Annotated in this window: 230 protein-coding genes and 8 tRNA genes (2 of these 238 only partly in view); 150 read left to right on the top strand and 88 right to left on the bottom strand. The window is 44.2% G+C overall.

The window, feature by feature from the left end; genetic code table 11:
- The 23 genes from rpsC to rplQ all read left to right on the top strand — a co-directional run.
- Positions 1-443: the final stretch of a 30S ribosomal protein S3 gene (rpsC, locus tag IDJ76_RS06015; RefSeq protein ID WP_191161765.1), read on the top strand. It extends 451 nt beyond the left edge of the window; only the last 443 of its 894 coding nucleotides appear in the window; its start codon lies off the left edge, out of view; the stop codon is at positions 441-443.
- A gap of 52 nt (positions 444-495) precedes the next feature.
- A complete protein-coding gene (gene rplP / locus IDJ76_RS06010; protein WP_121245915.1) occupies positions 496-918 on the top strand; it encodes a 50S ribosomal protein L16 in 423 nt (140 codons plus the stop codon).
- Between the two features lie 106 nt (positions 919-1024).
- A complete protein-coding gene (rpmC, locus tag IDJ76_RS06005) occupies positions 1025-1234 on the top strand; it encodes a 50S ribosomal protein L29 (protein WP_191161763.1) in 210 nt (69 codons plus the stop codon).
- Between the two features lie 19 nt (positions 1235-1253).
- Complete coding sequence (gene rpsQ / locus IDJ76_RS06000; protein WP_134335650.1) at positions 1254-1508, top strand: 30S ribosomal protein S17; 255 nt, start codon at positions 1254-1256, stop codon at positions 1506-1508.
- Position 1509: 1 nt separating this feature from the next.
- Complete coding sequence (gene rplN / locus IDJ76_RS05995; protein ID WP_073405786.1) at positions 1510-1878, top strand: 50S ribosomal protein L14; 369 nt, start codon at positions 1510-1512, stop codon at positions 1876-1878.
- A gap of 1 nt (position 1879) precedes the next feature.
- Positions 1880-2221, top strand: coding sequence for a 50S ribosomal protein L24 (gene rplX, locus IDJ76_RS05990; RefSeq protein WP_191161761.1), 342 nt, complete (start codon positions 1880-1882; stop codon positions 2219-2221).
- Positions 2221-2790 (top strand): 50S ribosomal protein L5, encoded by a 570-nt coding sequence (gene rplE, locus IDJ76_RS05985; protein ID WP_224746213.1) that lies wholly within the window; start codon positions 2221-2223, stop codon positions 2788-2790. Before rplX ends, rplE begins: the two co-directional genes overlap by 1 nt.
- Positions 2783-3052 carry a 30S ribosomal protein S14 gene (gene rpsN / locus IDJ76_RS05980; protein WP_191161759.1) on the top strand — a complete coding sequence of 90 codons (270 nt, stop codon included), beginning with the start codon at positions 2783-2785 and terminating at the stop codon, positions 3050-3052. The genes rplE and rpsN overlap by 8 nt, the downstream gene beginning before the upstream one ends.
- 153 nt (positions 3053-3205) lie before the next feature.
- Positions 3206-3604 carry a 30S ribosomal protein S8 gene (gene rpsH / locus IDJ76_RS05975; RefSeq protein ID WP_191161757.1) on the top strand — a complete coding sequence of 133 codons (399 nt, stop codon included), beginning with the start codon at positions 3206-3208 and terminating at the stop codon, positions 3602-3604.
- A 17-nt stretch (positions 3605-3621) separates the two neighbouring features.
- The gene (gene rplF / locus IDJ76_RS05970; RefSeq protein WP_191161755.1) at positions 3622-4179 is read left to right on the top strand and encodes a 50S ribosomal protein L6; all 558 of its coding nucleotides are present in this window, start codon (positions 3622-3624) and stop codon (positions 4177-4179) included.
- Positions 4180-4184: 5 nt separating this feature from the next.
- Positions 4185-4529, top strand: coding sequence for a 50S ribosomal protein L18 (gene rplR / locus IDJ76_RS05965; RefSeq protein ID WP_191161753.1), 345 nt, complete (start codon positions 4185-4187; stop codon positions 4527-4529).
- Positions 4530-4541: 12 nt separating this feature from the next.
- Positions 4542-5060 carry a 30S ribosomal protein S5 gene (gene rpsE, locus IDJ76_RS05960; protein WP_067059737.1) on the top strand — a complete coding sequence of 173 codons (519 nt, stop codon included), beginning with the start codon at positions 4542-4544 and terminating at the stop codon, positions 5058-5060.
- A gap of 6 nt (positions 5061-5066) precedes the next feature.
- On the top strand, positions 5067-5246 hold the full coding sequence (gene rpmD, locus IDJ76_RS05955; RefSeq protein WP_067190124.1) for a 50S ribosomal protein L30: 180 nt from the start codon (positions 5067-5069) through the stop codon (positions 5244-5246).
- Positions 5247-5250: 4 nt separating this feature from the next.
- Positions 5251-5697, top strand: a complete 447-nt coding sequence (rplO, locus tag IDJ76_RS05950; protein WP_191161751.1) for a 50S ribosomal protein L15 — start codon at positions 5251-5253, stop codon at positions 5695-5697.
- Positions 5698-5704: 7 nt separating this feature from the next.
- Positions 5705-7048, top strand: a complete 1344-nt coding sequence (gene secY / locus IDJ76_RS05945; protein WP_191161750.1) for a preprotein translocase subunit SecY — start codon at positions 5705-5707, stop codon at positions 7046-7048.
- An 8-nt stretch (positions 7049-7056) separates the two neighbouring features.
- On the top strand, positions 7057-7848 hold the full coding sequence (gene map / locus IDJ76_RS05940; protein WP_191161748.1) for a type I methionyl aminopeptidase: 792 nt from the start codon (positions 7057-7059) through the stop codon (positions 7846-7848).
- Between the two features lie 63 nt (positions 7849-7911).
- Complete coding sequence (gene infA, locus IDJ76_RS05935; RefSeq protein ID WP_022833270.1) at positions 7912-8130, top strand: translation initiation factor IF-1; 219 nt, start codon at positions 7912-7914, stop codon at positions 8128-8130.
- 7 nt (positions 8131-8137) lie between these two features.
- Positions 8138-8254, top strand: coding sequence for a 50S ribosomal protein L36 (gene rpmJ / locus IDJ76_RS05930; protein WP_082855993.1), 117 nt, complete (start codon positions 8138-8140; stop codon positions 8252-8254).
- A 71-nt stretch (positions 8255-8325) separates the two neighbouring features.
- On the top strand, positions 8326-8703 hold the full coding sequence (gene rpsM / locus IDJ76_RS05925) for a 30S ribosomal protein S13 (RefSeq protein ID WP_191161746.1): 378 nt from the start codon (positions 8326-8328) through the stop codon (positions 8701-8703).
- Positions 8704-8845: 142 nt separating this feature from the next.
- Entirely contained in the window at positions 8846-9235 is a 390-nt protein-coding gene (gene rpsK, locus IDJ76_RS05920; protein WP_191161744.1) for a 30S ribosomal protein S11, read from the top strand.
- Between the two features lie 67 nt (positions 9236-9302).
- Positions 9303-9911: a 30S ribosomal protein S4 gene (gene rpsD, locus IDJ76_RS05915; RefSeq protein ID WP_191161742.1), complete on the top strand. Its 609-nt coding sequence runs from the start codon at positions 9303-9305 to the stop codon at positions 9909-9911.
- Between the two features lie 94 nt (positions 9912-10005).
- Positions 10006-10998: a DNA-directed RNA polymerase subunit alpha gene (locus IDJ76_RS05910; protein WP_191161740.1), complete on the top strand. Its 993-nt coding sequence runs from the start codon at positions 10006-10008 to the stop codon at positions 10996-10998.
- A 138-nt stretch (positions 10999-11136) separates the two neighbouring features.
- Positions 11137-11706: a 50S ribosomal protein L17 gene (rplQ, locus tag IDJ76_RS05905; protein ID WP_191161738.1), complete on the top strand. Its 570-nt coding sequence runs from the start codon at positions 11137-11139 to the stop codon at positions 11704-11706.
- A gap of 149 nt (positions 11707-11855) precedes the next feature.
- Here rplQ and IDJ76_RS05900 read toward each other — a convergent pair whose 3' ends face one another.
- A complete protein-coding gene (locus tag IDJ76_RS05900) occupies positions 11856-12173 on the bottom strand; it encodes a hypothetical protein (protein ID WP_191161736.1) in 318 nt (105 codons plus the stop codon).
- A gap of 84 nt (positions 12174-12257) precedes the next feature.
- On the opposite strand from IDJ76_RS05900, the gene IDJ76_RS05895 reads away from it, so the two are divergent.
- Entirely contained in the window at positions 12258-13994 is a 1737-nt protein-coding gene (locus IDJ76_RS05895; protein ID WP_191161734.1) for a thiamine pyrophosphate-dependent enzyme, read from the top strand.
- A gap of 3 nt (positions 13995-13997) precedes the next feature.
- Positions 13998-14663, top strand: coding sequence for a phosphatase PAP2 family protein (locus IDJ76_RS05890; protein WP_191161732.1), 666 nt, complete (start codon positions 13998-14000; stop codon positions 14661-14663).
- Positions 14664-14830: 167 nt separating this feature from the next.
- Here IDJ76_RS05890 and trxA (IDJ76_RS05885) read toward each other — a convergent pair whose 3' ends face one another.
- On the bottom strand, positions 14831-15130 hold the full coding sequence (gene trxA, locus IDJ76_RS05885; RefSeq protein ID WP_191161730.1) for a thioredoxin: 300 nt from the start codon (positions 15128-15130) through the stop codon (positions 14831-14833).
- 206 nt (positions 15131-15336) lie between these two features.
- Between trxA (IDJ76_RS05885) and efp the strand changes: the two genes are divergently transcribed.
- Entirely contained in the window at positions 15337-15897 is a 561-nt protein-coding gene (efp, locus tag IDJ76_RS05880; protein ID WP_191161728.1) for an elongation factor P, read from the top strand.
- A gap of 77 nt (positions 15898-15974) precedes the next feature.
- On the opposite strand, the gene IDJ76_RS05875 is transcribed toward efp, so the two are convergent.
- From IDJ76_RS05875 to IDJ76_RS05850, 6 genes are all read right to left on the bottom strand, one after another.
- Positions 15975-16850, bottom strand: coding sequence for an alpha/beta hydrolase (locus IDJ76_RS05875; protein ID WP_191161726.1), 876 nt, complete (start codon positions 16848-16850; stop codon positions 15975-15977).
- 22 nt (positions 16851-16872) lie between these two features.
- Positions 16873-17868 (bottom strand): MBL fold metallo-hydrolase, encoded by a 996-nt coding sequence (locus tag IDJ76_RS05870; RefSeq protein WP_191161724.1) that lies wholly within the window; start codon positions 17866-17868, stop codon positions 16873-16875.
- Positions 17869-17937: 69 nt separating this feature from the next.
- The gene (locus IDJ76_RS05865) at positions 17938-18768 is read right to left on the bottom strand and encodes an alpha/beta hydrolase (protein ID WP_191161722.1); all 831 of its coding nucleotides are present in this window, start codon (positions 18766-18768) and stop codon (positions 17938-17940) included.
- 5 nt (positions 18769-18773) lie between these two features.
- On the bottom strand, positions 18774-19226 hold the full coding sequence (locus tag IDJ76_RS05860; RefSeq protein WP_191161720.1) for an RDD family protein: 453 nt from the start codon (positions 19224-19226) through the stop codon (positions 18774-18776).
- A 34-nt stretch (positions 19227-19260) separates the two neighbouring features.
- Entirely contained in the window at positions 19261-20787 is a 1527-nt protein-coding gene (locus IDJ76_RS05855) for a carbon-nitrogen hydrolase family protein (RefSeq protein ID WP_191161718.1), read from the bottom strand.
- A 107-nt stretch (positions 20788-20894) separates the two neighbouring features.
- A complete protein-coding gene (locus tag IDJ76_RS05850) occupies positions 20895-21272 on the bottom strand; it encodes a DoxX family protein (RefSeq protein ID WP_191161716.1) in 378 nt (125 codons plus the stop codon).
- Between the two features lie 168 nt (positions 21273-21440).
- Here IDJ76_RS05850 and hemA point away from each other — a divergent pair, with 168 nt between their 5' ends.
- Positions 21441-22667, top strand: coding sequence for a glutamyl-tRNA reductase (gene hemA, locus IDJ76_RS05845; protein WP_191161714.1), 1227 nt, complete (start codon positions 21441-21443; stop codon positions 22665-22667).
- 87 nt (positions 22668-22754) lie between these two features.
- Here hemA and IDJ76_RS05840 read toward each other — a convergent pair whose 3' ends face one another.
- On the bottom strand, positions 22755-23306 hold the full coding sequence (locus IDJ76_RS05840; protein WP_191161711.1) for an REP-associated tyrosine transposase: 552 nt from the start codon (positions 23304-23306) through the stop codon (positions 22755-22757).
- A 210-nt stretch (positions 23307-23516) separates the two neighbouring features.
- Here IDJ76_RS05840 and hemC point away from each other — a divergent pair, with 210 nt between their 5' ends.
- From hemC to IDJ76_RS05800, 8 genes are all read left to right on the top strand, one after another.
- Positions 23517-25091 carry a hydroxymethylbilane synthase gene (gene hemC / locus IDJ76_RS05835; protein ID WP_191161709.1) on the top strand — a complete coding sequence of 525 codons (1575 nt, stop codon included), beginning with the start codon at positions 23517-23519 and terminating at the stop codon, positions 25089-25091.
- Between the two features lie 107 nt (positions 25092-25198).
- Positions 25199-26170: a porphobilinogen synthase gene (hemB, locus tag IDJ76_RS05830; RefSeq protein ID WP_191161707.1), complete on the top strand. Its 972-nt coding sequence runs from the start codon at positions 25199-25201 to the stop codon at positions 26168-26170.
- A 121-nt stretch (positions 26171-26291) separates the two neighbouring features.
- Complete coding sequence (gene hemL, locus IDJ76_RS05825) at positions 26292-27611, top strand: glutamate-1-semialdehyde 2,1-aminomutase (protein WP_191161705.1); 1320 nt, start codon at positions 26292-26294, stop codon at positions 27609-27611.
- A 20-nt stretch (positions 27612-27631) separates the two neighbouring features.
- Positions 27632-28501: a sensor histidine kinase gene (locus tag IDJ76_RS05820; RefSeq protein WP_191161703.1), complete on the top strand. Its 870-nt coding sequence runs from the start codon at positions 27632-27634 to the stop codon at positions 28499-28501.
- Positions 28502-28517: 16 nt separating this feature from the next.
- Positions 28518-29225 carry a response regulator transcription factor gene (locus tag IDJ76_RS05815; RefSeq protein WP_191162365.1) on the top strand — a complete coding sequence of 236 codons (708 nt, stop codon included), beginning with the start codon at positions 28518-28520 and terminating at the stop codon, positions 29223-29225.
- 3 nt (positions 29226-29228) lie between these two features.
- Entirely contained in the window at positions 29229-29753 is a 525-nt protein-coding gene (locus tag IDJ76_RS05810; RefSeq protein WP_191161701.1) for a tetratricopeptide repeat protein, read from the top strand.
- A 75-nt stretch (positions 29754-29828) separates the two neighbouring features.
- A complete protein-coding gene (hemE, locus tag IDJ76_RS05805) occupies positions 29829-30854 on the top strand; it encodes a uroporphyrinogen decarboxylase (protein ID WP_191161699.1) in 1026 nt (341 codons plus the stop codon).
- A 109-nt stretch (positions 30855-30963) separates the two neighbouring features.
- The gene (locus tag IDJ76_RS05800; protein ID WP_191161697.1) at positions 30964-31497 is read left to right on the top strand and encodes a CopD family protein; all 534 of its coding nucleotides are present in this window, start codon (positions 30964-30966) and stop codon (positions 31495-31497) included.
- Between the two features lie 6 nt (positions 31498-31503).
- Here IDJ76_RS05800 and vapC read toward each other — a convergent pair whose 3' ends face one another.
- From vapC to IDJ76_RS05780, 4 genes are read right to left on the bottom strand one after another with little or no spacing between them, the layout of a single operon-like run.
- Positions 31504-31905 carry a type II toxin-antitoxin system VapC family toxin gene (gene vapC / locus IDJ76_RS05795; RefSeq protein WP_224746212.1) on the bottom strand — a complete coding sequence of 134 codons (402 nt, stop codon included), beginning with the start codon at positions 31903-31905 and terminating at the stop codon, positions 31504-31506.
- Positions 31905-32084 (bottom strand): type II toxin-antitoxin system VapB family antitoxin, encoded by a 180-nt coding sequence (locus IDJ76_RS05790; protein ID WP_191161695.1) that lies wholly within the window; start codon positions 32082-32084, stop codon positions 31905-31907. Before IDJ76_RS05790 ends, vapC begins: the two co-directional genes overlap by 1 nt.
- Positions 32085-32125: 41 nt before the next feature.
- Positions 32126-33391, bottom strand: coding sequence for a metal-dependent hydrolase family protein (locus IDJ76_RS05785; protein WP_191161693.1), 1266 nt, complete (start codon positions 33389-33391; stop codon positions 32126-32128).
- 24 nt (positions 33392-33415) lie between these two features.
- Positions 33416-34759, bottom strand: a complete 1344-nt coding sequence (locus IDJ76_RS05780; RefSeq protein ID WP_191161691.1) for an APC family permease — start codon at positions 34757-34759, stop codon at positions 33416-33418.
- 194 nt (positions 34760-34953) lie between these two features.
- Between IDJ76_RS05780 and IDJ76_RS05775 the strand changes: the two genes are divergently transcribed.
- The gene (locus IDJ76_RS05775; protein ID WP_191161689.1) at positions 34954-35826 is read left to right on the top strand and encodes a DUF808 domain-containing protein; all 873 of its coding nucleotides are present in this window, start codon (positions 34954-34956) and stop codon (positions 35824-35826) included.
- 23 nt (positions 35827-35849) lie between these two features.
- Here the strand turns inward: IDJ76_RS05775 and IDJ76_RS05770 are convergent, their stop codons facing one another.
- The 3 genes from IDJ76_RS05770 to IDJ76_RS05760 all read right to left on the bottom strand — a co-directional run bounded on the left by IDJ76_RS05770 (position 35850) and on the right by IDJ76_RS05760 (position 38213).
- Positions 35850-37232, bottom strand: a complete 1383-nt coding sequence (locus IDJ76_RS05770) for an aspartate kinase (protein ID WP_191161687.1) — start codon at positions 37230-37232, stop codon at positions 35850-35852.
- A 9-nt stretch (positions 37233-37241) separates the two neighbouring features.
- Positions 37242-37721: a hypothetical protein gene (locus IDJ76_RS05765; protein WP_191161685.1), complete on the bottom strand. Its 480-nt coding sequence runs from the start codon at positions 37719-37721 to the stop codon at positions 37242-37244.
- Positions 37722-38139: 418 nt separating this feature from the next.
- Positions 38140-38213, bottom strand: a tRNA-Asn gene (locus tag IDJ76_RS05760).
- A gap of 86 nt (positions 38214-38299) precedes the next feature.
- Here IDJ76_RS05760 and IDJ76_RS05755 point away from each other — a divergent pair.
- Positions 38300-39214 carry a PfkB family carbohydrate kinase gene (locus tag IDJ76_RS05755; protein WP_191161683.1) on the top strand — a complete coding sequence of 305 codons (915 nt, stop codon included), beginning with the start codon at positions 38300-38302 and terminating at the stop codon, positions 39212-39214.
- 250 nt (positions 39215-39464) lie between these two features.
- Here the strand turns inward: IDJ76_RS05755 and IDJ76_RS05750 are convergent, their stop codons facing one another.
- The 7 genes from IDJ76_RS05750 to IDJ76_RS05720 all read right to left on the bottom strand — a co-directional run bounded on the left by IDJ76_RS05750 (position 39465) and on the right by IDJ76_RS05720 (position 45485).
- On the bottom strand, positions 39465-40463 hold the full coding sequence (locus tag IDJ76_RS05750) for an ABC transporter ATP-binding protein (protein WP_191161681.1): 999 nt from the start codon (positions 40461-40463) through the stop codon (positions 39465-39467).
- A gap of 387 nt (positions 40464-40850) precedes the next feature.
- Complete coding sequence (locus tag IDJ76_RS05745; RefSeq protein ID WP_191161679.1) at positions 40851-41138, bottom strand: hypothetical protein; 288 nt, start codon at positions 41136-41138, stop codon at positions 40851-40853.
- Positions 41139-41398: 260 nt separating this feature from the next.
- Entirely contained in the window at positions 41399-41968 is a 570-nt protein-coding gene (locus IDJ76_RS05740) for a hypothetical protein (protein WP_191161677.1), read from the bottom strand.
- A 751-nt stretch (positions 41969-42719) separates the two neighbouring features.
- Positions 42720-43235 carry a hypothetical protein gene (locus IDJ76_RS05735; protein ID WP_191161675.1) on the bottom strand — a complete coding sequence of 172 codons (516 nt, stop codon included), beginning with the start codon at positions 43233-43235 and terminating at the stop codon, positions 42720-42722.
- Between the two features lie 78 nt (positions 43236-43313).
- Complete coding sequence (locus IDJ76_RS05730; protein WP_191161673.1) at positions 43314-44126, bottom strand: outer membrane beta-barrel protein; 813 nt, start codon at positions 44124-44126, stop codon at positions 43314-43316.
- Positions 44127-44158: 32 nt separating this feature from the next.
- Positions 44159-44932: a BatA domain-containing protein gene (locus IDJ76_RS05725; protein ID WP_191161672.1), complete on the bottom strand. Its 774-nt coding sequence runs from the start codon at positions 44930-44932 to the stop codon at positions 44159-44161.
- The gene (locus IDJ76_RS05720; protein WP_191162361.1) at positions 44916-45485 is read right to left on the bottom strand and encodes an RNA polymerase sigma factor; all 570 of its coding nucleotides are present in this window, start codon (positions 45483-45485) and stop codon (positions 44916-44918) included. The genes IDJ76_RS05725 and IDJ76_RS05720 overlap by 17 nt, the downstream gene beginning before the upstream one ends.
- Before the next feature lie 143 nt (positions 45486-45628).
- On the opposite strand from IDJ76_RS05720, the gene IDJ76_RS05715 reads away from it, so the two are divergent.
- Together IDJ76_RS05715 and IDJ76_RS05710 are read left to right on the top strand one after the other, a co-directional pair.
- The gene (locus tag IDJ76_RS05715) at positions 45629-46660 is read left to right on the top strand and encodes a YncE family protein (RefSeq protein WP_191161670.1); all 1032 of its coding nucleotides are present in this window, start codon (positions 45629-45631) and stop codon (positions 46658-46660) included.
- 23 nt (positions 46661-46683) lie between these two features.
- On the top strand, positions 46684-47532 hold the full coding sequence (locus IDJ76_RS05710; RefSeq protein WP_191161668.1) for a phosphatase PAP2 family protein: 849 nt from the start codon (positions 46684-46686) through the stop codon (positions 47530-47532).
- A 112-nt stretch (positions 47533-47644) separates the two neighbouring features.
- Here the strand turns inward: IDJ76_RS05710 and IDJ76_RS05705 are convergent, their stop codons facing one another.
- The 3 genes from IDJ76_RS05705 to IDJ76_RS05695 form a co-directional block, all read right to left on the bottom strand.
- Complete coding sequence (locus tag IDJ76_RS05705; protein ID WP_191161665.1) at positions 47645-48082, bottom strand: PepSY-like domain-containing protein; 438 nt, start codon at positions 48080-48082, stop codon at positions 47645-47647.
- A 78-nt stretch (positions 48083-48160) separates the two neighbouring features.
- Complete coding sequence (locus tag IDJ76_RS05700) at positions 48161-49408, bottom strand: sensor histidine kinase (protein WP_191161663.1); 1248 nt, start codon at positions 49406-49408, stop codon at positions 48161-48163.
- Positions 49405-50082, bottom strand: coding sequence for a response regulator transcription factor (locus tag IDJ76_RS05695; protein ID WP_191161661.1), 678 nt, complete (start codon positions 50080-50082; stop codon positions 49405-49407). Before IDJ76_RS05695 ends, IDJ76_RS05700 begins: the two co-directional genes overlap by 4 nt.
- A gap of 216 nt (positions 50083-50298) precedes the next feature.
- On the opposite strand from IDJ76_RS05695, the gene IDJ76_RS05690 reads away from it, so the two are divergent.
- The 5 genes from IDJ76_RS05690 to IDJ76_RS05670 all read left to right on the top strand — a co-directional run bounded on the left by IDJ76_RS05690 (position 50299) and on the right by IDJ76_RS05670 (position 55056).
- Positions 50299-51651 (top strand): NHL repeat-containing protein, encoded by a 1353-nt coding sequence (locus IDJ76_RS05690; protein ID WP_191161659.1) that lies wholly within the window; start codon positions 50299-50301, stop codon positions 51649-51651.
- A 212-nt stretch (positions 51652-51863) separates the two neighbouring features.
- On the top strand, positions 51864-52910 hold the full coding sequence (locus tag IDJ76_RS05685) for an endonuclease/exonuclease/phosphatase family protein (protein WP_191161657.1): 1047 nt from the start codon (positions 51864-51866) through the stop codon (positions 52908-52910).
- Between the two features lie 36 nt (positions 52911-52946).
- Positions 52947-53717, top strand: a complete 771-nt coding sequence (locus IDJ76_RS05680) for a DUF72 domain-containing protein (protein ID WP_191161655.1) — start codon at positions 52947-52949, stop codon at positions 53715-53717.
- A gap of 158 nt (positions 53718-53875) precedes the next feature.
- On the top strand, positions 53876-54442 hold the full coding sequence (locus tag IDJ76_RS20760; protein WP_224746211.1) for a hypothetical protein: 567 nt from the start codon (positions 53876-53878) through the stop codon (positions 54440-54442).
- Between the two features lie 209 nt (positions 54443-54651).
- The gene (locus IDJ76_RS05670) at positions 54652-55056 is read left to right on the top strand and encodes a hypothetical protein (protein ID WP_191161653.1); all 405 of its coding nucleotides are present in this window, start codon (positions 54652-54654) and stop codon (positions 55054-55056) included.
- Between the two features lie 83 nt (positions 55057-55139).
- Here IDJ76_RS05670 and IDJ76_RS05665 read toward each other — a convergent pair whose 3' ends face one another.
- Positions 55140-56213, bottom strand: a complete 1074-nt coding sequence (locus IDJ76_RS05665) for a serine hydrolase domain-containing protein (protein ID WP_191161651.1) — start codon at positions 56211-56213, stop codon at positions 55140-55142.
- 214 nt (positions 56214-56427) lie between these two features.
- On the opposite strand from IDJ76_RS05665, the gene IDJ76_RS05660 reads away from it, so the two are divergent.
- A complete protein-coding gene (locus tag IDJ76_RS05660) occupies positions 56428-57414 on the top strand; it encodes an aldo/keto reductase (RefSeq protein ID WP_191161649.1) in 987 nt (328 codons plus the stop codon).
- A gap of 334 nt (positions 57415-57748) precedes the next feature.
- Here the strand turns inward: IDJ76_RS05660 and IDJ76_RS05655 are convergent, their stop codons facing one another.
- Positions 57749-57967 carry a hypothetical protein gene (locus IDJ76_RS05655; protein WP_191161647.1) on the bottom strand — a complete coding sequence of 73 codons (219 nt, stop codon included), beginning with the start codon at positions 57965-57967 and terminating at the stop codon, positions 57749-57751.
- Positions 57968-58247: 280 nt separating this feature from the next.
- On the opposite strand from IDJ76_RS05655, the gene IDJ76_RS05650 reads away from it, so the two are divergent.
- The 3 genes from IDJ76_RS05650 (at position 58248) to IDJ76_RS05640 (ending at position 60444) form a co-directional block, all read left to right on the top strand.
- Positions 58248-58634, top strand: a complete 387-nt coding sequence (locus IDJ76_RS05650) for a transmembrane 220 family protein (RefSeq protein WP_191161645.1) — start codon at positions 58248-58250, stop codon at positions 58632-58634.
- A 135-nt stretch (positions 58635-58769) separates the two neighbouring features.
- Positions 58770-59939 carry a sensor histidine kinase gene (locus IDJ76_RS05645; RefSeq protein WP_191161644.1) on the top strand — a complete coding sequence of 390 codons (1170 nt, stop codon included), beginning with the start codon at positions 58770-58772 and terminating at the stop codon, positions 59937-59939.
- A gap of 46 nt (positions 59940-59985) precedes the next feature.
- Positions 59986-60444: a hypothetical protein gene (locus IDJ76_RS05640; RefSeq protein ID WP_191161642.1), complete on the top strand. Its 459-nt coding sequence runs from the start codon at positions 59986-59988 to the stop codon at positions 60442-60444.
- Positions 60445-60547: 103 nt separating this feature from the next.
- Here the strand turns inward: IDJ76_RS05640 and IDJ76_RS05635 are convergent, their stop codons facing one another.
- Both IDJ76_RS05635 and IDJ76_RS05630 read right to left on the bottom strand, forming a co-directional pair.
- The gene (locus IDJ76_RS05635) at positions 60548-62971 is read right to left on the bottom strand and encodes an AsmA family protein (RefSeq protein WP_191161639.1); all 2424 of its coding nucleotides are present in this window, start codon (positions 62969-62971) and stop codon (positions 60548-60550) included.
- A gap of 110 nt (positions 62972-63081) precedes the next feature.
- On the bottom strand, positions 63082-63279 hold the full coding sequence (locus IDJ76_RS05630) for a hypothetical protein (protein WP_191161637.1): 198 nt from the start codon (positions 63277-63279) through the stop codon (positions 63082-63084).
- Between the two features lie 88 nt (positions 63280-63367).
- On the opposite strand from IDJ76_RS05630, the gene IDJ76_RS05625 reads away from it, so the two are divergent.
- The 5 genes from IDJ76_RS05625 to IDJ76_RS05605 all read left to right on the top strand — a co-directional run bounded on the left by IDJ76_RS05625 (position 63368) and on the right by IDJ76_RS05605 (position 66241).
- Positions 63368-64162, top strand: coding sequence for a HipA family kinase (locus IDJ76_RS05625; protein WP_191161635.1), 795 nt, complete (start codon positions 63368-63370; stop codon positions 64160-64162).
- Positions 64140-64523: a DUF3037 domain-containing protein gene (locus IDJ76_RS05620; RefSeq protein WP_191161633.1), complete on the top strand. Its 384-nt coding sequence runs from the start codon at positions 64140-64142 to the stop codon at positions 64521-64523. Before IDJ76_RS05625 ends, IDJ76_RS05620 begins: the two co-directional genes overlap by 23 nt.
- Positions 64524-64551: 28 nt before the next feature.
- On the top strand, positions 64552-65022 hold the full coding sequence (locus IDJ76_RS05615) for a lipocalin-like domain-containing protein (protein WP_191161631.1): 471 nt from the start codon (positions 64552-64554) through the stop codon (positions 65020-65022).
- 27 nt (positions 65023-65049) lie between these two features.
- Complete coding sequence (locus IDJ76_RS05610; RefSeq protein ID WP_191161629.1) at positions 65050-65871, top strand: ThuA domain-containing protein; 822 nt, start codon at positions 65050-65052, stop codon at positions 65869-65871.
- A 160-nt stretch (positions 65872-66031) separates the two neighbouring features.
- The gene (locus IDJ76_RS05605) at positions 66032-66241 is read left to right on the top strand and encodes a hypothetical protein (RefSeq protein ID WP_191161627.1); all 210 of its coding nucleotides are present in this window, start codon (positions 66032-66034) and stop codon (positions 66239-66241) included.
- 74 nt (positions 66242-66315) lie between these two features.
- Here IDJ76_RS05605 and IDJ76_RS05600 read toward each other — a convergent pair whose 3' ends face one another.
- Positions 66316-66519: a hypothetical protein gene (locus IDJ76_RS05600; protein WP_191161625.1), complete on the bottom strand. Its 204-nt coding sequence runs from the start codon at positions 66517-66519 to the stop codon at positions 66316-66318.
- Between the two features lie 205 nt (positions 66520-66724).
- On the opposite strand from IDJ76_RS05600, the gene IDJ76_RS05595 reads away from it, so the two are divergent.
- From IDJ76_RS05595 to IDJ76_RS05585, 3 genes are all read left to right on the top strand, one after another.
- The gene (locus IDJ76_RS05595) at positions 66725-68482 is read left to right on the top strand and encodes a family 43 glycosylhydrolase (protein ID WP_191161623.1); all 1758 of its coding nucleotides are present in this window, start codon (positions 66725-66727) and stop codon (positions 68480-68482) included.
- 183 nt (positions 68483-68665) lie between these two features.
- The gene (locus tag IDJ76_RS05590) at positions 68666-69160 is read left to right on the top strand and encodes a hypothetical protein (protein WP_191161621.1); all 495 of its coding nucleotides are present in this window, start codon (positions 68666-68668) and stop codon (positions 69158-69160) included.
- A gap of 49 nt (positions 69161-69209) precedes the next feature.
- Positions 69210-70166 (top strand): acetyl-CoA carboxylase carboxyltransferase subunit alpha, encoded by a 957-nt coding sequence (locus tag IDJ76_RS05585; RefSeq protein WP_191161619.1) that lies wholly within the window; start codon positions 69210-69212, stop codon positions 70164-70166.
- 308 nt (positions 70167-70474) lie between these two features.
- Here IDJ76_RS05585 and IDJ76_RS05580 read toward each other — a convergent pair whose 3' ends face one another.
- Positions 70475-71521: a serine hydrolase domain-containing protein gene (locus IDJ76_RS05580; RefSeq protein WP_191161617.1), complete on the bottom strand. Its 1047-nt coding sequence runs from the start codon at positions 71519-71521 to the stop codon at positions 70475-70477.
- 348 nt (positions 71522-71869) lie between these two features.
- Positions 71870-75022: a DUF2723 domain-containing protein gene (locus IDJ76_RS05575; protein ID WP_191161616.1), complete on the bottom strand. Its 3153-nt coding sequence runs from the start codon at positions 75020-75022 to the stop codon at positions 71870-71872.
- Between the two features lie 214 nt (positions 75023-75236).
- On the opposite strand from IDJ76_RS05575, the gene IDJ76_RS05570 reads away from it, so the two are divergent.
- The 29 genes from IDJ76_RS05570 (at position 75237) to rfbA (ending at position 101983) form a co-directional block, all read left to right on the top strand.
- A tRNA-Gln gene (locus tag IDJ76_RS05570) sits at positions 75237-75307 on the top strand.
- Positions 75308-75466: 159 nt separating this feature from the next.
- Entirely contained in the window at positions 75467-76411 is a 945-nt protein-coding gene (locus IDJ76_RS05565; protein WP_191161614.1) for a ribose-phosphate pyrophosphokinase, read from the top strand.
- A gap of 92 nt (positions 76412-76503) precedes the next feature.
- Positions 76504-77082: a 50S ribosomal protein L25/general stress protein Ctc gene (locus IDJ76_RS05560; RefSeq protein ID WP_191161612.1), complete on the top strand. Its 579-nt coding sequence runs from the start codon at positions 76504-76506 to the stop codon at positions 77080-77082.
- A 103-nt stretch (positions 77083-77185) separates the two neighbouring features.
- Positions 77186-77974 (top strand): hypothetical protein, encoded by a 789-nt coding sequence (locus IDJ76_RS05555; protein ID WP_191161610.1) that lies wholly within the window; start codon positions 77186-77188, stop codon positions 77972-77974.
- Positions 77975-78041: 67 nt separating this feature from the next.
- A complete protein-coding gene (gene pth / locus IDJ76_RS05550) occupies positions 78042-78602 on the top strand; it encodes an aminoacyl-tRNA hydrolase (RefSeq protein WP_191161608.1) in 561 nt (186 codons plus the stop codon).
- Positions 78603-78701: 99 nt separating this feature from the next.
- A complete protein-coding gene (locus IDJ76_RS05545; RefSeq protein ID WP_191161606.1) occupies positions 78702-81092 on the top strand; it encodes a TonB-dependent receptor domain-containing protein in 2391 nt (796 codons plus the stop codon).
- 12 nt (positions 81093-81104) lie between these two features.
- Positions 81105-81452, top strand: a complete 348-nt coding sequence (locus tag IDJ76_RS05540) for a Spx/MgsR family RNA polymerase-binding regulatory protein (RefSeq protein WP_191161604.1) — start codon at positions 81105-81107, stop codon at positions 81450-81452.
- 123 nt (positions 81453-81575) lie between these two features.
- Complete coding sequence (locus tag IDJ76_RS05535) at positions 81576-83582, top strand: M1 family metallopeptidase (protein ID WP_191161602.1); 2007 nt, start codon at positions 81576-81578, stop codon at positions 83580-83582.
- Positions 83583-83686: 104 nt separating this feature from the next.
- Entirely contained in the window at positions 83687-84373 is a 687-nt protein-coding gene (locus tag IDJ76_RS05530) for a hypothetical protein (protein ID WP_191161600.1), read from the top strand.
- A gap of 99 nt (positions 84374-84472) precedes the next feature.
- The gene (rpsU, locus tag IDJ76_RS05525; RefSeq protein WP_128531938.1) at positions 84473-84664 is read left to right on the top strand and encodes a 30S ribosomal protein S21; all 192 of its coding nucleotides are present in this window, start codon (positions 84473-84475) and stop codon (positions 84662-84664) included.
- A gap of 93 nt (positions 84665-84757) precedes the next feature.
- Positions 84758-85672 carry a tyrosine-type recombinase/integrase gene (locus IDJ76_RS05520; RefSeq protein ID WP_191161598.1) on the top strand — a complete coding sequence of 305 codons (915 nt, stop codon included), beginning with the start codon at positions 84758-84760 and terminating at the stop codon, positions 85670-85672.
- Between the two features lie 13 nt (positions 85673-85685).
- Complete coding sequence (gene hpf, locus IDJ76_RS05515) at positions 85686-86033, top strand: ribosome hibernation-promoting factor, HPF/YfiA family (protein WP_191161596.1); 348 nt, start codon at positions 85686-85688, stop codon at positions 86031-86033.
- A 246-nt stretch (positions 86034-86279) separates the two neighbouring features.
- Positions 86280-86352 (top strand) — tRNA-Thr (locus IDJ76_RS05510).
- Between the two features lie 65 nt (positions 86353-86417).
- Positions 86418-86498 (top strand) — tRNA-Tyr (locus tag IDJ76_RS05505).
- Between the two features lie 87 nt (positions 86499-86585).
- A tRNA-Gly gene (locus IDJ76_RS05500) sits at positions 86586-86658 on the top strand.
- Positions 86659-86754: 96 nt separating this feature from the next.
- Positions 86755-86826, top strand: a tRNA-Thr gene (locus IDJ76_RS05495).
- Positions 86827-86891: 65 nt separating this feature from the next.
- Positions 86892-88079, top strand: coding sequence for an elongation factor Tu (tuf, locus tag IDJ76_RS05490; protein ID WP_191161594.1), 1188 nt, complete (start codon positions 86892-86894; stop codon positions 88077-88079).
- Positions 88080-88203: 124 nt separating this feature from the next.
- Positions 88204-88274 (top strand) — tRNA-Trp (locus IDJ76_RS05485).
- An 18-nt stretch (positions 88275-88292) separates the two neighbouring features.
- Positions 88293-88487: a preprotein translocase subunit SecE gene (gene secE / locus IDJ76_RS05480; RefSeq protein WP_191161592.1), complete on the top strand. Its 195-nt coding sequence runs from the start codon at positions 88293-88295 to the stop codon at positions 88485-88487.
- A gap of 4 nt (positions 88488-88491) precedes the next feature.
- Positions 88492-89034, top strand: coding sequence for a transcription termination/antitermination protein NusG (nusG, locus tag IDJ76_RS05475; protein WP_191161590.1), 543 nt, complete (start codon positions 88492-88494; stop codon positions 89032-89034).
- A gap of 189 nt (positions 89035-89223) precedes the next feature.
- Entirely contained in the window at positions 89224-89664 is a 441-nt protein-coding gene (gene rplK / locus IDJ76_RS05470; RefSeq protein ID WP_138806596.1) for a 50S ribosomal protein L11, read from the top strand.
- A 56-nt stretch (positions 89665-89720) separates the two neighbouring features.
- Positions 89721-90419, top strand: coding sequence for a 50S ribosomal protein L1 (gene rplA, locus IDJ76_RS05465; protein WP_191161588.1), 699 nt, complete (start codon positions 89721-89723; stop codon positions 90417-90419).
- Positions 90420-90421: 2 nt separating this feature from the next.
- Positions 90422-90940, top strand: coding sequence for a 50S ribosomal protein L10 (rplJ, locus tag IDJ76_RS05460; RefSeq protein ID WP_191161586.1), 519 nt, complete (start codon positions 90422-90424; stop codon positions 90938-90940).
- Positions 90941-90997: 57 nt separating this feature from the next.
- The gene (gene rplL, locus IDJ76_RS05455; RefSeq protein ID WP_191161584.1) at positions 90998-91381 is read left to right on the top strand and encodes a 50S ribosomal protein L7/L12; all 384 of its coding nucleotides are present in this window, start codon (positions 90998-91000) and stop codon (positions 91379-91381) included.
- A gap of 195 nt (positions 91382-91576) precedes the next feature.
- A complete protein-coding gene (gene rpoB, locus IDJ76_RS05450) occupies positions 91577-95380 on the top strand; it encodes a DNA-directed RNA polymerase subunit beta (protein WP_191161582.1) in 3804 nt (1267 codons plus the stop codon).
- 137 nt (positions 95381-95517) lie between these two features.
- On the top strand, positions 95518-99804 hold the full coding sequence (gene rpoC / locus IDJ76_RS05445; protein WP_191161579.1) for a DNA-directed RNA polymerase subunit beta': 4287 nt from the start codon (positions 95518-95520) through the stop codon (positions 99802-99804).
- 66 nt (positions 99805-99870) lie between these two features.
- Entirely contained in the window at positions 99871-100182 is a 312-nt protein-coding gene (locus tag IDJ76_RS05440; protein WP_191161577.1) for a DUF3467 domain-containing protein, read from the top strand.
- Positions 100183-100247: 65 nt separating this feature from the next.
- Complete coding sequence (rfbD, locus tag IDJ76_RS05435) at positions 100248-101105, top strand: dTDP-4-dehydrorhamnose reductase (RefSeq protein WP_191161575.1); 858 nt, start codon at positions 100248-100250, stop codon at positions 101103-101105.
- Between the two features lie 14 nt (positions 101106-101119).
- Complete coding sequence (gene rfbA / locus IDJ76_RS05430) at positions 101120-101983, top strand: glucose-1-phosphate thymidylyltransferase RfbA (RefSeq protein ID WP_191161573.1); 864 nt, start codon at positions 101120-101122, stop codon at positions 101981-101983.
- A 23-nt stretch (positions 101984-102006) separates the two neighbouring features.
- Here the strand turns inward: rfbA and miaA are convergent, their stop codons facing one another.
- From miaA to IDJ76_RS05400, 6 genes are all read right to left on the bottom strand, one after another.
- Positions 102007-102930 carry a tRNA (adenosine(37)-N6)-dimethylallyltransferase MiaA gene (miaA, locus tag IDJ76_RS05425; RefSeq protein WP_191161571.1) on the bottom strand — a complete coding sequence of 308 codons (924 nt, stop codon included), beginning with the start codon at positions 102928-102930 and terminating at the stop codon, positions 102007-102009.
- Between the two features lie 67 nt (positions 102931-102997).
- Positions 102998-103654 (bottom strand): IS1096 element passenger TnpR family protein, encoded by a 657-nt coding sequence (locus IDJ76_RS05420; protein ID WP_191161569.1) that lies wholly within the window; start codon positions 103652-103654, stop codon positions 102998-103000.
- A 38-nt stretch (positions 103655-103692) separates the two neighbouring features.
- Positions 103693-105105 (bottom strand): CCA tRNA nucleotidyltransferase, encoded by a 1413-nt coding sequence (locus IDJ76_RS05415; protein ID WP_191161568.1) that lies wholly within the window; start codon positions 105103-105105, stop codon positions 103693-103695.
- Between the two features lie 57 nt (positions 105106-105162).
- On the bottom strand, positions 105163-105729 hold the full coding sequence (locus tag IDJ76_RS05410) for an L-threonylcarbamoyladenylate synthase (RefSeq protein WP_191161566.1): 567 nt from the start codon (positions 105727-105729) through the stop codon (positions 105163-105165).
- Complete coding sequence (locus IDJ76_RS05405; protein ID WP_191161564.1) at positions 105722-106750, bottom strand: glycosyltransferase family 9 protein; 1029 nt, start codon at positions 106748-106750, stop codon at positions 105722-105724. The genes IDJ76_RS05410 and IDJ76_RS05405 overlap by 8 nt, the downstream gene beginning before the upstream one ends.
- A gap of 60 nt (positions 106751-106810) precedes the next feature.
- On the bottom strand, positions 106811-107626 hold the full coding sequence (locus IDJ76_RS05400) for a 2,3,4,5-tetrahydropyridine-2,6-dicarboxylate N-succinyltransferase (RefSeq protein ID WP_191161562.1): 816 nt from the start codon (positions 107624-107626) through the stop codon (positions 106811-106813).
- An 82-nt stretch (positions 107627-107708) separates the two neighbouring features.
- Between IDJ76_RS05400 and IDJ76_RS05395 the strand changes: the two genes are divergently transcribed.
- The 5 genes from IDJ76_RS05395 (at position 107709) to IDJ76_RS05375 (ending at position 111908) form a co-directional block, all read left to right on the top strand.
- Positions 107709-108125, top strand: a complete 417-nt coding sequence (locus IDJ76_RS05395; protein WP_191161560.1) for an RNA-binding S4 domain-containing protein — start codon at positions 107709-107711, stop codon at positions 108123-108125.
- A 343-nt stretch (positions 108126-108468) separates the two neighbouring features.
- Positions 108469-109404, top strand: coding sequence for a KpsF/GutQ family sugar-phosphate isomerase (locus IDJ76_RS05390; RefSeq protein WP_191161558.1), 936 nt, complete (start codon positions 108469-108471; stop codon positions 109402-109404).
- A gap of 8 nt (positions 109405-109412) precedes the next feature.
- Positions 109413-110153: a 3-deoxy-manno-octulosonate cytidylyltransferase gene (kdsB, locus tag IDJ76_RS05385; RefSeq protein WP_191161556.1), complete on the top strand. Its 741-nt coding sequence runs from the start codon at positions 109413-109415 to the stop codon at positions 110151-110153.
- The gene (gene kdsA / locus IDJ76_RS05380; RefSeq protein WP_191161554.1) at positions 110140-110919 is read left to right on the top strand and encodes a 3-deoxy-8-phosphooctulonate synthase; all 780 of its coding nucleotides are present in this window, start codon (positions 110140-110142) and stop codon (positions 110917-110919) included. The genes kdsB and kdsA overlap by 14 nt, the downstream gene beginning before the upstream one ends.
- 14 nt (positions 110920-110933) lie before the next feature.
- Positions 110934-111908, top strand: a complete 975-nt coding sequence (locus IDJ76_RS05375; protein WP_191161552.1) for a zinc-binding alcohol dehydrogenase family protein — start codon at positions 110934-110936, stop codon at positions 111906-111908.
- Here IDJ76_RS05375 and IDJ76_RS05370 read toward each other — a convergent pair.
- Positions 111905-112375 (bottom strand): nucleoside deaminase, encoded by a 471-nt coding sequence (locus tag IDJ76_RS05370; RefSeq protein ID WP_191161550.1) that lies wholly within the window; start codon positions 112373-112375, stop codon positions 111905-111907. The genes IDJ76_RS05375 and IDJ76_RS05370 overlap by 4 nt on opposite strands.
- A 111-nt stretch (positions 112376-112486) precedes the next feature.
- A complete protein-coding gene (locus IDJ76_RS05365; protein WP_191161548.1) occupies positions 112487-113083 on the bottom strand; it encodes an OmpH family outer membrane protein in 597 nt (198 codons plus the stop codon).
- A gap of 252 nt (positions 113084-113335) precedes the next feature.
- Between IDJ76_RS05365 and gyrB the strand changes: the two genes are divergently transcribed.
- The 4 genes from gyrB (at position 113336) to IDJ76_RS05345 (ending at position 117240) form a co-directional block, all read left to right on the top strand.
- Positions 113336-115294 (top strand): DNA topoisomerase (ATP-hydrolyzing) subunit B, encoded by a 1959-nt coding sequence (gene gyrB / locus IDJ76_RS05360; protein ID WP_191161546.1) that lies wholly within the window; start codon positions 113336-113338, stop codon positions 115292-115294.
- A 262-nt stretch (positions 115295-115556) separates the two neighbouring features.
- Positions 115557-115895 carry a PadR family transcriptional regulator gene (locus tag IDJ76_RS05355; protein WP_191161544.1) on the top strand — a complete coding sequence of 113 codons (339 nt, stop codon included), beginning with the start codon at positions 115557-115559 and terminating at the stop codon, positions 115893-115895.
- Positions 115892-116551: a hypothetical protein gene (locus IDJ76_RS05350; protein WP_191161542.1), complete on the top strand. Its 660-nt coding sequence runs from the start codon at positions 115892-115894 to the stop codon at positions 116549-116551. Before IDJ76_RS05355 ends, IDJ76_RS05350 begins: the two co-directional genes overlap by 4 nt.
- Positions 116548-117240 carry a hypothetical protein gene (locus tag IDJ76_RS05345; protein ID WP_191161540.1) on the top strand — a complete coding sequence of 231 codons (693 nt, stop codon included), beginning with the start codon at positions 116548-116550 and terminating at the stop codon, positions 117238-117240. The genes IDJ76_RS05350 and IDJ76_RS05345 overlap by 4 nt, the downstream gene beginning before the upstream one ends.
- Here the strand turns inward: IDJ76_RS05345 and IDJ76_RS05340 are convergent, their stop codons facing one another.
- The 3 genes from IDJ76_RS05340 to IDJ76_RS05330 form a co-directional block, all read right to left on the bottom strand.
- Positions 117241-117672, bottom strand: a complete 432-nt coding sequence (locus tag IDJ76_RS05340; RefSeq protein WP_191161538.1) for an aspartyl protease family protein — start codon at positions 117670-117672, stop codon at positions 117241-117243.
- Positions 117673-117747: 75 nt separating this feature from the next.
- On the bottom strand, positions 117748-120000 hold the full coding sequence (gene tamL, locus IDJ76_RS05335) for a translocation and assembly module lipoprotein TamL (RefSeq protein WP_191161535.1): 2253 nt from the start codon (positions 119998-120000) through the stop codon (positions 117748-117750).
- Positions 119997-125120, bottom strand: coding sequence for a translocation/assembly module TamB domain-containing protein (locus IDJ76_RS05330; RefSeq protein ID WP_191161533.1), 5124 nt, complete (start codon positions 125118-125120; stop codon positions 119997-119999). The genes tamL and IDJ76_RS05330 overlap by 4 nt, the downstream gene beginning before the upstream one ends.
- 294 nt (positions 125121-125414) lie before the next feature.
- On the opposite strand from IDJ76_RS05330, the gene dnaE reads away from it, so the two are divergent.
- Together dnaE and trxA (IDJ76_RS05320) are read left to right on the top strand one after the other, a co-directional pair.
- Complete coding sequence (dnaE, locus tag IDJ76_RS05325) at positions 125415-129005, top strand: DNA polymerase III subunit alpha (protein WP_191161531.1); 3591 nt, start codon at positions 125415-125417, stop codon at positions 129003-129005.
- A gap of 341 nt (positions 129006-129346) precedes the next feature.
- Positions 129347-129667: a thioredoxin gene (gene trxA, locus IDJ76_RS05320; protein ID WP_191161529.1), complete on the top strand. Its 321-nt coding sequence runs from the start codon at positions 129347-129349 to the stop codon at positions 129665-129667.
- A gap of 84 nt (positions 129668-129751) precedes the next feature.
- Here the strand turns inward: trxA (IDJ76_RS05320) and IDJ76_RS05315 are convergent, their stop codons facing one another.
- The 3 genes from IDJ76_RS05315 to IDJ76_RS05305 form a co-directional block, all read right to left on the bottom strand.
- Entirely contained in the window at positions 129752-130321 is a 570-nt protein-coding gene (locus IDJ76_RS05315; protein ID WP_394367921.1) for a head GIN domain-containing protein, read from the bottom strand.
- A 401-nt stretch (positions 130322-130722) separates the two neighbouring features.
- Positions 130723-132387, bottom strand: a complete 1665-nt coding sequence (locus IDJ76_RS05310; protein ID WP_191161525.1) for a M1 family metallopeptidase — start codon at positions 132385-132387, stop codon at positions 130723-130725.
- An 83-nt stretch (positions 132388-132470) separates the two neighbouring features.
- A complete protein-coding gene (locus tag IDJ76_RS05305) occupies positions 132471-134336 on the bottom strand; it encodes a CocE/NonD family hydrolase (RefSeq protein ID WP_191161523.1) in 1866 nt (621 codons plus the stop codon).
- A 183-nt stretch (positions 134337-134519) separates the two neighbouring features.
- Between IDJ76_RS05305 and IDJ76_RS05300 the strand changes: the two genes are divergently transcribed.
- The 5 genes from IDJ76_RS05300 (at position 134520) to IDJ76_RS05280 (ending at position 139201) form a co-directional block, all read left to right on the top strand.
- A complete protein-coding gene (locus IDJ76_RS05300; protein WP_191161521.1) occupies positions 134520-134987 on the top strand; it encodes a hypothetical protein in 468 nt (155 codons plus the stop codon).
- A gap of 261 nt (positions 134988-135248) precedes the next feature.
- Complete coding sequence (gene lpdA / locus IDJ76_RS05295) at positions 135249-136652, top strand: dihydrolipoyl dehydrogenase (RefSeq protein ID WP_191161519.1); 1404 nt, start codon at positions 135249-135251, stop codon at positions 136650-136652.
- Positions 136653-136780: 128 nt separating this feature from the next.
- Positions 136781-137218, top strand: a complete 438-nt coding sequence (locus IDJ76_RS05290; RefSeq protein WP_191161517.1) for a sterol desaturase family protein — start codon at positions 136781-136783, stop codon at positions 137216-137218.
- Between the two features lie 28 nt (positions 137219-137246).
- Positions 137247-138395, top strand: coding sequence for a UDP-N-acetylmuramate dehydrogenase (gene murB, locus IDJ76_RS05285; protein WP_317173945.1), 1149 nt, complete (start codon positions 137247-137249; stop codon positions 138393-138395).
- A 269-nt stretch (positions 138396-138664) separates the two neighbouring features.
- Entirely contained in the window at positions 138665-139201 is a 537-nt protein-coding gene (locus tag IDJ76_RS05280) for an RNA polymerase sigma factor (protein WP_191161513.1), read from the top strand.
- Between the two features lie 174 nt (positions 139202-139375).
- Here the strand turns inward: IDJ76_RS05280 and IDJ76_RS05275 are convergent, their stop codons facing one another.
- Genes IDJ76_RS05275 through IDJ76_RS05260 form a run of 4 tightly spaced genes read right to left on the bottom strand, consistent with a single transcriptional unit; the run spans position 139376 to position 141768 of the window.
- The gene (locus tag IDJ76_RS05275; protein WP_191161511.1) at positions 139376-139612 is read right to left on the bottom strand and encodes a cytochrome b5 domain-containing protein; all 237 of its coding nucleotides are present in this window, start codon (positions 139610-139612) and stop codon (positions 139376-139378) included.
- On the bottom strand, positions 139609-140292 hold the full coding sequence (locus tag IDJ76_RS05270; protein ID WP_191161509.1) for a lycopene cyclase domain-containing protein: 684 nt from the start codon (positions 140290-140292) through the stop codon (positions 139609-139611). The genes IDJ76_RS05275 and IDJ76_RS05270 overlap by 4 nt, the downstream gene beginning before the upstream one ends.
- Positions 140292-140828 (bottom strand): hypothetical protein, encoded by a 537-nt coding sequence (locus IDJ76_RS05265; protein WP_191161507.1) that lies wholly within the window; start codon positions 140826-140828, stop codon positions 140292-140294. Before IDJ76_RS05265 ends, IDJ76_RS05270 begins: the two co-directional genes overlap by 1 nt.
- A gap of 46 nt (positions 140829-140874) precedes the next feature.
- Positions 140875-141768: a phytoene/squalene synthase family protein gene (locus IDJ76_RS05260; protein ID WP_224746210.1), complete on the bottom strand. Its 894-nt coding sequence runs from the start codon at positions 141766-141768 to the stop codon at positions 140875-140877.
- Positions 141769-141792: 24 nt separating this feature from the next.
- Here IDJ76_RS05260 and IDJ76_RS05255 point away from each other — a divergent pair, with 24 nt between their 5' ends.
- Positions 141793-143274, top strand: coding sequence for a phytoene desaturase family protein (locus tag IDJ76_RS05255; RefSeq protein ID WP_191161506.1), 1482 nt, complete (start codon positions 141793-141795; stop codon positions 143272-143274).
- Positions 143275-143441: 167 nt separating this feature from the next.
- On the opposite strand, the gene ilvA is transcribed toward IDJ76_RS05255, so the two are convergent.
- The 14 genes from ilvA to atpD form a co-directional block, all read right to left on the bottom strand.
- Positions 143442-144692 carry a threonine ammonia-lyase IlvA gene (ilvA, locus tag IDJ76_RS05250; protein WP_191161504.1) on the bottom strand — a complete coding sequence of 417 codons (1251 nt, stop codon included), beginning with the start codon at positions 144690-144692 and terminating at the stop codon, positions 143442-143444.
- 3 nt (positions 144693-144695) lie between these two features.
- Positions 144696-145862: a 2-isopropylmalate synthase gene (locus tag IDJ76_RS05245; protein WP_191161502.1), complete on the bottom strand. Its 1167-nt coding sequence runs from the start codon at positions 145860-145862 to the stop codon at positions 144696-144698.
- A gap of 102 nt (positions 145863-145964) precedes the next feature.
- Entirely contained in the window at positions 145965-146720 is a 756-nt protein-coding gene (locus tag IDJ76_RS05240) for a class I SAM-dependent methyltransferase (RefSeq protein ID WP_191161500.1), read from the bottom strand.
- 60 nt (positions 146721-146780) lie between these two features.
- Positions 146781-147854 (bottom strand): 3-isopropylmalate dehydrogenase, encoded by a 1074-nt coding sequence (gene leuB / locus IDJ76_RS05235; RefSeq protein WP_191162358.1) that lies wholly within the window; start codon positions 147852-147854, stop codon positions 146781-146783.
- A gap of 12 nt (positions 147855-147866) precedes the next feature.
- A complete protein-coding gene (locus IDJ76_RS05230; RefSeq protein ID WP_191161497.1) occupies positions 147867-148661 on the bottom strand; it encodes a methyltransferase domain-containing protein in 795 nt (264 codons plus the stop codon).
- A gap of 70 nt (positions 148662-148731) precedes the next feature.
- Positions 148732-149319: a 3-isopropylmalate dehydratase small subunit gene (gene leuD / locus IDJ76_RS05225; protein WP_191161495.1), complete on the bottom strand. Its 588-nt coding sequence runs from the start codon at positions 149317-149319 to the stop codon at positions 148732-148734.
- On the bottom strand, positions 149319-150734 hold the full coding sequence (gene leuC, locus IDJ76_RS05220) for a 3-isopropylmalate dehydratase large subunit (protein WP_191161493.1): 1416 nt from the start codon (positions 150732-150734) through the stop codon (positions 149319-149321). The genes leuD and leuC overlap by 1 nt, the downstream gene beginning before the upstream one ends.
- Positions 150735-150887: 153 nt before the next feature.
- On the bottom strand, positions 150888-151946 hold the full coding sequence (gene ilvC / locus IDJ76_RS05215) for a ketol-acid reductoisomerase (RefSeq protein ID WP_191161491.1): 1059 nt from the start codon (positions 151944-151946) through the stop codon (positions 150888-150890).
- A gap of 144 nt (positions 151947-152090) precedes the next feature.
- A complete protein-coding gene (gene ilvN, locus IDJ76_RS05210; RefSeq protein WP_191161489.1) occupies positions 152091-152696 on the bottom strand; it encodes an acetolactate synthase small subunit in 606 nt (201 codons plus the stop codon).
- A gap of 20 nt (positions 152697-152716) precedes the next feature.
- The gene (ilvB, locus tag IDJ76_RS05205) at positions 152717-154471 is read right to left on the bottom strand and encodes a biosynthetic-type acetolactate synthase large subunit (RefSeq protein ID WP_224746208.1); all 1755 of its coding nucleotides are present in this window, start codon (positions 154469-154471) and stop codon (positions 152717-152719) included.
- Positions 154472-154557: 86 nt separating this feature from the next.
- The gene (ilvD, locus tag IDJ76_RS05200) at positions 154558-156267 is read right to left on the bottom strand and encodes a dihydroxy-acid dehydratase (RefSeq protein ID WP_191161487.1); all 1710 of its coding nucleotides are present in this window, start codon (positions 156265-156267) and stop codon (positions 154558-154560) included.
- A gap of 358 nt (positions 156268-156625) precedes the next feature.
- Positions 156626-157546, bottom strand: coding sequence for a hypothetical protein (locus tag IDJ76_RS05195; protein ID WP_191161485.1), 921 nt, complete (start codon positions 157544-157546; stop codon positions 156626-156628).
- 106 nt (positions 157547-157652) lie between these two features.
- A complete protein-coding gene (gene atpC / locus IDJ76_RS05190) occupies positions 157653-157901 on the bottom strand; it encodes an ATP synthase F1 subunit epsilon (protein WP_191161483.1) in 249 nt (82 codons plus the stop codon).
- 80 nt (positions 157902-157981) lie between these two features.
- Positions 157982-159487, bottom strand: coding sequence for a F0F1 ATP synthase subunit beta (gene atpD / locus IDJ76_RS05185; protein ID WP_191161481.1), 1506 nt, complete (start codon positions 159485-159487; stop codon positions 157982-157984).
- Between the two features lie 208 nt (positions 159488-159695).
- Between atpD and IDJ76_RS05180 the strand changes: the two genes are divergently transcribed.
- Together IDJ76_RS05180 and IDJ76_RS05175 are read left to right on the top strand one after the other, a co-directional pair.
- Complete coding sequence (locus tag IDJ76_RS05180) at positions 159696-160919, top strand: OmpP1/FadL family transporter (protein ID WP_191161479.1); 1224 nt, start codon at positions 159696-159698, stop codon at positions 160917-160919.
- 14 nt (positions 160920-160933) lie between these two features.
- Entirely contained in the window at positions 160934-162271 is a 1338-nt protein-coding gene (locus IDJ76_RS05175) for a G-D-S-L family lipolytic protein (RefSeq protein WP_191161478.1), read from the top strand.
- A gap of 106 nt (positions 162272-162377) precedes the next feature.
- Here the strand turns inward: IDJ76_RS05175 and IDJ76_RS05170 are convergent, their stop codons facing one another.
- The 4 genes from IDJ76_RS05170 to IDJ76_RS05155 form a co-directional block, all read right to left on the bottom strand.
- Positions 162378-163382 carry an NAD(P)H-quinone oxidoreductase gene (locus IDJ76_RS05170; RefSeq protein WP_317173944.1) on the bottom strand — a complete coding sequence of 335 codons (1005 nt, stop codon included), beginning with the start codon at positions 163380-163382 and terminating at the stop codon, positions 162378-162380.
- Positions 163383-163603: 221 nt separating this feature from the next.
- Positions 163604-164242 (bottom strand): hypothetical protein, encoded by a 639-nt coding sequence (locus tag IDJ76_RS05165; RefSeq protein WP_191161476.1) that lies wholly within the window; start codon positions 164240-164242, stop codon positions 163604-163606.
- Position 164243: 1 nt separating this feature from the next.
- Complete coding sequence (locus tag IDJ76_RS05160) at positions 164244-166112, bottom strand: CocE/NonD family hydrolase (RefSeq protein WP_191161474.1); 1869 nt, start codon at positions 166110-166112, stop codon at positions 164244-164246.
- Between the two features lie 58 nt (positions 166113-166170).
- Positions 166171-166488, bottom strand: coding sequence for a hypothetical protein (locus IDJ76_RS05155; protein ID WP_191161472.1), 318 nt, complete (start codon positions 166486-166488; stop codon positions 166171-166173).
- 291 nt (positions 166489-166779) lie between these two features.
- Here IDJ76_RS05155 and IDJ76_RS05150 point away from each other — a divergent pair, with 291 nt between their 5' ends.
- A complete protein-coding gene (locus IDJ76_RS05150; protein WP_191161470.1) occupies positions 166780-167268 on the top strand; it encodes a hypothetical protein in 489 nt (162 codons plus the stop codon).
- Between the two features lie 59 nt (positions 167269-167327).
- Here the strand turns inward: IDJ76_RS05150 and IDJ76_RS05145 are convergent, their stop codons facing one another.
- The 7 genes from IDJ76_RS05145 to IDJ76_RS05115 form a co-directional block, all read right to left on the bottom strand.
- On the bottom strand, positions 167328-168518 hold the full coding sequence (locus IDJ76_RS05145; protein ID WP_191161468.1) for a phosphoglycerate kinase: 1191 nt from the start codon (positions 168516-168518) through the stop codon (positions 167328-167330).
- 107 nt (positions 168519-168625) lie between these two features.
- A complete protein-coding gene (locus IDJ76_RS05140) occupies positions 168626-169060 on the bottom strand; it encodes a GNAT family N-acetyltransferase (RefSeq protein ID WP_191161466.1) in 435 nt (144 codons plus the stop codon).
- Positions 169057-170055 carry a type I glyceraldehyde-3-phosphate dehydrogenase gene (gene gap / locus IDJ76_RS05135; RefSeq protein ID WP_191161464.1) on the bottom strand — a complete coding sequence of 333 codons (999 nt, stop codon included), beginning with the start codon at positions 170053-170055 and terminating at the stop codon, positions 169057-169059. Before gap ends, IDJ76_RS05140 begins: the two co-directional genes overlap by 4 nt.
- Before the next feature lie 301 nt (positions 170056-170356).
- Positions 170357-171355: a GTPase ObgE gene (obgE, locus tag IDJ76_RS05130; protein ID WP_191161454.1), complete on the bottom strand. Its 999-nt coding sequence runs from the start codon at positions 171353-171355 to the stop codon at positions 170357-170359.
- Positions 171356-171435: 80 nt separating this feature from the next.
- On the bottom strand, positions 171436-172008 hold the full coding sequence (locus IDJ76_RS05125; RefSeq protein ID WP_191161452.1) for an adenylate kinase: 573 nt from the start codon (positions 172006-172008) through the stop codon (positions 171436-171438).
- Between the two features lie 59 nt (positions 172009-172067).
- Positions 172068-172141, bottom strand: a tRNA-Arg gene (locus IDJ76_RS05120).
- A 104-nt stretch (positions 172142-172245) separates the two neighbouring features.
- Entirely contained in the window at positions 172246-172704 is a 459-nt protein-coding gene (locus tag IDJ76_RS05115) for a redoxin domain-containing protein (RefSeq protein ID WP_191161450.1), read from the bottom strand.
- An 82-nt stretch (positions 172705-172786) separates the two neighbouring features.
- Here IDJ76_RS05115 and IDJ76_RS05110 point away from each other — a divergent pair, with 82 nt between their 5' ends.
- From IDJ76_RS05110 to IDJ76_RS05090, 5 genes are all read left to right on the top strand, one after another.
- On the top strand, positions 172787-173182 hold the full coding sequence (locus IDJ76_RS05110) for a VOC family protein (protein ID WP_191161448.1): 396 nt from the start codon (positions 172787-172789) through the stop codon (positions 173180-173182).
- Between the two features lie 212 nt (positions 173183-173394).
- Positions 173395-174039, top strand: a complete 645-nt coding sequence (locus IDJ76_RS05105; RefSeq protein ID WP_191161446.1) for a hypothetical protein — start codon at positions 173395-173397, stop codon at positions 174037-174039.
- 42 nt (positions 174040-174081) lie between these two features.
- Complete coding sequence (locus tag IDJ76_RS05100) at positions 174082-174504, top strand: VOC family protein (RefSeq protein WP_191161444.1); 423 nt, start codon at positions 174082-174084, stop codon at positions 174502-174504.
- A 71-nt stretch (positions 174505-174575) separates the two neighbouring features.
- A complete protein-coding gene (locus IDJ76_RS05095; RefSeq protein WP_191161442.1) occupies positions 174576-174995 on the top strand; it encodes a hypothetical protein in 420 nt (139 codons plus the stop codon).
- A gap of 186 nt (positions 174996-175181) precedes the next feature.
- Complete coding sequence (locus tag IDJ76_RS05090; RefSeq protein ID WP_191161430.1) at positions 175182-176693, top strand: glycoside hydrolase family 32 protein; 1512 nt, start codon at positions 175182-175184, stop codon at positions 176691-176693.
- 36 nt (positions 176694-176729) lie between these two features.
- Here IDJ76_RS05090 and purU read toward each other — a convergent pair whose 3' ends face one another.
- Positions 176730-177554, bottom strand: a complete 825-nt coding sequence (purU, locus tag IDJ76_RS05085; RefSeq protein ID WP_191161428.1) for a formyltetrahydrofolate deformylase — start codon at positions 177552-177554, stop codon at positions 176730-176732.
- A 163-nt stretch (positions 177555-177717) separates the two neighbouring features.
- Here purU and mraZ point away from each other — a divergent pair, with 163 nt between their 5' ends.
- The 15 genes from mraZ (at position 177718) to IDJ76_RS05010 (ending at position 195967) form a co-directional block, all read left to right on the top strand.
- The gene (mraZ, locus tag IDJ76_RS05080) at positions 177718-178182 is read left to right on the top strand and encodes a division/cell wall cluster transcriptional repressor MraZ (RefSeq protein WP_191161426.1); all 465 of its coding nucleotides are present in this window, start codon (positions 177718-177720) and stop codon (positions 178180-178182) included.
- On the top strand, positions 178175-179077 hold the full coding sequence (gene rsmH, locus IDJ76_RS05075) for a 16S rRNA (cytosine(1402)-N(4))-methyltransferase RsmH (protein WP_191161424.1): 903 nt from the start codon (positions 178175-178177) through the stop codon (positions 179075-179077). The genes mraZ and rsmH overlap by 8 nt, the downstream gene beginning before the upstream one ends.
- Positions 179074-179487: an FtsL-like putative cell division protein gene (locus IDJ76_RS05070; RefSeq protein ID WP_191161422.1), complete on the top strand. Its 414-nt coding sequence runs from the start codon at positions 179074-179076 to the stop codon at positions 179485-179487. The genes rsmH and IDJ76_RS05070 overlap by 4 nt, the downstream gene beginning before the upstream one ends.
- Positions 179484-181577 carry a penicillin-binding protein gene (locus IDJ76_RS05065; RefSeq protein WP_191161420.1) on the top strand — a complete coding sequence of 698 codons (2094 nt, stop codon included), beginning with the start codon at positions 179484-179486 and terminating at the stop codon, positions 181575-181577. Before IDJ76_RS05070 ends, IDJ76_RS05065 begins: the two co-directional genes overlap by 4 nt.
- On the top strand, positions 181574-183034 hold the full coding sequence (locus IDJ76_RS05060) for a UDP-N-acetylmuramoyl-L-alanyl-D-glutamate--2,6-diaminopimelate ligase (protein WP_191161418.1): 1461 nt from the start codon (positions 181574-181576) through the stop codon (positions 183032-183034). Before IDJ76_RS05065 ends, IDJ76_RS05060 begins: the two co-directional genes overlap by 4 nt.
- A 134-nt stretch (positions 183035-183168) precedes the next feature.
- Positions 183169-184410 (top strand): phospho-N-acetylmuramoyl-pentapeptide-transferase, encoded by a 1242-nt coding sequence (mraY, locus tag IDJ76_RS05055; protein WP_191161416.1) that lies wholly within the window; start codon positions 183169-183171, stop codon positions 184408-184410.
- A 26-nt stretch (positions 184411-184436) separates the two neighbouring features.
- On the top strand, positions 184437-185828 hold the full coding sequence (gene murD, locus IDJ76_RS05050; RefSeq protein ID WP_191161413.1) for a UDP-N-acetylmuramoyl-L-alanine--D-glutamate ligase: 1392 nt from the start codon (positions 184437-184439) through the stop codon (positions 185826-185828).
- Between the two features lie 134 nt (positions 185829-185962).
- Positions 185963-187123, top strand: coding sequence for an FtsW/RodA/SpoVE family cell cycle protein (locus IDJ76_RS05045; RefSeq protein ID WP_191161411.1), 1161 nt, complete (start codon positions 185963-185965; stop codon positions 187121-187123).
- Positions 187124-187196: 73 nt separating this feature from the next.
- Entirely contained in the window at positions 187197-188300 is a 1104-nt protein-coding gene (murG, locus tag IDJ76_RS05040) for an undecaprenyldiphospho-muramoylpentapeptide beta-N-acetylglucosaminyltransferase (protein ID WP_191161409.1), read from the top strand.
- 49 nt (positions 188301-188349) lie between these two features.
- Positions 188350-189702, top strand: coding sequence for a UDP-N-acetylmuramate--L-alanine ligase (gene murC, locus IDJ76_RS05035; RefSeq protein WP_191161407.1), 1353 nt, complete (start codon positions 188350-188352; stop codon positions 189700-189702).
- The gene (locus IDJ76_RS05030; protein ID WP_191161405.1) at positions 189695-190753 is read left to right on the top strand and encodes a cell division protein FtsQ/DivIB; all 1059 of its coding nucleotides are present in this window, start codon (positions 189695-189697) and stop codon (positions 190751-190753) included. Before murC ends, IDJ76_RS05030 begins: the two co-directional genes overlap by 8 nt.
- Positions 190754-190757: 4 nt before the next feature.
- The gene (ftsA, locus tag IDJ76_RS05025) at positions 190758-192107 is read left to right on the top strand and encodes a cell division protein FtsA (protein ID WP_191161403.1); all 1350 of its coding nucleotides are present in this window, start codon (positions 190758-190760) and stop codon (positions 192105-192107) included.
- 246 nt (positions 192108-192353) lie between these two features.
- Positions 192354-193946: a cell division protein FtsZ gene (ftsZ, locus tag IDJ76_RS05020; RefSeq protein ID WP_191161402.1), complete on the top strand. Its 1593-nt coding sequence runs from the start codon at positions 192354-192356 to the stop codon at positions 193944-193946.
- Between the two features lie 232 nt (positions 193947-194178).
- Positions 194179-195423, top strand: a complete 1245-nt coding sequence (locus IDJ76_RS05015; protein ID WP_191161400.1) for an aminotransferase class I/II-fold pyridoxal phosphate-dependent enzyme — start codon at positions 194179-194181, stop codon at positions 195421-195423.
- 367 nt (positions 195424-195790) lie between these two features.
- A complete protein-coding gene (locus IDJ76_RS05010; protein WP_191161398.1) occupies positions 195791-195967 on the top strand; it encodes a histone H1 in 177 nt (58 codons plus the stop codon).
- A 179-nt stretch (positions 195968-196146) separates the two neighbouring features.
- On the opposite strand, the gene dapA is transcribed toward IDJ76_RS05010, so the two are convergent.
- Together dapA and IDJ76_RS05000 are read right to left on the bottom strand one after the other, a co-directional pair.
- Positions 196147-197025, bottom strand: a complete 879-nt coding sequence (gene dapA / locus IDJ76_RS05005; protein ID WP_191161396.1) for a 4-hydroxy-tetrahydrodipicolinate synthase — start codon at positions 197023-197025, stop codon at positions 196147-196149.
- A 131-nt stretch (positions 197026-197156) separates the two neighbouring features.
- Positions 197157-198995 (bottom strand): UbiD family decarboxylase, encoded by a 1839-nt coding sequence (locus tag IDJ76_RS05000; protein WP_191161395.1) that lies wholly within the window; start codon positions 198993-198995, stop codon positions 197157-197159.
- 106 nt (positions 198996-199101) lie between these two features.
- Here IDJ76_RS05000 and IDJ76_RS04995 point away from each other — a divergent pair, with 106 nt between their 5' ends.
- From IDJ76_RS04995 to IDJ76_RS04975, 5 genes are all read left to right on the top strand, one after another.
- Complete coding sequence (locus IDJ76_RS04995; RefSeq protein WP_224746207.1) at positions 199102-199413, top strand: nucleotidyltransferase family protein; 312 nt, start codon at positions 199102-199104, stop codon at positions 199411-199413.
- 32 nt (positions 199414-199445) lie between these two features.
- A complete protein-coding gene (locus IDJ76_RS04990; RefSeq protein ID WP_191162352.1) occupies positions 199446-199745 on the top strand; it encodes a HepT-like ribonuclease domain-containing protein in 300 nt (99 codons plus the stop codon).
- 60 nt (positions 199746-199805) lie between these two features.
- Positions 199806-200645: a sulfite exporter TauE/SafE family protein gene (locus IDJ76_RS04985; protein WP_191161391.1), complete on the top strand. Its 840-nt coding sequence runs from the start codon at positions 199806-199808 to the stop codon at positions 200643-200645.
- 123 nt (positions 200646-200768) lie between these two features.
- Positions 200769-201998, top strand: a complete 1230-nt coding sequence (gene dctA, locus IDJ76_RS04980) for a C4-dicarboxylate transporter DctA (protein WP_191161389.1) — start codon at positions 200769-200771, stop codon at positions 201996-201998.
- A gap of 103 nt (positions 201999-202101) precedes the next feature.
- The gene (locus IDJ76_RS04975; RefSeq protein ID WP_191161387.1) at positions 202102-202668 is read left to right on the top strand and encodes a hypothetical protein; all 567 of its coding nucleotides are present in this window, start codon (positions 202102-202104) and stop codon (positions 202666-202668) included.
- A 169-nt stretch (positions 202669-202837) separates the two neighbouring features.
- Here the strand turns inward: IDJ76_RS04975 and IDJ76_RS04970 are convergent, their stop codons facing one another.
- Entirely contained in the window at positions 202838-203011 is a 174-nt protein-coding gene (locus IDJ76_RS04970) for a hypothetical protein (RefSeq protein WP_191161385.1), read from the bottom strand.
- Positions 203012-203193: 182 nt separating this feature from the next.
- Complete coding sequence (locus tag IDJ76_RS04965) at positions 203194-204201, bottom strand: hypothetical protein (protein WP_191161383.1); 1008 nt, start codon at positions 204199-204201, stop codon at positions 203194-203196.
- Between the two features lie 436 nt (positions 204202-204637).
- On the opposite strand from IDJ76_RS04965, the gene sucD reads away from it, so the two are divergent.
- The 11 genes from sucD to IDJ76_RS04910 all read left to right on the top strand — a co-directional run bounded on the left by sucD (position 204638) and on the right by IDJ76_RS04910 (position 216125).
- Positions 204638-205516 carry a succinate--CoA ligase subunit alpha gene (gene sucD / locus IDJ76_RS04960; RefSeq protein ID WP_191161381.1) on the top strand — a complete coding sequence of 293 codons (879 nt, stop codon included), beginning with the start codon at positions 204638-204640 and terminating at the stop codon, positions 205514-205516.
- Positions 205517-205734: 218 nt separating this feature from the next.
- Positions 205735-207252, top strand: a complete 1518-nt coding sequence (locus IDJ76_RS04955) for a serine hydrolase domain-containing protein (RefSeq protein WP_191161379.1) — start codon at positions 205735-205737, stop codon at positions 207250-207252.
- An 81-nt stretch (positions 207253-207333) separates the two neighbouring features.
- Entirely contained in the window at positions 207334-208143 is an 810-nt protein-coding gene (locus IDJ76_RS04950; RefSeq protein WP_191161377.1) for a TlpA family protein disulfide reductase, read from the top strand.
- A gap of 214 nt (positions 208144-208357) precedes the next feature.
- The gene (locus IDJ76_RS04945) at positions 208358-208732 is read left to right on the top strand and encodes a methionine-R-sulfoxide reductase (RefSeq protein WP_191161376.1); all 375 of its coding nucleotides are present in this window, start codon (positions 208358-208360) and stop codon (positions 208730-208732) included.
- A 654-nt stretch (positions 208733-209386) separates the two neighbouring features.
- Complete coding sequence (locus IDJ76_RS04940) at positions 209387-210361, top strand: ribonucleoside-diphosphate reductase small subunit (protein WP_191161374.1); 975 nt, start codon at positions 209387-209389, stop codon at positions 210359-210361.
- Between the two features lie 210 nt (positions 210362-210571).
- A complete protein-coding gene (locus IDJ76_RS04935) occupies positions 210572-212944 on the top strand; it encodes a ribonucleoside-diphosphate reductase subunit alpha (RefSeq protein ID WP_191161372.1) in 2373 nt (790 codons plus the stop codon).
- A gap of 205 nt (positions 212945-213149) precedes the next feature.
- A complete protein-coding gene (locus tag IDJ76_RS04930; protein ID WP_191161370.1) occupies positions 213150-213527 on the top strand; it encodes a hypothetical protein in 378 nt (125 codons plus the stop codon).
- A 519-nt stretch (positions 213528-214046) separates the two neighbouring features.
- On the top strand, positions 214047-214706 hold the full coding sequence (locus IDJ76_RS04925) for a DUF6624 domain-containing protein (protein ID WP_317173952.1): 660 nt from the start codon (positions 214047-214049) through the stop codon (positions 214704-214706).
- Between the two features lie 477 nt (positions 214707-215183).
- Positions 215184-215354 carry a twin-arginine translocase TatA/TatE family subunit gene (tatA, locus tag IDJ76_RS04920; protein ID WP_191161366.1) on the top strand — a complete coding sequence of 57 codons (171 nt, stop codon included), beginning with the start codon at positions 215184-215186 and terminating at the stop codon, positions 215352-215354.
- 160 nt (positions 215355-215514) lie between these two features.
- Positions 215515-215718, top strand: a complete 204-nt coding sequence (locus tag IDJ76_RS04915) for a cysteine-rich CWC family protein (protein ID WP_191161364.1) — start codon at positions 215515-215517, stop codon at positions 215716-215718.
- An 8-nt stretch (positions 215719-215726) separates the two neighbouring features.
- Positions 215727-216125 carry a hypothetical protein gene (locus IDJ76_RS04910; protein WP_191161362.1) on the top strand — a complete coding sequence of 133 codons (399 nt, stop codon included), beginning with the start codon at positions 215727-215729 and terminating at the stop codon, positions 216123-216125.
- Between the two features lie 10 nt (positions 216126-216135).
- Here the strand turns inward: IDJ76_RS04910 and IDJ76_RS04905 are convergent, their stop codons facing one another.
- On the bottom strand, positions 216136-216504 hold the full coding sequence (locus IDJ76_RS04905; RefSeq protein ID WP_191161360.1) for a hypothetical protein: 369 nt from the start codon (positions 216502-216504) through the stop codon (positions 216136-216138).
- A gap of 147 nt (positions 216505-216651) precedes the next feature.
- Between IDJ76_RS04905 and fabG the strand changes: the two genes are divergently transcribed.
- The 6 genes from fabG (at position 216652) to IDJ76_RS04875 (ending at position 224072) form a co-directional block, all read left to right on the top strand.
- Positions 216652-217395: a 3-oxoacyl-[acyl-carrier-protein] reductase gene (fabG, locus tag IDJ76_RS04900; RefSeq protein ID WP_191161358.1), complete on the top strand. Its 744-nt coding sequence runs from the start codon at positions 216652-216654 to the stop codon at positions 217393-217395.
- A 155-nt stretch (positions 217396-217550) separates the two neighbouring features.
- Positions 217551-217796 (top strand): DUF3253 domain-containing protein, encoded by a 246-nt coding sequence (locus IDJ76_RS04895; RefSeq protein ID WP_191161356.1) that lies wholly within the window; start codon positions 217551-217553, stop codon positions 217794-217796.
- Positions 217797-217881: 85 nt separating this feature from the next.
- Positions 217882-219951 (top strand): hypothetical protein, encoded by a 2070-nt coding sequence (locus tag IDJ76_RS04890; protein ID WP_191161354.1) that lies wholly within the window; start codon positions 217882-217884, stop codon positions 219949-219951.
- A gap of 196 nt (positions 219952-220147) precedes the next feature.
- Entirely contained in the window at positions 220148-220984 is an 837-nt protein-coding gene (locus tag IDJ76_RS04885; protein WP_191161352.1) for an endonuclease/exonuclease/phosphatase family protein, read from the top strand.
- A gap of 84 nt (positions 220985-221068) precedes the next feature.
- The gene (gene ligA, locus IDJ76_RS04880; RefSeq protein WP_191161350.1) at positions 221069-223084 is read left to right on the top strand and encodes an NAD-dependent DNA ligase LigA; all 2016 of its coding nucleotides are present in this window, start codon (positions 221069-221071) and stop codon (positions 223082-223084) included.
- Between the two features lie 13 nt (positions 223085-223097).
- Entirely contained in the window at positions 223098-224072 is a 975-nt protein-coding gene (locus tag IDJ76_RS04875; protein ID WP_191161348.1) for a Gfo/Idh/MocA family protein, read from the top strand.
- 155 nt (positions 224073-224227) lie between these two features.
- Here the strand turns inward: IDJ76_RS04875 and IDJ76_RS04870 are convergent, their stop codons facing one another.
- Positions 224228-224875, bottom strand: coding sequence for a CatB-related O-acetyltransferase (locus tag IDJ76_RS04870; protein WP_317173943.1), 648 nt, complete (start codon positions 224873-224875; stop codon positions 224228-224230).
- 198 nt (positions 224876-225073) lie between these two features.
- Between IDJ76_RS04870 and IDJ76_RS04865 the strand changes: the two genes are divergently transcribed.
- Both IDJ76_RS04865 and IDJ76_RS04860 read left to right on the top strand, forming a co-directional pair.
- Positions 225074-225949 (top strand): nucleoside phosphorylase, encoded by an 876-nt coding sequence (locus tag IDJ76_RS04865; RefSeq protein WP_191161346.1) that lies wholly within the window; start codon positions 225074-225076, stop codon positions 225947-225949.
- 78 nt (positions 225950-226027) lie between these two features.
- Positions 226028-227131, top strand: a complete 1104-nt coding sequence (locus IDJ76_RS04860; RefSeq protein WP_191161344.1) for an AI-2E family transporter — start codon at positions 226028-226030, stop codon at positions 227129-227131.
- On the opposite strand, the gene IDJ76_RS04855 is transcribed toward IDJ76_RS04860, so the two are convergent.
- Entirely contained in the window at positions 227124-227429 is a 306-nt protein-coding gene (locus IDJ76_RS04855; RefSeq protein ID WP_191161342.1) for a hypothetical protein, read from the bottom strand. The genes IDJ76_RS04860 and IDJ76_RS04855 overlap by 8 nt on opposite strands.
- Positions 227430-227572: 143 nt before the next feature.
- Between IDJ76_RS04855 and IDJ76_RS04850 the strand changes: the two genes are divergently transcribed.
- Positions 227573-228484 (top strand): MBL fold metallo-hydrolase, encoded by a 912-nt coding sequence (locus tag IDJ76_RS04850; RefSeq protein WP_224746205.1) that lies wholly within the window; start codon positions 227573-227575, stop codon positions 228482-228484.
- A 4-nt stretch (positions 228485-228488) separates the two neighbouring features.
- Here IDJ76_RS04850 and IDJ76_RS04845 read toward each other — a convergent pair whose 3' ends face one another.
- From IDJ76_RS04845 to dacB, 4 genes are all read right to left on the bottom strand, one after another.
- Complete coding sequence (locus tag IDJ76_RS04845; RefSeq protein ID WP_191161338.1) at positions 228489-229079, bottom strand: hypothetical protein; 591 nt, start codon at positions 229077-229079, stop codon at positions 228489-228491.
- A 162-nt stretch (positions 229080-229241) separates the two neighbouring features.
- Complete coding sequence (locus IDJ76_RS04840) at positions 229242-230084, bottom strand: bifunctional helix-turn-helix domain-containing protein/methylated-DNA--[protein]-cysteine S-methyltransferase (RefSeq protein ID WP_191161336.1); 843 nt, start codon at positions 230082-230084, stop codon at positions 229242-229244.
- A gap of 69 nt (positions 230085-230153) precedes the next feature.
- Positions 230154-230594, bottom strand: a complete 441-nt coding sequence (locus tag IDJ76_RS04835) for a hypothetical protein (RefSeq protein WP_191161334.1) — start codon at positions 230592-230594, stop codon at positions 230154-230156.
- A protein-coding gene (dacB, locus tag IDJ76_RS04830) for a D-alanyl-D-alanine carboxypeptidase/D-alanyl-D-alanine endopeptidase (protein ID WP_224746203.1) crosses the window boundary here: on the bottom strand, positions 230591-230686 show its end. 1326 nt of this gene lie beyond the right edge of the window; 96 of the gene's 1422 nt are visible here — the last part of the coding sequence; the start codon falls outside the window, past its right edge — the gene reads right to left on this strand; the stop codon is at positions 230591-230593. Before dacB ends, IDJ76_RS04835 begins: the two co-directional genes overlap by 4 nt.

The raw sequence follows: 230686 nt of genomic DNA, 5'->3' as shown, positions 1-230686 counted from the left end.
TGACATCAGGCCGTTTAGGTGGCGCTGAGATGGCACGTACCGAACAATATAAAGAAGGAAGAATTCCTTTGCACACTTTCCGTGCCGATATTGACTATGCTTTGGCCGAAGCCTTAACTACTTATGGTAAAATAGGTGTTAAAGTATGGATCTGTAAAGGTGAGGTTTACGGCAAGCGCGATCTATCTCCAAACATTGGTGGTACAAGCAGCGCAAGCGGTAAAGGTGGGCGCCCTGAAGGTGGCACAGCCGGTTTTGGCGGACGTGATAATGCACGTGGCGGCGAAAGAGGTGGCGAACGCAGAGGCGATCGCAAACCAGGTGCAGGTGGTGGCCGTCCAGGTGGACCAGGCGCGGGTAACCGTCCAGGTGGCCAGGGTGGTGGTAACCGCCCGGGTGGTCAAGGTGGTGGTAACCGTCCAGGCGGCCCCGGAAGAAGGTAATATTAATATAAGTAGAAAAGACATATCCGTGAGGATATAAAAGTTTAATAAAATGCTACAGCCAAAAAGAACGAAGTTCAGAAAGATGCAAAAAGGCAGAATGAAAGGGTTAGCCAGTCGTGGCACCGAGCTTTCATTCGGATCTTTCGGTATAAAATCACTCGAAGCAGCCTGGATTACCAGCCGCCAGATCGAGGCTGCACGTATTGCTGTAACACGTTTCATGAAACGTGAAGGCCAGGTGTGGATCAGGATATTTCCTGACAAGCCCGTAACCAAGAAACCAGCAGAGGTACGTATGGGTAAAGGTAAAGGTGCGCCTGAGTATTGGGTTGCAGTTGTACGCCCGGGCAGGATGATATTTGAAGCAGAAGGTGTGCCTTTAGAGGTGGCCAAAGAAGCTTTACGCCTGGCAGCACAGAAATTGCCGGTGCAAACCAGATTTGTAACACGTAGGGATTACGTAGAAGCATAAATTTAAAAGTTGTAAGAGTTAAAAGGGTTGTAAAAGTTGGATGTATTCCATCAAGATTAGTCAACCTTTACAACCTCTTCAACCATTATAACTAAGAAAAAAGAACATGAAGAACTCAGAAATTTTAGAGCTTTCAACCGAAGAATTGTCAGGAAGACTGAGCGAGGAAAAATCAACTCTAACCAAGCTGAAATTTGCACACGCAGTTTCAGCGATAGAGAACCCAACCCGCATTACAAAAGTGCGCAAGGATATCGCTCGTTTAAATACTGAATTAACAAAACGCAAGGCGGCGTCAGCTTCTGAACAGAATTAATTTTAAGCGTCGGAAAACAATGGAAAGAAATTTAAGAAAAACACGTACCGGCCTGGTAGTAAGCAATAAGATGGAAAAGTCTATTGTGGTTGCTGTAGAGCGGAAGGTGAAGCACCCCATCTATGGTAAATTCGTAAAGAAAACTACCAAATTTATGGCTCATGACGAAGCAAATACCTGTGGTATTGGCGATACCGTATTGATTATGGAAACCCGTCCGTTGAGCAAAAGCAAAAACTGGAGATTAGTTCAAATTTTAGAGAGGGCTAAATAACATGGTACAACAGGAATCAAGATTAAATGTAGCTGATAACAGCGGTGCTAAAGAAGTTTTAGTAATACGCGTATTAGGTGGTACCGGTAAAAGATATGCCTCTATAGGTGATAAGATCGTAGTTACCGTAAAAAGTGCTTTACCATCAGGTAACGTAAAAAAAGGTACTGTATCTAAAGCCGTAGTGGTTAGAACCAAGAAAGAGATCCGCAGGAAAGATGGTTCATATATCCGTTTTGACGATAACGCAGCCGTTTTGTTAAACAACCAGGATGAGCCTAGGGGCACACGTATATTTGGCCCTGTTGCCAGAGAATTACGTGAAAAACAATTTATGAAAATTGTATCATTAGCACCGGAGGTATTGTAATATGGAAAAGAAAAACGCAAAACCTGCTAAATTAAAGATCCGCAAGGGTGATTTAGTAAAGGTAATAGCCGGAGATTCAAAAGGATCACAAGGTAAGATAGTTGAAATTATCATTGATAAGAACAGGGCTGTTGTTGAAGGTGCCAATATGGTATCAAAACACACCAAGCCTAATGCAGCCAACCCTAACGGTGGTATTGTAAAGCAGGAAGCTGCGATACACATATCTAACCTGGCACTGGTTGAACCTTCAACAGGTAAAACAACCCGTGTTGGCCGTAAATTAAACGATGCCGGCAAATTAGTTAGAGTATCAAAAAAATCAGGGGAGGAAATTAAGTAATGACTTACATACCAAGATTAAAAACAAAATATAAGGACGAGATCCGCACCGCACTGAAAGATAAATTCCAGTACAAAAGCGTAATGCAGGTCCCTAAGTTACAGAAGATCGCTATCAACCAGGGTGTTGGCGGTGCTACTACCGATAAAAAACTTATCGAGAACACCATAACCGAGTTAACAACCATCACTGGCCAGCAAGCGGTATCTTCAAAATCTAAAAAGGATATCTCGAACTTTAAATTACGTAAAAACATGCCTATCGGCGTACGTGTAACTTTACGTGATAATACAATGTATGAGTTTTTAGACCGTTTAATAGCTGTTGCCCTTCCACGTATACGTGATTTTAAAGGCATCAACGATAAAGGTTTTGACGGCCGCGGAAACTATACGTTGGGTATTACAGAGCAAATCATTTTCCCTGAGATCAACATTGACAAGATCAACAAGATACAGGGTATGGATATTACTTTTGTAACCTCGGCAACTAATGATGTTGAAGCATTAGAGTTGTTAAAACAATTTGGATTACCTTTTAAAAATCAAACTCCAACTAACAATGGCTAAAGAAGGTGTAAAAGCACGTGAAGTAAAACGTGCTAAGTTAGTAGCAAAATATGCTGAAAAAAGAGCAGCGCTTAAAGCGGCTGGTGACTACATAGGTTTAGATAAATTACCTAAGGCGTCATCACCGGTAAAATTGCACAACCGTTGTAAATTAACGGGCCGCCCTCGTGGTTACATGCGTCAGTTTGGTATTTCACGCGTAACATTCCGTGAAATGGCACTTGATGGCAAGATACCGGGAGTGAAAAAAGCAAGCTGGTAAGCAGCAAATTTATTAGAGCTTAAGTAAATTCAAAACATACAACAATATGTTTTGAATTTTTTGTAATTTCGCGGCTCTAAATTTAAATGAATTAACCGATAGAAGGTCGCCCGGGATGTTACCGGAAGGAAACCACTATCATAAACAACAATAATGAATACAGATCCAATCGCAGATTATCTTACCAGAGTAAGGAATGCTATTAAAGCCAACCATAGGGTTGTTGAAATTCCTGCATCAAATCTGAAAAAGGAAATCACTAAAGTGCTTTTCGAAAAAGGTTACATCGCTAATTACAAGTTTGAGGATAACGGACCACAAGGCAGCATTAAAGTTGCATTGAAGTACCACCCGATAACTAAGATCCCTGCTATCCGCAGCATTTCGCGTATTAGTAAACCAGGTTTGAGGAAATACGCAGGTATGGATACCCTGCCACGCGTATTAAATGGTTTAGGCATCGCTATCCTGTCAACATCTAAAGGTGTTATGACGGATAAAGAGGCACGTTCACAAAATGTAGGTGGCGAAGTTTTATGCTTCGTTTATTAATAGGAGGAAATTAAGCAATGTCAAGAATAGGAAAAGCACCTATAGCATTAACCGCCGGCGTAACTGTTACCGTATCTGCAGAAAATGTAGTTACTGTAAAAGGCCCGAAAGGTGAATTGCAACAGGCCGTTGATAGAGATATCATCATCGAGCAAGAAGACGGAAATTTATTGGTTAAACGCCCGTCTGACCAAAAACGTCATAAAGCGCTGCACGGTTTATACCGCTCGCTTTTAAATAACATGGTTGTTGGTGTAACAGAAGGTTACAAAATTCAACAGGAATTAGTTGGTGTGGGTTACCGCGCAACTAATACCGGTAATACATTAGATTTGGTGTTAGGTTACTCTCACCACTATGTATTCCAATTACCAGAAGAAATTAAAGTTACAACCACTGCTGAGAAGGGTAAAAACCCAACCATCATCCTGGAGTCGAACGATAAACAATTGATAGGACAAGTAGCTGCGAAGATTCGTTCGTTACGTACACCAGAGCCTTACAAGGGTAAAGGTATCAAGTTTGTAGGCGAAGTATTGAGAAGAAAAGCAGGTAAATCAGCATCTAAAAAATAATCGTCATGAAATTATCAAGAAGAGACAGGATTAAAAAAGGTATCAGAAAGCGCCTTTCAGGATCAACAGCACGCCCACGCTTATCTGTATTCAGAAGCAACAAAGGCATCTATGCTCAAATTATTGACGATGTTACCGGTAAAACCTTAGTATCAGCTTCATCGCTGTCAAAAGAGTTTACTGCTGATGGTTCAAAATCTGATCAATCAGTAGCAGTAGGTAAATTAGTAGCTGAAAAAGCTATTGCTGCAGGTATCAAAGACGTAGTTTTTGATAGGAATGGTTACCTGTACCATGGCCGTGTTAAATCACTGGCTGAAGGTGCACGTGAAGGCGGTTTAAACTTTTAATCGAAAACGGAAATGTCAACAATCAACATAAAAAGAGTAAAAACCAGCGAGATCGAATTAAAAGATCGCCTGGTAAGCATACAACGTGTAGCCAAAGTAACCAAGGGTGGCCGTACATTCAGCTTTTCTGCCATTGTGGTAGTAGGTGATGAGAACGGTGTTGTAGGATATGGTTTAGGTAAAGCGAAAGAAGTTACTGAAGCAATTGCAAAAGGTATTGATGATGCTAAAAAGAACTTAGTTAAAGTTCCGATTATCAACAACACTATCCCGCATGAGCAAATTGGTAAATTCTCTGGTGGTTTTGTATTCTTAAAACCTGCTGCAAACGGTACTGGTGTTATAGCCGGTGGTGCGATGCGTGCAGTTTTAGAGAGTGCCGGTATACATAACGTATTGGCAAAATCAAAAGGATCATCAAACCCACACAACGTAGTTAAGGCAACTGTATCTGCATTATCACAATTGCGTGATGCGGTTACCGTAGCCCAGCAACGCGGTATTAGTTTAGGTAAAGTATTTAACGGATAAGCAGTCATGTCGAAAATTAAAATAACACAGATTAAAAGCGTTATCGACAGAAGCGAGCGCCAGAAAAGAACTGTTGAGGCTTTAGGCCTTAAGAAAATAAACCACAGTGTGGAAGTTGAAGCCACTGCAGCTATTATAGGTATGGTTAGGAAAGTGAACCACCTCGTAGCAGTAGAAAACATTTAATATCATGAATTTAAGTAATTTAAAACCTGCAGAAGGTTCTACTAAAAATAGGAAAAGAATTGGCCGTGGTACAGGTTCTGGCCGTGGCGGTACATCAACCCGTGGCCATAAAGGTGCAGGTTCACGTTCAGGTACATCTACTAAGATTGGATTTGAAGGTGGCCAGATGCCATTACAACGCCGTGTGCCTAAGGTAGGTTTCAAGAACCCTAACCGTGTAGAGTATGTTGGTGTTAACCTTGACGTATTACAGGCATTGACTGAAAAATATACATTAACAACAGTTAACTTCGATACACTGAAAGAACATGGTTTAGTTTCTAAGAACGGTCTTGTTAAGATAATGGGCCGTGGCGAATTAACTGCCAAATTAGAAGTTACAGCACATGCATTTACTGCTACTGCACAAAAAGCTATTGAAGCAGCCGGCGGAACCATAGTTAAGCTATAAATTTTCGATGAAGAAATTTTTCACCACATTATCCAATATTTGGAAAATTGAAGATCTAAGATTGCGTATCACAAACACAATCTTATTTCTTTTGATATACCGGGTAGGTTCTTTTATTGTTTTACCAGGTGTTAATGCTGCGGCATTACACTCGGCTAAGGCTAAAGAGGGGCTGGTAGGTTTATTAAATATGTTTGCAGGAGGTTCGTTTTCACGTTCCTCTATTTTTGCATTGGGTGTTATGCCTTACATCTCTGCCTCTATTGTGCTGCAGTTATTGGGTATAGCAGTGCCATACTTTATTAAACTGCAAAAAGAGGGTGAAAGCGGCCGTAACAAGCTTAACCAATGGACAAGGTACCTTACTATCGTTATTACTGCTGCGCAAGCTGTAGGTTACCTGCGCTCGCAAATTACAGCTGATACGATGCTGTTGCCCAACCCATACTTTACCATATTAAACGTATTTGTATTGACCGCAGGTACCTTATTTGTAATGTGGTTAGGTGAAAAGATCACAGATAAGGGTATCGGTAACGGTATATCGTTAATTATCATGACGGGTATCATCGCCGAGTTGCCAAACGCGTTTGTATTGGAATTCCAATCACGTACAGGTGGCCCGGGTGGTTTAATAACTTTCATTGTTGAACTTGTAGCACTGCTTGGTGTGATCATGTTTACGATATTGATTGTGCAGGGTACCCGGAAAATTGCCGTGCAATACGCCAAGCGTATTGTAGGTAATAAACAATACGGTGGCGTGCGCCAGTATATCCCATTAAAGGTGAATGCTGCAGGTGTTATGCCGATCATTTTTGCGCAGGCATTAATGTTTATCCCCGCTACAGTTGCACAGTTTTTCCCTAACGCAGCATCAAACGGCATTTTAATGGCGTTGTCAAATTCAAACTCATGGGGTCACAACGCAGTGTTTGCGATATTGATCATCCTGTTCACTTATTTCTACACAGCTATTACGGTTAACCCTAACCAGATGGCTGATGATATGAAAAAGAACGGTGGTTTTATACCGGGTGTTAAGCCGGGTAATTCAACAGCTGATTATATCGATGCTGTGATATCAAAGATCACGTTACCTGGCTCTATATTCCTGGCTATCATCGCTATTTTACCGGCATTTGCCAGTATGGTAGGGGTTAGCAGTTTGTTTGCAAGGTTCTTTGGTGGTACATCATTGATCATCCTTGTAGGCGTAGTTTTAGATACTTTACAGCAGATAGAAAGCCATTTGTTAATGCGCCATTACGACGGATTGATGAAAACAGGCAGGATCAAAGGCCGTTCAAGTGTACCTACAGCTGCAGGAGCAACACCGCCGGTTATTTAATATTATACATGTCAAAGATCATCTATAAGTCTGTCGAAGAGATAGAACTCATAAGAGAAAGTTCTTTACTTGTTTCCAAAACACACGGGGAGATAGCTAAAGTTATAGGCCCCGGTGTTACTACACTCGAACTAAATAAACTTGCCGAAACCTTTATCAGAGATAATGGTGGGGTTCCGGCATTTTTAAATTATAACGGTTTCCCCTACTCGTTATGTATATCACTAAATGATCAGGTAGTACACGGTTTCCCAAGTAAAAATGTTTTGGTTGAGGGAGATCTGGTATCGGTTGATTGTGGTGTGATCCTGAACAAATACGTTGGCGACTCAGCCTTTACATTTGCCATTGGCGAGGTTAGTGAGGCTACTCAAAAGCTAATGCGTGTAACCCGCGAATGTTTAGACCTTGGTGTAGAGAAGGCTGTGGTTGGCATGCGTATAGGTGATATAGGCTTTGCCGTACAGGAGCATGCAGAGAAGAATGGCTTTGGTGTTGTTAAAGAGTTGGTTGGCCATGGTGTAGGTACCCGCCTGCATGAGAAGCCAGAAGTACCTAATTACGGTAAACGTGGTGCAGGTATCAAATTAGAGGAAGGGATGGTAATTGCCATTGAACCGATGATCAATGCAGGCCGCGCTGGTGTTAAGTTCTGGGACGATGGATGGACCGTATCTACGGTTGATAAAAAGGTGTCCGCCCATTACGAACATACGGTTGCTGTAAAAAAGGGAAAAGCAGATGTTTTATCGACGTTTTCATACATTGATAAAGTTTTAGAAGAAAAGAATAAAATATAAAATATTTTTATTAATTTTGCATCCCGGTTTTGGGGTGGATAATCAAGTAATAATCAGTAAAATATGGCAAAACAATCCTCGATTGAGCAAGATGGTACAATTCGCGAAGCGTTATCTAACGCCATGTTTAGAGTTGAACTTGAAAATGGCCACGAGATTATTGCACACATATCCGGAAAAATGCGGATGCACTATATCAAAATTTTACCTGGCGACAGGGTTAAATTAGAGATGAGCCCGTATGATTTAACAAAAGGAAGAATAACCTACAGATATAAATAAACACGAGATGAAAGTTAGAGCATCCATTAAAAAGCGCAGCGTTGATTGCAAGATCATCCGCCGTAACGGGAAACTTTATGTGATAAACAAAAAGAACCCTAAGTTTAAACAGCGTCAGGGATAATAAGAAATTTGTAATAGACCGCACAACGGTGGCCCGCCGTTCGGTATTACGTTAAAACACAAACAAAAAACATGGCAAGAATTTCAGGTATTGATTTACCAAAAAATAAAAGAGGTGTTATAGGTTTAACCTACATCTATGGAATCGGACGCTCAACTGCTGAGTTGATCTTGAAACAAGCTGACATTGATGAGAATATCAAGGTTCAGGATTGGAATGATGATCAGTTAACAGCTATCCGTACCATCATCAACGATCAGATCAAAGTTGAAGGTTCATTACGTTCAGAAGTTCAGTTGAACATTAAACGTTTAATGGATATCGGTTGCTACAGGGGCACCCGTCACCGTAAGGGCTTGCCTTTACGTGGTCAGCGCACTAAAAACAACTCACGTACCCGTAAAGGAAAACGTAAGACAGTTGCTAACAAAAAGAAAGCTACTAAATAGTAAGTGATTGGTGAGTAGTGGGTGGTGATTAGTTGCCGCGTCGTTATTTGCCAGGAATATAAAAATTATAAAGACGATTAATGGGTCCGGGTTATGACATCACTAACTCACTAATTCATTAGATCAATAATTAAAAGATAAAATGGCTAAAAGCAAAAAAGTTACCAAAAAGCGTATTGTAATTGTGGAGTCGGTTGGCGAAGCACACATCAACGCAACCTTTAACAACATCATCATCACCCTTACCAACAAAAGCGGTCAAGCAATTTCTTGGTCTTCTGCAGGTAAAATGGGTTTCAAAGGTTCTAAAAAGAACACCCCTTACGCTGCAGGTCAAGCTGCCGGCGATTGCGGTAAAACCGCGTATGACTTAGGTTTACGTAAAGTTGAAGTATTTGTTAAAGGCCCGGGTTCAGGCCGCGAGTCTGCTATCCGTACCCTGCAAACAACAGGTATCGAGGTAACTACTATAAAGGACATTACACCGCTTCCACACAATGGTTGCCGTCCGTCAAAACGCAGAAGAGTTTAATTAACACAAATTTTTAAAGCTAAGATTCGGCAGCTACAGGCTGCTTGATACTTTAAAACACACAACAATGGCAAGATATACAGGCCCTAAATCAAAAATTGCGCGTAGGTTCCGCGAGCCGATCTTCGGTCCGGATAAAGCGTTAGAAAGAAAAAACTACGGACCAGGTATGCACGGCCCTTCTAAAAGAAGAGGTAAGCAATCTGAGTACGCAGTACAGTTAATGGAAAAACAAAAAGTTAAATACACTTACGGTGTATTAGAACGTCAGTTCGAAAACTTATTCCATACTGCATCAGCTAAAGAAGGTATCACCGGTGAAAACCTGTTGAAATTCTTAGAAGCACGTTTAGATAACGCGGTTTACCGTTTAGGTATCGCCCCTACACGTTCTGGTGCACGCCAGTTAGTTGGCCACAAACACATTACCGTTAACGGTAGCGTCGTAAACATTGCATCATACCAGTTAAGAGCAGGTGATGTGATCGCAGTGCGCGAAAAATCAAAAACTCTTGAGGCTATCTCTAATTCAGTTGCCGGCCGCAAGATCAATAAATACAGCTGGTTAGAATGGGATGCTGCCGAATTAAAAGGTAAATTCTTAAACTATCCAAACCGTGATGAGATTCCAGAAAACATTAAGGAAAACCTTATTGTGGAGTTGTACTCAAAATAATAACGATACTTACCCGCGCAATGATTGGCATATTATGTCAATCATTTTCGTGGTTATATCTATTCAATCATCAAACAATAAACAAAAGATATAAATGGCAATTTTAGCATTTCAAAAACCAGACAAGGTTATCATGCAGAAATCGAACGATTTTGATGGCACGTTTGAGTTTCGTCCGTTAGAACCAGGATTCGGTATAACCATTGGTAATGCTCTTCGTCGTATCTTACTTTCTTCATTAGAAGGTTATGCTATTACATCTGTACGTATCTCAGGCGTAATGCATGAGTTTTCGACCATAAAAGGTGTGGTTGAAGACGTTACGGAGATAATCCTGAACCTGAAACAAGTACGTTTCAAAAAAACAGGCGAGTCTGGCGATAATGAGAAGGTATTTGTGATCGTTAACGGCCAGGACACTTTTAGTGCAGGTGACATTACCAAGTTTTCAAACAACTTTACGGTATTGAACCCTGACCTTGTTATTTGTAACATGGATTCATCAGTAACTTTAGAAGTAGAGCTTACTGTTGCCAAAGGCCGTGGTTACATCAGCAACGAGGAAAACAAAAACCCTGATGCTAACGTAGGTGTGATCGCTATCGATTCTATCTTTACGCCTATCAAGAATGTTAAATACACGCTTGAAAACTATCGTGTTGAGCAAAAAACGGATTACGAAAAATTGATCCTTGATATCTCTACAGATGGTTCTATCCACCCGGAAGATGCGCTAAAACAAGCTGCAAAAATTCTTATCCAGCACTTTATGCTGTTCTCTGACGAGAACATGATGCTTGAAGCACAGGCTAAAGAAGAAACTAAGGAAGTTGACGAGGAAATTTTACATATGCGTAAGATCCTTAAAACTGAGTTGGTTGATCTTGACCTGTCTGTTCGTGCATTAAATTGCTTAAAAGCTGCCGATATCCGTAGCCTTGCCGACCTGGTATCTTACGATGTTGCTGATATGTTAAAATTCAGGAACTTTGGTAAAAAATCATTAACTGAAATTCAGGATCTGGTTAAATCAAAAGGTTTATCTTTTGGTATGAACTTGTCTAAATTTAAGTTAGACGAAGAATAATCAGCAAGGTTGTACGGATCACTCAATAGGTTAAACGTACAACCTTACTAAAATACTAATAAATAAGCGAGGGCATAATTCCGCGGGCTTGATAATTTATTCGCCCAACGGTATGCACGTGCACAAATTAACAATCAAATGAGACACGGTAGAAAAGTAAACCATTTAGGCCGCACAGACAGCCATCGTAAAGCGATGATGTCTAACATGGCATCTTCGCTTATCTTACACAAGCGTATTACAACAACCTTAGCTAAAGCCAAAGCTTTACGTGGTTACGTTGAACCATTATTAACAAAATCAAAAAACGATACTACGCACTCACGCCGTACTGTATTTAGCTACTTGCAAGACAAAGACACGACGAACATCCTGTTCCGTGAAATTGCTGTGAAAATTGCTAACCGCCCGGGTGGTTACACACGTATTGTGAAGTTAGAAAACCGTTTAGGCGATAACGCTGAAATGGCTATCATTGAATTAGTAGATTACAACACTGTTTACGGTAAAGATGTAGCTGCTAAGACTGAGAAAAAATCAACCCGCCGTCGTGGTGGTGCAACTAAAGCAAAAACTGAGGGTGCTCCTGTAGCTGAAGAAGCTGTAGCTGCTGCCCCGGTTGCTGAAGCAACGCCAGAAGTTGAAACTCCTGCCACTGAGGCAACAACTGCCGAAGAAAAGGAAAACAATGCTGAAAAAGGCGAGTAATTATTTACTCCTTTAAAATACAGAGAGCCCTGGTGAATAACCGGGGCTTTTTTGCTTAATAACGGTGTCAGTTTGAGCTTGTCGACCGTGTCAGTCTGAGCTTGTCGAAGACTTAGTACGCTAATGGTTCGACAGGTTTACCTGACATTTTATTCCAAAATTTTAAACTCCGCAAACATATTAGCCGTTTCATTAAGCGTCTTTAACGGCACATAATCGCATACCTCTGCAAATTCACTCCACATTTGGTGCACCACAAGGTTGGAGTGCGCCTGCTGGATAGCCTCTGCCGATAGCCATTCAAAGATCTCTACAATCGTCCCGTCTTCGCTCTCTACAATCACGGGTTCTCGGTCGGTAACCAGTCCCAACTTCAACAACCGCGGTACATGAGTTTTCACCAAAAGTCTTAACGCGTCGGCTTTGTCTTCTTTAGGTTTGTAAGCAACTATTACTATTCGTCCCATAAATATCATTTTCAATGTAAATTACTAAAAAACAAAACCCCCGCCACCTTATCAGGTTAAGTTATTGTATCAAACAAAGTACATATGGCAAACATAGCAGACCAGATGGTTCAAATGCTGGTAAACGCAGGCATTAAAAGAATATACGCCGTTACAGGTGATAGCCTAAACGAGGTAAATGATGCCGTTAGGCGCGAAGGCTCTATCCAATGGGTGCATGTGCGGCATGAAGAGGCTGGTGCCTACGCCGCTGGTGCAGAGGCACAGGTAACTGGTCAGCTGGCTTGTTGTGCAGGCAGCAGCGGACCTGGCCATGTGCATCTGATCAATGGTTTGTATGATGCCCACCGTTCGGGCGCGCCGGTCATTGCCATTGCATCAACCATCCCCAGTTTTGAGTATGGTACTGAATATTTCCAGGAAACCAATACCATCAAGTTATTTGATGATTGCAGTTATTATAATCAGGTAGCTACCACTCCTAAACAATTCCCAAGGATGTTGCAGGCGGGGATCCAGGCAGCTATCCATCGTAAAGGTGTGGCTGTTGTTGGGGTACCCGGCGATCTGACAAGCGTAGATACCGCAGAGATTTTAACATCTACCGTTAATTACAACCCTATCCCTGTCATCAAACCAAATGATGAGGATCTGGCTAAGTTAGCAGGAATGCTTAATCAGCATAAAAAGATAACCTTGTTTTGCGGCATTGGCTGCGCTGATGCGCACGATGAGATTGTAGCACTTTCTAAATTACTCAATGCGCCCGTAGGTTACTCGTTCAGGGCCAAAATGGATATCCAGTACGATAACCCGAATGAAGTAGGCATGACGGGTCTTTTAGGGTTGCCTTCGGCGTACCACAGTATGCAGGAGAGCGATTTGCTGGTTTTGTTGGGTACCGATTTCCCGTATACACCGTTTATGCCCTCCAATTGTACAATTGTACAGGTAGATATTAAACCCGAGCGCATTGGCCGCCGGGCCAAAGTAGCTGTAGGGTTGTGCGGAACAGTTAAAGACACCCTTACTGCGTTAATGCCAATGGTGCAACAGCATGATGACTACAGCTTTCTGAAAGCGCAACTTGATTTTTATGCCGAGGTCAAAAAAAATATGCACACTTATGTGGCTGATACCGGGAAAAAAGAGAATATTCACCCCGAGTTTGTGGCCAGTTTAATTGATGAGTTAGCTACAGACGATGCCATTTTTACGGTTGATACGGGAATGTCATGTGTTTGGGGCGCTCGCTACATCAACGCCACGGGCAAAAGAAAAATGATAGGCTCATTTAACCACGGCTCTATGGCTAACGCTATGCCACAGGCTATCGGCGCGGCCCTGGCAATGCCGGGCAGGCAGGTGATTGCCTTATGTGGCGATGGTGGCCTGAGCATGTTGCTGGGCGACCTGGCCACGATCACACAATACAAATTACCTATCAAGATCATCGTTTTTAATAACCGGTCGTTAGGAATGGTTAAGCTGGAGATGGAGGTTGCCGGCCTGCCCGACTGGCAAACTGATATGCACAACCCCGATTTTGCAATGGTAGCCCAAGCAATGGGTATGAAAGGTATCACAGTAACCGACCCTGATGAAGCTAAGCAAGCCCTGCGCGAAGCTTTAATGTATAATGGGCCGGCATTAGTTAATATATTTACAGATCCTAACGCGTTAGCTATGCCGCCGAAGGTAGAGTTAGGGCAGGTTAAGGGCATGGCTTTATCCATGACTAAAATGATGCTTAACGGCCGGATGGATGAAGTGGTATATACAATCAAGGCAAATTATAAACACATAAAGGATCTGATCTAATTGATGACGAAGCGCAGGCAGCAAATAATCATACTTTTACTATCGGTAATCACAGTAGGGTTTGTGGTATTGACCATGCTGGTACATTTTTTCCCGCAATCTGCTTTAGATGTTAAGTTTTCAAAAGAGATCCAAGAACATCAAAACCCATTTTTTGATAGGGTTATGTACCTGATAAGTGCCCCGGGCTATTTTCCCGAGTCGCTTATAATGATCGTGCTGACAAGTTTAATTCTCTTTGTTTTTAAATTTAAAAAGGCGTCGGTTTATGCGCTGTTGACCATGCTTGCAGGCTTGGTAAGTACGGTAGTAAAAGCATTGGTGAACCGGCCGCGCCCGTCAGACACCCTGGTGCGTATTGTTTACAAAACCACGCAGCAAAGTTTCCCCAGCGGGCATGTGTTGTTCTATGTGGTATACTTTGGCTTTTTGGTTTTGCTAATGGTTCAGCTGGAACACATCAACAAAGCTATCCGTTTGATAGTAGGCGGGATAAGCCTGTTTATGATATTTACTATCCCTATATCGCGCATCTACCTGGGTGCCCATTGGTTTACCGATGTACTGGGCGGTTTTCTACTTGGTGTGCTTTGTTTAGCCCTGTTATCATGGTTTTATCTGCGAAAAAAAGCTGATAGCGAAGAGGCTCCCATTCCTGAAAGACAATAGTAGTGTAACTGGCAAATGAGGTTTAACATTGTAAGATAAGTTTCTCCGCCCGCCAATCTCATACGTAATGGTATCACAGTTATTTATAAAATGAGTACTCTCTCCACAAATTAAAACGATAGGTAACTGAATCGATTTCCTCTAACCTCTAACCTCTAACCTCTAACCTACTTAATATACTGTTGGATGATTTGCTGTAGCTGGCGGGCCTGTACAACGCCGCTTTGCCGCCATTTACTTTGCCCGTTCTGGAAAACGATTAGCGTGGGTACGCTTTGCACGTGATAGGCACTGGCCGCAGCGGGGTTTTTATCGATATCTATTTTAATGACCGTCACCTGATCGCCAAGGGCATCTTTAACCTGCTTTAAAATAGGCGGCATCATTTTACACGGGCCGCACCACTCGGCACTAAAATCAACTAATACAGGTTTGTCTGATGCGATGATGTCCTGAAAGTTTGCCATTATTTTTTCTCCTTTTAGTATTAACCAACGGATAGTAAATACGTTTTAGCAAAGTATACAGGAAGCGCGATTTTTACGAATCTATGAAGTGATTTCCCCTAATTATAGGGCGGGTATCAATCTTTATAAAATGTAACTCGTTTACATGCTAACCTTTACCATAACTTAACTTATCTTCGCAGGCAAAATTTTACAATTGTATTTATATGGCAAAGGCATCTGAAATTAAAGTAGGAAATATTTTACGTTATAACGGTGAATTGGTAACCGTTACAGAAGTGCTGCACCGCACCCCGGGTAAGGGCGGCGCTTTTTATTTAGACAAATTCAGGAACATTAAAACCGGCAAAATTGTAGAAGCTCGTTTAGCTACCGACGAGCAGGTGGAAATTTGCAGGGTAGAAACCAACGATTTTCAATACCTGTATGAAGAGGGCGACTATATGGTGATCATGGATAATACCACTTATGATCAGCATAACATCCCGAAGGCATTGTTTGGACCGGCCGTTAAATTCCTTAAAGAAGGTATGAATGTGATTGTGTCTTTCGAAAGCGAAGAACCCATCATGGCAACTGCACCCAACCATGTAGAATTAGAGATCACTTACACCGAGCCTGCTGTTAAAGGCGATACATCATCAGGCGCCTTAAAAATGGCCACTACAGAGAACGGTGTGGAGATCAGGGTACCCCTATTTGTGAACCAGGGTGATAGAATTAAAGTTGATACCCGCACCGGCGATTACGTAGAACGCGTTAAATAAGGCCACAAACAGTACAATATAAACAGGCCCTGTTCTTTGGAACGGGGCCTGTTGCATTATAAAGCCTAAGCAGGCTGTTAATGCAGCACCTTTCTTAATTCGGGCTTTAAAATATGGCTATCCTGCAGCCAGTCGGCAAGGCGCTGCGGCCAGTTGTTGATAGACACTAATTTGCGGTTTGTACCCATGTTAAAGGCATGATCGCCTCTGGCGTACAGGTGCATCTCGACAGGTACTTTTGCGTCGCGATATTTTTGCAACAGCTGGATGAGCGGAGGTGAGCAGCAAACATCATCATTGGCGGCTACTAAAAATGCAGGCGGCGCATCGGCAGGGATCACCTCGGGCATATACCCCGGCCCGGGATAAACCTGGATAATAAAGTTGGGTTTGGCGCTGGCCCGGTCTATCGGGTCGGCCGCGCTGGGGTTGCCTTTGGTATCTTTAAAAGCGATCATATCCACCACCTCGCCGCCCGCCGAAAAGCCCATCAGCCCGATGCGGTTGGTATCTATCCCAAACTCGGCCGCACGGCTGTGTACTAAACGCATGGCGCGGTAACCATCGGCCTTGGCATGCACATCAATTTTATAGGGCGATAGCGTATCGCGGCCCAGGCGATATTTCAAAACGAAAACCGTAATGCCCAAGCTATTTAAGAATTTTGCAGGTATCACACCCTCCGCATTATAAACCAGCAGGCGGTGCCCGCCGCCCGGGCAAACCACTATGGCCGCACCGGTAGCTTTGTCGGCCGGGGCCGGGTATACTGTTAACGACGGATTGTGGATGTTTTTTACCCAATAATCTTTAGCCTGCTCTGGCTCGTTACGGCGGCTTTCAAAACCAGGTGCGCCTTTTGCCCATAGGGGGATAACTGTTTGTGCATTTGCAGCGAACGAGTGAACCAGCAGTGATGTCAAAGCTATGCTGAAAAATTTGACGGTCTTCATGGGTACGAGATTAGTTTTACCCTCAACTCATAAAACGTTTCCACCACTCCGAGTTGTAAGTGGTTTTGACATCGGTAGGTTTGCCGGGCTCAGGTAAAAATAACTTAATATTCTTTTGTTTCGCAAACTCAACCAATCTTTCTACAGGCTCGTACCAGGCGTGCAGGGCCAGGTTAAATGTACCCCAGTGTATCGGCATCATGATATCGCCTTTCAGGGCGATATGCGCGTTGCTGGCGTTATCTGGGCCCATATGTATATCGGCCCAGTTGTGGCCGTAAGCGCCTATCTCCAGCATGGTCAGGTCAAACGGCCCGAACTGTTCGCCAATATCTGCAAAACCCGGAAACCAACCCGAATCGGCACCAAAGAATATATTATGCTTTGGCCCTTTAATTACAAATGAGGCCCACAAGGTTTGGTTGCGCCCGGCGATCCCCCTGCCCGAAAAATGCCGCGATGGAGTGGCCGTAATATTACAGTCGCCAATCATAATGCTATCCCCCCAGTCAACCTCATGGATATAATTTTCTTGAATGCCAAGGTCTTTTAAAATATCACAAACACCTAAGGGGGTAATAAAATGTATCTGTTTATCTTTAAAAAACTGTATTGTTCCGCTATCCAGGTGGTCATAATGGTCATGCGATACAATGACCACATCCAGCGGCGGCAAGTCTGATAATGCCAGTGGCGGTGCAAAGAACCGTTTAGGCCCCATTAACTGTGTAAATGAAACGCGATCGCTCCAAACAGGGTCTGTCAATATCCTGATACCATCTACCTCTATCAATAAACTCGAATGGCCTACCCAGGTGATGCGTAAACCGCTATATGGTGGGGTTTGATAAACAGATATATCGGTTTTAAAGGGACCCAGTTGCTTTTTTGGGGTGCTTTCGGCTTTATTATTCCAATAATCCTTCATAATGGGGATCATTTTATCAAAGCCTGCCTCGTCGGTCGGGATAGGGTTTTGGAATTTTTTACCTTTTTTGGTGGAACCCGCTAAATTCATAGTAAGTATAGAGTATGTGTGTTTATCTAATAACGATTCAGGATCGTTATTAGTTGATTAAAAACACTGTTATTTTTGCAGAAATGCAATTGAAGCGTCACAAAACTCTTTTAGCTGAGCTGGCAATGTGGTTTCTAAGTAAGGGTGGGTAGCGTTAAATACATGGTCGGCACCGTTAATTACAACAAGCCCGGCATTGGGTTGTGCCTTATGTAATTCTTTGGCATGGCTTAACGGCACGCTTTTATCCTCGTCGCCATGAACAATTAGCCAGGGTTGTGTTATTTGCGCCGCTTTGCCTGGTATATCCAACCGCTCGGCATTATTCTCCAAATCGTTAAGCAAACTTACCTTGTAAGGCATGTTTTGCCCGGTACGGGAGTTAGGCAGGTACATTACGCCCTGTAGTTTCCATTGCGCTTCAGCTTGTTTGGGCCACAGGTTATAAAAGCTGGAGATGGCCGCCTCGGTAACCAGTTTGGCAACGCGTTTATCCTCTGCTGTTTTAATAATGCTGATACCGCCGCCCATACTATGGCCTATTAAATAAACCTCCCTTACGGCCGGAATGTAGGAGCCACCGCAGGCGAAGTTGATTACCGCGTTCAAATCCTCCAGTTCCATACTAAAGGTGTTATCGCCAAAGGCGATCAGATCTGCAAACTCCGTAGGGTGATCGGTGGTGGTGCCGTTGTGCGAGAAGTTGAACTTTAAAAACCGGAACCCGTTCTGTGCAAAGTATTCGGCCACTAAATTGTGCGCCCCCCAGTCCTTAAACCCGCGGATGCCGTGTGCAAATATCACCAGCGGTGCCTTTGGATTAGCATGATCGAAGGTAATATCGGCCAGCATAGCACGGCCTTTGGCACCCGGGATAGTATAGTTGTTTTTGCGGATCATGGGAATTAAAAGATAACCTCTTTTTCTAAAATATCGCTGTTTTTAACAATAACCGTCTTTGCCCACAAGTCACCTAATCGTTGATGTTTAGGGGTGTTTGAGATGCATATAAAAGCGGGAATGCCGTACATGAAAATATCTAAGAAATCAACTAATCTACGCTTAAAGCACATTGAAAAAGATGGTTTGCCACCACTTAAGGTGTAAACTTTCAACTTACAGATATCATGTCCCGGAGTAGCCTGATTTACAAATTCCAAAAAAGGGAAGTATAAAATCCAAAATATTATTAATGGTAAAGCAGCTAAACCAGTAACTGTCGATTTTCCTGTTTCAGGGTTCTCATCAAATACAGATGTGTAAATACAAAAAACTATAAAATATATCGTGTAATCAATTAGGGTAGCAATTATTTTCTGTTTAATGTAAGGTTTAGGTTCAACGGTGTAAAATTTCATAATATCAATTATACACTAAATGTATGAATTGATATTATACTTTCTTGCCGTTAAAAGTTATTCCATACAAATCGGTACGCCTGTCTTTCAAATTCTGTACACTGCCATACTCATGTAAGGCATCGAGTGCAGAAAGATCTACGTCGGCAATAACGATCATCTCGCTGTTTGGCGTAGCCTCACTTTGAATGCCGTTTGTAGGGAAACCAAAATCTGACGGGGTAAACACAGCTGATTGCGCATAGGAAATCCCCATGTTATTTACGTTAGGCAGATTACCCACGCAGCCCGCAATGGCTACATAACATTCATTCTCCACCGCGCGTGCCTGGGCGCAAAACTTCACCCGGTTGTAACCGTTTTGGGTATCGGTAAGGAAGGGCACAAACAAAATCTGCATATCCTGGCTAGCCAGGATGCGCGACAATTCAGGGAACTCAACGTCGTAACAAATTAAAATTCCAATTTTGCCGGAGTCGGTATCAAAAGCGATCACCTCATCGCCACCCCGCATCCCCCATGAACTGATCTCGGCAGGGGTAGGGTGTATTTTTGTGGTCATTTCCATACTACCATTACGCCTGAAAAGATAGGACACGTTATACATCGAATCATCTTCGATCTTTGGCATACTGCCTGCAATAATATTAACGTTGTAGGATACCGCAAGTTTAGAAAAAGCCTCTACTATGGGTTGCGTATACTGTGCAAGTTCGCGCATAGCCTTCGCTGCATCCATGTGGTTATAATCGGCCATTAACGGGGTGTTGAACAACTCGGGGAACAGTAAAAAGTCAGACTGGTAGTCGCTCACCGCATCAACAAAATATTCGGCGTGTTTCATTAGCTCGCTAATGTTACTGTATGGCCGCATTTGCCATTGAACCAGCCCGATACGCACTTGCATTTTATTATTAATGACCGAGCTGATTTCTTCATAATAAACGTTATTCCACTCTATTAAAGTGGCGAAACCCTTTGAACGACTATCCTCGGGCAGGTAATTTTTAAGGATCTTACGAACGTGAAAATCATTCGATAGCTGGAACGATAGCGTAGGGTCATAGATCTCTTTATATTTTACCTTGTCTATGTATTGCTTAGGGGTAAGATCATTCTGGAATTTTTGGTAATTGGGGATGCGTCCGCCTGCAATGATACTTTTCAGGTTCAGTTTTTCGCACAGGGCTTTGCGGGCATCATATAAACGGCGGGCAAGGCGCAACCCCCTGTATTTTGGGTGGACGAAGATATCTATACCATACAGCACATCACCCTTATCATTATGGGTTTTAAAGCTGCTGTCGCCGGTAATTTGTTTGTAAGTATGGGTATCGCCGTATTTAACATAATCAACGATAATAGAAAGCGCGCAGCCCACCACTTCGTTGTTAACGGTAACGCATATTTGCCCTTCCGGAAAGAGTTTGATGAGTTTTTTTATAGATGCGGCATCCCAATAATCCTCGTCCATATCCATATAGGCCGATTTCATTGACTTTTTTAACTCCTGGTAGTCCTGAACCTCCAGGTTACGCATTTCAATACTTTGCAGATCCATTTTGCTGTAACGGCAAGGGGGCGGAATTGTTTGTTTTTGAGGGGATGTTAGTATGAAATTTTGAGTAATCCGTATAGAAGCCTAAACACACCACTTATTACTTACAACTATTTACGGTGCCACCATACCCAGGCAATTAGCAAGGGCTGGAAAACGATTAGCCGCAACCATGCAATCACGGGCGTAACAACCCATTTGCCGCCCAAAAGGAAGGGGGCATCAATCACCATTTGTACATGTACAGGAATAAAAGCGATGAGCATCAGTATTATTCCATAGGAGCCGATGTGACGTGTTTTAGGGCTAATTAATAGTATTGCAAACAGGATCTCGAAAACGCCTGCAAGAATATTCAGGATAACTGGGAACGGTAAATATTTTGGAATAATGTGATAGTAGGATACTGGATTATAAAAATGATTGGCGCCGGCAATTAAGTAGCCTGCAATTAAAATTATAAGACTTATCTTTTTGAATATTTTCATTTTTGACGCTTCAGATATTTTAAAAAACGAATTTATAGCGAAATGTGATGGGTTTTTTTAGCATTTCGGCTCAATTTATAAACATTCTAAATACTTCTGTTTGACATAGCGTTGACATTGCATCCTGCTTGGTATGTTACTTTTGTTGGGTCGAAAATAAAAACTGCTTTGAAGTATCTAAAGGTAATAGCTTTTACGCATAAACACATTGAGCTGAAGGAATTGGGGAAGTTGGTAATGTGCCAGGAAAATCTGACCGAAAAACTTCGTGATGCTAAAGCACGTTTTGGTATTTCAGAGATCTTTTACCTTTCTACCTGTAACCGTGTCGAGTTCGTAATGTCGACACCGCAAATTGTTGACAAAGAGTTTGCTCATGCTTTTCTGCAAGATCTTCAAATGGGTCTTTGCACGCATTCAGCCAGTGCCTTTATAGAGGCAGCTTCTATTTATGAAGGGCAGGAGGCAATGAATCATTTGTTACGCACCTCATGCTCTTTAGAAAGCTTAATTGTTGGCGAAAAAGAAATTTTAGCCCAGTTACGTAAAGCCTACGATAGTTGCAGAGAAGCAGGCCTGACCGGCGACTCGTTGCGAGTGGTGATGAACTGCATTGTGAAAACCGCTAAAGAGGTTTACACGCATACCAATATTTCAAAAAATCCTATTTCCGTGGTATCGTTGGCTTACCGCAAGTTGCGCGATTTGAAGCTTTGTACTAACGCACGCATCCTGATCATAGGCGCAGGTGAAACCAACAGAAATATTGCCAAGTATCTGCAAAAACATAAATTCTCTAATTTTTCGGTATTTAACCGTACGCTAGCCAATGCCCAAAAATTAGCGGCAGATTTAGGCGGTGAGGCTTTTGATTTAGCCGACCTGAAAACCTTTAATAAAGGGTTTGATGCTATTATCACCTGTACGTCTGCAATTGACCCAATTATTACAGCAGAAGTATATACTTCGTTATTACAAGGCGAGGAAGGCAAGAAAACCATTGTTGATCTGGCTATCCCTAATGATACCGCACCGGAGGTTTTAGAGCAACATGATGTAAACTTCATTGAGGTACATTCATTGAACGAGGTTGCTAAGAAAAACCTGCAGGAACGTTACCATGAACTGGTGCATGCCGAAGCGATTATCGAACAAAATATTGCCGAGTTTCTGGTGATGCTGAAACAACGTAAAATTGAGCTGGCGATGCGCCAGGTGCCTGAGAAGATCAAAGAGATCCGTAATAACGCCGTAAATACCGTATTTGCCGAAGAGGTGCAGGGGATGGATAAAGAATCGCGCGAGATCCTGGAAAAAGTGATGAACTACATGGAAAAGAAGTACATCAGCGTACCTATGATCATGGCCAAGGATATCCTGATCAATAATAATTAATACTTAAGTTTTCTTGCTCACGCTTATTAGTCATCGCTCCCGCGAGTTTAGCGCAGCGTAACTCGTGGGATACATGAAGTTAAGCTTTCAGCTTAACAAAAGCAATCCATCAATTAAACCTTTCTCACCTGCGTAATCGCGTGCACTACTGTAAAGATAATGCTCTGGTATATCTACCCATCCTGCTTTAACCGGATTATGGTGAATATAATCCAGCTTTTGCGTGATCACCTCATCGCTCCATAATTCAATTGGATGGTTGCCTTGCTGCCAAAATTGGTAAAATTCATTGTTAGGGTTTTTCTTCCCATCCCGTTCGAAAAACCAGATCAGCCAGTCTTTTCTGCTTTCCTGAGGGTTGTCGATAATTGCTTTAATGATTGCTTTTGAAGTGTGCCTTTTAATATCCCTTAAAATATCCTGCATCGGTTTGTTATTAGTGCCGATGATTAGGTGAATATGATTACTCATCATAACCCATGCATAAAGTTCAAGCCCCTTGTTTTTTATGCAATAGCTCAAGCTTGCCACAAGGATATTTTTGTATTCGCGCCGGGTAAATACGTCAATCCATCGGATGACAGAGAATGTTACAAAATGCGGTCGTTCCTGATTGCGGAATTTGTAGTTGCTGCTCACGATGTTAAATTAATAAATCATGGGTAAAGCTGAAAGCTTTACCCATGGCCAGTCACGAGTTACGCTGCGCTAAACTCGCGACAGCCCAGTGCAATGTATACAGTTAATCTATCCGCTAAACAACCATTAGTCAGCCTACTTTCATATCCTTAATTAATACTGTATTACTGTGCATAAAAAATTAAATTTGCAGAGTAAAATTGTACTCCTTTGGATAGAAAGATAATAATTGGAACGCGTGGCAGCGACTTAGCTTTATGGCAGGCCAACTTTGTAAAAGACAGCCTGGCCGCAATTAATATTACCGCCGAACTAAAGATCATCAAAACCCAGGGCGACCGCCTGCTTAACCTTAGCTTTGATAAGCTGGAAGGCAAAGGGTTTTTTACCAAAGAATTAGAAGAAGAATTGTTGGCAGGCACCATTGATGTTGCGGTACACTCGCACAAAGATTTGCCTACCGAAAACCCTCCGGGACTCATTATCGCAGCAGTTTCAGAACGGGAAGACCCGGCTGAACTGCTGTTGATGCTGAAAGGTGTTGTTGATGTGCACCAGAAACTGTCTGTTAAATTTGGAGGTTTGGTTGGTACATCATCTAATAGGCGCAAGGCACAATTGCTGGCCATACGCCCCGACCTGGAGATAGATGAATTGCGTGGCAATGTGCCAACCCGTATTGGTAAGCTGCGTGATGAAAAGTATGATGCCATTATGTTGGCAAAAGCCGGTGTTAGCCGTTTAGGGATCGACCTGAGCGAGTTTCACGTAGAGGAATTAACCCCTACAGAATTTATCCCGGCGCCTGCACAGGGTGCACTGGCTATCCAGATCCGCGAGAGCGATCATGCTTTATTCGAATCATTACAGGCCCTGAACCATCCGGATGTGGTGGAAGAACTGGCGATGGAGCGTGGCGTATTAAAAGCCTTTGGTGGCGGTTGCCATTTACCTTTGGGTGTTTATTGCCGCCGCGACGAGGGTAAATTTCAAGTGTTTACCTCGAAGGCAGAAAGCGCTGAAGATTTCCCGGACAGATTGTTTATTGAGTCGGATACATTAGATGGTGTTACCGAAAAAATCCTTGCCCGTTTTGCAAAGGACAGAAAGTTTGCAGGCAAGGTTTTTATTTCGCGCGATATATCGGCAACGAGTTATTTCCGCCGTGCGCTCGAGAAAAATAAGATCCAGATTGAGGCCCGTTCGCTGATCCGTACAGTGCCGGTGATCACCAAATTTGATTCGTACATTTTGCGAAATATGGATTGGGTGTTCTTTACCAGTAAAAATGCGGTGGAGTATTTCTTTAAACTCGGCCCGCAATTTCCTAAAAAAGTAAAGTTTGGGGTAATGGGAGCAGGCAGTGAAGATATGCTGCGCCGCAACGGCCACTTTGCCGATTTTGTTGGCGAAAGTAATGATACAGCCAATGTAGCTGCCGATTTTGCCGCGTTGGCCAATGGTAGCCACATTTTATTCCCGGGTGCTGATAACCCCATGAGGAGCATTCAGCACGGCTTATCTGCCGATACAAAAATTATTGACCTGCCTGTTTACGAAACCGTGCTCGAAGAAGGCGTAGAGGCCAGTGGTGCCGAGATACTGGTATTTACCAGTCCGAGCAATGTGGAAGCTTATTTTGCAGATAACCTGCTGGAGCCACAGCAAAAGGTGATAGCGATAGGTAAATCGACAGGTAAAAAGTTTGATGAAATGGGTGTAAAGTATACCCTGCCTTTCTCGCCAGACGAAGTTGGTTTGGCCGAGGCGGTGTTTGGGATTTAAATAGTTCATTTGTTAACTGGTTCATTAGTTCATTGGTATCACTTTTAGAAGTTATGCCTGAGAACATCACTAATGAACCAATGAGCTGATGAACCAATGAGCTAATTATGTTACAACGACCAAGAAGAAACCGGAAAAGTGAAGTGATACGCCAAATGGTGCAGGAAACGCATGTGAGCGCTGCTAATTTGATCTTCCCGCTGTTTATTGTCGACGGCGTAAATCAAAAGACCGAGGTGTCATCTATGCCAGGTATTTTTCGCTATTCGATAGATAATTTACTGCGTGAGGTGGAGGAGTGCATGAACCTCGGTTTACACTCGTTTGACCTGTTCCCTAATATCGACGATTCTTTTAAAGATAAATATGCTACCGAAAGCCACCGTGAAGAAAGTTTATACCTGCGCGCTATCCGCGAGGTAAAGAAAAACTTCCCGGAGTCATGTGTGATCACTGATGTAGCGATGGATCCGTACAGTAGCGACGGGCACGATGGCATTGTGGAGAACGGCGAGATCTTGAATGATGAAACTTTAGAAGTTTTAGGCAAAATGGCATTGGCTCATGCGCGTAGCGGTGCAGATATAATTGCACCAAGCGATATGATGGACGGGCGTGTAGGGTACATCCGCAAGGTGCTCGATGATCATCAATTCACCAATGTATCCATCATGTCGTACTCGGCAAAATATGCCAGCGCATTTTATGGTCCGTTTAGGGATGCCCTGAATTCGGCCCCTAAGTTTGGTGATAAAAAAAGTTACCAGATGAACCCCGCCAACCAGCGCGAGGCTTTAATTGAAGCCAACCTGGATGAACTGGAAGGTGCCGATTTCCTGATGGTAAAACCGGCATTACCCTACTTGGATGTAATTAAATTAATAAAAGACAATACCGAATTGCCGGTTGCGGCCTATAACGTAAGTGGCGAATACGCGATGATAAAGGCAGCCATACAAAAAGGCTGGTTGAACGAGCAACGCGCCATTACCGAGGTGCTTACCAGCATCCGCAGGGCGGGGGCAACGGCTATTTTAACCTATCACGCAAAAGAGGTGTTGTTGAATAAGTGGTTATAGTCCATTAACAAGTATGTCATTGCGAGCGATAGTGTGGCAATCTCAGCATATCCGGGTGTCCTGTGAGATTGCTTTGTTCCTCGCAATGACATGAGGGCGATACATGTAGTTAATATATAAAATGAGTATACCAGATATCAGCAGAGAAAAATCTGCAGCATTATACGAACGGGCAAAAACCTATTTCCCGGGCGGGGTAAACTCCCCGGTAAGGGCATTTAAATCTGTTTATGGTACCCCGCTTTTTATCGAGAAAGGCGATGGCAGCCATATTTGGGACGCCGACGGTAATGAGTTTGTTGATTTTTGCTGCTCATGGGGCCCGCTAATTTTAGGCCATAATAATGCATCGGTACGCAATAAGGTGATGGAGGTGATGCAAAACGGTATGTCGTTCGGCGCGCCTACAGCGCTGGAGAATGAACTGGCAGAATTGATACTGAGCAACAATCGTTTTATCGAAAAGATAAGGTTTGTAAGCTCTGGTACCGAAGCGGTTATGTCGGCCATTAGGCTGGCACGTGGCTACACCAAGCGCGATAAGATCCTGAAATTTGAAGGCTGCTACCACGGCCATACCGATGCGCTGCTGGTAAAGGCAGGCTCGGGCCTGGTAACCTTTGGCGAAAGCTCGTCGGCCGGCGTGCCAAAGGCTTTTGCCGATGAAACGATTGTAGTATCACTAAATGATATGGAAGCCTTACGCGCGGCCTTTGATGAGTTTAAAGGGCAAATTGCTGCAGTTATTATCGAACCTATTCCCGCAAATAACGGGTTGTTGTTACAAAGCAAGGATTATTTACAATATCTGCGTGAAATATGTACGGAAAACGGCACCCTGCTGATATTCGATGAAGTGATCTCTGGCTTCCGCGTAGGGTTTGAAGGTGCCGCCGGTTATTATGGCATTCAGCCGGATATCCTTACTTATGGTAAGATCATCGGCGGTGGTTTACCTGTTGGTGCCTACGGAGCATCGGCAGAGGTGATGGATCATATTTCGCCGGTTGGGTCGGTTTACCAGGCAGGTACCTTATCAGGTAACCCGGTCGCTATGGCAGCAGGTATAGCCCAGCTAAGCGAATTGTTAAAACCCGGCTTTTATGAAGAATTGCAGGCAAAAACTGCCGGCTTTGTAAAGGCAATACAAGATTTTGTGGCCGAACGTGGTTACAACTTAAAGATATTTACCGTTGGTTCTATCTTTTGGTTTGCCTTTACCGATCAGGAAGCGATTAGTACGGCCGAACAAATTGACCCTTTGAGTATGCTTAAATTTAAAGAAATGCACCGCGAACTGATCAACAGGGGCGTTTATTTAGGTCCTTCAGGGTACGAGGTTGGCTTTATATCTGCTGCGCATACATTGGCTGATTTGGAAACAACAAAAACAGCTATATTTGATAGTCTGGATATTGTATTTAGCAACAGCACCAATTAAACGCTACAGCCATGAAGTTCATGAAAAAGTCGCTTGTTATATTCTATGCCATTATCATATACGCGGTTGCCGAATTGATGTGGTGGGGCTATATGCTGGTAAAATTAAATCCAAGCCGCACAGGTATGATCATGGGCGAAGGCTCGATGTTTGTGGTTGTGTTTTTGATAGGGGCTTATTTCCTGCATAAATCCATGAACAAGGAGCAAAAGTTACAGGAGCAGAAAAAAAACTTCCTGCTATCGGTAACACATGAATTAAAATCGCCGCTGGCATCTATCAAGATCTTATTGCAAACGATCCAAAAGCGCGACCTCACTAAAGCGCAGGTGCTAAACTTTATTGACAAATCCCTGTTAGATGTAGAGCGCCTGGACGATATGGTGGAGAATATGCTGCTGGCATCAAAAATTGAAAACCGCTCATACACTTTTCCTAAAGCTGAATTTAATCTTTCTGTATTGGTAGATAGCATTGTTAACCGCCTGCAAATAAGCAAGTGCGATTGCAACCAGCAGATCATCAATGCGGAGATAGAACCTAAAATAGAGATCATAGGTGATAAATTTGCGTTGACATCAGTTGTGACTAACCTGGTAGAGAATGCCGTAAAGTACTCTAACCCTTGTGAAACGGTAAACGTTAAGCTGTTTGAAAAAGAAGGTAAGATCCATTTCCAGGTGGCCGATCATGGCATCGGGATTGCCGATAATGAGAAAGGCCGGATCTTTGATAAGTTTTACCGGGTAGGCAGCGAAGATACCCGCAACACAAAAGGTACAGGCTTAGGCTTGTACATTGTTAAAGAGGTGCTTGATAAACATCAGGCCAGCATTAAAGTGAAAGACAACCGCCCCGCCGGTAGTGTTTTTGAAGTTGTTTTTGCATAAACCTAAATTAGATATGATGCCCAACAAAAAAAGAATTTTATTAGCTGAAGACGAAGATCATTTGTTAGAAGCCATCAAATTAAACCTGGAGCTGGAAGGTTATAAAGTTTCTACAGCTAATAATGGTAAAAAAGCCCTTCAGATATTTAAAGAAGAGCGTTTTAACCTGGTGATCTTAGATGTGATGATGCCGGAGATTGACGGCTTTGTAGTTGCCGAGACCATCCGCTTGGAAAACTCCGAGGTGCCTATCATGTTTCTTACCGCCAAGAATACAAACGAGGATAAGATCTCGGGCCTTAAAAAAGGTGCTGATGATTATCTGACCAAGCCGTTCAACCTGGAAGAATTAATTTTGCGTGTGAACAACCTTGTTAAACGCAGCCTGAAAGGTGATGATCTGAAAGAATTCAACAGCTATAAAATAGGGGAAAAAATCATCCACTTTAACTCGTTTGAGTTGGTTAATGAAGATGAGAGCATCACGCCGCTTACCAAAAAAGAAACCATGTTATTAAAGCTTTTAATTGAGCGCCGTAACGAGGCCGTATCGCGCGAGCAGATCCTGGAAACGGTATGGAACTATGACGTGTACCCATCTACCCGTACAATCGATAACTTTATCCTAACCTTCCGTAAGTATTTTGAGCCGGATCCTAAAAACCCGGTTTATTTTCACTCGATCCGCGGTGTAGGCTATAAATTTACCGATAACCAGCACTAATTAATGTTCACAAATAGGGCACGTATTTTAGTAATAGGGCTTTTTGTGATACTACTGGCCGTTATCCTCAAAATGGGGGTTTATGAATTGGCAGCGGTAGCAGTACTATTTATTGCGTTGCTGATATGGGGCTATTTCAAGCAGGGCACTATCGTTTTAGCTGCTAAAGCCTTTCATCAAAAGGATTATGCCAAAGCGGAAGACTTATTGAAGCAGGTTGCCCGAGCGGAATGGTTAAGCAAGAAGCGACGCGGGTTTTACGAATTTATATACGGCGGCGTTTGCCTGCAAAAGCAGGCTTATGAAGAAGCTGAGCAACATTATGAATTAGCCGCTCAATACCCGTTACGTACGGCCAATGACCACGTAGCCGCATTGGTACACGTAGCCAACATCAACGTGCGCAATGGTAATTATGATAAGGCACGTGCCTACCTGTCATTAGCCGAAAAACACAAGGAAAGCATCACGGCCAAAATGCGGGATGTGATTGACAAGGTAGAACAGGAATTAAGAAAACACAAATAAGATTAAGGACGAAAGAAGAAGGGCAAAAGATAGATTCATAGCTCTTTTATCTTCCGCTCCCTCTCCGTTATAAATATGAAAGACTCGTTATTTTTAAAAGCCGCATTTTCAAAGGAAACAGAACGCCCGCCGGTATGGATGATGCGCCAGGCAGGCCGATTTATGCCGCAGTATTGGGAGATCAAAAACAAGTACTCCTTTTTGGAAATGTGCAAAACGCCCGAGATTGCCGCAGATGTTACCATGCTGCCGGTTGATCTGTTAGATATTGACGCCGCCATTTTATTCTCGGACATTTTAGTTACGGGCGAAGCTATGGGTGGCGATCTGAGCTTTACCCAAGGTGTTGGCCCTAAGTTTGCCAATCCGGTACGTACCCAGGCAGATATTGACAACCTGCAAACCGACGTAGGCGACAGGCTGCAATATGTAGCTGGTGCGATAAAGGTTATCCAACAGCGTTTAAACGGCCGCATCCCGCTGATAGGTTTTGCAGGTGCACCGTTCACGGTAATGAGTTATCTGGTGGAGGGCGGCTCGTCTAAAGATTTTAAACTGACCAAACTGATGCTGCATAACCACCCGGAAATGGCGCACCAGTTATTATCGAAAATTGCCACCGTTACTGCCGATTACCTGAACCTGCAAATTGCGGCAGGCGTAAACGCTGTACAGATCTTTGATAGCTGGGCACAGGCCTTATCATGGGATGATTATACAGAATTTTCGCACCGTTACATTTTGGAGATCATCAGTAAATTAAACAGGAAGGATATCCCGGTGATATCGTTCTGTAAAGGCAGCTCGGTTTTCGCGCCGTTAATGGCGGAGGCAAAACCGGATATAATTTCTATCGACTGGAATGTTGATCTGCTGGATATTAAAAAGCGTTTACCTACAGGTATGGCTGTGCAGGGTAACCTCGATCCGCATATTTTATATGCCGATAAACCGGTGATCAAAGACCGCATCCACCGCTTGTTTGAACGCATGCGTGGCGAGCCGGGGTTCATTTTCAACCTGGGCCACGGTATTATGCCGGATATCCCTTTTGATAATGTGAAGTACGCCGTTGAGGTGATCAAGGAGTTTAGATATTAAATAAAAACCATTCATTTCGAGGAGCGTAGCGACGCGGCAATCCCATCGCCTTCAATAGCCGTGCGATGAGATTGCCACGCTATAGCTCAATGACATCATTATACGCCACATGTACCAATACGTATTAGCCATACATATCATATTTGTAGTCTGCTGGATGGCGGGGCTATTTTATGGGGTGCGCCTTTTTGTTTACCATACCGAAGCGCAGGAGAAACCAGAACCGGCTAAAAGTATTCTGTGCGAGCAGTTTGAGATACTGGAGCGCAGGCTTTGGTGGGCAATTGCTACGCCCAGTATGTACCTCGTAATTATTGCAGGTGCTACCATGTTACATCTTAACCCCTATTACTGGACACAACCCTGGCTGCATGTAAAGTTGCTGTTCGTTGTTGGGCTAATAGTTTACCATTTCATCTGCCAAAAGATGATGAAGCAAATGGCGAAAGGTATTTTCAAATGGACATCCATCCAACTCCGTTTATGGAACGAACTCGCTACTGTGATACTCTTCGCGGTTGTTTTTCTGGTGGTACTGAAAAGTGCCGTTAATTGGATCTTCGGCGTAGTGGGTATAATTGTTTTCAGTTTGATCCTCATGTCGGCTGTGAAGATCTATAAGCTTTTGAGGGGGAAGAAGTAGGTTTGATCAGGGTTTGATAACCCTTAAATTGTTGTGCATGGCTATGTGTGAGAAGTCCCTGTCCTCATGCAAAAGAGGTACATTGTTTTTTATTGCATAGGCCGCAATTAAACAATCGTTTGGTTTTCGTATCGTTACACCATTTTTTCTGAGCGATCTATATAATTGTGCAGCTTCTACCGCTAATTGGTATGGGTCATTATTGAGAATGAGCAATCCATCAAAATAACTTTTAATTGATTGATAATCGCTATCAATTAAAACACCCTGCAATACCTCTTGTAAGATCGTTGGACATGTAGCGATAATCATTTGCTCCATTTGATTTTCAAGATATCCGGTTGCCAACGTATCAAACTTTTTGAGGTAGTTTATCCAAACGGATGTGTCTATTAAAACAATATCCATTATTTAAAGGCTTCCTCGTCAAATTGAATCTTACCGCGTAGCGCAATTATTTTAGATTGATTTTGCAGGCTCAGTAATAACTCCAGCCCTTTCTCTACAGCTTCTTTTTTTGTTTTAATGTTAGAGTTTTTCAAAACTTTAGACATCAATTCATCATCGATTTCTATGTTAGTTCTCATGTGTATATTTTTTATAAATATACACATTTAAATTATCAGTTTTACTTCTGTAAATAAATCACCCCATCCTTCATTACAAACTTCACTTGTTTAACCGTTTTAATATCTTCAACAGGGTTGCCTTCAATGGCTACTATGTCGGCGAGATAACCGGGTTTGATATTCCCCAATTCTTTCAACCCGAACACCCGCGCGTTTACCGAAGTGGCAGATCGTAACACCTCTATGGGTTTCATTCCGTACTCTACCATTAAAAGCATTTCTTTAGCATTATCGCCGTGGGTAAACACGCCAACATCACCACCCATACAAATGGTAACTCCGGCTTTAAGTGCATCAGTAAAGATCTCGTGTTTGTGTTTCACTACTTCGGGATCGGCATCTATCCCTTTTCTCCAACCTTTATAAATGCTGATGGATTCTGTAGCCGCAAGGGTAGGGCAAAGGGCAATGTCTTTAGCCTTCATCTGCCTGAACAACTCGGGGGTACCACCATCACCATGTTCAATGGTGCGTACATTGGCTGCAATGGCGCGGCGCATGCCCTCTTCCGTTCCCGAATGCACCACAACCTGCCTGCCGCTGCTGCCCGCAACCTGTACCGCGGTTTTTAGTTCTTCTTCGGTAAAGGTGGGTGCCGGTGTATTATTGATGCCCCATCGGTAGTCGGCGTAAAGTTTTATCACATCGGCCCCGTGTCCAATCTGCAAACGGATCGCCCGGGTTAAGCCCTCTACACCGTCGGCCGCTTCGGCCCCGGTTGGTAGTGTAGATTCCGTCACATCAGTTTTTGGCCCGTAACTGCCGGTGGCAACAATAGCGCGGGTAGCGATCAGCATTCGTGGACCGGGTGTGATGCCTTTATTGATGGCCATTTTTAATCCGGCATCGTCATATCCTGCACCTTCGGTACCTAAATCACGTACGGTTGTAAACCCTGCCATTAACGTTGCTTTAGCATGTTGTACGGCGCGGGCGGTACGTTCGGCGCGGCTCTCGGTAAGCACCTGGTCATTCCAGCTGGTTTCATTGTAGGGATGAAGGAACAGGTGCGAATGCCCTTCTATCATTCCCGGCATTAGCGTGGCGCCTTTAAGTTCGATGATCTTTGCATCCGCAGGAAAATGAATCGATGCGGCATCGCCCACGGCCTCTATTTTTTTACCGTTGACCAACACCCACCAATTGCTGTGCATTTCCTGCCCGTCGAAAACCCTGTCGGGTTTAATTAAAGTGTACCCTGCAGATTGGCCGAAGGTAACTGCTTGCAAACCCAGCGAAAAAGCAAATAACAAAAATACTTTCATGGTAACTCATTTAATTTAGGGCGTTTAATCATTTGCCTTAACTCCGTTTGCCTTGATGATTAACCGGTAAAAAGGATAAGAGGCTATAAAAAGTGATATCACTATTATAAAACTCCGCAGGTCACTTATGGCAAAGCCGATAAACAGTATTACCGAAACCGCCATTGCAATGGTGGTGACATACGGATATCCCCATGCGCGATAGGGCCTGGGGAGTTCAGGCTCTTTTTTACGCAACCACATCAGCGAAGCAAAAGAAAAAGAAGTAACCACGGTGAGCATTACTGCCGCCAACCCGAACAATTGCTCGTAAGAGTTAAACACAATAAATATAACGGTTATGGCGTAGCAAATCAACATGCAATAGTAAGGCGTGCCGCCCTTGTTCACATAAGTGCCTTGTTTAATAAAAAATCCTTCGCGGCTTAACCCGAAAAGTATGCGGGACGGAATCATCATATAAGCGTTCAGGATGCTGATCACAGCTAACAACGAAACAATATTGATAAATACGGAACTCCAACTGCCAAATACTACAGCAGCGGCTGCAGAGGCCGCTAATGGCGATTTAGCTATGGTAGCAATTGGCAACACATACAGGATAGCGGCATTAAACAATACGTATAAAACGATAATGGTAATGGCACCAATAAAGTAGGAGCGGGGTATGTTTTTACCGGGGTTATCGTCTTCTTCTGCAAAAAAGGATACCGACATCCATCCATCATAAGTACCTAAAATTAATTGCATCGCCTTAAAAAAATCAATGACCAATGCACCGGTTAGCATGGGTGTTTTAGTGGCCGAAATTGATTCTATTTTAATAGGCTTTGCGAAAAAACAGGCCGTTATCAGTACCAGCAACAAAACAACTTTAAGTAGGCTGGTTACTTGCTGCGTGGCGCTACCGCCCTTTACGCCGGGTAAATTGATCAGCGTGAATATGGTTAAAAAGCTTAAGGCGACAGCCGTGCCGTGACCGGCTAACTGCGGAAAGAGCAACAGGGTGTATTCGCCCAGTACAACGCAAAAGAAAGCGGGGGCCAATATGTTTTGGATGAAATCAAACCAGCCCGAAACGAAGCCGGTGTATGTGCCAAAGGCCCTTTCAATATAATTGAATGCGCCGCCTGCTTTGGGTAGCATGGTGGTCAATTCCGCGTAGGAGCTGGCACATAATAAGATGTAAATACCCGTTAAAAACCAGCAAGATAGGATAAGCGTGCTATTGGGTAACAATGAGGCTATGCTACCCGGTGCCCGTAATATGCCCGCGCCAATGGTGCTGCCTATAACTATAGATATACCAAAGGCAACACCTAACACTTTTTTTAATTTGGGTGGGCTTTGTAAGCTGCTTTTAATCATTATAAAGTTTGGCGGTCAATATCTGCGATTAAGATAATATTATTTTGATAACCCTGGTAATATTTTGACTGGTGCGCTGGTTTATTACGGATTACACAACGGCAACTATGCTATAATTTATAAATATCGGGATAGGATAAACTTAAAGCTCTAAAATGGGTTTAGCCTAAGGTTAACAATAATCGGTTTTAAGTATGGCATCAGGTTTTTTTGCAGTTTTAGATGATATTGCCGTTTTAATGGATGACGTTGCGGTAGCTACGAAAGTAGCCGCAAAGAAGACCGCAGGCATACTGGGTGACGACCTGGCGGTGAATGCCGAGAAGGCTACGGGGTTTCTCTCCTCGCGTGAGTTGCCCGTACTTTGGGCTATAACCAAAGGCTCAGGGCTTAATAAGATCATCATAGTACCTATAGCTTTGCTTTTAAACGCATTTTTCCCGGCGGCGATAAAAATCATTTTAATTTTAGGGGGATTTTACCTGGCTTACGAGGGAGCCGAAAAAATAGTGGAGTATTTTTTCCATCGGCCAAAAGCTACCCAACCAGAAAAAACCGAAGTTAAAGAGAATAATGATACTGCCGAAAAGGCAAAGGTGAAATCGGCTATCACCACAGATTTTATACTCTCTATTGAAATAGTGATTATCGCATTGGGTGCCGTTGAAGGAAAAACCCCGGTCATTCAGGCCGTAACTGTTGCTGCTGTTGCAATTATTGCTACGATAGGTGTATACGGCATAGTTGCCCTGATCGTTCGGATGGACGATGCCGGCTACAAGTTGATCAAAAGTTCAAATAGCAAAGGTTTCTTTTTTTTACTTGGTTCGTTACTTGTTAAGGCCTTACCTGTCATCATTAAAATTTTAAGCATTGTTGGTACAATTGCCCTGCTCCTAGTATCTGGTGGTATCTTTGCACACAATATTGCCTATTTTCATGATCTGCTACCATCGTTACCTGTGATGGTAAAAGAATTTGGACTCGGTTTAGCTGCCGGTTTGGTAGTTGTCGCAATAATGGAAGGCGGTAAAAAGGTTGTTGCATTAGTCAAAGGAGATAAATAGAAAGTAACCGCTAACCATTAACCTTAGTGGGTACCCATGGCATCATTTAATGCGATAATAGCTGTTTTAAATTGTTCCCGTTCAATTAAAAACTGAATATTCACTTTTCGCAACGCAAAGCCTGCACTTTTAATATTGATGTTGGCTTCTGTGAGTGCAGCCGCGCTTTTGGCCAACAAACCCGGCTGATCCATATTTGAGCCTAACAAACAAACTAAAGCAACCTTTTCTACCGTGATCTTTTCGAACTCATCTTCCAGCTCATTAATGAGCTTTTTAACAAAATCCCGTTCCCAAATTACGATGGAGATGCTGTTAGCGCTGGTTGATTTAAAGGTGTAGCTAATGTGGTGTTTAAGAAATATTGCCATGATCTTATGGTCGCTGCCCACCTGCCCAACCATTAGCGGGTCGTATACGTCAATAATCAAAAGTTTATCTGTTCCGGTGATCATTTCAACCCGCTTGTTTTCGGATATGTAATCGCGCGTTATCAATGTGCCCTGATGTGCGGGGTCAAAAGTGTTTTTTATACGAAGATTGATATTGTTTATTTCGAGCGGTTTGGAAGCTTTTGGGTGTATGGCTTCCATGCCTACATCGGCAAGCTGGTCTGCAATGTCAAAACTGGTAAACCCGACAGGACAGCAATTTTCAATCCCCACCATGCCCGGATCGGCGGTAGAAAGGTGGTATTCTTTATGAATGATAACTTCTTTCGGCTTTAGTATTTCGGCGATCTTACTAAAGGTAACTTCAGAATACCCCCGGTCAAATTCGCGCATGATCCCTTCAGTACCCTTTGCATAGCCCGTGACGATACAAATTGTTCTTTTGAGGTCAATTCCCCTGAATGCCTGCTTGATCCGCTGATTGATTGTGTAAGCTTTGTGATCCGAAAAACCACTTAGGTCAATCAATTTTGCATTGAGCCCTTTGCCCTGAAGGATGTTCGTTAAAACAAATGCCGAGTGGCTCTCGCCTATCGACGCCAAAATCTCGCGTGCTGCCAGCAATATTCCATCCTTGCTCACGTATCCGGATGCCAGGATATTGGCGAGATTCTCGAGGTACTTTTGCGCCTGTTGCACATGGTTTTCTACAAATGAATCTGCCATAGCCAAATTCAGCCCGATGTCGGCGTACGTTTTATTGATTACCTTAAGGCGTACAATAAGGCTTTTTAACTGGGTGTGAAAATCGCGGTAACCTGCAATGCGGTGGTAAACGCCCGGTTGCCCGTTTTTTTTGTTTTCTAAAAGTAAGTCGGTTACTCCCGAAAACGCGGAGACCACAAAAACACGATTGTATAATTTATCACCGCTGCGCTGGTAAAAGATAATATTGTTGATGACGTCAGATAGTGCACTCATGGATGTGCCGCCAATTTTTTCTACGGTTAGCATAGTATATTCTTAATTAGGCGCCGGGGGCGATAATGGTTTTAATCCCTCCAGATGTTTGATCATTTCGGTGGCTTTCGCAGTACCTATAACAACTGTTTTGTTGTTAACTAAGGTAAGGGATAACCCTATATCTCCCGATGCTTTATAATAGGTAACCGAATTTGGGATATCGTACCGTACGCCAAAACCCGGCAGATCGTAATGCACCACTTCCATTTTTCTGATGGTAGAAATTTTGATACTGGTGTTAAAAAAAGGCCAGAAGCTGATATAGATCCGTTCGGAATAAATAATAGTAGTAAATTTAAAAATGATGGTTAAGACGTATGCGAGTACTACCACCAAAGATAAGATGAGTATGGTTACGTTTGGATTGAAATTTAAATAGTTACACACAGTTAAAAGCAAAGCTAAGAAAACGCTAAGCACTAAAAGTATAAAGCGGATCCTTGCGTTAATCTTTTGATATTCCCGGTAAGTGTTCCTCATTTTTATCTGTTGCTGTCTAATTCCTGACTGGTTACGCGATTACTATCGGAAACAATGCCAACCAATCATACCATTTGCTAAAACATTGTTTAACAATTATTTAAAATAATTTATTCGACTTAGCAGAAATGATTTGTTCTGAGATTTTTCAAAACGGAACGCTTTTTTGTCATTATGGAAGATTTGCAAAAGCGAGTTACGCAGGTTGGGAAAACAGACACAGTGTAAACAAACCTAATAGCGTGTCATGGTAATGAATACTGCAAATTTTAAATGGATGCGCCAACTAATTACCCACAATTATTGACGCAGAAGGCTGTAAAACAAGACAACCATTAGCTTGCTTGGTGCGAACACAGATGATCGATGACAAACAAAAAAACCCTTACCGGACATGGTAAGGGTTTTTTGCATTAAGCTCCTGAGCCTGGACTCGAACCAGGGACCCTCTGATTAACAGTCAGATGCTCTAACCAGCTGAGCTACTCAGGAGTGTTTTCCGGTTTGGAGTGGTGCAAAAGTATGATTTCTGATGTAATTTCACAATATTTGTAAAAAAAAAATTAAAAAAAATTTACATGAGTTTGTTAGTGATTGGTACTGTGGCGTTTGACGCAATCGAAACCCCTTTCGGGAAAACAGATAAAATTGTTGGCGGAGCCGCTACATACGCAAGTTTGGCCGCATCGTACTTTTATGACAAGGTTAATATCGTAGCGGTAGTAGGTGACGACTTCCCTGAAGAAGAAATTGCAGACCTGAATAAGCACAAAGTTAATACCGAAGGTTTGCAGGTTAAAGCAGGCGAGAAGTCTTTCTTCTGGAGCGGTAAGTACCATAATGATATGAATAGTCGCGATACTTTGGTTACAGACCTGAACGTATTGGCCGATTTTGACCCGATCATCCCGGAAAGCTACCAGGACTGCGACTTTTTGATGCTGGGTAATTTGAGCCCGCAAGTGCAGCAAACGGTTATTGAGCGCCTTAAAAACCGCCCTAAACTGATCGTGATGGATACCATGAACTTCTGGATGGATATTGCGATGGAGGAGTTACTGGCAACTATTAAACTGATAGATGTACTCACCATTAACGATGCGGAAGCACGCCAGCTATCAGGCGAGTACTCGCTGGTGAAAGCTGCACGTAAAATTTTGACGATGGGCCCTAAATACCTCATTATTAAAAAAGGCGAGCATGGCGCACTGTTGTTCCATGAAGATCATATATTCTCGGCACCGGCATTGCCACTGGCCGAGGTGTTTGACCCAACCGGTGCCGGTGATACATTCGCAGGTGGCTTTATCGGTTATATGGCTAAAGTTGGTACGGTTAACTTCAACAACATGAAGAATGCCATCATCTTCGGATCGGCGTTGGCATCGTTTTGCGTAGAGAAATTTGGTACGGAGAAAATCAGGGATCTTTCACAGGATGAGATCACTGCACGTGTACAGGAGTTTGTAAGCCTGTCGAAATTTGAGATCTAAGAGGCAATTATTGCTATAATTCCTATTTAATTTATAAAAGAACCCCGTTATCTAACAAATAACGGGGTTCTTTTATAAATCTCTGATTATCTCCAATTTTCACCAAAAATTGTTCACGTTCACCGCATGAACATCGTGAACATTCATGAACATTTGATAACGAGGCTATTATCGAAATTCATCATCCCGTTTACTGACATGATTGCGCCACCATAGTTTTATCGGGAAAGGTTATGGGTTCTTTGAAGACTTAATACTCCAGCCATTTTTTGATGCGGATGCCGATCAGGTCGCCTTCGGTATATTTCTCGCTTTCGTCATTTACCACGCGCAGTAATACGCCCTGGTTCTCCAGTATCAGGTCTTCGTAAAAGCCTTTGAAGAGTACCTGTTTAACCGTCCAGCTATTGGTTGCAAGTACCTTACTTATCCTGATCCATTCCGGGTAAACCACTATGTATTCTTTTGCTGTTTGCATCCCGCAAACTTTGGCTTCTTCGGTGTTCAGTATGTTGCAGTTACTTAATAGCTCGGCAGTGTATAAGTTAAGCGGATTTTTGTAAAGCGATTTAGGGTGGCCGCTTTCTACTATTCCGCCATCTTTGATCACGATCAGTTCATCGGCCATAGAGAGCACCTCCGCCGGGTCGTGCGATACCATGACCACGGTAAGGCCGGTTTCCTTTACTATCTGCCTGATATCGTGCTGCAGGCCTTCCCGGAACGACGTATCTACCTGGTTAAAGGGTTCATCCAGCAATAAAACTTCCGGCCGGGTGATGATGGCGCGGGCAATGGCAACCCGTTGTTTCTCGCCGCCGCTCAGGTCGGCAACGCGTTGTTTCACCAGCTGCATCATGTTGAGCTGGGTGAGCACCTGCTCGGTTTTTTCTTCTTTCAGCTTTACATTGGTGCTGGGCAGCATAGCAGCCACGTTATCCCAAACGTTGGCAAAAAGGTTCAGGTCGTCGGTGTGCTGGGTTACCATCTTCATGGAATCGTGGCCGGGGATCAGTTTTTCTTCGGGCCCCCAGATGCGTTCGCCCCTAAAGTTCACCACCCCCTCATCCGGCGACATCAGCCCGTACAGCAATTTCAACAAGGTACTTTTCCCGCTACCGCTCGATCCGATGATGGCGGTAATCTTGCTCTGCTCAATATCTAAACTGATATTTTTTACCCCCGATGCCGTTGCGCCGGGATAGGTTTTTGTAATTGAAATTGCCTGAAAAAAAGGTGCATCTGCCATTGGTAACAAAGATAACCTTGATTAAGCAGATTAACCGGATTTTAGACCGGGATTAATCAGATTTATCAGATTTTAAACCGTGATTAAGCAGATATATCAGATTTGGGGATTTTAAAACAATGTGGGATTCATAGCGTAATTAACTCACCCGGTCATTGCTTCGCTCGACCACCCTCTCTACACTACGTGTAAAAGAGGGCAAAGCAGTTTTTAACCCTCTTTGCGGAGCAGAGAGGGTCGACCAGCGTAGCGTCGTCGGGGTGAGTTGAAAGTCTGAACCATGATTTACATGATGAGCAGATTTACTTGTTTTGAGAACTATTCCAGTTAGGTCACGAGTACACCCCCGTCAAACCTGACACTGCATACTCACGCCGGTCATGCGGGTTAAGCTTTCAAAAAGTTCAACAAATCGCTTAAAGTTTTTTCTTTACTTAATTCCTCATTCGGTTCCAATAAAACATTTATAAGCTCCTTTTTTTCTTCGTAATTCCATAAAAGTACTCCCAACCAATTTAATCCCCAGAAGTCGATATTTCCTCCGAGTTTAGGCGAATTAAATTCGACCTGATTAAGTGAACCAAAATCACCCTTTTCAAAGTAGCTGTAAATTATTTCATACCCTAATAAAACAGGTGCTATTTCATCTCTAAACCATTCTATGTTTCTTTCCATAATTATGACTACTTAACCTTTAACACTTTGAATAAATTTTATTTCAGATAGAATTTCTCCGCTGCCGCAAGCGTCCTCGCTTGTGGCGATCTTGGATGCAGGACAGACAGATTTAAGCTACTGCTTAAAAGATTGTAAATTTTCTTTAATTGTGATGAGTACAATAACTAATTTGCATATGGGCCACAAGTGAGGACATTTGCGGCAGCAGGGTTAAGCCAGGCTCTCATAAGATGTAAGATGCTCTAACTTATATCATTTCATTTTTTAACGTCATAAATATTAGCAGTAATATTCCGGCTTTCTATATTTTCATATTTTATATATTCTTCATAAGAGTTTTGGCCTTTGTATTTGGTTTTGTAAACTACAAACACTGCTTTATTAACGCCTAACGGAATATTTAGCCTCTGACTATTTATTAAAAATGCACCTGGTTTGATTTCCAAGAACTGAGGAGCAATAAATTGATTATAGCTAACAGTTGAGGTTTCTTTTCTAACTGAATCCTCCTTTAATCCTGGAATCTTTCCACTTACTTTATAAGTTTTCCCATTTTGATTATAATAGTAGTACGGGCGTTTACTATACTTTTTTTTATATATAGATTCAAAATACAAAGTATCTGCAACACCGTAAAATTGTATCGAATAATTAATCGGTACATAAATTGATTTAAGTGATTGATTTTCAATTTGATAAGTTATATCGTTTATTCCCTGCCTAAAACAATATACTGATACTGTTTCACTGATTGTCTTATTTGTTAATGCCTTTGGCTTTTCTTTACATGAGCTAAAAAGGGTAATTATTAATAACAATATGTTCATACAGCTTCGCATTTTATATCGGTTGTTACTCCACATGATTAGGATCTTTTTGGCGTTGTTGATTTTGACCTGTTTTCAACTCTTTACGAACTTTATTCTCATTATCGACAGCATTTCCCCCGCTGCCGCAAGCGTCCTCGCTTGTGGCAATTATGCAAGGTCGTAGAGAGGACAAAAATCTATAGTGTGATTTGCGCATTATTTATCTTGCACGTGGGCCACAAGCCGGGGACGCTTGCGGCAGCGGTGGATATCTTAGTATCATAAATAGTGCTTAATTTACTATTCTGTCTGTAGTGAAGAGATTAATTATTGTCTATAGCGTTCTGTTGCTTGCAGTTTCTTTCTTAATACTAAAATCATCAAGTTTAGTATTACTAAAATTCCGATGGATAAGCCAAAATATAAATCCGTTTTAACAGGTATTCTATGTCCGCTACCATGGTAAATTAACCACAAAAACAATAACAACCCAAGAGCTATAACAAAAGAGTATTTGAATAAATCTAAATAATGTAATCATATAATAAATCAACTATGGTAACAGAGCGCCACTTGCGGCGGCGGTGAGTTGAGTTCTGAACCATGATTCACCTGATTAATAGATTTTCTTGATTTAAGGTAATCCTTAAATTCCTTAAATCAGGTAAATCATGGTTCAGACAAATGTCAAAGTTAATCAGGTCACGAGTACGCCTCCCTCACAGCCAACGCTGCATACTCGCGCCAGTCATGGGCAAGCTGTGCATGCTTACGGCAGTGGAGGAACTTTTATTTCTATAGCTTTATCAGTCCACATACCAGAAAAAGCTATTGAATCATTCACAAGGTTTACCTTTCTAAAGCCTGTGTCAATTGATACTAACCCATACGGCTTCCAATTCGCTTTAGTAATCCCTTTCGGAATAGGTCGGGAAACAATTAACGTGCGCTGTTTTATATCAATTAATGTGTCCTTAAAAGTTTTTCTTTCTTTTAATTTACCTTTAAAAAAATCCGAAAACTCAATCTTTATGATTTTTTTTGGATAGTTATAATATTTCCAAAAAATCGGATTACCACTTAATTTCGTTGCTGAGTCCGATAAAATGATATCGTCGTTTATCGTAATCAAAATTCTCTCTTGATATTGAAGTTCAGGGAATTGAACTGAAAAATTTCCACTATCCTTGCTTACAACGCCATAATCAATTTCCTTAGATGATTGCTTGCAAGCAAAGTATGTGCTGCACAACATTATTATCAAGAAAGAATACAGGTTTTTCATTTATGTCTTTTCAATTATCGCGGATGTTATCAGCGCAACCTAAACATCTCGTAAATAAAATCCGCTAAATCCAGGTTCTTACCAACCCACGCTCAACCCAAAGGTAAACTGGCGCAGGCCGTCCTGTGCGGGGCTGTTATCAAACATATTGTTGGCGTAGTATTTTGCAAACAGGCCGATGGCACCGTAACCTACCCTGGCTGCTGCGCCGTAACGGAACTTGGTAAAGTGGTAGTCGCCGCCCAGTTTAAGGTCGCCGTTTTGTTTGCTTTCCTGTTTTACGTTACTGCCTAACAGTACGCCCAGCTCAGGGCCTAAAACAAAATGAAACCTGCGGCCATCGGCATCATCATGTGTGCGGAAATCGAACGAGATAGGCACCCGCAGGTACGTTGCCGAAAGGCGATTCTTATCGTATTTTACATTATCGGGGACAAAGGTTACTACCGGCGCATCGCGCAGGATAGTACCACTTTGGCGCAGGCGGATGTTGGTCCAGTCGAACCCAGCGGCTGCGTAGACCCGGAACGAACTGCTGAACCGGTAGCCCAACTGCAATACATCAAAGCCGATGTAGCTGGTACGCCATGAGCGGTAGCTTAAAAACTGGTTGGCCGGTGTAAGCTTAAAGCTGCCGTTATCGTTTAGCGCGGTTAGGCCGATATCAAAGCGGGTAAAGGTAAGGCCGAATGAAAAGCCCGGCGCTTTGGAGGCGTGGTAGGCGGTGTCTTTTTCGGTTGTTTGTGTGCCGTCGTCGCCAAATTCGAAATGAAAACCTTTGTGTTTCTTTTTAGTGATGGTATCTGTTTTAACCGAATCGGTACTGCTGCTTTGTGCAAATGCCGATGAGGCCAGGAAGATGATGATGAGGGTATATATAATGCGTTTCATATTTTTAATGGTTGAATATAATCAGTTTTTAATTAGTCCTGTTTTTTAATTTTTACAAAGCCCAGGTTCACGGCGCTAATGGTCGACTCATCCTCGTCGGTACTGCTAAACTCTATAATTTTATCTTTACGTTTATCTACTTTGCTCACTACTACGTTGATCAGATCACCAAAGGTATTAATGCGATGTTTTTTGACGGGCATTGCCGCCAGCACTTTATTTGTTTTAGGATCCTGCGCTGCAGCTACCGGTTGCCGTGTTGTAAAAGCGGGCTCTCCGCTCACTTCTGCCCGGGCTGTTAAAGCTGTTTCTATACCGGGTACCACCGGAGTGGTTATCTCCGGGTTGCGTTGAACGTTTTGGGCCAGTTGCTCCGCAGGTTTTATTTCGGCTGCTTTTTGAACCATTGAGTCTTCTTCAATTATTGGCCGTGCAACTTGCTTCATTGTACGCGGTGTAACGGCCTTATACGCTACCCGATTTGTAATCATAGGGATTTGTTCAGTCCCCGGTGTAATATCTTTTGCCGGTGCTATAATTGCTTTAGCGGGCTTATTGTTTGGAGCTTTGGCTATTTGATCTTGCTTTTTGGTTTTTGTATTATCACGGGGGATAAAATACCACCCCAAAGCCACAACCAGTAAAATACTGGCAGCCATGCTTAAGTAGGGCAGCCATGTATTTCTGCGTTTAACGGTGTCCAGTTCGCGGGTTACATTGCCCCAAACTTTGGTGGATGGCTCCGTCTCAAAATCTTCAAATTCCGATCTGAACAGTTGATCAATTTCTTTATCCTGCATATTCATATCTTTTTTTTTCCATTTTTAATATCTGTTCTTTCAGTATCGCCCTGGCGCGTGACAGTTGCGATTTTGATGCCCCTTCGCTGATGCCCGTCATCTCTGCAATCTCTTTATGCGAGTAACCATCAATAGCGTATAAGTTAAATACCATACGGTAGCCCGGCGATAGTGTTTTGATGAGCAACAGCAGATCTTTTGCTTCCAGGCTGCTGGCTGCTACGGCGTTAACCGATGGCTCGTCGCCCGCGTTATCTATATCAACTACCTGCATCATTTTATGGTGGCGGCGATAATATTCGATGGAACTGTGCACCATAATGCGCCTTACCCAACCCTCAAATGATCCGTCGCCCCGGTAATCCCCCATCTTTTGAAACACGCGGATAAAACCGTTCTGCAGCATATCCTCGGCCTCCATGCGGTCGGTAGCGTAGCGCATGCAAACGCCCAGCATCTTGCCCGCCAATTGCTTATAAAGCAATTCCTGTGCTTTGCGCTGGCCGGCCTTACACCGTTCTACAAGTTCGTCGATACTGGGTTTAGGTTCCAAAAACATCATTTAATAGTAAGATGTAAAGGAGTACCGAATGGTTGCATGAGTATTAAAATAAATTTAATTGCCATTCAAACTTCTTATTTAAAACGATACCTCCAATATTTCTACAGAATATTAAGCTAAATAGCATCAAATTTTAAATTATGCCAGCCCCTCAAAAAATAAAAGCGATAGCCTTGTTCGCAGCAACACTACTGTCGGTAAGCGCATTTGCACAAAGCAAAACCGGTTTACACATCCTTAAAAAGCACCCTATTAAAAGTAACGGGGGCTGGGATTATGTAACTGTTGATGCCGAAGCGAAAAAGATCTACGTATCGCACGGTACGCAGGTTAATATTTTAAGCACCGCTACCGGCGATTCTATCGGGGTGATTCCGAATACGCCCGGTGTACACGGCATAGCCCTGGTTAAACCTTTAGGCAAAGGGTATACCAGCAACGGGCGCGATAACAGCTGCACCGTATTTGACCTGGCCACAAATGCCCTGATCACTAAGATAACGGTAGGCACCAACCCTGATGCGATATTTTATGACGATTTTTCTAAAAAGGTGTACGCCTTTAACGGCCGCAGCAGCGATGCATCGGTGATAGACCCGGCTACAGATAAGGTTGTGGCTACGATACCATTGGGCGGCAAGCCCGAAACCGGCGTAAGCGACGGTAAGGGCAAGGTTTTTGTAAACTCCGAAACCACGAATGAAGTGGTTGTAATAAATGCTAAGACTTACAAAGTAGAAGCCCGGTACAAAATTAATGACGGGGATGAGCCATCGGGCCTGGCGATTGACCGCGCCACTAACCGCTTGTTCATCGGTTGCGGCGGTAACGCAACTTTAGTGGTAATGGACGCTACCAACGGGAAGAATTTAGCGAAGTTTAAAATTGGTGATTGCGATGGTGCAGCGTTTGACCCGGCCCTTAAACTGGCCTACACATCAAACGGCGACGGTTCCGTATCGGTTATCAGAGAGGTTAACGCCAATAAATTTGAGTTTGTAGAGAATATCCCTACCGAAAAAAGTGCCCGTACTATTGGTATCGACCTGTTAACGCATCATTTGTTTTTGCCTGCGGGCCAGATGGAGGCAGTAGCGCCTACGGCTGAAAATGCCAAGCCCAGGCCAAAATTAGTACCGGGTACATTCCACATTATTGAGTTAGGGAAATAGTTTATCATTATAAGATCTGTCTGTTGAAAAAAGTAATTTATATCGTACTGTGTTTTGTTGTTTTTAGTGCAAGTGCCCAGCAAGCCCCTGTAGACACAGGGAAGAAAGTTAATATTGCCGATACCCTGAAAAAGGATCTGTTTACCGCGCCCGATACCGTAAAACATTTACGCAGTAAGGCCTGGGCGCTGGTGCCCCCCGTAGCTTTGATCGTTTACGGTTCAAGTAATTTTTATTTTAAGCCGGTAAGGCAGCTGGATAATAGCATTAACGGATCGATACAAAAAGGCTACCCGAATTTCAGGCACCACCCTGAGAATGTTTTTCAATATACCCCGGTGGCGTTGGTGTACGGCTTAAACCTGGTGGGTGTGCACGGCAAGAACACATTTATTGACCGTACCCTGATATTTGCCATGGCCGAGGGGATGATGAGCATTGCCACATTCGGTTTAAAAAAGGTTACGCACCGGTTACGTCCCGATGGATCTGATTATTACTCGTTCCCGTCCGGGCATACGGCTAACGCCTTTGTGGGTGCCGAGTTTATGGCGCAGGAACTGGGCGATAAATCAATAGCGTACAGCGCAATCGGTTACGGCTTTGCAACTACCACAGGGATCTTGCGCATGTTTAACCGCGACCATTGGTTTAGCGATGTAGTGGCGGGTGCCGGTATCGGGATCTTATCAACCAAAGCAGCCTATTTGATTTATCCCTACATCCGTAACCGCTTGTTTAAGGCCGGCCGCGAAAAAGAAAATAATAAGAATCTCCCTGCCGAGCTAAAGAAGGAGCCACAGCATAGTTCCATATTGCTGCCAACCTACAACCAGGGCTATGTAGGCTTGCAATATTCCATGCAGTTTTAAGATTAGTTATACTCTAATTATATAAAAAAATGCCGCAGTACGATTTGTACCAGCGGCATTTTTTTCAGGTCGCTATCCCGAAGCGATACCATGTTGTGTTTAAAACGGCGAGTTAGTTCTGCGCTATTTTGATGAATTTGCCCGTGCTGTCAAATAAAAGATCTTTGCCCTTTACCTCGGCTTCGTAGTTTATTTCGCCGCTTGCCCTGGTGATTTTTGCAGCTTCTTTAATGGCAGCACCTTTGTAGTTTTGTTTCACATAAGCCGTCACCAATGCGGGCAGGGCTGATGCTTTGATCCCCATTTCCGATTCCTTTTGCATCCCGTCGGCCATAAATACTGCCGACATTTCATCGCCGCTTTGTTTAAAGTCGGCTTCAAAATCGCCTTTTTCCTTTTCCCATTTAACCGTTTTTACATTGGGATATGCTTTGGCGAACGAACTTTTAACCGCGGCCGGTACTTTTGCCGGTGTCAATTTTTGAGCCAGGGAAACGGAGCCCGTGGCAGTGGCTAGCGCAATAGCCATCGTGATTTTAATGATCTTCATAATCCTTTTTTTTAAATACTAAGCTAAAGGCCAAAGCTGTACCCAGTCTGGAAACAATCTGTATAAATCCGGGATAATTTAAAAGATAACGGCAAACGTGTGCGTGCCGTTGTTTGAATTATAGGTGAGCGTAAATCCGTAATTATCGCAAATCTGTTTGCAAAGCGTTAAGCCAAGGCCAATTCCTTCGGATGCATCTGTTTTATGGAACCTTTTCAGCACCTGGTTAAAATCAAATGTGCCTTCTCCGGTATTGCTGATACTTAATTGATGCGACTGCAACTTTACGCTAAGTGTGCCATTTTGATTATTATGCCTGATAGCGTTGCTGATCAAATTATTGAGCAGTACCTCAACCAGTAACTTACTCGCCTTTAATTTTTTATCATCACAATGGGTAACCAATTGTAAATTTAATTGGTGTATCATTTCTTCATGCTGATAAAGGCATTGTTCTAAAATTTCCTTCAGGTCAACTTCACCATCGTCTTTGATCAGGCCATTCTCTATTTTAGCCAGCAGCAGCATAGATTTATTGAGGCGGGTAAGCCGTGCCACGGTGCCATAGATATCGTTAAGCAGTTTGCTTTGTTTGTCGGTAAATTCATCGGTTTGTACCAGTGTATCCAACTTGGAATTGATAACAGAAATGGGTGTCATCAATTCGTGCGATGCATTTTCTGTAAAGGCCTTCAGGTTTTGGTAGTCGCTACGCACGCGGTCGGCCATCGTGATCACTGCTTTATCCAGCTCATTGAACTCATCGATTGTTGATGGCGTGCTGTTTACCGATCCATGATCGGTAAGGCTAAATTGTTTTAGCTGCGATAAAACCCTGTAAAAGGGCTGCCAGATACTTTTGAGTATAACCCGGTTCAGCATCACTAAAACCAGCAGCAGCGCGGCTATCACGCCAATGGTGATCAGGAAGATAATCTTAATCAGGTCCTCGGTTTCTACCTTAGACTGCACCACCATGATGCGGTAATTTTGCCCTTTAACCTTCACTGAGCTAATCAGGGCACGGCCTGCCTCAATATCATTATCGTCGGTTTCTTTGTAAGTGGTATCTACAAACCTGCGTTGAACGGCTTGGTTATTTAGAGGGGAGAAAAATATTTGCTGGTGATTGGATTCATAAACATCGGGTAGTTTATTGTTCTGCTTCACAAAGCTAAACACCTCGTTCTCTTCCAGCACCAGGTCCTTGTCAATCTGGCCGGTTAAAATTTGGCTGATGGTATAATAGTAAATAATACCCGTAACCAGCATGATGATCACGGTTACCGCAATATTGATACGGTTGTATTTTTCGAGCAGTTTCATGCCTCTGTGAATTTATAACCCATGCCGTAAGCTGCCTGGATATAATCGTTACCGCCGGCCTCAACTATTTTTTTACGGATGTTTTTGATGTGCGAATAGATAAAGTCGAAATTATCGGCAATGTCAATACTATCGCCCCACAGGTGCTCGGCTATCGCGCTTTTCGATACCACCTTGCCCTTATTAGATATGAAGTAAAGCAGCAGCGCGTATTCTTTACGGGTGAATTTCACTACAGCATTATTCACCTTTACGGTTTTGGCAGCCAGGTCTATACTAATCTCATTAAATTTAAGCACGCTGCTGCCGTCGAAAGATCTGCGCCGAACAATTGCCGTAACCCGCGATTTTAACTCCGACAGGTGAAAGGGCTTGGTAAGGTAATCATCGGCACCCAGGTCTAAACCAATAAGGCGGTCATCCAATGAGTTTTTTGCCGAGATGATCAGCACCCCGTCGTTATGCTGATGTTCTTTCAGGTGGCGCACAATATCCAGCCCGTTGCCTTGGGGTAGGGTAAGGTCAAGAATGACACAATCGTAGCGGTACATACTTACCTTAGCCATTGCCGATGTGAAATTGCCGGCAGTTTCGCATACGCTATCGCCCCCGGTAAAATAAGCCTCGATGCTTTCACGCAGGCCGGCTTCGTCTTCTACTATCAATATCTTCACAAGTTAAAGTTAACAGATAAAATTGGAGAAAATCTGTCTGGGTGTCACTTAGCCCACGTGCGGGCAGGAATGATCCCTATATGAATTTTTTAGGGCCATGTCGCACTTTGCTATTTGGGCCGTATTAGTCGATACAAAGCCATCATTCGCCGATACACTCCTGTAAAAAAGATCGGTGTGGAGGTTATTTGCCATCTCTTAACTACATCCAACAGTATGAAAAAAACATCCACCCAAATCAAAGTATTATTAATTGTGCTTATTGCAGGGTTAAGTGCCTGCGTAAAAAGCACTGTTACACCACCAACACTGGTCGAGTTGGTTACTTCTGACGTTATCATCGACCCTACATCAACCATAGCCTACACCAGTGCATACCTGTCGGGCGGTACGGCCACCGTAACCGCATATGGCGTTTGCTGGAGCGCTACCAACCAAACCCCAACCATTGCCGATTCAAAAACATCAGAGACGTTAACCCTTTTATCTTTTAACAGCACATTGACGGGGCTTGCACTCAATACTACTTATTACATGCGTGCGTACGCTACTAACTCAGCAGGCACCGGGTATGGCAGCGTTATCAAGTTTACTACCGGGGCCGACTTGTCTAACGTTTACCGTAACGTAAGCACCTTAGCAGGTACCACCACCGCGGGTTTTGCTAACGGCACCGGCACATCAGCATCATTAAACAGCCCAATGGGTATGGTTACCGATGCAGCGGGCAATATCTACGTTTGCGATTCCTTCAACTCGGCCATACGCAAAATAACTCCTGCAGGTGTGGTAACAACCATTGCCGGCACGGGCAGCTTAGGTTATGTTGACGGACCGGGTACTACAGCGCAATTTTATTCGCCAAGCGGCCTTGCGCTTGATGCGGCGGGCAACCTTTACGTGGCCGACCGTGGTAATAACATGATCCGTAAAATAACCACGGCGGGCGTAGTTAGCACTTTTGCAGGCAGCGGCAACGCGGGCTATGCCGATGGCACGGGTTTGGCAGCCACTTTCAATACGCCCAGCGGTTTAGCCTTTGATGCGGCAGGCAACCTGTTTGTGGCCGATTTTGGTAATAACCTTATCCGTAAAATAACTGCTGCGGGTGTGGTAACTACTGTAGTGGGTACGCGTGCCGCAGGTTACGCTTTTGGTACCGGCACAGCTGCCATTTTAAATAAACCAAACAGCATTGCCTTTGATGCTAACGGCAATATGTACGTTACCGAGCAATATAATAATGCTATCCGTAAAATAACGCCCGACTATGTGGTGACCACTTACGCGGGCGGCCCTTCGTCAACTATTATTGGCAGCCCATCTGCGGTGGCCATTAATGCGGCCGGCAATATGTTCATTACCGATTTTGCGGGCAGGGTACTGCAGATAAGCGCGGGTAAAATATTAACGGTGTTGGCAGGTACATCGGGCAGTATTGGCTCAACGGATGGCCCGGGTGCCAATGCTAACTTTAGCAGCCCGTCGGGTATAGCCTTAGATGCAACAGGTAACATTTACGTGGGCGATTTTGCCAACAACCTCATCCGTAAGGTAGGGGCCAATTAAAATTTCTTTTTTCTGGTAAATAGTGTTTAGTGTGTGCGGGCGGCCGGAGGGTTGCCCGCTTTTTTGTTGAAAAGGGGTTTAGGGCGCTTAGCCAACATTAATAAGTAGTTACTGGGCAATCATCCTCAAATTATAGTAGAATGTTTAAATTCAATTATATTTGGGCAGTTGGCGTTAACCAAATTGGCGGCTAATTACACACCTTACCTTATATGATGTTAGTTGTAGCTGCAATAGCTGTTTTACTGCTTTGTTTTACAGTGCTGTCTTTAGTGCGGCATGATTACTGGACTTTCCGGGTGTTTGATTATCCGCGCATCCAAAAGTTCATTCTATCGGTTGTATGCCTGGTAGTTTTGCTCTGCTACGCGCAAACGTTAAATGGCTGGCTGTGGGCATTAACGGCTGCCATGGCGGTCAATGCCGGCTATTTGTTTTATCTGATAGTCCCCTTTACCGTTTTGGGCAAAAAACAAGTATTACGGGCCGGTACCAAACTGCCCGGCCAAACCATCAGCCTGATGGTAGCCAACGTATATGAGGATAATACCAATGCCTCAGGCTGTTTGAAAGAAATTTACCGGAACGATCCCGATGTGGTGCTGCTGCTGGAAACCAACAAGCGCTGGGAAACCCAAACCAATGAACTGGGCAATACTTACGCCCACTCCGTTAAAGTAGCCTTAGAAAATACTTACGGCATGCTGCTTTATTCAAAATTGCCGCTACAAAACTACCATGTTAAATATTTGGTTGAGAGCGACATTCCCTCAATTCACACAGAAATAGTTTTACCTAACGGGATGCCGGTACAATTATTCGCGGTACACCCTACACCGCCGGTCCCTAACGAAAACCCACGGTCGACCGAGCGTGATAAAGAATTGCTTTTAGTGGCCGATATGGCCAAAGCATCTGCCTTGCCCGTGATAGTAATTGGCGACCTGAATGATGTTGCCTGGAGCTACACCACCGAGCTTTTTTTAAAGATGAGCGGCTTGCTTGATCCGCGCCGGGGGCGGGGCTTTTTCAATTCATTCCATGCGCATTACCCGCTGATGCGTTTCCCGCTTGATCATGCCTTTATCTCAACAGATTTTAAACTGAGGGGTATAAGAAGGCTGCGTAACTTCAATTCAGACCATTTCCCAATTTTTGTCGATCTGCAATATGATGCCCGTGCACCGCATCAGCAATCATCGATGGAGGCCGATGCGGAAGATATTCAGGAAGCCGCCGAAAAGAAAGCAGCGATATAAGGCTAAACTTTGCGCAGATAGCATTGTTAGTTATGCATGGCGGGAGTAAACAGTAATAAATTCTTTTCGGGTACGAGCGGCCTGGTGTTGCCTGTAAAAAACAAAAGCCTTTACCCGCCGGCGTATCAGGACAAAAGCCGTCTTAACTATTACGGTTCGCTGTTTAACAGTATCGAGATCAACAGTTCGTTTTACAGATTACCGCAGGCAACAACCGTGAAAAAATGGGCCGATGAAGTGCCTTACGATTTCCGCTTTACTTATAAACTCTGGAAACAGGTCACCCATAATAAAAGCCTTCTTTTTAACCCTGACGACGTAAACCGTTTTGTGGCCGCAATCAGCGGGGCAGGCAATAAAGCGGGTAGCTTGCTCATCCAGTTTCCACCCTCCACTACCATTGATTGCATCCGGCAGTTGGAGGCTTTGCTTATCGCGATACAACATGCCGGCCCTGCCCAAACCTGGTCCGTTACTGTAGAATTTAGAAATAAAAGCTGGTACCACGAAGATGCGTATGCCCTGTTAGATACTTACAACGCCGGGATGGTGATACAGGATCTGCCCGCCTCTATTACCCCAATGACAGAACAGCCCACAGAGTTTGTTTACCTGCGCTTTCACGGCCCCGATGGCGGGTATCGCGGTACATACACCGACGATTTTTTGCATGAATATGCTTACTACATTAATGATTGGATGCAAGATGGCAAAACCGTTTATGCTTACTTTAATAATACCATGGGCCAGGCCGTACAAAATTTGTTAACCCTAAACGGCTTTGTCGGGGATTTGACAGCGCCTTAAGTTTCACGAATGTTTTAGAATGGATATTCTCTTTAGAGTTTATAAAGCTCAATTCACTTACTATTTAAAAAATAAAAAGTTGGTTGCCCGGGTAATTTGGGTAATTTGAGAAGCGCATCTTATTCCGATCAAACATCTGCTTATTATCCGTTTCTTAAATGACAAAAAAAAACACAAACGATTATAATGACAGCCAGGCAGCTGAACTCACGTTCCAGGTTTTGGAGAAAGAAAAACGGGCAGCCGAACTGCTAATTGCTAATAAGGAACTCGATTTTCAGAACAAAGAGAAGGAAAAGCGCGCGGCGGAGTTAATTATAGCCAATGCCGAGCTATCGTACCAAAGCGAAGAAAAGAGTAAGCGTGCCGCAGAGTTGGTAATTGCTAATAAAGAATTAGTGTTTCAGAACCAAGAGAAGGAAAAACGCGCGAATGAATTAAGCATAGCTTACGATAAGATAAAGGAAACAGAAGGTTTTTTAAAGGAATATATAGCCGGGCTGGAAAAGATGATGTTTATGACCCACCATAAAGTGCGCCAGCCGGTGGCTAATATTTTAGGCCTTGCGCATACGCTGGAGTTCTATTTAACCGCTCCCGCCACTTTAAAAGAGCTGGTAAGCCATATGCAAACTTCGGCGGCCGATCTGGATACCTTTACCAGGGAACTTACCGCCTTTATAGAAGAGTTGGAACGCAAGGCAAAAGAAAAAGAGTCGGAATAAACGTTTTTCTGCTTATAAAACTCCCGTTCTAAACACCAAGTCTTGCGGTAAAACTGCGGGGCTTGGTGTTTACTGACCAGGGCAAGTAAAGTATCAAAGCATCTGTTTAAGGGGATATAAAAATTATTTGGCGATGACAAATCCGTTAACGTCGTAATTAAACCATAGGAGTGTAAATGCGGTCATACCTACAAAAAATAACAAATACGATGAAAAAATTACTGTTAATGATAATGCTGGTTGCCGGTATCAATATGTTGGCTAATGCACAAACTAAAATGCACAAAACGCCCGAGCAAAAGGCACAGCATTTAACCAAAATGCTGAACAAAAAATTGGTTTTAACTGCCGACCAATCAGTAAAAGTAAAGGCGATTTTGTTTAAGCGCGCTACGCAGATGGACAGCCTTAAGGCTAACCAAAGCACTACCGACCGGAAAATGAACCGGATGACGCGCAAGCAGATCATGATGGATGCAGATAAGGAAGTGAATGGCGTTTTAACCGCTACCCAGCAAAAAACCTATGCCGAAGTAAAGGCAGCTATGAAAGAAAAGATGAAGGCCCGTAAAGGTGCCAAAACACCTGCAGCTGCCCCGGCAGTACAGGGATAATGAGTTTTGATGTTGAGTTTTTGATGAGTGAGTAGTTTTGAGTAGAGCGGGTGGCCTGATGAACCACCCGCTTTTTTTTGCGCCTATTGCATGGCTTCGTCAAACAAACTGTTTAACTGTCTATATCGCTCGCCGCGGCCATCGTTTTTAATATAATACGCCATCAGGAAAGCGGCATACTTTTTATCGTTATTTACCACGGGGTAGCTGCCAAACAAGCCCGGGCTGCTTACACTGCCGTTGCCCATTACCCACTCGCCAAACCCGTAACCCGAAGCGGCTGCCCCGGCAGGCGAGTGGGCTACTGTTACACCGGCAGTAATGCGGTTAACCTGCATCTGCCTAATGCTTTCTTCACTCAAAATGCGTTTGCCATTTGCTGTGCCCTTGTTTAATATCATCACCAAAAACTTCAGGTAATCATTAGCGGTGCTTACCGCGCCGCCTGCGGGTAAAACTACTTTGCCTGTATTAAAGTCGGTGCTTGCCATGTTAAGCGGGCCGGTTATCCTGTCAGCAAATAATTGTTGAAACGTTTTGCCGCTAATTTTTTCTATAACGGCGCCGGCAATTTGTAACCCGGTATTGCTGTAACGGAACACGGTGCCCGGTTTGCCCTCTATGGGCAGGGCGGCGATATCGGTAATGGCCTCGTCCATACTGTTGTTATCGCGCATATCCCGCAGGCTTTCCTTTAACTCGGGCGATTTTATCCCCGTTTGGTGCGACAGGCATTGCGCAATGGTGATGCCCCCTTTGCCACTTTTTGAAAGTACGGGTAAAAACTTGCCTACGGTATCGGTAAGTTTGAGCTTACCCTCGTCAACAAAGGTCATGACCAGGGCTGCGCTGAACCATTTGCTGCAGCTGGCCACCGGCTGGCGGGTATCGGCATCAAACCCGGCATTGCTTACCGGCTTACCCGTGCGGTTGGCAATGATGCGGTTAACCATTTTTTGTTTAACAGACAGGTTGTTTTGGCTGCCGGTATACACTGTTTTACCATTTTGGTAAACCACTAATACCACTCGGCCACCCATTTGCGGGGCGTTAGTTGCCAGCCATTCGTCAACCTTGTTAAACTTGTTTTGGGCCAGACAAATGGCGCAGGTAAAAGTGAGAAGTGTGATGACAAGGGTGGACAGTCTGATTAGCATATACTTGTAATTAAGGGGTTTAAGTAAATATACGCATTGCGTGCGCATATATTATCGCGAAGCATCTTAAATATGTCGCTTACATACGCGTGGGGCATTGAGAATTAGGATAGCTTGTAAGCTCTGTCAGCCGATTGAAATAATGTGGATTGTTCAAGCACCATTTTTTGTTGCCGATGTTATAAGTGTATCTTCATTATAACAATCACAAAACATGAAATACAGAAATTTAGGTAAAACAGATGTAAAGTTATCTGCAGTTGGGTTAGGCTGCATGGGCATGAGCCATGCCTACGGCGAACCTGACGACGTAGAATCTACAGCCACATTAAATAAGGCCATTGAACTGGGCATCAACTTTTGGGATACTGCCGATGTTTACGGCAACGGCCAAAACGAAAAATTGATAGCCGGAGTGTTGAAACCCAACAGGGATAAAGTTTTTATCGCTACTAAATTTGGTTTCAGGGCTGCTGCCGATGGTAAATTGAGCACGTTCGACGGATCGCCGGCGTACCTGAAAACAGCGGTAGAAGAAAGCCTGAAACGCCTGCAAACGGATGTGATAGACTTGTATTACGCTCACCGAATAGACCCCAACGTACCCGTAGAAGATATGGTTGGCGCCATGGCCGACCTGGTGAAGGAGGGAAAGGTAAAATACCTGGGCCTTTCAGAAGCATCGCCCAATAGCATCCGCAGGGCAAATGCGGTGCACCCCATAGCTGCACTGCAAAGCGAATATTCGTTGTTAACACGCGATGTGGAGGATGAAATACTGCCGCTTTGTAAAGAGCTGGGCATTTCTTTTATACCCTTTAGCCCGTTAGCACGTGGCTTGGTAACCAACACGCTAAATGTTGCCGACCTGAAGGACGGCGATTTCCGGAAAACCTTGCCGCGCTACCAGGAAGGGCATGCCGAAAACAACCAGTCGCTGGCACAGGGCTTTGCCGATATCGCTGAGGGGATAGGTTGCTCGCCTGCCCAATTAGCCATAGGCTGGGTATTGGCCCAGGGCGATAACGTGATCCCGATACCGGGGACTAAAAAACGCAAGTACTTACAGGAGAATGCCGGGAGTGTGGATGTAGACCTTTCTGCCGCGAATTTATCAGATATAGAAATGCTGTTAAAGAAATACCCCGACACCGGCGAGCGCTATAACGAAGGTAACTGGAAGTTTGTAGACAGGAATTAAGTGCCAGTAGCTGACAATTCTGTGATATTGTGCGTAGAAATACGCATTCGGCGAAACGCGTAGTTCTACGTATAGGAGCTACGCCTGTAAGCGTTTATATTTACAAAGCGAAAGCCGTTATGAATTTTGAAGTCAGTTTGCCCGGGGAAAGGGGGGTCTCGAACCGGACAAAGGGGGCCGACTTACGAGATTTTTTAATAGTTGAATTTTTTCTGAAGCAGGGCACTCTAATAGGGTGCCCTGTTTTGGTAAGGCCCTGCGCTACCTAAACCTTATCAACGCAAAAAGCCATCTGTAAAGGATGGCTTTTGTAGTTTTGGGAGATGAATAACTTTTAATCGTGCTGCGGATCGTGCGATTTGATGCGTTCTAAAAAGCCGTGTTCATTTATTGCATATTCAGATTCGCTGGTATCGGTATCGATTTTTAACTCTTGTATACGTTTGGCTTTACCCTTTAACAAAGGGAATATCAATGTGGCTAACAGGAAACCTATGGCTGTAATTTCGAAAAGTGTGTCTATCTCGTGGATGGTTTGTGCATTAAAAGGCATAATTGTGTTATTAATAATTTACAGTGTAGCCAAAACGATGCCATAAATGCCAAATTGCCTTTATTAGGCTATAAAGAATGTTTAAGCTTGGTTTGGTAATATTGTTGTTTATTTAACCGCTTCAAAATGAAAAGGTTTGCTTTCATTTTGAATTGATAGTAATAATTGGTTAGCTGATATACGTTAGCTATAAGGTGTTTGGTTTTAAATCTTTACCGGTTTAAGCACTACCGTTAATATTGCAAAACGTAGTATATTAGCTATAACTAACCGCCTTGTTATGAAAGTATTTAACCTGATCTTCTGCGCGCTGTTTGTGTTCTTCGCGGCGTTGCAATACAACGACCCTGATCCATACGTATGGATGCCCATTTATCTTTACAGTGCATTCTTGTGTTACCAGGCGTCGCAAAAACAGTTTTACCCCAAAGCTTATTTTTTAGGGCTGCTGATATACGGTGCGTATGCCATCTACCTTCTGTTTGATAAAACCGGAGTGATAGATTGGGCCCGCGACCATCACGCCGAAAGTATGGTACAAACCATGAAGGCAGAAAAGCCCTGGATAGAAGAATCTCGCGAGTTTTTTGGCCTGGTGATATTGATGGTGGTAATAAGCATCAATTGGGGTTATATGAAAAGGTTGAGAAAAACCAAGGGCCGGTAAAGCGGCTAACCTTGTGTTTATTCATTTATTTATTGCCAATCCCGCTTAACCAATTATTAAATATCTTAATCAATAGTATTATGGATTAATCATCCGTACATTCGGATAAGTTCTTTTATAATAAATCGGAATGGTATGGATGTTCAGGAAAAATTAACATTTGATGTTTTAAGCCTCCAGCCCAATTTGCTGATGGCCGCGCTAAATGCAGCCGCCAACAGTATTTTGATAACCGACGAATTGACACCCGGCGCACCCATCATTTATTGTAACAGGGCCTTTGAAGCGCTTACCGGTTACACCAGTGCCGATGTAATGGGCAGGAACTGCCGTTTTTTACAGGGAAAGAACACCACGCAGGATGCCCGGATAATTATACAGGAAACCATTGCCAACGGGAGCGACTGTCTGGTAGAATTAAAAAACTACCGCAAGGATGGATCGTGGTTTTGGAACGAACTTTACTTATCGCCCATCAGAAATATACACGGCATCGTTACCAATTATGTGGGCATCCAAAATGATATTACGGCACGTAAACAGCAGGTACTTACGCTAAAGACACAGCTTGACCAATCACGAAAGCTGCAAAACCTTAAGGATGAGTTCATCAGCGTAGCCAGTCACGAACTTAAAACACCTTTGACTACCTTGAAGGCATCGCTGCAATTACTGGCAAAACTAAAAAACGACCTTGCCTCCCGGATGCTGCCTTTGTTAATAGACCAGTCTGTTAAGAGTATGGAAAAGATATCGGTGGTCGTTAACGACCTGCTTACTTTTACAAGGGTGAACGAGGGGCAACTGCAGCTGAGCAAATCTCTTTTCAAGATTGCCGATATGGTAAACAGCCACTGTGATTATATTGCCGACGGGGGTAAATATGAAGTAATTATACAGGATGATACCGACCTGGAAATTCATGCGGACGAAGGCAGGTTAGGGCAGGTGATCGTAAACCTGGTTAATAATGCCATGAGGTACTCGCCCAAGTCGATGGTGATCAGGGTGTTGATTGAGCGGGAACGTGGGGGCGCTAAGGTCTCCGTATCTGACGATGGCCCCGGCATAGCCGCAGAACGCATTCCTCACTTATTTGAACGTTACTACCGCGCAAGTCATGCAGGTACCCATCACTCAGGGCTCGGGCTGGGTTTGTATATCTCGTCAGAGATAGTCAAGAGGCATGAAGGGCAAATTGGTGTTAATACCGAATTAGGGGTGGGCAGTACTTTTTGGTTTACCCTCCCGCAAGATTTTGCCGCTAACAGCAAGCTTTCTCAAAAGCTGACAGTAGCGGGTTAAACAAAATTGTTGATTTTGCTATCTTCGCCGCATAATCTACCCGTTTATGAAACATTTCTTAAAAAACAAGGCATTGTTATTTGTCGCTGCATCAGCAGTATTGGTAGCGGCCTGCAACTCGGCTACCAGGCCAAAATCTGCCGCCGATTCTGCCAAAACTGATACCACAGCAAAGCAGGCAATTACAGCAGCACCCGCGGATAGCGGTAAATTGGTGGGTGCCTGGCATGACGAAGCCATTAAATCTGACGATGGCAAGCAGATCGCCTATGAGGTGATCAGTAAAGGTAAAAAGTTCTACATCCAGGCCATTACATTTACGGGCACTAATCTAACACTGAATGATACGCCACCCATTACACCATCGGCAACGGAGATAAAAAGGGAGGGCGACCACTTTGTGAGTGTTGAACGCCCTGGTGAAAGCTACAAGGTTGATCAAAAAGGCAACTTGCTTTTATATGATAACGGGCAGCTGGTTGCTGTTTGTAAGAAAATACTTTAATCCAAATTCGGCATTAAATAGTTCTGAATTTCAACAAAAAACGCTGAATATCTCCGATAAAACAGAAGATGTTCAGCGTTTTTTACGTAAAAGAGGTTTTAACTTATTTATGATTGCTATTCCAGCCGATCTTCATTTTGCCACCTTCTTCATGCGCGCGGATATGCACTACGATTCCTTTGAACCGGCGTTTCTTTAACTCCGCATCATCGGTAATCTCCTTGTCTTTACTTGGGTCGCGCAAGGGGATATCCAGGGCTATATCGGTACCCTTTGTAAGCCCGTATACACCGGCCACATCCATATTGATAACGCTCGAACTAAACTCCAACGGGTTGATGATGATCTTATCACCCCTTACATCGAAATGGGCGTCAAGACTTGGGATGGCTATGTTCTTCAGATCGCGGAAGGGAAATGCGAATTTACCTACGCCGGTTATCGGTTTAAAATTCAACAATGCCGCGTTTTTTAAATTCAAATCCAAGCGGCCATTGATAGATTGCGGCGCCAGGCTTCCCGCATCGGTAATGCCGCCCGTAATGTTAGCTTTAGCAGATAGATACCCTTTCAAATTTTCGGCAGTAAAATCTGTCAGTCCGAAGTTGTCAAACGCATAAAAGAAATCGCGCACGTTTACGGAACTGATCACCGAGTTCACTGCAAAGTTATTGAGGCTTTTACCCTGCGTTAACTTCCCGTTCATCCTTACCGAACCGCCGGTAGTTTTCAAGCTGATATCTTTTAGGATGATTCCGTCATCGGTAGTTAGTAAATCGGCGCGGGTATCGGTAGCCAGGAATTTTTTGTAATGCAGGTTGTCAACCTCCATGTGCATTTCTGCCTTACCGCGTTGCAGTACGTTACTCAGCTGATCGATAATGTTACCGCTGTTGGTTGTACCGGTTTTTGTAGGCGTAGTATTGCGTGCGCTTAAAAAGCCTATAAACTCTGCGAGGTACAATTGCGGGCTTTTGATTTGCCAGCTAAGCAAGATCTTTTCGGGTGCATCATAATACAGGTTCAAAAAGTTATTTACCCTGCCATTCATTAATACTACGCTGCGGCCGCTTTGCAGGCGGATGTTGCTCAATATCAAATCATTTTTCACAAAATTAATGGCAAAGGATGTTTTTTTCAGCAGCAGCTTGCGCGGGAAGTAGTTGATATCCGCATCCCTGAAGTTGATGGCACCCTGTACAAGTGGTTTGTTTATTTTATAATCTACAATATCCGCCCGGTAGCGCAGGTTAATATCGGCCTCGCCATTGGTGAATTTGGCAACGTTATCCTGCAGTAGGTAATTCAAGTCGGCTGCCGGAAAGTTAGACCGGAAGTTACCCGTAGCAATAGGTTTAACCAGGTTAATGATACTACCGGTATCTATTTTAAACGGCAAATGGTTGTACGTACCGCTTAGGCCTATCAGTTTGATGACGGAGTTCTCATCGCCCAGGGGTTTGCTTTTAACATAGCTATTAGTAAAGATCCCTTCGAAATTGCAATTCTCAATAGTACTGCCGGGAATACTTAAGGTGTTGCCTTGAGTTTTCGCAGTAACATATAAAAGCGGATCGCTGCCGCCGCCAAAACTGCCGGAGATATTTGCAGTTACGGCAATTGGTTTAGACAGGTTAAAGCGTTTAAGTGCCAGGTTGATATTGGGCGCCAGTAGATTACCCGCATTGCGCCAAAGAAGTTTGTCGGCAGCCACATGGATAGAAAAATTGGTAGGGCTTTTAGCAGTTTCAAAAATGGCATTGATATCAAATGGGTCATCGCCAATATTTAGCGGGGTAGCTTGTACGTTGATCTTGCCGGTGCTTTCATTAAAGCCGGCTTTAAAATCGCCAACTAAGCGTTTGTTCTTGATAAAGCTGCCGCGCAGGCTATTAAAGGCCATGCTTTTGGCCATCACATCCAAGTGGAAATCAGACCGCCAGCCACTATCCGGGTAGCTCATGTGGCCCCGCAGATCGTTCACGCCAAAGCTGAAAAGCTTATGCGCTTTTTGATCGTTCAACGTAAAATCAACATTCTCTAACGTGAATTTTTTGAGCTGGGTAGATGAGTTGCTTTCTGATGGGTTATTCTTTACCTTTTTATTATCTTTTTTGAATACCGAGGTATTACTATAGCCGCTGGTATCGGTGTAAAGATCAACCGCCGCGTTCTTAATCTCGATATGATTAACATCAATAGTACCCCTAAACAGTGCCGCGGTATTGACAGATACGTTCAGTTCTTTAGCATTTAGCAGGGTATGCTTATGGCGTGCAAACTGCTTATCGCGTATTAAAACATCTGTTAATGAGAGTGATACATCGGGGAAACCTTTGAAAAAGGTGGGGTGCATATCGCCTATAACCAGCGTGCCATCTACACTTTTTGAAAGCTGGTCGTTAACCATTTTAAGCACTTTGGCTTTGTTGAAGGTGACATATAAGGACAAGCCTACCACTACCAGCACTACCAGTAACACTAAGCCCGCTAAAACCTTAAGCGATATTTTTAACCAATTAGGCATTTGAATGAATTTAGTGGATAATAGCTAAACGCGTGATTTTGTTTTACTTGTAATATACGGAATAAATGTGTGGGAGGAAACACGGGAGCGGGGAAACGGAGCGGATTTCTCTAAAGTTTTAACCTTTTAGAATTTTCAAACTCCTTCGCCAGTTTTTCAGCAGCTAACACATCGTCTAATCGCCTCGATTTTAAAACGAAGTAAATACCCAACGGGAAAAATATCAGGCACCAAAAAAAGCTGTCAAAGCCCCCGATCACGCGTTTTGATCCAATTTTAAAAAAGATAAGTGCTAGAATTAGGTTCATAATATAACGCCTTAAATTACAAAATTTATCCTGTAATACTACCCCTCCCACTTATTCCTTTAAACCCTATATTAGCGCTACCGAATTTATGAGCGCTTTTAAACCCGAATTACGCACCGTTAACGTTACCTGCTACGTTACCCCTTTACGCGAGGGCGGCTCGCTGCCCGCCATTGCCGAGGCCGACGACGGTTTCCTGTATGTTTTAAAGTTTCGCGGGGCAGGGCAGGGGCCAAAAGCTTTGATAGCCGAACTGATTGGCGGCGAGATAGCCCGTTTATTAGGCTTTCGGATGCCGGAGCTGGTGTTTGTGAACCTGGATGAGGCCTTTGGCCGTACTGAGCCGGATGAAGAGATCCAGGATCTGCTCAAATTTAGCGTGGGCTTGAACCTGGCACTGCACTACCTGCAGGGTGCTATCACTTTCGACCCGACGGTTACCTTGGTGGATAGCCGGCTGTCATCACAAATAGTGTGGCTGGATGCCCTGCTCACCAATGTTGACCGTACTGTGCGCAACACCAACATGTTGATGTGGCACAAAGAGTTATGGCTGATAGATCACGGCGCTGCCCTGTATTTTCATCACAGTATGGAAAACTGGGAGGAGCAGGCCAAACGCCCATTCGTACAGATCAAAGACCACGTGCTGCTCAAAAAAGCTGCTGATATGGAAGCGGTAGATAAAGATTTTAAAGCGATACTGACGCCCGATGTGATCAACGCGATAGTTGCCATTATCCCCGATGAATGGTTAACCGACCGCTCTTTTGAAACCGAGGACGACCAGCGGCAGGTGTACGCTCAATTTTTGAATATGCGCATAGCCAATTCTGACATTTTTGTAAATGAAGCCCAACATGCAAGATCGTCACTTATTTGAGTATGCCGTGATCCGCGTGATGCCCAGGGTAGAGCGCGAGGAGTTTATGAACGTTGGCGTGGTGCTGTATTGCAATAAGCAAAAGTACCTGAAGATGCTGTACCGGGTAGATACAGAACGTTTACTGGCATTGTTTAACGATATCGATATAGATGGGGTAGAGGCCAACCTGCATTCATACCAGCGCATCTGTGCGGGCGATAAAGACGGCGGGCCAATAGCCTTGCTTGATGCCGCATCGCGTTTTAGATGGTTAACTGCTACCCGCAGCACAGTGGTGCAATCATCAAAGGTACACCCCGGTTTTTGCCTGGATGGGGAAGATACGCTCACAAGGCTTTTTAATCAATTAGTACTTTAACCATACCCTAAAATAAACCTTACCAAAAATGAAACTTAAATTTTTAATCATCCCGCTGGCACTATTAGCCGCTTGCAAAGCACCCGTTAAAGAAGAAACCGTTAAAGAGGCCCCTTTGGCACCTATTCAGGGCACCTGGCAATTGGTTTCGGCGATTTCGGTTACCAAAGGCGACAGCGTGGTAACTTATCCGGTTAAGGGCGTAAAAGAGGAGATGATAAAAATGCTGAATGGTGATCATTTTGCATTTTTAAGACATAATGTGAAGGGCAGCTCCGGTAAGCGCAGCTATGATTCGGGCGGCGGTACCTACACACTTGAGGGGGATAATTACAAAGAAAATTTACAATACTACAGCAACAGCGCATGGGAAGGCCAGTCGTTCAATTTCAAAGTGACCTTTAAAGGCGATACGCTGGTGCAAAAGGGTATTGAAAAGATAGATAGCCTGAAGATCAATCACGAGATTATAGAAACCTACATCCGCATAAAGAAATAGTCATTTCGCAAAACCTTAAAAAATTTGATGACGCCTATTTTAACAAAAAAAGCCCTTACCCTTTGCCTCGCATTCTTATGCTTTGCCAATGTATTAATGGCCCAAAAGTTTAAGGTGATTGCCTTTTACACGGCAAAGGAAGACCAGGCGCACATCAGTTTTGTGCACGAGGCCAATAAGTGGTTTCCGCTCATGGCTAAGAAGTACAATTTTAGCTACGATAGCACCAACAATTGGAGCAACCTGAACGAGGCTTACCTGGCTAAATATAAAGTAGTATTATTTTTAGATACCCGACCGGAAGACACGACGCAGCGCAAAGCTTTTGAAGCTTATATGAAGGGCGGTGGCGGTTGGATGGGATTCCATTTCGCGGCCTTCGCGCTGGATAAATCGGCAGTGCCGGCTAACTGGGATTGGTACCACAACGAGTTTTTAGGTTCGGGCGAATATGGCAGTAATACCTGGCGACCTACGTCTGCAATCCTGAAAGTAGAGGACAGGACACACTCTGCAACCAAAAACCTGCCCGAAACTTTTAAAGCATCGCCCAACGAATGGTACCGCTGGCAAAACGACCTGCGCAAAAACCCGGATATCAGGATCCTGGCGTCAATAGACTCAAGCAGTTTCCCTTTAGGTACAGGCCCAAAGCAGAACGAGATCTGGCACAGTGGCTATTATCCGGTGGTGTGGACGAACAAGAAATACAAAATGGTTTACCTGAACATGGGCCATAACGATATCGATTACGAACACAAAACGAATCAAGACCTTTCGCATACTTTAGGCAACCCGGTTGAGGATAAGCTGATATTGGATGCGTTGCTGTGGATGGGGAATAAGTAACTCACCCAGGATTCGCTTCGCTGTCCGACCCTCTCTTCGCTAAAGCGAAAAGAGGGTGAGATAAAATGTACTTACCCTCTTTCCGCCGCAGGCGAAGAGAGTGCCGCGGGGTCAGTTGTTTTTGATGAGTAATTTTATAGCAACCTATATAACTAATAATATGAAAAGATGGATCGCCTACGGTTTAGTTTGGGCAGCGTTTATGTTTATCTGGAATAGTTTTATTTCGCCGCTGTTGTTCCCGCAATCCGCAAAACTTACCTGGTTTAATGCTGCAATAAGTTTGACTATCAGCCTGATAATTGGATTATTGATGAGTTATATTTTGCATCGTTATTTCCTTAAAAATAAAGAACAGGCAAAAGCTTAGCTAAAATCCTATTAAGCAAAAAGGCGCGTTGATCATCTCAAAGCGCCTTTTTTATGCTTAATTAAGTTTCTTTATTAAAAACTGGAATTGTTGCCAAAGCCAAATATGTTAAAGTTTAGGTCGGGCATAGGCCAGCGGTCGCTATAGCTTTCTGCCGATAAAATAACCGGGCTGTCTGTAGCTATTGATGAGCTCACGGCATGCGACATTGTATTATTGCCGTTTGCGCCGCTGTTAATATCCTGCGTTTGTTTAGCTGTTATGTTTTGCGTTTCCATGGTAGAATGTTTTGGTAGCGGTTTAACACAAATCTCGGTTATTCTGTTTGAAAATTTCATCAAAATTTCATTTTTATTTTCAATAATTTATCGTGTTGGGCGAACACTTCTGTATTCGTTGATCTCTGTATTTTCAACTCTGTGCGTTCTGTGGTTTGCAAATAAACTATCCATATATTTGAATTAACCAATTACCCGCCCGGCTATGAAAACTGCAACCCGTTTATTGCTGATGCTTCTGTATTGTTCCTTTACGATGTTTTCATCGGCGCAAACCAAACGCCTTACATATTGCAACCCGCTTAATTTGGATTACGGGTACACACCGTTCGAGAATTTTGCAGCATGGGGTAAGCACCGCGCCACTGCCGACCCAACCATGACCTTTTTTAAAGGCAATTACTACCTGTTCAGCACTAATCAATTCGGTTACTGGTGGAGCCCTGATATACTGAACTGGAACTTTGTATCCCGCAAATTTGTACGGCCCTACAACCAGGTAAAGGGCGACGAACTTTGCGCCCCGGCCACCTTGGTTTTGGGCGATACCCTGCTGGTGATCGGATCTACCTATAATAAAGATTTTACCCTTTGGATGAGCACCGACCCTACGCATGATACCTGGAAGGCCGCTAAAGACTATTTTAAGGTAGGGGCATGGGACCCCGGCATGTTTGCCGATGATGACGGCCGGGTGTACATTTATCATGGCAGCAGCAACACCTTGCCGCTTTACGGGCAGGAAATAGACCGCAAAACCTTTGAGCCCATTGGCCCTAAAAAGGAAATGATCAAACTGAACTGGCAGGAACACGGCTGGGAGCGTTTCGGAGAAAATAATGATAACGTATTCCTGACTGGTTTTATGGAAGGCAGCTGGATGAACAAACACAACGGCAAATACTACCTGCAATACGGCGCGCCTGGTACCGAGGGCAAAGGGTATGGTGATGGTGTTTATGTGGGCGATAAACCGCTTGGTCCCTTTAAATATCAAAGCCATAATCCCTTTAGTTACAAACCCGGCGGCTTTGCCAAAGGGGCGGGGCATGGTGCCACCTGGGCTGATAAATATGGCAATTACTGGCACGTCAGCACGATGGTTATCGATGTGAAAAATAACTTTGAACGCCGTATAGGTTTTTGGCCGGCGGGCTTTGACAGCGACGGCGTGCTGTATTCCAACACCGCTTACGGCGACTACCCACACTACTTGTCAGTTGGTAAGGAAGACCATCTGGAAAGTAATTTTACCGGCTGGATGCTGTTGAATTATAACAAACCTGTCGAGGTATCATCAACGCTTGGGGCGTATGTGCCTAACCTTGCCGTGGATGAGGATATTAAAACCTATTGGAGCGCCAAAAGCGCCAATAAAGGCGAATGGCTAAAAACCGATCTGGGCGAAGTAAGCACGGTGAAGGCTATCCAGCTTAACTATGCCGATCAGGATGCAACATTTATGGGGAAATCGATGGGTGTTTATCACCAGTATGTGATCACTTCCTCATTAGATGGCAAAACCTGGAAAACCCTGGTAGATAAAAGCAAAAATAAAAAAGATGTGCCGCATGATTATGTGGAATTGAAAACGCCTGCAAAGGCCCGTTACCTAAAGATCACCAATTTACACATGCCAACGGGTAAGTTTGCCTTGTCGGGTTTTAGGGTATTCGGTAAGGGTGGGGGTTTGGCACCTGATACCGTTCGCAACCTGATCGTACTGCGTGGCGATGCCGAACGCCGCAACTCCTGGCTGCGCTGGCGGCAAACCGATGGCGCGGTGGGTTATACCATTTATATGGGCGTAGCACCCGATAAGCTGTACAACAACATTATTGTGTACAACGTAAACGAGTACTACTTTAACGGCATGGAAAAAAGCCTGCCCTATTATTTCCAGATAGAAGCGTTTAATGAGAACGGGGTAAGTAAGCGGACGAAAGTGATGAAGGTGGAGTAGGTGGGTGTGATCCCTAAGCCGCGCGTCATTACTAGGTACGAAGCAATCTCCCAATATGCAAATCCGATAAGAAAAGTTCTGAGATTGCTTCGTACCGCGCAATGACTCGTTTTTTATTCTTGTTAAAAATAGCCACCCCTTTGGCTTAATAATTGCCCGTTTTTGCGAACCAAACTGATCAGCATGTTTAAAATAATATCTGCCCTTACTTTATTTATCAGTGTAAGCGTCCATGCCCAAACGCCCGACAGCCTCTTAAAACCATCGCCCATAAAAACGCTGACCACTCAACAATATAACGCGTTGATAAAAGGCGAAGACCAATATGGTATGGGCCTGGTTGCCGAATTGAATGGCCTTCCATCGCCAGACAGGGCCTTGAAATACAAAAAGGAACTGGACCTGAGCCCCACACAAGTGGCGACATTTACTAAGTTGGCCGTTGAATTAAAGCGTAAAAAGATAGAAATGGGCAACTTCATCGTCACTAACGAAACTAAATTAGAGACGATGTTCCGCACTAAAAAGTTAAATGAAAGCGACCTGATCTTTTATACCAACCGTTACGGCTTGTACCAGGGAGAACTGCGTAATGCCATTTTGCAGGCCAGTTTAAAAACATGGCAATTGCTTTCGCCACAGCAGGTTAACAAATTGCTGACATTCAAAAAATCATAATTGACAATATGCCGTTTGATTTATTTAATTTAGCGGCCAATAAAATGGTATGAAGATTACATTTGATTTTGAGAAACCGCTGGCAGAAATTCAGCAGCAGATAGAGAAAGTACAGCAGGTTGAAGAAAAAAACAAGCTGGACATGAGTGCTACTGTAGCCGAATTAACGGCTAAGCTGGAAACTGCCAAGAAAGAAATATACGGCAACCTTACCGGCTGGCAAAAAGTACAGATCTCCCGCCACCCAGAAAGGCCTTATACTTTGCAGTACCTGGAGCTGATGTGCGATGATTTTATAGAACTACACGGCGACCGTACCGTTGGCGATGATAAGGCCATTATTGGCGGCTTTGGTACCATGAACGGGCAAACCGCTATGTTTATCGGTCACCAAAAAGGGCGTAACACCAAAGAGCGCCAGTACCGCAACTTCGGTATGGCTAACCCTGAGGGTTACCGCAAAGCGCTAAGGCTTATGAAAATGGCCGAGAAGTTTAATAAGCCCGTTATCACCCTGATAGATACCCCCGGGGCATTCCCAGGTTTAGAAGCTGAAGAACGCGGACAAGGCGAGGCTATTGCACGTAACTTGTTAGAAATGTCGGTGTTGAGGGTGCCCGTTATTTGCGTTGTAATAGGCGAGGGTGCATCTGGTGGTGCCTTGGGTATTGGTATAGGCGATAAGGTAATGATGCTGGATAACTCCTGGTACTCGGTGATCTCTCCGGAAAACTGCTCTACCATCCTGTTCAAAACCTGGGAACATAAAGAGCGCGCCGCGGATATGCTAAAGCTTACCTCGACAGAAATGTTGAAGAATAAGCTGATAGACGGCGTAATTAAAGAGCCACTTGGCGGTGCCCATCAAGACCCGGTCGCTATGGCGACCATCCTGAAGAAACAATTATTAAAAGACCTGAAAACATTAGGCGAACGCAATATTGACGAGCTGGTAGCAGAACGGATCGAAAAATTCTGTAGCATGGGCTCGGTTGTAGAGGACTAAGCATTAACTGATATTAACAAGAAAAGCGGCTGATGGCCGCTTTTCTTGTTATCGAATATGTCATTGCGAACAAAGTGCGGTAATCTCTTAGTTTACAAGGCGGATATACATTGGCGAGGAGATTTCCACATCGCACCGCTCTTAGCAATGATACGTTTCTTTGGCAGTCGCTCGGCTCCCAGCCGAGTGACGATAATCTTACGGCCTCTGGCCGACGAGATGTTTAAACCGCGGCCGGAGGCCTTATAATAAACCTCACTCGGCAAGAGCCGAGCGACTGCGTGGGGGTAAGCGGATATGCTTTTAACTTATTTCTTTTCGGGTTTCTTTGGTTGCTCGAACGGTTTGCCGTTTAAAATAGCTTCAACAGCATCGCCTATTTCAAAGATGTTATTTTGATTATTGTTGCTCAGTAAAATGATAACCCGGCCCATGGGTTGCTCACCAATCAATAGCGCCTGGTAAAATACGCTGATACCATCATGCTTGTGTAGAACAACTTTATTGCCTTGCATGATCCCCCCGCCTAAGCCGGCCTGTTTGCCCGGCGCGTAAGGGGTCAACAGCTCCCGTGTCGAAGCCGGGTTAATTAATTTTAATTTCTCTATACACTGTTCCCATTTGTAAAAATCATCAAGGGTAACTGCTGTCCAACCGGTTATGGGGTAAATCAGGTCGCCGTGTTTGCCGGCATTGGTGTATGATTTTGCCATAAGCGGAGTCGATTCAATCGGGTCAACTACCGCGGTTTTCATTCCTGCGGGTTTCAGCATCTTTTCCGCAACAAATTGATTAAAAGGCAAACCGGATAACTTTTCGATGATGCGGCGCTGAATGAAAACGTTATTGTTGTTATAATGATAGTTAGTGCCCGGTGCAAAGTCCAGCTTTTTCAATTTCATCAGGTCGGCCATATCATCGGCATCACCCTTAACGGTTTTCCATTTTACATCGGGTATGCCGCTGGTATATTGCAAAAGGTTTTTAACGCTTACGCTATCCGCCCATTTTGGCCAGTCGGGGAAAAACTTCGAGAGGCGGTCATCCAGGTTAAGCTTGCCCTGCTCTTTCAGCATCATAATGCCCACTGCATTAAATTCCTTGGCGATAGAGCCAATATGAAACCGGTAGTCGAGGGTTAATTTTTTGGTTTTTAGTTCGTCTGTAAAGCCAAGCGCATTTTTGTAAACTTCCTTGCCATTATCTACTATCAATATATTTCCACTAAATAAGCCATCGCTATTAGCCTTACGGATCATTGAATCGAGCAATACTTTCTTAGTTTGGCTAAAAGCGGTAAGTGTGCATAGTGCCAATGTTGTAATAGTAAATATAGATCTGTAAAAGTTTTTCATACGCGGTTTTGACCATTGTTAATCACGATTGTTACTGTGTTGAATAAGAAAAGCGGCTGTTGGCCGCTTTTCTTATTCAACAATATGTCATTTGCTAACTTTGTGTGGCAATCTCAGAGAACAATCCGATATGCTGAGATTGCCACATCGCTGCGATCTTCGCAATGACATGTTTCTTTGGCAGTCGCTCGGCTCCCAGCCGAGTGACGATTATCTTACGGCCTCTGGCCGACGAGATGTTTAAAACCGCTTCCGGAGGCCTTATAATCAAACTCACTCGGCAAGAGCCGAGCGAGTGCGGGGCGATTGCCACATCGCCGTGCTATTGTAAAACATGCTAAATTTTTACTACTGATTAGCAGGCATTGCTAAGTTTCCAAATTTGGCCACGTAATCTTTCACCTGCGCATTCAATTTGGTTTCCAGCGCAGTCTGATTATAGTTCTTTAAGATCTGCGCCATGTTGTTGATCAGCGATATGCCAAATTGCACATCACGCGCGTTCACCTCGTCAGGGTTCTTTTGCATCAGCGTATAATTGTAATTGAGTTGATCGGTCAGGTAACCATCAATCTTATTAATCAGGCTGGTCCCGATAGCGGTTTCATTGGCGTGGAAAGCACTCTCAGACATGTAAAACTTAGTCAGTGCCAAATCCTGCGTCATGATCTGCTCAGGCATATTGGCGGCGTATTTCTGCAATACCTTTTTAGCCAGGTCGGGTTTACCTTCTTTGATCAGGTTATCGGCCAGGGTGGTAAATGTGGTGGTCATCACGCGGTAAAACAGCGTTAACGATTCATGATCTAAATTCTTAGCGGTTTTAAAGTTGCCATATTTAAACTTATTCATCACGTTCGCATACATCACATTGGTATTGCTGGTTTCTAAGAAACGGGCGTTACTATCCGGAGCAAAGGGCATCAGCCGCAACGCTAAACCTTCATTGTAAAAATATTTATCTAAGCCAAGCATATTTTCGTTACCGGCAGTCACCGTAAAGTATATCGGGCGTTTCCAGTTATTGTGGGCGATGATATCCATAATAGCCAGGTTGTCTTTGGTAACATATTTACCGGGGTAGGTAAAGTCCATTTGAGGTACAATACGCCCTTTTTCGCTTGCAGGCACGGCACCCGCTTTAACAACTTCATCGGCGTTAACAGTCAGCTTTAAATTTTTAGTGGGCAAATAATTCGCCGCATCAACGCCTTCATATAATTGAACTTTGGTTTGCGGATCGTCCGACGTCAGGAAGTCAAAAACCTCTTTCAGCTCTGTTGGCCCGGCTACTTTGGCATCATTAAAATAGATCACATCGCGTGTGCCGGTTTTAAACTTATCATTGCTCATGGTGATAGGCAACGGGTCCGAATCGTTCATTTTCTGCTTCATCTGGCGGATGTACCAGTCGGTACCCAGTAAACTCAGGTTCACGATCCGTATATCCGGGCGAACGCCTTCCACTTCCTGGATGTACCATAGCGGGTAAGTGTCGTTATCGGCAAAACAAAATAATATGGCATTCGGCGCGCAGGAATTAAGGTAGTTATACGCCATATCATGCGGCGTTAACTTGGTAGAACGGTCATGGTCGTTCCACTCCTGGTTGGCCATTAATACCGGTGCGGCTAATAAGCAAACCACGGTTGCTATGATGGCACCTGTTTTAGCGTTTAGCTTTTTGCTGATGAAATCGGCTATCGTTAACACCCCTAAACCTATCCAGATAGCAAAGGCGTAGAATGACCCGGCGTAAGCATAATCACGCTCGCGGGGCTGCAAAGGGTCCTGGTTTAAGTAAAGCACAATGGCTAAACCTGTAAAAAAGAATAAAACCAATACCACTCCGGCATCGCGCTGGTTGCGTTTTACATGGTAAACCAAACCAAGCAAACCAATGATTAGTGGCAGGAAGAACAGCCTATTGTACGCGTTGCTTTCGGTAACAGATTTTGGCAGGTCCTTTTTAAAATTTAAACCGCTTATCCATGCACCATCAATCCCTGCGCTGTTTTGCTGCCCGTCCATCTCATTGGTACGGCCAACAAAGTTCCACAGAAAGTAGCGGGTATACATTTGGTTAATTTGCCATGTGGTAAAAAAGCCCAGGTTGGTGGCCATGGTGGGTTGTTCATCGGGCCCCAGGTGCGACCACGCCCTGTAAAATTCAGGGTGACCGGCCTTATCGCCGCTAAACATCCGCGGGAACAAGGTGTTGCGGTCGTATATAGTGTTCAGCTTTTTACCGGCTGTTTCATATTTATTTGCACCGCGGCGGTAAATAACCGGGCCGTCGGTTTGGTCAATCGCTTTCGAATCGAAGTACTGGCCATACATTAAAGGCGTGTCGCCATATTGGTCGCGGTTAAGATAGCTGTTCAGGGCAAAGGCATCCTGCGGGTCGCTGTTATTTAAGTTGGTCCCCGCCTTAGCGCGGATAACGATCATAACAAAAGAACTGTACCCGAACAGGATGAACACCGCGCAGATCAATACCCGGTTGAGGGCCGCACGCCTTTCACGTACCTTTAAAATATATTCAAAGAATGCCAAAGCAGCAGCAGCACCCACAAAGCCGATGATGCCTGCGCTAATGGTTAGCAATACCACAAAACTGGCCACAGCCGTAGCTAACGCCGCTGTCGAGGGCTTTACGGTGTAATAGATCCCGGCGGCCAGTGCAAGCGCCACCAACAGGTAAAACGCGATAGCACCGCTGCCAAAACCCATTCCCAGGGTATTTACAAATAACAAGTCGGAGTAGGCAGCACCCTTAACGGTGAATTGAATTACACCCCAAAGGATAATAGCCACAGTTACTACGCCTAATATAAAGGCCCATATGGTGCCTTTGGTGCTCACATTTTTTGCCTTGCGGAAGTAGATCACTAACGCTATGGCAGGTATTACCAATAAGTTTAATAAGTGGATGCCGATAGAAAGCCCCATTACGTAAGCGATAAAAACGATCCATTTATCTGCACGCGCCTCATCTGCATGGGCCTCCCATTTTAATATCGCCCAAAACACAACCGCTGTACATAGTGACGACAAGGCGTAAACTTCGCTCTCTACCGCCGAGAACCAAAATGTATCAGAAAACGCATAGGCCAAAGCACCAACTAAACCCGAGCCGATGATCAGGATCAGGTTGGTTTGGGTAAGCTCTTCACCGGCTTTCACCAACAATTTTTTAGCCAGCGCCGTGATGGTCCAGAAAAGGAACAGGATAGTTGCACCACTCGCCAATGCCGACGACATATTGGTAAAATAAGCCACCTTGTTATTATTGCCGAACGACAGCAGGGAAAATACCTTGCCTATCATGGTGAACAGGGGGGCACCGGGTTGGTGGGCTACCTGCAGGCGGTAAATACAGGCAATAAATTCGCCGCAATCCCAAAAGCTGGTTGATGGCTCAAGGGTTAAAATGTAGGTTAACGAGGCAATTATAAATGTGGCCCAGCCAAAAATATTATTAGTTTTGTTGTAGTTCATCGGGTGTTATACGGTAATAGTCAGGTTTCAATCAGCCGAAAATAGCAAAACTATTATGATGTTGAAGCTAAACAAGGCAATACTTAACACTTTTTAACGTATAGCAACTTGAGGGTTAACTGTTTAAAATACTTTTTTAAAATTTGCTTTCGAGTATTGAAAAATCATCTTATATTTGCATTCCTTTTCGGGGAGCTTGCAAACCAAAAGAGATTGCCTGATAGTATAAAGGTAGTACGACGGTTTTTGGTACCGTTTGTCTAGGTTCGAATCCTGGTCGGGCAACATAGAATATTTCGGATTTCGAATTTTCAGTTTCGGATTTACATCTGATAGAAAAATTGAAATCCGATTGTTTTTATAGGGGGTTGGTTGATATTATGGGGATGGGAAGTAGAGAAGCAATTCGAAATTGAACATCCGAAATTCGAAATCCAAAGAAAGATGCCTTTACAGTTTAATACAGTTAAGCTATTTGCAGGTTCCGGTTCAAAGGAACTATCAACAAATATTGCTGCATCTTACGGCCAGGAGCTCGGCGATGTAGTTTTATCGCGTTTTAGCGACGGCGAATTTCAGCCCCATTTTAACGAGTCTATCCGCGGTTGTGATGTGTTTTTAATTCAAAGCACGCACCAACCTACCGATAACCTGATGGAACTGCTCATGATGATCGATGCCGCCCGCCGTGCATCAGCCCATTATATTATAGCAGTTATCCCTTACTTCGGTTTGGCCCGCCAGGACAGGAAAGATAAGCCGCGTGTTGCCATCGGCTCAAAACTGGTAGCAAATTTATTAGTGGCGGCAGGTATTAACCGTATCATGACGATGGACCTGCACGCTGCACAGATACAGGCATTTTTTGATGTACCGGTAGATCACCTGGATGCATCGATCATATTTGTGCCTTACATCAAAAGCCTTGGTTTAGGTAATATAACAATTGCATCGCCGGATATGGGCGGCTCATACAGGGCCCGCAGCTTTGCAAAGTTCTTTAGTGCCGAAGTGGTAATTTGCGATAAGCGCCGTAAGCGTGCAAATGAAATTGAAAGCATGACCATCATCGGGGATGTTACCGATCAGGACATTGTACTGATAGATGACATTTGCGATACTGCCGGTACGCTTGCAAAGGCCGCCGGTTTAATTATGGAGCGCGGTGCGCGCAGTGTACGTGCAGTTTGTACGCACCCTGTGTTATCGGGTAAGGCTTATGAAACTATCGAGAACTCGGCTCTAACCGAACTGATAGTGACAGATACCATCCCGTTAAAGCACACCAGCCCTAAAATAAGGGTGCTGTCAACTGCTAAACTGTTTGCACAGGCTATAAGCAATGTAAACGAACACGGCTCGATAAGCCAGTTGTTTAAGGTTGATTAAGAAAGTCAATAGTCTATGGTCAATAGTCCATAGCAGTAAGAGAGATTAAAAATATCCATACCATGTTGGTATGGCTTGTATATAAATAAATAATGAAATCAATTGCTATTAGCGGTTCTCCGAGAGAGAACGTAGGGAAAAGAGACGCTAAAGAACTGCGTTACCAGGGCTTAGTGCCTGCAGTACTTTACGGTGGGCCAACACAAACCCACTTTTCAGTGTCCGCAGCTGATATGAGGGCCGTAGTTTATACTCCGGTTGTTCATTTCATCGACATCGAAGTTGCTGGTGTTAAATCACAGGCTATCATTAAAGATATGCAGTTCCACCCATTAACGGAGCAGCTTATCCACGTTGACTTTTTGTTGTTAGATGAAAAGAAACCTATCACTATCGAAATTCCTGTAAAATTAACAGGTACTTCACCAGGTGTAAAAGTGGGTGGTAAATTAGTGCAGAAATTACGTAAACTGCGCGTTAAAGCTTTACCGAAAGATCATTTAGATAACATCGAAGTGAGCATCGGCGAGCTTGAAGTTGGTAAATCTGTAAAAGTTAGCGAGATTAACTTGCCAAACTTAACTATTACCAATGCACAGGAAGATACAATCGTATCTGTAACTACATCACGTGCGTTACGTCAGGCAGAACAAGAAGCCGGTAAAAAATAATTGGGAGTTACCACCGATTAAGGTGATCAACTGATTTAATTTAATAGCGATGGGTTTTATACCCATCGCTATTTTTTTTGTCCTTTTTGGGTATCTTTAAACCATGACCGAGTTAGAACAGTTAACCTCTATTTTTTTTAGCCACGATTATTTTACTGATTTCAAATTTAATGGTATGGTCACAAAACCCACTGCCGAAACTACAACAAGAATGGTTGAGCAGGGGCTATTGATAAAACCTGTAGCAAACGGAATAATCTTATTTAGTGAAAATTTAAAAGACGCCGTTAGAACGGAACTTGATTTTGAGCTGGTTTTAAACGATCCTGCTTTTTTTAACTATAGCTTAATAACTCGGTCGGCTTTGGATGGGAAGCTACTTCGCTTTTCCAACTATTCAACCCAAGAAAATAATTTGGCATTAACCGAAACGGTACGGAGGGCCCTAACGACTGATTTTTCTGTTAACGCTTTGCCTTCTGTAGCCGATAATAAACACCTGTTTGGCATGATCAACCTGAAGATAGTTCAGGGTATGCCCGCTAAATACAACATTACCTTCCACGCTAAAGCTACATTTTGGCACTACCATATCATCAGTAAAGATTTAAAGCCTTTTATGGAATGTAGCGTAATCAATACTGCTACAGGGGAAGTGTTTGACGGGCCGCATAGTGAGAAGTTAGCAAACGGAGAAGATGCACTGGTTTTTAAGTCGCCAAAACCAATTGTATTAAGTAACAGGAAATCATCGCATTATCAGTTGGTAACCGGATACGATAAAATAAATGGAAATCATAAAAAGGTATTAGCTACGCTGCCTATCGCCAATATAATTCAGACAGTTGCCGGTTCTCCCGATAATGTGTCTGAAATATTTATAAACTATTAACTTTATAGTGGTTTTTGCAATTAAAATTCGCTTGTAATTTGGCCTTAAGATTAGCTATTTTCGCAAAATGAAATACCTGGTAGTTGGTTTAGGAAACATAGGGCCCGAGTATGCCGATACCCGGCACAACATCGGCTTTATGGTGCTGGATGAACTGGTGAAACAGGAGAAGGAGAAGTTTTACAGCATGCGCCACGCGTATTATGCCGAAGTACCCTACAAAGGCCGGATGCTGCACCTCATCAAACCAACCACCTACATGAACTTAAGCGGCAGGGCCCTGAACCACTGGATGAAGGAACTGAAGATCCCCGTTGAGAACGTATTGGTTATTGTAGACGATATCGCCCTGCCATTAGGCACCCTGCGCCTTAAACCCAAAGGTAGCGCTGCCGGCCATAATGGTTTAAAACACATTGAAGCTACTTTAGGTAACAATGAATATGCGCGCCTTCGTTTTGGCGTGAGCGACAACTACCCCAAAGGCCGCCAGGTTGATTACGTGCTAAGCGGCTTTGACGATGATGAAAAGCCGGAACTGCCCGCATTAATAGACCGCTCTATCGAGATGATCAAAAGCTTTGCCACCGTCGGCACCGAGTTAACCATGACCAGGTTCAATAAGTAATTAATTTGTTACTAAGGATTTAGTTAAATAATTGTTAAAAAGTATTTTTTGGTGCAACGGTAATGTACATTTACGTGTCTAATCACCCAAAGCAACTGAATGAAAATATTTTTACTTACTGCACTTGCCTGTATTTTATCCGCGCTGTCTTTTGCGCAAACTACACCACCAACTATTACGGTTAAGGGTATCGTTATCGATTCGGCTATAAACAAACCGATGGGTTATGCTACCATTGCCATTACAGATGCAGTTACTAATGCGCCCGTGAAGAGCATGCTAACTAAGGATGACGGTGTTTTCGAGATAAGTAAATTGCCGGCAAAGGCCTATAAATTATCTGTATTGTTTGTAGGTTATCGCACCAAGGTGTTAAACATCAGCGGCAATAAGGCTATAGAAGATGTTGGTACGGTCAATTTATCCCCGTCAAGCAAGCAATTGAAGGAAGTATCGGTGGTGGCCGCCAGGCCGCTGATGAAACAAGAAGTTGACCGCATTAGCTATGATGTGCTGGCCGACCCGGAAAGCAAAAGCCTTTCCGCGCTGGATATGCTTAGAAAGGTACCATTGCTTTCTGTTGATGCTAACGACGCTATCAAACTGCGGGGCAGCGGTAATTATAAGATTTTGCTAAATGGTAAGGAATCGGCATTAATGGCACGTAACCCGGCAGACATATTAAAGGCTATGCCGGGCACCAACATTGTTAAAATAGAGGTGATTACTACGCCACCCGCAAAATACGATGCTGAAGGGTTAGCCGGTATCATTAATATCATTACTTCTAAAAATGCCGATCAAGGCTATAACGGATCTGTTAATGCTTACTATAACACCGTTTTCGGCTATCGTACTAATTTAAACCTTACCCTTAAGCAGGGGAAGTTTGGTATAAATGCCTTTGGTGGCGTAGGTAACCGCAGGGATGTTAATACGCCATTTACCAACTCTACCGAGTTTTTAAAACAGCCATCAACCATTATGCAAAGCGGCAGCAACTACAACGGAGGGAGTAACAACTACGTTAGTACCGAGTTAAGTTTTGAGGCCGACACCCTTAATTTATTAACCGGTACATTTAATTATTATAAAAGTAACAACACACAGGGTAGCAACCAGCTAACTATGCAGGTTGATAATGGCATCGCTACCAACTATAATACCACTAATATTGGCAGCGGCGGATATAATGGAGGAGATTTTGGCCTGAATTATCAACATGGTTTTAAACGCAATAAAAACCAATTGCTTACCGCATCATACAAATACAGTAATAACGGAAACAGCACTAATAATAACGTTAGTCCGGGTAACACAACCGATTACCGCCAATTTAACAAGGCAGGGTCAAAAGAGCATACAACCCAGTTAGACTATGTGCATCCGCTAAAAGCTATTACAATAGAAGCCGGCGGTAAAATGATCAACCGGGCTAACTTTAGCAATTTTCGGAACGATATATTGACCGCCAGCGGCGAATACGTAAACGATCCAACACAAACCAACGATTTTGATTACAAGCAGGATGTTTACAGTCTTTATAACTCATACCTGCTTAAGTTGGATAAATGGACTTTTAAAAGTGGTGCACGTTTTGAGCGAACGGATATTAAGGCCAACTTCTCATCAACAGCAACTAATCTGGATCAGGGCTTTAATAACTTGGTGCCGTCAGTATCTATTCAGCGCAGTTTAACCGGCAGCACCTTAACATTCGGGTTTACTCAACGCATTCAACGCCCGGGCATTTACCAGTTAAACCCGTTTGTTAACCGCAGTAACCCCTTATACATCACGGTTGGTAATCCCTCATTAGTGCCCGCTGTAAATAATAACTTTGAATTGAGCTATGGCCGGTTTACCAAAGGTTCGTTTAACCTGAGCAGCAGTTATTCATTCGCTAACAATACTATCCAAAACCTGGCCAGCGTGAATGGCAATGTAACTACAACTTCGTTTGCCAATGTAGGTAAAAACAAAAATCTGGCCCTTGATTTAAATATGACCATCCCATTCACTCCCAAATTAAACCTCAATGTAAACGCCGAAATTCAGCAGGTTTGGTTAAAAGGTGCTTTTAATGGTCAATTTTACAGCAACAGCGGCCAGCAGGGCCATGTGTTCACTAATGCCAGCTATAAGTTTGACGATGGCTTCAGGATAGGTGCAAACATAGGGTTTGATAGCCGCTACGTGTTATTGCAGGGTACAGACAATTATTATTTAGGTTACGGGGCTAACGTATCTAAGGAAATGTTCGGTAAAAAAGCATCGATATCTTTATATGCGAATGGTCCTTTTAGCAAGTACATAAAACTTGACTTTAGAACGATCACCGATGATTTCCGGACAACTACCTATAACTACCAGATCTTCCGCACTTTTGGCCTTAGCTTCAATTATAAATTCGGTAAACTGAATAGCACCATTAAGAAAAATCAGCGTGGGATAAATAACGACGACAGCAGCGGAGGAAGCAGAAATTAGTATTTTTGCCACATGAAAGTTTACGGTATCACTAACTGCAATACGGTTAAAAAGGCAATAGATTGGTTAAAGGCTCAACATGTAGCTTATGAGTTTCAGGATTTTAAAAAGTTGGGTGTAAGCGCAGATAAGTTGGAGGAGTGGGACGCTAAGGCGGGTTATGAAAAGTTCATGAACAAACAGGGCCTCACCTACAAACAGCTGGACCCTGCGGTTAAAGACGGCATCAAAACAAAGGATGATGCGCTGAAGTTGTTGCAACAGAAAACCAGCATGATCAAACGCCCCGTTATTGAAGATGGCGACTTCCTTTTCTTCGGTTTTGATGAAGCAGTTTATGCCGGTCATTTTAAAAAGTAAGTAAGCCAAAACAAACGGCTACTTTTCAAGGTAATATTCCTTTTATCCACAGGTAACAATACGTTTACCCGCGCTGTGCAATATTATTATTTGCAGTATACTTGCCTAATCAATTATTAAAACATGAAATTTAAACTGATAGCCGGTTGTACACTGGCTTTTACCAGCTTGTGCAGCATTAGCCAGGCACAACAGGCACCGGCAACAACCCCGCCGCCGGTATCTAAATATGATTATCACGATGCCTTTGCGCCGTTCTTCTACACCAAAAATGGGTCGGAGTTTAGGGCGGCCGATGGACAGCAAGGTCCTAAATACTGGCAAAACCGTGCCGATTATCAACTGGCCGCCAAGTTGGATGACCAAACTAACGAGGTTATCGGTACCGAGGTTTTAACCTATACCAACAACAGCCCGCAACGTTTAAGCTTTTTGTGGATGCAACTGGATCAGAATTTGTTTAAGGCAGATTCTCGCGGATCGGCAATTATCCCGCCAACGGGTAGCCGAAATGGTACAGGTGGCCGTGCAGCCCTGGCCGATGCAGGTTACAAAATAAAGTCGGTAAAAATGGTGGGTGCTAAAGGTGCTGCCGCTACCGACTTGAAGTACCTGATCAATGATACCCGCATGCAGATATTTTTAACACCTGCGCAAATTGTTGCGGCAAACGGCGGGCAAATAAAACTGAACATCGAGTATTCGTACATTGTACCCGAGTATGGATCGGACCGTACGGGTTACCAAACAACTAAAAACGGTAAGATCTATACCATTGCTCAATGGTACCCGCGTATGTATGTGTATGATGATGTAATGGGCTGGAACGCCTTACCCTACACCGGGCCAAGTGAATTTTACCTGGAGTACGGCGATTTTGACTTGAGCATCACCGCACCCGCCAACCATATTGTTGTAGCCAGCGGCGAGTTGCAAAACCCAACAGAGGTTTACACGCCCGAGCAGGTGAAACGCTGGGCCGAAGCAGCAAAAAGCGAAACAACGGTGATGATCCGCACGGCAGACGAGGTGACCAACGCGGCATCGCGCCCGGCGGGTAAAAAAGAACTGACCTGGAAATTCAAGATTAAAAACGCACGCGACGCATCATGGGCATCGTCGGCAGCGTTTATCGTTGATGCCGCTAAAATGGACCTGCCAAGTGGCAAAAAGTCAATCGCTATATCAGCCTACCCAACAGAAAGCAACGGCAACGATGCCTGGGGCCGCAGTACCGAATATGTAAAAAAATCTATTGAATATAATTCGCAAAAATGGTTCGAGTACCCTTACCCTGCGGCAACAGCAGTTGCCGGCTCAGTAGGCGGTATGGAATATCCGGGGATTGTTTTCTGTGGATCAAGAGCCAAAAAAAGCCAGCTCTGGGGTGTGAACGACCACGAGTTTGGCCACACCTGGTTCCCAATGATCGTGGGTTCTAACGAGCGTTTGTATGGCTGGATGGATGAGGGCTTTAACACTTTCATCAACACACTAAGCACAGCAGATTTTAATAAAGGCGAATATGCACCTAAAAGGCCAACAGATATGCAGTACACCGGCGGCCGTTTAACCAACCCCAACCTGGAGCCTGTAATGAGCAACCCCGAGAATTTGAAGGAAGCTAATAATGGTACACTGCTCTATTTTAAACCGGGTGCCGGTTTAACGTTATTGCGAGAGCAGATATTAGGCCCTGAACGTTTCGACTATGCGTTTAAAACCTACATAGCACGCTGGGCATTTAAACACCCAACGCCTGATGATTTTTTCCGCACGATGGAGAACGCCAGTGGCGAAAGCCTGCAATGGTTCTGGAGGGGGTGGTTTGTAAACAACTGGCGGCTGGATGTTGCCGTTGATGGGGTAAAATATATCAACGATGATCCGTCAAAAGGCTCATTGATCAGTATCACCAATATGGAAAAAATGGCTATGCCAACCATTTTGGAGGTCAAGTACATCAGCGGTAAAACAGAGCGTTTAAAACTACCTGTCGAGATCTGGGAGCGTAATAAAACCTTTGTAGTGAAACATGCATCAACAGAGGAGATTGAATCTGTAACTTATGACCCCGATAAGGTACTGCCCGACTTCAATCCGGATAACAACGTCTGGAAAAAGCAATAACAATTTAAAACCCGGTTTAAGCCGGGTTTTTTGTTGTTCTTTATACCGATTTACACAAACCATCAAGGTTTTTATAGGTTAATCAGTTATATACTTCACCAGCCATGTCAAAGATCCTACCAGTTATAGCCGTAATAATATTTGCCTCGACTTTTGCCCGGGCACAAAACACACTTAAGGGCACCGTTTATGAAGATAAAAGCAGCACCAAGCTTACCAACGTTTTTATAAAGAACGTGACCAACAAGCAAGTTACCATTACGGATAAAGATGGTAATTTTACCATCAAAGCGGCTACCGGGCATACCATCGTATTTAATTCACCGGGTTATCTGCCCGATACCTTGTACCTTATTGATTTACTGACAAGGCGGATCGACCTGGTATCGAAAACGATTAACCTGAGCCAGGTAAACGTTACAGCAACCCGAGCAGATTTTAACCCCCGGGTTGAATATGCCGAAGTTTATGAGAAAAGTAAAGTGTACGCATTCTCACCGTCAACATGGTTTAGTAAAGAAGGTAAGGATGCCCGCCGGTTAAAGCGCTATTTCCGTACGGAATCTGAGGAACGCCATGTCGATGCCGTGTTTAGTCCGGTATATGTAGGTAGTTTAGTGCCTTTGAAAGGGAAGGAACTGTTAAACTTTATATCACTCTACCGCCCAACCTACCAATTTTTGAAGTCTAATAATTCCGAGTCGGTAGTGGCCTACATTAATGATAGCTACAAAAAGTACCAGTCGTTACCTGCCGATAAACGCGCCTTACCCGCCCTTAAGACCGAATAATTAGCTTGCTGAAAACGCATAGATAATTATTAAATATTGTATTTCAGAATGTAAAAGTTTTATCTACCTTTGTCGTCCCTGAAAGGAGGTATTTGGGATATGATCATAATTAACGTAAAAGACGGAGAGTCATTAGATAAGGCATTAAAACGCTTTAAAAAGAAATTCGAGAAAACAGGAGTTTTAAGAGAGCTGCGCAGTCGCCAGGCTTTTGAGAAAAAATCTATTACTCGCAGGCACGAAATTAAACATGCCATTTACAAACAGAACATGAACATCGAGACTGTTTAATTTTTTCTTCACAGAAAGAATTTTACAGATTTTCTTGTCACTATAAAAAAACTATTTGTACATTCAATTTACTTGGGTGTATAAATAGTTTTTATGTTTTTAGATAAGTTCATACAGTACATTAAATTTGAGAAGCGGTACTCGCCGCATACTGTATCAGCTTACCAGTCGGACCTTGACCAGTTCCTGCTGTTTTTAAACCCACCCCACACCCAGCCATCTGTTACCGGCCCTGCCGATGTTACCCATCACGATATCCGTAACTGGATGGTGCAGCTGATGGATGACGGGGTATCCGCGCGTTCTGTTACCCGCAAAATCGCTACGTTACGCAAATACTTTAAGTTTTCATTACAGGAGGGGGATATTACCGCTAATCCAACATCGCGCATCAGCGCACCTAAAGTGCCTAAATATTTACCTGTGGTGGTTGATGGTGATAAGCTCACCGGCATGCTTGACGGCAAAATGGATGGCGAATTTGACAAGATTTTTGCCGATGATTTTGAAGGCACCCGCGATAAGCTGGTTATAGAGATGCTGTTTGGCACCGGCATGCGCCTGGCCGAGCTGGTAGGTGTAAAAGAAACAGATGTTGATTTTTATGAAAATACCGTAAAAGTTTTAGGTAAGCGCAACAAACAGAGGATTATACCCCTTAACAGCGAGCTGGTGCAACTGTTAAAGCGGTATATTGAGGTTAAGAAAAGTGAAAAAATTAATAACAATTCCTTAACCTTACTCGTTACAAATAAAGGAGCCGACGTATATCCGAAACTCATATATAATACTGTGCACAGATACCTGTCTAACATATCAACCCAGCAAAAACGCAGCCCTCATGTGCTAAGGCACACATTTGCAACCAGTTTATTAAACAAAGGCGCCGATTTAAACGCCATTAAAGAACTTTTGGGCCATGCTAATTTAAGCGCAACCCAAATTTATACCCATAATTCAGTTGAACGTTTAAAGTCTATTTACAAACAAGCCCATCCAAAGGGTTAAAACAGGAGGAAAAATGAAAATTACAGTGCAATCTATTCACTTTACAGCAGACGTTAAATTGCTGGACTTTATTCAAAAGAAGGTTGATAAGCTGGAAACGTTTTTTGATCAGATTATTAGCGGCGAGGTTTATTTAAAACTGGAGAACGTAGGCGACGAGGCCAATAAGGTAACGGAGATAAAGCTGTTGCTGCCCGGCAGCCAGATATTTGCGAAGGAGAAGTGTAAGAGCTTTGAAGAGGCTACAGACCTGGTTGTCGAGAGCCTTCGTAAACAAATAGAGAAGTATAAAACCAAAAAATCTATCGCTGCTGAAGCTGCTAAAAAAGCGGCCTTAGTATCGGAAGAAGAAGATTTTTAGGCACATACATATAACGCAAAACACGCACGAATCGGCGGGCTTTAAGCCTGCCGATTTTTTTTGTAAAAATATTTTGCACAGCCTTAATTTTTTGTAGATTTGCAATCCCTTTCAGAGAGGTCTTAATCGCCGCTCGTATATAAGGGGAATGGTTCTTTAAAATAAAAAATAATAGCGCAAAATTAATTTGCAGCCACTTTCCTGAGCTACTACTACGGTGTACGACGGGAATGGCAACAATTAAAAGCCTCCTTAGCTCAGCTGGTAGAGCGACTGACTTGTAATCAGTAGGTCATTGGTTCGATCCCGATAGGAGGCTCTGTTTATTTCGGAAGAGTGATATTTAGCTTCAACTTTGAATATCATTAGTCCGGAATTAACAATGGGGGGATACCAGAGCGGTCAAATGGGGCGGACTGTAAATCCGCTGCTTCGGCTACGAAGGTTCGAATCCTTCTCCCCCCACTTTTTAATTAGTGAGTTAGTGAATTAGTGAGTTTGAATGGTTTTTAAATCAGTCATTCGCTAAATCAGTAATTCACTACTTATTTTGCGGAAGTAGCTCAGTTGGTAGAGCGATAGCCTTCCAAGCTATAGGTCGCGAGTTCGAACCTCGTCTTCCGCTCGGTTGGTTCAATGGTTGCTTGGTTCATTAGTTCATTTGTGCTAAGCAAGTAATACCAATGAACTGATAAGGAGTGAACTAATGAACTAAAAACAAGCCGACGTAGCTCAGGGGTAGAGCACTTCCTTGGTAAGGAAGAGGTCATGGGTTCAAATCCCATTGTTGGCTCATTATATTGCGTAATAAGTATAATACATTTTAATAATAAATTAACCTACAAACAAATATAAATCATGGCAAAAGAAAAATTTGACCGCAGTAAACCGCACTTAAACATCGGTACAATCGGTCACGTTGACCACGGCAAAACAACCCTTACTGCAGCTATCACTAAAGTATTAGCTGATGCAGGTTTATCAGAAGCTCGTTCATTCGATTCAATTGACTCAGCTCCTGAAGAAAAAGAACGTGGTATAACTATCAACACTGCGCACGTTGAGTACTCAACTGCAAACCGTCACTACGCTCACGTTGACTGTCCAGGTCACGCGGATTACGTGAAAAACATGGTTACAGGTGCTGCTCAGATGGATGGTGCAATCATTGTTGTTGCTGCTACTGACGGTCCAATGCCACAAACTCGCGAGCACATCCTGCTTGCACGCCAGGTAGGTGTACCTTCATTGGTTGTATTCATGAACAAAGTGGATATGGTTGATGATCCAGAGTTATTAGAACTTGTTGAAATGGAAATTCGCGAATTATTATCATTCTACGATTTCCCTGGTGATGATATTCCTGTTATTCAGGGTTCAGCCTTGGGTGGCCTTAACGGCGAGCCTACATGGGTTGCAAAAATTATGGAATTAATGGATGCAGTTGATGCTTACATTCCAATTCCTCCTCGTTTGACTGAATTGCCTTTCTTGATGCCGGTTGAAGATGTATTCTCGATCACTGGTCGTGGTACTGTTGCAACAGGTCGTATAGAGCGTGGTGTTATCAACTCAGGTGAGCAAGTAGACATCCTTGGTATGGGTGCTGAAAACTTAAAATCTACAGTTACAGGTGTGGAAATGTTCCGCAAGATCCTTGACCGTGGTGAAGCTGGTGATAACGTAGGTTTATTGTTACGTGGTATTGAAAAAACTGATATCCGTCGTGGTATGGTTATTTGCAAACCAGGTTCAGTTAACCCACATACAGATTTCAAAGCTGAGGTTTACGTATTATCAAAAGCAGAAGGTGGCCGTCACACGCCGTTCTTCAACAAATACCGTCCTCAATTCTATTTCCGTACAACTGACGTAACTGGTGAAATTTCATTGGCCGAAGGTGTAGAAATGGTTATGCCAGGTGATAACGTTACAATCACTGTAAAGCTAATCAACGCTATTGCTATGGAAAAAGGCTTACGTTTCGCTATCCGTGAAGGTGGCAGAACAGTAGGTGCTGGTCAGGTAACTGAAATATTAGCATAATTAAATACCCTTAAATGGGTAGCAAAACGGTTAATTTTTGTGTAAAGTACCGGGGCAAATGTCTCGGTACTTTATTCACAATAGGTAAAAAGTATCAATTTCCGTTTTTTGGAGATTTAAATACACGGGAATAGTTCAATGGTAGAATAGAGGTCTCCAAAACCTTTGATCAGGGTTCGAATCCTTGTTCCCGTGCATAACAGTAATAATAAAATGGCAAGCGTAACTGAATATATAAAAGAATCATACATTGAGTTGACAGAGAAGGTAACCTGGCCAACCTGGCGCGAGCTGCAAAGCAGTGCCGTATTGGTGTTGGTAGCCGCAATTATTATTGCTCTGTTTATATTTGGTATGGATCAAATAATAGGTTACGTATTAAACAAGTTTTACACTTCATTAGCCTAATTAGATGAGCGATCAATTAAAATGGTATGTTGTGCGTGCCATAAGTGGTAAAGAAAAAAAGGTTAAGCAATACGTTGATGCAGAAGTGGCCCGTTTAGGCATTGCCCACCTTGTACCGCAGGTATTGATCCCTACCGAAAAATACTACCAAATGCGCGATGGTAAGAAAATTGCAAAAGAACGCAACTACTTCCCGGGCTATGTTTTAATGGAAGCCGCTTTAGATGGTGAGTTAGAGCACGTGATCAAGAACATTAATAGTGTGATTGGCTTTTTGGGTGATAAACAAGGTAACGCTATTCCGTTGCGCCAGGCAGAAGTTAACCGTATTTTAGGTAAGGTTGATGAGATGACCACACAGGGCGAAACTATGAATGTACCCTATTACGTTGGCGAAAATGTTAAGGTAATGGATGGCCCATTCAATGGCTTTAGCGGCGTTATTGAAGAGGTTAACGAAGAGAAAAAGAAACTAAAGGTAATGGTAAAGATATTTGGGCGCCGTACGCCGCTTGAATTGAATTACATGCAGGTAGAGAAAGAGTAGTTTGGCGAGTAGGCAGTGGTGAGTAGTGAGTTTTCATTGTCAGCCCCGGCCAAAAAACCAAAAAAAATATAATATGTGTTGAGATTTGGAGGAGAGGTAAAACTCACTATTGACAACTCACCACTCACGATCTTAAATGTTACTTAGCTTCCACTTACTAACATTGAGTTATAATTAAAACAAATCAAAATGGCAAAAGAAGTCGGTGCGATGGTAAAGCTACAAGTGAAGGGCGGCGCTGCAAACCCATCTCCACCAATTGGCCCGGCATTGGGTGCAAAGGGTGTGAACATTATGGAGTTTTGCAAGCAGTTCAACGCACGTACCCAGGACAAACCTGGTAAAGTGTTACCTGTAGTTATTACTGTTTATGTCGACAAGTCTTTCGATTTTATCATCAAAACCCCTCCGGTAGCTATACAGCTTTTAGAAGCAACAGGCTTAAAGGGTGGTTCTGCAGAGCCAAACCGTAAAAAAGTTGCCAGTGTAAACTGGGAGCAGGTTGAAGGCATTGCAAAAGATAAAATGACTGATTTGAATGCATTCACAGTAGAATCAGCCATGAAAATGGTGGCAGGTACTGCCCGCAGTATGGGAATAACCGTATCAGGTACGGCTCCCTGGAACTAATTAACCCCGAACATCAGGGTTAATATTAATTAATTTATACAAATCAGTTTAAGACAGTGGCTAGATTAACAAAAAATCAAAAAGCGGCACTATCCAAAATTGAGGCCAACAAATCATACACGTTAGAGGCAGCATCATCATTAGTGAAGGAATTAACCAACACTAAATTTGATTCATCTGTTGATATTGATGTACGTTTAGGAGTTGACCCACGTAAAGCCAATCAAATGGTACGTGGTATTGCTACCTTACCTCATGGAACCGGTAAAACTGTACGTGTATTAGTGCTTTGTACGCCTGATAAGGAACAAGAAGCTAAAGATGCAGGTGCGGATTTTGTAGGTTTGGATGACTATATTGCCAAGATTGAAGGCGGATGGACTGATGTTGATATTATCATAACTATGCCAAGTGTTATGGCTAAGGTAGGTCGTTTGGGTCGTATATTGGGCCCGCGTAACCTTATGCCTAACCCTAAATCAGGTACAGTAACCCCAGAAGTTGGGAAAGCTGTAACTGAGGTAAAAGGTGGTAAGATCGATTTCAAGGTTGACAAAACCGGTATCATTCACACTTCAATAGGAAAAGCATCTTTCACTGCTGAGAAAATTTATGAGAACGCATTAGAAGTATTGCAAACTATCTCTAAATTAAAACCATCGGCAGCAAAGGGCACATATTTTAAGAGTATACACATCTCTTCAACCATGTCGCCGGGTATTACAATTGAAACTAAATCAGTAGCGGGAATTTAATCATGAATAAAGAAGAAAAATACGACCTTGTTCTTGCCCTTACTGAGCAGATGAAAGAGTATGGTAATTTCTATATTACTGATACGTCTGATCTTACGGTTGCAAAAGTGAACAATATCCGTCGTCAATGCTTTGAAAATGAGATCACCATGCTGGTAGCAAAAAATAGCTTAATTGAAAAAGCTATGGAAGCTGCAGAAGGTGATTACACACCAATTTATGACGTTTTAAAAGGTTCATCAACTATCCTTTTCTCAAAATCAGCAACTGCCCCGGCAAAGCTGATCAAGAAATTGAGAAAAGCAGGCGACAAACCACTTTTAAAAGCAGCGTACATCGATTCGGCAATTTTCATTGGCGACGATCAGTTAGACACTTTGATCAAATTAAAATCAAAGGAACAATTGATTGGCGAGATAGTAGGCTTACTGCAATCACCAGCAAAGAACGTTATTTCTGCATTACAATCAGGCGGAAATATACTGGCAGGTGTTGTGAAAACATTACAAGAAAGAGGTTAACGAACACCTTTAAAGTTCGATTTAAACAAAAAAGCATTAAGTAAAAAATAAAATAAAATGGCGGATTTAAAAGCGTTTGCTGAACAGTTGGTAAACTTAACAGTAAAAGAAGTAAACGAATTAGCTCAGATCTTGAAAGACGAGTATGGCATTGAGCCTGCTGCTGCAGCTGTTGCTGCTGCACCAGCTGCTGGTGGTGGCGAAGACGCTCCTGCTGCTGCTGCTGAGCAAACTGCATTTGACGTGATCCTGAAAGAAGCAGGTGGTTCAAAATTAGCAGTTGTTAAATTAGTAAAAGACCTTACAGGTTTAGGCTTGAAAGAAGCTAAAGATTTAGTTGACGGTGCACCTAAAGAGGTTAAAACCGGCGTAACTAAAGAAGAAGCTCAATCTTTGAAAACTCAATTAGAGGAAGCCGGAGCAGTAGTTGAGGTTAAATAATTTAACCACCTACAAAATAGCATCAGACTCCGACCATTTTTGGTCGGGGTCTATTGCTGTTTATAACGGTTAGATTTAAAACGTGAGATAGGGGATATGAGGTCTCACGTTCATAATAAGCAGGGTTTTGAGTTAAGGCTCCAATCCGATATCTCATGTCTAACACAGGTTTAATAAAACTAAAATTATAATACCTTGGCAAACAACAATAACCAAAGAGTAAACTTTGCAACCAGCAGAAAGGTACTTGATTACCCCGATTTTCTGGATGTTCAGTTACAATCTTTCCAGGAATTTTTTCAATTGGAAACCACGTCAGACAACCGCTACAAAGAAGGGTTGTTTAAAGTATTTGCCGAAAACTTTCCGATCTCTGACTCAAGGAACATCTTTGTTTTAGAGTTTCTTGATTATTTTATTGATCCGCCACGTTACGATATACGCGAGTGTATTGAACGCGGGTTAACTTACAGCGTGCCGTTAAAGGCAAAGCTTCGCCTGTCATGTAACGATGCAGAGCACGAAGACTTTGAAACAATTGTACAGGATGTTTATTTGGGTACTATCCCTTATATGACACCTAAAGGTACATTTGTTATCAACGGTGCCGAACGCGTAATTGTATCACAGTTACACCGTTCGCCAGGTGTGTTCTTCGGCCAGAGCCGTCACACTAACGGTACAAAATTATACTCGGCCCGTGTTATCCCTTTCAAAGGATCATGGATTGAGTTCGCTACAGACGTTAATAACGTAATGTATGCTTACATTGACCGTAAAAAGAAATTCCCGGTTACTACGCTGCTTCGTGCAATTGGTTATGATTCTGATAAAGATATCTTAGAATTATTTGAATTGGCCGATGAAGTGAAGGTAAGCAAATCGGGCCTGAAGAAATTCATTGGCCGTAAGCTTGCTGCAAGGGTGCTTAAAAAATGGGTAGAAGATTTTGTGGATGAAGATACCGGTGAAGTGGTATCTATTGACCGTAACGAGATCATCCTTGAGCGCGAAACCGTATTGGAAGATGACCATATCGATATGATCATTGATGCAGGTGTGAAGACTATCATCCTGAATAAGGAAGATGCTTCAACCAGCGGTGATTATACTATTATATACAATACATTACAAAAAGATACATCGAACTCTGAGAAGGAAGCGGTGGAGCATATCTATCGCCAGTTACGTAACGCCGAACCACCTGATGAGGAAACCGCTCGTGGTATAATCGATCGTTTATTCTTCTCAGATAAAAGATATGATTTGGGCGATGTGGGCAGGTACCGCATCAACCGTAAACTGAAGCTGAATACTTCTGACGAAACAAAAGTATTAACCAAGCAGGATATCATTGCGATTGTTAAGTACCTGATCAAATTAATCAACTCAAAAGCTGAGGTGGATGATATTGATCACTTGTCTAACCGTCGTGTGCGTACCGTTGGTGAGCAGCTTTATGCGCAATTTGGTGTTGGTTTAGCACGTATGGCCCGTACCATTCGTGAGCGGATGAACATTCGTGATAACGAGGTGTTCACCCCAACCGACCTGATCAATGCACGTACACTATCATCTGTGATCAACTCGTTCTTCGGAACTAACCAGTTATCACAGTTCATGGACCAAACCAATCCACTGGCAGAGATCACGCACAAGCGTCGTCTGTCAGCCTTAGGCCCCGGCGGTCTGTCGCGTGAGCGTGCAGGTTTCGAGGTTCGTGACGTGCACTACACCCACTACGGTAGGTTATGTACCATCGAAACTCCCGAAGGACCGAACATTGGTTTGATCTCATCACTTTGTGTACACGCCAAGATCAACAACTTAGGCTTTATCGAAACACCGTACAAACGAGTGGTTGATGGTAAAGTACAGGTTGATGAGCCTGTTATCTACTTATCTGCAGAGGATGAGGATGGTAAAACCATTGGCCAGGCAAATGCTTATTACGATGATAAAGGTGTATTCGCTAACCCACGTGTTAAGGCACGTTTTGAAGGTGACTTCCCTATTATCGACCCGGATAAGCTGGATCTGATGGACATTGCTCCTAACCAGATCACATCTATCGCGGCATCATTAATTCCGTTTTTGGAGCATGATGATGCTAACCGTGCATTGATGGGATCTAACATGCAGCGCCAGGCTGTACCGTTGTTACGCCCCGAGGCGCCAATTGTAGGTACAGGTTTGGAAGGCCGCGTAGCAAAAGACTCTCGTACCCTGATCAACGCCGAAGGCGATGGTGTGGTAGAGTATGTTGATGCTAACGAGATCAAAATTAAATATGACCGTAACGAAATGGATCGTTTGATCTCTTTCGATGGCGATACACGCAGCTACTTGTTAACCAAGTTTAAAAAGACCAACCAAAGCACTACCATCAACCTGAAACCTATTGTTAAGAAAGGCCAAAGGGTTACTAAAGGTGAAGTACTTTGTGAAGGTTACGCTACCCAAAATGGCGAGCTTGCATTAGGCCGTAACCTTAAAGTGGCATTCATGCCTTGGCAAGGTTACAACTTTGAGGATGCGATTGTAATATCTGAGCGCGTTGTGTCTCAGGATATCTTTACATCATTGCACGTTGAAGAGTTTGAGCTGGAAGTACGTGATACTAAACGCGGCGAAGAGGAATTGACACCGGATATCCCTAATGTATCTGAAGAAGCTACCAAAGACCTTGACGAAGACGGTATCATCCGTGTTGGTGCAGAGGTTAAGGAAGGCGACATCCTGATAGGTAAGATCACTCCAAAAGGTGAATCAGACCCTTCACCGGAAGAAAAATTACTGCGCGCTATATTTGGTGATAAAGCAGGTGATGTTAAAGATGCATCTTTAAAAACCCCGCCGTCTATCGCAGGTGTTGTTATTGATACTAAATTATTCTCACGTGCTAAAAAAACTACTAAGGCCGAAGAAAAAGCACAGATAGAGAAACTTGATATTAAACACGATAAGGCAGTAAAAGATCTTAAAAATACTTTGATCGAAAAGTTATTTGAGATTGTTAACGGTAAGACATCACAAGGTGTTTACAACGTTTACAAAGAGCTTTATGTAGCTAAGGGTGTTAAATTCACGCAGAAGATCCTGACGGAGTTGAACTACGAAAACATCAACCCAACTAAATGGACTACTGACGACGAGAAGAACGATCAGATAAAAACTTTGCTTCATAACTACAACATTAAGGTTAATGAAGAACTGGGTGCTTATCGTCGCGACAAATTCGCTATTAGTGTGGGTGATGAGCTGCCATCAGGTATCGTACAAATGGCTAAAGTTTACATCGCTAAAAAGCGTAAACTTAAAGTAGGTGATAAAATGGCGGGCCGCCACGGTAACAAAGGTATTGTTGCACGTATTGTACGTGACGAGGATATGCCTTTCTTAGAAGACGGAACGCCGGTTGATATTGTGTTGAACCCACTGGGTGTACCTTCACGTATGAACTTGGGCCAGATCTATGAAACCGTGTTAGGTTGGGCAGGTAAAGAGCTGGGTGTTAAATTTGCTACCCCTATTTTTGATGGTGCAAGCCATACCGAAGTAGAGGAGTGGATCACTAAGGCAGGCTTACCGGAATCTGGCCGTACCTATTTATACAACGGCTTAACCGGCGATCGTTTTGACCAGCAAACCACTGTAGGTATTATCTACATGCTTAAACTGGGCCACATGGTTGATGATAAGATGCACGCCCGTTCAATCGGCCCGTACTCACTTATTACACAACAGCCATTGGGTGGTAAAGCACAGTTTGGTGGCCAGCGTTTTGGTGAGATGGAGGTTTGGGCATTAGAGGCATTTGGTGCTTCAAACATCCTGCAGGAAATATTAACCGTTAAATCGGATGATGTTATCGGCCGTGCCAAAACTTATGAAGCTATTGTTAAGGGTGAAAACCTGCCGACACCATCAGTTCCGGAATCATTCAACGTATTGGTTCATGAATTAAGAGGTTTAGGTTTGGATATCACGTTAGAATAATTAGTGATTTAGTGAGTGAGTGAATTAGTGATTTCAACATCCGTTCATTCGCTCACTAATCCAATTTGAGTAAAGCAGGTGATTAAATTCACCAATTCACTAAATCGCTAATTCAACAATTAAAAAAAAGGGAGACTATGTCTTACAAAAAGGATAATAAAATCAAGAGTAATTTCACCACCATTACCATCAGTTTAGCTTCTCCGGAATCTATCTTGGAGCGTTCGAGCGGTGAGGTTTTAAAACCTGAGACCATTAACTACCGTACCTACAAACCTGAGCGTGATGGTTTGTTTTGCGAGCGTATTTTTGGTCCGGTGAAAGATTACGAATGCCATTGCGGTAAATACAAACGTATCCGTTACAAGGGTATCGTGTGCGACCGTTGCGGTGTTGAGGTAACCGAGAAGAAAGTTCGCCGCGAGCGTATGGGCCACATCAATTTGGTGGTGCCTGTTGCGCATATCTGGTACTTCCGCTCGTTGCCAAATAAAATTGGTTACCTGTTGGGCTTGCCTACAAAAAGGCTTGACCTGATCATTTACTACGAACGTTATGTAGTAATACAACCGGGTATCAAAGAATCTGACGGGATCTCTAAAATGGATTTCCTGACAGAAGAAGAGTACCTGGATATATTGGATACTTTACCAAAAGAAAACCAATACCTTGACGACAAAGACCCACAGAAATTTGTGGCTAAAATGGGTGCCGAGGCATTAGAAGAGTTGTTAAAGCGCATCAACTTAGATGAGCTTTCATACAACTTACGCCACCAGGCAGCTAACGAAACTTCACAGCAACGTAAAAACGAAGCCTTAAAACGCTTACAGGTTGTTGAGGCTTTCCGTGGTGCGGCTACAAGGATCGAGAATAACCCGTCATGGATGATCGTTAAGATCGTACCGGTTATACCTCCTGAATTACGCCCGTTAGTACCATTGGAAGGTGGCCGTTTCGCTACTTCCGATTTGAACGATTTATACCGCCGTGTAATTATCCGTAACAACCGTTTAAAACGTTTGATCGAGATCAAAGCACCGGAAGTTATTTTACGTAACGAAAAACGGATGTTACAGGAAGCCGTAGATTCGTTATTTGACAACTCACGTAAAGTTAACGCGGTTAAAACTGAAGGTAACCGTGCTTTAAAATCACTTTCAGATATCCTGAAAGGTAAACAAGGCCGTTTCCGTCAAAACTTATTAGGTAAACGTGTAGATTATTCGGCACGTTCTGTAATTGTTGTAGGTCCAAACTTGAAGCTACACGAGTGCGGTTTACCTAAAGATATGGCTGCTGAGTTATTCAAACCATTTATCATCCGTAAGATGATTGAGCGTGGTGTGGTTAAAACAGTAAAATCTGCCAAGAAAATAGTTGACCGTAAAGACCCATTAGTGTGGGATATATTAGAGAATGTATTAAAAGGACACCCGGTATTATTAAACCGTGCACCTACGTTGCACAGATTGGGTATCCAATCCTTCCAGCCAAAATTGGTTGAAGGTAAAGCGATACAATTGCACCCTTTAACCTGTACCGCCTTCAACGCGGATTTTGACGGTGACCAGATGGCTGTGCACGTACCACTGGGTAACGCAGCAATTTTGGAAGCCCAGGTATTGATGCTTGCATCTCACAACATTCTTAACCCTGCTAACGGTACGCCAATTACAGTACCTTCACAAGACATGGTGCTTGGTTTGTACTACATAACCAAAGGCCGTAAAACTGATGAGGGGCGTATTGTAAAAGGCCAGGGCTTAACTTTCTACTCGTCTGAAGAGGTTATTATCGCTTATAACGAAAGAAAGATTGACCTGCACGCCTTTATCAAGGTTAAAGGAAAAATTAAAGATCGCGATGGTGTCATCGTATCAAAAATAATTGAAACTACTGTTGGCCGCGTGCTATTTAACGAGCACGTGCCAGAAGAAGTTGGTTACATTAACGAACTATTGACCAAAAAATCACTGCGTGATATTATTGGCGAGGTGGTTAAGATGACCGGTATGGCACGCGCTGCCCAGTTCCTTGATGATATTAAGGAGTTAGGTTTCCGTATGGCATTCCAGGGTGGTTTATCATTTAACCTGAAGGATATTAACATTCCCGAAGAAAAAGTGACACTGATTGCTCAGGCTTCAAAAGAAGTGGAGGATGTTATGGGTAACTATAACATGGGTTTCATTACCAACAACGAGCGTTACAACCAAATTATCGATATCTGGACACGTATCAACAACCGCTTAACCGCGAATGTGATGAACATCCTGAGCAACGATAACCAGGGCTTTAACTCGGTTTACATGATGCTTGACTCAGGTGCACGTGGTTCTAAAGAGCAGATCCGTCAGCTTGCAGGTATGCGTGGTTTGATGGCTAAGCCTCAAAAATCAGGTTCAGGTGGCGAGATCATTGAAAACCCTATCCTTTCAAACTTTAAAGAAGGTTTGTCGGTATTAGAGTACTTCATTTCTACCCACGGTGCGCGTAAAGGTTTGGCGGATACGGCGTTAAAAACAGCTGATGCTGGTTACCTAACCCGTCGTTTACATGACGTTGCACAGGATATGATTGTTGGTGAAGTTGATTGTGGTACTTTAAGAGGTATTTATACAACTGCATTAAAAGATAATGAGGATGTTGTGGAGCCGTTATACGACCGTATTTTGGGCCGTACAACTCTGCATGATGTTCACGATCCTATAACAAACGAATTATTACTTACCGCAGGTGAAGATATCACCGAAGAAATTGGTAAGAAAATAGAGAACTCACCTTTAGAAGGTATAGAGATCCGTTCGGTATTAACTTGCGAAAGCAAACGTGGTGTTTGTGCTTTATGCTACGGCCGTAACCTTGCAAGCGGTAAACGCGTGCAAATGGGCGAGGCTGTTGGCGTAATTGCTGCACAGTCTATCGGTGAGCCGGGTACACAGTTAACGTTACGTACCTTCCACGTGGGTGGTACGGCATCAAATATTGCGGCCGAGTCACAGATCAACGCTAAATTTGATGGTGTTATTGAATTTGAGAACGTACGTACGGTTGATTATAAAACTGATGAAGGTAATGTTGACGTGGTATTGGGTCGTTCAGGCGAGTTCCGTATCATTGAGGCAGGCACCAACAAAGTTATTGTAACCAACAACATCCCTTACGGTTCATACCTGTATGTTAAGGATGGTGCTACCATCTCTAAAGGCGACCGTATCTGTTCATGGGATCCGTACAATGCGGTTATCATATCTGAATTTGCCGGTGCAACCCAGTTTGAGGCGGTATTGGAAGGTATTACTTTTCGTGAAGAAAGCGATGAGCAAACAGGTCACCGTGAAAAGGTTATTATTGATACCAGGGATAAAACAAAAAACCCTGTTATTCAGATAATTGATAACAAAGGTAACGTGATCAAAGGTTACAACATCCCGGTAGGTGCCCACATTTCTGTTGAAGAAGGTGAGAAACTACAAACCGGGCAGGTTATTGCCAAGATCCCTCGTTCTACAGGTAAAACGCGCGATATTACAGGTGGTTTACCACGTGTAACCGAGTTATTCGAAGCACGTAATCCATCTAACCCGGCTGTAGTAACCGAAATTGATGGTGTGGTAACTTTAGGTGGTGTGAAACGTGGTAACCGCGAGATCACGATTGAAAGTAAAGACGGGCAGGTTAAAAAATACCTGGTGCCATTGTCTAAACACATCCTGGTACAGGATAACGACTTTGTTAAGGCAGGTATGCCATTGTCTGATGGTTCTATCTCTCCGGCAGATATCCTTGCTATTAAAGGCCCTGCTGCGGTACAAGAATATCTTGTTAACGGTATCCAGGAAGTTTACCGCTTACAGGGTGTAAAGATCAACGATAAGCACTTTGAGGTGATTGTTCACCAGATGATGCAAAAGGTTGCCATTGAAGATGCCGGCGATACCCGTTTCTTGGAAAGAGAAGCAGTAGATAGCTGGGACTTTATGACAGAGAATGACGAAATGTTTGATAAAAAGGTTGTTGTGGAGCCAGGTGATTCCGCTACATTAAAAGCCGGACAGATCATATCATTGCGCAAGCTTAGGGATGAAAACTCCGTGTTAAGACGTAAAGACTTAGCATTGGTTGAAGTAAGGGATGCGATTGCCGCAACCTCGAGCCCGATGTTACAAGGTATTACCAGGGCATCATTAGGTACAAAATCGTTTATCTCTGCAGCATCGTTCCAGGAAACTACCAAGGTACTGAACGAAGCAGCTATAGCGGGTAAGAAAGACTTAATGCTTGGCTTGAAAGAAAACGTTATTGTTGGTCACTTAATTCCTTCAGGAACAGGTTTACGCGAATACGATAATATCCGCGTAGGTTCTCAGGAAGAATTTGATCGCCTGATGGCCTCAAAAACTGAAGAAGTGGAAGCTTAATCAGATTTTTTTAGATACTTTTGCAAAGCCTTTTATGAAAATAGAAGGCTTTGCTATTTTAGTGCTATGGAAGAACAAAACGAAGCCCAGATAAATATTGAATTGTCTGAAGAAGTTGCCGAAGGCGTATATGCTAACCTTGCCATTATCACCCACTCCAGCTCAGAATTTGTACTGGATTTTATCCGCGTGATGCCGGGTGTGCCCAAGGCCAAAGTGAAATCGAGGATCATCCTTACGCCCGAGCATGCCAAGCGCTTGCTATCTGCCCTGGCAGATAATATCGAGAAGTTTGAGGCTGCTAACGGCGGTGTAAAAATCCCAAATGACCCAACCGGTTTTCCGATGAATTTCGGCGGCACGATGGGCCAGGCGTAAACTGCAAAATATAAGCTGAATTATCTATTATTGAGTGATAATTAGCAAAAAATAAAGAAATTTAGATGAAAAAAATTATAGTTTTTGGTGCGTCGGGGCAGTTAGGGCAATGCTTTAAAAAAATAGCGGCAGATGATAACCTCGGTTACCTGATCTTCCCGGCAGAAGGCGAAGCAAATATTTTAGACGTAGCCGCGCTGGAACAGGTATTTGCCAAATACACCCCCACCCATGCTATTAATTGTGCCGCGTATACAGCTGTAGACAAAGCGGAGGATGATGTAGATGCTGCTACCAGTGTAAATAAAACAGGTGTAGAGAATATTGCCAGGCTGTGCAAAAAGCATGATACTGTACTGGTACAGGTATCTACCGATTTTGTGTTTAAAGGCGATAAAGCAAGCCCGTTAAATGAGGAGGACGCGACCGAACCGATAGGCGTTTATGGCCAAACCAAGCTCGACGGCGAATTGGTTATACCGGGCTTAACAGATAGTTACTTCATCTTACGTACGGCATGGTTATACTCGGAATTTGCTAACAATTTTGTTAAAACCATGCTCAAATTAGGTGCCGAACGCGATCTGTTAAAAATAATTGCCGACCAGATAGGCACACCAACTTATGCAATGGACTTGGCTAATGCTATTTTAACTGTAATCAACTCAGATAGCACGGCTTATGGTGTGTATCATTACAGTAATGAGGGAGTAGCATCGTGGTATGATTTTACCAAAGCTATCTTCGATTTATCGGGCACAAATACCAAAGTATTGCCTATAAGCACCAGCGAGTACCCTACACGCGCAGTAAGGCCGCCCTATTCGGTTATGGATAAGACTAAAATTAAGAAAACATTTAACATAGATATCCCTTATTGGAGGGATAGCCTGCAGGTTTGTATCGGCAGGTTAAAGCAATAATAACAACAAACAACATGAAAGGTATCATATTAGCAGGTGGCTCGGGCACGAGGCTTTACCCCATTACTAAGGCGATAAGTAAGCAATTAATGCCTATTTACGATAAGCCGATGATCTATTACCCCTTATCGGTTTTAATGCTTGCCGGTATCAGCGAGATATTGATCATCACTACCAAAGAAGATAACCCCGGCTTTGTGCGCCTTCTGGGCGATGGATCTGACCTGGGGTGTAAGTTTGAATATGCCATACAGGAAGTGCCAAACGGTCTTGCCCAGGCCTTTGTTATTGGCGAAAAATTTATTGGCGATGATAAGGTCGCACTGGTATTAGGCGATAACATTTTTTACGGTTCGGGCTTTAGCAGGCTGATCCAAAGCTTTAACGATATCGAAGGTGCTGCGATTTTTGCCTATCCTGTTGCCGACCCTGAACGCTACGGAGTGGTGGAGTTTGACGAAAGTTTTAAAGCCTTATCAATTGAAGAGAAGCCTACCAATCCAAAATCTAAATACGCTGTACCTGGTTTGTATTTTTATGATAATACAGTTGTCGAGATTGCTAAAAATATTCCAATGTCGCCGCGTGGTGAGTACGAGATAACTGATGTAAATAAGGTTTACCTGGAGCAGGGTAACCTAAGCGTAGGCGTAATGGATAGGGGCACCGCCTGGTTAGATACCGGAACGTTTGATTCGTTAAGTGATGCTACTGAATTTGTACGCGTGATAGAAAAACGCCAGTCGCGCAAGATTGGTTGTATTGAAGAGGTGGCCTACCTGATGGGCTTTATTGACGATGAACAACTGAAAGTGCTGGTAGAAAGATACCGTAAGAGCGGATATGGCTTGTACCTGCAATCATTATTAGACGAGTAGATTGTTTAATTGAGCGATAATATTTAATGCTGGTGGCTAATAGCCTCCAGCATTTTTTTTGACAGGTCGGCATCAGCTGCATCCAGCCAAATCATCGCCTTATCCTTCCGGAACCAGGTAAGCTGCCTTTTAGCAAACCGGCGGGTATTTTGTTTAATAGCTGCTATAGCCATAGGCAAGTCGGTCAGTCCGTCAAAATAATCGAATAGTTCGCTATAGCCAACGGTATTCAGTGCATTTACATGGCGGTAGGGCAGCAGGCTTTTTGCCTCTTCAATCAGTCCCTGCTCAATCATCAGATCTACACGGCGGTTGATACGGTCATATAATACAGCCCTATCCATATCCAAACCTAATTTGATGATATGAAAGGGGCGTTTATTAGCTGTAGCCGTAAGATAAGAGGAGAAAGGCTTATCGGTAGTTTCGTACACTTCCAAGGCCCGTATAATACGCTGTGGGTTGTTCAAATCAACCTCGTTATAATATATAGGGTCTACCGCTTTAAGCCGCTCCTGTAAAACGGTTATGCCTTTTTCGGTTAACTCGGTGTTTAGCTTGTTGCGGGTAATTTCATCCGCACTTGGCAGGTTATCAAACCCTTCCGTAATAGCCTTAATGAAAAGGCCCGATCCGCCGGCCAGTATCACCACATGATGCTCTTTGAAAAGATTGCCCAATAAATGCAGGCATTGTTTCTCAAAATCACCAACAGAAAATGGTTCGGTAATGGAATTGGAGTCGATAAAATAATGTGGGGCCGCAGCTAATTCGGCTGAGTTGGGTTTAGCTGTACCGATAGACATTTCCCGGTAAAACTGCCTGGAATCGGCCGATACCACAACCGTATTAAAATGATTAGCCAGTTGTATAGCCGCCGCCGTTTTGCCCGAAGCAGTTGGGCCGGCAATTACGATAAGGGTGGGTTGGGTAAATACGCTGTTCATAATTTTTAGTCCACGGCCCATAGTTTATGGGGGGCCATGGACTAAAATAGAAATATGCTTTTAAATATTAATAGTCGTCGTGGCGGCCGGGTTTGTCTTCGTCCTCAAACTCTGCGTCATCGCCAAAGCCAAACTCGTCCTCTTCCTCATCGTTACTTTCTACTTTCTTGTCATCACCTTCATCTACACCTGTATCGGTTACTTCAGAGAAATCTTCGGCATCCTCAGGGTTAAAAGCTAATTCATGTAAAAAGTCCAGGTCTTCTTCTCCAGGGTCATCCACTGCGGCGGCATCGGGATTAAATACGTTACCGAATTGCTTAGGGGCATCGCCAACCGAGCGTACAACCGCAGGGTAGGTTACACCCGGCGCGTCGTCCAGAATGATCTTCATCAATTCTACATGGAAATCAAATGGCCTGTCGAAGTTGAAGGTGTAATAGAATTTCTGGTGCGGATCGTCAATAAAACTGCTCAGTTTTATCTTTTCCATCAGCGGAATTTTACGGTCGATGCGTTTTTGGTTTGGAAGATAAGTGATCTCTTCTCCCTTCATCCACTGATCATTACTGATATAAAAAGAAGACGGGAATTCAGGGTTATACCCGGTAGATTGATGGATTGCTTTGTGCAGATCTTCAAATGTTTGATTAGATTTTACATCGATATCCCTCGATACTTCATCATAATCTTCAAATGTAACCCTGAACCTGTATAGTGCCATTATTGTGGTAGTTTTTTGTCAAAAATAGTAATGATAATTTAATTTGTGGTTGCAACAACTTTCAAGCCAATTTCTTGCCCTTTTGCAATTGTGAACGTAATTGCCGCTTCTCGGTCGTTGGGGATCTCGCCTTCCAGTATCGCTTCGCGGATCTTGTTCTTAATAATCCCTACTTCACGCCCCTCACTAATCCCAAAAAGCTGCATAATATCCAGCCCGGTAATTGGCGGCTGCCAGTTTCGGATACTGTCGCGTTCTTCCACATCTTTCAGCTTTTGCTGCACCAATTCAAAGTTTTGCCGGTACTTTTTAACCTTGTATTCGTTTTTAGTGGTGATATCTGCCTTGCATAATAGCATCAGCCCTTCAATATCATCACCCGCCTCAAACAGTAACCTACGCACTGCCGAATCTGTTACAATAGATTGCGATAGCACTATGGGCCTTAAATGCAGCTGTACTAATTTTTGTACCAGCTTCATCTTTTCGTTAAGCGGTAATTTAAGTTGCGCGAAGATCTTAGGCACCATGCGCGCGCCTTTATCTTCGTGCCCGTGAAACGTCCACCCGTGGCCGGGCTCAAAGCGTTTGGTAGGCGGTTTGGCTATATCATGCAAAATAGCGGCCCAGCGCAACCAAAGGTCGTCGGTTGCTTCACAGATGTTATCCAATACTTGCAGCGTGTGGTAAAAGTTGTCCTTATGCCCTTTGCCGTTGATGATCTCTACACCGTAAAGCGCCACCATTTGCGGAAAGATAAGATCCAGCATCCCGGTATCAAACAAATAATTAAAACCGATGGAAGGAGTGGGCGACAGGATGATCTTATTCAACTCGTCGGTAATACGCTCCTGCGATACAATTTTAATGCGGTGCAGGTTGCTTTTTATTGCCTCGATAGCTTCGTCATCTATCCGGAAGTTAAGCTGGCTTGCAAAGCGGATTGCCCGCATCATGCGCAAGGGGTCGTCAGAAAAGGTCTCTACCGGGTTTAGCGGCGTGCGGATCAGTTTATGCTCCAGGTCGCCGATGCCGTTGAACGGATCAATCAGCTCGCCGTATTGGGAAGGGTGGAGGGCAATGGCTAGTGCGTTGATGTTAAAGTCGCGGCGTTTTTGGTCGTCCTCAAGCGTACCGTTCTCTACAATTGGCTTGCGCGAGTCTGAACGGTAGCTTTCCTTGCGGGCCCCTACAAACTCCACCTCCACATCCTGGTAGCGCAGCATAGCGGTACCAAAGTTTTTAAATACCGATACCTTTACGTTAAGCTTTGCGGCTACCGCCTCGGCAAAATCAATACCGTTGCCTAAAACAACAATATCAATATCCTTTGAGGGCCGCTTTAAAAAAATATCGCGCACGTACCCGCCAATGGCATATACCTGCAAGTTCTTATCGGCAGCAAGTTTAGATATGACAGAAAATACCGGGTGTTGCAGGTGTTGTTTCATAGAGATAAAGCCGCACCGCAGCTTATGTGGAACAGGGCAAATTTAATGATATTAAAATTAACGGCGAATAAATTGGAAACTACCGCTTGGGTCGAGCCGCATAATGGTCGATGGGCGCTTAACCTCCATGCTGTGCTGGTCAATATCCACCACATAATCTACCCCATCGATGATTTCGGGGTCTATCTTACCAAAATACTCGGGCGATGGCTGGCCGCTGATATTGGCCGATGTAGACACCAGGGGCTTACGCAACCGCTGTATGAGCTGCTGGCAAAACGGGTTTGCGGTTACCCTTACGCCAACGCTTCCGTCTTCGGCTATCAGGGCCGGTGAAATGTTTTTGGCACCGGGCATGACCAGGGTAAGCGGGTGTTCGGCATATTCCATCAAGTCGTAAGCTATATCCGGCACTTCGTTGATATAGCTTTGCAGCTTGTTATCAACATCCAGCAAAATGATCATGCTTTTGCTTTCGGCCCGCTGTTTTAGGGCGTAGATTTTTTTTACGGCTTCGGTATTCGTGGCATCGCAGCCAATACCCCAAATGGTATCGGTAGGGTAAAGGATAATGCCGCCATCCTGAACCACTTTAAGGGCTTTGTTTACTTCGTCTTTAAGCATCTTTCAGGTGCAAACTTAATGCATTTATTATTTTTATTTCATCTAATAGCTCCATGCATTTGGGCACACCGTACAATTCGCAGGTATTGCGTACACATGGCTCGCATTCCAGCTGGCCGTAGCGGAGTACAGATAGTACTTTTTTGTTGTAAGGCGCGGTGTTGTTTTCATCACCCGCACCAAATAATACTACCGTAGGTACACCAATACTGTTTGCCAGGTGCGCCGGGCCCGAATCTGTACTAAGCACCACCTTGCAGCCGGCCATCAAATTTACAAGCCCCTGCAAGTCGGTTTTGCCTGCATAGTTGTGCAGCCTGTTTGGCTGGTCTACAACTTCAATCATTTCGTCAATAAAATCACGTTCGGCCGGTGCGCCGACGAAAACCAGCGTAACACCTTTAAAAGCCGCCAATAAATTAGTAATCAGTTTGCGCCCTTTATCCATGGGCATCCTGCGGGAGGTTGCCTCCGAATTAAAGTTGATGAGGATGGCATCCTGTTTAAAAATAAGGCATTGCCCGCTGTTCAGGTTCACCTGTTTATCGGTAACGGGTTGTCCGGTAAAGTTCTCTAACAGCGAAAGGTACTCCTCTACCCGGTGCAGTTTAAGCGGTTTTTTGTAGGACCGGGTCATCAGGAAAAAGCCGCCCTCTTTATTAAACCCTACCCGCTTTTTGGCCCTGGTTGACCACGCCAATACTGCCGATGATAGCGAATGCGGCAGGTTAAAAAATATATCGTATTGGTGTTTGCGCAGTGCCTTGCCAAAATGAAATACGCCGCTCAGGCCGCTGTTTTGTTTTTTGGAAAATGAGAATACGCGATTAACCCCGGGGATAAGCGCCGCGATGCTGGCCAGCTCCTGTTTGATAATGATATCAACAGTGGCATCCGGGTAAAACTGCTTAACAGCCCGCACAAATGCGGTACTCATTACCACATCGCCCAGCCAGTTAGGCAGCCTGATCAGGATTTTAAGATTGGAGATATTAGATTTGAGATTTGAGACAGGGGCCATGGTACCTTTATGAGTATAAAGGTGAGGCTATTCTCAAATCTAATATCTCACATCTCATATTTAAACTGCTACGTTATTTTCACGTAAAGCATCGTTTAAGGATGTTTTTTTATCTGTAGATTCTTTACGCTTGCCGATGATCAGGGCACAAGGCACCTGGTAATCGCCAGACGGGAATTTTTTAGTGTATGAACCCGGTATCACCACCGAGCGTGCCGGTACAAAGCTTTTATATTCAACCGGCTCAGGGCCTGTTACGTCGATAATTTTGGTTGATGCGGTTAATACCACGTTAGCGCCTAAAACGGCTTCGCTCTCTACATGCACACCTTCAACAACAATAGCGCGGGAACCCAGGAAACAGTTATCCTCGATAATTACCGGCGACCCTTGAATAGGCTCTAATACACCGCCAATACCCACACCGCCGCTCAGGTGAACATGCTTGCCAATTTGCGCGCATGAGCCTACTGTAGCCCAGGTATCAACCATGGTACCTTCATCTACATAAGCGCCAATGTTTACGTACGATGGCATCATGATAACGCCTTTAGCCAGGTAAGCACCGTAACGGGCAATACCATGCGGCACAACGCGTACACCGGTTTGCTTGTAGTCGGTTTTTAGTTTCATTTTATCGTGGAATACGAAGGGGCCGGTTTTGATCTCTTCCATAGCGCGGGTAGGGAAGTAAAGGATCACCGCTTTTTTGATCCACTCGTTAGTGTGCCAGCGGGTGCCGATCATTTCGGCAACACGTATTTCGCCTTTGTCCAGGCGTTCAATTACAGCCTCAATGGCGTTGATATAGTCGTTTTCACTCAAAAGGCTGCGGTTATCCCAGGCATCCTCAATCATTTTTTTAAGCTCGATCATCTATGTAATATAAAATTTTGTCAAATTAAAGGATTTTTAAGGAGATTTGTTTCAATTGAAGTATCAGATATTATAATACAACATGGCTGAAAAGGAAAAGTTAAGGATAGATAAGTATTTGTGGGCCATACGCATGTTTAAAACCCGCACGTTGGCGTCGGACGCCTGCAAGGCCGGGCGCGTTAAGTTAGAAAGCAATAACATCAAAGCATCGCATGAAGTTAAGATAGGGGAGCGTTACCAGATCTCGAAAGGGCCCGACCGTAAAGTGATCATGGTTGCCGGTTTATTAGAGAATAGGGTTGATGCTAAAAAAGCGGTAGATTACTACCAGGACATAACCCCGGTTGAGCAAACCACGGCCTTTAAATCAATGTTCCATGCACCGGTATTAAAACGCGACCGAGGCGCAGGCCGCCCCACCAAGCGCGACCGCCGCGAAACAGACGACCTGAAAGACAACTTTTTTGATAAAGCGCCGGAGAAGGAAGAGGAGTAACCGACTCACCCGGTCATTGCTCCGCTCGACCCCCCTCTCTCCGCAAGCCGAAAGAGGGGGGGTACAGTGACGTGTTCCGCCGGGTGTTCCGCTGCCTGTTCCGTTTTTCAAAAAAGTGTTCCGTTTTGTTCCATTTTAAGCGGAACACTATGCCGGTACAAAAGCTGTGTCTGGGGAGTCAACTCACCCGGTCATTGCTTCGCTTGACCACCCTTTCTCCGTAAGCAGAAAGATGGAATTGGATTTTTTTTAGCCGGCTGCCACGCGGCAGACACATACCACATCTAAAATTTATTGAGTAATATTGCAGCCAGTTTAGTACCCTTAAGCTGTTACAGCTTATATGAAAAGTATAGCCCAAAAAGTATTCGATATCGAGATTGCCTCGCTGCAGCACGTTGCCGGCATGATAGACGAGCAGTTTACCCAAACCGCCCGGGCTATAATGGAAAGCAAGGGCCGCCTGGTAGTGTGTGGAATGGGTAAATCGGGCCACATTGGCCGTAAGATCTCTGCTACTTTTACCAGCACCGGCACACCCAGCTTTTTCATGCACCCTTCCGAAGCCTTTCACGGCGACCTGGGGATGATAGCTGCCGATGACATCGTGATGCTGATATCCTACTCGGGCGAAACCGAAGAAGTTTTAAAGATCATCCCATTTTTGAAATGGAATAAAAATAAATTCATTGCCATTACCGGCAATACGCAATCAACCCTGGCTAAAAACGCCGATCATTGCCTTAACGTAAACGTAAAACAGGAGGCCTGCCCGCTGGAGTTGGCCCCTACATCATCAACTACAGCTACCTTAGTGATGGGCGATGCCTTAGCCGTCGCGCTGATGACGTTGCGGGATTTTAGTCCGGCTGATTTTGCACGCTTTCATCCCGGCGGCAGGCTGGGCCGCAAATTGTTAGTTAAGGTCAAAGACCTGATGCGTACCGATGCGCTGCCTTTTATCGAAGCAGATGCTACGTTTACCCAACTGGTGCTAAAAATGTCGGAAGGGAAACTGGGCATGGTGGTAGTAGGTTCGGCAGGTAAGGTAGAGGGTGTGATAACTGATGGCGACCTGCGTCGTGGCTTAGTGAAATATCCAAACATTCAATCCATGCCCATTACAGAGATCATGAACGCCACGCCGATTATGGTTGATGAAACCGAACTGGTTTACGATGCGGAAGAACTGATGATGGAGCGTAAGATCACTACCTTACTTATCCGCAATGCGGGCAACAGGGTAACAGGTATTTACCAGATCTTTAATCAGGTTTAAGTAAGGGCATGAAAACGATCATAGTTATACCCGCCCGCTTAAAGTCGACCCGTTTGCCGGGGAAAATGCTGCTTGACCTTGGCGGTAAGCCTGTCATCCAACGCGTTTACGAAGCATGTTTAAAGTCTACACTACACCAGGAGATCTGGATAGCGGCTGATAGTAATGAGGTATTTAACGTTTGCAAAACGTTCACCAACAATGTACTCATGACCCGCGAAGATCACCCCAGCGGTACGGACAGGATAGCCGAGGTTGCTGCAACTATTCCCTGCGATATGGTGATCAACGTGCAGGGCGATGAACCGTTTTTTGATGCGGATATAGTTGACCGATTAATAACTGCTTTGCAGCAAAGCGGTGCAGATATGGGCAGTGTTTATGCCCCGGTAGCGGACCTTGATGAGCTGCACAACCCCAACCTGGTAAAGGTAGTTACCGATATGAACGACTTTGCCCTATACTTTTCGCGTTACGCCATCCCGTTTTCAAGGGATACGATATTAGACGATGCCTCGGCTTATAAAAAGCACATGGGGGTATATGCTTATAAGGCAAGCTTTTTGCCGGAGTTTGTAAAGCTGCCGGTATCGTTTTTAGAGGCATCAGAAAAATTAGAACAACTAAGGGCCATTGAAAATGGCTATAAAATAAAAATGATAGCAGTGGCCGGTTTCGAAAAGGGGGTAGATACCCCGGAGGACCTGGAGCATGCGCGTAAAAAAATTGCAGACAATGGCATTGTATAAAGACATCACCGAAAAACCTTTTTTTATTGTTGGCCCATGCGTAATGGAAAACCAGGATCTTTTATACACCGTTGCCGGTAAGGTAGCTGAAATTAAAAGCAAGTATCCGGTTACCATGGTGTTCAAATCATCGTTTGATAAGGCCAACCGTACCAGCATCAGTGCCTACCGTGGGCCGGGTATTGAAAAGGGCTTGGAGATGCTGAACAAGGTGAAAGAGAAGTTTGGTTTGGAGGTAACAACCGATATCCATGAACCCTATCAGGCGGCTATTGCTGCAGAGGTGGTAGATATTTTGCAGATCCCGGCATTCCTTTGCCGCCAAACAGATCTGTTGGTTGCCGCGGCTAAAACAGGCAAAGTGGTAAATGTTAAAAAGGCACAGTTCCTATCAGGTCAGGATATGTTTTACCCGGCACAAAAGGTAAAGGAGGCCGGTAACGAGCAGATCATTTTAACGGAGCGTGGTAACTCTTTCGGTTATAACAATCTCGCGGTAGATTTCCGGAACATTTATGATATGAAGGAATTTGGCTACCCCGTGTGTATGGATTGTACCCACTCGGTACAGCGCCCCGGCGGTGCAGGCGGCAAAACCGGCGGCGACCGAAAATTCGTACCGAATATGGCCCATGCCGCAAAAGCATTTGGTGCCAGCGGTTATTTCATCGAAACCCACCCAGATCCCGACCATGCCCTAAGCGACGGCCCGAACATGTTGTTTTTGAATGATCTGGAAGAGCTGATAAAGTCGTTGATAAACTAAATAAATAGCATACCGTGAAAGCCGCAGTAATATCCAATCCGGGAGGGCCGGAGAATTTGGTGATCGAAGAAAGGGCGTTACCTGTTATTAAGGATGGCTGGGTATTGGTAAAAGTGATGGCGTTCGGCTTAAACCGGTCCGAGTTGATGACCCGTAAGGGTTACTCTCCCAACGTCAAATTTCCGCGGGTATTGGGTATCGAGTGCGTAGGTGTGGTAGATAACGACCCCAGCGGCCAGTATCAACCGGGGCAAAAGGTCGCAGCCTGCATGGGTGGTATGGGCCGTGATTTTGACGGCAGCTATGCAGAATATACGTTGTTGCCAAAAGAATTGCTTTATCCATTTAAAAGCCACCTTGCGTGGGATCAATTAGGGGCCTTGCCCGAGATGTTTGAAACAGTATATGGCTCATTGCATCTTGCGCTTAAAATAAAATCCGGAGACATACTACTCATTCGCGGCGGTACTTCTTCCATAGGTTTGCTTGCCGCTCAAATGGCAAAGCAAAGCGGAGTAAAGGTTGTCGCGACAACCCGTGATGACGGACGGAAAGCCATGCTTACCGATAACGGCGCACAAAATGTTATTATAGATAGCGGCGAAATTGCTTCAAAAGTAAGGGAGGTATATCCAACGGGAGTTGATAAGGTGTTAGAGTTGATTGGTACCGTTACGCTTAAGGATTCTTTAGCCAGTGCAGCACCGGGCGGCTCGGTTTGTATGACCGGGATGCTGGCAGAGAAATGGTCTGTTGCTGACTTTGCACCCATGGAATTTATACCAGCTACGGTAAGCCTGACCGTTTATGATTCCGGCCAGGTTAAAGCAGGCAAAGAGCATTTCCAATCGTTCATAAACGATGTTGAAAGCGGAGCAATTAAACTGAGTCTTGGTAAAGTATTTAATCTTGCCGATATTCAGGCGGCCCATCAATTAATGGATAGCAACCGGGCCGGCGGGAAGATAGTTGTTACTACTAATTCCTAATAATCCGTCTTCAATTCCGAATTTTCCCAAAGCTTAAAGGCAGACTGGGCTTCGTCGCGCATTAATTGCACAAAAGGCATTTTGCGCTTATCCATCGGCTTATCCAGTTCATCGTAAATAAAATGATCGTCGAAGCCTATTGCGGCGGCATCAGCCTTGGTATTGGCGTAGTAGATCTTATCTATCCTCGCCCAGTAAATGGCGCCCAGGCACATCGGGCAGGGTTCGCAACTGGTGTAAATTTCGCAACCTTCTAAGTTAAAACTCCCCAGTTCCTGGCAGGCCAGTCGTATGGCCGATACCTCGGCATGCGCAGTTGGATCGTTAGTGGGCACTACTTTGTTGGCGCTGCGGGCAAGCACCATTCCGTCTTTTACAATAACTGCACCAAAGGGGCCGCCCAATCCTTGTTTTACGTTATATTCAGACAGGTCGATAGCCATCTGCATAAAGTCTTCGTGTTTCATATATCAATATCTTGTTCAATAAGAAACCCCAACCAATGGCCGGGGTTTCAATAATCTTTATTTATTTAACAGGCATCTGCACATTCGCACATCTGCATATTTGCACATCTACTATTTCTTGTCTTTAGCGTAGGCGGCGTTCAATCCTTTGATCACATCAGCAGTGACATCCAGGCTCGCATCACCGTACATTACGGTCGGGTCGCCTTTTTTAAAGGTTAACACCATTTTATAACCTTTTTCTTTAGCTAAGGCTTTAGTAAAGTCAACCAATTTTTCGTAAAGTTTAGTTTGCTCTGCAACCTGCTCATTTTGAACCTGCGCACCGGCATTTTGCTGGTATTGTTGAAATTCCTGTCCCTTACGTTGCAGGCGTTGCTCGATAGGTGCACGTTGCTCGGCACTCATGGTAGCGGCATTTTTTTGGTATTCGGCAATTTCGCGCTGAATGGCTTGCTGGCGCGATTGTACATCGGCCTGTGCAGCTTTACCTTTAGCATCAAGGCGCTTGTCCATATCCTTGATGTAATCGTATTGAGATACAACCGAATCCTGGTTAAAGAAAACTACATCCTGTTTGCCAACCACTTCAGATGGGGCTGCAGCAGCAGTTTTAGTTTCTGGTTTATTTTGGTTGCAGGCAGCAACACTTGCAGCAATTGATAGTATTAAAACTGATTTTGCAACAATTGACGTCTTGATTTTCATTGTGTTTATCGTAAAAAAATTTTGACAAAGATAATCTTTCGGTACAAGTTTCCTAATTAAGATCACTAAATGTATGTATGCAGCCAATGGAGCGTGGTATGTGGATTTTTAGTTAAAGTGTTGATAAAAAAATAGGTGTAAACAATGGCGATAAATCGTTTTGCTATTGGCATATAGCAGATATGTAAAGCTAAAATCGTATTTTTGTGTACAGGACCCCAACCCGGGATTGTGTTATTGTTTAAATATAATATGAGCGAAGAAAATAAGGATAAATCAAATTATTCAGCGGATAATATTCAAGTTTTAGAAGGTTTAGAAGCCGTACGGAAAAGGCCTTCGATGTACATTGGCGATACAGGCGTTAAAGGCTTGCACCACTTGGTTTACGAGGTGGTTGATAACTCGATAGATGAGGCCCTTGCCGGTTATTGTGATACCATTAACGTGACCATCCATAAAGGCAACTCCATAACTGTTGTAGATAACGGCCGGGGTATCCCAACCGGTATCACTACAAAAGAAAAGGTATCGGCACTACAAATTGTAATGACGGTACTGCACGCAGGTGGTAAATTCGATAAGGATACTTACAAGGTATCGGGCGGTTTGCACGGTGTAGGTGTAAGTTGTGTTAACGCACTATCCATTCACATGAAAACGGTTGTTGAACGTGAGGGAAAGGTATTTACGCAGGAATACTCGCAGGGTAAACCATTGTTCGAGGTAAAGGAGATTGGTGTATCTGACCGTACCGGTACCACCCAAACTTTCCAGCCCGATTCAGAAATCTTTACCCTAACTACCGAATATAAGTTTGATACGCTGGCTGCCCGTTTACGCGAGCTGGCCTATTTAAATAAAGGGATCCGTTTAACACTAACCGACGAGCGCGAGCCCGAGGAAGATGGAAGCTTCCCGATGGAGGAATTTTATTCGACAGGCGGCTTAAGCGAGTTTGTCAAATTTTTAGATGGTACGCGTACCTCTATCATACCAGAGCCGATTTATTTGGACGGTATCAAACAAGGTATCCCGGTTGAGCTGGCTTTGCAGTACAACGATACCTATACCGAGAACGTACACTCTTACGTAAATAATATCAATACCATTGAAGGCGGTACGCACGTAGCCGGTTTCCGCAGGGGACTGACCCGTACGTTAAAAAGTTACGCGGATAAAGAAGGCTTGCTGAAGAACATGAAGGTAGAAATTACCGGCGATGACTTCCGCGAGGGTTTAACAGCCGTAATTTCTGTAAAAGTACAGGAGCCGCAGTTTGAAGGTCAAACTAAAGGTAAGTTAGGTAATAACGAGGTAATGGGTGCGGTAGATATGGCTGTAGGTGAGATTTTAGGTAATTACCTGGAAGAACACCCTAAAGAGGCCCGCATGATCGTAAACAAGGTTATCCTTGCCGCTACAGCCCGTGCCGCAGCGCGTAAAGCACGCGAAATGGTGCAGCGTAAAAGTGTGATGGGAGGCTCTGGCCTGCCGGGTAAATTATCCGATTGCGCTAACAGCGACCCCTCTTTATGTGAGCTTTACCTGGTAGAGGGCGACTCGGCGGGTGGTACTGCTAAACAGGGCCGTAACCGCGAATTTCAGGCTATTTTGCCCTTACGTGGTAAGATCCTGAATGTGGAGAAGGCCATGGAGCACAAGATTTACGAGAATGAGGAGATCAAGAACATGTTTACCGGTTTGGGCGTTAGCCGCGGTACACCTGATGATGATAAGGCATTGAATTTGGTCAAACTACGTTATCACAAAATTGTGATTATGACGGATGCGGACGTGGATGGATCGCACATTACTACACTGATCCTTACGTTCTTTTTCCGTTATATGAAAGAGCTGATTGAAAGCGGCTATGTTTACATTGCCTCGCCGCCACTTTACCAGGTTAAGAAAGGTAAAGAATTTGAATACTGCTGGAACGATGAGCAGCGCGATGTAGCTGTACAGCGTTTGAAAGGGCAGGGTAAAGAAGATAGCGTACATATACAACGTTACAAAGGTTTGGGTGAGATGAACGCCGAGCAATTATGGGATACCACCATGAACCCCGCCCACCGCACACTCAAAAAGGTAAGCATAGAAAACGCTGCCGAGTGCGACCATACCTTTAGTATGCTGATGGGTGATGAAGTGGCCCCCCGCCGCGAATTCATTGAGAAGAACGCCAAATACGCACGTATAGATACATAGGATAGATTTGCAGATTTGCGAATGTGCAGTTGATTTTAGAAATGATATTGAGCCCCGCTTTTTCGGGGCTTTTTTTATGCCTCATTTTTTGCCGCACTTCATTGCGCGGAGCGGTAGCGACAATGCAATCCTTAATAGAATTTTAGCCAACAGTATATTCGGAGATTGCCCTTGATTTCGATCTGTGATCAAATCAATATTAACTTTTAAATTTATATACATAGTTTTCTTATGTATATAAATTATTTTATATATTTGAATTATGAGTACCAACCCATTACTAAAAGGCAGCCTGCAAACTATCATTTTAAAGCTGTTGGAAGACAACGACGAGATGTATGGGTACGAGATAACCCAAAAGGTAAAGGAAGTATCTGACGGAGAGGTTATGCTTACCGAGGGCGCTTTGTATCCTGCCCTGCACAAACTGGAGGCCGATGGTTTCTTAGAAACCTTTACCCAGATAGTAGATAACCGGGTGCGTAAATATTATCGCCTTACCGAGCGGGGTGGCAAAGAAGTAACCAGTAAGTTGACCGAAGCCCGGGCATTTATAGATCAGCTGCAAACATTGTTGAACCTTAAACCGGCTGCCAAATGAAACCAACAGATGAGCAATTAAAGACTTTGCAGGATTATCTTCACGAAACGCTGGTGTACCGCGAAGCTTACGAAGAGATTTATGATCATATCCTGACAGCGCTGGAGGATCAGCCGGGCAATATCTCCTATCAGGACGCCATTAATAATATTATCCGCAATGATTTTGGCGACCCTAAGAACCTGTTAAAAGTAGAAAAGGGGATCAAGGAAGGGTTAGTGAACGATGCTATCCGCAAGTATTTTGCTTATCTGAAAAGCTATTTTACGTTCCCCGGTATATTTTATACCATAACAGGGGTAATGGCATCCTATTATTTTTTCTCCTATTCGGCGTTTAGTCCGGGTATTATCTTCTGGATCTTTGCTTTCCTGGTGATCGCACCATCAGTGATCTGGCTCATGCGATTATATAATACCGGCTATATTTTAGATACCACGCGCAAATCGGCAAGGGATAAATTGTTTGAAACGTTTACGGGTGTACCTATCAGAATAGGGCTTATACCCATGGCTTTTATCAACCTGACTGATTACAAAATATGGCAGGAAAACAACTACTATTTCATCACCTTATTTTTTGTGATAGGTGTGGTTTATAACCTTGCGCTTTACAGGTTGTATAAGGATGAATTTAATAATGCCCCGGCCATATGATATTAACAACAGAAGAAACGCAATGGGTAGCCGACCGGATGAAGATGTATGATATTAAATATCAGGAGATCTATTACGAGATTCTGGATCATATATTAACCGCGATAGAACTGAAGAGGGGTAATGGGGATAATCGGGAAATAGCTGTCGTTTTTCAGGATGTTGTAGATACTGATTTTGGTGGCTACATGGGTATCGAAACACTTGCGATTCAGCAGGAGCAGATCTATCGTAAGTTTGTCGGCGGCACTTCGTCAAAGATCCTTGGCAAGAATCTGTCCGACTGGCGGATCTGGGCATTTACACTCCTGGCATCTGCGCTGGCTTATAAATTACCCGATACGAAAACGATGCATGGGGTGTTTTTTGTGGTGATACTTCTACTTGCTTTCACGCCTCTCATCTATACTTTCACACTAATATCCAGCAATGTAAAGACCATAAAAGGAAAACAATCATTGCTAAAGGCACACCTAATGTCACAAACTTTCCTGCCCGGGATGCTGCTAAACGGTATCATATACATTCCGTCATTTTTTTCGGGTTTTGTTGATGGAGAAAATGGCTTTAAACTTATGCTGCGCTGGCCTATGCCGGCGCTAATGGTGGTGCTGATATTTTTTGCTGTACTGAATTTAAGCGTGATTAATTTATGCCGCCTAATACTTGATAAAAGGTCTATCAGCTGATCACTTCAGGATTAATACCTTTTTTCCAAAATCTATCACCGCATTATATTTCATCAGAACATCGCTGCCTAAAACGCCTAATACTTCGGGGTGGCCCATTTCTGAATAGGCGATATTGATAGTCGACAGGTCGAGCACGGCTACTTCTAATTCCGCGATGAGCAGGTTGCCTATCCAAATGTTTTCTAATAATGCAGTAGCCGATAACATGCTGTTGGTACCCAACCCTGTGGATAGCTGTTCGCTGGCAACAATGGCAGCCTGTTCGTTAGCCCTTAAAAGCAAGTCGCGGTCAAATGCTGTGCGCGATGCACCGGTATCGAGTACCAGCTTGAAAGTCTGGCCAAACAACACCACATCCAGTAGGGGGTGAAAGCCATCGCCATGCAGATCAATAATAGTTAGCGGAACGTTTATTTGAGATTTGGCCATGGGGGTTAAAATGTTGAGTGAATTATCAATTGAAATTAAATCGACCGATAATTCACCCAATCAAAAATTCGCTGATTAAAAAGGATATCCTATTGCAAGGTTAAAGATAGCATTCTTAAAACTTGGTGTTACCGAACGGCTGCCGCTACCGTTGATGTAAGGTGTTATCAGCGGGAAACCCAAATCGGTACGCAGTACCAATACCGTAGCATCAAACCTTAAACCAAAGCCGGCATCAACGCCCAGTTGTTTATAAAAATTCGGCCCGAAGGTACCGCCCGCCTGGTGCGGTTTGGCATTCCAAACGTTACCTGCATCTGCAAACAAGGCGCCGTAAACAATGCTGAATAGCTTAGCGCGATATTCCAGGTTAGCTTCCAATTTTATATCGCCCGATTGATCGGCTATAAAGCCATTGTTTAACGCAGTAGCATCTACACTGCCCGGACCGATAGAACGCGCCCTAAAGCCTCTTAAGCTATTTGGGCCGCCAATAAAGAATTGCTGGCTGTATGGTAATATGGTAGAGTTACCATAGGGTAAACCTACTCCTGCCAGCACACGCGCTGCAATTTTATTACCCGCGTTTATTTTGTGGAAAAACCTGAATTCACCCTCGGCTTTCACGTACTGGTTAAAGGTCGATCCTAAAAACTTTTTATCCTTCCCGGCCAAGGTATCAGCACCTGTAATAATACCGTAAAGGTTATTAGACAAGCTTACTTTTCCACGATAGTAAATGCTGTTGGTACGGTAATCTTCGGTAGTATTATCATAACTATAAGCATAACTTGGGCCCCAGGTAAACTGCGGGTCAATTACGTGCTTTAAAGCCGGGTTAGAAGTTTTTGCAATGCTATCCAGGTAAAGTTGCTGTACATTTCGCAATTTGGTAGATGAGATCTCCAGCAAATTCAATTCATGAAGCTTATGTATATCTGTTTTGAACTGGTAACCAAAAGATCCGCTAAAGGTATTTAACGCGTAAAGCTTTTGCCTGTCGGTAGCGGTATAACCCACTGATAGCACGGTGCGGGGGATATAAGCGTTGGATGACTTTACGTTAAACGGAGCGATGATCCTCGGCCATGACAGTGACGTTTGTGCACCGTATTGGAATACGTTAAACCCACCGTTTTGCCCGCCTGCCTGTACATCGGTACTTGCAAATAGGGTAAAGGTCAATAATTCGCCGCCTTTGAAGGCATTACGATTTTTCCAGCTTAGGTTAATTTGCGAGCCGGTATAATTGGCAGATGTAGTGCGGCCTAATAATTCCAGTTGTAACGATTTGCGTTTATATGGTGTTAGGAAGTAGTATACATCCAACTTAGGCGAATCGGGCGTTACATCTTCAAAACGGTTCTTCACATAACGGTACGGGCCCAGATTTATAAACCTGTTTAACGAGTTGTTGTGCGTTGTACGGCTGTAAGTATCGTTAGGATGCAACAATACGGTGTTCGCAAAAAGATATGGCCTGGCGGTGTTTCTTGGGTCAACAATGTTATACCAGCGGTACGCATTAGCCGAATCTAATTTTAGCGAAGTATCCCTCAACGAATAATTAGGGTACACGTAGATATTACGGATCGAGTAGATCTCCCTGGCGCGTTCCGGCGTGGCAGGTTTGATTTTTACATTTAAGTCTACCTGGTGATTAATGATCGTGCTATCGTATTGTACAATCAGCTGCTCAGGTGCAAAGTAAAAGAAACCCTTTTCTTTCAGGCGTGCATCTATCCGCAACCGTTCAGATTTGATCACGTCCAGGTTATACTTGTCGCCTTTCTTCAGCAAAGTTTCTTTCATGGTACCCCTAACCGCGGTATCTAAGCTATTATCTGTAGCTATAGGGAAAGTCACATTTCGAATAATATAAGGAGGGCCGGGCAATGCGGTAAAAACAGCCTTAGCGGTTTTTGCTTTACCAACCGTATCACCGCTAACCGTTGCCTGGAAATAACTCTCGTTCTGCAAACGATTTTGCATAATGGTGCTGTTCTTGGCCAGATCTACCTGACTGATCAGTACAGGTGGCTCACCATATTTACTAAAGAACTTTTGAATAAACCCTTTGCGTGCTTTGGTTTTAAAGTATAACCACAACTTAACCCGTAACCCCAATAATGATGAGTTTGGTTTTGGGCGTACAAGGGCCTTCATTTCTGCTTTAATGTTGTTGGCATCACTCTTTTTAATGGAGCTATCCTTTACTATTATTTCGGTGCCCGAGTATAATTTTTGCCCATCGGCAAGGTATTTGGTTGTACTGCACGCACTTAATAATACCGTTACGAAAAGCAGATATCTTAAATGTTTTATCATGATGTAGTTGTGGTCTGGGTCTTGGTTCTCATTTCTTTATCCTTCTGCTGCTGCGCTTTCTCCTGCTCGTCCTTCAGCTTTTGCTCTTCCTTATATTTCTTTTGTTGTTCCCGCTCTGCCTTGCTACGCTTGCGGAAGATCTCTTTGAAACGGTTATAATCTACCGTAAGGGTGAAGCCTAAGCCGGTTTCAACTACCTGGCCCTGTATTACGATGTACTCATCTTTGCGGTATGCTCTCAAAGCATATCGGCCATCTTTACTCAACTTATAACCAACCGAGATATTACCGGCAATGTTAGATGTTTTTTGACCTTGCTGTGCACCCTCTAAATTGAAATTATTGCCGACAGATACCGTTAGCCTGTCGTTCAGGAATCGTTTAGATAAGCCCACGTTAAGGTCGGTGCGGTTAGTGGCTGTACCCGATGAATAATCTTCGCCCGATGTAAGGCCGAAATTCAAGTCAACTCCTGATATTAGGTTACCCGCCAGACTGTTCAACTGATCGGATAATAAGCTGCTAACACTATTACGGATAGCCCCGCCAACACCTGCGCTGCCGCCCTGGCTTTGTAACGGGTTATCTCCAATAAAGTGGCTTAATACTAACACACCCAATACTTGTTTGTTAAGCTCGTTAGGGTCTTGCCTTACTTGCGCCAAACGGGTATTAACCGTGGTGGTAACGTCTGATGATACATTCAGGTTACCTTCGGGCAACGTAATATCGAAGCTGATGGTTGGTTTTAACAGTTCACCCTTTAAGTTAAGTTCTACATTGAAAGGTAACTTTTGCTTGTATTGGGTGCTGGTTGATGCATCCAGTTGATTCGATACTAAGTCGATAGGAGGTACGTTAGCAATGTATATCGCGGTCAGGTCGATATTCGCGCTGGTTGGGTCGCCGGTCCAGGTAATGGTACTTCCCTGTTTAAAGTTGAATTTACGGGTAACCGTAGCATAGGATAGGTTATACGATCCCTCGTTAACTATATATGTACCCGTCAGGCTGGTTTTGCCGCTTGGGTCTATACCACCGCTCAAGTGTGCTTCACCCTTCAGTTGCACCACATCGCCATTGCGCTCATCAACTACTATGGTGAAGTTGGCGTTCTTATCAATGTTAACGGTAGCGTTAACATCAAGCCCGGTTATTTCCGATTTCTTTAGCGAATCCAGTTGACGCGCCAGCAATATCGAATCCATTTTTGGTGCGCTCTGGTCGTAAAACTCTACCACCCCCTCGCGGTCTTCAACCCCGGGGTCGGTAGTTGGCAGCACAAAGGCCATATCAGTTTTGTCGTTAACGGTTAACGTCGCGTCTATTACTGGTTTCGCCATATCCCCACGGATCTTGACGCGGCTATCCAGGAACAATTTCCCGTAAAATAATTTGTTATCCGCTTTGGTAGAGTTGATCACCCTGAAGTTATCAGTACGGATATCCATCCCGAATTTAAAGTCGGTATAGGTTTTTGTATAGATAGACCCGCTGATAACGGCTTTGTTATTGGTCGAGTCGACTAGCGTGAAATCATTAAAACGGATGCCCTCATCGTTAAAGGTGATGCTCTCCTTGGGCATCGTAAAGTACGAGTTTAGCATCGATACGTTAAAGGCTACCTTATTAAAGTTAATATCGCCCCTCACGGCCGGTGCAGCGGTGGTGCCGGTTATTTTTAACGCACCGGTAATATTACCGCTTGCATTACGGATGCTGCCAAAGCTAAACCCTTCAATACTTTTCATATTCAGGCTCACTATGTTCAGGTTCAGATCGAAGCGGCTCTCCGGTAAGGTATAGTAAAGTCCGTTCAAATCTACCTGGTTGCCTTTACCTGTGATGCTCATTTGTGCAGCATATGCGTTGGCTGTTTGGTTATTTACTTTCAGGGCGATATTACCAACGGTGTCTCCCTTAAAGTTAAAGTCGCTCACCTTAAGTGCTGCGGTAAATACCGGTGATTTTTGGAAATTGCTTACCACGGCGTTGCCATCAATAACACCACCAATAAGCAGCGAATCCTGTTTGGCCATTTTAGTCAGCGTCTCTATCCTGAAGTTCCGGAAATCAACGTTTATGGGCGAATTGTATTCGCCCGAGTTACTGTTTACGCTCAGCACCTGGTTACTATTGGTTAGGCTGAAATTGCGCGCCAGAATCCCTTTTGCGCCAAACATAAATGCGTTATCCGGATTGACGGCCCAGGCAGTATAGTCAAGCAATAAGCCATCCTGCAAAAAGCTGAACTGGTATTCGCCCGGCATCGCGCTAAATTGCCCCGCAACGCGATAACGCTCTCTTTTAGTTTTATCGCGCACCTGTAAACTGATGCCCAATTTGTTGTTTTGCGCCGCACCCGTAACACTTGGATAAAGCAGATCGAGTGATGAACCCACCTTTATTTCGTCAGCTGTGAGACTATAATTAAGTGCGTTGTTGCCGGTGTTGATAGCCAGCTTCATCTTATTAACCGTATTAGTACCATAAACAACCCGCGGCACAGATCCGTTTACAATCAATTCGCCGGTAGTACTGTTAAAGCGGCCATTAAATAAAACCGGGTCAAGTTGTTTTAAATCAGGTACAAACTTCTCAACCAGCGGTGTTTTAACCAAACGGGCATCAAATGTAAATTGCTGCGGCGAATACTTAACCTTTGCACGCGGCGTTTTGCTGCCCATGCTGGTATTATAATATTTATCGATCACATCTTGCATGGCAGGCGCTATTTCAGTCAGTTTATATTTACCACCCATGCGGGCGTAAAACATTGGTGTTTTTAATCGTAGTGTGCTGCTATCGGCATTGGCGGTCGAGATCAGGCTAACCGTATCCAAATTAATTCGTGTACCTGCATTGTTTATCAAAAGTTCTGTGGCCAGGATGTTGGCATTCAGATAATCCGGGTCGGCAGTTGGCACATCGGCCACTATCTTACCATGAAAGCGCAACGAATTTGTTGTGAAATGCAGTTTTTGCAGATCGATGCTATCAACCATTAAGGTAGCGTTTACTGACGGGTATTTTTTATTCATGTTAGCCTTCGCATCCAAACTAAAGTTGATGTTAGGGTCTATCATTCTTGCTTTGGCAACGTAACTGCCGTTGCGGGCCGTGCCATTCATCACCAGATTTTTGTAGTTGTAACCCTTTACATAGGCACTGGCTACTTTGCCGCTAAATTGCAGGCTGGCGGTTTTAGAATCAAGGCCGGCACCTTTGATGTTTGCCGTCATGGTAACCATACCCACCATTTTAGGTTGCTTGGTTAGGGCACCTACATTAAGGTTATTGGCTTTTATATCGGCCGAATATGTTTCGCTGCCTTTGCGTTTACCGCTTTTCATGGCGGCTATCAAATCAACCACGCCATAACTGCTTCGCAGGTTCATTTTAGTATTAAAGTTTTTCATGGTACCTTTAAAGGTACCCTTCAAATCCATGTTCGGCGGGATGCTCACTGTAGGCGGTATAGTACCCTTTGGCGCAAGCCGCGCGATATCATAACTGCTGGTACGGAAATCGTTTATGGTTAGGTCGAAATAGGCCTTTTCTACATCAGGAAGGCCGCGCATGGTAGCCGATGCCTTTACATAGGTATTGCCAAAACCGCTTAATTCGATATTCGGGATGCGCAGGTTATCAACCGTGCCGTTAACCCGGCCGTTTATTTTCAGTACCGTATTGGGCGATGATTTGAATGGCTCCATTGATGCCATAGTGGGTACCAATAAAAGGATATCTTTTAAGCCTAATTTGCTGCCATCTAAATTGGCGTTGATACTTAACTTACCCAGATCTTTAGTCAGCGACTCGATTGAGGGGTAGCCCACCTGCAGGTCTTTTTGAATAACGGAGCGCGGGGTTTCTAACAGCAGGTCTTTCAAATAGGCACTTTTAGCCCCGTAGAAGAACGAAGTATGAAACTTATTAATGGCTAACCCACTTTTTTCAGTAAAAGTAAAGGAGTTGATCTTACCCGAAAGGCTGTCCGGGTTATAGGCAATGTTCTCGGCATCGGCATTCAGGTTTTTGATATCCATGTGGCCAAAATCCAGCCCGCGGGGGATAGCCTTTTGCGCATCATTGTCAAACTTAATGTAGTTGTTAGTCAGCGTGATCTTGCCCAGGGCAGCTGTCCAGCCTTTAGCTGTTTGCCGGGCCGATACCAGGGTATCCAGCTTTTTAACGGCATTGACCGCTGCCTTTATAACGGTTTTTGGCTTGGCGAATCTTAAGCCCGCGGTGGTGTTGTCAAGTGTAATGTCTTTGATACCTACAAATTGGTTCTTAAGGTCTATCTTATCCATGTTAACCAAAAACTTGCCCAGGTTAACGCTGGCGTCCATCTCTGCGGCGCGGTAATCAACCTTAACTTTGTCTACGTTGAGCTCTCCCAGGGTAAGATCGATATTTAACGGTGTTACCGCGGTATCGACAGCCGCAGTTTGCGCTACAGATGAACCCGATGGCGTTTGAATGATCTTGGCATTCACTCCGCTCAGGTTAATTTTAGGGATAGTAAATTTCATCTTATCCAAGTCAAAATCCTTAATACGGGTATCAAAGTGGCCCAGCAAAAATTTAACATCATTGCCGGTGGTGGCATCCTTGTATTTAAGATTAATACGATCGAGTATGATCTTATCAACAGAAAACTTCATGGTTGAGGTGGTGTCCTCGGGCTTAACTTCTTTTTTTTGCTCGCCGGCAAATGCCTTAATAATATAGTCGAAGTTAAAAAGGCTATCCTTGCCACGGCTAACGTTAGCGGTAATACCTTCCAGGTTTATTTCGTTTATCTCCACCTTGTTTTTTAGCAGTTTCATTAACGTGATATCTACTTTTAACTTGTCGCCGGCTATCAGGGTGTCTTTTTGCTGATCCTCAAAATAAACATTCTCCAGTACCAACAATTTAGGGAGGCCTAAACTGATGTGGCCTATCTGAACCTTGGTGTGAATTTTATTTTGTAAAAAAGTTACAGCTTTATCCTTAGCGAAGTTTTGTACTGCGGGTACCTGTATCAAAATAACTACAAGCAATATCAAAAAAATGACACTTGCAATTATCCAAAGTATTGTCTTGAGGGCTATACGTCCAAATCGTTCCAAATTGGTAAAGGTTAGGGTTACTACTTATAGTTGTAAAAATTATATGCTAATACGCTGTCTATGCAGATTTTTAAACATCTGATTATAGCTATTGTTTGTAACAAATGGGGTGATTTGCTATTAAAGATAAGGACCGGCTGATATGTAAAACATTATTTACAGAAAAAGTGTGCCAGTCAAAAAGCAGATTGAGCAACCCTTAGCAAATGTGGAAAACATGACAATATCTATTCTCCACGGGTTTTTGTTTTTTGATAAATTTGTAATCCACCGGATACAGAGAGAAAGATACACATGCCCGAATTTTCGCACCTACACGTACACACCCAGTTTTCGTTACTTGACGGCGCCGCCGATATAACGAAATTATATAAAAAGGCCGCCGCCGATGGAATGAAGGCCCTTGCTATTACCGATCACGGTAATATGTTTGGCGCGTTTAAATTTGTGGCCGAGGCAGGCAAGCATGGCGTTAAACCCATCGTTGGCTGCGAGTTTTACGTGGTAGATGACCGGCATAAAAAACAGTTTACCAAAGAGAAAAAAGATAAGCGTTACCACCAGTTGATGCTGGCGAAAAATGCCGAGGGCTATCAAAACCTGATCAAGCTATGCTCTTTAGGATATATGGAAGGCCTTTACAGCAAATGGCCCCGTATTGATAAAGAACTGATTCTAAAATATCATAAAGGCATTATCGCCACCACTTGTTGCCTGGGGGCGTCAGTACCGCAGGCTATTTTACGCGACGGTGAGGCCGCTGCCGAAATTGAGTTTAAATGGTGGCTCGACCTTTTTGGTGAGGACTTTTACATCGAGATGCAGCGCCACGATATCCCTGACCAGGATACGGTGAATTTGGTGCTGATGAAATTCGCTAAAAAGTATAATGTAAAGGTGATCTGCTCAAACGATTCGCATTATGTGGATCAGCAGGACTCAAATGCGCACGATATTTTGCTTTGTGTAAACACCGGCGATTTACAAAGTACCCCCATAGCTACCGACGAGGAAGGCGGCAAGGGTTACCGTTTCGGCTTTACTAACGATCAGTTTTACTTTAAGACCCAGGCCGAGATGGGTAAGCTGTTCAGCGATATCCCGGAGTCATTAGATAATACGCAGGAAATTGTAGATAAGGTAGATGTGCTGAAATTAAAGCGCGATATCCTGCTTCCTAACTACGTCATCCCGCCTGAATTTAAGATCCATAGTGACATGACGCCCGATGCGGATACTCTTAACCAATGGGAGTATCTGAAGCATTTAACCTTTTTAGGCGCTAAAGAGCGTTACAAAGATATCAGCCCCGAGGCCGAGGAGCGGATTAACTTTGAACTGTTCACCATCCGTACTATGGGCTTTGCAGGGTATTTCCTGATTGTTGCCGATTTTATCAGGGCCGGTCGCGATATGGGGGTTTTTATAGGCCCGGGCCGTGGCTCTGCAGCAGGTTCGGTAGTGGCCTATTGTACCGGTATTACTAATATCGACCCGCTAAAGTATAACCTCCTGTTTGAGCGTTTCCTAAACCCGGACAGGAAGAGCATGCCCGACATCGATACGGATTTTGATGACGCCGGCCGCCAAAAGGTGATAGATTATGTGGTTGAAAAGTATGGTAAAAACCAGGTAGCACAGATTATTACCTACGGCTCTATGGCTGCCCGGACCAGTATCCAGGATGTGGGCCGCGTGTTGGATATGCCCCTGAGCGATGTGAACGCCCTGAAAAAACTGGTACCCGAGACATTGGGGATCAACCTGAAAACAGCTATCGAGCAAGTGCCGGAGTTACAGGCTATTTATAAATCGCCGGATTTGAAGGGTATAGTGCTGCGCGAAGCCGAGAAACTGGAAGGATCTGTCCGTAATACGGGTGTGCATGCTGCAGGTATCATCATCGCCCCTTATGATTTGACGGACATTGTACCCGTTGCCACGGCTAAAGACTCCGATCTGTTGGTTACCCAGTATGACGGGCGTGTAATTGAAGATGCAGGAGTAATTAAAATGGACTTTTTGGGCCTTAAAACCCTTACCATTATCAAGGATGCCCTACGGATGATCAAACAAAACCACGGTGTGGAAATCGACATAGATTACATCCCCCTGGATGATAAAGAAACTTATGAGCTTTATCAGCGTGGCGATACCAACGGTACATTCCAGTTTGAAAGTGACGGGATGCAAATGTATCTGCGCGACCTGAAACCCGATAAGTTTGAAGACTTAATTGCCATGAACGCCCTGTACAGGCCGGGCCCTATCGAGTATATTCCCAACTTTATCAAGCGTAAACACGGGCAGGAACCAATCGTTTTCGACCTGGCCGATATGGAGGAATACCTGGGTGAAACCTATGGTATTACCGTGTACCAGGAGCAAGTGATGCTTTTATCGCAAAAGCTGGCGGGCTTTAGTAAAGGAGATGCCGACGTTTTGCGTAAGGCAATGGGTAAAAAGCAACTGGATATCCTTAACAAAATGGAATCGCAGTTTATGGATGGCGCAATGGCAAAAGGCCACGCTAAAGATAAACTGACCAAGATCTGGACCGACTGGAAGGCTTTTGCACAGTATGCGTTCAATAAATCGCACTCTACCTGTTATGCTTTTGTGGCTTACCAAACGGCTTATTTAAAGGCGCATTACCCGGCCGAGTATATGTCGGCCGTATTGAATAATCAAAACAACATGGAGAAGATCACCTTCTTTATGGAAGAGTGCCGCCGAATGGGGGTTGAAGTGTTAGGGCCCGACATTAATGAAAGTGCCATGGCGTTTGCTGCCAACAAAAAGGGCGTTATCCGCTTTGGTATGGCGGGCGTAAAAGGGGTAGGCGAAAAGGCGGTTGAAAGCATTATAGAAGAACGTGACCTGAACGGCCCTTACAAAAGCGTATACGATTTTGCACAGCGGTCAAACACCCGGTCGGTAAATCGCAAATCATATGAGAATTTAGTTTACGGCGGCGCGTTTGATGAGTTTGGACTAAACCGTTCGCAATTCTTCGCCAAAACTGAGAATGGATTGCTTACGGGCGTAGAGCGTTTGATCAAATACGGTAACGATTATCAGAACACCAAAAACAGTTCACAATCATCGTTATTTGGCGGTTCGGTAGCGTCATACATTCCAGAGCCTGCTATGCCTGATTGTGAAGAATGGGCATTGATAGAGAAGCTTAAGTACGAAAAGGAAGTCATCGGCATATACCTCACCGGCCATCCGCTGGATAATTATAAGCTGGAGTTAGAGAAATACTGCAACACCACTATTGCCGAGTTGAAAGATGTGCAAAAGGCACGATCTGGTGAAGGCGGCGAAGAGGTAATGGCAAATCTGAATAATTTACGAAAAAGGGGCGAGATCTGTATTGGCGGGTTGGTTGCCAGTGTACAGCACAGGTTTACTAAAATGGGTAAGCCATTTGGCTCGTTCGTGTTGGAAGATTACAACGAATCTTACGAGTTTGCCTTTTTTGGCGATGACTATGTGAAATTCCGCAATATGATGGTAGAGGGGTATTTTCTGCATATAAAGGGATTAATAGAAGAAAAGTACCGACAAAAGGATAACTGGGATATGAGGGTTACGGTAATGAGCTTGCTATCTGAAATGCGGGATAAGCTCACCAAATCAATCACGGTTTGCCTTGATGTTAAGGCATTAAACAATCAGTTGTTAGACAGCCTGCAGCAGATCATCAGCACCAATAATGAAAAGTACCCGGCAAAAAGCTGTCAGCTTAAGTTTAAGGTGAAGGATGGCGAAGAATCAATGTATGTTGACCTGGCTTCTAAATCGGTAAAGGTAAGCCCGAGCGATGACCTGATGGCCGAGATCTATAGCTTGACTAATGCACAGGCGGTGTTGTTGTAGTAACGCATGCCCTTGATGCTATCAGATAAATTTTTTTAATTGCAGGCAATATAAAATTACATATTTCTCATACGATATTGTTTATCGCATTTTCCCTGAACAACACACCTTAGTGATACTTTCAATATTTCACACAAGTAGAAATCCTGCAAGAAAGAAAAAAAGCTGTTATAATATTTCTTCGCTCGCGTTGCCAATATCTAATACAAAACTCTTTGACTATTCAACATCTGTCATTCTTTTCCACAACTCTAATATAATTGTCACATTGTCATGTGGCTACTTGTGGCAAGCTATTTGAATAGTATATATTTGTACACTAAAATTTAAAAAATAAAATCATGGCTATAGAAATAACTGATGCAAACTTTGATGAACTTGTTTTAAAATCTGACAAACCTGTATTGGTTGATTTTTGGGCAGAATGGTGCGGTCCGTGTAGAATGGTTGGCCCTGTAGTTGAAGAAATTGCTAAAGAATATGATGGCAAAGCCGTTGTAGGTAAAGTAAATGTAGACAACAACCCGGGTATATCAATGAAGTTTGGCATCCGTAATATCCCTGCCTTATTGTTCTTCAAAAATGGCGAAATAGTTGACAAACAAATTGGTGCCGTTCCAAAATCAGTATTGGCAGAAAAATTAGCTAAACAATTAGCTTAAGCATTAATAATATATAACAAGAGCGGCCCGTGATATTTATCACGGGCCGCTCTTGTTATTAAGACTTTTAACTTTTCACCTAGATTACATCCGGCTAACATCACCGCTGCCAGCTTTTGAACTGGTAACATTTTTAACTGCACCGGTATAATGCACATCGCCGGACCCAACTACGGATGCCTCTAATTTATCGGTAGCGTTTACGCGCGCATCGCCAGAACCGGCTACTTTTACAATCGTATTTGCAGTTGCCAAGTTTTGCCCGGTAAAATCGCCCGAGCCTACTACGCTTACTGATGAGCTTTCTGCACGGCCGCTAATGGTAATATCGCCGGATCCTGAAAGGCTGCTTTCCAATGATCGTACATCAACTTTGCCGGTTAAATCACCCGAGCCTGCTAATTTTAATTTTAAAGACGGTGCATGCAGCCCTCCCTTAAAATATACATCGCCCGAGCCGGCAAGGCTTACCATGTTAACATCTTTAATAGATACATACACAACTATTTTTTTATTGCCGTTCCAGTTCCAGGTCATGCCGTTGTTCTTTTTGTTATATATCTTTAAAACGCCGCCCTCAACTTCTGTAACAATACGGTCTATTACATCATCGGGCGCTTCTACCTTAACAGATTCTGACGAGCCCTGAGTAATGTAAACATCAAACGAACCGGCAACGCTAACGGCGTTAAAGCCGGATAAGTGTCGGTCTTCTGAACCAAATGATTTGTTTGTATTTGCCTTCGCGAACGAAAGGGTGTTAACGGCAACCAGCGCGGCAGCCATTAGTAAGGTTTTTAGTGATTTCATGCGTTGTATAGTTAGTTTAACTATTAGATGCGCACTGTATCAGAAAAGTTGCACGGAATTGAAAATAAATTATTTCTGTTGTAAAGCTGTGTAAGCTACAGCGTAGCAATTAGGCATGCGATGAAATTTAATAGGTTGTCATTTCGAACGATAGAGAGAAATCCTCTTAGTTGGACGTGAAAACATTGCTTAACCAAGAAGATTTCTCCTCGCTATTGCTCATTCGAAATGACAAGGGTGGGGGACTAATCCACCAGCACCCCTATATAATAATTAAAGGTATCTACCTCAATGTTATCTTTTGTAGCGCCGTCAATAGCTAACGGGGCAAACCGTGTACGCGGGGTAATAAACTTATACTCTCCGCCTTTAACGCGCACTTTGACCGGCATAGCGAAACCTTCAGCATCGGCTATCCAACGGCACATTAGTTTGCCGCCAATGTTCATAAACTCCAGTGTTGGGATATTCTTATAGTGCAGGTACTGATCAAACATCGGACTCAGATTTTTACCGCTTTGTTTATTAATGTAATTTACTACCTGGTCATAAGTAACGGTCTGGTGATAGAACGTTTTATTTAACCCACGCAAGATTTCGCGCCATTTTTCATCATCGTTAATAATGGTGCGGATCATGTTAAGCATGTTGCCGCCCTTAGGGTACATATCGCCGCTTCCCTCTTTATTTACACCGTACGGCCCTACAATTGGCTCGTTATTTAAAATACCCAGGCGTGTGCCATGCACATATTCCTGCCCGGCCTGCTTGCCCCAGTTATCTTCAATAAACAATGATTCGCTGTAGTTGGTAAAACTTTCATGTATCCACATATCGCCCAAATCTTTACTCGTGATGTTGTTGCCAAACCACTCATGGCCGCTTTCATGCACCACAATAAAATCCCATTTTAAACCCCAGCCCGTGCCTGATAGATCGCGGCCCAGATAGCCGTTGCCGTAGTGGTTGCCATAGGCTGTACCGCTTTGGTGCTCCATACCCAGGTGATGTGTTTCGATCAGTTTATAACCATCTTCATAAAAAGGGTAAGGGCCAAACCAATGCTCAAAGGCTTTCAGCATCGGCTTTACGTTAGCCGCAAATTGTTTTTTGGCTTTGTCTACATTGTAGCTTAACGGCCAGTAGTCTAAAGTCAGTTTGCCTTTCTCGCCCATGTAGGTATCGCTAATGTGGGCGTAGTCGCCAATGTTGGCTTCGATGTTATAGTTATTGATGGGTTGTGATACAAACCAGTCGAAACGGGTGTAGCCGTTCGTCAGGTCGGTCACTTTACGCAGGCGGCCGTTAGATACGTCTTTTAACCCTTTAGGTACACTGATGCTAATGAGGGCGCTGTCGGCTTCATCAGCCTGCTGGTCTTTAGTAGGCCACCATACGCTGGCACCCATGCCCTGGCAGGCGGTAGATACCCATTTATGGCCTAACGAGTCAACATTATATTCAACCCCGCCATCCCAGGGCGCACGCTTGGCAATAGTGGGGTTGCCGGAGTAGTAAACGGTAAACTGATCTTTGCTGCCCTTGGCAATGGTTTGCGGGAAGCTTACAAACACCGCGTTAAATTCGCGGGTGTAGGGCAGTTCTTTCCCTTTGTAAACCACTTTCTCCAACTTTAAATTACTAAACAGATCGAACTGTAGCTTGGTGAAATCCGCATCCGCAGTAAATTTAAACATTACGTTACCGCTGATGAATTTCTGGTCTATATCAAACTTCACATCAAGGTGGTAGTAGTTGATATCATAACACGTACGCAACGGTGTGGTTAACGATCCGCGTAAGGTATCTGCACGGGTAAAGGTTTCTTTATGCGCGCCGAGTTGGGCGAAGGTAGCCAGAGGTAAAAAACCTACAATGGCAACGCTTAATAATTTGAAGAAAATTCTCATTTATAATTTCTAAAATCTCGCAAAGGCGCTAAGATTTAATAATAAAACTTTGCGACTTAGCGTCTTTGCGCGAAATAAACTTTCTATTTTAACACCTCCACATCAATAAAGCTATCAGCAAATACGGTGTGGGTTGCTTTAATGTAATCTGCTTCGTCTGCTTTGTACGGGTTCTCTACAAATTTTTGCGGGTTACGCGCAAATAGTGGGAACGCGGTACTTTGCACCTGCACCATTATGCGGTGGCCTTTTTTAAAGGTATGCAGCACATCCTGCAGACGGAAGTTAACATCGGTTTTTTGGTTAGCCACCATCGGCACCGCTTTTTCAAAACCATTACGGAAACGTGCCGGCATAATTTCGCTGCGTACCATTTGCTGGTAATTGCTCAGGATGATGTTCTTGTTAGGCACGTATGGGTTATTTTGCTCATCCGGCGGGTAAACATCTATCAGTTTCACAAAGAAATCGGCATCGGTACCTGTAGTAGCTACCTTTAGGTTAGCCATGATCTCGCCACCCAGGGTAACATCATCGGTCAACACATCCGTCTGGAAAACCAGCACATCTGTACGGCGACCGGCAAAACGCTGGTCTTCGCTCATATAATTATGCGGGGTAAAGCCCATCGTAGTGGTATTATCTTCGGTATAAGGGACAGGTTTCAGCGGATCGCTCACAAAGCTGGTTGAACCCGTGCCGGTTGGCTGTGTGTTAGCTAATTTACCATCGGCACTTAAGTACATTTTTAAATGCGTAGCCGCAGGCGAAGGCCATTTGTCAAACGTTGTCCATTCCTTTTTACCGGTATTGTACATGTAAGCATTAGGCAGGCCTGAATTTTTGTCGCCGTTACCTTTCAGGAAATGGTTAAAGAATTTTTGCTCTATTTTAGTTTGGTAGAAGGTGGCGATGCTATCGCCGAAGTAAACGTTGCTGTGCATGGTGTGCCCTGTCTCGCGCGACCAGCGGCCGTGGCCAAAAGGACCCATCACGATGGTATTGTAAGCGTTAGCATCTGATTTGCCTATAGTTTTGTAAAGCGCCAGCGGGCCGGTCAAATCCTCTGCATCATACCATCCACCCACAAACATCACCGCAGGTTTTACTTTGCCATAGTGTTTAGGCAAACCACGTTTTTGCCAAAACTCATCGTAATTGGGGTGGTTAATGGTTTCCTGCCAAAAAAAGTTGTCTTTATAATATTTGTCGGCATTTTTAAGCGGGCCCATATCTAACAAAAACTGGTAACCATCGCGGGTGCCGGTTTTGATGTTTTGTGCGCCGTACCAAGCCTTAGAGGTAGTATCGGTTTTTTGTACGCCGAATACCGGGTAAGTAAAGAAATAAGACTCTAACAATGCGCCGTTGTGATGGAAATCGTCAAAGAAAAAATCGGATATAGGTGCCTGCGGCGATGATGCCTTTAGAGCAGGGTGATTGGACAGGATGCCTGCCGCGGTATAAAAACCGGGATAGCTGATACCCCACTGGCCCACACGGCCATTATTGCCTACCGCGTTTTTAACCAGCCAGTCGATGGTATCATAAGTGTCCGATCCTTCGTCCACATCTTTCTTGCTTTTTTTATTATCAATAACCGGGGTCATGTTAGTCCAGGTGCCTTCGCTTTTGTATCGGCCGCGCACATCCTGGTAAACAAAAATGTAGCCTTCCTGCATCATGTATTTTGATGGGCCCAGGCTGCCAGGGTATTTTGTTTCGCCGTAAGGTGCAATGCTGTAGCAGGTACGCTGCATCATAATAGGGTACTTGTTTGTTTTTGAGGCATCCTTAGGGGTGTAGATGGAAGTGAACAGCTTTACACCATCGCGCATGGTGATGTAAACATCCTTTTTAGTAAAATGCTCGGTAACATAGTTGCTTTGCGCAAATGCTGCGGTGTAAGCGGTGGTTACTAATAAAATTAAGGCGAAGAATTTTTTCATTGATGTGGGGATTGATTGACGTGCCTAATTTAATAAGTATATTATAAATATACGAACGATGTTAAGAGTGTTACAAAACCCTCCCGTTCGGCGGGAAGATTGGTTGCGACTTGTTTACGTTTTAATTAAACAATTTGCAATCCGGGCGGTTAAATGCCTGAATAATCACCCGATCCACATCCAATGAAAAATAAGTTCTACTTGTTAGCTATCCTGGTTTTAATGTTATCGTGCAGTAAAAAGGATAGTCCGCAGCCGCCGGCTGCCGCCACCCCCGTATCCGGTATGCTCTACAACTCGACGTTTACCGCGCAAAGTGCCGTGATACGTACCGTTAATTTTAGCTATCAGAATTACAAGCCCGAAGATTTATTTCACATCTACCTGTCGGCGAATAAGGCTGACGGTTGCACCGCCGACATTAACAAGTTTCTCGTAAGGTTAAGCGTTCCAAAAAAAGTAGGCAAGTTTGTAGAGAACGACATCTATGTGTTGATAGACGACCCCAATTCTACCGACGGCGCCCTGTTCTCGTCTGATAGCGTTATTGAAATTACTTCTATCACCGCCGATAAAGTTACCGGTACGGTTGATGCCAAATTTCAAAACAATTACATCAAGGGCAGTTTTGAGGCGAGTATCTGTAAGTAATAACGCTGCGCTATTTGAGAAAAGAAAAGTGATATCCACCGGCTTGTAATAGCCTTGAAAATCCTACCATGACGCTGACTCATCTCCCGGGGATTGTTTCGCTCCTTGCAATGATGCGCGTTTAGTAGTTTTCATCTGCACACCATAAATCTGCGGATCCACACATCTGCAACTTCTGTCAATACCTGCACATTTAATTAAATACCTATTTATAAGCCTGTAAACATTCCTTAACTTTGCCACCCATAAAATACTACTACTATGCAATATGATGTTATCGTTATAGGTTCGGGTCCGGGTGGTTACGTAGCTGCTATACGCTGCGCTCAGTTGGGGATGAAAACCGCTATTATTGAAAAGTACAACACCCTGGGTGGCACCTGCCTTAACGTAGGCTGTATTCCTTCAAAGGCTTTATTAGATTCGAGCGAACACTACTATAACGCTTCACATACCTTTACCACGCATGGTATCAAATTAGATAACCTGGGCATCGATTTTGGCCAGATGATCAAACGCAAACAGGAAGTGGTTGATGCCAATACCAGCGGCATCACTTACCTGATGAAGAAGAACAAGATTGACGTGCACGTAGGTGTAGGGTCATTTAAAGATAAAAATACGATCATTGTTGCCACGACTGATGGTAAAACTACCGAACTGACCACTGAAAAGGTGATTATCGCAACGGGTTCAAAACCGGCAAGCCTGCCGTTCCTGAAGATAGACAAGAAACGCATCATCACATCAACCGAAGCTTTAAAACTGACCGAGATCCCTAAACACCTTATATTGATTGGTGGGGGGGTTATAGGTTTGGAGTTGGGTTCTGTTTATGCGCGTTTAGGTGCCAAGGTATCTGTAATTGAATTTATGGACGGCATTATCCCGACGATGGATAAAGGCCTGGGCCGCGAGCTTCAAAAGGTGTTAAAGAAAATAGGCATGGAGTTTTACCTGGGCCACAAGGTTACAGGCGCTACCGCCAAAGGTGAAGAGGTTACCGTAACGTTTGATAACCCTAAAGGCGAAAAACAGGAACTGAAAGGCGACTACTGTATGGTAGCCGTTGGCCGTGTGGCTTATACCGACGGTTTAGGTTTAGATAAAATTGGCATCACTGTGGAAGAACGTGGACGTAAGATCTCTGTTGACGAGCATTTGGAAACCAGCGTTAAGGGTGTTTATGCTATTGGCGATGTGGTAAAAGGTGCTATGCTGGCCCACAAGGCCGAGGATGAAGGTACCTTTGTTGCCGAGCGTATTGCCGGACAAAAACCGCACATCAATTATAACCTGATCCCGGGTGTTGTTTATACCTGGCCAGAAGTTGCTGCCGTAGGTTATACCGAAGAGCAATTGAAAGAAGCGGGTACAAAATATAAAACAGGCTCGTTCCCTTTCAAGGCAAGCGGCCGTGCTCGTGCAAGCGGTGATCTGGATGGTTTTGTGAAGGTTTTGGCTGATGCTACAACCGACGAAATTTTAGGTGTACACATGATAGGCCCGCGTGTTGCAGATATGATAGCCGAGGCTGTTATTGCGATGGAGTTCCGCGCCAGTGCCGAGGATGTAACCCGCGCCAGCCATGCACACCCAACCTATACCGAAGCCATGCGCGAAGCATGTTTAGCAGCGACAGAGAATAGGGCTATTCATATTTAAGAATTTCGGATCTTAAATCCCCCTCTTCGAGAGGGCGGGGGGTGAGCTAATTGATAGGACATAAAAAAGCAGAACAATTTAATAAAAGCAGAACAATTTAATTTGATTCTGCTTTTTACATTTACAGTATGCAGATAGTAATCAATATTGGAATAATTGTAGCGACCATCGCCGTCATGGAACTGGCCTCCTGGGCCATGCATAAATTCCTATTTCACGGACCGCTGTGGTTTATCCATAAAACGCACCATCAGCAGCGGCATGGCTGGTTCGAACTGAACGACTTGTTTAGTATTGGTTTTGCATCGTTAGCCTTATGGCTGATGTGGGCAGGGCATGAAAATTTAGATTATCGCTTTTGGATAGGTGCCGGCATTAGTACCTACGGCTGTATCTACTTTATTTTCCATGACTGGTTTATCCATAATCGTTTCAAAGCCTTTAAAAGCGATAATCGCTATTTAATGGCTATCCGCCGGGCGCATAAGATCCACCACAAAACCACAGAAAAGAACCCCTCGGAAGAGTTTGGGCTGTTGGTTGTGGGGAAGAAGTGGTTTAAGTAAGTTCTGTAGTTCAAATTCATCAGCGTGGATGCTGACAGTTATGGTTGTTCAAACGTGGACGCTTGAAACAGCGGGATTAACAAAGTGCTACGGTAAGAGTAAACGCTTGCGTAACTTTAAAAGTTGCCAAATCTCCAAAAATTCCGAAATTCGCATCATGCTGCAAATCCAGGAAAACGTATCGCTTAAAAACTTCAACACTTTTGGTATCGATGCCAATGCCCGGTATTTTGCAGAGATCAGCCATGCTGATGAGGTTACCGAACTTTTTGCCGACCCGAAGTGGCTGCAAATGCCCCGTCTGGTTTTAGGCGGTGGCAGTAATATGTTGATGGTGGCCGATTTTGATGGCCTGGTGATCCGCCTGAATATCCGCGGTATCGAACACCGCATCAGTCACGATGATGTTTTTGTAGAAGCGGGTGCCGGCGAGGTTTGGAACGACCTGGTGAATTTCTGCGTAGACCGCGGTTACGCCGGTATGGAAAACCTGAGTTTGATCCCCGGATCTGTTGGGGCGTCGCCTATTCAAAACATTGGGGCGTATGGAGTTGAGCTGAAAGATGTATTCGAGAGTTGCCAGGCGGTCGAGATCGCCACGGGCGACATCCGCACATTTACCAAAGAAGATTGCAAGTTCGGCTACCGCGAAAGTGTATTTAAAACCGAACTGGCCGGGCAGTATATTATCGTATCGGTAAAGTTCCGCTTATCCTTAAATCCTAACATTAACATTAAATACGGTGCGATAGAGCAGGAACTGACCAATCGCGGCATCACAGAACCTACTATAAAGGATGTATCGCAGGTGGTATCACATATCCGTGTTTCTAAACTGCCCGATCCATCTACTATTGGTAACGCGGGGAGTTTCTTTAAAAACCCGGTGATTACTGCAGAAGAATTTGCGCCTGTTATAGCACAGTTCCCGGATGTGGTTAATTATCCTGCCGGCGAGGGCTATGTAAAGTTAGCTGCCGGATGGCTAATAGAGCAGTGTGGCTGGAAGGGAAAAACTGTAGGAAATACCGGCACATGGAAGAACCAGGCATTGGTATTGGTTAACCACGGCGGGGCAACGGGTGCAGAAGTGTACAGTCTTTCGTCGCAAATCATAGACAGTGTGTACACTAAATTTGGCGTTAAATTACAACGCGAGGTGAATATTATTAGTTAATATTTTTACCTCAAAGAAAATTTCATTAAATATTCATCTCCAACAAGTTAAAGGAATTATTAAGGTTAAGTTACCTATAAGTACCTGTGCCTGGTAAATTATTTTTGTTTGTTTATAGCATATTGATTTACAGCGTTTTACAATAATTTGACAAATTGCCATGCTACACAAAGTGCACTAGGCACTGTTTAGGTCAGTTATAGTTATGGGTGTATACAAAATAAGTTGGTACTATGTTTGAATAATACTCAATACAAAACATTAACAGAATGACAAAGATTGAGTTTAACACCCTGGTATTACGTCAAGCAAGTTCACTAAGGTCTTATGCCTTGCACTTTACACATGACGCAGATGATGCAAACGACCTTGTTCAGGACACAATGTTGAAAGCCATTACTTATTATAATAAGTTTAAAGAGGGCACCAACTTAAAAGGATGGTTGTATACGATTATGAAGAACACCTTCATTAACAACTACCGCCGTTTTGTTAAAATGAGCACATTTGTTACAAAAAGCGACGAGATATCGTCCCCAAACTTGGTCTTCAGTTCAACTAAAAACCAAGGCGAGGCTAAATTTGTAATGGACGATATTAAACGTGCGTTAGATCGCTTACCGTCTGATTATTATGTACCTTTCACTATGTATTTTGAAGGCCATAAATATCATGAGATTGCAGATCATTTAACTATCCCTATCGGTACTGTTAAAACCCGCATTCATGTAGCGCGCAAATTACTTAAAAAAGGTTTGAAAGCTTATGATAATGGTGTTGCAAAACCGGTTTACGCCGAAATGTAAGAGATAATTAAACTCAAATACATATAGACAAAGCCCACCTTAGAAAACGTGGGCTTTGTCGTTTTAGCCGATTTTTATCAGACAACATATTTTTGTATCTGACAGGCTCATACAATCACAACAAAGTTAATTAGAAAGATATTTTTAGTTAAAAATTCAATTTAATCCATACGGTTAGGCTAGTTTGCCTATTACTACAAGCTTTTCAAAAACCGTTTCGGTATGTGGTGCATCGGCTAATTCGTCGGTTAGGTCTTGCCCGGCCCAGTGTTCGTAGTGTTTACCGTTGCGCCAAAGCCGGCTATCGGTAACGTCATAGATCAAGCCTTTATAAGCCACCCAGATCTGCGGTTTATCTTGTCCGTTTCGTAGCGCTAATTGTGACTTGGTATATACGGGCAACTCGATCATAATGTAGCAGTTCTTTTCGATTTAAAGTATTCAAAGAAAGCGATATTCATCAGTAGAAGCGCCATACTGTAAAAGTGATCCTCAAACGGTATGGTCCCTACACGGATACCCAGATTTTGGTCGTTGTTATATAATACCACCGGAATAGATGTGAGCAAGCCATTAACGATGTAAAAGGGGATAAGCGATACCACAAAAGCCATGAAAAACCGAGCTAACCAATTGGCTTTCAACACAAAAAGTAACGCTAATAACACTAATCCCAGAAGGCTAAAAGTGACCGCGGTGTATAGTTTATCAAAGTGCCCCATCAATATAAATGCACAAGCCAAGGCAATGATACCTGCTATGCTCCGGGCTACATCGTTCCCAATAGACCATTTTATGTAGTGATTTAGGCAGGCATAAATAAAGATGCAGGCAAAAGGCACCGTCAGGAAGAACAGGATCTCCTCAACCGGTAGTTCGAAGAATTTAATACCGGTGATATACTTATCGTTAAATGACCATACGCCGTGAACGGTGAATAAAACATCCCAAAACAAAAAAAGTAAACCCGTAACAGCCATGCCGGGCCAGATAAATTTCCAGCTTTTATGAAAAGCTACGCGCTTGTCAAACGATAATACCACCGGGAAGAAAATTGTTAATACGTTGATAAGCAAATAGGTGTACTTCACTATAAGGAGGCTAAATGTTTTTTAAGGTCGGTGATTTCCCCAAGCGTGCAGCGTTTAGATTCAATCAAAAAGCTGATAATGGTTTTTACCAGTAATTTATCTGCCTGGGCATAGTACTGATTATCCACCTGCCTGATGATCTCCTGACGATCGGTCACCAGGTTGTTATTATAACCCAAAAAGTTTGGTACGTTATGTTCGATTGAGAATCTCATAAATCGGATCTCTATATTGTGTGGATCACGTGTAACGGCTTTTGCAAATGTTTTTTCACAATCATTCAAATATTTAATTTTGAAGTACGGGTTCCAGGTATGCTTCGCTTTTAACGCTTCTAATGCGCCCATGTAACCAGTTAACAATGCCGACCGGTTCTTTATGCTTTCCAGGTTGATGTACAAAGAATCGGTGGTTTTTTTACTATCCAACGCGGCGATCAGTAGTTTACGTATAGCAGGCAGATTGGGCTCGGACAGATCAATGTGTTTAGAAAATATATGACCTTGTGCCAGTGGCATCCACAAAATCAGTAACATCGAAACGAGATAGTATCTTAATTGGATCGGCATAGGCAGTTACAGTTTAAATCACTTTAAGTTTTTGATGTAGCACAGCCTTAAAATACAAACTCAATTTGCGCGTGTCAGACACTCTTATACGTTGTTGCATAATGGTAATGGCTGTTGTACGCTTGATGTTCTTAAATAGCTGTAGGTAATAAGTATAAGCTACGTACACACCCAGGCGGCTGCCCGTTGGTAGCAGCTTAATCCCGACCAGGGCATCGTCAAAATCTTGTTTAATGTCCTTTTCTATAAAAGCCTTATCGGCTTCGGTAAATTTCTGAAAATCGACGTCGGGGAAATATGTGCGCCCACGGTCTTCATAATCCGACTTGATATCCCTTAAAAAGTTTATTTTCTGGAATGCCGAACCTAAGCTGCGTGCTTTGGGTACCAGTTGGTCATACAGCTCACAATTGTTCTCTACAAATACACGCAAGCACATCAAACCAACCACCTCTGCAGAGCCATAAATATAAGTTTTATAGCCTTCATCGTCGTATGCGGTTTTATCCAGATCCATTTTCATGGAATTCAGGAACGCTTCTATCAGTTGTTTTTCTATCCCGTATTGGTTTACTACCTGCTGAAACGATTGCAACACAGGGTTAGTACTAATGCCCCTTTCAATTGCCTTAAAGGTTTCTTCCCGAAACTCATCTATTAAAAGGCGCTGATCATGGTCATAAAAAGTGTCTACAATTTCATCAGCATAGCGTACAAAGCCATATATGGCATAAACCGGGTATCTGAAGCGCTTTTCAAAAGCGTTGATACCATTACTGAACGACGTACTATACTGCTTTGTGATCAGTTTACTGCATTCAAAACACGTTTTATCAAACAAATTCATTGGCGGGTCAGTTACGGTAAAAATACAAAAGAATGTGGTATTGTTTTTTACATTGGCCATAACATTTGCTTAATTTGGCTGCTGATGGATGCAAAGAAGCATGTTATAGTAATCGGATCGGGTTTTTCAGGTTTAGCTTCGGCATGTGTGCTGGCTAAGGAAGGGTACAAAGTTACCGTTTTAGAAAAAAACGACCAGGCAGGCGGCCGCGCCCGGGTTTGGGAGCTGGACGGTTTTAAGTTTGATATGGGCCCAAGCTGGTACTGGATGCCCGATGTATTTGAGAATTTCTTTGCATTATTCGGAAAAAAACCGGCTGATTTTTACGATTTAAAGCGGCTCGACCCCGGGTACCGCGTTTATTATGGCAAGGATGATGTGCTGGATGTCCCGGCCGATATGGGCGCGTTAGAGCAATTGTTTGATAGTATTGAACCCAATAGTAGCGTGGGGTTAAGAAAGTTTTTAGACCAGGCAGCTTACAAGTATAAGGTAGGGATGGGGGAGTATGTGTTCCGCCCTTCGCACAATATCACCGAGTTTATCGACTTTAACCTCGTCAAAAAAAGTTTGAGTATGCAGCTGCTTACCAGCATGAGCAGCCACGTGCGCAAATACTTTAAAGATCCTAAACTGATTAAACTGCTGGAGTTCCCGGTGTTGTTTTTAGGTGCTACGCCTAAAGATACTCCCGCTATGTACAGTATGATGAATTATGCCGACCTGTCATTAGGTACCTGGTACCCCATAGGCGGAATGAATGAAATTGTAAAGGCTATGGTAAGCATTGCCGAAAGTTATGGTGTAGAAATCAGGTTGAGTACGGAAGTCACTAAAATTGATGTGGCAAACAAGCTGGTAAGTTTAATAAAAACTACGCAGGGTGACTTTACTGCCGATTTTGTGATTGCCGGGGCAGATTATGAACATGTAGACCAGTCGCTTTTAAATAAACCGGACAGGAACTACACCGAAAAATACTGGGACAGCCGCACCATGTCGCCATCAAGTTTGTTGTTTTATATTGGTACTGATAAAAAGATCGAGGGCATCCAGCATCATAATTTATTTTTTGATGAGGATTTTGAGCTGCATGCCAAAGAAATCTACAAAGACCCCAAATGGCCCAGCAAACCGCTTTTTTATGTTTGCTGTACCTCTAAAACAGACCCGGGCGCTGCGCCCGAAGGAGGAGAAAATATCTTCTTCCTGATGCCAATAGCTCCCGGACTGGAAGATGACGAGGCCACCCGCGAAAAGTATTTTGATATGATGATCAATAGATTTGAACACATTACCGGGCAAAGTCTTAGAGCTCATATCGTACTGAAGCGCAGCTATGCGTTAAAGGACTTTAAGGACGATTATCATTCCTTTAAGGGCAATGCTTATGGTTTGGCAAATACGCTGGCTCAAACCGCATTCTTTAAACCCAGCATGCGGGCAAAACATGTTAAAAATATGCTGTATACAGGTCAGTTAACCGTTCCTGGGCCGGGTGTGCCGCCTGCTTTGATATCAGGGCAAATTGCTGCATTGGAGGCGATGAAAATTTTGGGAGCATAATATACAATCATGTCATGCTGATTTTATTTCAATCGCCCGGCTCTGGCCGAGTGACTGAAATAAAATAAAAACAGTGTCATTGCGAGCGATAGCGCGGCAATCTCATTGGACAAGCGAATATGCTAAGATTGCCACGTCGCTGCGCTTCTCGCAATGACATTTACTGATCACACTAAATATTCAAACAAAGTCTGGTCCCGGTTTAACTCAATTACTTCAAAGCGGTGTTCTTCCATTCGGTGTAAAAGGGCCGGGTAATCTTCGGCGTACTTCAATTCTATACCCACCAGTGCAGGGCCATTTTCTTTCGAGTTCTTTTTGATGAACTCGAAACGGGTAATGTCGTCACCCGGAGAAAGTACACTGTTTACAAATAATTTCAAAGCACCGGGGCGTTGCGGGAAACGGACAATAAAGTAGTGTTTCAGTCCCTCATAAAGTAGCGATTTTTCTTTGATCTCCTGCATCCGGTCAATATCATTATTGCCGCCGCTAATCACACAAACTACTTTCTTCCCCTTTATCTGATCTTTTAAGGCATCCAATGCAGTAACCGATAAGGCGCCTGCCGGTTCAACTACAATGGCATCCTCGTTGTATAATTTTAAAATAGTAGTGCAAACTTTACCTTCTGGTACGGTAAGCATATCGTCAAGGACTTCTTTACAAAGCAAAAAGGTTTTCTCGCCAACACGCTTTACAGCAGCACCGTCTACAAAGCGGTCTATGGTGCCTAAAGTAACGGGGCTGCCATCTTTTAAAGCAGTCATCATAGATGGTGCGCCATCCGGTTCAACGCCTATTAATATGATGCCTGGTTTATTTTGTTTAAGGTAAGTACCCGCACCTGCGGCCAAGCCGCCACCACCAACCGGCATAATTACTACCTCAACATCTAACAGGTCATCCAGTATCTCTACGCCAACAGTACCCTGGCCTTCAATAATTTGTTCGTTATCGAAAGGGGGTATAAAAGTCATGCCGTTGGCCTCAGTATAGATCAACGCCTCGCGAAGGCAATCGTCAAAAGTGTCGCCGGTTAAAACCAGCTCAACATTGCCGGCACCAAACATTTCTGTTTGCTTTACCTTTTGTTTCGGGGTGATTTCAGGCATAAAAATAACGCCCTTTGTACCCAGTTTTTTGCAGGAAAAGGCAACACCCTGCGCATGGTTACCCGCGCTGGCGCAAACCACACCACGGCTCATCTGTTCATCTGTCAAGCGGCTGATCATGTTGTAAGCTCCCCTTAACTTATAAGAGCGAACGATCTGCAGGTCCTCGCGTTTTAAATATATCTCGCATTCGTATTTTTCAGACAGGCCGCGGTTATACTCCAGCGGGGTGTGTTTTACTACATCCTTTAAGCGGGCATAGGCTGCTTCAAAATCCAAATGGTTATCCGTTACTGTATCCATTACTTAATTCTTTACCAACCTGTGCGACATTAATTTCTGCAAGTCGTCATCATTGATGTCCAGTTTGGCATCAGCCAGGGTTAAAAAGTTTTTGTAAGTCTCGTAAAGTTCGTCTTTATCCAGTTTATAACCGAGCCTTTCCAAATGGAATTTAAGCGCGTGGCGGCCACTACGTGCGGTCAAAACGATACTTGCACTCGGGAAGCCAACATCTTCCGGTCGAATGATCTCGTAATTCTCGCGGTTCTTCAAAAAGCCGTCCTGGTGAATTCCCGAGCTGTGTGCAAAGGCGTTGCTGCCCACAATAGCTTTATTTGGCTGTACCGGCATGCGCATCTGTGTGCTTACCATGCGGCTCATCTCAAAGAAATTTTTGCTGTTAACATTTGTATAGAGACCAAGCACCTGGTGCGTTTTTAACACCATTACTACCTCCTCGATAGAGGTATTTCCAGCGCGTTCGCCTATGCCGTTTATAGTGCCTTCAATTTGTCGGGCACCGTTTTGTAAACCGGCTATGGAGTTAGCGGTAGCTAAACCCAGGTCGTTGTGGCAATGTACTGATATAATGGCCTGGTCGATGTTTTTCACGTTATCCTTCAGGAATTTGATCTTGGCGCCGTATTGGTCAGGCAGGCAATATCCGTTGGTATCGGGTATGTTTACCACCGTTGCACCTGCAGCAATAACAGCTTCAACCATCTGCGCTAAATATTCTACATCGGCACGGCCGGCATCTTCTGCATAAAACTCGATATCCTCCACAGATTTTTTGGCGTATTTTACTGCTTCAACCGCACGCTCCAAGATCTCTTCACGGGTACTGTTGAATTTGTGCTTGATGTGCATGTCTGACGCGCCGATACCCGTATGGATTCGCGGGCGTTTAGCATATTTCAATGATTCTACCGCTACATCTATATCCATTTTGTTGGCGCGCGTAAGTGCGCATACTATAGGCGCTGTTACAGCCTTAGAGATCTCGACAACGCTCATGAAATCGCCCGGGCTCGATACCGGGAAACCTGCTTCTATCACGTCTACACCCAGTATTTCCAGTTCGCGGGCTATCTCGATCTTTTCGGGGGTGGTTAACTGGCAGCCCGGCACCTGCTCGCCATCGCGAAGTGTGGTGTCAAAAACGTAAACGCGGTTTGGGTCGTGTAACATAATCTTTTTATTTATTTGTTTTGCGTAATACGTTTTAGGTGATACGTATTTTGCTTTAATATTTATTAGTTGTGCGTAAAACGTACTACTTACAACTTGCTACTACTCTTTTACAGCTATAAATCTTAATCGTACATAGTCCGAATACCATAGCCCATTATCATTGTAGGCGGGCTCCAGCAGGTCGGTTATTTCATTTAATATTTGCGGTAATTCACTTTCCGGTACCTCTGAAAAAAAAGACGGCCCAAACATCGTCAGCCATTTGGCTACGCCTTGGCGGCCATCCTGCAATAGCGTTTTGCGGTCAAAGTGCGCCATATAAGTCACCCGGAAGCCTTGCGCTTCCAACTTTGTAGCATATTCACCCGGTGAAGGTAAATACCAGGGGTTATTCTCGTCTACCTTATCATAGCCATATTTTGCCAATACCTGTTTGGTGGCCGCTACCGTTTGTTGTACATTGCCTTTGCCTCCCATTTCGGCAACAAAGCGGCCGCCGGGTTTAAGTGCATCGTGTACGCATTTCATCATCGCATCGGCATCCTTTATCCAATGCAAGGTTGCGTTTGAAAATATGGCGTCGAAAGGATCATCAAAATGGAAATCCGTTCCGTCGGCAACAAAATAATCAACGTTATGAAAAGTGTCGCGGGCTTTTTTGATCATCTCTGCAGACGCATCTATCCCCGTAACTATGCCACCCTGTTTTTGGATCTCGCTGGTTAAATGGCCTGTACCGCAACCCAGATCAAGGATGTGCTCGCCTAATTTTACATCCAGCAATTCCAGCACATTCTCACCGTATTGAAATACGAAGGAATGTTTGTCGTCATATAATTCAGCGTTCCATTTCATCTGTTAGGGTTATTGTGTCATTAGTCATTAAGTCTTTTTTTGACTTTTGACTTTTTAATTTTAACTTAAAAATTCCAGTACCTTTTGCCCCATGGCCTTGGTGCCTAAAATCTTCGCCGGATCGGTTTTGGTATCAGCAATATCGCCGGTGCGGTAACCATCTTTTAAAGTTTTATCAATGGCCGATGTTATCTTTCTAGCCTCATCTGTCAACCCAAAGCTAATTTCCAACATTAAGGCAACCGAGAGAATAGACGCCAGCGGATTAGCCTTGTCCTGCCCGGCAATATCATGCGCCGAGCCATGGATAGGCTCAAAAAATCCGGTACCATCACCAATGGATGCCGACGCCAGCATCCCCATAGAGCCAGCAATTTGCGATGCCTCATCTGTCAGGATATCACCAAAGAGATTAGCGGTTAGCACTACATCAAACTTTTTAGGGTTTTTAACCAGTTGCATGGCGGCATTATCGATAAACATGTGTTCGGTATCTACATCCGGGTATTCTTTAGCCATATCCTGCACTACCTCGCGCCACAGGCGCGATGATTCGAGCACGTTGGCCTTGTCTACCGAGCATAACCTTTTACTACGTACGCGGGCCGCTTCAAATGCCTTCAGGGCGATCCGCTCAATCTCATAACGATGGTAGATCATCAGGTCAGAAGCGGTACGTCGGTCTTCGCTGCGTTTCTTCTCGCCGAAGTAAACATCGCCGGTGAGTTCACGGAAAAAGAGGATATCTGTACCTTTCAAGATTTCCGGCTTCAAGCTTGATGCATCCAACAATTCGTCAAAAAGCATGATAGGGCGCAGGTTAGCATATAATCCTAATTCTTTACGGATCTTTAACAATCCCTGCTCCGGGCGCACCCTTGCCGATGGGTCGTTATCATATTTAGCATGGCCAACCGCACCAAAAAGTATAGCGTCGCTATTTTTCGCTTTGTCTAATGTTTCTTCGGGCAAGGGCTCGCCGGTTGCTTCTATGGCTACGTGGCCCATCAGGCCTTTATCATACGTGAACTGATGACCAAATTGCTCGGCTATCTTTTCTAATACGGCCTTTCCCCAGGTGGTTACTTCTGGGCCGATGCCATCGCCGGGTATTACTAATATGTGTTTTTTAATTCCCATGTTATATTATTCGTTAGTGCCGCGCACTTCTTTCAGGTGCATTACCATGAGCTGCGCGTCGCTTTTTATCCATTCGTCATAATCGGATATGGCCTGTAGTCTGTCTTGGTCGCTGATATAGCCCTCGTCAACCATTTGTGTCATCTGCGCAACAGACGACCAGATGCCGACCTTACGTTCAAAGTTCGGTTCGCCTTTTTTATAAACCTCATTAGCCCCTAAAATCTCTACACTATTCAACCCGGCATCTTCAAAATATCCGGGCAGATCATCAGCTATGTGGTTATTCATGCCCGCATCACCGCGCCATCTTAAAAAGGTTGCGTAAAATTTGAGCATACTTGCCGGCGGTTGTGGCTGCCATTCCAATACCTCGTGGTTATAATCCAGGATCGACAAGGTCCCACCCGGCTTCAGCATCGATTTCAATTTTAATATCGCCTCCTGCGGATTGCTCAACCATTGCAACGTTCGTGCTGAAACAATTAGGTCAAACTTTTTCTTCGGTTCAAAACTGAACAGATCGGCATGGATTAGTTCAAGGTTAATTACATCAGCGTAGGTTTCCCTGCCACTTTCTATAAAGTATGCCGTATTATCGATTCCGGTAACATGACCTGCAGGGCCAACTCGGTTGGCAATATCTTTAGAGATTGCGCCGGTACCACAGCCCACATCCAACACCGCCCAGCCCTGTTGTAGCAGGGGAGCTAACGTTGCATAGTCGGCCGTAAGGCTGCGTTCGTCAAATAACTTTGCAGTGCCTTTACCTTCGCGTTTTATCTCTTTTTGTTGGTTCATCAGTTCATTTGTTCAATAGTTCATTGGGGATAGCTGAAATTAACTACTTACCAATTCTATTCAACACTCTTTATCTATTTTCAAATTCAACAACTAATTCCTTCTTGCTCAGAATGTAGTCTATATCGTCATAACCGTTGGTCATGCACGCCTTTTTATAAGGGTTAACCTCAAAGCTTTCTTGTTCACCGGACGCTACAATTTTAATGAACTGGTCTACGAGGTCAATCTCAATTACCGCATGCGGATCGGCGTATATGGCATCGAAGATCTTTTTCAGAAAGTCATCGCTCACCTGTACCGGTAGCAAACCGTTGTTAAGCGCATTGCCTTTAAAGATGTCGGCAAAAAAGCTGCTTACTACGGCATCAAAGCCATAATCGGCCAGGGCCCACGCTGCATGCTCGCGGCTACTGCCACAGCCAAAGTTTTTGCCTGCAACCAGTACTTTGCCGCTGTAAATAGGTTCGTTCAGTACAAAATCCTGTTTTGGATTTCCGTTGTTATCAAAACGCCAGTCGCGAAACAAGTTATTGCCAAAGCCTTCGCGGGTAGTGGCCTTTAAAAACCTTGCGGGGATGATCTGGTCTGTATCGATGTTTTCGATAGGCAGGGGTACTGCGCTGGTTTGGATGTGTTTAAATATTTTAGTACTCATTATACCAATTCCTCCTCTTTCAAAAATTCTCTTATATCCGTCACCTTACCCGTAATAGCACTTGCTGCGGCAGTTAACGGACTGGCCAGGAAAGTACGCGAGTTCGGCCCTTGCCGGCCTTCAAAGTTTCGGTTTGAGGTGGATACACAGTATTTTCCCGCCGGGATCTTATCCTCGTTCATGCCCAGGCACGCACTGCAGCCAGGTTCGCGTAAAGGGAAACCTGCCGCGTCGAATACCTTGTCCAATCCCTCACGGATGGCTTGTTCCTGCACCTGTTTAGAGCCGGGTACAATCCATACCGTAACATTATCTGCCTTGTGCTTGCCTTTTACAAACTCGGCCACCTGGCGCAGGTCTTCTATGCGGCTGTTGGTACAACTGCCGATGAAAACGTAATCGATAGGTTTGCCTAATAATTGTTCGTCGTCATGCAGGCCCATATAATCAAGGGCTTTTTTGTACGAGCCCTGTTCTTTCTGCTCAAAAGAAGCTGTTTCGGGTACGTGTTGTGTAACACCAATGCCCATCCCCGGATTGGTTCCGTAGGTGATCATTGGCTCAATATCTTCGGCTTTAAAGCTTAGTACACTGTCAAAATCTGCATCGTCGTCAGAGTACAGCGTTTGCCAGTAAGCTACTGCCTTATCCCAGTCTTCGCCTTTAGGTGCAAATTCGCGACCTTTTACATAATTGATGGTTGTTTCATCCGGAGCGATCAATCCGCAACGTGCACCCATTTCAATGCTCATATTACAGATGGTCATGCGGCCTTCCATACTTAAACTACGGATGGTATCGCCGGCATATTCCACTGCATAACCCGTACCGCCGGCAGCCGAGATCTGCGCGATGATATATAGAATGATATCTTTGGCTCCAACGCCATTTTGCAGTTTGCCGTTCACTTCAATCTTCATCCTTTTTGGGCGCGATTGCAATAAACACTGGGTTGCCATAACCTGCTCTACCTGCGAAGTACCGATACCAAATGCTATGGCACCAAAGGCGCCGTGTGTGGAGGTATGACTATCGCCGCAAACGTAAGTGCCGCCCGGGCGGGTAATGCCTAATTCAGGGCCTATAACGTGTACGATACCCTGGAAAGGGTGCCCCAAACCGTAAAGCTCGATACCAAACTCTGCACAGTTTTTGGTGAGCATATCAACCTGGTAACGGGAAAGTTCTTCTTTAATGGGGAGGTGCTGGTCCCAGGTTGGGACGTTATGATCGGCCGTGGCAACGGTTTGTTTTGGCCGGAAAACAGGTAAACCTCTGGTGCGTAAACCATCAAAAGCCTGCGGACTGGTTACCTCGTGTATAAAATGCGTATCGATGTATAAAATATCAGGAAAGCCCTCGTTGCTACTGACGACGTGTGCATCCCAGATCTTGTCGAATAATGTTTGTCCCATTTTAGTATTTCTATTTTAATTAGCGTCATTGCGACGTACGAAGCAATCTCCCAATTTGCAAAGCAGTGATGCATAGTTTTGAGATTGCTTCGTACCTCGCAATGACGCGAGGTGTTTGGCTTTCGCCTTTTACCTGTCGGCTTTCGCCTTTTATTATGCTTCTACAGCCTGGTTCTCGGGGCGTAAACTGCGTACAGTTTTGCCGGCCTGCCATAATTCGCTTTCCCGTAGTTCTGCTAATTCGGCATCCAGTTTTTCGCGGTAATCAGGCTTGCTGTTACTGTCGATAGATTTTTGTGATTCAACACCGGTAGCAACGCTTTTGTACAGATCTTCAAATACCGGTTTGGTAGCATCACGGAATTTCTTCCACCAGTCCAACGCACCGCGTTGTGCCGTGGTTGAGCAGTTGGCGTACATCCAATCCATACCGTTTTCTGCAACTAACGGCATCAATGATTGGGTTAATTCTTCAACTGTTTCGTTAAACGACTCAGATGGAGAGTGCCCATTGGCGCGCAATACATCGTACTGTGCTGCGAAAATGCCCTGAATACAACCCATTAGCGTACCACGCTCACCGGTTAAGTCGCTGTATACTTCTTTACGGAAATCTGTTTCGAACAGGTAACCGCTACCTACAGCGATACCTAATGCAATAACGCGCTCGAAGGCTTTGCCGGTAGCATCCTGAAATATCGCGTAACTTGAGTTTAAGCCGCGGCCCTGTAAGAACATACGGCGTAATGATGTACCCGAGCCTTTAGGTGCAACCAAAAATACATCCACATCAGCAGGAGGGATAATGCCTGTTTGCTCGTTGAAAGTGATCCCAAAACCGTGTGAGAAATATAATGCCTTACCCGGGGTTAAATGTTTTTTAACGGTTGGCCATAAAGCTATCTGTGCTGCATCGCTTAATAAATAGCAAATAACAGTTCCTTTTTCAAGGGCTTCTTCAATTTCAAAAAGGGTTTCGCCGGGCACAAAGCCATCGCTTATAGCTTTATCCCAAGTTTTGGTGCCTTTACGCTGGCCAACAATTACGTTAATGCCATTGTCTTTCTGATTAAGAGCCTGACCGGGTCCTTGAACACCATAGCCAATTACAGCAACAACCTCGTCTTTTAAAACGTCTTGTGCTTTTGATAAAGGGAACTCTTCGCGGGTTACTACATTTTCTTCACTACCGCCGAAATTTAGTTTTGCCATTGTTTTTGTTTTTTGATTTTGGGGATTTCATCGATTGAGATGATTTCACCGATTGATCTTTTATTGTGATTTAAAATAGTTCTGTTTTGTCAGAATCAGAATTTTCAGAATATTGTTAATTTTATAATCCTGTAAATTCTGATCTTACATCGTAAATACTTTTTGCCCTTTATTGAGGTACTCGTTTTCCACAACATCCTCGCCAGGCTCTAACCTTTCAAATTCGCGCAGCTTAGAGTTAAAGCCTTCGCTGTTTTTGATGATGGCCACGCGTGCGCTGCGAACAAATTCTATCAGGCCATATGGCTGCAGGATCTTGATCAACGCATCTGTTTCTTCGCGATGGCCGGTGGTTTCAAATACGGTATAATCTTTGCGGATAACTACCGCACGGGCGCCATTCTCGCGCAGTAAGCGCTCAACACTCACCTGCTCGGCAATTACATCTGTAGATACTTTGTACAGCGCCAGTTCCTGCCATATTACATCAGCGTTGGTATGATAGTATACTTTTAGTACCTCCACCTGTTTTTCTATTTGGCGGGTTAGTTTACGCACCACTTCTTCAGACTCGGTGATCACGATATTAAAACGGTGGATGCTCTCTATCTCTGAGGGAGAAGTATTAAGACTGTCGATATTGATTTTACGACGCGTAAATATGATGGCGATACGGTTTAATAAACCGATTTGGTTTTCTGTATAAACCGTTATGTTATATTCCTGCTTTTCGTTATCCTGGGTTTCCATGTTGTTATCTTTTAGGGACTTTATTTTAACCTGATCTCGCTTACACTGCAGCCTTGCGGTACCATCGGGAATACGTTGTTCTCTTTGGTTACCATTACTTCTAACAGGAACGAGCCTTTATGGTCTATCATTTCGTGTAGGGAGGTAGTTAGGTCTGCTCGTTGGTCTATCATTTTACCTGCAATGCCATAACCTTTGGCAACCATTACAAAATCAGGGCTCTGAATATCTACGAACGAGTAACGGCGCTCATTAAACAGCTCCTGCCACTGGCGCACCATGCCCAGGAACCGGTTGTTCAGGATGATGATCTTTACATCCACCTTGCTTTGCATAATGGTACCCAGTTCCTGTAAGGTCATCTGGAAACCGCCATCGCCGATAATGGCAACTACGGTACGGTCCTGCGCACCAAATTTGGCGCCGATGGCTGCCGGAAGGGCAAAACCCATTGTACCCAAACCGCCGCTGGTAACGTTGCTACGGGTTTTATTTAGTTTGGCGTAACGGCAGGCCACCATCTGGTGCTGGCCTACGTCGGTTACAATAACGGCTTCGCCTTTAGTAATGTCGTTTAATTGTTTGATCACCTCGCCCATGGTCATCTCGCCACTGGTTGGGTTCAGTTCATCGTGTATAACGGCTTCAATTTCTTTGCGGGTATAGTCATTAAATAAAGCTAACCACTCATCGTGCTGTTTGGCTTCAACAGCTGCGGTGAGCAGGGGCAGGGTTTCTTTACAATCTCCCCAAACAGGTACGGCCGATTTAACATTTTTATCTATCTCGGCCGGGTCGATATCCAAATGGATCACTTTTGCCTGTTTAGCGTATTTATCTAAGCGGCCGGTTACACGATCGTCAAAACGCATCCCAATAGCGATCAGTACATCACATTCGTTGGTTAAAACATTAGGCCCGTAGTTACCGTGCATACCCAGCATACCCACATTTTGCGGATGATCTGTAGGGATAGCGCCTGCACCCAGGATGGTCCATGCTGCCGGGATGCCGCTCTTTTCAACAAAGGTTTTAAACTCTTGCTCGGCACTGCCTAATATTACACCCTGCCCCCATATAATAAATGGTTTTTTTGCTTGATTGATCAGTTCCGCAGCCTGTTGGATATATTGCTGCCTTACGATAGGTTTTGGCCTGTAACTACGGATATGGTTGCATTTGATGTAACCGTCGTAGTCGAATTTCTGGATCTGGGCGTTCTTGGTGATGTCTATCAATACCGGGCCCGGCCTGCCGCTTTTAGCAATGTAAAATGCCTTGGCAATAACTTCGGGAATTTCGGTTGCATCCGTCACTTGGTAGTTCCATTTGGTAACAGGGGTGGTAATGTTGATTACGTCTGTTTCCTGAAAGGCGTCGGTACCTAAAAGATGGGCGAATACCTGCCCGGTGATACATACCAACGGTGTACTGTCAATTTGCGCATCGGCTAAGCCGGTAACTAAATTAGTAGCGCCGGGGCCGCTGGTTGCAAATACCACACCCACCTTGCCCGATGTGCGGGCATAACCCTGCCCGGCGTGGATGCCGCCCTGTTCGTGGCGTACCAGGATATGGTTCAGTTTTTCTTTATAGTCGTAAAGGGCGTCATAAATAGGCATAATGGCACCACCAGGGTAACCAAAAATAGTTTCCACACCTTCCACAATCAATGCTTCTAACAAAGCAACCGATCCTGAAACTTCAATGGTTGGTGTTTTCACGGCATCTGTTGTGATGGCACCTATCTCTTGTGTGATTGTTTGTGTTTCCATATTACACCTATTGCACTTATTTTATGATTAATGATCTCACAGATTTCTATAATTTCACCTATTTTCTCTTCTTATTTTTAATCCGACTAAAATTCATCCGTTACACAACCTTCGGCAGCGTTGGTAACTGTTTTGGCATACCGGTATAACAAGCCCTTTGTCACCTTTAATGCAGGCTGTTGCCATGCGGCTTTGCGTGCCGCCATTTCCTCATCGCTTATCATTACGTTGATCTGATTAGTGGTGGCATCGATGATGATCTTATCCTCATCTTTAATTAAACCAATTGCGCCGCCTTCAAAAGCTTCAGGAGTGATGTGGCCTACCACAAAACCATGTGTGCCGCCGCTAAAACGGCCATCAGTTATTAATGCTACCGAACTACCCAAACCTGCGCCAAATATAGCCGAGGTGGGTTTCAGCATCTCCGGCATGCCCGGCGCACCTTTAGGGCCTACATTGCGGATAACCACCACGTCGCCTTTTTGAACCCGGCCGCTCTGGATGCCTGCTATCAGCTCAAATTCGCCATCAAATACCCTTGCAGGTCCTTCAAAATGGGTGCCTTCCTTACCGCTTATTTTAGCTACGCTACCACCTGTGGCAATGTTGCCGTATAAGATTTGTAAGTGACCGGTAGCTTTTATGGCATGCTCAACTGGAAGGATGATCTTTTGGGTATCGAAATTTATTTCAGGCACGTCTGCCAGGTTCTCGGCAATGGTTTTGCCGGTAACGGTAAGGCAGCTACCATCCAGCCAACCCTGTGCTAAACAGTACTTCATTACTGCGGGTACACCGCCTACGTTATGCAGGTCTTCCATCATATATTTGCCGCTTGGTTTCATATCAGCCAGTACAGGGATGCGGTTGCTGACGGTCTGGAAATCATCCTGCGTTACTTTAACGCCCACGCTTTTAGCCATTGCTATCATGTGCAATACTGCGTTGGTGCTGCCGCCCAATACCATGATGATCACTATCGCATTTTCAAATGCGGCGCGGGTCATGATATCGCTTGGTTTAATGTCTTTCTCTAATAATGTCTTGATGGCCTTACCGGCGGCAAGGCATTCTGCTTTCTTCTCGTCGCTTAGTGCAGGGTTTGATGATGAGTAAGGCAAGCTCATCCCCAATGCCTCGATAGCCGCTGCCATGGTATTTGCCGTGTAAATACCACCACAGGCACCCGCGCTTGGGCAGGCATTTTTAATTACGCCCAAAAAATCCTCGGGCGTGATCTGTCCGGCTATCTTTTTACCCAAGGCTTCAAAGGCCGAAACAATGTTAAGATCTTCGCCTTTCCAGTGACCGGGTTTAATGGTGCCGCCATATACCATGATAGACGGACGGTTTAAACGGCCCATTGCCATGATAGAGCCCGGCATGTTTTTATCACAGCCCGGCAGGGTAATTAAGCCGTCGTAGTACTGTGCTCCGGTAACCGCTTCAATAGAATCGGCGATGATATCGCGGCTCACTAAGGAGTAGCGCATCCCTTCGGTACCGTTGCTCATACCGTCGCTTACGCCAATAGTATGAAATATCAGCCCCACCAGGTCTTCATCCCAGATGCCTTGTTTAACCAACTTGGCAAGATCATTCAGGTGCATGTTGCAGGTGTTACCATCATAACCCATACTGGCCACACCAACCTGCGCTTTACGCATATCGTCGTCGGTTAGACCGATCCCATATAGCATAGCTTGTGCGGCCGGCTGGGTAGGATCTTGGGTGAAGGTTTTGCTATATTTATTTAATTCTATAGCTGTAGTAGTATCTGCTGATGAACTCATTTTCTATATTTTACGTTTTGCCGTAATGCTAAAAATTACAATTACCAATTTAGTTGTATTGCGTTTATGTAAGGTAGATATAGCCCTAAGGAATAGCAAGGGCTAAAAATATTTTTTAAAATAAGAATATTGTTTTATTAATTTTAATTAATCGGAATTTAAATCTGTATTAAATGTAAATATTAGAATTTAATTTTTATCATCCTATACCAAAGTTTAAAACGGTATTTAGTATGTTTTTTATGCATGCATAGCAAGTTGTCAAAATTCGGCGTGAAATGGGGGGGGTGAAAGAAAAATGTGCATAAAAAAAGTCCGGCCAATACTGACCGGACTTTAATATAAAGCCATTCGTCAGTTAATCTAATAGAAGTTCAAAATATGAATCATCTAAGTTGTCTAGTTTGTCTGAATTAATAAATTCAATTTTAATATTGGTTGTAATTGACGAAATTTCTTTTGGTAGTTTTTTTAATTCGGTACACCGTTCGTCATTGTACTTATTTGTAGGAAGTGCTATTAGCAAAATTGACATAATATTATTTTTAATTTTATCAGAATAGACTTTAGCTCTCCAATCCATTTTAATTATCACTTCTTGAATAGTTTTTTTCGTCACACCATTTGGGTAGTATTTAAATTCGAAAATATAATCCTTTCTACTGAGGGTACCAGAATTTAATACCAAATCGTATTCAGCTAGAAAAGATCTATTGTTTAGTCTTATGTTAGTTAAGATTTTAAATCTATTTTGATAGACTGAGGTCAGTCTAGAACTGAAAAATTGTTCTATATGTGTGTAGTTTGATATGAATTCATTTTTTGTTGGCGTAGAGGTTGTTGTTGTTGTTGTGTTTTCGATATCTGAATTAATATTGGTCGCTTCATTAAATTCGCTTTCATTTTTATTAACAACGTCTGCTGGACTCATGCTTTTAACTTCTTTTTCAAGTTTTTCGGTTGTTAAGGTGTCTCGTTTGTCAATTTCTGCTTGTTTGTTGAACCATTTTTTAAGACCAAAAATAATACTTAGTACTCCGGCAAAAAACAAAATGGCGGAAGTCCAAGGAATTATTGAAGATAAACGGCCAATGAAGGCTTGCCTGTTTGCAACTACAAATTGGGCTTCAGGTGTTAAAAGTAAGATCTTATTTTTTTCAATCAATAAATCGAACGGCTCCTTTAAATAAAACCACGGCATTAATGTAGCTATACCAATTAATATGATTCCAGCGGAAACTAAAAATTTATATAAGTCGCTAAACTCAAACTTATCCATATCGTGACATAAAGCAAAGTCAATAAAGATGACGATTAAAATTTCAAAGAACAAAAAAAAGTCCGGCCAATACTGACCGGACTTTTCACTTATCAGTATAAAAGTTCTATTTATGAATAATACCTTCTGCTAAAACAGTAACCTTATTATTTAAAGCTTCTACAACGCCGCCCTGGATCATGAAAACCTCATCCTTGCCGGTACCTTTAATAGTAAGCTTACCGTCGTTTAAGGTAGAGATGATAGGGGCGTGATTGTTCAGGATCTCGAAAGAACCCAATGCACCGGGCAGGGTTACCGAGGTAGCCTCGCCTTCAAAAACTTTTTTATCAGGAGTAAGGATTTCTAATGTCATAGTCGTTAGAGATTTAAGAAGTCAGGAAACAAGATTTAAGATAAAATCCTGCCTCTTATTTCTTGCTGTCTCGTGTCTTATTAGTTATTAGCTTCTGTCAACAATTTTTTACCTTTTTCAATAGCATCTTCAATGCTGCCTACCAGGTTAAATGCTGCTTCGGGATATTCATCAACCTCGCCATCCATGATCATGTTGAAACCTTTGATGGTGTCCTTAATGTCAACCAATACACCTTTTAAACCGGTGAACTGCTCGGCAACGAAGAACGGCTGAGAAAGGAAACGCTGAACACGGCGTGCGCGGCTTACCACTAATTTATCTTCTTCAGATAACTCATCCATACCTAAGATGGCGATGATATCCTGTAATTCTTTGTAACGCTGTAAGGTTTCTTTAACACGTTGAGCGGTATTATAATGCTCATCGCCTAAGATAGCTGCGCTCATAATTCTTGAGGTCGAATCCAGTGGATCTACCGCAGGATAAATACCTAATTCGGCAATTTTACGTGATAATGAAGTGGTTGCATCCAAGTGGGCAAAGGTTGTTGCCGGTGCAGGGTCAGTTAAATCATCTGCGGGCACGTAAACAGCTTGTACAGATGTAATTGAACCACGTTTTGTTGACGTGATACGTTCCTGCATGCCGCCCATCTCAGTTGCCAGGGTTGGCTGGTAACCTACTGCTGAAGGCATACGACCCAACAGTGCCGATACTTCAGAACCTGCTTGTGTAAAGCGGAAGATGTTATCTATAAAGAACAAGATATCGCGGCCTTTACCTTCTCCGTCACCATCACGGAAGTATTCCGCAAGGGTTAAGCCAGAAAGGGCAACACGTGCACGTGCACCGGGAGGCTCGTTCATCTGTCCGAAAACGAATGTTGCTTTTGATTCTTTTAAAGCTTCAGGGTCGATCTTAGATAGATCCCATCCGCCTTCTTCCATGGAGTGCATAAATGCATCGCCGTATTTTATAATGCCCGATTCCAACATCTCGCGCAATAAGTCGTTACCTTCACGGGTACGCTCACCAACACCGGCGAATACGGATAACCCGTCATAAGCCTTGGCAATATTATTGATCAGTTCTTGTATTAATACTGTTTTGCCGACACCTGCACCGCCAAATAAGCCAATTTTACCACCTTTTACATAAGGCTCTAAAAGGTCAATAACCTTGATGCCCGTAAAAAGCACTTCTGACTCGGTAGATAGATCTTCAAAGCGCGGAGGAAGTGCGTGAATTGAATTGCCGTTTGATTTATCAAGGTTGGGAATACCATCGATACCATCGCCAACTACGTTGAATACACGGCCTTTAATAGCTTCACCAACTGGCATTTTAATAGACCCTTCGGTATCTAAAACCGCCATTCCGCGTAACAAACCATCGGTTGAATCCATCGCGATTGCTCGTACACGGTCTTCACCCAAGTGCTGCTGAACTTCTAAAATAATTTTTTGTCCATTATCTTTTGTGATCTCAAGCGCATCATAAATTTTAGGAAGATGTGCATCATCAGCAAAACTAACGTCAACTACCGGACCAATGATCCTTGATATTTTTCCAATGTTTGGCATATATAACCTGGTGTTTTAAAGAATTTATTATGAAACAGATACCTTGTAATACAGAACGGTACCATTTCAGAGGCGCAAAGTTAAGGTTTATTGCCAAATAATTAAATAGTTATATAAAGGAATTTTCAATCATTTTTTATTCCTGTTTTTTGTATGTTTGAAGCCCAATTATAAACAGAGTTTTCTTTAAACCAATTAAATTATCTTAATGAAAAAACTTTTACTACTCTTTATGTGGTTATCGCCTGCCGTTATTTACGCGCAAGGTTTCCAGGTTAACCTTAATGGCCAAAAACAAATAGGTATGGGCCATACCGGCATCGGTTTAGCACAAGATGGCGCTTCGGTATCGTTTAACCCGGGTGCGGTTGCCATGCTGCCCGAGAATTACATCCAAGGTGGTATCAGCCCCTTGTTTTTTAAGTCGGCTTTTAACGCGGCAGGCAGTAATGTGGTCAACTACAATAAAGATAAGGTAGCTACACCATTTAACGCTTATGCCGTTTGGGGGCCAAAAGCAGCTGCCTGGAAATTAGGCATAGGTGTTTATACGCCGTTTGGTGGCTTAACCGACTGGGGCAACACCTGGCAGGGTAAATACGTGCTGGAAAGCCTTGATTTAAAAGCGATATTTATTCAGCCTACCATCAGCGTAAAACTGGCCGACTACCTGAGCATTGGCGGCGGGTTTATTTACAACCGTGCAAGTGTTGATTTGCAACGTGGTATCCCATTGATAAGTGCTACCGGCGAAGTTGGCAAGGCACAGTTAACCGGCAACGGACATGGTTACGGCTGGAACGCGGGTATCTATGTGAAAACAGAGGTTGGGATGACGGTTGGTATCACCTACCGCTCGCAAGTGAACACCAATATTAAAGGTGGCGATGCGATATTTAGCGTGCCGGGATCATTGGCCGCCAGCTTCCCGCAGCCAAACACTTTTAGCGCGGGCATTCCGTTACCGGCCCAGGCTTCGATTGGGTTTGGTTTCTACCCGTCGTCAAAATTAACGCTGGCATTAGATGCTAACGTGGTAGGGTGGGATTCATACAAGGCCCTTGCTTTTGATTATGCAACCAATGCACCTTCATTACAGGATACTTATTCGCCCCGTAATTACAAAAACGCTTTCAGCGTAAGGGGTGGTGCACAATATAAGGTAACCGATAAATTCGCGCTTAGGGCGGGTGGTGGTTATACCAGCACGGCTGTGCCTGATGGTTATGTAACACCGGAGGCACCCGATGCCAATCGTTACTATGTAACAGGTGGTTTAGGTTACAAGTTTGGCAGTAGGCTGGATATCGACCTGTCCTTCGAGTACGAGCACTTGGGCTCGAGGTTCCAAACCAACGTAGAATCGAACCTGTCGGGCACATTCAAAACGAATGTCTACATCCCGGGAATTGGAATTGCTTATCACTGGTAAACCATATTAAACACATGAAAACGTTAAAACAATATTTATATATATCAGCAGCGCTGTTTGTATTTGCAGGCTGTAAACCCGAAATTAAGACCGCTAACAAGGCAACAAGTAATGCCGATTTTAGCCGTTATATTGCTGTAGGTAATTCGCTAACCGCAGGCTATGCCGATGGTGGTTTATACCTGGAAGGGCAGCAAAATTCTTACCCCAGCATTATTGCCAAACAAATGGCAGCTGTAGGCGGCGGTACTTTCACCCAGCCTTTATTTAATGCCGACCAGGCAAACGGATCTGGCTATTTACAGCTGACCGGCTTTACGGCTACCGGATCGCCCATTACAACTACTGTAACAGCCAACACCGCTGTCCGCGGGCAGGTTACCATACCGGGTTTTGGTAACGTTACGCTATATACCAAATACACAGGCGACATTAACAATTACGGTGTACCGGGTATTAAACTACAACAGATCACCTTTGCGCCCTACGGTAACCTGAACGGTTTTTTTGAACGGATGCTGCCGGGAAACGCCGGTACCAATAGCACAACTTACCTGGATTTTGTAACAGCCAAGCCGTTTACTTTTTTTACCGATTGGTTGGGTAATAACGATGCTTTGGGTTATGCCACCAGCGGTGGTGCAGGGGATGTATTGACAGACAAAGGTACGTTTGCAGCTTTGTATAATTTATCTATCGGCAAGTTAACCGCCAGCGGCCAAAAAGGTGCTGTGGCAACAATTCCGGATGTTACCGCAATCCCATACTTTAATACCGTAACGGTCGGCGCGGTGTTGGCGGCTGTAAAGGCGGCTAACCCGGCTGTAGCCAACTTATATATCAACGCACGCACAACTGCTGCCGATGGTACTGCAACCTATGCAGCGCGTGTTGCCACCGCTGCCGATCTGATCGTGCTGACATTCCCTACAAGCAAAATGGGTACACCGATTACTACGCCGGCAGGTACATTGCCTTATGGCTTAACGCCTTTAACGCCAATCGAAAATCAGTATGTGCTGGATGCAAACGAGATCACTTTAACCAAGGATTACGTGGTGAATTATAACAATACCATCAAATCGATTGCGGCAGCCAAAGGGTTGGCGGTATTTGATGCTTACACGTTCCTGAATGGGGTTAAGCAAAATGGATTGGTGGTTGATGGCGTTGGTGTGAGTTCTAACTACATCAGCGGTGGTTTGTTCTCTTTAGATGGCGTGCATTTAACCCCTCGCGGTTATGCTATTGTAGCCAATGAGTTTATCAGATCTATCAACAAAACCTACGGGTCATCAATCCCGTCGGTTAATGTTGCAGATTACAACGCCGTTAAATTCCCGGCGAAATAGTTAATTAAGTTTTAAGTAATGAGTTCCGGGTTTTAAGTAGCAATATTTAAAACCCGGAACTTTTTTGTTGTCAAGAAGTTCCTCACCGCTCACCGCTCACCACTCACTACTCAAAACTCAGCACGATCTTCCCCATGTGGTCGCTGCTTTCAATAAGGGCATGCGCTTTGGCAGTTTCATTTGCCGGGAATACTTTATAGATAACAGGTTTTATTTCGCCCGATGCCAGTAAAGGCCAGATGTGTTCCTCAAGGTTTTTGGCGATAGCACTTTTAAAGGCCACATCGCGCGACCGCAACATGGAGCCGGTAATATTGATCCGTTTGCGCATCACTACCGACAGGTCTATTTGAACGTCTTTTCCCTTCATGGTATTGATTAACACCAGCCGGCCATCATTTGCCAGGCATTGTAGGTTTGGCGCGGTATAGTCGCCGCCTATCATATCCAATATTATGTCGACTCCTTTATTATCGGTGAGCTTCAATACCTCTTCACTAAAATTTGCAGTTTTATAGTTGATGGCTTTCGCCGCACCTAATTGTTCGCAAAACTCACATTTCTCGTCAGACCCTGCGGTAACGTAAACTGTGCTGCCCAGGGCTGCAGCCATTTGAATCGCTGCCACGCCAATACCGCTGCTGCCACCATGAACCAATAAGCTTTCGCCGGGTTTCAGGTGGCCACGGTCGAACACATTACTCCAAACGGTAAACAAGGTTTCGGGCAGTGAGGCCGCCTGTGCAAAGGATAGGTTATCGGGTATAGGCAGGCACTGGCCTTGAGGCACGTTGCAGTATTCGGCATAGCCGCCGCCGATGACCAGGGCGCATACTTTATCACCAACCTTCCAGCGGGTAACTTGCTTGCCTACTTCTTTTACAATTCCTGCTATTTCTAACCCGGGGATGTCAGCCGGTGCTCCAGTTGGCGGCGGATAATTGCCCTTGCGCTGTGCTACATCAGGCCGGTTAACACCCGCGGCCATTACCTGGATCAATACCTCCGTATCAGCATAGGGTGGGGTGGGCCGCTCGGCAGGCTGTAAAACTTCCGGCGCGCCGGGCTGGGTAATGATAATGGCTTTCATAATAGCAGGAATAGCTTTCACGCCCAATATGTTTGAAATATTGATTTGACGGTAGAGAATTTGAAAGCGGGACAGGCTCTAATATAGATCTATTGATGTTCATGAACACTCGTGAACAATCGTGAACAAAAATTAACGCTTGATAATCAGTGTTTTAAATAATTGACTACTGGCAAAGTTTTTATGGCAGAGACATACCTTTAGAAATTCGACTTCAATCAAGAGAGTATTGCAAAAGAAAATTACGCTTCATAATAAAGGTCAATCAACAATTGTCCTGTCTGATCTTTCCATTTGATCCATCCTATTCTACCGGAATCTTGCGACTTTAATTGAATCCAATCGCCGGTCACTTTCAAAGGTGAGTAAAATGCATCTTTCTCATATTTAACACTTGTTGTTCCATTAGCCGAAACCTTTAAAGGATTCTTTTTCTGGTCAAAATCTACTGCGAAAACATTCAGTAGGTGTTTTCGCCAACTTTCCTGTTTAAATACTATATCAGTTTTCTTTATATACTTTATAATATGCTTTGATTCATGCACAATCACCGCATAGTATGCCGCCGTTTCACCAACACATCTAAAAACTAAAGTCCCATTATCCGCTTTGAGGGCATATGGTTGAATTTGTTTATCATTGAACTCATCATTGATTTTGAATGATTTCCAAGTACTATGATCAAGATTGTAAATCTTCAACGCACTGTAATTATAAGTATCACTAAGTACCACTAAACCTTTGTCATCAACTATTATTTTCGACGATTTCTCTGTTGATTGATCACCAAGTATTTTTTTTGACACGCTGAGACTTTTACCTGAAAATCCAATTATACAGGTAAGCGTTAAAACTAAAAATTTGATAGATGCAATATTCATCTTACATTACCCTAACCTTTAAAAAGCTCGGGTGCAATTTGGAACTGTACACCCGGTGGGTGGCTTTTTTAAAGTCGGTATCTTTGGCTTTCATGATATCTTGAAACTGCTGGGTATTCCTGTCTATCAGCGGGAACCAGGTGCTTTGGATCTGTACCATAACGCGGTGGCCCTTTTTAAAGGTGTGCAGCACATCCTGCAGTTCGAAGTTTACAGGGGTTACCTTGCCGGGCACAAATGGCTCGGGTTTGTCAAAGCCGTTGCGATATTTGCCGCGCATAGCTTCGCTGCGTACCATTTGTTCATAGCCCGCCATCTTAACCTCTTTGCCTGTGAATTTATTGGCGCTGGCCGTATCGGGGTAAACGTCCAATACTTTTACAATCCAATCGGCATCGGTACCTGTAGTGCTTACCTTTAGGTTGGCCCAAATGTTACCGGCTAATGTCACGTCGTTATCCAATACTTCGGTTTGATAAGTTAACACATCGGGGCGTTTCTCGGCAAAGCGCTGGTCGGCGGTCATGTATTCGCGCTGCATATCGTTGGTGATGCCATCCCAGAAAGGTACCGGGTTCATCGGGTCAGATACAAATTCTTTGTAGTCGTCCTTGCCTGTTGCAGGCGCGGTGAACGATAGTTTACCGCCCGGCAAAAAGTAAAGGTTCTTTTCTTCGGCCTCTTTCGGCGGCCAGGTTTTGTAAGTTTTCCACTGGTTTTCGCCCGTCTCAAAGGTTGATACTTTCGGCATATCCAACGGAGTGCCCTTTAAATAATGACTAAAAAAGGCAAACTCTATCTTCTCCCTGTAAAACGGACCGGTCGGGCCGCCAAAGCTCACATCACCCAGGTGGTCGCCGGCACCACGTGCCCAGCCGCCATGCACCCATGGGCCCATAGCGAAGTACACAGGTGTCGTCGGGTTGTTTTTGGCTAACACTTTATAAGTATTGATAGCACCATATAAGTCCTCGGCATCATACCAGCCACCGGTAACCAGGGTTGCGGTTTTAATATCATGCAGGTGGGTCAACACATTACGGTCTTTCCAATGTTGGTCGTAATTGGGGTGATCCATCATTTCATTCCACAGGCGGATGGTATCTTTGTAGTATTTTACATTAGAGTTGCGCATGCTGCCCATATCCAAAAAGAATTTGTAGCCATCCTCGGTACCCATGTTAAAGCCTTTACCACGGCGTTGCGTAGGCTTATCGTCCTGGCGGTTGGTAAAGCTGGGATAGAAGCCGAAGTTGGCTACCAGCATAAACGCGCCGTCATGGAAGGCATCATCGCGGTACAGATCGGCAATGGGTGCCTGCGGCGATGCTGCAACTAACGCCGGGTGGCGGCTCAATAATGCGGTAGTGGTGTAGAAACCCGGATAGGAGATACCCCAAACGCCTACCTTGCCATTGTTATTGGCTACGTTCTTCAGCAGCCAGTCAATAGTATCATAAGTATCTGTCCCTTCATCTACATCCTTATTGGTTTTGTGGTTTTCCAGTTCGGGGGTCATTTCCTCATAGATGCCCTCGCTCATGTAGCGGCCGCGCACATCCTGGTAAACAAATATGTAACCGTCATGCAAAAACTGAGGCGAGGGGCCCAAGCTGCCCTTGTATTTATCTACACCATACGGTGCTACACTGTAGCAGGTACGGTCCATCATAAACGGGTATTTCTTTGACTGGTCTTTAGGTACGTACACCGAGGTAAACAGCTTTTTGCCGTCGCGCATGGGTATGTTATACTCAAACTTGGTGTAGTTGTCTTTTACGTAAGCGGCATCGGCACCACCGGGTTGTTGTGCTTGTGCTGCGATTGTCGAGAAGATGAAGCATAACGCGATAAGGAGAGATCTTTTCATGAATTGGAGATTGATGCTTTAAAAATAGCTAAAAATTGCAAACATCGACTAACGGAAGTTAACGATCCTGATACACAATGCCCTCACATTGAAACAAAATTTTCTTTTTATATCCTTTTCTGTTTACAAAGATTGTGTACTTCCCAATATCCTTTCTTATTGTATCTCCTATCTCAAATTGTTTAATATTGTGAGAAATCCATCCTCCTCCATTATAGTATTCGACATTGCCATGCGTTTTTGGATTGATACCAGACAGGTGCACATTTCGTCCATTGTGATATATATCTTTTAAGATGATATCAAACTCATCGTGCGTTTTAAAATCATTTGACCAAGCTTCACAGGAAAAATCAGGGGCACATGATCCGATCATGTAGCAAATTGTGATTAAAAAGACAAATCGGTTTTTCATATTCATCTGTATTTTTTAAATGAAAAAGTGTGTTAGCACAAGTAGCTTTAATTCCTAAGAGCAATCGATCCGAACAATTGAGGCATTTATTTTACATTTCTACGCCTCTGATTTATTACTAAAAATAACAAAAATTGGCTATACTACTTACTTTCAACATATGAAAGTACATTGTAGCTTAATGGGGTAACTGTAGGCTCAAAAGTTGATTACAGCTGGAATGCTAATTACGGTACTTATTCTGTACCTAATGTGTCCGGCCTGCCTAAAAGCAATTTGGGCCCTGCCGCTATCGATATCCAAAGTACCAGTGCATCAACCGCGGGCTCATTGGCTACGCAAACGGTCAATAATGCTTACGGCATCTACCTATACTATAACCTTCCGAATACTGATGTGCATACTTACCTTAGCAGTGTGTCTAATGCGTTATACGGCAGCCCAACCGTTTACAACACCGGTGCGACAACCACAGGCGTGAGCTTTTACCAAGACATTAATTATACGGGCACCGCTACCGCCAGTATCCCTAAAGGGAATTACACATTGGCACAACTTCAGGCGTATGGGTTTGTGGATAATTGGGCATCATCGGTAACGGTACCGTCGGGATGGACGGTTACGATGTATACTAATGATAACTTTACCGACACCTCTTGGGTATGCACTGCCAATACCGCTAATTTTACCACACTATCGCCAAATGCAAATGATGTGGTTACATCGGTTAAAATACAATAGCCGTTAAACAAGTAAGGCCAGCTTTAATCAAGCAGGCCTTACTATATGTTTGTATGAGATTACTCGTTGATAGCTTTAACGCCAGGTAACTCTTTACCTTCCATATACTCTAACAAAGCGCCGCCGCCGGTTGATACGTAGCTAACATCGTCAACCATGTCAAACTTGGCTACTGCAGCAGCAGAGTCGCCACCACCGATCAGCGAGAACGCGCCGTTATCGGTCGCTTTAGCTACGGCTTCGGCAATGGCTTTGGTACCTACCAGGAATTTCTCCATTTCGAACACACCCATCGGGCCGTTCCAAAGTATGGTTTTTGATTCTTCAACTACCTTGCTAAAGATCTTTACCGTTTCCGGGCCAATATCCAATCCCATCCAGTTGTCAGGGATCTCGCCAGTTTTGGCAATATCAGTATTCGCATTAGGTGCGAATTTATCGGCAATAACGTTATCAACGGGTAACAACAGGTTAACACCTTTTTCCTTTGCTTTTTTAACCAGGCTTAGTGCCAGTTCCAGTTTATCAGCTTCTACTAATGATATACCGATATTACCACCATCTGCCTTGGCAAATGTGTAGGCCATACCACCACCAATGATCAGGTTATCTACCTTATCCAAAAGCTTCTCGATCAGTTCGATCTTATCGGATACCTTCGAGCCACCCATAATAGCGGTGAATGGTTTTGCTGCACCGTTCAAGATCTTTTCAGCATTGTTTAATTCGGCTGCCATCAGGTAACCAAAGAATTTAGCCTCCGGGAAAAACTGTGCGATAACGGCTGTTGAGGCGTGTGCGCGGTGAGCTGTACCAAAGGCATCATTCACATATATATCGCCCAATTTAGATAGCTTCTCTGCAAAATCTTTATCGCCTTTTTCTTCTTCTTTGTAAAAGCGCAGGTTCTCTAATAATAAAACTTCGCCTTTGCCTAAGGCTTTTGATTTTTCAAGAGCTTGCTCGCCAATGCAATCGTCGGCAAATTCAACCTGCTGACCTAAAAGATCTGACAGGTGTTTAACTACGTGCTTTAAAGAATATTTATCTGTAGGTCCATCTTTTGGGCGGCCCAGGTGCGACATTAAGATAACGGCACCACCATCTTTTAATATTTTTTTGATGGTTGGCAATGCCGCGGTCATACGGTTATCGTCGGTAATGTTAAAGTCGTCGTCTAATGGAACGTTGAAATCCACGCGTACCAGCGCTCTTTTACCGTTAAAACTGATCTGATCTATTGTTTTCATATAGGATTGTATGGTTTATGAACGGGGCCAAATTCAACAAATTTATTCTAATAGGCAACGTTAAAATCATAAAGGTGTTTGTTTATAGCCGAAATTTCATCATAATTTCATTGGATCTTAACATACATTACGTAGTGCGAGCCAATGCCGGGTACCTCAAATTCGGGTGAAATGATCTCGAAACCCAGGCTCAGATAAAAAGCTGCGGCCTTTTTGCGGGCGTTGCACCAAATGTAATTTACCTTTTGCCCGCGCATGTAGGTAATAGCAAAATTCACCAGCAAATTACCGTAACCTTTGCCGCGGAATTGTTCGGTAGTGGCCATACCGCGTAACTGGTAGGCCTTGCCTTTAAAGTCGCCATGGGTTTGCGGATGGAAGGAGGCGATACAAGCCAGTTCGCCATTCGCAAAATACCCGAGGTGAAAGGACTGCGGGTTGTCGTCGTTTGGGAAACGGCATTCATCGTGTGTTAATCTGCCCTCTCGTAAAACCTCGTTACGGATAGGCAGCACATCGTCGGCAGTTATAAATTTGATCATGATCTTAAAAGGCTAATCTTCTCTACCAAATCGGCCAGGCGGCTGCTGTAACCCATCTCGTTATCGTACCAGCCTACCACCTTAACCAGCCCACCAACTATAGAAGTAAGTTGCCCATCAAAAATGCAGCTGTGCGGGTTGTCTAATATATCGGTAGATACTATTGGGTCTTCGGTGTATTCCAATACATTTTTCATCGGGCCATCGGCCGCGGCTTTAAAGGCTGCATTAATCTCCAGCACCGTCGGCATTTTTTTGAGGCTGCAGGTAAAGTCGGTCAATGATCCATTTAATACCGGCACACGTATGCCCGCGCCGCCCAAATGACCTTCTAAATGAGGGAATATGGCGGTTATAGCTTTTGCAGCTCCGGTGGTTGTAGGGATGATAGATGCCGACGCCGCGCGTGCCCTGCGCAAGTCTTTATGCGGCGCGTCGTGCAGGTTTTGGTCGCCGGTCATGGAGTGTACGGTGGTAATGTAGCCATCGGTAATACCCCAGTTTTGGTCCAGGATCTTTACCATAGCCGCTACGTTATTAGTGGTACATGATGCGTTAGAGATAATTGGGGAGGATAGGTCAACCTCGCCGTCATTTACGGCCAGTACAACTGTCGGGATATCCTTATCGCCCGGAGGGGCGGATATAATTACTTGCTTGGCACCGGCGGTTAAGTGTTTAGTTGCGCCTTCGCGGGTGATGAACTTACCGGTAGATTCTATGACCAGGTCAATTTCCAGCTCGGCCCAGGGCAGATTGGCCGGGTCTTTTTCCTGGTAAGTATTTATCTCGTTTCCGTTAATGATCAGTGCAGTACCGGTATGCCCAACCGTTCCTTTAAAGCCGCGGTGTACCGAATCATATTTAAACAGGTGGGCCATGGTGGCGGTGTCTGCCAGGTCATTAATAGCAACTACCTGTATATTGGATTTGGTAAGAATAGTCCTTAAAAAAATACGGCCGATACGGCCAAAACCGTTTATAGCGATCCTCATTATATTAAAATTAAGGGTGTGAAATTACAGAAAATTTAGGTGGGGAATGTTGGCATGGTGTAAACGAAAAGGTCTAGGCAGCGAACTGTCATGGTGAGCCTGTCGAACCATCTGCCCTCACCCGCCCTTAAATAAGCTACGGGGTGACAAATTGTTAAAATATTGCAAATGGGTTTACAAAAGTTTACACTTTTCGCAAAAAAGTCCTTTAAATCGCTTTCTATCAAATACTTATAAATAAGGTGGGTTTACACTTCTTTAAGTGTATCTGCAATATTCTTTCTCCCCAAATTGGTAGAAACTACCGGTTGATCTCTTTCCAGAGCAGGTCCTTCAGCTCTGTGATATTTTTTTGCGCTACAGATGAAATGAATACGTATGGAATCTCTGCAGGCACTTCCTTTTGCATTTCGGCCTGTAATTCCTCGTCCAGCATGTCAGATTTGGTAATGGCCAGCACACGTGGTTTGTGCATCAGCTCGGGGTTATATTCGTTCAGTTCCCTTAACAGGATGTCGTATTCCTCTTTGATGGTGCGGGCTGTATCGGCAGGGACCATAAATAACAATACCGAGTTACGTTCGATATGGCGCAGGAAACGGATCCCTAAACCTTTACCCTGAGATGCACCTTCGATAATACCCGGTATATCGGCCATCACGAATGATTTATTATCGCGGTAGCCAACGATGCCCAGATTAGGTACGAGGGTGGTAAAGGCATAATCGGCAATCTCCGGCTTGGCTGCCGATACTACCGATAGCAAAGTTGATTTACCCGCATTGGGGAAACCTACCAAACCTACATCTGCAAGGATCTTTAGCTCAAGGATATTCCAATCTTCCTGTCCGTCTTCGCCGGGTTGGGCAAAGCGAGGGGTTTGTTTGGTAGCGGTTTTAAAGTGCCAGTTACCTAAACCGCCACGGCCGCCATTAGTTAAAATTTTGGTCTCACCGTCGGTATTGATCTCAAATAAAACTTCGCCCGTTTCTGAATTTTTGCAGATGGTACCCAGTGGCACTTCCAAGATCTCGTCACGACCGGTTTTACCGCTGCGTAACGAACTGCCGCCCGAGTCGCCGTCGCCGGCTATGACGTGTTTACGGAATTTAAGGTGAAGCAGTGTCCATAACTGGGCGTTACCTTTTACAATAACGTGCCCGCCGCGGCCACCGTCGCCGCCATCAGGGCCGCCTTTTGAAGTTAATATATCTCTGTGCAAATGCGAAGAACCCGCGCCTCCGTGGCCGGAGCGGCAACAGATCTTTACATAATCAACAAAATTTGAGCCTTGAGACATAATTGAAAAATTTCGGATGTCGAATTTCGGATGTCGAATTTCAGCTAAATCCGAAATTGAAAGTTCGACATCCGAAATTCTTAGTAACCCGCTACTACAGAATTGATAGATCCGAAGATCTCGTCTATCGACCCAATTCCGTTGATGCTGGTATATTTGTTATGGTTTTGATAAAAACCGGCAACAGGCGCGGTTTTATCATTGTATTCTTTTATGCGTTTGCGAATCACTTCGGGGTTGGCATCATCCGGCCTTCCAGAGCTTTTACCGCGTAGCAATAAGCGTTGCTCTAATTCACTATCGGTAACCTCTAAAGCGATCATGCCCGAGATCTCTGATTGTTTGGAGGCCAATAACTCATCCAAGGCTTCGGCCTGGGCCACTGTGCGCGGGAAACCATCAAAAATGAAGCCCTTAGCATCTTTATTAGCGTCCAGCTTATTGCTTATCATGCCAATAACAACTGCATCGGGTACCAGTTTACCATCGTCCATCAACTTTTTTGCCTCTATACCCAATTGGGTGCCGTTAGCAATCTCGGTACGCAACAAGTCACCCGTTGAAAGATGAATTAATCCGTACTTTTCGATAAGATTTTGTGATTGGGTACCCTTCCCTGCTCCGGGGGGACCAAACAGTACCAAGTTAAGCATCCCTTTGTGATTAAAGTTAAAAGCCTCTCCGTTATTTACAGAAAGGCTTTAAGTAGTTGTGCACTTGTAGGGATTCGAACCCCAAACCTTCTCATCCGTAGTGAGATGCTCTATCCAATTGAGCTACAAATGCATTTCCCGATTGATAAGTTTCATATGCCGAAACCAGCATATTCCCCTTTTTTAGCGGACTGCAAAAATAGAATACTTTTCTATTCGCTGCAAACTTTTCTGAAATTACTTTACTTTTTCTGCTATCGCATCAAAATCTGGCAGGTCGCCGGCGTTCTCCAATACTTCGGCATATATAATGTTCTGCTCCTCATCTATAACAAATGCCGCACGCTGAGATACGCCGTGCATTCCCATAAAGTCGGCATATAAAGCACCGTAGGCAGATGAAACCTCTTTGTTAAAATCTGACAGTAAAGGGAACTGGTAAGCGTTTTCTTCCTTAAACTTAGCCAGCGTGAACGGCGAATCGACAGAGATGCCTAAGATCTGCGCGTTAAGGCCATCGTAGTAACCAAAGCTATCGCGCATAGTGCAAAGCTGTGTGGTGCAAACGCCGGTAAACGCCAGAGGGAAAAAGTGTAGTACTACCTTTTGCCCCTTAAAATCGGCTAACGAAACATCTTTAAGGTCTGTTGATTTTAGTGTGAATTGTGGTGCCTGCTGGCCTGCTTGTAACGACATGTTGTATATTTTTATGCAAAGAAAGTATTTTATTAATAATAAATTAGTGCGGGCCCTTTTCTAACCTAACTATGAATATAGCATGACACAAACAATAGGGCAAATATCCCTGCTCGTAAAAGATTATGACGAGGCTATAGCCTTTTATACCCAAAAGCTGGGCTTTGAATTAGTGGAAGATACTGTCATCAATAGTACTAAGCGCTGGGTGCGGATAGCCCCGCCGAACTCTGCCAGTTTTTCCTTGCTGCTTGCCCGGGCCGTAGGTACGGAACAATCAAACCACGTGGGCAACCAAACCGGGGGGCGGGTGTTCTTATTTTTATATACCGATAACTTTGACCGTGATTATAACTTATACCTGCAAAACGGTGTAAAATTTGTACGGACACCACAGGTTGAACCTTACGGTACAGTTGCTGTTTTTGAAGATCTATACGGTAACCTCTGGGATTTAATCGAAGCTAACGAACAGTAACTGTCCATTGAGCTTTCTCGCTATTGACGTCTACGACGTCGCGCAAATGTGCCTAAAGTCTGCTGCCACAGTAAAACACCCGGGGGGCTCGTCTCCGGCCGATAGGTAACTCTATCTAAACCCATGCAAATAATTCAATATTTAAAAGATTTAACTTCTCATTATCAATAGGAATGTTATTTTTACAAACCGTTAAAACCTTATCACCCAATATGAAGAGACTTATACTTACCCTTGTTGTACTTACTACGTTTATACTGAACGCCCGTAGCCAGTCAGAAAATTTCAGGGCCTTTAAGGTTGATTTTAGTTTAGGTTACGCATCACCGGCCAATTCGGGTAGCGGAGCGGGTTCCTCATCGGGGGGTGTTTCGTTTACCTTGCATCCGCATTACCGCTTGAGCGATCAGTTTGCTGTCGGTTTAAGAGTAGATGCCGCTTTACTTGGTTATAGTACTTATGATGCCGTATCTAATACCTTCTCAGCCTCACAAATTGCATCGTTAACCTCGTACGCTTTAACCGGCGAATACTATTTAATGGATGGTGGTTTCAGGCCGTTTATCGGTGCAGGTGCAGGTGTGTTTAGTCAATCTTCTATCCAGGTGTTAGATGCCAACGGCAGCACCATCGTTAACGGTACCTTATTAGAATCTAAGATAGGGGTATTTCCCGAAGTTGGTTTCGAAGTTGGGCACTTCCGTGTTTCGGGCGATTACAATTTTTTGCCTAATAAAGCCGGGTACCTGGGTGTTAAAATGGGTTTCTTCTTTGGCGGTGGCCGTAAAGACGGCGGCGGCTCAAGCCGTGGTCAAAGAAAGGGCCGTGGCGGTAAGTATCTGAATTGGGAGGGATAACAAACCCAGGTTAGCCACGTTAAAGTTTACTTACACCACGCTATGCAATCACCTATCAATATTAATATTACGGGCATCCAGCATATAGGTGTGCCTGTTACCCATATTGAAACATCGCAGGCGTTCTACAGCCGTTTGGGCTTTGCTAACGTAATGCAGGCGGGCTTTGGCGAAGCCGGCGCGCGCGGAACCTGCGTGATGATGCAGCGCGACTCGATGATCATCGAGCTGTACCAATTACCCGAGCAAGAACTGCAGGAGATCCGTACGCGAAAAAACGGGCATATAGATCACATCGCCTTTGATGTACCCGATATTGATGTAGCCTTTAAAACTATAAAAGCAGCGGGGTTAACTATCTTAGAGCCCGAACCTGTATTCCTGCAGTTTTGGAAAAACGGCTGCAAATACTTTAACATTACCGGCCCCGACGGCGAACGGCTGGAATTTAACCAGGTATTGTAAGTTTACGCACCGGTTTATTTGCAACTGTATCACTACTCCGCATCATTACGTAATAGTGAAAACGTATCACGATGCTTAAAAAACTATACCTCCTCCTTGTTTTATTGGTCGGCTTTGCTGCCTGCACTAAAAACAGTAATCAGGCTTGCACTACAGCCTGCACGGCTCAATACATTTATACCTATGCAGGCATTGTATTGAACGATAGCAAAAACCCAAATGCCAAATTCAATAATATAACAGTCCTCAACCTGCGTACCCAAAAAGCTGTGGTGTTGCCCCTATATCCTCCCAATGTTGATTTTGTTGCAGGTTTTGTATTGGTGGCGGCAAATGATAACAAAGGGGAATTCTCAACCGCGGGCGATGATATTCGCATTACGGCTACCAACTCGGTAACCGGCGAAACCAAAAGTGCAGTTATTAAGATCTCGGGCGGCTGTAATTGTAACATAGCTAAAATATCGGGACCCGATAAACTGGATTTTTAAGAAATTATCTGTGCAGTAAAAGGGCGACGCGCTTTTGCGCAGTGTTGAAATGGTTTGTACGCCAATTATTATTAATCATATATCACGTTGCTGCGATGATTACTATCCACGGAATGGCTGCGTAAGTGAAATCTAATTGGCTATTTGTTTGTTAAAGCGTAATATTGCTCTAATAAACCCCTTTACATGAATATTAAGCAAGGATTACTCATTGGCTGTATAGCTATAAGCACCATAGCTGTAAAAGCACAAACCAAATTATACCACGAGCAGTACCGTCCGCAGGTGCATTTTTCGCCGCAGGAAAAATGGACTAACGACCCTAACGGGATGGTGTACTACAAAGGTAACTATCACCTTTTTTTTCAATATTATCCAAAGGCAACAGTTTGGGGGCCGATGCACTGGGGACATGCGGTGAGTAAAGATATGATCCACTGGAAGCAGTTGCCTATTGCCCTGTACCCCGATAAATTAGGCTATATTTTTAGCGGCAGCGTAGTTGTGGACGAAAAGAACACATCAGGCCTGGGTACTAAAGACCACCCGGCTATGGTGGCTATTTTTACCCATCACGACCCGGTGGGCGAAAAGAACGGTACCGTAAATTATCAGAACGAAAGCCTGGCCTACAGCCTTGATGAAGGTAAAACCTGGACAAAATATAAAAGCAACCCGGTGCTTAAAAACCCCGGTATAAAGGATTTTCGCGACCCGAAAGTGTTTTGGTATGCGCCCGGTAAAAAATGGCTGATGAGCCTGGCCGTTAAAGATAGGATAGCCTTTTATTCGTCGCCCAACCTTAAAAACTGGAAAAAAGAAAGTGAATTTGGCCAAATGATTGGCGCCCACGGTGGTGTTTGGGAATGCCCTGATCTGATGCCTTTAAAACTGAACGGTAAAGATTACTGGGTGCTGCTGGTGAGTATCAACCCCGGCGGTACCAACGGTGGCTCGGCTACGCAATATTTTGTGGGGCAGTTTGACGGTAGTAAGTTTACACCCGTAAGCACAAAAACCAAATGGATAGATTTTGGCCCGGATGATTATGCAGGCGTAACCTGGGGCAATACCGGCAACCGCAAGGTATTTTTGGGCTGGATGGGTAACTGGCTGTACGCTAACCAGGTGCCGACCGTTAAGTGGCGCAATGCCATGACCATCCCGCGTGAGTTATCACTGGAAGAGTTGGGCAGCGATGTTTACCTGGCATCAAACCCGGTAAAAGAATTGAAGAACATAACCGCTAAAACCATAAAGCTAAACGCGAAGGATCTGGCCAATGGCAACAACATTTTCTCGGTCATCAAACAAAACCTGGGGCAGTACCGCCTAAAATTCAAAACAGACCAGCTCGCTAATTACTCAATAGTGTTGGGTAACGAAAGCGGCGAAAAACTGATCATCGGGTTTGATAAAAAGAACAACCATTACTACCTGAATCGAACCAATGCCGGCCGGAATGATTTTAGTAAGATCTTTACCGGGGTTGCCTACGCGCCGAGGATAGACATTACCCCGTCGTCAGACCTGGAACTGATCGTCGATCAATCATCCATAGAATTTTTTGCCGATGGTGGCTTAAGCAATTTGACCGGTGTGTTTTTCCCTAAAAAGCCTTACACCCGTTTAAGTATTTTAAGTAACGGTATGGAGTTAAAAGATGTGGAAATAACGCCGCTGAAATCTATCTGGTAAGAATTATTTACAAATATATGCTTCAAACGGTGGTGCTTACTCAAGCACCACCGTTTTGTTTTTATACACAAATACGCGGTCTTCAAATACCAGTTTAAGAGCTTTGGCCAATACGGCGGTCTCCACCTCTTTACCCGCCTTCACCATATCCTTAACTGTTAACGAGTGCCCGGCAGGGGTAATTTGCTGCGCGATGATGGGGCCTTCATCCAACTCATTAGTTACATAATGCGCAGTGGCGCCTATGAGTTTAACGCCGCGCTCATACGCCTGCCTGTAGGGGCTGGCGCCTGCAAATGCGGGTAAAAAGCTATGATGGATATTGATGATCCGCATAGGGTAGCGGCCCACAAAATTTGGGCTCAGGATGCGCATGAATTTTGCCAGCACCAGGTAGTCAAAATCATATCCGTCAATGATCTCTACAACGCTTTGCTCTGATGCTGCTGCATCGCCTGTAGTTTCAATTAAATGGAAAGGAATATCGAACCGCTCGCAAATATTTTGCAGCGTGGTATGGTTGCCAATAACGCATTGCACCTCGGCACCCAGCGTTTTAAAGTAATTGCGCACCAGTATATCGGCCAGGCAATGATACTCCTTGGTAACCAATACTACTATTTTCTTTAGCGGTCGTGGATTTATTTTGATGAGCGCACCCGTCGGTAGTATTTTTTCCAGGTCGGTGGCCAGGCTTTCGGTATCTGTATTCTTGTCAACTTCCAGCCGTATAAAAAACAGGTTTTCGGTATTATCTACATGTTCTTGCAGACTGATAATGTTGAAACCGCCCCTCGCCAGCGACCGTGAAATGGCGGCTACCAACCCCACCTGGTCGGTACATTGAATAAATATTATCATTTGAGTTTTAGATGCCTTGTTCGGCCTTCAAAGCTATAAATAACAGGGAGTTATCATGCAAAAAGCCACCCCAAAAAATGTTGAAAACTTTTGGTGGTAAAAAGTGGTAATAAGTGGTAAAAGTAATCTACTTTTACGTTACAAAAATTGTACAGCCACAAGAATGCCTTACTTAACCGGAGAATTTGAATGTAAACTGGATGCCAAGGGGCGGATGATGATCCCCACGGGCCTCAAAAAGCAGCTTCCTGAAGCTGATGATGAGGGCCTTGTGATCAATCGCGGCCTCGAAAAGTATCTTGTTATTTACACCAAAACCGAGTGGGACAAAAAGTTGGATGAACTAAGCAAACTTAACGAATATGACAGGAATGCTGTAAAGTTTGTGAGATATTTTACCGCCGGCGCGACAACTTTGATGCCCGATGCGGCCGGCAGGGTTAACTTGCCCAAAAATCTTACCGACTATGCCGGTATTACCGGAGAGGTGGTTTTGAATTGCATGTTGAACAAGGTGGAGCTTTGGGATAAGGCAGCCCACCAGCAAATGATCAACGACGAGCCGGAGAACTTTGCCGAACTGGCCGAGCAGGTAATGGCGAATAAGGGGAGGGCTAATAATGAGTAATTACCATACCCCGGTGATGCTGCAGGAATGTATAGAAGGTTTAGCCATTAAGCCTAACGGTACTTATGTGGATGTAACCTTTGGCGGTGGTGGCCACTCGCGCGAGATCATGAAGCACCTGGGGAAAGATGGCCGGTTATTAGCATTTGACCAGGATGTGGATGCACAGCGAAACGAGATTGCAGATGACAGGTTTACCTTCATAGACCAAAACTTCCGTTACATGAAGAATTTTACACGGCTGCATGATGCTATCCCGGTTGATGGGATCCTGGCAGATCTGGGTGTATCATCCTACCAGTTTGACCAGGCCGAGCGCGGGTTTTCTATCCGTTTTGATGCCGAGCTGGATATGCGCATGAACCAGCAGTCGGACTTGAGCGCTAAAGAGATAGTAAACAATTATAGCGAAGCAGATTTACACCGCATCTTCGGGATGTATGGCGAGATCCAAAATGCAAAGTCGTTAGCTAAAACCATCATAACCGCGCGGTTGAACGGCCCAATTATAACCGTTGCCGATTTAAAGAATGCGATCATTAACCTGATCCCCCGCGGTAAGGAGAACAAGTATCTGGCGCAGGTTTTCCAGGCGCTGCGTATCGAGGTAAACCAGGAGCTGGAGGCGTTAAAGGAATTTTTATTGCAAACAACCGATGTATTGGCCCCGGGCGGCAGGCTGGTAGTCATGTCGTACCATTCTTTAGAAGACAGGCTGGTAAAGAATTTTATTGCCAAGGGCAAGTTCAGCGGCGAGCTGGAGAAAGACCTGTACGGTAATGATAACCGCCCGTTTGATGCGGTTACCCGCGGCGCGGTAACGGCTACCGACGAAGAGATAATTAACAATAACAGGGCGCGCAGCGCTAAACTAAGAATAGCTGTAAAAAGATGACCAATCGTTTACGTACAGAAATTCAGGAAGAGGAAGCAGTTGCCGAAAAAAAACTGATCGTTGAGGAGAAACCTGTAAAGGAACTTCCCGATAACTTTTTTACGCAATTGTTTAATAAAGGTACCATCACTATAGATGATGCTACCCGTGCGCTGCCGTTTATATTTTTTGTTGCCTTGTTGGGCATGTTTTACATCGCCAACAGGCACATATCTGAAAACACCGTACGCGATATTGATAAAATAAGCAAAGAGGTAAAGGAACTTAGCTGGGAATATAAAAGCAGCAAGGCCGAATTAGCCTTTAAAAGCACACTTACCGAGGTGGCAAAGCGTGCAGATACATTGGGTATACACGCACCGGAAGTAGCGCCACAAAAAATTACAGTAAAGGAGGATGCACAGGAATGAGCATAAGAACTAACATATTGCTAAGGGTTTACCTGGCGTTTGGGTTGATCCTGCTTTTTGCGGCAGCGGTGGTATTCCAGTTGTGCCGTGTGCAATTTGCCCAGGGCGATAAGTGGAAGGCTATGGCTAAAACCATGTCTACCCGGTATAAAACCATCGAAGCGGCAAGGGGTAATATTTATTCGGTAGATGGCAGCCTGCTGGCAACATCTGTACCTGAGTATGAGTTGCACATGGACATGCTGGCTGCCGGTATTGCCGATGAAAAGGTTTTTGACGAGAAGATAGATTCGCTTTCAATGAAAATGGCGTCCGTATATAAAGACAAGTCGGCGAAGGAATATTCGAGGATGTTTAGGGATGCCCGTAAAGACAGTTCGCGGTATCAGCTTGTTAGGCGCAAGGTTACCTACCGCGAATTAAAAGAGATCCGCAAGTTCCCTATTTTTAGTTTGGGCAAGTACAAAGGCGGGCTAATCATCGTCCCTCAAAATAAACGTATCCACCCGTTCCGCTCATTGGCGGCGCGTACCATTGGCTATAAGAACGAAAATGTAAGCAATGCCGTAGGTTTAGAAGGTGCTTACTCTTCCTACATCAACGGCGAAAGCGGCAAACGTTTAGAGCAGCGGATAGCAGGTAACGTTTGGCAACCGGTGAACGACGATGACGAGATAGCGCCAAAAGAGGGTGCCGATATCATATCAACTATCGATATTAACTTTCAGGATATAGCACAAACTGCTTTAGAAAAACAATTGGTTAAGAGCAATGCGGACCACGGTACAGTTATTTTGATGGAAGTGGCAACCGGCGAGATCCGCGCGGTGGCTAACTACACTAGGATGCCCGATGGCAGTTTCCAGGAGAAATTCAATTATGCTATAGCGGGTAACCAGGATCCGGGGTCTACCTTTAAGGTGGCATCGTACATGGCCTTGCTTGATGATAAAAAGGTAGATACCAGCACAATGGTGAGTACCGAAAATTATAAGATCCCCGGTAACAGCCACATTATCAAAGATTCGCACGGTAGCATCGGTACCGTATCGGTTAAAAGGGCGTTCGAAGAATCATCTAACGCCGCGGTAGCTTCATTGGTTAATAAGCATTACACCAATAATCAGTCGCAATTTACAGATCATCTTTACGATTGGCACCTGAACCAGAAATTCATTCTTCAGATCCCCGGCGAAGCACAGCCGGTGGTGAAGAACCCGAAAAATACCAGCTGGAATAAATATATGACCCTGCCGCAAATGGCCTATGGTTACGAAATGCAGCTTACGCCTTTAAAAATGCTATCGTTTTATAACGCGATAGCTAACAACGGCAAATATGTGTCGCCGCTGTTTGTAAGGGAGATCCGTAGGTTGGGTAATACCATCGAGCAGTTCCATACGCACGTGATCAACGAGAAGATGTGCAGCGATGTTACGCTCAAGAAAATGCAAGAAATGCTGGAGGGTGTGGTAAGCGAGGGTACGGGTAAAACCAATGTAAAAAGTGCCATGTTCAAAATTGCGGGTAAAACAGGTACCGCACAGGTTGCCGACGGCCGCAATGGTTATAAAGGTAAAAAACAGTATCAGTCGTCATTTTGCGGTTACTTCCCGGCAGATCATCCTAAATATTCATTGATCGTGGTCATAAACGACCCTAAAAACGGTTACTACGCGGCATCAACCGCGGGCCCGGCCTTTAAAGAGATCTGCGAGAAGGTTTACGCCAGCGATATGAAGATTGAGCGTACGCCGATGACCCTGGTAGGTAATACCACATTGCCAAAATTTAAGCAAGGTAATTTAAAAGCCCTTAAAAAGGTGTACGACAAATTAGGCGTTAAGCCATTGTACGCATCAACCAATGCCGGTATTGATACCAGCAACGGTATAGCTGCCGAAGATAATAAGTATAAAACAGGCACCGTGCCTAATGTGACCGGGATGGGTTTAAGCGATGCCTTATTTGCTTTAGGCAATGCCGGTTATAAAGTAAAAGTAATGGGTAGCGGCTCGGTTGATAGGCAATCGGTAACGGGCGGAAGCCAGATACCAAAGGGTTCAAAAATAACAATAGAACTGCAATGAGATATTTGAGCGATATTATTGAGGGGGTAGCGTTTACCGAACTACAGGGCAGTGCCGATGTAGAGATCACTGCCATTGTGTTCGATTCGCGTAAAGTGGTGCCGGGCTGTATGTATGTAGCCATTAAAGGTACCGCTGTTGACGGGCACGACTATATAGACCAGGCTATAAAAGCAGGCGCGATCTGCATAATTTGTGAGGACTTGCCCGCCCATACCGCAGGCGAGGTTGATTTTTTAATGGTGGCCAGTTCGGCGAAGGCCCTGGGCACTATCGCTGCAAACTTTTACGAGAACCCATCATCCAACTTAAAACTGGTGGGGGTTACCGGTACAAACGGTAAAACTACTATCGCCACGCTGTTATATAAGCTATTCCGTGATATGGGGTATAAATGCGGCCTGCTCTCTACGGTGGAGAACCAGGTGAATGGCCGTATTGTAGCATCCACCCATACTACGCCTGATCCGGTTGCGCTGAACGAGCTACTGGCCGAAATGGTTAACGAGGGTTGCGATTACTGCTTTATGGAAGTAAGCTCCCACGCGGTTGCGCAGCATAGAATAGAAGGCCTGCGTTTTTCTGGTGGTATCTTCTCCAACTTAACGCACGACCATTTAGATTATCATAAAACATTTGATGCGTACCTGAAAGCCAAAAAAGCATTCTTTGACGGTTTGCCAAAAAGCGCCTTCGCCTTGACTAACGGCGACGATAAGAATGGTAACGTGATGCTGCAAAATACATCGGCACACAAAAAAACCTACGGACTAAAAAGTATGGCCGATTATAAGGCCCGCATTATAGAGAATCAGTTTGGCGGCTTGCTGCTGAATATAGATAACGAAGAAGTTTGGTTTAAACTGGTTGGGACATTTAATGCCTATAACCTTTTAGCCGTTTACGCGGCTGCTATGCTGCTGGAGCAGGACCGGTCGAAGGTACTGGTTAGTCTGAGCAAATTGACAGGTGCCGAGGGCAGGTTTGAATACATTATGTCGCCAAATAAGGTGATCGGTATTGTTGATTACGCCCATACGCCAGATGCTGTACAAAATGTGTTGAGCACCATTCACGATATCCGCAAAGGAAGTGAAAAGGTAATCACCGTAATAGGCTGCGGCGGCGACAGGGATAAAACCAAACGCCCGATAATGGCCAAAGTGGCAAGCGAGTGGAGCGATAAGCTGATCCTGACATCAGATAACCCGCGTACCGAAGACCCGGCCCAGATCATTAAAGATATGGAAGCAGGTGTAGACCCAGCCTTTAAACGCCATACCGTAAGTATTGCCGACAGGCGCGAGGCCATAAAAACGGCCTGCATGTTTGCACAGCCGGGAGATATTATCCTGTTAGCAGGCAAGGGCCACGAAAAGTACCAGGACATTAACGGCGTTAAAAACCATTTTGACGATATGGAAGAATTGTTGAACCAATTTAAAGAAATGCAGTAGGTGTGCGCCGCGCGTCATTGCGAGGAACGAAGCAATCCCCGATAAGCAAGGGCCGCTTTGCACGTGAGTTGATTGCCACACTACGTTCGCAATGACAAATAGAGAGAATAACCAATAAAGACAACCAAGCAAAAATGCTATACTATTTATTCACTTACCTATACAAAAACTACAGCATTCCGGGATTGGGGGTGTTTCAGTACATCACCTTCCGTATGGCTATGGCGGTAATCGTATCGTTGCTGGTTACTACGGTTTATGGCCGCAGACTGATTGATTATCTGCGTTTTAAACAAGTAGGTGAAACGGTGAGGAACTTAGGTTTAGAAGGCCAGATGCAAAAATCTGGCACACCTACAATGGGGGGTATCATCATTTTGTTAGGCATTCTGATCCCTACGTTGCTGTTTGCTAAGATCGATAACATTTACATCATCATGATGCTGGTAACTACCATCTGGCTGGGTGCTATCGGTTTCCTGGACGATTATATTAAGGTATTTAAAAAGAATAAGGAAGGCCTTGCCGGCAGGTTTAAAATAACCGGTCAGGTAGGTTTAGCGCTATTTATAGGGTGGACGATGTATTTCAATACCAGCATCACCATGCGCCAGGAAGTAAAGCTGCCGGTTAAGTATGATGTACCGGTTGACTTTCACATGCGCGGCGAAAAGCAGGTACTGACCCAGGATATCAAATCGACCAAAACCACGATGCCGTTTTACAAGAACAATGAGTTTGACTACGGCAAGGTGTTAAAGTTTTTGGGCCCAGGTTACGAGCATTACGCGCTGATGGTTTTCATGTTCTTCGTGATCATCATTATCACTTTTATATCTAACGGGGCTAATATTACCGATGGTATAGACGGACTGGCAACGGGCACATCGGCCATTATCGGCTTAACGCTGGCTATACTGGCCTATGTATCGGGTAACACCATGATTGCCGATTACCTGAACATTATGTACATCCCCAACTCGGGCGAGCTGGTAATATTTGCCGGTGCATTTGTTGGGGCTTGTGTAGGCTTTTTGTGGTATAACTCCTACCCGGCGCAGGTTTTTATGGGCGATACCGGCAGTCTGGCTATAGGGGGTATCATCGCGGTATTTGCCATTATTATCCGTAAGGAATTATTGATCCCGGTACTGTGCGGTGTTTTCGTGATCGAAAACATGTCGGTAATTATACAGGTAGGTTGGTTCAAGTTCACCAAAAAACGTTTTGGCGAGGGCCGTAGGGTTTTCCTGATGGCACCGCTGCACCACCATTACCAAAAGAAGGGTTTTCATGAGTCGAAGATCGTGACCAGGTTTTACATCATCTGTATTTTCCTGGCCATCATCACAGTGATAACGCTTAAGCTTCGTTAGTGATTAGAGAATAGAGATTAGTTAGAATGGATGAGAACAAAGACATATCGACCAATCCTGCTCCCTCTCTCTTGGAGAGGGCTGGGGTGAGGCTTGCCATACTTGGCGCCGGCGAAAGCGGTGTTGGGGCGGCATACCTGGCTTTGCAAAAGGGGTATGATGTTTTTGTATCAGATTTTGGGTCGATAGCCGATCATTATAAGCAACAGTTACAAAGCTGGAATGTGAAGTTTGAGGAGAACGGCCATACCGAAGCGGAAATATTGAGTGCTGCGGAAGTGGTGAAAAGCCCCGGCATCCCGGATAAGGCGCCAATAGTGAAAAAGCTGGTTGCAAATAACATCCCGGTGATATCCGAGATTGAGTTTGCAGGCCGGTATACCGATGCCAAAATGATCTGCATTACAGGATCTAACGGTAAAACGACTACGGCGAGCTTGACTTATCATATTTTAAAGAACGGTGGGTTAAATGTTGGCCTGGCCGGTAATATTGGTAAAAGCTTCGCTTACCAGGTGGCTACCGAAAAGTACGATTACTATGTGCTGGAGATCAGCAGTTTTATGTTGGATAGCATGTACAAGTTCCGGGCAGATATTGCGGTGTTGTTGAATATCACGCCCGATCACCTGGACAGGTACGATTACAAGCTGGAGAACTACGCGGCATCTAAATTTAAGATTACGCAGAACCAGACAGCTGCCGACCATTTCATTTACTGCGCAGACGATGCGGAGACTTTAAAAGTGATGGAAGGCAAAGAAATAGCAGCGCAGCAGCTGCCATTTTCTATTGAAAAAAAGATTGAAACGGGAGCATATCTCGATAAGGACAATATTGTCATCAACGCAACACAAGAACATTTTACAATGTCAATTAACGATCTGGCCCTGCAGGGAAAGCACAACATTTACAACTCAATGGCATCTGGTATAGTTGCCAAGGTTTTAGAGCTGCGCAACGAAACGATGAGAGAGAGCATGGGCAACTTCCGCAATATCGAGCACAGGCTGGAGTCGGTGGGTAAGATCTCGGGCATCAGCTTCATCAATGATTCTAAGGCTACCAACGTGAATTCTACCTGGTATGCGCTGGAGAGTATGACCACCGATGTAGTACTGATTTTAGGCGGTGTTGATAAGGGTAACGATTACGAGATGCTTAAACCATTAGTTAAACAAAAAGTTAAAGCTATAGTGTGTTTGGGTAAGGATAACAAACGCATCCACGAAGCCTTTGAGGATGATGTGGATGTGATCGTAAACACGGCATCAGCAGCAGAGGCAGCTACAGTAGCCTATCACCTGGCAGAAAAAGGCGACACGGTTTTATTGTCACCGGCATGTGCGAGTTTCGACCTGTTCAAGAACTACGAAGACCGCGGAAGGCAATTTAAGGAAGCGGTGAAGGAACTGTAGAAAGATGTGCAGATGTGCCAGATTAAAAAATGATAAAATCGATAATAACAGTATTAGGAAAAATAATTTCATCAACACATTAAAAAAATATCTGCACATCTGCACATTCGCATATCTGCACATACATTAAGCATATGAATCAGGTAATAGGAAACGTACTCAGTAATTTAAAGGGTGACCGCTGGATCTGGCTGATCGTCATCTTGCTGTCGGTACTGTCGTTGCTGGCAGTATACAGCTCTACGGGTACGCTGGCTTACAAGCACGATAAGTCTAACGAATCATATCTCGTGAAGCACATGGCCATGATATTGGGCGGTATCGCGCTGATGTACGTATCGCACAAATTAGACTACCGCTGGTATGCAGGGATCTCTAAGATATTGATGGCTATTACTATACCACTGTTATTGTACACGTTGTTATTTGGTAACCACGTGAATGATGCCAGCCGCTGGATAGCTATCCCCGGTACGGGTTTAACGTTCCAAACGTCCGATTTAGCTAAACTGGCGTTGATCACTTACTTGGCGCGTACATTATCGCGCAAGCAGGAAAATATTAAGGATGTAAAGCAATCGTTCATCCCGATCATGGGCTCGGTTTGTGTGGTTTTTATATTGATCGCACTGGCTAACCTTTCTACTGCGTTGATGCTGTTTGGGGTAAGTATTTTATTGCTCATCATCGGTCGTATCAGTATCAAGCAGATCGCGGTGGTTTGCCTGGCAGGAGCGGTGTTGTTATCGGGAGTTGTATTTTTGGGGCCGCGTCGTAAAACATATGTTTCTCGTATCCATACGTTTATGCATCCCGAGACCGTAGATAAGGATAAATCTTTCCAGTCAGATCACTCCAAGATCGCTATCGCCACAGGTGGGGTAATGGGTAAAGGACCGGGTAACAGTACCGAGCGCAATTATTTACCGCATCCTTATTCGGATTTTATTTATGCCACTATTGTGGAGGAATATGGGTTAATAGGCGGATTTGCATTGGTAGGGATCTATCTGTTCCTTTTATATCGATGCATAAAAATTGTCACGAAGGCTCCGAAAGCCTTTGGGGCGTTGTTGGCGGCGGGCTTAAGCTTTAGCTTAACCATCCAGGCATTTGCCAATATGGCTGTTGCAGTAGGGTTGGGGCCTGTAACGGGTGTGCCGTTGCCATTGGTAAGTATGGGTGGTACATCCATACTATTTACCAGTATTGCGTTTGGCATCATCCTATCCGTTAGCCGTGATATCGATGAGCCGAAGAAGGTAGTAGTAGGAGAAATTAGGGAAGTAGCATAGTTTATTTCGAATATCGGATTTTCGATTTCGAATTTAATTAAGGTTTAGATTTTAAGCTTTAGAATATATCAGGATGAGCAAAAGGATAATCATTAGCGGCGGCGGTACGGGTGGGCATATCTTCCCGGCTATTGCTATAGCCAATGCTTTAAAAAAGCTCGATCCTGCTACCGAAATCTTATTTGTAGGCGCAGCCGGCCGTATGGAGATGGAAAAAGTACCGGCGGCAGGTTATAAGATCATCGGGTTAGATATCCAGGGCATCCAGCGTAAATCGCTTTGGAAAAACGTGATGTTCCCTATCAAATTATTGAGGAGCGTGCGCAAGGCCATGCAGATCATTAAAGATTTTAAGCCCGATGCCGCGGTTGGTGTTGGCGGTTATGCTTCCGGTCCGCTGTTATATGCAGCCTCATTAAAGGGTATCCCGACGCTGATCCAGGAACAAAACTCTTATGCGGGCATTACCAATAAATGGTTAGGCGCAAAGGCCAAAAAGATATGTGTAGCGTTTGATGGAATGGAAAAGTTCTTCCCTTTCGACAGGATCATCAAAACCGGTAACCCTATTCGTAAGGAGTCGGTAAATATCGCGGGTAAACACATGCAGGCGCTGGCGCTGTTTAAGTTATCGTCTTTCAAAAAAACCATCCTGATAACGGGTGGCAGTTTAGGTGCGCGTACGTTAAATAACAGCATCCTGGCGGGGATCGATAAGCTGATCGCCGCAGATGTACAAGTGATCTGGCAAACGGGTAAGTTTTATTATAAATCAATTAGAGAGCAATTAGGCCCGGACAGGAATGAAGCCATTTGCGTGGTAGAGTTTTTGAACCGTATGGACCTGGCCTTTGCCGCGGCAGACGTAATCATATCACGTGCGGGAGCGGGCACCATTGCCGAATTATGTGTGGTGAAAAAGCCGGTGATACTGGTGCCATCGCCAAATGTGGCCGAGGATCACCAGACTAAAAACGCACTGGCCCTGGTAGAAACCAATGCGGCAATTTTTGTTGCCGACAGGGATGCCGAATCAAAATTAGTAGACCGGGCTTTGGAGCTATTAGAAGATAAAGATTTACAAAAAACATTAAGCAACAACATAGGCGCACTGGCTTTGCCCAATGCCGACGAAGTTATTGCGAAAGAGGTTATCCAAATAACAATCAACAATTAATCGGCTAATCCCCGCAGGTGTGGGGATAGCCTTTTTTGAAAACGAGAAAATGGAATTAAGCAACATACAACGGGTTTACCTGGTAGGGATCGGCGGCATAGGCATGAGCGGCCTGGCGCGCTATTTCCACCATTTGGGCTGCATTGTATGTGGCTACGATAAAACGCCAACCGCGCTGACCGATAAGTTACAGAATGAAGGCATCCGTATCGTATTTGAAGACAGGCACGATTGGATCCCGATGAGCTTTCATGAGGCATGCGATAGCACACTGATCATATATACACCGGCGGTACCAAAAAATTCGGATATTTTAAATTATTTCCAGAACAGAGGATTCGAATTACAGAAACGTTCGCAGGTATTAGGGTTGATCAGCAGGGGTATGTTCACCATTGCGGTAGCAGGCACCCACGGTAAAACAACTACCTCGGGCATGATCGCGCATATCCTGAAAGATTCCGGTAAAGACTGCTCGGCATTTTTAGGGGGTATATCCTCTAACTACCAGACCAACGTGCTGTACGGTAATAATAACATTGTAGTGGTAGAGGCCGATGAATATGACCGTTCGTTCTTAACCCTACACCCAGATGTGGCCATAATCACTTCGATGGACGCTGATCATTTGGACATCTACGGCGATCACGCCAAACTAACAGAGTCGTTCCAGTTGTTCGCTTCACAATTGAAACAGGGTGGTGTGCTCATTTATAAAAAAGGCTTGCCGTTAGGCGAAGGTTTAACTTATGCCATAGATAGCGAAGCTGGTGCTAGAGCGTCCAATATCCGGATAGAAGAGGGTAACTTTTACTTTGATTTTAGCAACGGCACCACATCCATCCCCGATATTAAAATGGGGATAGCCGGGGTGCATAATATTGAAAACGCCACCGCCGCGATAGAAGCCGCCCTGCATGTAGAGGTGTCGCCCGAGGCGATCCATGAGGCATTGGGATCCTTCAAAGGCATCAAACGCAGGTTTGAGTACATCATTCGTAATACTGAACATATTTATATTGACGATTACGCACATCACCCGGAGGAGTTAAGGGCTGCCATTACATCGGTAAAAAGGTTGTTTCCCGATAAAAAATTAACGGTGATGTTCCAGCCGCATTTGTTTACCCGCACCCGCGATTTTGTGGACGGTTTTGCCGAAGTACTGGATATGGCCGACGAACTGTTGCTACTGGATATTTACCCGGCCCGCGAGTTACCCATTGAAGGCGTGACCAGTGATATGATCCTAAGCAGGATGACACTGGAGAATAAACGCCTCGTAGGCAAACAGGAAGCGGTTAAAATTATACAGCATGAAATGCCCGAGCTGCTGCTCACCGTAGGCGCGGGCGATATAGATACTTTGGTTGAACCTTTAAAACATGTTTTAGATGTTTAAGAAACGCATTTGGAAACCGATACTAATTGGCCTGGGATGGACAACCTGCCTGGCCGGATTGGTGGTACTGATGAGTTTCATTGAAGTGAAAAAAGCGGAGATGACCTGCAAGGCAATCAAAGTGTTCATTCCCGGCAGCCAGTACTTTATAGACAGGCAGGAGATTGATAATATTTTAGAAATGAGCAGCCACACATTGGTAGGCCGCAAAATTGAGAGGATTAATATTCATGATCTGGAAAACAAACTGAAGGCAAATCCATTTATTGAGTTTGCAAAGGTGTATGCCGATATGGATGGGGTGATCCACGTAGAGGTGAGCCAGCGCCAGCCCATATTGCGGGTGATGAACCGCTTCGATCAGGATTTTTATGTAGACCAGCACGGGCTAAAGATGCCGCTCTCGCAAAACTTTACTGCAAGGGTATTGGCGGCTAATGGTTTTATCGATGAGCTTTTTGCCAACAAGGTAGATTCATTGCATACCGCTTTGGCAAGGGATATCTTTAAAACAGCCGACTTTATCCGCAAGGATTCGCTTTGGGATGCACAGATAGCACAGATCTACATTAATGAGCAGCACGAAATTGAATTGATACCACGCGTAGGTAACCAGCGGATCTTGTTAGGTAACGCCGACTCATTAAGCGCGAAGTTTAATAACCTGATGGTTTTTTACAAACAAGCCCTGCCAATGGTAGGGTGGGATGCTTATAAGCTGATCAATATCAAGTATGCAAACCAGGTGGTGGGAGTAAAAAACGAAACATTGCAAGACTCGTTAAAATCTGCGGCGGTACACAAAGCCCGCCTGGCCGATTCGGTGGTTCATGTTAGTGCCAGTCCTGTTAAGACGCAGGCAGATTCGACCGCAGGTAACGCAGTTAACGAGCCGAAGGAGAATGAACCTGTTGTAATGAAACCCGCCAAGCCGGTAACGGAAAATAAGCCAAAGGTGATTAAAGCCGCGGCACCAAAAAAAGATTACAAACCGGCAGCGGCTAAACCCGCTGCAAAAAAAACTGAGAAGAAGACATCTATTAAACAATAACAATATGGACAAAAGTTCAACACCAGAAAAGAGTTCGCCGATTGTAGTAGGGCTGGATATAGGCACCACTAAAATTTGCGCAATTGTTGGCCGCAGAAGCAAGAATGGCAAAATTGAGGTTTTGGGAATAGGTAAGGCCGAATCTGCGGGTGTTACCCGTGGCATGGTGTCGAACATCGACAAAACCGTGCAGGGCATTACCCTGGCAGTAGATGTGGCCGGTTCCCAATCAAACGTGGAGATAAGGATAGTAAATGTAGGTATAGCGGGGCAGCATATAAAAAGTTTACAGCACCGCGGTTTAATAACCCGTAAAGACCTGCAAAGCGAGATAGGCCGTAAGGATATAGATAAACTGGTGGAGGATATGTACAACTTGGTAATGCCCCCCGGCGAGGAGATCATCCATGTATTGCCGCAGGAATTTACGGTAGATAACGAGCCGGGTGTAAAAGACCCTATCGGTATGGCAGGTGTGCGTTTAGAAGCTAACTTCCACATTATATCGGGCCAGGTTACTGCTATCAAAAATATTGTAAAATGCGTTAACAAAGCCAACCTGGAGAGCCAGGAACTGATATTGGAGCCGCTGGCATCTTCAGAGTCGGTTTTAAGCGACGAAGAGAAAGAAGCCGGTGTAGTGCTGGTTGATATTGGTGGTGGTACAACCGATGTGGCCATCTTCCACGAAGGCATCATCCGCCATACTGCGGTTATCCCGTTTGGTGGTAACAGCGTTACGGAAGATATCCGCGAAGGCTGCTCTGTAATGCGCAACATAGCCGAGCAACTAAAGGTAAGGTTCGGATCGGCCCTGGCCGAAGAAAATAAAGAGAACGAGATTGTTTGCGTGCCCGGCCTGCGCGGCCGCGAACCAAAAGAGATCTCGGTAAAGAACCTGGCCTTTGTGATCCAGGCCCGTATGGAAGAAATTGTAGAGCATGTTTACTACGAGATCAAGTCATCCGGCTACGAAAAGAAATTGATCGCAGGTATCGTAGTAACGGGGGGTGGTGCGCAGTTAAAGCACCTTACCCAGTTGATTGAATACGTAACCGGGTTAGATTGCCGCGTGGGTTACCCTAACGAGCACCTGGCCAAGAACGAGGTATTGCCGAAAGGTACCTACGAAGAGCTGCAAAGCCCGACGTTTGCTACGGGTATAGGCCTGTTGATAAAGGGCATCCAGAAAATGGAATACAATAATATGGCGCAGGCACCGGCGGCTACCGTAGTTAAACAGGATAAAGCCAAATATACCGACGACCGCAAATTTGGCCTGTTGGGTAAAATATTAGAATCAGGCAAGAAATTTATAAAAGACGATATTAAGGACGAGGACTTTTTGAAATAGGAACCTCACCAAACCCTGCCCGGAAGGGAGGGCTTTTAAAACCCTCTTTGCGAAGCAGAGAGGGTCGGTCAGCGAAGCGAAGCCGGGGTGAGTTACTTTCGAGGGCAGGGTGTGGCCAACTTATTCACAACCAAAAACTTTTCCACATTATGCACATATGTGGAAAAAGTCTGTTGATAAAGTGGTAACATTACAATAAGAAAATCTATCTGAATATCAGGTTACATTTAGCTGAAAACAAGGAATATGCAGTTTGAGATGTTAAAGGAAAAATCGTCAATCATCAAAGTAATTGGTGTTGGCGGTGGTGGCGGGAACGCAGTAAACCACATGTACAGGCAAGGGATCACCGGTGTTGACTTTATTATTTGCAATACAGATGCCCAGGCTTTAGAGTTAAGCCCTATCCCTAACAAGGTACAGTTAGGGGCAAGTTTAACCGAAGGCATGGGTGCCGGCTCAATTCCGGAGGTGGGCAAAAACTCGGCTATAGAGAATATAGACGATATTAAACAAATGCTGGGCTCCAACACCAAAATGCTGTTCATTACGGCAGGTATGGGTGGGGGTACCGGTACAGGCGCAAGCCCTATCATTGCCAAAGCGGCCCGCGAGCTGGACATATTAACGGTAGGTATTATTACTACCCCATTCTCTTTTGAAGGCAAGCGCCGTAAGATGCAGGCCGACGCGGGGATGGAAGAATTGAAAAAATATGTCGATTCGTTCCTGGTGATCTCAAACGACAGGCTTCGCCAGATTTTCGGTAACTTAACCATGAGCTCTGCATTTGGCCAGGCCGATGATATCTTAACAACTGCCGCAAAGGGCATTGCCGAGATCATCACGTTGCCGGGTTATATCAACGTGGATTTTAAGGATGTGCGCACGGTGATGAAAGACAGCGGCGTATCGATCATGGGTAGTTCATCTGCCGAAGGCGAGAACCGTGCCTTAAAAGCCGTGGAAGGTGCTTTATCTTCTCCACTGTTAAAGGACAATGAAATTGAAGGTGCACGTTACATATTATTAAACATCAGTTCGGGTACCAAAGAGGTTACCATGGACGAAGTGAGCATCATTACCGATTATATACAGGAAGAAGCCGGTTTGGCTGCCGACCTGATCTGGGGTAACTGTGTAGATGAAAACTTAGGCGAAAAGCTTTCTGTTACCATCATAGCTACAGGTTTCCAGACAAAAGATGAGCGCGAGCAGGAGATCAGTAACAAAAAGATCATATCAATGCTGGTGCCCGAAAGCGCACCGCTTGTTAAGCCGGTTAATGAATTTATTACCCCGGTAAATAACGAAGAAACGGCTACTGCACCTTTCATGAAACTGAAAGACGAGCCAAAACAAACCGGTTTGTTTGACCTGTTTGCCAAAGCCGAAGAACAGGATGCAAAAGATAATGTTGTCAGGTATGACCTGAACGACGAAATGCCGATGCCGGAAGACAACGAGCCATCAGACTTTACCTTTAAGGTAACCGAAACGGTGATGAGCTTTGAGCCTGCAAAAGCCGAAGTAAAACAATCGGAGCCTGAACCTGAAATGGTTAACGCCGACGAGAATAAAACGGATGAGTCGATAGAAGAGCAACTGCGTAAATCGCGTGAGCGGATCATGCGCTTAAAGGACCTGAGCATGAAACTGCGTAACGGCAATATCCAGGAGATGGAAAACATCCCCGCTTATAAGCGTAAAGAAATTGCTTTACAGCAAACCCCGGCATCTGATGAAAGCCAGATTTCCAGGTTCTCTTTACTGCCGGATAGCGATGGTAAAACCGAGATCAGGAACAACAACTCGTTTCTGCATGATAATGTAGATTAATAAAAGATACAAGATATAAAGAACCAAGAGGCAAGGCAACTTGTTAGTTTTTAAAAAATCAGGCTGCTCCATCATAATGAGGCAGCCTTTTTTATTACTACTTTGCCTAAAGTCTTGATTCCTGGCTCCTTCCTCTTTACTCTCCCGTAAAGTTATAATCTATTCTAAAAAGTAATAACGTTGTAAGGCGGGCGTTTTAAGGGTATATTCGCAATAAATTAATATTACCGGTTTGGATTTATTTGATAAAATAACAAAAAACATGGGCGGCCCGATAGGGAAGCATCAAAAATGGTCGCACGGCTACTTCTCGTTCCCGCGTTTAGAGGGAGAGATCCATCCGCACATGATGTTTAACGGCAAAGAACACTTAGTTTGGAGCCTGAACAACTACTTGGGTCTGGCCAACCATCCCGAAGTGCGTAAAGCCGATGCGGAAGCCGCTGCCGATTATGGTATGGCCTACCCAATGGGTGCCCGTATGATGAGCGGCAATACCAAGCACCACGAAGAACTGGAGAACGGCTTAGGTGAATTTGTAGGAAAGGATGCCGCATTTTTATTGAATTATGGCTATCAGGGAATGGTATCTATCATAGATGCACTGGTTGACCGTAATGACGTTATCATATACGATGCCGAATCTCACGCTTGTATTGTAGATGGTGTGCGCCTGCACATGGGCAAACGCTTTGTGTATAAGCACAACGATATTGAAAGCTTTGAGAAGCAGCTGGAACGCGCTCAGCGCCTGATTGAGCAAACCGGCGGTGGCATTTTGGTGATTACCGAAGGGGTTTTCGGCATGTCGGGTGCGCAGGGTAAACTGAAAGAGATCATTGATCTGAAAGATAAATACACCTTTCGCTTACTGGTTGATGATGCACATGGCTTCGGTACAATGGGCCCGACAGGTGCAGGTACGCACGAAGCACAAAATTGTATTGATGGGGTAGATGTATACTTTGGTACCTTCGCCAAATCAATGGCAGGGATAGGTGCATTCGTAGCTGCCGATACCGAGATCATCAATTACCTGCGTTACAATATGCGCTCGCAAACATTTGCAAAGGCCTTGCCTATGCCAATGGTATTAGGTTTGAAGAAACGTTTTGAATTATTGAAGACCAACCCGGAGCTACGCGAAAAACTATGGGTTATTGCCCGCGCGCTGCAGAATGGTTTGGTTGAACATGGCTTCGATATCGGGATTACCAATACAATGGTAACCCCGGTTTTCCTGAAAGGTGAATTGTTAGAAGCTACCAGCCTTACCATGGATATGCGCGAGAACTACGGCATCTTCTGCTCAATAGTAGTTTATCCGGTTATCCCGAAGGGTTTAATTGAACTGCGGTTAATCCCAACAGCAATGCACACTTTAGAAGATGTAGAGCGTACCTTAGATGCCTTTAGCGAGGTAGCTGCCAAGTTGAAGGACGGCTATTATCAAGAGAATAAAATGGCCATTGCTTAACGTCGATTTCGACTAAATAAAAAACGCCTTGCGGAGATCCGTAAGGTTTTTTTTTGTTTGAATAGCATAATCTGCGCAATCTTTTAGAAAACGTTGTTAAACAGGCGCTTAAACATTTGTTAGACGTGATTTAACCCTGTCCGAATTTTTTATCTTTTAACGTAATAAATAAAATTTTAAGATGGAATTTTGCCGTTTTGGGAATATTTTATTTGGCCGGGCGATTGATGTAGAGCGTAAAAATGTGGAAAAAAACCTATTTGAAGCGTGTTTTTTTATATACTAAAAGTTTTTATTTATCAAAAAACGCTTTAGATTAGCTTTAATTATAACAATAAACCTCAAATTAATTAAAAGGAGTTTCACAATGGAAAAATTTACTAAAGTAAAAGAGCTGATCGCATCGTTAGAAGCTGATGCCGACAAATTTTATAGCAAAGGTAACAGCGCAGCTGGTACCCGTGTCCGTAAAGGTATGCAGGATCTTAAAAACTTAGCCCAGGCAATTCGCCTTGAGGTTCAAGAGTCGAAAAATAAAGCATAAGCATAACCCAAGAGTTATTTAAAATAGAAAATCCGGTTAGCGTTCAACTACCCGGATTTTTTATGTTCATTATTTTGTGTCATTGCGAGGAGTGAAACGACATGGCAATCTTACAGGACATGCGAATATGCTGAGATTGCCACGCTATCGCTCGCAATGACATGCTTTCTAAAGATCCACTACCCAATAACAGCTACCTGCTCCTTTATCTTCGCAACAGCACTGTCGCTTACCTGCACTAAAGGTAAACGCACGGGATCGCCGCAAATGCCAAGGTGCTTTAAGGCGGTCTTTACACCCGCCGGGCTGCCTTCGGCAAACATGAGGCGGGTAAACTCTATCAGGCTATAATGAGCAGGCTGTGCGGCTTTATAATCGCCGGCAAGGCATAGCCTGATCATATCTGAGAACTGCCTTGGCAAGGCATTACCAATTACCGAGATCACACCTACAGCACCCATGGCTATCATTTGTAAACTGATGGGGTCGTCGCCTGATATAACCAGGAAATCTTCGGGCTTATCACGCATTAACTGGTTCATCAGTTCAAAATTCCCTGATGCTTCTTTGATGCCGATAATGTTTTTGAAATCTTTTGCCAAACGCACCGTAGTTTCTGCACTGACCGACATGCCCGTACGGCTCGGTACGTTATATAAAATGATGGGCAGCGGCGATACCTGGGCCAATGCTTTATAATGCTGGTAAATACCCTCCTGGGTTGGTTTATTGTAGTGCGGACTTGCCGATAAAATAGCGTCGTAACCTGCAATATCAAAGGCCTTGATTTCGGCAGCGGTTTCGTAAGTATTGTTGCCACCGATGCCTGCCACTAAATGTACACGCTTATTCACAGCTTCGGCAGTAAATTCCCACACCTTCTTCTTCTCGTCCTTGCTCAATGTGGCGCTTTCGCCGGTTGTACCAAGTGATACCAGGTATTCTACCCCGCCATCAACCAGGAAATCTATCAGCGTTTCCAGTGCGCTGTAATCTACCTGTCCGTTTGCCTGAAAAGGAGTGACGATAGCTACTCCCGTCCCGTAAAATTTATTCATGTGTACTTTAATATTAAAAGGACGCTAAGATATGTAAATGTGCGGATATGTGAATGTGTCTGAACCGCTGATTTGCTGGTTTTGGGATTATGCTGATGATTTTGGAGTTAGATCTTGGAAACTACTTGAAACTAAATAATGCCATGTAATACACCTCCCTGAACGCCCATAGCATCTACCAGCTTTTCAGTGGCCGGGTCACGCTCCAAAACAGGGGCATGGTGAGGCTTTATGCGCGCGTCGATGATCAGCGGGCCGGTACAGCCCCAGTGCTTGTGCTCCGTAACACTATTAATGCCATAAATATCGTGCGATGGGTTGCTGCGAGTAAAGGTAACCCATACAAAATTATTAATGCTTTGCGCGGCAAAGTCAGCATCATCACATAATATCATCAATGGCAGTCCGCTCAGGTCGGTCTCGCCTAAATGTTCCTGTAATATCTCCAGCATCAGGGGCATATCGCTGGTGCGGATGTTTTTGGGCACCTCCACGGCTAACACGCCCGGCATCACCATTTTATGGTGAACAAAAGGGCGCGGCATGGTAAAGGATGCAGGCATTTCACTCCATAGCTCGCGTTTAATTTCTCCTGCTACGGTAATGGCAACTTTGCTGCCGGTATTGAGTCCGTCGCCGCTGTAATCTAAAGTATCAATTGTAGTACGGGTATGAAAGTGCAGATCGCGCGTCAGATCTATGCGCTGCAGAATGTGTTTTAAAAAGCCGCCGATATCATTCACGTTCAGGGCGGGGTTGTCTTCTTTGGCAGCAATAAAAAGGTATTTGGCTAAACTCAGCTGCCCTTTACCCAAAATATGGTTGGCAATGGTGATGATCTCTTGCGGGCGGCGCTCCTTTACGTACGGCGTGTAACGCTCGCTGCCAATGGCAAAAAGTAAAGGGTGTACACCTGCCGCATCAACAGCATTAACGGCATGCAGGCCCGGGATCTCTTTAGGGATGGCACTGCCGGTAATATCATGGATTAGCGCGCCGAAGCTGGTGTCTTCCTGCGGAGGGCGGCCAACCACGGTAAACGACCAGATAGCATCTTTACGATGATAAACGTTATGCACCTTCATGAGGGGGAAGGGGTGCTTCAGGCTGTAATAACCCAGGTGATCGCCAAATGGGCCCTCGGGTTTATTTTCCATTGGCATTACGGTACCGGTGATCACAAAATCGGCATCGGCAGAGATACAGAACCCTTCCTGGTCATAAAAGTAACGGAACCGGCGGTTGCCCAATGCACCGGCAAAGGTCATTTCAGATAATCCCTCTGGCAGGGGCATCACGGCTGCTACCGGGTGTGCCGGCGGGCCGCCGACAAATATGCTCACCTTTAGAGGCTGGCCTTTAGCGTTAGCTTTTGTTTGATGCACCCCAATACCACGGTGCAGTTGGTAATGCAGGCCTATCTCCTGATCGGGCACGTAATCATTACCGCCTAATTGGATACGGTACATGCCCAGGTTGGCGTTCATAATGCCTGGAAGGTCGACGTCTTCGGTATAAACCTGCGGCATAGTCACAAAGGGGCCGCCATCCATCGGCCAGTTTAATACCTGCGGTATTTCGCCAATGGTAGTGCGGCCAAAGTTTACAGGCGCGCTCTTACCCACCCGCATCGGCAGGGCCGATAGGGCCGTTAGGGCAGTATTGGCATATTTGAAAGGGTTTTTTATTGCTTTGATCGGGTCGTTTTTGATCTCGACCAGGGTTTTGATCTTATCCAGCGTATCCCTGAAAATAAACCGCGACCTATCCATTGTGCCGAATAAATTAGATACCGCCGGGAATTTGCTGCCTTTTACATTCTCGAATAAAATAGCAGGCCCCTCGTTTTCAAAAACACGCAGGTGTATGGCTGCCATTTGCAGGTGCGGATCAACCTGTTCTTTGATACGGATAAGATGATTGTTCTTTTCAAGATCGGCTATACAAGCCTGTAAACTTTTGTAACCCATTTGTATACAAAGATATTACACATTCATGAGTTTACATTTAAATTTAGGGGTATTACTTTAAGGTGACGAACAGAGCGGATATTAAGAAATTGCTTATCTTTACGTTATGGTTTGCAACAAGGCAATTTTTCAATCATCTGAATTTATCAACCTGTGCAAGTTGCATAAAGTGAAAGAACTATACGCATTTGGATCGGTTGCAAGAGGCACCGACAACGAGGCAAGCGACATTGACCTGATAGTAGAAATAGATGAGCTTAACCCAATATCTAAAGGTAAATTGCTTTTGAGCCTTTTCAATAAATTTGAAGCGTATTTTAATAAAAAAGTCGATCTGCTCACGGTCGATTCTGTACAAAACCCTGTCCTCGAAGAATACATCGGCACGTCAAAAGAAATTGTTTATGCCCGGGATTGACAGAAAAGTTAAGCTTTTCAATGGTATCATAAATAGTACTATTTTTAATTGAGCAATTTCTCGGTTCAATTAACTTGTTTGAAGAATATACAGTAGATACCAAGACTAAAAGTGCCATTGAAAGGCAATTAGGGATTATTGGCGAAGCCGTTAAGCGGATAAAAGATATTGACAATCAAGAGCTCATTCGTTTCCACAGCGATATTATTGGTTTTAGAAACATCCTGATCCATAATTACGACGGTATTGACGATTCGATTGTATGGGCAATCATTAAAGAAGACCTTACCGCACTTAAAGAAGAAGTTTCTAAAAAGCTGGAATTAGAATAGGGTATCACATCTCAAAAAACTTATCTTACTTTTACAGCCTAAATCAATATAGCCTCCCGCATGTCGGTACTTCTATTTACGTTGATCATTCTTATTGGTGCTTACTTTGCCGGCTTGTTGGGTTCGCTGACCGGGCTGGGCGGTGGTGTAGTGATCATCCCGTTACTTACCGTTGTGTTAGGGGTTGATATCCATTACGCTATAGGTGCATCGCTGGTATCGGTTATTGCTACTTCATCCGGCTCGGCTGCTGCATATGTAAAAGAAGGGATCACCAACATCAGGCTGGGTATGTTTTTGGAGATTGCTACCACTTTGGGAGCCTTTACCGGTGCTTTGCTATCGGTTTACATTCCTGCGCAATACATCGCCATTTTATTCGGCGTGATCCTGATCTTTTCAGCATTAATGTCGCTGAAAAAGAAAGCCGAAAAAATTATTACTGAACCCAGCTACCTTGCGGCTAAATTCAAACTGTACGGCAGCTACCCGGACGGTAACGGGCATGTGATACAATACGGCGTTACACGGGTAGGCGGCGGCTTTTTTATGATGCTTTTTGCCGGGGTTATCTCTGGCCTGCTGGGCATTGGCTCCGGCGCATTAAAGGTGATCGCGATGGATACCATCATGCGCATCCCCTTTAAGGTTTCAACTACTACCAGTAACTTTATGATAGGCGTTACGGCCGCTGCGAGTGCGGTAGTTTATCTGCAACGCGGTTACATCGACCCCGGTATTTCCATGCCGGTGGTAATAGGCGTACTATTAGGGGCCATGACTGGTTCTAAGATCCTGGTGCACACTAAATCGTCGGGCTGGCTGCGCTGGGTGTTTGCGGTGGTAGTAACCGTATTAGCTGCCCAGATGATCTACAAAGGCCTTACGGGGAACGTGTAGTTGAAGTGAAAATTCAGAAGTAAAAAATCAAAAAATCAAGCTTTTACTTTTGCTGACTGAAAAGTTGGAGGCAAAATGCATAATTGACTTTAAACTTTGTACTTTCAACTTTTAACTCCAAAGATGAAACGCCTTTTCAGCAACCTTACCTTCCAGGTTATTATCGCCATTATACTGGGTGTGGTGGTTGGTTTATACTTTAAAAGCTTTGCGCCAACAGCGCAGATGATCAGTAAGGTATTTATCAGCCTCATCACCATGCTCATCGCGCCTATCATTTTCTTCACCATTGTATTGGGTATTGCCGGCATGAGCGATATGAAAAAGGTAGGCCGGGTAGGCGGTAAGGCCTTGCTTTATTTCGAACTGGTTACCACCCTGGCACTGGTTATTGGCGTTACGGTTGCTAATTTGATAAAACCCGGTGCCAATTTTATCAATAACCATGTAAAGGTTGATGCCGCCAAACTGGCTACATATGAAAAGGCCGCATCAGAAATGAAATGGGGCGATTTTATTGCCCACATTGTGCCCAATAACGTATTCGATGCGTTTGCCAAAGGCGATATTTTACAGATCTTGTTCTTCGCGGTATTGTTTGGTTTCGGCTTAAGCCGGATGGGCGAAACAGGCCAGTCGATCATTACTACCTTTGACAAACTGTCTAAAGTGTTCTTCAACATCATGAAGATAGTGATGCGGGTGGCACCATTGGGCGCTTTCGGCGGGATGGCGTACACCATTAGTACTTACGGACTGGCCACTTTAAAACCGCTGGCCTTGCTAATGGGCTCGGTTTATCTGACCATGTTCCTGTTCATTTTTGTAGTGCTAAACTTGATCGCCTGGTTCTTTAAGTTCAGCCTGTGGCAATACTTAAAGCATATCAAGGAGGAGATCCTGATCGTATTGGGAACCTCTTCATCAGAATCGGCCCTGCCGGGGATGATGGAGAAACTGGAAAAATTTGGCTGCTCCAAATCGGTAGTAGGGCTGGTGATCCCTACGGGGTACTCCTTTAACCTGGATGGCACAACTATCTATTTGTCGATGTCGGTGATATTTTTGGCTCAGGTGTTCAAAGTAAATTTGTCTATCGAGCAGCAACTCACCATTATCGGCATCCTGATGATCACCTCCAAAGGTGCGGCAGGCGTAACCGGCAGTGGGTTTATTGTATTGACCTCAACCCTCGCCGCCATTAAAGTGATCCCGGTAGAGGGAGTGGCCATCCTGCTGGGCGTCGACCGTTTTATGAGCGAAGCCCGGGCTATTACCAATGTGATTGGTAACGGCGTGGCTACTATTGTGGTGGCAAAGAGTGAGGGTGAGTTTGTGGAGCAGAGCAGCTAACGAGGGGGTATGGGGGGGGGGAAATAGCGTTTATCGGACGATATACGCCGCGCGTGCACCAGCGTTGGGTCTAACCTATTAAAATCTTGCTTGGTATTTAATTATGAAGAACGATAAAATAAGGCTATTACTTATAATAATCCCTGGAGTAATTTTATTTGGTGGTTGCGAAGGAAAAATAGATAAGCAAAAAGCACCTTTTACTCATAAGGATTCAGTTATTGATAAAAAAAAATCAAAAACACTTGTCAATAATGACAATATAGTGCCTGATGGAAATACCCGTCCCTATAAAGAAGTAGATAGCTTAATGGAATTAATAAAACAAAATTATAAAGTTGTAGTTGTCCAAAAATTAGAAAAAATCTGCGTTAAAAGCGATGGCGACTTATCCGAATATCTTGATGATGTTGGAAATAAGTTGTTTAACGACCATTTAAATGAGTTTACTGATTATTTGATAGATAATCCAAATTCCTGCTTAAAAGGTAAATTGATAGAAGAAATAAGTTCTGAACTCTATGTTTACCCAAAAAGTGAGCGACCTGGCAAGCTTTTAGAGGAGGAGGAAAAAGTGCTTGCTTCAGCATCAAAACAAAAACTATCCTCTAAAAAAATGGCTTTTATAAAAGAGATATTCAAAAATGTAAATCCTGATTTATTAGATTAATAGAGACATATCTATTATTAGCAAAGCGTGGTAATCCCCGACTGGCGCGAGTATGCAGGGTAGGGCAAGAGCGGGAGGGTACTCGTGCCAACCTCTTGCACGGTAGCTAACTATGCTTTACTTTAATTAACATGAGTACCAAATATAAATTCAGAGATCAGGACAAACTTTACTTTGTAAGTTTTGCGGTTGTAAACTGGACTTTTGATTGTGTTTTTACAGCTTTAATAAATTCACCAAAAGCATTATGTCTTTCTAGGCTCAAAATGTAATTTACGCTATCCTTTTCATGTGATTTCAGATCTTCAAACGTTTCAAACATTTTTACTGATTTCGTTGCCATGTTTTTTATTTTACGAATTATAAATATACATCATTTTTTAAAAGTCATCAATATTCATCTTGGCCGGGCTAAAAAATGGGCCGTTCCTACTTCAAGAAACGTCACGAGTACGCCATTGCTTAGTCCAGCGCCACATTGGCGCAAGAGTAAGACAAAATAAAACTGCTGAGTTAGTCAAAAAATTACTTAGTAAAGCAGATGGTTGTCAGCTTCTTTGTATAGTCCGGGTTCAGGGGCTCATTAGTTTGTGCCAGGCGTTGCGAGCCTACGTTTGCAGGGCAGGCAATTCCTTTAGGGCCGTCGTAAACCAAGTCGGGTTTGGTGTTGATGAGCTCTTTAGGCACGTAGATCTGTACACGGGTGATAGAATAACCGCTGGGGAAAAAGCGGATATAATAGCCATCGGGGTGCAAAGACCAAATGCCCGATGGTACAGCCGGGTCGGGTTGCGGGGCAATTCCTGCTATGATGGCGTACTTTTCCATCTCTTCGTACGATGAATTGCCTGAAGCCGCCAACCGGCGAATATTATTCTCGGCCTCAAAAATATTTTGTATCGCCGCAGGCAACTGGTCTTTCGCCTTGATCATGATACTTTCCGGCAATACACCCAGCGCACCGCCTTCCAGTAGCAGCAATTCCTGCGGGGACAGCAGGGTGCTTGCAGTAAGCTTAATATCGGTACCCATATCCGCAAATTTAGTGCGCGCGATTATCGACCATAGCAAAACTTGTATATCATGCTGTTTTACATTCGGGTGTTTTTCGGAGTGCTTTAGTATCAGGATAACCACATCACTTTTTGGGCCAAGCACAGGGGCAAGCATATACCCATCGCCGCTGCTTGGGCCGCGTGTACCGGCATGCAGGCAATAGCTTTTACTGGTCATTTCAAAGAAGCCGGCGCATAATTTATAGCCTCCATCGGTCGCTTTAGGCAAAAGATATAAAGGTTGTGGCTGCTGCCCCTCCATAAAGGTTGTTGGTTTTGAGCCGGTTTTGTCAACATCTTTAAAACTGGTGGTAATAGCCTGCGGTTGTTTTAAAATTTTATTTAACCCGCCGCCAGATACCATTTCCGAGCCTTTATCTATCAGCTTTTTACCGAGGCCGCCAAATTGCGCCTGCACTGCCGATGTTGAAAAGAGAAGCGCAATTGCGCTAAAGATCAATGTATTGTGTTTTTTCATAAGTTTTAGTGTAGTAGATAGCGGCTAAATTAACCAAAATGATATTAAATTAAAGTTATGAGTAATGATTATCTCAGGATCTGGGGAACAAAACCCGGTTTAGTCTTTTAGCTCCTGCTACTGCAAGTTCCCCCGCTATCGCAAGTGTCCTCACTTGTGGCTCAAAAGAGAGTACTTGTACCTAATAACAACTCACCCCGACGACGCTACAATGGTCGACCCTCTGCTTCGCAAAGAGGGTGAGAAACAGCAAACCCTTCTTTACACAAAGTGTAGAGAGGGTGGTCGAGCGAAGCAAAGACCGGGTGAGTTGTCGCCGGCATGGTTTAAAACCCCACCCACTGCCTCCTCAAAAAGTAATTTTTCAAAAATCATTACCATAAATGTTTGCAGGGCGATTTTTTTTTTAGCTTTGCCATACAAAAACAAAAAGCCGATGAGCGTTCTCGTAAATAAAGATTCAAAAGTTATAGTACAGGGTTTTACCGGTAAAGAGGGTTCATACCATGCCGAGCAAATGATTGCCTACGGTACACAGTTAGTTGGTGGTGTTACACCGGGTAAGGGTGGCCAGAACCATTTAGACAGGCCTGTTTTTAACACTGTTAAAGATGCGGTTGACCAAACCGGTGCCGATGTATCTATCATTTTTGTGCCGCCTGCATTTGGCGCAGATGCGATTATGGAAGCTGCCGAGGCCGGTATTAAAGTTATTGTATGTATCACCGAAGGTATCCCTACAAAGGATATGATTGAGGTAAAAGAATATTTAACCGACAAAGATAGCCGACTGATTGGCCCTAACTGCCCGGGTATCATCACTGCCGACGAAAGCAAAATTGGCATTATGCCGGGCTTTATCTTCAAAAAAGGTAACGTTGGTGTTGTCTCAAAATCAGGTACGCTTACTTACGAGGCCGTTGACCAGGTGGTTAAAGCCGGTTTAGGTATCACAACCGCTATCGGTATTGGTGGCGACCCGATCATTGGTACACCGACTAAAGAAGCGGTTGAGTTATTGATGAATGACCCTGACACACACGGTATCATCATGATTGGTGAGATTGGTGGTGGTATGGAAGCAGAGGCTGCCCGTTGGATCAAAGAAAACGGTACTAAGCCTGTTGTAGGCTTTATAGCCGGCCAAACAGCGCCTCCGGGCCGCCGTATGGGCCACGCCGGTGCAATTGTTGGCGGTGCCGACGATACCGCTGCCGCTAAGATGAAGATCATGCGCGAGTGTGGTATCCGCGTGGTAGAATCTCCTGCCGAAATTGGCGCTGCCATGGCAGAGGAGTTAGCGAAATTGAACTAATTACCCCCTGCCCCCTGAAAGGGGAACAGGATTTTAAATATTGAGATCCCGGTCAGTTTGGCCGGGATTTTTTTGTTTAATAAAGGGCAGTCATGCCGAATTTATTTTGGCATCCCACAAGCAAGTTTGCCGATTGTCTTGAATGGTACTGAAACAAGTTCAGGATGACGTGATATATAATTCTGAAAATTCTTAAATTCGGTAAATTCTGATCCGGCATGAAAAAATACCTTTACCTCATCCTCCTATTATCCACCACCGCGTTCGCCCAATATAAACCGGCAACCTTTACTGACCCCGACAGGCTCAAAAAGATAGCCGCCACTTTCCCGGTGATTGATTCGGTATATAAAAAGTATGCGGAAGATAACCACTGGCCCGGCATGGCGTATGGGATTGTGGTTGATGGTAAGCTGGTGTACACCGGTAATTCGGGATACACAGACCTGGAACTGAAAACGCCTGTAACCTCAAAATCAGATTTCCGCATTGCCAGTATGACCAAAAGTTTTACCGCAATGGCCATCTTGAAACTAAGGGATGAAGGCAAACTCAAACTGGACGACCCTGCCTCGCTGTACATCCCTGAGATGAAGAATAATAAATATTTAACCAGGGATGCCGCGCCGGTAACTATCCGGCACCTGCTTACACATTCGGCAGGTTACCCCGAAGATAACCCCTGGGGCGACCGCCAACTGGCCGTAAGCGACGAGCAATTGTTGAATATTTACCGCAAAGGCGTGTCGTTTTCCAACAACCCCGGGCAGGGGTATGAGTATAGCAACCTCGGTTTTGCAACCCTGGGTTATATTATCAAAAAGGTATCGGGTAAAACCTATGAGGATTATATTACCGAGTACATTTTAAAGCCTTTGGGCATGACCCATACCTATTGGGAATATACTAAGGTGCCCAAAACGCAATTGGCGCTGGGTTACCGCTGGTTGGATGGCAAATGGGTAGAGCAGCCCTTACTTCACGACGGTGCCTACGGCGCAATGGGCGGCTTGATTACCACCATAGAGGATTTTTATCGATACACGGCCGTACACATGAACGCCTGGCCGATACGGGACGATGCAGAGAGCGGGCTTGTTAAACGCAGTTCCATCCGCGAGATGCAATACCCCTGGGATTTAAGTTATTTAACGCCCAATGCCCGCACCACCACAGGGAGGCTTTGCCCAACAGTAGCTGCCTATGCTTATGGCCTGCGCTGGGCGAAAGATTGCGATAACAAGGTTTACGTTGGCCATACCGGGGGCTTGCCCGGCTTCGGCAGCAACTGGAATATATTGCCCGATTACGGGGTGGGGGTAGTGTGTTTTGCTAACCTGACCTATGCCAATGCAGGCAGGGCCAACCTGATGGCCTTAGATACCCTGGTGGCCTTATCAGGCATCAAACCGCGGGAACTACCTGCATCTGCTATTTTAGAGCAACGCAAAAGCGACCTGGTGAAACTGCTGCCCAACTGGACAAACCCGCAAGCTACGGGCATCTTCGCCGATAACTTTTTTATGGATTATTTCCCCGATAAACTAAAAGCCGAAGCAACGGAATTATTCGCCAAAGCAGGGAAGATTGTTAGCGTGGGTGCAATGGTGCCGGAGAATAACCTGCGCGGTTATTTCATCATTAAGGGGGAGAAGGCAAATATTAAAGTATCGTTTACCCTAACGCCTGAGAACCCGGCACTGGTGCAGGAGTATCATATTGGGTTGGTGCAGTAAAATGTCATTGCGAGGAGCAATAGCCGCGCGGCAATCTCAGCATGCGCGCTTGTCCTGTGAGATTGCCGCACTTCGTTCGCAATGACATATTGTTCAACCATATCTTTATCTTACATCAACCAATTACACCACCATGAAAAAGCTTTGTTTACTTATCTTGCTATTTTTCAACGCGTTCACTTTTGTAAACCAGGCAAACCGGTAGAAGCGCCGGAGGTGATCCTCAAAAACTACGATAGCTTTTTCACTTACCTCCAGGCGCATTACAAACCTAACCAGGACTTGGTGGCATTTGATGTTAACGCCAAACCCATTAGTAAGGCCGTGTTTTTTCAAAAATTAATAACCAGCAAATATCTGCCTGTGCGTTTAACCAGCGACGACGGTAAGCTTTATTACAAATTATACCCCATGACTGCTAAACAATCAAAAGATATGGGTGGATATATAAGCGGTTTTGCCTACGCATGGGCAGGTAATTATAGTAAGGAAGGTAAGCGGTTCCCGGCATTTAACTTTGTAGACCTTAACGGAAATAAATATAATAATGCCAATACCAAAGGCAAGGTACTGGTGGTTAAATGCTGGTTTATTGGCTGCCAGCGTTGTGAAGAAGAAATGCCCGAGCTAAACGCCCTGAAAGCCCGTTACAAAAACCGCACGGATATCGTGTTCGTTAGCCTGGCACCCGATTCAAAAGCTAAGCTGCAAGCCTTTCTTAAACGCAAGCGGTTTGATTACCCAGTTATTGCAAACCAGGATGATTTTATGGTGAAAAAATTAGGGATAACTGCTTATCCAACCCACCTCATCGTAAATAAACAAGGCATGGTGGTAAATGTAGTGAATGACCCGGCTGAAATAGACTGGGCACTGCAACACAAGATCTGACCGCTGATTTAGGTTGATTTTTTTAATTTCGTTGATTCTTAAAATAACAAATTACCATCAGCGAAATCATATTATCATTAAAATCAACGGTTCAGACACCCTCCGTCAAAGCTGTGTAAACATGCGCTGGACAAACAAAATCTGCCCTTAAATTGTCGTATATTTATGTATCAAGTCCGAAAGATAGATCGGTAAAATCACAAAAATAAATACAATGGCATATAATCAATTAACTCCCGAAGAAGAATATATCATATTACATAAAGGTACCGAGCGCCCGTTTACCGGTGCATTGCTGGATAATAAGGCCGAAGGCGTTTACGTTTGCAAACGCTGCGATACGCCGCTCTATACATCCGAGTCGAAATTTGAGTCGCATTGCGGCTGGCCAAGTTTTGACGACGAAATTCCAGGCGCTGTAAAACGCGTACCCGATGCCGATGGCCGCCGGGTGGAAATTGTGTGTGCCAACTGCGGCGCGCATTTGGGCCATGTGTTTCAGGGAGAGTATCTGACACCGAAAAACACCCGGCATTGCGTCAACTCTGTATCCATGAAGTTTGTGGCGGTTGAGGACCTGAAAAAATAAAAAACGATGAAAATCCCGGAGAAAAAAAATCCGGGATTTTTGTTTTCCACATAATTTTCTGTTAACAAAAACAGGGGTTAAAATTAACATGCAGGCTGGTCTATAAACCGCGTTTCTGATGCGGTTTACCTAAAGGCTCCGGCCTGTTTTTGTCGGGGTTTTGTCACGAGTTGGCCATCGTAAAAAGTCCATAAAAAGCATCGTCTAAAAAACAGCAACGTTAAATTTAACAAGGTAATTTGCTGGATATAAGTGGATTGAAACGCATCCCACACCACCAAGTTTTCTGTTCATTATTTTCGATTGTTTATAACTTACAGGTGATGTTAAAAACTAAGACTAACATACTTTCGGCACTTGCCCTATCTTTGGATTATAAGTTCTTTTAACGCTATCTGATTTGCCGGCGATCTGGCCGGAAGTGAAACAAAAAATCCCATGTAAACAATGGGGGCTAATGTGCAAATAAATAGTTAAACAGCAATTAGCAGGCTGTAATTGCAGTGAGTAAAATGAGGTAAAAGTAATTTTTTGCCCATAAATAAAAAAACTCGCCTGGTATTGTTGTCGGCTATTGGTTCATACGCGCTGGGGGTTTTAAGACAGGTTGAACAGAGTTAAGAATTGAATAAATAAATACATAGAAGGAGCGAAATGCAAGAGGAAACGGAATTACTGCTTAGGGAAAACAAAGATCGCTTTGTGATCCTCCCCATCAAATATCCCACTATTTGGGAGATGTACAAAAAAGCCGAAGCCAGCTTTTGGACAGCAGAAGAGATTGACCTCTCTGACGATATGAAGCACTGGGAGAACCTGAACCCGGGCGAAAAACACTTTATATCGCACATCCTGGCATTTTTTGCCGCCAGCGATGGTATCGTGAACGAGAACCTGGCCGTGAATTTCATGAGCGAGGTGCAGTTACCGGAGGCACGCTGCTTTTACGGTTTCCAGATCATGATGGAGAATATCCATTCGGAAACCTACGCCTTACTGATAGATACCTATATTAAAGACCCGGCAGAAAAAGACCGCTTGTTCCACGCCATCGACACTGTGCCTTGTGTAGGTAAAAAGGCCGAGTGGGCGTTAAAATGGATCAACAACGGCACGTTTGCCGAGCGGCTGATCGCATTTGCGGCGGTAGAGGGGATCTTCTTCTCAGGTAGTTTCTGCTCTATATTTTGGTTAAAGAAACGTGGTTTAATGCCGGGCTTAACCTTTAGCAATGAGCTGATCTCTCGTGACGAGGGCTCGCACTGTGAGTTTGCCTGCCTGCTTTACCGCATGTTGGAAAACAAGCTATCGAAAGAAGCGGCTACCAAGATCATTACCGATGCGGTAGAGATTGAAAAAGAATTTGTAAGCGATGCCTTACCGGTAAGTTTGATTGGTATGAACGCCAAAATGATGGGCCAGTACATTGAGTTTGTTGCAGACAGATGGCTGGACGAATTAGGTTACGATAAAGTTTACGGTGCAACTAATCCGTTCGATTTTATGGAGATGATCAGCCTGCAGGGTAAAACCAACTTCTTTGAAAAACGGGTGGGCGATTACCAGAAAAGCGGCGTGATGAACAGCAGCGCAGAAAGCAAAGCGTTTTCACTGGACGAGGATTTTTAAGGAGCTGATAGCCATCAGCGAGTGAATAGAGATCAGTTGATTAGAGATTAGTAAAACAAATCAAGTCAGTGAAATCATTTCAATCAGAGTAAATAAGAAAATAAAATATATGACGGTTAGATCGGTGAAATCATTTCAATCATCTTAATCGGAGTAAGCAAATTATAATATTATATAACTACTAACCACTTACCATTCACACCTCAAATTATGTTTGTAGTAAAAAGAGACGGAAGAAAAGAAAGCGTAAAGTTCGATAAGATCACAGCGCGTATTGAAAAATTATGCTACGGGTTTAAACTGGTTGACCCGATTGATGTAGCAAAAAAAGTAATTGAGGGATTATTTGACGGGGTAACCACATCAGAACTGGATAACCTTGCCGCTGAGACAGCCGCATCGTTAACTATTAAACACCCCGATTATGCACTGCTGGCATCGCGTATAGCGGTAAGCAACCTGCATAAAAACACGGTAAAGTCGTTCTCTGAAACCATGCGTAACCTGTATGAGTACATCGACCCTAAAACGGGTAAAGATGCCTCATTACTGGCTGATGATGTTTACGAGGTGATCAAAAATAACGCGGAGCTTTTAGACAGCACCATTATTTATGACCGCGACTTCGGATTCGATTACTTTGGTTTTAAAACCTTAGAAAAATCGTACCTGTTAAAGCTGAATGGTAAAATAGCCGAGCGCCCGCAGCACTTGTTTATGCGGGTATCGGTAGGTATCCACAAACATGATGTGGAAAGCGCTATCAAAACATACAACCTGATGAGCGAGCGTTGGTTCACCCACGCTACACCAACCTTATTTAACGCCGGTACGCCAAAACCGCAAATGTCGTCATGCTTTTTGTTAACCATGAAGGATGACAGCATCGAGGGGATCTACGATACCTTGAAGCAAACCGCCAAGATCTCACAAAGCGCGGGTGGCATTGGTTTAAGCATCCACAATGTAAGGGCTACAGGCTCATACATCAGCGGTACAAACGGCACCAGCAATGGTATCATCCCGATGCTGAAGGTATTTAACGATACCGCCCGTTATGTAGACCAGGGTGGTGGCAAGCGTAAAGGCGCTTTCGCTATCTATTTGGAGCCTTGGCATGCAGATATCTTTGAATTCCTTGACCTGCGTAAAAACCACGGTAAGGAAGAGATGCGCGCCCGCGATTTGTTCTACGCCCTTTGGGTGAGCGACTTGTTTATGCAGCGTGTAGAAGCTAATGAGGAGTGGACACTGTTCTGCCCGCATGAAGCACCGGGTTTGGCCGATTGCTTTGGCGCCGAGTTTGAAGCGTTATATACAAAATACGAAAAAGAAGGCCGCGGCCGTAAAACCATAAAAGCGCAAGAACTTTGGTTTGCCGTGTTAGATGCCCAGGTAGAGACCGGTACCCCATACTTATTGTATAAAGATGCTGCCAACGCAAAATCAAACCAGCAAAACTTAGGTACCATCAAAAGCTCTAACTTGTGTACCGAAATTATGGAGTACACATCAGCAGATGAGATAGCGGTTTGTAACCTGGCTTCGTTAGCATTGCCACGCTTTGTTATCGACGGTAAGTTTGACCACGATAAACTGTACGAAGTTACCTACCAGGCTACGTTGAACCTGAACAAGATCATCGATCATAACTACTACCCGGTTAAAGAGGCCGAATACTCTAACCTGCGCCACCGCCCTATCGGTTTAGGTGTGCAAGGTTTGGCTGATGCCTTTATCCTGCTGCGTTACCCTTTTGAAAGCCCCGAAGCAATGGAGCTGAACAAAGAGATCTTCGAGACCATTTACTTTGCTGCCATGACGGCTTCTAAAGACCTGGCCATTAAAGATGGTGCTTACGAAACCTTTAAAGGTTCGCCACTGTCAAAAGGCAAGTTCCAGTTTGATCTGTGGGATGTAAAACCTACAAGCGGCCGTTGGAACTGGGAAGACCTGCGTTTAGACGTAATGAACCACGGTGTGCGCAACTCGCTGTTAGTAGCGCCGATGCCTACTGCATCTACCTCACAGATCTTGGGTAACAACGAGTGTTTTGAGCCTTACACCTCAAATATTTACACCCGCCGTGTATTGAGTGGCGAGTTCATCATTGTAAACAAATTCTTACTGCGCGACCTGGTAGGTCTTGGCTTATGGAACAACGGCATGAAGGATAAGATCATCACTGCAAACGGTTCTATCCAGGATATTGCCGAGATCCCTGCCGAGATCAAGGAACTATACAAAACCGTATGGGAAATTAAGATGCGTAACATTATAGATATGGCTGCCGATAGGGGAGCCTACATCTGCCAGTCGCAGTCGTTAAACCTGTTCATCAACGCGCCAAACGCTTCAAAACTAACTTCAATGCACTTCTACGCATGGAAGAAGGGCTTAAAAACCGGTATGTACTACCTGCGTACACAAGCAGCATCGCAAGCGGTTAAGTTTACGGTAGAGAACCAGGGCGGCAAAAACATGGACCCTGTTATACCGGAAGTGGTTAACCAGGTTGCCGACGAAATACCGGCCGGCCCGTCTTGCTCCATGGAAGAAGGCTGTGTTACCTGCAGTGCCTAATCACCATAATCTTACATAAGTTAAAGACCGTGCAGCGAAAGTTGTACGGTCTTTTTGTTTATATTGGGCTGGGGATTGAAGTGACGCCAAACGCGTAAGCCTAAGGTTGGTGTTATCACCAATCTTTATGCGCAGGGAGTAGTGCGGTAATAACACCGACCACAAGCTGAACACAAGATGATAGGTTTTAGCCATAGATGATAATATGATAAACGATGTTTTAAAACAATATAAGGTAGTGTTCACCACACCTTTAGACTATGCCTTGTACAATAAAATTGAAACAGTAAATGAATGGTTGTCTCAATTTATTGATGATCATTATACAAAATCGATGGCAAGTCGTTTAGCAACAAACGTAGCCGCAGTTTTACATGAAAATCCGCTCACTCCCTTAATATTTTTTACTCAGAGTATGCAATGTGCAACAATAACATCTTCGTCAACTAAGATTTACGAATTAATGGACGAATACTTAGATGACAATAATATCACGCCGGCATTTGTATTGCCCACCGCCGACTTTAAAATAATTGTTGAGAGTTGGAGTGATTACGTACAAAATTCTCCTAAAGGACTATAATTCAGTCTCACGCGACTATGCAGCGTAGGTTTTAGCGACTGAATACTCGTGACGAAGCCAACTCACCCGGTCATTGCTTCGCTCAAGCACTCTCTCCGCAAGCGGAAAGAGGGTACGACACTTTTTATTTTTTTACCCTCTTTACGAAGTATAGAGGGTTGACCAGCGTAGCGTCGTCGGGGTGAGTTCTTAATGCAAGGGGAGTGGTGTAGTAATAAAACCGACCACAGACTGAATTTCAAGTCATTTACCAGCATGTTAATTTCATTGCCGTCCCATTTATGGGACGGATGACAAAGCGATAATCTGGCTTTAGCCGCATTTGAAGATTTCGGCTGAAGCCATTTGTCGTTACTGTTAACCGTCGACTGAAGTCGACGGCAATGAATAAAAAAACCGCTAACTTGCGCGACTATGCAGCGTGAGGTTTAGCGACGGCGTACTCGTGACGGGTGTGATTAGGCTTTATACACATACGCGTTTCAAACTAAAACTTTAGATTTGAGGAAACCTCTATTGATGAAATATTTACTTATCCCTCTATTTTGTTTGATTAGCTTCATTACGAATGCGCAAAAACATTTTGATATTTCTTTAAAAAAGCAGATGGATAGCGTGATGTTTCTTGATCAAAAATATCGCGACACGTTAACCTGGCTAATGACACCCGACAAGGTAGCCGCTATAACAAAAAAATTGGGCATGAGCGCCAGCAATGCCATCAATCATTACAATAAACTGCAAAAAAATATAGATTCTGCTAATACCAATTTTGTCGAAGGCATATTTAAACAATATGGTTATCCCGGTAAAAGTTTGGTTGGTGATAGTACAAGCGAAGCGGCATGGCATATTATTCAGCACAGTAAAAGAATAGATGATTATATCCCAATAATAAAAAAGGCAGCCGAAGAACATGAACTAACGTTCAGGCTATATGCAATGATGCTTGACCGTTATTTGATGAATAAAAATCAGGAGCAGATATATGGTAGCCAAATGACCATGCGTACCTTGAAATCAACTAAGATTAATGAGTGGATAGTTTGGCCATTAAAAGATCCGAAACGTGTAAATGCTTTACGCAAGAAGGCAGGATTCAAAGATACTGTGGAAGAGAATGCAGCAAACCTTGATGTAAAATACCGGGTTATAAAACTGGATGATATTATTATGTAAGTCTTGTGGCCTTGTTGGTGTGGTTCCCAATCTGGCAAGAGTGTTAGTATAAGCAAAAGTGACGGCTACTCGTGACTAACAACAAAAAAGCCTATGCGTACCTAAAAGCGGACAAACTAAATAGCGTCCCATCCAGCACATAGGCGTTATGCTACAAAGATGTAAAATTTAACTGTGCCATTGTTGCGACTGAGGCGTAAGGTTGCTATTATAAAAAATCACTAAACAATAAAATTCAGTTTTGGTGACACAACCATGTCAGTATTTAAGTTTTACTAAATGATTAAATAATTGATTATCAAGTGTTCATGAATGTTCGCGGTGTTCACGAGGTGTGAACGTGAACAAAACGATGCGTTTTCCAATAAAATATAATGGTGCTTAGCGCTAACCTTTACAGAATAATGATGTTAATAAAATCGAACCCGGCATTTTTTGCGTAGGTTAGTATAAACAAACATTAAACTTAAAAATACCATGGGCGCACCGGAAATCATTTTGATCATATTAGCAATCTTATTATTATTTGGCGGTAAAAAAATACCTGAATTGATGCGAGGCCTTGGTAAAGGCATGAAAGATTTCAAAAATGCGCAAGACGGCACTTCGGAGCCGATCCCCGCACCAGAAAGAGCAAACAACAAATAAAATATCAAAGGCCCCATCAGGGGCCTTTTTGGTTTCCTCCCGCTGACTAATCAGCAAGCCGCAGTGAATAACCTTTTACGCTTTCGTGATAGATTTCCCGATCAACTTTCCGACTTTTGTTTGAACCATGGGCTATCATCTATCCACCATGGACTAACAAATGACCAAACACGAGATCATCAGTTGCGATCGCTGCGGAACCGGCATAGAATGTAAGGCAAATTCTTACACAAAATGCCAGTGCAGTGTAGTGCAATTGAACTTGAACGAAGTGCAGTACATCAGCGAGAATTACGAAGGCTGCATGTGTGCCAAATGTTTGTTAGAACTCCAGGCCGAGTACCAGCAAACTTTGGTGAGCTAATTAAAGATATGCAGAAATTTTCAGGGCAATTTTACTGTGAATTTGACCGGTTTTGTTCCGTAAAGATAGTAGACGACGGCCGTGTTGCTTATGCCTACTTTACGCAGGGCGATGATGCCGTAGGTGACGTATGGCTCTATAACCAAGCCGAAGCACCCAAGGTTAGCTTTTGGAATCCAGCGGACATCCCCTTCCTGAACCCGGTGGAATATTTAAATAAGGACGCAAAAATTGCACCTATCAACGCTGCCGATGAAGTACGCTGCGAGTGGCTTGAAACCAGCGACGGAATCATCGAAGTGGATATCCTGATCCGCGGGAAGTTTATCGCACAGCTAAGTCCGGGTGCTAAACCGGGCTTTTCGGTATTAGTAGTTAAAGATGGTCCGTTAGCGTTGATTTATTAAGTAAGAAACCTTACTCGCCAGCAACCTCGTCCTTCGCTTTAGCAACGCCGTCTTTCACATATACCTCGCCTTTGTAGGGCTCGATCACCGAGTGGAAACTAAAGCCCGCTACATGCAACAGGTAGTAGGTCATGATATCGCACCAGCAGATCTCATCATGAAACATTGGCACTTTGGGGAACTTGCCCTCTTGTTTACTTAGCTCTTTGTTGTAATTGTATTCGCCATCGTGCTTAGCTATCCATGCTTTGAACAGTTCCATCTCGGCAGGGTCCGAAAATACGATCTTGAAGAAGGTTTCCTCGGTCACCTCCTTCAGGTCGTCGTTCATGTAATGATGGTATTTATGGCGGTGGCGGATGATCTTTGCGGTTATCATATGGGGCTGATTTGTACTAACGTAACACCAAATGGGAATATGCGTTTTAAATATTTAGACAAATAAGGGCTGTCTTGCGTACTTCCCGGCTTTTTCAACTTTCGGACTAAATTTCTATCTTCGCATCTTTCTATATCACACTAAATTATGAAATTACTTGAAGGTAAAACCGCACTGATCACCGGTGCATCAAAAGGCATTGGCCGTAAAATAGCCGAGAAATTTGCCGAGCACGGCGCAAATGTGGCGTTTACTTATTTGTCGTCTGTTGAGAAGGGCGAAGCCCTGGAGCAGGAACTGCAAAGCTTCGGCACAAAGGTAAAGGGTTATCGCAGCGACGCCTCTAAATTTGATGAAGCCGAAAAATTGATCAGTGATATCGTAGCCGATTTTGGTACTTTGGATATCGTGGTGAATAATGCCGGTATCACTAAAGACGGCCTGCTGATGCGTATGACCGAAGAGCAGTGGGACGATGTGCTGAACGTTAACCTGAAATCTATCTTCAACGTAACCAAAGCGGCATCAAAGATTATGATGAAAAACCGTAAGGGAGTGTTTATTAATATGAGCTCGGTAGTGGGTGTGCAGGGTAATGCTGGCCAGGCTAACTATGCGGCTTCAAAATCAGGTATTATCGGGTTTTCTAAATCGATAGCAAAGGAATTAGGTTCACGTAACATCCGTACCAACGTGGTGGCACCGGGCTTTATCCGTACCGAAATGACCGAGGTTTTAGACCCTAAAGTGGTTGAAGGCTGGGCAGCAGCTATCCCCCTAAAACGTGCCGGCGAGCCGGAGGACGTGGCAAATGCCTGTGTGTTCCTGGCATCAGATATGGCAACCTATATCACGGGGCAGGTAATCCCTGTTGATGGCGGGATGTTGTAATAAGTTAAAAGTCAAAATTAAAAAGTAAAAAAATGCCCGTCATCCTGAACTTATTTCAGGATCTCTCCGGACAGGTAGCCAAGTTACAGGCAACCGACCAATAATAATATTAACAAAACAGGCAAGCATTCGCTTGCCTGTTTTGTTATAAATAAATGTCAACCAGCCCACTCATCGCCCAAACCATTCTTCAAACAGCGACCGAACGCGGCCCGGAGAAATCAACCTGCCCGTCAGAGATCGCCCGCGCACTATTCCCGGCCGATTGGCGCAAACACATGGACGAGGTACGGCAAGCAGCTATTGAGCTTCAAAAATCCGGTAAGGTGAGCATCACCCAAAAAGGCATGCCGGTTGATGTTGAATATATCAAAGGCCCCATCCGCATAAAAATTAAATAGGGCATTCCACAATAATTTCGCATTTTGCGGGTATGGATATTATGCGTAATTACTTACCACTAACTACTCACCACTTACAAAAATAATGTCTGTCACCTGGGGATCCGTTTCGGGGTGGTGGGTGCCGGCTTGCCTGGTATTAGGGTTGTTATACGCCTGGCTCATGTATAGCCAGCCAGTACAATTGGCTAAAGCCCCGCGCTATGCCTTGTTTGCTTTCCGGGCGATCGCCGTATCCATTTTGGCCGTTCTCTTAGTATCTCCGCTCATCCGTACCGTAACTTACCAGCCGCAAAAGCCGGTGATACTGATTGCACAGGATAATTCGGAATCGATAAAGCTGTTTCCAAACAAACAAGCCGCGTTAAAAGAAGATTGGGCCTCATCCCTGCAAAAGCAGTTAGGGGACAATTACGAAGTACATCAATATAATTTCGATGGCGAGTTGCATGACGGGACAGCAAAGAATTACAAAGACAAACAAACCAATATATCCAATGCCCTGCAGCAACTGAACGAGCGTTTTGTGAACCGGAATATTGGTGCCCTGGTCTTGGCTACCGATGGGCTTTATAACCTTGGTTCAGATCCGCAGTACGAGGCGCGTAATATCAAAACTACTATCTATACCGTAGCCCAGGGCGATACCGTACCGCGGCGCGACTTGCTGATTGGTAATATCAACTACAACAAAACCGCTTTCCTGGGGAATGATTTTGAGGTGGAGTTATTGGCAGAGGCTTATCAAAGCCAGGGCGAAACCATGCGCCTGTCCGTAACAGAAGATGGGCGACAGGTATTGGCGCAAAACATCAGCATAAATTCGGCAGCGTTTAAAAAGGTTATCCCGTTAAAGCTCAATGCTGATAAAAAAGGCATCCGCAAGTTTGCCTTTAACCTGGCACCTGTTGCGAATGAGCTATCGGTTCAAAACAATACGGAAACGGTTTATATAGAAGTGCTGGATGCCCGCCAAAAGGTGTTGCTGTTGTATGATAATGCCCACCCGGATATCAGCGTGATAAAAAATGCTATCCAAACCAACCGCAACTTTGAAGTAAAGGCCAGCCTGATTACGGACATAGGATCGTTAAAGATCTCTGATTATAGCATGTCCATACTGTATCAGCCCGGCACAGGGAGTTACAGTGCTTTAAAGCCTGTATTGGATAGCAAGATGCCGCTATGGTTTATCGGCGGCACCCAGGCCGATATGCAGGCGTTAAACGCCGGTCAAAATGTTGTAAAAGCACTGGTTGGCCGGCAGGAAATGCAGGAGGTATTTGCGCAGCCTTTAAGCAATTTTTCGGCATTTACCTTATCAGATTCTACGCAGAATAAGTTAAGCAAACTGCCGCCGCTATTGGTGCCGTTTGGCAGCTACTCGGCGGCAACATCTGCAAATGTTTTGTTGAAACAGCGCATAGGAAACGTAGCCACCACTTACCCTTTATTAGCTTTTGATGATGAGAGCGGCCGTAGGGTAGGTGTATTAGCGGGTGAAGGCGTTTGGCGCTGGCAACTGGCCGAATACCGCGAGTATGGCAACCACCACGCGGTTGAGGAATTATTTAGTCAGTCTGTACAATACCTTACCGCCAATGCCAACAGGCAACGGTTTAGGGTTTATCCGTCTAAAAATGTTTTCGACGAGGGCGAGAATATTTTGTTAAACGCCGAACTGTACAACGAAGCGCTGGAACTGATCAACACGCCGGATGTGAGCATTAATATCAAAAGCCAATCCGGTAAAAACTATAGCTTTTTATTTACCCGCAGCGGCCAGGGTTATCAGTTAAACGCGGGCTCACTGCCCGTGGGCGAGTATACTTACCAGGCGGTCGCTAAAAATGGAAAACAGGAATTTAGGGCTAACGGGCAGCTAACCGTTAAACAATTGAACCTGGAAACCCGCCAGAGTACAGCCAACCATAAACTGTTGCGAGCAATAGCAGAGCAATCGGGTGGCAAGATGCTGCAGCCGGCGCAGGTCGGCCAACTAGCAGATCTGATCCGCAAAAACGAAAATATCAAAACCGTTGTTTATGAGGATAAGCGTTACAGCGATATCATCGATTTAAAATGGATTTTCGTATTCATCGTATTTTTATTGAGCGCAGAATGGTTTTTGCGCAAGCGCGAAGGCGAGGTTTAAAGCGCAAATTGTTATTCTCACATAGTTGTAGTACAACCTAGCAATATTCATTGCCGTTGACTTTAGTCAACGGTGTTGTAAGATACGGTCCCGGCTTTAGCCAAAAAATACTGTGTTATTTAGGCTGAAGCCAAATTATTTTAGATTAGTCCGTTCCATAAATGGGAGGGCAATGATTTAACTATTTAAGCATATCATGAAAAAAATCATCATCCTGCTCCTCCTATCAGCAACCGCCACTTTAACCCGGGCCCAGCAGCTTAACATCGGCACTTACAACATCCGTTATTCCAACAAAGGCGACTCGACCGCTGGCAATGGCTGGGGTCAGCGTTACCCGCAGATAGCCAAAATCATTCAATTTCAAGATCTGGATATATTCGGCACGCAGGAGGGAAAGATCAACCAGTTACACGACCTTACTGATAGCTTGCCGGGTTATAAATGGTTTGGTGCCGGTCGCGATGACGGAAAGCAGGCCGGCGAGCATTCGGCTATATTTTATAAGGCAGATAAGTTTACTATCGTTAAGTCGGGCAACTTTTGGCTGTCGGCTATTACCGATAAACCAAACAAAGGCTGGGATGCCGCTTTACCGCGTATATGTACATGGATAGAGTTTAAAGAGAAGAAAACCGGTTTTACATTCTACTTCTATAACCTGCATATGGATGATATTGGTGTGGTAGCCCGTAGCGAAAGCTCAAAACTCATTCTGAAGAAAATTAAAGAAATGCGTACGAATGTTCCCGCAATCCTTACCGGCGATTTCAACGTCGACCAAACCTCAGATAGTTACGCCGTGATCAATAACTCAGGGGTTTTGAAAGATAGTTATGTGCTGTCACCTGTTAAGCTGGCACCAAGCGACACTTTCAGTGACTTCGACGCCAATACAGCCGGCAATAAACGCATCGACCATATTTTTGTAACTAAAGATTTTAAAGTGAAGCGTTATGGGATCTTGACGAACACTTATCATGGTCGCACACCATCAGACCATTACCCTGTTGTAGCGGTTATAACGCATTAATTACGGTTGAAAGACAGTAGCCTGAATTGTATTTAGCATGATCTGTACTATCGATTTTTAACTAAAAAAACTATCTTCGCTACCATGTCGCCCAACCAAGCAAAAGATCAGATTGCGGCCCTTACTGCCGAATTAAGACAGCATACTTATAACTATTATGTGCTGGCTATGCCCACTATTGCCGACTATGATTTTGATAAAAAGCTGGAGCAATTAGCCGCTTTGGAGAAGCAATACCCCGAGTTTGCAGACCCGGAATCGCCTACGCAGGTAGTTGGTGGCGATATCACCAAGGAGTTTGTAACGGTTAAGCACCGCTGGCCCATGCTATCGTTAGGTAACACCTATAACGAACAGGAGTTGGTTGAATTTGATGCACGGGTACGCAAAGCGATAGGCGATAATTTTGAGTACGTGTGCGAATTGAAGTTCGATGGGTTATCTATGAGCCTTACTTATGAGAACGGCAAACTGGCCCGCGCCGTAACCCGTGGCGATGGTACGAAAGGCGATGAGGTAACTACCAATGTGCGTACCATTCATAGCATCCCTAAAAAGCTGGCAATAGGCAACTATCCCGAATTGTTCGAGATTCGCGGTGAAGTTTTTATGCACCTGAAAGCCTTTGAACGTTTGAATAAGGAGCGCGTTGACAATGGCGAAGTGCCTTATGCCAACCCCCGTAATTTTGCATCGGGTACCATGAAACTGCAGGACTCTGCCGAGGTGGCCCGCCGCCCGCTGGATTGTTTCCTGTACGGGCTATACACTGAAAAAACTTTATTTAAAACCCACTGGGAAAGCCTGGAAGCCGTAAAAAAATGGGGTTTCCATGTAGATGATCATAGCCGTTTGTGCAGCGATATCGCAGGCGTATTGAATTTTATTAACCATTGGGATAAAGAGCGCTTCAACCTGAGCTATGATATTGATGGTATTGTTATCAAAGTAAATAATTATTCGCAGCAGCAAGAGTTGGGCTTTACAGCCAAGTCGCCAAGGTGGGCTATATCTTACAAATTCAAAGCAGAGCGGGTAGAGACGGAACTATTAGCCGTTACCTACCAGGTGGGCCGTACGGGTGCGGTTACCCCTGTTGCTAATTTGAAACCTGTGTTATTGGCGGGTACGACCGTAAAGCGTGCTACCCTGCACAATGCCGACGAGATAACTGAACGCCTTAAACTGCATGAGCATGATACCGTGTTTGTAGAAAAAGGCGGCGAAATTATCCCAAAGATCATCAGCGTTAACCTCGATAAGCGTTTGCCTGGTGCCAAACCCATCAAATACATTACCCATTGCCCGGCTTGTAATACAGAATTACTGCGTACCGAAGGTGAAGCCGCCTGGTATTGCCCTAATGATGAAGGCTGCCCGCCGCAGATTGTGGGTAAAATGCAGCATTACATTGGCCGTAAGGCAATGAATATTGACGGCTTGGGCGATGAAACTATCGAGACCCTATACCGCCAGGAATTTATTAAACACATTAGTGATATTTACCGGTTAAAAGACCGTGCAGACGAGTTAAAGAAACTGGGCCGATTTGGCGAGAAGTCTATCAATAATATGTTGGACGGGATAGAGAAATCTAAAGAGCAGCCGTTTGAAAAAGTACTGTTCGGGTTAGGTATCCGCTACGTTGGCGAAACAGTGGCTAAAAAGCTGGTGGCCCATTTCAAAACTATCGATAACTTGATGGCAGCAACTGCCGAAGAATTAACCGCAGCCGAAGAAATAGGCGGACGGATAGCTGAAAGCATAACGTCATATTTTGCAGATGAGAGCCACCGGGAAGAAATTGAGAAATTAAAAGAAAGCGGCCTGCAATTTGTAGAAGTAGAAACCGAAGTGACCCTTGCCAGCGAAAAATTGAGCGGGCAAAGCTTTATCATATCGGGTGTGTTTGAAAAATACTCGCGCGATGAGTTAAAGGACATTATAGAACAAAACGGCGGGAAGATCTTAAGCAGTATCTCGGCCAAGCTCAACTACCTGGTTGCGGGCGATAATATGGGCCCCGCCAAATTAGAAAAAGCGACTAAATTAAACGTCCCGATTATTAGCGACGAAGACCTGCTGGCAATGATCAGCTAAATAAAACGATTACATGACAACAATTAAATGGGGTATCATAGGCTGCGGTAACGTTACCGAGAAAAAGAGCGGCCAGGCCTATAACAAGATAGCAGACAGCACGCTGGTAGCGGTAATGCGCCGCGATGCCGAAAAGGCCGCCGATTATGCCCGGCGCCACAACGTGAGCAAATGGTACAGCGATGCCAGTGAGTTGATGGACGACGCGGATGTTAATTCGGTATCTATAGCCACCCCGCCTGCAAACCATTTAGATTATGCTTTGGCTGCTATCAAAAAAGGGCTGAATGTGTATGTAGAAAAGCCGGTAACCCGTAACGCCCGGGAGGCCGAAGCGATGGCTGCCGCGGTGAAAGATAGCAGCGCGAAACTGGTAGTAGCCCATTACAGGCGCGCTTTGCCCATGTTTTTGCATGTAAAAAATCTGCTCGATACTAACGCAATCGGTGATGTGCGTACCGTACAGATCCGGATGTGGCAAAACCGCGAACCTAAGTTAGTAGCCGATAGCGAAACCAACTGGCGGTTAAACCCTGCGCTTTCGGGCGGGGGGTATTTTCATGACCTGGCCCCCCATCAGCTCGATCTGATGCTCTATTACTTTGGCGAACCAGAACAATATAGTGGTTACAGTTTGAACCAAGGTCGCTTTAGTCCTGCGGATGACCACGTGTGCGGGCAAATCGTTTTCAAAAACAACGTAGTCGTTAACGGATCATGGTGCTTCAATGTAGCGCAAAGCGAAATGACAGACACCTGTGAAATTGTAGGTACGCAGGGAAAGATCACTTTCCCATTCTTCGGCACATGGGTTAGCTTAAAGACCGGGGAGGACGAAGATACCACGAATTTTACACATCCCGAGCACATTCAGCAACCCATGATCACCAAAATAGTAGCCTACTTTAAAGGCGAAGGGCCAAACCCCTGCACCATTGATGAGGCGGTGGTGCTGATGAAGGTAATGGACGCGTTTACGGGGAAGTGATAACATATCCAAACCGAAAAAACCGTGTCATTGCGAGCGATAGCGCGGCAATCTCAGCGGACAAGCGGATATGCTATGATTGCCACATCGCTACGCTTTTCGCAATGACACGGTTTTTTATGGTTCAACAGATAGTGTTTTTGGTCGTTTTACAACTAATCTGCCAAATTCTCCAACGCGTCTATATCTACCGAGTTGATGAGTTTTAAATGCGCAGTGATCTTTTCGGCGCTCCAGTTCCACCAGGCAATTTTGTTGAGGCGGGCTATCTGATCATCGTCATAACGTTTTCTAATGATCCGCGCCGGGTTACCACCTACGACAGCATAGTCGGGTACATCTTTGGTCACAACAGCCTTTGCGGCGATGATGGCACCGTTACCAATCTTTACGCCCGGCATAATGGTGGCGTCGTAACCTATCCAAACGTCATTGCCAATGAGCGTATCGCCCTTGTTAGGGAATTTGCCGGTCAGGTTTTCCGGGTCGATGATCTTTTCCCAGCCATTCTGAAATATGGCGAAGGGGAAGGTAGAAATCGGTGCGGTTTCATGATTGGCACCGTTCATGATAAATTTAACGTCACTTGCTATCGCGCAAAAATTACCGATGATTAATTTATCGCCAATAAAATCAAAATGGTATAAAACGTTCTTTTCAAAATTGGCGGCGTCGTTAAAGTCGGCGTAATAGGTGTAATCGCCCACGATAATATTGGGGTTGGTTACCTGGTTTTTTAAGAATACCAGGTTGCGGTGTGGCTCCATCGGGTAAAGCACATCAGGGTTTGGTCCGTTAAGCATAAAAAAAAATAATAGAATGAATAATAAGCGTGGATTAACACAAGGCCTGCATTCTTATGCAGATAAGAATTCAAAAAGCAAAATTGAGTAGCTGGCAGGCCGCTTATACTATCACCGGAGTAAATTTTAATGATCGGATAGGTGAAATTATAAAATTATTTTGAAACTATAAATTACCTTGCAGCTTTAGCGATAACCATGAAGCCAATATCTGAAGCCGACCTGATCATCAATGCCGATGGCAGTATTTACCATTTAAACCTGCTGCCCGGTGATATTGCCGATACCGTAATTACCGTTGGCGACCCCGACCGCGTGGGTGAGGTAAGCAAGTATTTTGATAGCATTGAACTAAAAAAAGGCAAGCGGGAGTTTATAACGCATACCGGTATTATTGGCGGTAAACGCATTACGGTACTATCTACCGGGATAGGTACCGATAACATCGATATTGTATTTAATGAGCTGGATGCGCTGGTCAATATCAATTTTGAAACCCGCATGGTTAATGCCGATCTAAAAAAGCTAAATCTAATCCGGATAGGCACATCGGGTGCCATACAAGCCGATTTGGAGGTGGATAGCCTGCTGGCATCATCCGCAGCATTTGGGCTTGATTCTTTGGCGGGGTTTTATCAACAGCGACATACCCAACCGGAAAAGGAGCTGCTGGCGGCCTTTGCCCATGAATTTAAAGATGAACTACTGGTAAACCCTTATTATGCCGCGGCTGATGAATGGTTGTTACAGAAATTAGCACCTGGTATCCAAACCGGAATTACGATAACAGCACCGGGGTTTTATTCGCCGCAAGGCAGGCAAGTGAGGGCAGTGGCTGCCATACCGGGGTTGATGGAGATCATCAGCAGCTTCAGATACGGTCATCAGCGGATAACCAACCTGGAAATGGAAACCGCCGGCATTTATTGCCTGGCAAAAATATTAGGTCACCGCGCAATATCCTTCAATGTAATATTGGCCAACCGGGCGGGCAATGTGTTTAGTAAACAGCCTGCCGTGGTGATGGATAAATACATCAAACACTTAATTGAGAAAATAAGCCATATTTTATAATCAGTAACTTTAGCTATCATATAAATAAAGCCATATTTGTGTGAGTTGAGTTAAACAACAAATTAAATTCCCCTTCCTATGCCGGTGAAAAAGCTGCTTGCCCCTTTTTATGAACGCCTCGCCTTGGTGCTGATCGCGTTTTGTGCATTAGGTTATTTAGTTTCGTTAGCTAAAGAGATCCTTGATCCGCTCATTTTTGGCTTTCTTTTCGCGGTATTACTATTGCCGATATCGGGCTTTTTAGAGCGTAAGCTGCGTTTACCGCGCAGTGCGTCATCGCTATTATCCATCTTATTGCTCATTGTTTTCGTTGGCGGGGTGTTGTACCTGGTAGGTGCACAGATCTCAAACCTGGCTAACGACTGGCCTATGTTAAAGAGCCAGGTGCAGCAATCTTTAGAAAGCCTGCAGCAGTGGATCCAGGGAGCGTTTCATATTACTGCCGATAAACAAATAGCCTATGTAGAAACTACGGGGCATAAAATAATGGCATCGGGTACGGCTGTTTTAGGTACAACCTTTGGCGCAATATCATCTATGGTATTGTTTTACGCGTTCATTCTCATCTTTACCTTTTTCATATTGTTTTACCGCCGGTTATTGCTACGGTTTATAGTATGGGTGTTTAAAGACGGCCGCTCTCACGTGGTGCTGGATGTTGTAGAGAACATTCAAAAGATTTTGCGGCAATACATTTTGGGCTTGATGATAGAGATGGTAATTGTGGCCGGGGTAGCTATCGCAGCGTTCTTTTTTATCGGTATAAAGTATGCGGCCCTGCTCGGGATAATTGTGGGCTTGTTTAACATCATCCCTTACCTGGGTATTTTTACCGCCTTACTTTTAAGCACTATCATCACATTTGCTACCGGCACTTTAACAGAAACCCTGTCTGTCGTGTTCAGTATTATTGCCATTCATGCGGTTGATGCTAACTTTTTACTGCCGGCGATTGTAGGGTCGAAAGTGCGGCTTAACGCTTTGATCACCTTTATTGGTATCATTGTGGGGGAGATGATATGGGGGCTATCGGGTATGTTTTTATCCATCCCGATATTGGCGATATTTAAGATTATTTTTGATAGGGTAGAAACCCTTAAGCCTTGGGGTTATCTTTTAGGTAGCGATGCTGAATACAAAGAGCCCACCACAGAGCAATCCGATGCTGAATCTGTCACTTAATAAGCTGGTAAATGCGGATATAAACGGTGGCGGTATATGCAATCAGCACTACCGTATTGATAACCAGCAACCAGTTAAGATCCTGATGTTTGTATTTTTTGATAGCACAGATAATCAATAGGGCAATAAAGCCCAATATCAGCAGGATAGGGAAGGCCAGCGTCCAGATGTTTTTAGGCATCAGGTATAAATGCGATAATTTATCACCATCGCCCTGTAAGAAAGGGATGAGCGCCATCAGCATTAATATAAAAAACACACGTACAACAACTTTGGCAGCTATCTGGCTAACTTTCATGGTCTGCAAATTAAAAGTTTTTCAACTTATTTCCGGTCACAAATAATTCCCTTTGTGCAAAAGGGTTTAGTATTTTTGGAGAACGAAACACTTTTGCCATGCGTTTACCCAGCCGGATCTTGCTTTACCTTATAATTTGCTTTTTGCCCGCTGTATCAATAGCGCAAACAAATGCTGCACCAGCATTCAGGGTGGTACCATTAGGCATATTAGGGGGGATAGACGAGAGTAACCTATCGGCCTACATGATAGCCCCGGCGGGTTCAGACAACTATATTTGTATGGATGCCGGTACATTGCATGCCGGTATCGAGAAGGCGGTTGCCACTAAAACCTTTAGCGTGACAGGTGAGCAAGTTTTAAAGCAGTATATCAAAGGGTATTTTATTTCGCACGCGCATTTAGATCACATCTCCGGCCTAATCATCAACTCGCCCGAGGACAGCACCAAAAACATCTACGGATTAAAAAGTACGCTGGAAACCATTAAAACGCATTATTTTACCTGGGAAAGCTGGGCCAATTTTGCCAATGAAGGAGAGGAGCCGAGGCTAAAAAAATACCATTATAAAGCATTAGAACCAGGCAGCGAAGCAGCCGTGGATAACACTACTATGCAGGTGCAGGCGTTCCCGTTAAGCCACTCCAATTTAACCAGTACCGCGTTTTTAGTACGCAGTAATGATAGCTATATTTTGTACCTGGGCGATACAGGGGCCGATGAAATTGAAAAGAGCTATAACCTGCAAAAACTTTGGGAGGCCGTGGCACCGTTGGTAAAGGCAAAAAAGTTAAAGGCGATCATGATAGAGGTATCATTCCCGAACGGGCAGCCCGATAAAACACTGTTTGGCCACCTAACCCCAAAATGGCTCATGGCAGAAATGGCTGTATTAAAAAACCTTGCAGGCTCTGTTAAAGGGTTAAATTTGGTGGTTACCCATTTAAAACCACCCGTACAAAACATTATCAAAATTAAGAATCAGCTGAAGGCTGATAACCCGCTTGGACTAAATTTGATTTACCCGCAGCAGGGCATAGCGATGGTATTTTAAGGGTTTACTTATCGCTCAACAGATCAATACAGTTTTTTGACATTACCGCCATACGTGCATTCAGTGTTTTTAAGCTTTGCTCATCTTTCATAAATTTATAGAAGCTTTTAATTAGAGCCAATGTCTCGGGGCTTGGGTCGCAGGCTTGTGCTTTTTCTAAATGGGGCAGGGTCTTTTTAACCTGGGCAACGTAAAGGTCATACAGCCGTTTATATTCGGCACCCTCGCTGGCGTTTAATTTTTTGGAAAGTTCTTCTACCTTTTTGCCATACATATAGGCCAATGCGCGCTGGCCTACGTAATAATTAGGTTCAGCAGCTACCACCTTTTCATATAGCGGCAGGGCCTTAACCGACTGCTTATCATTTTCGTATAAATTGCCCATTGAGTAATAGTAGCTGGTTCGGGCTTTGTCGGTTAACTTTGCAACATTCGGCATGATCTGTTCGCCCAGTTCCAATGCTTCGCCTGTGCGGCCTTCCAGGCGGGCCAGGTTAAAATCCAGGTAAGAATTATAGACCTCGTCGGCGGTTTGTGCTTTGGCATTAACTGAAGCTATAGCAACGGCAACTATAAAAAAGATCTTTTTAAACATGGCAGGTGTTATTGAAACGAATATCGAATTTTGTCGGTACATTTTAGCACCTAATTACAAATCGTTTCGTTTTTTGACCTTGTCTGCTTATATAGGTTTAATGCATTCAAATTCCCCGCATGTAGTGTGATGCAGTTGTGGGCAATCCGTGCTATACTGCATTTAAAAGTTCATTTGTGCTGCTTCCCAACCTATCATCGCAGCTTTGCGACTGCTCCCCCAATGGTATTGCCCAAATTCGCCGGTTGATTTGATGACCCGGTGGCAGGGGATCAGAAAAGCAACCGGGTTGGCCCCAATGGCGCTGCCTACAGCCCTGCATGCAGTAGGCAGTTGAATGGTATGCGCTATGGAGGCATAGGTATTTAGCCCGCCGGTTGGGATCTTTAACAAAGCCTCCCAAACCTTGAGCTGAAAATCAGTTCCCTTTAAATGGAGCTTGATCTTTGCTAATTGCGACCAATCCGACTTAAAGATATTCAGCGCATTTTGCTGCATTAAATCTACCATCTGGTGATAAGTTGCGTTAGGGAAAGCAGTATACAACTGTTTAAAGGCATCGTCCTTATCATCGGCGAAAGCCATGTAACAAATTCCTTTTTGGGTGGATGCTACGATGATATTACCGAAAGGCGTTTCGGCATAGCTAAAGTTGATGGATAAGGCTTTGCCGCCATTTTTATATTCGGCGGGTGTCATCCCCTCTATGTTCATGAACAGATCATGCAGGCGGCCCGTACCGGAAAGGCCTGTTTCAAAGGCTGCATCAAAAAGGGTAGCCTGCTGATCTTTCAGGATTCCTTTGGCATAATCTAAACTTAAATATTGCAGGAATTTTTTCGGGCTGATCCCTGCCCAATCGGTAAACATGCGTTGGAAATGAAAAGGGCTCAAGTTGACCTTTTCGGCAACTTCATCCAGGTTGGGCTGGCTTTTAAAGTTAAGCCTGAGGTAATCTATCGCTTCGGCAATGCGTTCATAATTAATGTTTTCCTGTGTGTTCATCGTTTTCATATTAACAACACAAATGTACCGCGGCAGCAAACCCCACAGAACCCGAAACTTGCTGAGTTATTATTTTTTGAAAGTCTTATTTAGAAGTTCTATTGAATTCAAATAACTAAGTTCACTTTTGGGAAGTTCTTCAACGTCGTTCCAATTACCAAGTAACTGTCGCCGACTGATAAGACAGGAATCTTTACCATTATAAACTAACATTCTGTTTTCTAATCGAATGTACCACGATCCGAAGGCTTGGTTGTTATAATCAGTTTCAAATGCTTCACCGTTATTCACTTCAAGCATACATAAATCGAACAAAAAAAGATTCCAGTTTTTTGATATTTGTTTTTCAATATCAAATGCAAAGTTTTTAACCTTTTCAAAGCTTTCATCAAACAAACCGGTTGTTTCGGCCTTACGTCCATCGCTATCAGTCATAACAAAATTGAAAACTCCATTGGATACCTCGTCTATTTTGAAAGCCCGACCTGGAAAAATATTTTCTGTTGTCATTTCAACTCATCCAATACCTTAAACATTTTAGCCCTGATGCCGCTGCCTGTGCCGTTGTAGTTATTTACAATGATAGAAAAGCACAGCTGTCT

Origin of the sequence: Mucilaginibacter glaciei, from assembly GCF_014773245.1 — a bacterium.
Classification (GTDB): Bacteria; Bacteroidota; Bacteroidia; order Sphingobacteriales; family Sphingobacteriaceae; genus Mucilaginibacter; species Mucilaginibacter glaciei.
Note: the sequence above shows the minus strand (reverse complement) of the source record. Positions and strands in the feature narration are given on the sequence as shown.

What these genes read in the sequence shown, in the direction of transcription:
- rplP (WP_121245915.1), top strand. Translation starts at nt 496, where the DNA reads ATGCTACAGCCAAAAAGAACGAAGTTCAGAAAGATGCAAAAAGGCAGA.
- rpmC (WP_191161763.1), top strand. Translation starts at nt 1,025, where the DNA reads ATGAAGAACTCAGAAATTTTAGAGCTTTCAACCGAAGAATTGTCAGGA.
- rpsQ (WP_134335650.1), top strand. Translation starts at nt 1,254, where the DNA reads ATGGAAAGAAATTTAAGAAAAACACGTACCGGCCTGGTAGTAAGCAAT.
- rplN (WP_073405786.1), top strand. Translation starts at nt 1,510, where the DNA reads ATGGTACAACAGGAATCAAGATTAAATGTAGCTGATAACAGCGGTGCT.
- rplX (WP_191161761.1), top strand. Translation starts at nt 1,880, where the DNA reads ATGGAAAAGAAAAACGCAAAACCTGCTAAATTAAAGATCCGCAAGGGT.
- rplE (WP_224746213.1), top strand. Translation starts at nt 2,221, where the DNA reads ATGACTTACATACCAAGATTAAAAACAAAATATAAGGACGAGATCCGC.
- rpsN (WP_191161759.1), top strand. Translation starts at nt 2,783, where the DNA reads ATGGCTAAAGAAGGTGTAAAAGCACGTGAAGTAAAACGTGCTAAGTTA.
- rpsH (WP_191161757.1), top strand. Translation starts at nt 3,206, where the DNA reads ATGAATACAGATCCAATCGCAGATTATCTTACCAGAGTAAGGAATGCT.
- rplF (WP_191161755.1), top strand. Translation starts at nt 3,622, where the DNA reads ATGTCAAGAATAGGAAAAGCACCTATAGCATTAACCGCCGGCGTAACT.
- rplR (WP_191161753.1), top strand. Translation starts at nt 4,185, where the DNA reads ATGAAATTATCAAGAAGAGACAGGATTAAAAAAGGTATCAGAAAGCGC.
- rpsE (WP_067059737.1), top strand. Translation starts at nt 4,542, where the DNA reads ATGTCAACAATCAACATAAAAAGAGTAAAAACCAGCGAGATCGAATTA.
- rpmD (WP_067190124.1), top strand. Translation starts at nt 5,067, where the DNA reads ATGTCGAAAATTAAAATAACACAGATTAAAAGCGTTATCGACAGAAGC.
- rplO (WP_191161751.1), top strand. Translation starts at nt 5,251, where the DNA reads ATGAATTTAAGTAATTTAAAACCTGCAGAAGGTTCTACTAAAAATAGG.
- secY (WP_191161750.1), top strand. Translation starts at nt 5,705, where the DNA reads ATGAAGAAATTTTTCACCACATTATCCAATATTTGGAAAATTGAAGAT.
- map (WP_191161748.1), top strand. Translation starts at nt 7,057, where the DNA reads ATGTCAAAGATCATCTATAAGTCTGTCGAAGAGATAGAACTCATAAGA.
- infA (WP_022833270.1), top strand. Translation starts at nt 7,912, where the DNA reads ATGGCAAAACAATCCTCGATTGAGCAAGATGGTACAATTCGCGAAGCG.
- rpmJ (WP_082855993.1), top strand. Translation starts at nt 8,138, where the DNA reads ATGAAAGTTAGAGCATCCATTAAAAAGCGCAGCGTTGATTGCAAGATC.
- rpsM (WP_191161746.1), top strand. Translation starts at nt 8,326, where the DNA reads ATGGCAAGAATTTCAGGTATTGATTTACCAAAAAATAAAAGAGGTGTT.
- rpsK (WP_191161744.1), top strand. Translation starts at nt 8,846, where the DNA reads ATGGCTAAAAGCAAAAAAGTTACCAAAAAGCGTATTGTAATTGTGGAG.
- rpsD (WP_191161742.1), top strand. Translation starts at nt 9,303, where the DNA reads ATGGCAAGATATACAGGCCCTAAATCAAAAATTGCGCGTAGGTTCCGC.
- IDJ76_RS05910 (WP_191161740.1), top strand. Translation starts at nt 10,006, where the DNA reads ATGGCAATTTTAGCATTTCAAAAACCAGACAAGGTTATCATGCAGAAA.
- rplQ (WP_191161738.1), top strand. Translation starts at nt 11,137, where the DNA reads ATGAGACACGGTAGAAAAGTAAACCATTTAGGCCGCACAGACAGCCAT.
- IDJ76_RS05900 (WP_191161736.1), bottom strand. Translation starts at nt 12,173, where the DNA reads ATGGGACGAATAGTAATAGTTGCTTACAAACCTAAAGAAGACAAAGCC.
- IDJ76_RS05895 (WP_191161734.1), top strand. Translation starts at nt 12,258, where the DNA reads ATGGCAAACATAGCAGACCAGATGGTTCAAATGCTGGTAAACGCAGGC.
- IDJ76_RS05890 (WP_191161732.1), top strand. Translation starts at nt 13,998, where the DNA reads ATGACGAAGCGCAGGCAGCAAATAATCATACTTTTACTATCGGTAATC.
- trxA (WP_191161730.1), bottom strand. Translation starts at nt 15,130, where the DNA reads ATGGCAAACTTTCAGGACATCATCGCATCAGACAAACCTGTATTAGTT.
- efp (WP_191161728.1), top strand. Translation starts at nt 15,337, where the DNA reads ATGGCAAAGGCATCTGAAATTAAAGTAGGAAATATTTTACGTTATAAC.
- IDJ76_RS05875 (WP_191161726.1), bottom strand. Translation starts at nt 16,850, where the DNA reads ATGAAGACCGTCAAATTTTTCAGCATAGCTTTGACATCACTGCTGGTT.
- IDJ76_RS05870 (WP_191161724.1), bottom strand. Translation starts at nt 17,868, where the DNA reads ATGAATTTAGCGGGTTCCACCAAAAAAGGTAAAAAATTCCAAAACCCT.
- IDJ76_RS05865 (WP_191161722.1), bottom strand. Translation starts at nt 18,768, where the DNA reads ATGATCCGCAAAAACAACTATACTATCCCGGGTGCCAAAGGCCGTGCT.
- IDJ76_RS05860 (WP_191161720.1), bottom strand. Translation starts at nt 19,226, where the DNA reads ATGAAATTTTACACCGTTGAACCTAAACCTTACATTAAACAGAAAATA.
- IDJ76_RS05855 (WP_191161718.1), bottom strand. Translation starts at nt 20,787, where the DNA reads ATGGATCTGCAAAGTATTGAAATGCGTAACCTGGAGGTTCAGGACTAC.
- IDJ76_RS05850 (WP_191161716.1), bottom strand. Translation starts at nt 21,272, where the DNA reads ATGAAAATATTCAAAAAGATAAGTCTTATAATTTTAATTGCAGGCTAC.
- hemB (WP_191161707.1), top strand. Translation starts at nt 25,199, where the DNA reads ATGTTACAACGACCAAGAAGAAACCGGAAAAGTGAAGTGATACGCCAA.
- hemL (WP_191161705.1), top strand. Translation starts at nt 26,292, where the DNA reads ATGAGTATACCAGATATCAGCAGAGAAAAATCTGCAGCATTATACGAA.
- IDJ76_RS05820 (WP_191161703.1), top strand. Translation starts at nt 27,632, where the DNA reads ATGAAAAAGTCGCTTGTTATATTCTATGCCATTATCATATACGCGGTT.
- IDJ76_RS05815 (WP_191162365.1), top strand. Translation starts at nt 28,518, where the DNA reads ATGCCCAACAAAAAAAGAATTTTATTAGCTGAAGACGAAGATCATTTG.
- IDJ76_RS05810 (WP_191161701.1), top strand. Translation starts at nt 29,229, where the DNA reads ATGTTCACAAATAGGGCACGTATTTTAGTAATAGGGCTTTTTGTGATA.
- hemE (WP_191161699.1), top strand. Translation starts at nt 29,829, where the DNA reads ATGAAAGACTCGTTATTTTTAAAAGCCGCATTTTCAAAGGAAACAGAA.
- IDJ76_RS05800 (WP_191161697.1), top strand. Translation starts at nt 30,964, where the DNA reads ATGTACCAATACGTATTAGCCATACATATCATATTTGTAGTCTGCTGG.
- vapC (WP_224746212.1), bottom strand. Translation starts at nt 31,905, where the DNA reads ATGGATATTGTTTTAATAGACACATCCGTTTGGATAAACTACCTCAAA.
- IDJ76_RS05790 (WP_191161695.1), bottom strand. Translation starts at nt 32,084, where the DNA reads ATGAGAACTAACATAGAAATCGATGATGAATTGATGTCTAAAGTTTTG.
- IDJ76_RS05785 (WP_191161693.1), bottom strand. Translation starts at nt 33,391, where the DNA reads ATGAAAGTATTTTTGTTATTTGCTTTTTCGCTGGGTTTGCAAGCAGTT.
- IDJ76_RS05780 (WP_191161691.1), bottom strand. Translation starts at nt 34,759, where the DNA reads ATGATTAAAAGCAGCTTACAAAGCCCACCCAAATTAAAAAAAGTGTTA.
- IDJ76_RS05775 (WP_191161689.1), top strand. Translation starts at nt 34,954, where the DNA reads ATGGCATCAGGTTTTTTTGCAGTTTTAGATGATATTGCCGTTTTAATG.
- IDJ76_RS05770 (WP_191161687.1), bottom strand. Translation starts at nt 37,232, where the DNA reads ATGCTAACCGTAGAAAAAATTGGCGGCACATCCATGAGTGCACTATCT.
- IDJ76_RS05765 (WP_191161685.1), bottom strand. Translation starts at nt 37,721, where the DNA reads ATGAGGAACACTTACCGGGAATATCAAAAGATTAACGCAAGGATCCGC.
- IDJ76_RS05755 (WP_191161683.1), top strand. Translation starts at nt 38,300, where the DNA reads ATGAGTTTGTTAGTGATTGGTACTGTGGCGTTTGACGCAATCGAAACC.
- IDJ76_RS05750 (WP_191161681.1), bottom strand. Translation starts at nt 40,463, where the DNA reads ATGGCAGATGCACCTTTTTTTCAGGCAATTTCAATTACAAAAACCTAT.
- IDJ76_RS05745 (WP_191161679.1), bottom strand. Translation starts at nt 41,138, where the DNA reads ATGGAAAGAAACATAGAATGGTTTAGAGATGAAATAGCACCTGTTTTA.
- IDJ76_RS05740 (WP_191161677.1), bottom strand. Translation starts at nt 41,968, where the DNA reads ATGAACATATTGTTATTAATAATTACCCTTTTTAGCTCATGTAAAGAA.
- IDJ76_RS05735 (WP_191161675.1), bottom strand. Translation starts at nt 43,235, where the DNA reads ATGAAAAACCTGTATTCTTTCTTGATAATAATGTTGTGCAGCACATAC.
- IDJ76_RS05730 (WP_191161673.1), bottom strand. Translation starts at nt 44,126, where the DNA reads ATGAAACGCATTATATATACCCTCATCATCATCTTCCTGGCCTCATCG.
- IDJ76_RS05725 (WP_191161672.1), bottom strand. Translation starts at nt 44,932, where the DNA reads ATGAATATGCAGGATAAAGAAATTGATCAACTGTTCAGATCGGAATTT.
- IDJ76_RS05720 (WP_191162361.1), bottom strand. Translation starts at nt 45,485, where the DNA reads ATGTTTTTGGAACCTAAACCCAGTATCGACGAACTTGTAGAACGGTGT.
- IDJ76_RS05715 (WP_191161670.1), top strand. Translation starts at nt 45,629, where the DNA reads ATGCCAGCCCCTCAAAAAATAAAAGCGATAGCCTTGTTCGCAGCAACA.
- IDJ76_RS05705 (WP_191161665.1), bottom strand. Translation starts at nt 48,082, where the DNA reads ATGAAGATCATTAAAATCACGATGGCTATTGCGCTAGCCACTGCCACG.
- IDJ76_RS05700 (WP_191161663.1), bottom strand. Translation starts at nt 49,408, where the DNA reads ATGAAACTGCTCGAAAAATACAACCGTATCAATATTGCGGTAACCGTG.
- IDJ76_RS05690 (WP_191161659.1), top strand. Translation starts at nt 50,299, where the DNA reads ATGAAAAAAACATCCACCCAAATCAAAGTATTATTAATTGTGCTTATT.
- IDJ76_RS05685 (WP_191161657.1), top strand. Translation starts at nt 51,864, where the DNA reads ATGATGTTAGTTGTAGCTGCAATAGCTGTTTTACTGCTTTGTTTTACA.
- IDJ76_RS05680 (WP_191161655.1), top strand. Translation starts at nt 52,947, where the DNA reads ATGGCGGGAGTAAACAGTAATAAATTCTTTTCGGGTACGAGCGGCCTG.
- IDJ76_RS20760 (WP_224746211.1), top strand. Translation starts at nt 53,876, where the DNA reads ATGACAAAAAAAAACACAAACGATTATAATGACAGCCAGGCAGCTGAA.
- IDJ76_RS05670 (WP_191161653.1), top strand. Translation starts at nt 54,652, where the DNA reads ATGAAAAAATTACTGTTAATGATAATGCTGGTTGCCGGTATCAATATG.
- IDJ76_RS05665 (WP_191161651.1), bottom strand. Translation starts at nt 56,213, where the DNA reads ATGCTAATCAGACTGTCCACCCTTGTCATCACACTTCTCACTTTTACC.
- IDJ76_RS05660 (WP_191161649.1), top strand. Translation starts at nt 56,428, where the DNA reads ATGAAATACAGAAATTTAGGTAAAACAGATGTAAAGTTATCTGCAGTT.
- IDJ76_RS05655 (WP_191161647.1), bottom strand. Translation starts at nt 57,967, where the DNA reads ATGCCTTTTAATGCACAAACCATCCACGAGATAGACACACTTTTCGAA.
- IDJ76_RS05650 (WP_191161645.1), top strand. Translation starts at nt 58,248, where the DNA reads ATGAAAGTATTTAACCTGATCTTCTGCGCGCTGTTTGTGTTCTTCGCG.
- IDJ76_RS05645 (WP_191161644.1), top strand. Translation starts at nt 58,770, where the DNA reads ATGGATGTTCAGGAAAAATTAACATTTGATGTTTTAAGCCTCCAGCCC.
- IDJ76_RS05640 (WP_191161642.1), top strand. Translation starts at nt 59,986, where the DNA reads ATGAAACATTTCTTAAAAAACAAGGCATTGTTATTTGTCGCTGCATCA.
- IDJ76_RS05635 (WP_191161639.1), bottom strand. Translation starts at nt 62,971, where the DNA reads ATGCCTAATTGGTTAAAAATATCGCTTAAGGTTTTAGCGGGCTTAGTG.
- IDJ76_RS05630 (WP_191161637.1), bottom strand. Translation starts at nt 63,279, where the DNA reads ATGAACCTAATTCTAGCACTTATCTTTTTTAAAATTGGATCAAAACGC.
- IDJ76_RS05625 (WP_191161635.1), top strand. Translation starts at nt 63,368, where the DNA reads ATGAGCGCTTTTAAACCCGAATTACGCACCGTTAACGTTACCTGCTAC.
- IDJ76_RS05620 (WP_191161633.1), top strand. Translation starts at nt 64,140, where the DNA reads ATGCAAGATCGTCACTTATTTGAGTATGCCGTGATCCGCGTGATGCCC.
- IDJ76_RS05615 (WP_191161631.1), top strand. Translation starts at nt 64,552, where the DNA reads ATGAAACTTAAATTTTTAATCATCCCGCTGGCACTATTAGCCGCTTGC.
- IDJ76_RS05610 (WP_191161629.1), top strand. Translation starts at nt 65,050, where the DNA reads ATGACGCCTATTTTAACAAAAAAAGCCCTTACCCTTTGCCTCGCATTC.
- IDJ76_RS05605 (WP_191161627.1), top strand. Translation starts at nt 66,032, where the DNA reads ATGAAAAGATGGATCGCCTACGGTTTAGTTTGGGCAGCGTTTATGTTT.
- IDJ76_RS05600 (WP_191161625.1), bottom strand. Translation starts at nt 66,519, where the DNA reads ATGGAAACGCAAAACATAACAGCTAAACAAACGCAGGATATTAACAGC.
- IDJ76_RS05595 (WP_191161623.1), top strand. Translation starts at nt 66,725, where the DNA reads ATGAAAACTGCAACCCGTTTATTGCTGATGCTTCTGTATTGTTCCTTT.
- IDJ76_RS05590 (WP_191161621.1), top strand. Translation starts at nt 68,666, where the DNA reads ATGTTTAAAATAATATCTGCCCTTACTTTATTTATCAGTGTAAGCGTC.
- IDJ76_RS05585 (WP_191161619.1), top strand. Translation starts at nt 69,210, where the DNA reads ATGAAGATTACATTTGATTTTGAGAAACCGCTGGCAGAAATTCAGCAG.
- IDJ76_RS05580 (WP_191161617.1), bottom strand. Translation starts at nt 71,521, where the DNA reads ATGAAAAACTTTTACAGATCTATATTTACTATTACAACATTGGCACTA.
- IDJ76_RS05575 (WP_191161616.1), bottom strand. Translation starts at nt 75,022, where the DNA reads ATGAACTACAACAAAACTAATAATATTTTTGGCTGGGCCACATTTATA.
- IDJ76_RS05565 (WP_191161614.1), top strand. Translation starts at nt 75,467, where the DNA reads ATGCCTTTACAGTTTAATACAGTTAAGCTATTTGCAGGTTCCGGTTCA.
- IDJ76_RS05560 (WP_191161612.1), top strand. Translation starts at nt 76,504, where the DNA reads ATGAAATCAATTGCTATTAGCGGTTCTCCGAGAGAGAACGTAGGGAAA.
- IDJ76_RS05555 (WP_191161610.1), top strand. Translation starts at nt 77,186, where the DNA reads ATGACCGAGTTAGAACAGTTAACCTCTATTTTTTTTAGCCACGATTAT.
- pth (WP_191161608.1), top strand. Translation starts at nt 78,042, where the DNA reads ATGAAATACCTGGTAGTTGGTTTAGGAAACATAGGGCCCGAGTATGCC.
- IDJ76_RS05545 (WP_191161606.1), top strand. Translation starts at nt 78,702, where the DNA reads ATGAAAATATTTTTACTTACTGCACTTGCCTGTATTTTATCCGCGCTG.
- IDJ76_RS05540 (WP_191161604.1), top strand. Translation starts at nt 81,105, where the DNA reads ATGAAAGTTTACGGTATCACTAACTGCAATACGGTTAAAAAGGCAATA.
- IDJ76_RS05535 (WP_191161602.1), top strand. Translation starts at nt 81,576, where the DNA reads ATGAAATTTAAACTGATAGCCGGTTGTACACTGGCTTTTACCAGCTTG.
- IDJ76_RS05530 (WP_191161600.1), top strand. Translation starts at nt 83,687, where the DNA reads ATGTCAAAGATCCTACCAGTTATAGCCGTAATAATATTTGCCTCGACT.
- rpsU (WP_128531938.1), top strand. Translation starts at nt 84,473, where the DNA reads ATGATCATAATTAACGTAAAAGACGGAGAGTCATTAGATAAGGCATTA.
- IDJ76_RS05520 (WP_191161598.1), top strand. Translation starts at nt 84,758, where the DNA reads ATGTTTTTAGATAAGTTCATACAGTACATTAAATTTGAGAAGCGGTAC.
- hpf (WP_191161596.1), top strand. Translation starts at nt 85,686, where the DNA reads ATGAAAATTACAGTGCAATCTATTCACTTTACAGCAGACGTTAAATTG.
- tuf (WP_191161594.1), top strand. Translation starts at nt 86,892, where the DNA reads ATGGCAAAAGAAAAATTTGACCGCAGTAAACCGCACTTAAACATCGGT.
- secE (WP_191161592.1), top strand. Translation starts at nt 88,293, where the DNA reads ATGGCAAGCGTAACTGAATATATAAAAGAATCATACATTGAGTTGACA.
- nusG (WP_191161590.1), top strand. Translation starts at nt 88,492, where the DNA reads ATGAGCGATCAATTAAAATGGTATGTTGTGCGTGCCATAAGTGGTAAA.
- rplK (WP_138806596.1), top strand. Translation starts at nt 89,224, where the DNA reads ATGGCAAAAGAAGTCGGTGCGATGGTAAAGCTACAAGTGAAGGGCGGC.
- rplJ (WP_191161586.1), top strand. Translation starts at nt 90,422, where the DNA reads ATGAATAAAGAAGAAAAATACGACCTTGTTCTTGCCCTTACTGAGCAG.
- rplL (WP_191161584.1), top strand. Translation starts at nt 90,998, where the DNA reads ATGGCGGATTTAAAAGCGTTTGCTGAACAGTTGGTAAACTTAACAGTA.
- rpoC (WP_191161579.1), top strand. Translation starts at nt 95,518, where the DNA reads ATGTCTTACAAAAAGGATAATAAAATCAAGAGTAATTTCACCACCATT.
- IDJ76_RS05440 (WP_191161577.1), top strand. Translation starts at nt 99,871, where the DNA reads ATGGAAGAACAAAACGAAGCCCAGATAAATATTGAATTGTCTGAAGAA.
- rfbD (WP_191161575.1), top strand. Translation starts at nt 100,248, where the DNA reads ATGAAAAAAATTATAGTTTTTGGTGCGTCGGGGCAGTTAGGGCAATGC.
- rfbA (WP_191161573.1), top strand. Translation starts at nt 101,120, where the DNA reads ATGAAAGGTATCATATTAGCAGGTGGCTCGGGCACGAGGCTTTACCCC.
- miaA (WP_191161571.1), bottom strand. Translation starts at nt 102,930, where the DNA reads ATGAACAGCGTATTTACCCAACCCACCCTTATCGTAATTGCCGGCCCA.
- IDJ76_RS05420 (WP_191161569.1), bottom strand. Translation starts at nt 103,654, where the DNA reads ATGGCACTATACAGGTTCAGGGTTACATTTGAAGATTATGATGAAGTA.
- IDJ76_RS05415 (WP_191161568.1), bottom strand. Translation starts at nt 105,105, where the DNA reads ATGAAACAACACCTGCAACACCCGGTATTTTCTGTCATATCTAAACTT.
- IDJ76_RS05410 (WP_191161566.1), bottom strand. Translation starts at nt 105,729, where the DNA reads ATGCTTAAAGACGAAGTAAACAAAGCCCTTAAAGTGGTTCAGGATGGC.
- IDJ76_RS05405 (WP_191161564.1), bottom strand. Translation starts at nt 106,750, where the DNA reads ATGGCCCCTGTCTCAAATCTCAAATCTAATATCTCCAATCTTAAAATC.
- IDJ76_RS05400 (WP_191161562.1), bottom strand. Translation starts at nt 107,626, where the DNA reads ATGATCGAGCTTAAAAAAATGATTGAGGATGCCTGGGATAACCGCAGC.
- IDJ76_RS05395 (WP_191161560.1), top strand. Translation starts at nt 107,709, where the DNA reads ATGGCTGAAAAGGAAAAGTTAAGGATAGATAAGTATTTGTGGGCCATA.
- IDJ76_RS05390 (WP_191161558.1), top strand. Translation starts at nt 108,469, where the DNA reads ATGAAAAGTATAGCCCAAAAAGTATTCGATATCGAGATTGCCTCGCTG.
- kdsB (WP_191161556.1), top strand. Translation starts at nt 109,413, where the DNA reads ATGAAAACGATCATAGTTATACCCGCCCGCTTAAAGTCGACCCGTTTG.
- kdsA (WP_191161554.1), top strand. Translation starts at nt 110,140, where the DNA reads ATGGCATTGTATAAAGACATCACCGAAAAACCTTTTTTTATTGTTGGC.
- IDJ76_RS05370 (WP_191161550.1), bottom strand. Translation starts at nt 112,375, where the DNA reads ATGAAACACGAAGACTTTATGCAGATGGCTATCGACCTGTCTGAATAT.
- IDJ76_RS05365 (WP_191161548.1), bottom strand. Translation starts at nt 113,083, where the DNA reads ATGAAAATCAAGACGTCAATTGTTGCAAAATCAGTTTTAATACTATCA.
- gyrB (WP_191161546.1), top strand. Translation starts at nt 113,336, where the DNA reads ATGAGCGAAGAAAATAAGGATAAATCAAATTATTCAGCGGATAATATT.
- IDJ76_RS05355 (WP_191161544.1), top strand. Translation starts at nt 115,557, where the DNA reads ATGAGTACCAACCCATTACTAAAAGGCAGCCTGCAAACTATCATTTTA.
- IDJ76_RS05350 (WP_191161542.1), top strand. Translation starts at nt 115,892, where the DNA reads ATGAAACCAACAGATGAGCAATTAAAGACTTTGCAGGATTATCTTCAC.
- IDJ76_RS05345 (WP_191161540.1), top strand. Translation starts at nt 116,548, where the DNA reads ATGATATTAACAACAGAAGAAACGCAATGGGTAGCCGACCGGATGAAG.
- IDJ76_RS05340 (WP_191161538.1), bottom strand. Translation starts at nt 117,672, where the DNA reads ATGGCCAAATCTCAAATAAACGTTCCGCTAACTATTATTGATCTGCAT.
- tamL (WP_191161535.1), bottom strand. Translation starts at nt 120,000, where the DNA reads ATGATAAAACATTTAAGATATCTGCTTTTCGTAACGGTATTATTAAGT.
- dnaE (WP_191161531.1), top strand. Translation starts at nt 125,415, where the DNA reads ATGCCCGAATTTTCGCACCTACACGTACACACCCAGTTTTCGTTACTT.
- trxA (WP_191161529.1), top strand. Translation starts at nt 129,347, where the DNA reads ATGGCTATAGAAATAACTGATGCAAACTTTGATGAACTTGTTTTAAAA.
- IDJ76_RS05310 (WP_191161525.1), bottom strand. Translation starts at nt 132,387, where the DNA reads ATGAGAATTTTCTTCAAATTATTAAGCGTTGCCATTGTAGGTTTTTTA.
- IDJ76_RS05305 (WP_191161523.1), bottom strand. Translation starts at nt 134,336, where the DNA reads ATGAAAAAATTCTTCGCCTTAATTTTATTAGTAACCACCGCTTACACC.
- IDJ76_RS05300 (WP_191161521.1), top strand. Translation starts at nt 134,520, where the DNA reads ATGAAAAATAAGTTCTACTTGTTAGCTATCCTGGTTTTAATGTTATCG.
- lpdA (WP_191161519.1), top strand. Translation starts at nt 135,249, where the DNA reads ATGCAATATGATGTTATCGTTATAGGTTCGGGTCCGGGTGGTTACGTA.
- IDJ76_RS05290 (WP_191161517.1), top strand. Translation starts at nt 136,781, where the DNA reads ATGCAGATAGTAATCAATATTGGAATAATTGTAGCGACCATCGCCGTC.
- murB (WP_317173945.1), top strand. Translation starts at nt 137,247, where the DNA reads ATGCTGACAGTTATGGTTGTTCAAACGTGGACGCTTGAAACAGCGGGA.
- IDJ76_RS05280 (WP_191161513.1), top strand. Translation starts at nt 138,665, where the DNA reads ATGACAAAGATTGAGTTTAACACCCTGGTATTACGTCAAGCAAGTTCA.
- IDJ76_RS05275 (WP_191161511.1), bottom strand. Translation starts at nt 139,612, where the DNA reads ATGATCGAGTTGCCCGTATATACCAAGTCACAATTAGCGCTACGAAAC.
- IDJ76_RS05265 (WP_191161507.1), bottom strand. Translation starts at nt 140,828, where the DNA reads ATGTTACTGATTTTGTGGATGCCACTGGCACAAGGTCATATATTTTCT.
- IDJ76_RS05260 (WP_224746210.1), bottom strand. Translation starts at nt 141,768, where the DNA reads ATGGCCAATGTAAAAAACAATACCACATTCTTTTGTATTTTTACCGTA.
- IDJ76_RS05255 (WP_191161506.1), top strand. Translation starts at nt 141,793, where the DNA reads ATGGATGCAAAGAAGCATGTTATAGTAATCGGATCGGGTTTTTCAGGT.
- ilvA (WP_191161504.1), bottom strand. Translation starts at nt 144,692, where the DNA reads ATGGATACAGTAACGGATAACCATTTGGATTTTGAAGCAGCCTATGCC.
- IDJ76_RS05245 (WP_191161502.1), bottom strand. Translation starts at nt 145,862, where the DNA reads ATGTTACACGACCCAAACCGCGTTTACGTTTTTGACACCACACTTCGC.
- IDJ76_RS05240 (WP_191161500.1), bottom strand. Translation starts at nt 146,720, where the DNA reads ATGAAATGGAACGCTGAATTATATGACGACAAACATTCCTTCGTATTT.
- IDJ76_RS05230 (WP_191161497.1), bottom strand. Translation starts at nt 148,661, where the DNA reads ATGAACCAACAAAAAGAGATAAAACGCGAAGGTAAAGGCACTGCAAAG.
- leuD (WP_191161495.1), bottom strand. Translation starts at nt 149,319, where the DNA reads ATGAGTACTAAAATATTTAAACACATCCAAACCAGCGCAGTACCCCTG.
- leuC (WP_191161493.1), bottom strand. Translation starts at nt 150,734, where the DNA reads ATGGGACAAACATTATTCGACAAGATCTGGGATGCACACGTCGTCAGT.
- ilvC (WP_191161491.1), bottom strand. Translation starts at nt 151,946, where the DNA reads ATGGCAAAACTAAATTTCGGCGGTAGTGAAGAAAATGTAGTAACCCGC.
- ilvN (WP_191161489.1), bottom strand. Translation starts at nt 152,696, where the DNA reads ATGGAAACCCAGGATAACGAAAAGCAGGAATATAACATAACGGTTTAT.
- ilvB (WP_224746208.1), bottom strand. Translation starts at nt 154,471, where the DNA reads ATGGAAACACAAACAATCACACAAGAGATAGGTGCCATCACAACAGAT.
- ilvD (WP_191161487.1), bottom strand. Translation starts at nt 156,267, where the DNA reads ATGAGTTCATCAGCAGATACTACTACAGCTATAGAATTAAATAAATAT.
- IDJ76_RS05195 (WP_191161485.1), bottom strand. Translation starts at nt 157,546, where the DNA reads ATGGATAAGTTTGAGTTTAGCGACTTATATAAATTTTTAGTTTCCGCT.
- atpC (WP_191161483.1), bottom strand. Translation starts at nt 157,901, where the DNA reads ATGACATTAGAAATCCTTACTCCTGATAAAAAAGTTTTTGAAGGCGAG.
- atpD (WP_191161481.1), bottom strand. Translation starts at nt 159,487, where the DNA reads ATGCCAAACATTGGAAAAATATCAAGGATCATTGGTCCGGTAGTTGAC.
- IDJ76_RS05180 (WP_191161479.1), top strand. Translation starts at nt 159,696, where the DNA reads ATGAAAAAACTTTTACTACTCTTTATGTGGTTATCGCCTGCCGTTATT.
- IDJ76_RS05175 (WP_191161478.1), top strand. Translation starts at nt 160,934, where the DNA reads ATGAAAACGTTAAAACAATATTTATATATATCAGCAGCGCTGTTTGTA.
- IDJ76_RS05165 (WP_191161476.1), bottom strand. Translation starts at nt 164,242, where the DNA reads ATGAATATTGCATCTATCAAATTTTTAGTTTTAACGCTTACCTGTATA.
- IDJ76_RS05160 (WP_191161474.1), bottom strand. Translation starts at nt 166,112, where the DNA reads ATGAAAAGATCTCTCCTTATCGCGTTATGCTTCATCTTCTCGACAATC.
- IDJ76_RS05155 (WP_191161472.1), bottom strand. Translation starts at nt 166,488, where the DNA reads ATGATCGGATCATGTGCCCCTGATTTTTCCTGTGAAGCTTGGTCAAAT.
- IDJ76_RS05145 (WP_191161468.1), bottom strand. Translation starts at nt 168,518, where the DNA reads ATGAAAACAATAGATCAGATCAGTTTTAACGGTAAAAGAGCGCTGGTA.
- IDJ76_RS05140 (WP_191161466.1), bottom strand. Translation starts at nt 169,060, where the DNA reads ATGATCAAATTTATAACTGCCGACGATGTGCTGCCTATCCGTAACGAG.
- gap (WP_191161464.1), bottom strand. Translation starts at nt 170,055, where the DNA reads ATGAGGATCGCTATAAACGGTTTTGGCCGTATCGGCCGTATTTTTTTA.
- obgE (WP_191161454.1), bottom strand. Translation starts at nt 171,355, where the DNA reads ATGTCTCAAGGCTCAAATTTTGTTGATTATGTAAAGATCTGTTGCCGC.
- IDJ76_RS05125 (WP_191161452.1), bottom strand. Translation starts at nt 172,008, where the DNA reads ATGCTTAACTTGGTACTGTTTGGTCCCCCCGGAGCAGGGAAGGGTACC.
- IDJ76_RS05115 (WP_191161450.1), bottom strand. Translation starts at nt 172,704, where the DNA reads ATGTCGTTACAAGCAGGCCAGCAGGCACCACAATTCACACTAAAATCA.
- IDJ76_RS05110 (WP_191161448.1), top strand. Translation starts at nt 172,787, where the DNA reads ATGACACAAACAATAGGGCAAATATCCCTGCTCGTAAAAGATTATGAC.
- IDJ76_RS05105 (WP_191161446.1), top strand. Translation starts at nt 173,395, where the DNA reads ATGAAGAGACTTATACTTACCCTTGTTGTACTTACTACGTTTATACTG.
- IDJ76_RS05100 (WP_191161444.1), top strand. Translation starts at nt 174,082, where the DNA reads ATGCAATCACCTATCAATATTAATATTACGGGCATCCAGCATATAGGT.
- IDJ76_RS05095 (WP_191161442.1), top strand. Translation starts at nt 174,576, where the DNA reads ATGCTTAAAAAACTATACCTCCTCCTTGTTTTATTGGTCGGCTTTGCT.
- IDJ76_RS05090 (WP_191161430.1), top strand. Translation starts at nt 175,182, where the DNA reads ATGAATATTAAGCAAGGATTACTCATTGGCTGTATAGCTATAAGCACC.
- purU (WP_191161428.1), bottom strand. Translation starts at nt 177,554, where the DNA reads ATGATAATATTTATTCAATGTACCGACCAGGTGGGGTTGGTAGCCGCC.
- mraZ (WP_191161426.1), top strand. Translation starts at nt 177,718, where the DNA reads ATGCCTTACTTAACCGGAGAATTTGAATGTAAACTGGATGCCAAGGGG.
- rsmH (WP_191161424.1), top strand. Translation starts at nt 178,175, where the DNA reads ATGAGTAATTACCATACCCCGGTGATGCTGCAGGAATGTATAGAAGGT.
- IDJ76_RS05070 (WP_191161422.1), top strand. Translation starts at nt 179,074, where the DNA reads ATGACCAATCGTTTACGTACAGAAATTCAGGAAGAGGAAGCAGTTGCC.
- IDJ76_RS05065 (WP_191161420.1), top strand. Translation starts at nt 179,484, where the DNA reads ATGAGCATAAGAACTAACATATTGCTAAGGGTTTACCTGGCGTTTGGG.
- IDJ76_RS05060 (WP_191161418.1), top strand. Translation starts at nt 181,574, where the DNA reads ATGAGATATTTGAGCGATATTATTGAGGGGGTAGCGTTTACCGAACTA.
- mraY (WP_191161416.1), top strand. Translation starts at nt 183,169, where the DNA reads ATGCTATACTATTTATTCACTTACCTATACAAAAACTACAGCATTCCG.
- murD (WP_191161413.1), top strand. Translation starts at nt 184,437, where the DNA reads ATGGATGAGAACAAAGACATATCGACCAATCCTGCTCCCTCTCTCTTG.
- IDJ76_RS05045 (WP_191161411.1), top strand. Translation starts at nt 185,963, where the DNA reads ATGAATCAGGTAATAGGAAACGTACTCAGTAATTTAAAGGGTGACCGC.
- murG (WP_191161409.1), top strand. Translation starts at nt 187,197, where the DNA reads ATGAGCAAAAGGATAATCATTAGCGGCGGCGGTACGGGTGGGCATATC.
- murC (WP_191161407.1), top strand. Translation starts at nt 188,350, where the DNA reads ATGGAATTAAGCAACATACAACGGGTTTACCTGGTAGGGATCGGCGGC.
- IDJ76_RS05030 (WP_191161405.1), top strand. Translation starts at nt 189,695, where the DNA reads ATGTTTAAGAAACGCATTTGGAAACCGATACTAATTGGCCTGGGATGG.
- ftsA (WP_191161403.1), top strand. Translation starts at nt 190,758, where the DNA reads ATGGACAAAAGTTCAACACCAGAAAAGAGTTCGCCGATTGTAGTAGGG.
- ftsZ (WP_191161402.1), top strand. Translation starts at nt 192,354, where the DNA reads ATGCAGTTTGAGATGTTAAAGGAAAAATCGTCAATCATCAAAGTAATT.
- IDJ76_RS05010 (WP_191161398.1), top strand. Translation starts at nt 195,791, where the DNA reads ATGGAAAAATTTACTAAAGTAAAAGAGCTGATCGCATCGTTAGAAGCT.
- dapA (WP_191161396.1), bottom strand. Translation starts at nt 197,025, where the DNA reads ATGAATAAATTTTACGGGACGGGAGTAGCTATCGTCACTCCTTTTCAG.
- IDJ76_RS05000 (WP_191161395.1), bottom strand. Translation starts at nt 198,995, where the DNA reads ATGGGTTACAAAAGTTTACAGGCTTGTATAGCCGATCTTGAAAAGAAC.
- IDJ76_RS04995 (WP_224746207.1), top strand. Translation starts at nt 199,102, where the DNA reads ATGGTTTGCAACAAGGCAATTTTTCAATCATCTGAATTTATCAACCTG.
- IDJ76_RS04985 (WP_191161391.1), top strand. Translation starts at nt 199,806, where the DNA reads ATGTCGGTACTTCTATTTACGTTGATCATTCTTATTGGTGCTTACTTT.
- dctA (WP_191161389.1), top strand. Translation starts at nt 200,769, where the DNA reads ATGAAACGCCTTTTCAGCAACCTTACCTTCCAGGTTATTATCGCCATT.
- IDJ76_RS04975 (WP_191161387.1), top strand. Translation starts at nt 202,102, where the DNA reads ATGAAGAACGATAAAATAAGGCTATTACTTATAATAATCCCTGGAGTA.
- IDJ76_RS04970 (WP_191161385.1), bottom strand. Translation starts at nt 203,011, where the DNA reads ATGGCAACGAAATCAGTAAAAATGTTTGAAACGTTTGAAGATCTGAAA.
- IDJ76_RS04965 (WP_191161383.1), bottom strand. Translation starts at nt 204,201, where the DNA reads ATGAAAAAACACAATACATTGATCTTTAGCGCAATTGCGCTTCTCTTT.
- sucD (WP_191161381.1), top strand. Translation starts at nt 204,638, where the DNA reads ATGAGCGTTCTCGTAAATAAAGATTCAAAAGTTATAGTACAGGGTTTT.
- IDJ76_RS04955 (WP_191161379.1), top strand. Translation starts at nt 205,735, where the DNA reads ATGAAAAAATACCTTTACCTCATCCTCCTATTATCCACCACCGCGTTC.
- IDJ76_RS04950 (WP_191161377.1), top strand. Translation starts at nt 207,334, where the DNA reads ATGACATATTGTTCAACCATATCTTTATCTTACATCAACCAATTACAC.
- IDJ76_RS04945 (WP_191161376.1), top strand. Translation starts at nt 208,358, where the DNA reads ATGGCATATAATCAATTAACTCCCGAAGAAGAATATATCATATTACAT.
- IDJ76_RS04940 (WP_191161374.1), top strand. Translation starts at nt 209,387, where the DNA reads ATGCAAGAGGAAACGGAATTACTGCTTAGGGAAAACAAAGATCGCTTT.
- IDJ76_RS04935 (WP_191161372.1), top strand. Translation starts at nt 210,572, where the DNA reads ATGTTTGTAGTAAAAAGAGACGGAAGAAAAGAAAGCGTAAAGTTCGAT.
- IDJ76_RS04930 (WP_191161370.1), top strand. Translation starts at nt 213,150, where the DNA reads ATGATAAACGATGTTTTAAAACAATATAAGGTAGTGTTCACCACACCT.
- IDJ76_RS04925 (WP_317173952.1), top strand. Translation starts at nt 214,047, where the DNA reads ATGAAATATTTACTTATCCCTCTATTTTGTTTGATTAGCTTCATTACG.
- tatA (WP_191161366.1), top strand. Translation starts at nt 215,184, where the DNA reads ATGGGCGCACCGGAAATCATTTTGATCATATTAGCAATCTTATTATTA.
- IDJ76_RS04915 (WP_191161364.1), top strand. Translation starts at nt 215,515, where the DNA reads ATGACCAAACACGAGATCATCAGTTGCGATCGCTGCGGAACCGGCATA.
- IDJ76_RS04910 (WP_191161362.1), top strand. Translation starts at nt 215,727, where the DNA reads ATGCAGAAATTTTCAGGGCAATTTTACTGTGAATTTGACCGGTTTTGT.
- IDJ76_RS04905 (WP_191161360.1), bottom strand. Translation starts at nt 216,504, where the DNA reads ATGATAACCGCAAAGATCATCCGCCACCGCCATAAATACCATCATTAC.
- fabG (WP_191161358.1), top strand. Translation starts at nt 216,652, where the DNA reads ATGAAATTACTTGAAGGTAAAACCGCACTGATCACCGGTGCATCAAAA.
- IDJ76_RS04895 (WP_191161356.1), top strand. Translation starts at nt 217,551, where the DNA reads ATGTCAACCAGCCCACTCATCGCCCAAACCATTCTTCAAACAGCGACC.
- IDJ76_RS04890 (WP_191161354.1), top strand. Translation starts at nt 217,882, where the DNA reads ATGTCTGTCACCTGGGGATCCGTTTCGGGGTGGTGGGTGCCGGCTTGC.
- IDJ76_RS04885 (WP_191161352.1), top strand. Translation starts at nt 220,148, where the DNA reads ATGAAAAAAATCATCATCCTGCTCCTCCTATCAGCAACCGCCACTTTA.
- ligA (WP_191161350.1), top strand. Translation starts at nt 221,069, where the DNA reads ATGTCGCCCAACCAAGCAAAAGATCAGATTGCGGCCCTTACTGCCGAA.
- IDJ76_RS04875 (WP_191161348.1), top strand. Translation starts at nt 223,098, where the DNA reads ATGACAACAATTAAATGGGGTATCATAGGCTGCGGTAACGTTACCGAG.
- IDJ76_RS04870 (WP_317173943.1), bottom strand. Translation starts at nt 224,875, where the DNA reads ATGCTTAACGGACCAAACCCTGATGTGCTTTACCCGATGGAGCCACAC.
- IDJ76_RS04865 (WP_191161346.1), top strand. Translation starts at nt 225,074, where the DNA reads ATGAAGCCAATATCTGAAGCCGACCTGATCATCAATGCCGATGGCAGT.
- IDJ76_RS04860 (WP_191161344.1), top strand. Translation starts at nt 226,028, where the DNA reads ATGCCGGTGAAAAAGCTGCTTGCCCCTTTTTATGAACGCCTCGCCTTG.
- IDJ76_RS04855 (WP_191161342.1), bottom strand. Translation starts at nt 227,429, where the DNA reads ATGAAAGTTAGCCAGATAGCTGCCAAAGTTGTTGTACGTGTGTTTTTT.
- IDJ76_RS04845 (WP_191161338.1), bottom strand. Translation starts at nt 229,079, where the DNA reads ATGTTTAAAAAGATCTTTTTTATAGTTGCCGTTGCTATAGCTTCAGTT.
- IDJ76_RS04840 (WP_191161336.1), bottom strand. Translation starts at nt 230,084, where the DNA reads ATGAACACACAGGAAAACATTAATTATGAACGCATTGCCGAAGCGATA.
- IDJ76_RS04835 (WP_191161334.1), bottom strand. Translation starts at nt 230,594, where the DNA reads ATGACAACAGAAAATATTTTTCCAGGTCGGGCTTTCAAAATAGACGAG.